The sequence below is a fragment of the Exiguobacterium sp. 9-2 genome, assembly GCF_036287235.1.
Taxonomy (GTDB): Bacteria; Bacillota; Bacilli; order Exiguobacteriales; family Exiguobacteriaceae; genus Exiguobacterium_A.
In genome coordinates, this window is sequence record NZ_CP142850.1 from 954,750 (window position 1) to 1,185,435 (window position 230,686).

The following is a 230,686-nucleotide window of genomic DNA, read 5'->3' on the forward strand; positions in this document are numbered from 1 at the left end:
GGAACACGTCAAACAGTTGAGTCGACCAGTCGCGGGTGTCATCGTCGGCAGTAAGATCGTCGACTTACTCCATCAAAACGATCGAGAAACGATTCAACAGTTGATGGCAGCACGGCTTGCGGCAACGCCGTCACATTAATGAAAAAGAGCAGATGATCATACGATCATCCGCTCTTTTTCGTATAGATGTCACTTTTGAACGAGTGACTTCTGCAAGTTCGTATACAGCGGTTCGAATCCGAGTTCTTCATAAAACGTTGCGGCCCGGTCGTTGACGGTCCAGACATTCAAGCGAACAGCATCCACCTTTTGCTCGAGTGCGAGTTCTTCTGCCACCTGCATCAACTGGCGACCGATTCCTGATGAACGATGGGAAAAGGTGACACCGACGTCAGTGATGTTCAAGATTCGGACAGGCGTAAACCGGTCGGGTGCCGGTGCCGTCCACTTGCCAAACAAGTAACCAATGAGTGTTTCTCCATCGAGCACTGTCAGACAGAGGTGTTGTTCTGCTTCTATCATCTGACTTAAAGACTCTAGCGTGTATGGTGTCGTTACATCTGGGTGAAAGTGAGGCGACAACCGCTTGTGATGCGCGAATGTCTCTGCCGTCAGTGTAAGCAGGGCAGGGAGGTCTGAAGTACAGCTAGTGCGGATCATCAAGAAGCGATCACTCCGATCATCGATTTTGTTTGAGTACTTCGGCGACAAGTCCCGACACGTACGGACTGCCACGATCTTCTTTTTCGACTGACTCGATCATGATGGCAACGAGAAGATCTTTTTTGTCGTTGTCGTATCCAACGAAGAAGCCATTCTCTTTGCCGTCGGTTTCGCCTGCCTTTTTCAATTCTGCCGTACCTGTCTTACCGGCAACATCGACTTCTTTGATATCAGCCGGAAGCGTATAACCGTTATGAACGACATCATACAAATCATCGCGGATCATCTTCGCGTCGTCTGCGTCGAGTAAATCCTTCTTAAAGACTTGCTTCGTTTTTTCCTCTTGTAAGAGTGTCGGACGATAGATTGTTCCATCCGTCAGGAAAATTTCATACATCGATGCTAAGTGTAGAATATTCGTCAACATCTGACCTTGTCCGTAAGACGTGTCCATCAGCTGTCCATCAGAAGAAATCGTGCCGTCGTTTGAGATCTGTGAGGCACGTAATGGATACGTGAACGGTAGCTTTTCACCGTATCCGAGCGCTTCAAGACCAGACGTAAATGCTTTCGTTCCGACTTGTTCGAGTGTCGAACGGGCGAAATAGATGTTGTCGGAATAGACGAGCGCATTATGCAGATTGACCGGGGCCGGTGTCTCATGAATGCGGGTGACGTTAAAACCATCGATCTTATTTTTCAGCCCATTGATTGTGTAGGCTTTTTCCGGGTCGAGCGTTTCGCTCTTTAATCCGACAGCAGCCGTCAATGGTTTTTGAGTCGAACCGGGTGCGAAGGCACTTGTGAATCGGTTCAATAATGGCTGGTCCGGGTCCTGCGTCAGTTCATCGAGTCGTGCTTGTGAGATTCCTGACATGAATTCAGAAGGGTCAAAGCCAGGAGAGCTGAGTAAGACACGGGTCTCGCCGGTCCGCGGATCAATCGCTGATGCTGTTCCGGGATCATCCTGCATCGTTTCATAAGTCTTTTTTTGAAGAGTGGCATCAATTGTCAACGCAATATCTTCGCCATCCGTCGGTTTCGTTTCGGCAACAGTAACGTTTGAGCCGTCTTTTTTCTGTAAAGTGATTGTCGCACCGGCTTTACCACGTAAGCGCTCATCGAGTACTTGTTCAAGTCCACGTTTCCCGACTTGCTCGCCAGCTTGGATTTGATTTTTTGATTGTTTAATCTCGTCTGCTGTCGCTGAACCGATATATCCAATCAAATGAGAGGTTGCTTTACCAAGTGGATACGTTCGGACTTCCGTTTCTTGGACACTGATTCCAGGAATGTCACGCAATTTTTCAACCATTGCTTCGTCGGTCATCGTTTTGAGCGGAACGAACTGTCCATCTTTGACCCAACTTGCCTTTAAGGAATCTTCGACTGAAGAGGTCGGGCGGTCGAGCAATTCGGCAACTTTCTCGATGTCTTTTAATTGTCCGGCTGTCGCGCCGACAGCAAATCCTTTTCCAGAGGTTGCGAGCGGTTTCTCATTCGAATCGAGTAAATCACCACGTTTGCCTTCAACGGTTTGAAGCTGGACTTTGTCATCCTTTTTAAAATCCTTTAGAACGAACGAAGAGTCCCAGTCAATGAACCAGTTTTCGGTCTTACCTTGTTTCTCAAATGTCAGTGGAACTTGTTTATCGTAGGCAACGGTTCCTGCAACCGTATCAAAGGAAATCTGCACGGGAAGGGACGCTTTTTCGTCATCCGTTGCTTCTTCCGCTTTCTTTCGTTCGACGGATAACTTTTGAATATCAAGTGATTTCGACAATTGTTTCGTTCGCTCGATGAATTCTTTTTTACCGTATTCTTTTTTAGTAGCTGTACTCGCGTACGTATACATTTTATCGTAGTCTTGTTTCTCCCAAAGTTTGATATAGGCATCAAGACGTTCTTCAGGTGTCGGTTGATCTTGGCAACCGGCAAGCAGAGTCACTCCGAAAGATGCCGATAGAATCAAGGGAATGGTTCGTTTCATATGATTCGCCTCCTATATGCATGAGAGCCATGAATATACCGTACCACTCCTGTCAGAAGATTTCATCTGAAACAAAAAACCGGACTTCTCAAGATGAGAAGTCCGGCGAATCTGATTCAGTTGAAGTAATTGAGGGGATTAACGCTGTTTGCTGCAGACGTTCCACTGTAGACGTAAGAGCCGCGGTGCATTTCAAAATGCAAGTGAGCACCAAAGGCATTTCCTGTCGCGCCGACTGTCCCGATTTTTGTTCCTTTAGCAATCGTTTGTCCAACAGAAACAGCACGGCTGTTCATATGTGCGTAAACTGTCGTGTACTGGATGCCGTTAACCGTATGCGTCATCATGACATGATTACCGTATGCACCGTAGTAACGAGACGTGATGACCTTTCCAGCAGCTGAAGCATAGATGGGTGTACCCGTCGGAGCACCGATATCAATACCATTGTGGAACGTGTAACCATAAACACCGCTTGCCGCACCGTATCCTTGTGTGATCGGACCGCTTGCTGGACGCGAGAAACCAGTCGTTGCTTTTGTTGAAGTCGTCGTACTGTACTTTTTAACATATGTAGAAGAAACGTAGCGTGATGCGCCGCCGTATGAAATTTTTGTCCATGAACCGGAAACACCGAGATAATTGAATGTCTGTCCTGTATTGACGCTACCGACGATTTTATAAGCCGTTGATGGACCTGTCCGGACGCGTAGGCCGTCTGCCATGATTTTTACTTTATATGTCGTTGCGGCCTCAACTTTCGAAGCACTCGTTGTAGCAAAACCTGAAACTACCAAAGCTGTCATTGTCATTGTTGTAAGTAAACGTTTCATTAAGTATATTTCCTCCTTAAAAATCTGAAGCGCCAAAACTGATCATTACAAAATTGTAAGATTTTATGTATAATTATTTATTTTAAAGAATGATTTTTCGCCTGAGATGATTATAGCATCGTCAATAACACAAAAATATTTCAAATATGTTTCAAAATTACGCTTTGTTAACATATATTGTAATGGATTTTAAAGTAAAAAAAGAAACCGACAAATCGTCGATTTCTTTTTTTACTCGTATAACGTTAGTCAGCAGAGAATGGTGAATATACAGTGAGATGTTGAGGGAGTACCTCGACAGTCACAGGAACATGACCTGCCGTATCACCATCGGCATTGATTGGTAACTCTTCTTTCGAACGAATCTCGACACGTGTCGTCGTGAAGTGTTCGATTTGATCCGCCTTTGATAACCCACCCGTGATGAGTTTAGGTAATGCTTGAAGCGCATCAAAGAATCCGAGCTTCGTAATGATGAATCCATGCAGTAATCCATCGTCGACTTTTGCTTCTTCCGCAAACGATTCGAATCCACCAACGGAATTCGTCAAGGCGATGATTAACAAGTGGGCTTCTCCATCAAATTGTTTTTCGGCAGAGTTGATTTCGATTGGATAAGGACTATGATCCTTAAAGGCTTTCAGACCTTCAATGAAATAAGCGACCGATCCAAGTGACGTTTTCTGTTCGATGCTCACTTCTTCGACGGCTTCCGCAATCAGACCAACCGCAATGACGTTCATGAAGTAATGATCATCATATTTACCGATATCAAGCGGGCGGGCAGGGGCATCAGCTAATATCTGAATCGCCTTTTCGGGGTCCGTCGGGATGTGTAACGCACGTGATAAATCATTGACCGTTCCAAGCGGTACGATCCCGAGTGTTGGACGATGTGGTTGCTCGGCAATTCCAGTAATGACTTCATTGACCGTTCCATCACCACCCATGGCGATGACGGCGTCGTAATTATACTGAGCGGCATGACGTGCGAATTCCGTTGCATCGTGTTCTTTTTCCGTGAATCGAACGTCGACGGTTTGAAAGCGAGTAGCAAGCGTCTCTTCAGCGAGCGTCGCGTGTTTTTTTCCGAGTTCTTTACCAGAAGACGGGTTGATGATCAACATAGCTTGAGACAAGATGAATTCCTCCTTTGACGTATCTGTTCCTATTTTCCCGAGTCAAAGAAGGACTAATCATTTTAGTTCAAGTTTCTAAAATTAAACGTTCATACAAACCTTCAATTTTTCGTAACAATGCTTCTTTTTCCATCTCGACCGTCATCCATTCTTCTTCCGCGGATACATGAGAAAGAACGGCATCAAGATGTACGACTTGAAGTTCCAACTCTTCTATTTGCTGTTCAATGGACTGTTCTTTCGCAGGTGCTTTCGAACGCTTTGAAATTTTCGATTTCTTCTCATGATTTATCTGAGGTGGTGTGCCATGACTGGCTTGTCGTTTCTCCACTGCGTAAGCATAGTTTCCAGTATACGAAGTAATTTGATGGTCAAGCCAAATGATTTTTGGAAAAAGACGATTCAAGAAATAGCGGTCGTGTGAGACGGCGATCAATGTACCAGAAAAATTCTCGAGTGCTTCTTCAAGCGTCTCTCTTGATTCAATATCTAGATGATTCGTCGGCTCATCGAGAATCAAAACGTTGATCGACGAATGAACGAGTACGGCAAGCTGCAATCGAACACGTTCTCCTCCGCTTAGTGACAAAATAGACCGAAAGACAGTCGGTCCGAAAAACAGGAACCGGGCAAGAATATGGCGGGCTTCCGCTTCTGGGACGGCAATGCGGTCTCTAAACCAGTCGATTAAGCGAGCATCCTCCTCGAAATGGGCATGTTGGGACAAGTAACCGATCCGGTTCGATGGTCCACGCGTGAGCGTGCCTGCGTCTGGTGACAATTCATCAAGCAACAGTGCGAGCAACGTCGATTTCCCGCTCCCATTCGTTCCGACGATTGCAACCCGATCTTGAGCCATGATTTCGAACGAGACAACATCGAAAATGCGACGGGAATCGTAAGCGAATGAGAGCTCTTCAGCGCGAAAGACGACTTGACTCGTATGATCGGTAGAAGAGAAGGAGACATCAGCGGTTTTGGCTTCGAGTTGAGGTCGTTTGATCCGTTCGATTCGCTCGAGTGCCCGCTCCATCGATTTTGCTTTACGGAATAATTTCTCACTCGGTGGAGATGCTTCGTTTGCCCATTGCCGTAGTCGACGAATCGCTTCCTTCATCTTCTTGATTTTTTTCTGTTGCTCCTGATAGGCGTGGAACTGTTCCATCAAGCGACGTTCTCGTTCGACGACGAACGCACTGTAGTTCCCTAGGTAGGAGGTCAGTTCACCATCTTCGAGCTCGACGATCGAGGTGACGACGGCGTCTAAGAAGACCCGGTCGTGAGAGACAAGCAGGATAGTTCCAGTGTAGTCCCGTAAGAATTGTTCTAACCATTCAACGGCAGCTAAATCAAGATGGTTCGTCGGCTCATCAAGGATTAGGAGGTGTGGTTCCATCAGCAACATGCGACCGAGGCAAATCTTCGTTTGCTCACCGCCGCTCAACTGATGGAAAGGGCGAGTGAGTAACGGACGTAAATGTAATCCGTTCACCATGCGCTCGATCTTCGAGTCGAGTAGATAGCCATCTTTTTGTTCGAATGCATTTGTCGCTTCCGCATATCGAACGAGTAGTGCATCCAGATCATCTGGCGCTGTCGCCATCAAAAGCTCCAACTGTTGCATCCGAGAACGGATTGCGAGGATCTCTTCAAACGCCGTCCAAAGGACGTCGAGTCCGGTCATTGTCTCGGCATAAGTGGGAAGTTGTTCCAAGTAGCCAATCGTCAAACCGTTCTTTTGATAGATGACTCCACCGTCCGGTTGGTCAAGGCGAGCAAGTAAGCGGAGTAATGTCGTTTTACCACTCCCGTTTCGTCCAATCAGACCGACACGATCGTGTTCGTTTAAGAAGAGGGAAACGTCCGTTAAAATCGTTTCGCCTCCGAATTGTTTTGTCAGATGTTGAATGTCGCAAATCATCATAATAAGTTGATCCTTTCGCGCGCATTAAAAAAAGGGAGAGCGCAAATAGCACTCTCCCTAGTGTGTGAAAGATGCGCTTTGCTGTATTTTTCAATCATGAAGTTCTAAAAAAGGGCAGACGGGTGCCTTAGAACGCCATTCCATGAAAAATCGCGCGCAACAGATACAATTGTTCCATTAACCAATGTTTGCACGCAGCAAAGTCCATCATTTCACACCACCTTTCGTTTCAGATACAACCAGTTTACCATTATCTTGTTAATTGCGGAAGTCTGAATTATTTGAACACACCAGCAATCGAGCTGAAGAAGTCACTCAGACCATCAAATAATTTAGCGAAGAATCCTTTTGTCTCCTCGGACGTTGCAAACGCATGGATGTCTTGACCAGCATTTTTCAGTCCACTCTCGATTTGCCCCCAGTTGATGTTCGCTTGCTCCATTTGATTGAATAGATTCGTCAACCGATCCATCTGTGCATCAGACAGTTGGATGTTGTTGTTTTGAATGACTTGGACGATCAGGTTTTCGATCTCGACTTTTGTTTCCGGTTTTTGATTCGCGATTTCGGCCTTGATCTCATTCATCAAATCAGCGACTCTATCTGTCCCGACTGTCTTCCCGACGTCTGATGTGACCGATAATTCTTGCTGTGCTAAATCTTTCCGTTCGTCACTCAGCTTGATTCCGGTCTCAGCCGAAGTTTGATCATAGGCTTTCATGATTCCTGTCAGTGCCGATGTTCCAGTCACTTTATAAGGAGAAGTGATCGTGATGTCGGCATCTTTGACACCTGCCGTGACGAGAGCGTTCAAATACATATCCTTCGTCACCCACGTGATGTTTTCCGTCGCAACGGAAAGTCCGTCCCCTTTTTCCGTCAATTCGATCTTAGCGGATGAATACATGTTGCCGCCCTTTTGTGACTGGGGGATGTTTTTCCCGAGGTATTTTTCTTCGTCTGCAGAGGTTGCGATGATCGGTGTGATACCTTCCGGTGCATTGAGACGTGAAAGCACCCAAGCCTTATCTTTTGCGCCGAGTGACTCACCGAGAGTGACGATTGTCTTATCGACGACCTGCTCGGCGGATGCGGCTGTCGGAAGTAATAAAGCAGAAGCGATAACGGCTGACGCCATGATTTTTGTTGGTGTATGCATAATGAAATCCTCCAATTGTAAGTAACAGAATGAATTATAGTATCAGGTACTAAAATTAGTGTACGAGAACGAAAGAAGTTCGGAATCGGTCTGTAGATGGAGACGATATCCGCCTTCTGACACTCCATAGTATAGCGAAAAGAGGACAACTTGACTTCCATTTTCAGCATGCTATAGTGGATTTGAATCGAATAATGACCACTAGGGGAGTCGGTAGGCCGACTGAGACGAACGAAGACGTTCGGACCCTTTGAACCTGATTAAGTTCGTACTTACGGAGGGAAGTGGCGTCAAGTCTTGTTCTTCTTGCGCCATGCCCGTGTGTTTCGGGGTGGTGTTTTTTCGTTTCATAAAAACAAGGAGGATGAGATCATGACATTCACACAAGAAATCAAACAAGCAACACAAGCGTATTGGGACAGTAGTTTTACGCACCCATTCGTTCAAGGAATCGGCGAGGGAACGTTACCGCTCTCGAAATTTCGACATTATGTCATGCAGGATGCGTATTACTTAAAACACTTTGCGAAGATTCAAGCGAAGGCAGCGTCAAAAGCAGATGACTTTGCGACGATCGCGACACTTGCCGAGCACGCGACTTCGACATATGGGGCAGAACTGAGCTTGCATCAATCATTTTTCGAGCCGCTCGGTATCACGGAAGCAGACCTTGAAGCATTTGAACCGGCACCAACGGCATATGCTTACGTCTCACACATGCATCATGCGAGTGAAGGGACGCTTGGTGAGACGATTGCTGCCATCTTGCCATGTTACTGGTTGTATTATGAAGTTGGACAACAATTATTGACGTGTACACCGGATGAAAAAATCTATCAGCAATGGATCGACACATATAGTTCGGAATGGTTCGAAAAGGTCGTCTTTGAACAGATTGCACGGCTTGATGCGTTGGCGGAACAAGCAAGCTCGACTGAACGAGAGCGGATGAAACGGCATTTCGTGACGAGCTGTTATTATGAGTTGCTGTTTTGGCATATGGGATGGACGGAAGAAACGTTTACGTCGGTGTACGAGACGATTCCAGCACGGACAGTATCTTCCTAAAGAGTTAAATGGTAGAATTAGGTATAACATTTAGCGGAAGTAGGGGTAGAAATGGAAATCATCGTGATCGTACTTGCGATCAGCGCCGCGTATGCCGTGCAACGAATGCTGGGTAAAGTCAAAGTAAGATTTATTGGATATATCATTCCAACGTTAATCGTGTTGTCCGGTATATCCGCTACGACTCGAAACTTCAAGGTAGCATATAGCATGGGGAGCTACATTTCTGCTGTTCTTGTCATTGTCGTCTATGCATTACTGACCTATTGGTTATACCGCGTCTACCATCGTGCGAAAGAAGAAGCGGAATATCCGTATCAATCATTAAAAGACCGAGACATCCTTTAAAGGGGTCTCGGTCTTTTGTGAATCATGTTCTCATTTTTTCCAGTTTTTAAAGCCATCACCGAATTCGAGATGCAGTTGATCGGTAAAGATACCGTTCTGAAAGACCGGCACATCAACTGGTAAGGTGCCTTGCGGTTTGAACGTTCCGAAGATGGCTCGAATACCGGCAGGAAGATTTGGTCCCGCTGATTTCAGATTGCCTGCTTCGGAGTCCGGTCCGTTCGGATCCCCTTTAAAACCATAGACGAGGACGTGTGCCGGTGCGTCCGGTTGAACGGCGACATCGTATGGATTGCGGAGGCTAAGCAAGACGGATGGTATATCTGTTTGTTTCGCATACCGGAAGATTGAAGCCGGAATCGCTTGCTCTGGTGCAGTAGGCAGTAGTTTGGCACTCGTATTGACGTTTGAACCGACGATGATGTAATCTGCTGCATCGAGTTGTGCCCGTAGTGTCGGGTTTTGGTCGAGCGGTAGCGTAGTAGCCGAGTAATTCGCTGTCGTTACGTGCCAGTTCCGGTTCTTAGGCAGGGAAGCAATCGTCTTTTTCATGCTGTCCGTTTGATCCGTCGCAGGGGCGATCACAAGAACGTTTGCATTCTTTTTCGGCTTGAAGGGTAACGTCCGTTGATCATTTTTCACGAGTGTGACCGCGGCTTCCGTCATCGCGCGTTCTTTTGCTTTATGTTCGGGACTACCGACGATTTGGTTCGCTTGCGCGAGTTTATCTACTAAGGATGTCGTATCCGTCGTGCCATTCCATATTCCGCGTTCTGCCTTCAGCGTCAGGATCCGCTCGACCGATTGATCAATCCGTTTCTCTGACAGACGTCCGTCTTTGACTGCCGCAATCACGTCCTTAAAAATCTGGTCGAGTTTTGTGACATCCTGCTCGGAACGAAGAATCGTCGGCATGAGCGCGATGTCGACACCGGCGTCAAATGTTTTCAGAGCGGCTTCTGATTCCGTAAAATTGTCGGCGATCGCCTGCATATTCAAAGCATCCGTGATGACGATACCATCGTAGCCGAGTTTTTCGCGCAGTACGCCCGTGATGACGTCATCCGACAATGTCGCAGGTAAAGGGAAAGTGCCGTTTTTTGACGTGACAACTTCAGACTCGATTTGCGGCATTCCGATGTGTCCTGTCATGATCATATCGATGTCTTCGGCGATGGCACGCTTGAACGGGACGAGCTCGACTTGTTCCAGCTCCTCCAGGGACCGGTCGACAACCGGCAAGCCATAATGGGAATCGGTCGCGGTATCGCCGTGACCCGGGAAGTGTTTCGCGGTCGCTGCGACGCCTTCAGTTTGAATACCCTTCATCAAAGCGGAACCGAGCGTTCCGACGAGCTCCGGGTCACTTGAGAACGAGCGAACACCGATGACGGGATTTCCAGGGTTACTGTTGACGTCAAGAACCGGACCGAAGTTGACATTGATGCCAAGCGCATGCAGTTCAGAACCGATGATATGACCGGCATCATTGGCATACGCGCTACTACGGGTCGCACCTAACGCCATATTGCCGGGTAAGTTCGTTCCTGTTCCGAGCCGAGTGACGATGCCACCTTCTTGGTCGATCGTGACAAAGAGCGGAATATCGTTGCTGTCATCTTGTTTGACCACTTCTTGCAGATCATGAACGAGTTTTGTCGTCTGTTCGGTTTCACTGACGTTCTCAGCAAACAAAATGACGCCACCTAAATCATAGCGGTCGATGATGTTCGCGACTTCCGGAGCAAGCGACGTATGGTTACTGCCATTCCACTGCCGGAAGTCCGGCATGATCATCTGTCCAATTTTTTGTTCGAGCGTCATCGTGTCGATTTTTTGACTGATCCGATCTGCTGAAGATCCTGCCTCTGCCATGACAGGCAAACTACTTGAAACGAGTACTGCTGCGAGTCCTGCTGTTAACGTGAATTGCCCGATCCTTTTCATGATGTACATCCTCCTCTAGTCAAACCACGACTGGAATTCTTTTCAATACGGACAGTATAGCAAGGTGCTTGTTTTAAAACAATATTTTATTTGAAAACGATTACATTAGCAAATAAGTTTTAATAATGTTTTTGTGCATTCCGATTTGAACAAAAAAATGACTCCCCTTGAAGAGGAATCACTTTTTAGTCATTCGATCGATCAGCTATAGCGCTCCACGATGTTTGTCAGCTGGCGTTCGACAAATGACTGATCCTGCAGTTCACTATTGGATAGGCGTAGTTTGATCATTGACTCATCCGCTCCAGCCATTTCACTGAACAATGATCCGAGACTATGCGCACGACGATCGACTTGGACGATTAAATCAATCCCTGAGCTGTCTTGGAGCATGATGATTTCGATCTCATCCAGTTTATGAGCGTAGTGTGTATTGCGTGCTGAGTATTCAAGTTCCTGAGCAATCGGTAAATCTTTACGGAATCGTCCAGGTAATTTTTCTGTATCGGCTTTCTTTAACCGGAAGCCAAGTGACTCCATGGCATCTAAGACCGTCGTTTGGTAACGGTTTGCTTCGACGATGACAGCGTCACGGTCCGACGGATCAACGGATTGTGCGATGTCAAGTCCGGTCTCGATCCATGATTTCGATTGGCTGACGGAGAGTGGCGTATTTAGTGGCACACGTAATGTGAATGGAATTTCCCGCTCGACACCCGCTTCGATCGTGAACTTCGCTTCATTTAAGGCAAACCGGTCGAGCGTAAAGGTCGTAAACGTCGTACTATCATTGACTTCTTGTTTGTACTGCGTGTTGAATTCAAGATAAATCCGGTCAATTTCTTGATCGACGTTTCCACCTTTGATATGGACGACACCGTGGATTTGACCGCCTGGTTCACAGCGATCATCCGTCAACCGTGTGTCGACCGTTGCAGCACCGATTCCGATTTGTGAGAGAATTTTTTTGAACATGATGCATTCCTCCTTTTGATTACGTAAGAATGATGAAGCGTGTAAACTTGTCGAACAGGTACGAATTTGCTACAGTTTCGAAAGAACATTAGAAAAGGACGGGACGACTAGTGGAACTACATGAATTAAAAGCGAACCTTGCTTCGAAAATCACGCAAGGAGTACTGATCCATGCAACGATGAGCAATCCGCGTCAAAAATCCAATGATCTCCGACGAATCAAGGTAAAACCGATTCTATTAAGAGATACGGTGATGATGCAGGTTGAGTTTCAATTTGAACGCGTCATGAAGCATGAAAATATTTTAGTGGAGGATTTCATCGGTCGACTCGATGACTGGTTCACGGAATTCCGGCAATTCCTCTTCCGTTTTGAAGAAGAAGAATGGCAGTTCCAGCTCTCGAAAAAGATGAAAGTCGCGATCAAGACATCCCAAAAGGAACCGATGAAAGCACTCTTGTCGCATGACCGAAAAAAAACCTATCTATTAGAAGACGGTGTACCGGTTCCGTTTCTGATTCGTCTAGGTGTGATGACGGAAGCGGGGCAAGTCAAAAAACAGAAGTACGATAAGTTCAAGCAAATCAATCGCTTCCTTGAATTCGTCGAGGATAGCATCGCCGCCTTACCAACAGGAAAAAAACTGCGGATTTTAGACTTTGGTTGCGGGAAATCGTATTTGACGTTCGCTCTCTACCATTATTTAAAAGTCGTCAAAGGATTCGACCTTGAAGTGACAGGTCTTGATTTAAAGAAAGAAGTTATCGAAGAATGTACGCAAATTGCACGTGATCTGGATTATACCGATCTGACATTCCGCGTCGGGGACGTTCATGATTATACAGGGGAAACGGAAGTCGACCTGATGGTGACGCTTCACGCTTGTGATGTCGCGACGGACGTCGCACTCGCACGAGCTGTCGACTGGAATGCATCAGTCATCCTAAGTGTACCGTGTTGTCAAAAGGAGCTGAACCGTCAACTGGACTGCGCTCCACTTGATGTCATGCTCCAGCACGGACTGATCAAAGAAAAATTCGCATCACTTGCGACGGACTCGATTCGTGCCGAGTTATTGACGCTTGTAGGATATGAAGCGCAATTGCTTGAATTCATCGATCTTGAGCACACACCGAAGAACATCTTGATCCGTGCGTACAAACAAAACAAGCGACCAACGGAAGAAAAAATCGACCGGTACATCGCGTTCCGTGATCTGTTGCAGGCGCGACCATTTTTAGAAAATGAATTAAGCGGCAGACTTGGACAGATTTCACCGAAACTCGTACAATAAGAAGGAGAACGAATCAAAGGAGGCAATACGATGGATTTCCAAATGTATTTTGAAGATGTCGTCCAAACAGCCCGCAAAGAAGCGCAAGCTGCTGGATTTGAAGAATTAACGACGCCAGAGAGCGTGGATGAAGCAATGAAACGGGAAGGTCTGACACTTGTCCTTGTCAATTCTGTTTGTGGATGTGCTGGCGGGATCGCCCGTCCTGCAGCAGCGTACGTCAATCGGAAAGAGGGCATCAAGCCCGATCATTTCGTCACAGTATTCGCTGGACAAGATCGCGAAGCGACAGACCGTGCGCGTGAATATTTCGAAGGTTATCCACCTTCATCTCCATCATTTGCGTTAATGCAAGATGGAAACATCCTCTCGATGGTCGAGCGCTTCGACATCGAATCGTTCACGGCGGAAGAAGTCGTCGAGAAACTTGAATCATTAATTGAAATCTACGCCTAAACGAAGAAGACTCCTGAAAAAGGAGTCTTTTTTGTGTATTCATAAGACTAAAATAATAAATTTTAAATTTGAAAACGTTTGCAAAATTGTATAAACAGTCATTTATGCATGATTTATGAATAGAAAGTCAAAAAAATTTATATATTTATGCTTTACAGTGAATAAATATTCGTATATCCTAAAAGCAATAGAACAGGTCAGGCTTTTCGGTATTGAATTGGACATACACATAAGTCATACTATTGTTAAAGTTCTGACAATTGAGCGTTGGAAGGGGAAAACTCGAATGAAAAAATTATTAGCAACGGCAATGGCAGGCATTCTGGCAGTCACAATGGCAGCATGTGGCGCGTCGGAAGAATCAACAGGTGGATCAAGTAAGGATGATAAAGTATTGACGATGGGAACATCAGCGGATTACTTCCCATTTGAATACATCGATACGAAAAAAGGAGAAGACATCGTCGGCTTCGACGTTGCGATCGCCAAAGAAGTTACGAAAAATCTTGGATATAAATTAAAAATCGAAGATATGGAATTCGGTAGTCTACTTGGTGCGCTTAGCTCAGGTCGTGTGGATTTCGTCATGGCGGGCATGACACCAACGGAAGAACGGAAGAAAAATGCTGACTTCACGGACATTTACTTCGAATCGAAAAACTTAGTCATGACGAAGGATAAAGCGATCAGTTCAGAAGATGAACTCAAAGGTAAAAAAATCGGTGTCCAGCTTGGTTCGATTCAAGAGGGACTCGCGAAAGACCGCTTTAAAGACAGCGAAACGGTTCCATTGAACAAAATTCCAGAAATCATTCAAGAATTGAATACAGGTCGGATCGATGCCCTCATTATCGAGGATGCAGTCGCCGTCAAATACATGGATCAAGATGCCTCCCTGAAAACGTACCAGATTAAAGAAGATGGTCCAGCTGGTTCAGCAATCGCCTTCAAAAAAGGGGATAAGATGCGTGACGATTTCAACAAAGAGCTGAAGAAAATGATCGACAGTGGTGAAATCGATAAATTAGCAGAAGAGTGGTTCCAAAAAGAAGCAAAATAAGTCAAGTGCATGGGGGTGGGGGTAACCTCATCCCTTTTGTGCGACGTTAGGAGATTGATTATGATAGACTTTACAAAGATTCAAGATTCAATTCCATATATTCTCGAGGGCATTCCGGTCCTCTTCCAAGTCGTCATCGTAGCAGCCATTGCCGGGATGCTGATCGGAATCGTCGTCGCGGCACTAAAAATCACAAAAAGTCGAATCCTCCGTTTCATCGGTCATGCCTACACAGCGATTTTCCGGGGTACACCACTGATTTTGCAACTGGCAATCGTTCACTTCGGATTACCGCAACTAACTGGATATGTCACGACAGGATACCAATCAGCAATCATCGCCTTCTCTTTGAACTCCGGAGCGTATATTTCGGAAATCATTCGGGCAGGGATTCAGGCTGTTGATCGTGGACAATGGGAAGCAGCAGACGCGCTCGGTATTTCGTATTTCAAACAACTGCGTTCGATCATTTTGCCGCAAGCCTTTAAAAACATCCTCCCAGCGATCATGAACGAATTGATCACGTTGACGAAGGAGTCGGCGCTTGTCTCGACGGTCGGCGTGCTTGATGTCATGCGCCGGGCGCAAATCGTCGGAGGAGAAAAGGCAATCTATTTCGAACCGTTATTGTTTGCCGGATTCGTATATTTTGTTCTTGTCATGGGATTGAGCTTGATAGGCCAACAAGTCGAAAAAGCTATGAGAAAGAGTGGGTAATCAGATGGAACCTATGATCCAAGTCACCGATTTGCATAAGCAGTTCGGAAAATTAGAAGTATTAAAAGGTATCTCGACGACGGTTACACGCGGTGAAGTCGTCGCTGTCATCGGACCGTCGGGATCTGGTAAATCAACATTTCTACGATGTATCAATTTACTTGAACAACCAACGAGTGGGACGATCATCGTCGATGGTTTTGAACTGACAAAACCAAAGGCGAACATCTCGAAAGCACGTCAGAACATCGGCATGGTTTTCCAACAGTTCAACTTGTTCCCGCATAAGTCTGTCCTTGATAATCTGACGTACGCACCGATCAATGTCCTCGGAATTTCAAAGGACGAGGCGATTAAACGAGCGGAGACGTTACTGGAACGTGTCGGTTTAGCGGAAAAACGCGATAATTACCCGAATCAGTTGTCAGGTGGACAAAAACAACGGGTCGCGATCGCCCGCGCACTTGCGATGGAACCGAACGTCATGCTGTTCGATGAACCGACATCAGCCCTTGACCCAGAGATGGTCAACGAAGTGCTAGACGTCATGAAGCAGCTTGCTGAGAGTGGAATGACGATGGTCATCGTGACGCACGAGATGGGCTTCGCAAAAGAAGTCGCCGATCGTGTCTTGTTCCTCGATGAAGGAATTTTAATGGAAGAAGGTTCACCAGTCGAACTCTTCGACAATCCGAAGACGGACCGGGCAAAAAAATTCCTCGAAAAAGTTTTATGATCACCGTACGCTAACTCTGAAAAGGGGTTAGCGTTTTTCGATTTTTAATATAGAGGGGGATAAGAATGAAAAAACTACTGGAAGGTCATCATACTCGTCTGACACGTTTTCAACCGGAAGATACCGAAGTGATGCAACGATTGCTTGACGATGCGACATTCGCCCGTCATTTTAGTGCGACGCCATATCGTCATTTATCCATGGATAAGATTGAAAAGATGATGGCGACGGATGCACCGGAGACGTTTCGATTTGCGATTCGGAACTTTGAAGATGAACGGATGATTGGAGTCGTTGCATTAGAAGATATTTTACCGACACACGGAACGGCATGGTTGATGATCGGCATCGATTCGGATTGTGAAGGGCAAGGGTATGCGACGGATGCGCTACAGACGATCCTCGAATACGCCTTCTTGGAGCTGAATCTGTACCGGATTCAATTGACGGTCTTTGATTATAATTTGCGTGCAATTAAATTATACGAGCGACTTGGGTTCGTGCAGGAAGGAAGATACCGTGCTTTTTTACGACGAGACGGAGAGCGGCATGACATGTTACTGTATGGATTACTTGAACCGGAATGGAGGGAACGACAATGATTCAAGAAACGGAAGCGTTCGTCCGGTCGTTTCATGCGACGGACTTTTCAGGTCATGATTATGCTCACATTGAACGAGTTCGCCGTTTAGCGTTACATATTGCAAAACAGGAAGGCGGGAATGTTCGGATCATCGAATTAGCAGCCTTACTTCATGACGTAGCAGATAGCAAACTCGGGGGAACGGCAGAGACGGTCGCCACCTTTTTGCAAGGAAAGGTGACAGAGGAGGAACAGGAACAGATTTTAAACATTATCACGAGCCTGTCCTATAAAGATGGCACACGTCCACCAATGCGAACGATCGAAGGAAAAGTCGTCCAAGACGCCGACCGTCTCGATGCGATCGGCGCAATCGGGATTGCGCGAACGTTTCAGTTCGCTGGTCGGTTCGGGGAGCCAATGCATGTGCCAGGACTAACACCACGAAAGCCGGGTGATCGAACAGGCGAGACAAGTGCCCTGAATCATTTTGAAGAAAAGTTATTCCGACTAAAAGATTTAATGAATACGAAGACGGCCCATCATTTAGCGGAGGAACGACATCGCTACATGGAAGAGTTCGTGGCTCGTTTTAAGGAGGAATGGGAGGGGGTTACGGGAGGAACAGGTGAGTTTTAAATTGTTTAACACATAAGGCGTGTTGTCCGGTTCGTTTCCCGGACAACACGCCTTATGTGTTTAACTGAGGATGATGGCAGTGATTAATCCAAGTGCTGCGAACAGACCAACGATCGCGCCGCCTTCCTCGTGAGCTTCCGGCATCATCGTCGAAGCGAGCATCGCGATGATCCCACCACTTGCGAAGCCACCGATCATGGCGAACTGCATGTCTGGTAGTTCTGCGAGAACCGTATAGCCGGCGAGTGAGGCGAGGGCGGAGATTAACCAGACGACTCCCCACATCAGCAAGACTTTTTTCTTCGAAAAGCCATCTTTTCGTAACCCTGTCGTACTCGATAAACCTTCCGGGATGTTACTGACGAAAATTGCCGCGACGAGTGCCGCGCTGACATTTCCAGATAACAGACTGGCACCGATCATGATTGATTCTGGGATGGCATCAAGAATCGTCCCAAAGAAAATCGCCGTCCCCGTGCCTTCATTCCCACCAGACGAGCGTTTCCGTTTACTCGCGCCGCGTGACGAGACGAACAAGTCAAAGCCCGTAAAGACAAGTGCCCCGACGATAAAGGAAATCGCAACGACGAACGTTGTTGATTTCTTTAATGCCTCATCGAGCAACTCAAATGTCGCTGCTCCAATCAAGATTCCTGTTCCAAACGACATGATGTAACCGATCAGTCGTTGTTTTAAGGGTAAGTACAGTCCAAACAAGGCGCCAATGACAACGGCGCCACCTGCTAACGCACCCCAACCGAACGCACCCCACATATGACCGCCTCCTTCTTGTACTTTCTACCTGTTCTAGATAATTCATAAACATAGCGAAAAGAAAGAAAAATAGTTCGAGACGAATGTAAGGGGCTGACTCCAAAAAAGAATGCCGCGTCTTTTCACGCTCTTTCCTCAGGCGAGACACAAGCTAGTTTTCCTGCTTCATTCAAGCAGGAAAGCAGATCTTGTTCGTCTCTGACAGTGCAAAAATGCGCTTTTTCCTGTAGGAGTGGCGTGAAACGCGTCATTCTTATCTTTGTGGAGAATGACTTCTTAAGTCATTAAATCTCAATCATCAGAATGGTTGTTTATTTAACCAATGACCACCGTCAAGAGCGATGCATTCTCCGTTCAAGTAGCAGGCTTGATCTGATACCATCCAGGTTGCAAGCGTCGCGATCTCTTCCGGTGTTCCAAATCGACCGAGTGGGACGTTGCGGCGAATTCGTTCCGCGTGTTCTGGTGATAAAGCAAGTTTATCAGCACCACCCGTCCGTTCGATCGGCCCCGGACTGATCGCGTTGACACGGGCTTGATATTTATAGCCCCATTCGACGGCAAGCGTCCGCGTCAAGTTCAGCACGCCGGCTTTTGCAGCAGCACTCGGAGCGACACCGGCACCTGCCTGCCATGCATAAGAAGCGACGATATTGACGATTTGACCGCCAGCGACTTGATCTTCCTGCCAACCCTTGACAAGAGCGTGACAGCAGTTAAATGTTCCGTTGAGGACGATATCGATGACCGTCTTCCATCCATTCGGCGATAATTCGTCGGTCGGACAGATGAAGTTCCCGGCAGCATTGTTGATTAATGCCTCGAGACGACCGAACCGTTCGCGTGCTTGCTTGACAGCATCAAGACAAGCGTCCGCGTCACGGACATCCATCTGAATCGTCAGATGCTCGCCTTGAATCTGTTCCAATGCTTCATCCATCAGTCGCAAGCGTTCTGCGTCACGTCCTGTGACGACGACATTCCAGCCAGCTTCCTTTAAAGCGATTGCCATCGCTTTTCCCATACCGTTCGTTCCACCCGTCACCATGATTGTTTGTGTCATATTGATTCCTCCTTTATGTAATGAATGAACGACCATTCATATTCTTTATTCAAAAAAGAAGGAGCGAACTCCTTCTTTTTTTACTTATTGTGTTGCAAGAGCTGTATCTGTTAAAACAGGAACGACTTGTTTCTTACGTGAAACGACACCTTCGAGGTAGACGAGGTTGTTCGTCGCTTCAAGACCATAAGCACGTTCGACGAGATTCGCTTCTTTCCCGAGGACGAGTCCGACTGAGTTGTTCGTCAAGATATCCGTAACGATGAAGACGAACAAATCAAGACCTTTTGCAAGGATGACTTCGTTGATCGCTGTTTCGAGTTCTTCTTGGCGAAGCAAGACTTCAGCTGTATCGACCGTGTTGACTTGAGCGATTTCGACTTTGAGTGTTCCCATCGTGAATTCTTTTGCGTCAAGTGAGATCAATTCAGGAACGGTTTTCTTCGAGAGATCAGCTCCAGCTTTGAGCATCTCAAGACCATAGACGTTCGCATCGACACCGGCGATTTCTGCGAGTTCACGAGCTGCGATGATATCTTGCTCTGTGCAAGTCGGTGATTTGAACAGAAGCGAGTCAGAAATGATCGCTGATAGCATCAGACCAGCGATTTCTGGTTTGATTGCAACACCATGCTCTTTGTAGAGCTTGTTAAGGATCGTTGCTGTACAACCGACTGGTTCTGCCCGGTAATAGACAGGATCCGATGTCTCGAAGTTTGCGATTCGGTGATGGTCGATGACTTCTGTTACGGTAACAGCGTCGATATCGTTCGCACTTTGCTGACGTTCGTTGTGGTCGACTAAGATGACGTGTGACGCTTCTGTCGCGACCTCTGTCACTAGACGTGGTGCTGAAACTTTGAACGTATCGAGCGCGAATAACGTTTCATCATTCATCTCACCAAGACGGATTGCTTCGGCATTGACACCGAGAGCTTTCTTTAATTCTGCATAAGCGATTGCCGATGTGATCGTATCGGTATCAGGATTTTTATGACCAAATACTAAAACTTTTTCCATGACGTGTTCACTCCTCAATGATTGTTGTCTCGCCCTATAGTGTATCATATCTCGGATTTAGAAGGCGTTCATTTTCACTAGGATACCAGCGATTTTTTCACTCCAGAAGGGGTCTGACGCGTAAAAGACGTTCATGCCTTTTTGTTTGTTCCCGAGGTACGCCCCACGGAAATAACGACCATCCCGATCGAGATAATCTTTTGCGATGAATCGGCCGGTCTGCTCGATTGAATCCGTCAAGGATTTATAAGCAGTCGCATCTTCTCCCGGGGCAGAATCCGTCGCATTGACGCCGAATAGATTATTTTTTTCGCGGGCAATCTCAGACCGTCCATAGTTGGATTCGTGGATGGCGTGTGCAAGCAGGTAGGCCGCGTTGACCCGGTATTTCTTTTCAACGGACTTAAAGACTTTTCCTTTCCCGACCAAAGGGCTGTCCGGCGCTTGCTCCTTGATGAACGCATCGAGTTGTTTGGCACTCAGGCGCGTCGGTTTCGTCAAATCACGTGTCAGTGTCTTCGATTCGACGTATTTGCTCGTCCGAGACGTCGCGTTCGTCGCTTCACCAGCGACAATCAATCCACCAAGTCCACCGTCAGCAACGATGTAGTGAAGGAGTCGATTTCCCTTCGTCTGATAGTACGACGGATTCGAGACACGTTCTGCCGGGAACGGACGTAAGCGATCCGTTGGAACATAACCAGTTGCGCCTGCGACGCTGACGCGACTCGTCTGTTCACCGAACTGAAGCAATTGGACGCGTGTGCCGGAAGCGACATAGGTAAGCCGTTTCTTTAAATCGGCGTCATGATGAATCGACAGAATACCGCGATCATCGACGATTCCGGTACCTTGTCCACCGAGATAGACGTAGCGGTCATCGGAAGCGCGCTTTACCGCACCACGCTGACCCGCATACTCCTTTGCCTCGGCGAACGTTTGGAAGTCTTGTTCGTTGATTGTACCTTTCTCATAACGCTCAGCTGTATAAGGAGCCGGTGGGGATAAAACTGTCTTCGGTTCCTCACGAAGCCAAAAGAACAAGAGAATGCCGATGAGGAAAAAGAAGAGTAACCCTTTCAGTGAGCTAGTCCGGCGCACGGGGCGACCAGGACGGATAGTGCGTGTCGTCAAAGAAAATCACGTCCTTTAAAAAGCAATGGACATTCGTGTCCAACGTAGGTAGTCTAACAAAGAAAAACAAAAGGGAGGTGAACCTGATGCAAATCGGTTATCGAACGCTGAAGACGGCAGTCGCTGCCGCGCTCGCGATGTGGATTGCGGAGCGACTTAAGCTCGATTATTACGTCTTCGCTGCGATCATTGCGATCTTGAGTATCCAATCGACACGAAAGAAGACGTTTCGGTCGTCTTACGAACGGATCATGGCGTCATTACTTGCCATCGTACTTGGATTCATTCTGTTCGAAGTCATCGGTTATCGTCCGGTTACGTTATTGATCTATTTCATTTTATTCCTTCCATCCGTTCAACGCCTCCGACTTCAGGACGGTTTCATCACGAGTGTCGTCATACTGACACATTTGTATACGGAACGTCAGCTCAACGCACACATCCTGTTGAATGAATCCTTATTGCTCGGAATTGGTGTTGGTGTCGGAATGCTTGTCAACATGTACATGCCAAGTCTTGATTTGTTGATCGACGACCGACGGGAAAAAATTGATCAACGGATCGCGTCCTTATTCTATGAAGTCGCGGCCGCGATCGAGACAGGGCGAGTCAATCATCATGCGTTGACGCTTGACGAGACGGAACGTCTGTTACATGAGGGAAAAGATGCTGCCTTAAAACGTATGGGGAATGCGATCGGTCGACGTAATGACGATGAGGACTATGCCTATTTCCGGATGCGCGAACAACAATTCGAGCTCCTACGTGGCATCGTCCATCATGCGGAGGAACTTGTTCTCGTCGTCGAAGAAGGAAAAAAAGTCGCCGCCTTCTTTCGGACGATTGGCGACAATGTCCGACCTGAAGCCGACGCAATGGTATACATTTTAGAACTAGAAGCGCTATTGACGCGTTTTCGTGCCTCTGCCTTACCCGTCACGCGGGAGGAGTTCGAGGTTCGATCTGCCTTGTTGCATATGCTGCAGGAAGCAGAGCAATATTTGCGTCTCAAACAACGCTACGTCAATCAAAAGAAATAGAACATCGTTGAAGCGAATGTTCCGAGTAGGAAAATCGCTAAGATTCCGATCGTCGTCCATTTAATGATCCGTTGTTGTTTCGATGGTCTTGCCATATCGTCATGTCCTCCTCTCTCATATCGACTGATTACTGCCATTGTACAAACAACCTTTCAGAAGTGCAAATGGCTGTCAGGATGGTATACTAATAAAGCGCTATTGGATTGAAGTATATTAGAGGAGGTTTTTGTCATGGTCAATGAACAACGCGTATTGGATACGTTTTTAGAGCTTGTCCAGATCGATTCGGAATCAAAAGAGGAAGCACGGATTTGTGCTCACTTGAAAAAAACGTTTGAGGATCTCGGATGTGACGTTTTTGAGGATGACGCTTCGTCTAAGACGGAACACAAAGGAAATAACTTGATCGTCACGCTTCCGGCAACAAAAGACGGGGTCGATAAAATTTATTTCACTTCCCATATGGATACAGTATTCCCGGGTCAAGGAATCAAACCAATCATCGAGGACGGTTATGTCAAGACGGACGGCACGACGATTCTTGGAGCAGATGATAAAACGGGACTCGCTTCACTAATTGAACTCGTTCATGTACTCAATGAGACAAATCAACCACACGGAAAAATCCAGTTCGTCATTACAGTCGGTGAAGAATCTGGACTTGTTGGGGCGATGGTCCTTGATTCATCGAAAATTGATGCGGATTACGGTTTCGCACTCGATTCAGACGGAAAAGTAGGGGACATCATCACCGCTGCTCCAACCCAAGCAAAAGTCAATGCGAAGATTTTTGGAAAAACAGCTCACGCTGGTGTCGCACCAGAAAAAGGGGTCTCGGCGATTACGATTGCTTCAAAAGCCATCGCGAAGATGCCACTCGGTCGGATTGATGAAGAGACGACAGCTAACATCGGACGGTTCAGCGGTGGTGGTCCATCAACGAACATCGTTTGTGATTATGTAGAAATTTTCGCGGAAGCACGTTCACTTGTTGCTCCGAAGATGGAAGCGCAGACTGAGAAGATGAAAGCGGCATTTGAAGAAGCAGCGGCAGAACTCGGTGGTCGTGCCGAAGTGGAAGTCAAAGTCATGTACCCAGGCTTCAAGTTCGAAGATGGAGATCAAGTTGTCGAAGTCGCAAAAGCAGCCATCACACAACTTGGACGTACACCACGTCTCTTGCATTCTGGTGGCGGATCAGATGCCAATGTCATCGCTGGTTTCGGTATTCCAACGGTCAACTTGGCGGTCGGATATGAAGATATCCATACGACGAATGAGAAGATGCCAATCGAAGAACTCGTCAAAACAGCTGAACTTTGTGTGACGTTAGTCGATTACATCACGAACAAATAAGCTGATGGAACACAAAAAGAGTGTATCGCGACATTGCGATACACTCTTTATCATTGTACGATTAAACTACTTGAGGACGATCCACATATTCCATAGACTCTAAAACGAGTTCTTCTGTACATAATAAGGTCGAAGCGATTTCATCGATTTGAATCGACTTTCCGTATTTTTGCCGATAACTCTCGTTTAGTTTACGGGCTTCCCGGACGATCCGGGCATATGTCCGTTCAATCTTAGTCATGGAAAAACCACCTTCCAAATCTGAATAGGTACAGTTTACCATGCTTCAACACACGAAAGGTGTATTTTGTGTATAAAAAATGCTAATTTTACGAAAAGGGGAAAAAGATGGAATTTTATTTTTTAGGGACAGGAGCCGGTATGCCGTCAAAACAACGGAACGTTACTTCGATTGCCTTGTTACACCCCAAAATGACCTGGTTGTTCGATTGTGGAGAGGCGACGCAACATCAAATCTTACACAGTCCGATTAAACCACGAAAAGTCAACGCGATCTTCATCACCCATTTACATGGGGATCATATTTTTGGATTACCAGGATTTATCAGTACGCGAGCTGCCTTAGAAGGAACGACACCGCTAACGATCTATGGACCGACAGGGATTAAGGAATGGATGGACGCGACATTAAGGATTACAGGAACATATTTACGTTATCCACTCCAGATCGTTGAAGTCGAAGATGGTCAAACATACGAACAAGATGGTTTCCGCGTGACGGTGCGGTCACTTGAGCACCGTTTTCCGGCGTTCGGGTACCGCCTAGAAGGACCAGAAGAGCGTGGGGCATTGCGTGTCGATGCACTGAAGGCACTTGGAGTTCCTTCCGGTCCACTCTATCGCCGAATCACACTGGAAGAAACCTTTGAATTCGATGGCACGGTCTACGCATCGTCTGACTTTTTAGAATCTCCCAAACCAGGTGTCAAGCTAGCGGTTCTTGGCGATACGATGCCGTGCGCGGCGTCGATAGAGCTCGCGCGAGATGTCGATGTATTAGTCCATGAAGCGACGTTTGCCGATCGAGAAGTCGAACATGCGGGACGCTTCGGTCACTCGACTGCTCGACAGGCAGCTGTCATCGCGGATACGGCGCAGGTAAAAAAGCTCCTCTTGACGCACGTATCTGCGCGTTATGTCGATCAAGAAGAAGTACTGGAACAAGAGGCACGAGAAGTATTTGCAAACAGCCATCTCATGTTTGATCACCGGGTCGTCCCGGTCAAAGGGTAAAAGATGGACTTTCTCATTTTATGGGCACTCTTTTTACTGGCTGCTAGTGGCTTAGCGTTTTTACTTGAACGGCGAACGGAAAAAGAAACATACTTGTATATGAAGTTCATTTTTTATGCGTGTCTCGGCGCCGTGTCGTTTCCAGTCTATGATATTCAATTACCGCTCGGCATCATCATCTTTTTGATCGTGTTGCATCCGAAAAAGAATTCACGTTATAAACGATACATGGCATTATTCGGGTTCTTGTTCTTCCTGTTTCAACTGTTCCTCGGACCGTTTGATGCCGGAACGTTGCGGGAAGAAACTCAACAGATTGGTCGCGTGACCATCACGGATGATTCGTTCGATCGCTTTCTCGCACAAGTCGAACGCCGTGTAGGAGAAGACGGATTACGGTTGGAACAAAGCCAGCTAATGTTCGATCGAGGCGGGAATCTACGGAATGCTTCGTTTGAGATGCTCGTCCAAACTCCGAAACGGTTCATTCGTTATGATGTCAGTTATCAAGAGTTGACCGGAACGATTTCCTATCGACCACGTGAAGAGTTGGCGACGAAATCATTGATATCGTATTATCAAAAACTGATTGATGCGAACCAATCGTTTGAGACGTTACGAAAACTCTCGATGCATGAGATCTTACATGATTCCAAAACCCCCTATGTCGAGATGGACCTCGATGGGCTCTACGAAACGTTTAGTCTACAGGATGCGACAGTATTTTTGATTGATGACAAAGGGAAACTTATCCCGTATGTTAATACAGGGGACGATGTTTTAGCGAATGCGATTCGTCTGACCTATCTGCGGTCTGACGGTCAATCACTACGAGATAAAACCATTCTGTTATACAATTACAGCTTTGAGACCTCAAGGCGAAAAGGAGTCGTACGATGAAAAAATGGTTATTTGCTGCAAGTATCGTGTTACTTGCCGGTTGCGCAGAAGCAAAAGAGGAACAACAAACAGCGTCTTGTGAGACCGAAGTCAAGGTGTCGGTCGTGGATCACGTCAAGGATAAGACATTATTCGATAAAGACGTGTGTTTAAATAAAAAAGATACAGCACTGGATGCGCTTGAAGATACAACGCTTGATGTCGTTAAAACAGGTAAAGGTGAGATGGCATATGTAACGGCAGTCGATGGGATTCGTGAAAAGTCAGCTGGAGCAGGGAGTGGCTGGGTCTTCGGTGTCAACGGAAAACCCGGGGAAGTCGGTGCCGGGAGTTATGAACTGAAAAAAGGAGACCGTCTCGAATGGCGGTTTGAAAAAGATGCAATGGCTTATTTTGAGTAAACCAGAACGGGAGCGACTTCACCCAGTGAACGTCGCTCTCTTTTTCATCGGGATGATTACGATTCCATTCGTCCTCACACACGATCAAACGATCATCGTGGTCTATCATCTACTCTTGTTCTTATTCGTTCAAGAGCGGACTATTTTTCGATATCTCTTACTTCCTGCTCTCTATGCCGTCATGATGTGTGTACCACTCTTATATGGAGCAAGCATCGATTCGTTTGCCATATATGAAACGACGATCCAGGTGACATTATTCGTCACCTCAAGTCAATGGATCTTCACGTTAGTTCGACTTGATCAGATGGGACCGTTGTTTCGTCTCCTACCCCGACTAACACGATTGACGGGTATGGTCCTGGCACTAATTCCCTCGTTTTTACGGACTTGGCCGGAGGTTAAGATGAGTCATCCTGATGCGTCGCTTGGCATTCGTCTGGAACGGATGGCGGCCTATCATATCATCCCGATCGAAGCGGCACCGTCTCGTTTACGACCGTTCGCGCGACGAGATGTTCAGACCGGAGTCCTGCTAACAATGGGAGTCCTGCTTTGTTTCACATCATGGGCAATCGCTTCGGCTCTGTTGCTACCAATATCATTATTAGTTACAAAGGGAGGAATGCGGGATGCCTATCATGTATACCGACAACGATCGAGAAGAGCGACTGCGACATCAGGCAATCGAGCATGATCAATCAGTCTTGACACCAGAGCGCCTCCTACATGGACGTGTCCGGGACTTGCTTGCGACCGTCTCCTTGTTTCGAGCCGGAGAACTCGCGACCTTACTTGGCTTAGAAGCCTTTTTTGAAGCGGAGTCGAGTGAACTTTCGGCTGGGGAACAACAGCTCGTCGGACTCGGTCATGCCTTGTCTTCGTCACCGAAGACACTTTTTTTGTCGGAACCTTTTCTCTTTCTTGATCATGTCAGACGCAAGCGATTAATGGGATTGCTTGAAGAAATCGAACGACGGTTTGGTTGTCAGATCCATTGTTCGATGACGATCCAATCCGACCTCTCGCTGACGAGTGAATCGGCTGAAACAACTGGACGTTTCCTGAACCAAATCGAAAACGTTCAACATCGTTATCCGTTGCAGACACGCTATGCACTGGTGACAGGGAAATTGTCATTTCATCAAGGCGAACGGATTGCGATCGTCGGTGCGAACGGGAGTGGAAAGTCGACGCTACTACGTCTCGCACTCGGTGTCGAACGCCCGCTTTACGGAAAAGTTCGGCGGGCGGGAGAGATGCATTATGTACCAGCGCATCCGATGCTCGCACCATTAGACGATCGAAGCGGTAGTTTTACGACGCAAAAAAAACGTCTCTTGGACGGTATTGAATGGAGTAAAGACAGCTATTACTTTGATGAACCGACGGCTGGACTTGATGACAGCGCACGAATGGATTTTGTCGCATCGTGGAAGCAGAATCCAACGAATCTTATCGTTATGGCGACGCATGATCCAGTTCTAATTCGGACAGCACAGCGGATCATCTATCTCGTGCACGGAGAAGTGGCTTTCGATGGACCAACGAAGCACTTTTTACAAGAAAGTCGGTTGTTCGTATGATCGTCGTAACGGTTCTGATCGTTTCTTTGTTCTTGATCATGTTTGAGAGACTTCAGGTGACAGATCAACGATTACGGTTCATCGCTATCATGACGGCAGCGGCAATCGTTGGACGTTTGTTGTTTTCCAGTTTGCCGAACATTCAGCCAGCAACGGCCATCGTCTTATTAGTAGCCGTCTTCGTTCATCCAATCGCCGGTGCTATCTCTGGGATGCTCGTCGTCGTATTGACGAGTTTATTTTTAGGAAGCGGTCCATTCGTCCTATTTCAGGCACTGGCGTATGCAACGATTGCCAGTCTAGGATTCATTCCGTTTCTTCGATCCCGAATCGTATTGACTGGATATGGATTTCTAGCTGGTTTCTTATATGGATGGGTGAGCAATCTCGGGTTCTTGGTATTGACGGGATTCTCGTGGCAAGCCTTTTTGACATTACTTGTGACCGGGGGAACGTTTGACTTACTTCATGGATTCAGTAACGCGGTATTCATCTGGATATTGTTTCCGATTTTTTTACGAATTTTGCATTCATTCGATGAAAAGAGGGGTACAGTATAGTAACATACCGAACAGGAGGGAAGGCATATGCTGGGATCATCGATTTCGCTTGCTTATGTCGTCATGTTACTCATCGTCTCGAGCGTCGGCTTAGTGTTTGGTAGTATTTTGTTGATGAAAGGTACCATTAGAGGACGCTACGCCGCTTGTTACTTACTCGCTGCCTCCGTTTTCCCGGGCGCCATGTTGATTACCTCATCAGAAGGATTACAATGGCAATATTTACGATTCGAGAGTTCATGGTTCCTCGCGATTGTTTCCTGGTTACTCGTCTTATCGACGGGGTACCTCGTCTCAATCACGGGTGCGCTCGTCGTTCGTTATCTGTATCATTATACGATGACATTTGATCGCGTCAAACGTTATGTGACGCGACGCTTTCGTCATCGCGAAGCGTAAATACAAAAACGGAAGAACCAGCTATCTGGCTCTTCCGTTTTTTCATGAATTCGCGTACAGGAGATCTTCTTCTGTCGAGGATTCTTGCTGACGTGCAGGATTTTGGATTCGTCCTGTTACTTCCGTTAGGAGACGACGCGGCAGGAGACGAGACAAGGAAACCATGGCCCGGTTGCTTACACCTGGAACGACGACGCGGCGTCCTTTGAGCATGCCACGGTACCCAGCGAATGCGACGAGGTGTGACGGCATACTCTTGAACGGTAGCGTGATGTTCGCCCGGTCGAAGAAGTTCGTATCGGTCGGTCCCGGGCAGAGACAAGTCACACTGACACCCGAGCCGTCGACTTCTGTCGCAAGTGCTTCCGAGAACGACAGGACATAGGCTTTCGTTGCATAGTAGACACTCATGTATGGTCCTGGCATGAAGGCAGCAACGGATGCGACATTCAAGATGCGTCCGAAGCCACGTTCAACCATTCCTGGTAAGAGACGTTTCGTCAAATCCGTCAAGGCGACGACGTTGACCTGGATCGAGTTAATGTCTTCTGTTGGATCGATTTCCGCAAAGCGTCCCGACGTGGCGAAGCCGGCATTATTGAACAATAGATCGACCGTCAATTCTTGTTCCTCTAAGTATTGCACGAGACGATCAACGCTGTCGCTTAGTGATAAATCAGCAGCGAATACATAGACTTTGATCTGATAGCGTTTTTCAAGGACCTGTTGAAGCTCCTTCAATTTTTTCTCATTGCGGGCAACGAGTACACAATCGAAGCCATCTCGCGCCGCGAGAACAGCGAGATCCAGTCCGATTCCACCCGATGCACCGGTAATCAGTGCCGTTTTTCGTAACATAGGACATTCCTCCATTCGAAATCGTGAATCTGAGTCTAGTGTATACCATTCCATACCGTTCCCGCGAATCCTGTTTCATAAGCATTTACTTTTCTTATCACTGGTTCAACCAGTATGATAGAACAGTAGAGGGGAAGTGGAACAAATGAGGAAAAAAGTAACCGTCGCCTTGTTGCTCGCGACGTTTTTAGCCGCGATTGAGGGGACGATCGTTGCAACAGCAACACCTGTCATGGCGAGTGAATTGAACGGGGCGAAATTAGTCAGTTGGATCTTTGCTGGGTTCTTGTTGTTCATGGCGGTATCAACACCGATTTACGGCAAGATGGCAGATTTATATGGTCGAAAACGGGTTCTGTTATTCGGGATCGGCGTCTTCACCGTCGCTTCGTTAGCCTGTGGACTCGCTCAATCGATGGAGATGTTGATCGTTTTCCGCGCCGTTCAAGGAATCGGGGCAGGAGCTGTATTGCCGATCGCGATGACGATCATCGGTGATTTGTATACATATGAGGAGCGGGGGAAAATCCAAGGAGTGCTCAGCGCTGTCTGGGGAATCTCAGGTGTCGCTGGACCACTCGTCGGTGGATTCCTCGTCGAATCGCTTTCGTGGCGGTATATTTTCTTACTAAACGTACCGTTTGCCTTATTGTCGTTCTTCATGATCGTCGTTTACTACAAAGAGACGGTCCGTGAAACAGAGCGGAAAATCGATTACCGGGGTGCGTTATTGTTTGCGCTCGGGATGAGTGCGTTTCTGTACGGCTTATTATCGGGCAGTGAGTCGGAGACGTTCTTGCGGCCGATCATTCTAGCGAGCTTTTTCATTAGTTTCGTATTATTGTTCACGTTCTATCGGGTCGAGAAAAAGGCGAGCGATCCACTCTTGCCACCAGCAGTCATTCGCCATCCGGTCATTCTCGTGATCAACTTAGCGGTCTTCTTTTCCGCATGGGTACTCGTCTCGATGTCAGCGTATATTCCGATTTTTGCCCAAGGGGTACTCGGCAAGAGTCCGACCGAAGCTGGTTTCATGTTGATGCCACTGTCGCTTTTTTGGACGCTGACCGCCATTATCGGTGGACGGACGATTGGTGTCGCCTCACCCCGGTATCGGACGATGACAGGAATGGGACTGCTGATCGTCGGTACAGTGATTTTATCGTTGATCACGCGCGAAACAAGTGATGTTTTCATCTATCTTGCCGTTTCGCTGATCGGAATTGGTTTTGGTCTCTCACAACCCGTCTTCATGGTCGTCCTGCAGACTTCCGTCGATTGGTCACTTCGTGGCTCAGCGACGGCCGTCAACTCGTTCTTGAGTACGACGGGACAGACGCTCGGTGTTGCGATCTTCGGTACGATCTTCAACCTATCCATCCTTCGTTCGTTTTCAGCGTCGGACACGCTCTCAGGGTACGCGATTGATCCATTTTTCCAATCGAGTACGGCAAAAACGTTCGGACAGGATGTGCAGTATGCGGCAGAACTCGCGTTGTCGCATGGATTACGTTACGTCTTCATCGGTGGTGTTCTCTGTGCCATTCTCGCGTTTGTGATGACATGGCGTTTACCGAAAGTTCGACCTGACGATCCACGATCGTAATGAAAAAGCGAACCAGGATGATCATCATCCTGGTTCGCTTTTGTCATGAGGAAGATTGACTAGTGGCACTTTCACGCTGGGCGAGCTGTTCACGAATATCACGTTCATTGCGTCGGAGGAACAATCCAATTCCAATCAAGAGTAAAGCAGCACCGGTGATTTGAATCCATGTTAACTTCTCATTAAACAGATAATACCCAAAGATCATGCCCCAAATCGCTTCGCCAAGGATCGTGATGCTGACGATGCTAGCGCTGACACGAGCGAGCGCCCAGTTGAATAAATTGTGACCGAGTAGCGTTGGGAAGACGGCAAGAAGAATATACAGCCACCAATCCTGTTGAAACGCAGCGACGAGATTCGTTGATTGAATCAACGATAATAAAAGCAGAACGATCGACGCCACGGCATAGACACCGAACGAATAGAGATTCGTCGAAACGCTTGTGCGGACGTGTTGACCGAGCAACCAGTAACCAGCGACTAAAATCGTTGCGAGTAAGGCAAGACCGTCCCCGATCAAGGCGCGCATGCCGACGGCGATATCTCCGTAAGCGACGAGACCGCCACCGAACAAGGCGACAGCGACGAACAGGAGTGCCTTGCGCGACGGGTGTTGTTTGAAAAATAACGCGTTACCGGCAAGGACAAAAATCGGACTTGCGGTCACGAAGAGCGTTGAGCTCGCAACTGTCGTATAATCAAGAGAGAGAAACCACAGCCAAAAATGCCCGGCGAGCAAAATGCCACTTAATAGCATATGCCGAATCGTCGACGAACTGAGTTGCAAAAGTTCCTTCAAGCGAATGAGTGGGAGCAACAATAAGGTCGAGAACAGCATGCGGTAAAAGGCGACAGCCTCGATCGGGGTCTCCGCCCATTTGACGAAGATTGCTGATGTTGAAATAAAGAATAAAGCCATGAATAACGTAAAATAGGGCATGGGTACCTCCACATGTCTGAAGTAAGGAAATGAGGGTGAAGCGTGTGCAATTGATCATTGCTGAAAAACCAAAACAAGCTGAAAAACTGGCAGCTCCGTATCCGTCTGTGAAGCGGGACGGCTACATCGAAATCAAACCGTGTGACCGATTTCCGCAAGGGGCAAAACTCGCCTACGCGGTTGGACATTTATGCGAACTGCAGGAGCCGGCGCATTATGACGCCAAGTGGAAACGATGGAACTATGACCATTTGCCAATTATCCCGGAACGATTTGATTACCGACTGGCAAAAGGTAAAAGTAAACCGTACCAAGTCATCAAAAAATTATTGAATGAGCGGACGACGACTTCCATCATTATAGCATCGGATGCCGAGCGAGAGGGAGAGGCAATCGTCCGATTGATCTTACGTCTCGCGAACAACGCAAAACCGTTGCAACGACTCTGGATTTCGAGTCTGACGCCTCAAGCCGTTGACCATGGGTTTGCGAACCTGCTCGATGGAAAGGAAACGGAGAACATTTTTCATGAGGCGATGAGTCGCGCTTGCGCCGATTGGCTGATCGGGATGAATGCGTCACGTGCCTATACGACGTTACTGAAAAAGAAGGGCATCGCTGATGTCTTTTCCCTCGGACGGGTCCAGACACCGACACTCGCACTGATCGTCGAACGGGAAAAACAAATCGAGAATTTCCAACCGGAGACGTATTATGAAGTCGAAGCGGATTTTACGCGATACAAAGGGAAATACATCAATGCGAAGAAACAGACGAAGCTGAGTGACCGGGAACAGGCACAAGCGATCGTGAATCGGACAAAAGGAACCGGCATCGTCGCATCAATCGAGAAAAAGCGGCAGACGGAACGTCCACCGTTTTGGTTCAGTTTGTCGCTCTTACAAACAGAAGCGAGCCGACGGTTTGGTCTCGGTGCAAAAGAGACGCTCGATATCGCGCAAAAACTCTATATCCGTGGTTGGATCAGTTATCCGCGAACGGACTCGTCGTTCGTGACGAAAGAGGAGGCGGGACAGTTCCCAGTCATTCTTGATCGATTACTGAAGCAAGCAGAGTATAGCCCGATCAAGGATGTCCTGACGAACAATCCAGCTAACGATAAACGCTACGTCAATTCGGCAAAGGTCAGCGATCACTATGCGATCATTCCAACAGAAGAGGCGGGTGCCGTTGCCAAGCTCTCGGGACGAGATGCGCAAGTCTATGACTTGATTGTCCGTCGATTCCTTGCCGCCTTTGCACCGGACGCTGTCTCGGAGAAGACAGAAATCGTAACGACACGCGAGATGGACCGCTTTTTGACACGTGGCAGTCGGACGATTGATCCGGGCTTTAAACAGGTCTTACAAATCGAATCGAAGGAAGTCGAATTGCCAGCCGTCGAACAAGGACAAGAGATGCCGATCAAAGGCTGTCGTCTGCTTGAGAAACAAACGGAGCCACCGAAACGTTATACAGAAGGGACACTCATCCTCGGTATGAAAACAGCCGGTAAGTTGCTTGAAGATGAGCTGCAAGCGATCATGAAGGAAGTCGAGGGACTCGGGACGGAAGCAACTCGTGCCGGGATTATCGACGGACTAAAACGGCGGGAATACATCAAACTCGTCAAAAAAGAGATTCATCCGACACCAAAAGGGCGGATATTGATCGATGCCGTGACGGGGAGTATTCTTGCTTCGCCAGAGATGACAGCGAAGTGGGAGAGCCGGCTAGAGCAGATCGGTAAAGGTGAAGCGTCTGCTGCCCAGTTCATCGAACAGGCGAAAAAATTGTCGGAGCATCTCGTTATCGATGCGAAACAACGAATCGAACAACTCGCCGTTGATCCGACGCAAGTCAAAAGTAAGTCACCGCGAGGAGCGACGAATCGTCCGATCGGTCCGTGCCCACTGTGTCAATCAGCGGTGCTTGATCGTGGGAAGTTCTATGGCTGCAGTGGCTATCAAAAGAACAACTGTGGCTTTACGTTACCGAAAACGATCCTTGGTGCCAAATTGACGCAAACGGAAGTCAAAAAGGTACTCGCAGGTCAAAAAACGAAGCCACTCGAGATGAAGAAGAATGCCCGCCAGTTCAAGGCGATGCTTTATCTCGAACGCGATCAATTAAAATTTGAATTCACGAAAGGGGAAGACTGATGCAATACGAACTGATTCAAAATCAAACGTTTCGTCCTGTCTTTGAACGACTTTTACAGGAAGGGCACCGCTTAACGGTCTGGTTTCCGGATCATATTGAGGTGCAGTCAGCAGAAGGACTCGTCGAAGAAGCAGAAGAACTATTCGGTGTGACAGCAGAAGTCATCGATGATCCACAATCATTCGGGAAGCATATCCTCCTCCCATACTTGACGGAAGTCGAGCACCGGGAAGATGGATTCATCCGCTATGAAGCTGAACTGACGGAGGAGTTACGCCAACTCGTGCGCGAATTGACGTTACCGATGTTGACGGAGGGCGACTTCGAAGTGTTGTATTCGTATCAAATCGAGACGAAGACGGAACGTTTCTTCGTTGAAGACTGGTTCCAAGCCGAATTACAAAAACTACCTAACTAGGTGAAACTTTCTTGAACAGGATAACGTAGGATAAGTGATTGTTATTATTCTATTCATTTGGAGGGCTCATCATGTTCACAGTAGCATTCATGGAAAGCGAACTGGGAGGCGACGGCTTCTTTTCAGGTATGCCGATTTTCATGGTCGGATTTTTCGTTCTCATCATCGGTTTCATTCTGTTCGGAGTCATCTCTGCAGCCTCAAAGGGAATTTCGACGAATTCATTGACGCAACAACTGCGCGAGCATGCGGCGCGTCTTGTCAGTCCAGTGGAATCAGATGCACTGAACTACGTCGCTTACTTAGAAACGCTAACAAGTTTTCCGGTCGAAAAGACGAACCTTGAACCGTTACGGATTGCGACGGGTATTTTAAGGCTCATTCAAGGAGCAGATCAGATTTCCGAAACGACTGAAAAACAAGTCTTAGCCCAGTATTTACGACTTGGCATTTTGGATGCGGATCATTTAGCGGATGAACAGCCAGTTCGGAGCCATAGTCACCACCATCATCATTGAAAAAGAGTCCTGCAGGGCTCTTTTTTTGTTGAAAACGATTGAATCGTGACATCTAATTGTCATATACAACGATTTAGATTAAAGTTGTATGAAATTGAAATCTTTTTGAGCAGAATACTGTGTATCGATTGAAAAAAGTTTACAATGAATGGACGGGAATACCTTTGTTGCTAGAGAAGGATAAAGGGAAAGGAGTTGAATTCCTCCAATGAAAACATGGCTGAATCGAACGATTGGACGGCAAATCATGTCTGCGTTTTATGTGATTTTTCTGACACTACTGTTAACGACTGGTGGTGTCTACCTATATACAAAACAACAGGTGGATGAATCACGTCAAGAGTTGAAAATGCTAAACGAGCACCGGACACGGGCGACGGATTTATATGAGTCGTGGCAAAGCATGCAGTACGAGGTGCGTGGCTTCGTCCTGCTTGGTGATGAAGAGATGTTAAAAGAAATCGAAGCAAAGAAAAATGGCATCAATCAACAAACGACTTGGTTCGAGCGCAATGCACGCTTCAAAGAAGAACGGCAGTATGCAACGGACGCACGGGAACTCTATACAGCGTATACCCAACGCGTCATGCCGAGCCTCGTCAATTATGTCGCGGCGAAAAAAGACGGCAAAGTGACGGAACCGTTCTTGAAGATGCCGACGCTTGGAAAGGTCACGAAATCAAAACCACTCGATCCACAGCGGAAGTTCAACATCAAGACGAAGAGTGCGGCTGATATGAGTTCAAGTATCGTTGATATGGAGACGGTCTTCACAAAATATCGTAATTCCTTAAACGATCAAGAGATGGCGGCGCAAGAGCGGCTTGGTAAACAAGTCAACTCGTCGCAAATTCTCGGAGCCGTCAATATCGCAATCCTCTTATTGATTACTCTCGTTTTCGTCCGACCATTCGTCCGCCGCTTGACGCGTCAGTTGCGTCAGTTGAACCGGGAAAGTGGACGACTCGCTAAAGGTGAGGATGCGACACCGATCGTCATCACGAATCGTCAAGATGAGATTGGTGAGTTGACGACGACGTTCAACCAGATGGCAGCCGCCATTTCCGGGCAAAAACATCAACTCGTCGCAAGTAACGACGAACTACAAAGTCAACAGGAAGAATTAATTGCCCAGCAAGAAGAACTTCAATCGCAACAGGAAGAACTCGAAGAAGCACTCGACATCACGTTACGTAACGAGACCCATTTGCGTTATCGCAATGAGTTGACCGAGACACTTGCGTCTCGCGAAACGTTGACGGCGTATCCGGCGATCATCGAAAAATTGATTACGATCACCGATGCGGAGCTCGGAGCAATCGTCTTCCTAGAGCAAGACCGCTATACGGATCTCGTCTCTTACGGGATGACGGCAGCTCAGGAGCACCAGTTATTACATGCTTCGACGTCATTACTCGAACGCACACGTCAAAACAAGCGTGCTGTTCGCTCGACGAAACAAGTCGCGAGTCATCATCCGCTCCCATATCCGTACGCGATGTACGAAATCGTCGTACCGGTGATGGATCCAGCGACGAACACAATGATTGCAAGCATTTATCTCGTCCGTTACCGGGATGCCTTTACGGAAGAGCAGACGAACGAAATCTGGTCGTTCTCCCGTCAATTGGCACTCTCCTTGCTCCGGATGCGTGTCTTTGAAGAAGTCGAACGAGAACGGGAAAAGACGTCCAAACTTCTCCATTCGATTCGGGAAGCGGTCATCTATATCGAAGGAGAGACGATTTTTGCCAATAAACCATTGCTCGCTTTATTCCATCATCCGGCGCACGATCAAGTGGCGGAAGAAGGATTGATGACGCTCGACGTCAAAATCGAAGAGTTGGCAGTGCAAGTCGATCAACATGAGGCGTTCTTAACCTACATGGATCATGTCTGCAGTCAGGAAATTCCGACGGAGAGCTTGGCGTTGTCCTTAAACAAGGAAGAGCGATTCGTCACGCTGTATGCAGAGGAAATTCATTACGGTGGTTGTTTCCGCGGTACGATGCTCGTCTTACGTGACGTGACGGCAGAGACAGCGATCGACCGGATGAAATCGGAATTCGTCTCGACTGTCTCGCATGAGTTGCGGACACCGCTTGCCTCGATTTACGGCTACACGGAATTGATGCTCGCGCGCGACGTCCAGGAATCAAAACGTCAACGGTATCTCGAGACGATTCATGCAGAAACCGAACGGTTGACGAATCTCGTCAACGACTTCCTCGATGTCCAGCGCATGGAATCGAGTCAGCAACAATATGACTTCAAACCGCTTGATTTGACGAAAGTCATTCAGGAAACGGTCGAGTTCCATACGGCTTCGGCAAAAGATCACGAGCTAGTCCTTGATTTTGAAGAAACGACGACGGGGCGGATTCATGCTGACGAACAAAAAATGCGTCAGCTGTTCACGAACCTGATCAACAATGCAATCAAGTATTCACCGGATGGTGGTCAAATCACGATCACGATGCGTCAAGTCGAAGATCGTGTCCAGCTGAAGATCGAAGATGAGGGAATCGGCATTCCGCGTCACGCGTTACCACAACTGTTTAGTAAGTTTTACCGAGTCGATAATTCGGATAGTCGAAAAATCGGCGGTACCGGTCTTGGTCTTGCGATTTGTCAGGAAATCGTTCGTTCGCACGAAGGAATGATTCATGTCGAATCAACGGAAGGTGTCGGGTCCGCGTTCATCGTCGAACTACCGATCGTCCAGTCCGTCGTACCGGTCACGGAATCGGCAGATGAATGTTAATGTCAAAAGCGTTCTTTGATTTTTTAATCAAAGGGCGTTTTTTTGTTGGTTTCATCTGCAAAACGGGAATTAACTACTATCAAATAGAAAGGAAGTGAGGAGATGCGGCGAAGCAGATGGCCTTGTTAAGTCCGACGATCGTTCATTCTTTGGATCCTGATCGAAGCCAGTAGTTCGTTCATTCCAGCGTATGTGATTGAGCGCTTTTACTGGGAAGACCGGGGAATGAGCATTGCCGACGTCGTCATCGCAGAAATCGTCTTTGCTTGGGTCATGTTGATTGGTGAGGTCCCGTTCGGTTTGTTATCCGATCGGTGGGGCAGAAAGACGTTCATTCTGGCTGGTTTCGTATGTGAGTGGTTATCGTTTACGGTGTTGATTGAAGCGCACTCATTACCTGCCTTCCTCTTAGCGATGGTCCTTGCCGGCATCGGTGGCGCAGCACTTAGTGGAACGCTTGAAGCCCACGTCTATGAAACGTTACGAATGCATAGGAGAGAAGAGCGATTCGAGACGGTCTGGCGAGTGATTTCAATCGGTGGTTTATTGACGTCAGGACTCGCAGGACTTGTGGGGAGTTACGCTGTGCGATCGGTAGACTTGATTTGGCACTATCACGTATCTTGGTGGGTATTGCTCGGAACAGTACTACTGACGTTTTTCTTAAAGGAAGCATCGCGAGAACAAGACGGAGAGACGAGTTCATTAAAGACATTGCTAAACGGTTTTTCGTTTCGACGCGTCTACGTCCGAATTCTTTGTCTTGTCTTGTTATACGGGGTGACGATTGATTTCGTCGATGAGTTTTGGCAACTTTATCTACGGGATCAAACGATACCGATGGTCCATTTCGGATTCGTTTTCGTGTTATTTCAAATCATGCAGGCGACCGGCGCGTCCTTATCTCAGTTCCGATCGCCCGTCGGATGGGCGATGATCTATATCGTGTGTCTTGCCGGATTGTCGGTTGCCTCTCCGCTCGTCAGTATCGGGTTACTCGGGACGCTGTACTTGTGCTATGGTTGGGCTGAGCCTTATTTGACCACTGTCATCCAAGAAGTTGCGCCGACAAATGGACGCGCAACGTTTACGTCGCTGATCTCAGTCATTGAACGTTTAGCTGTGCTTGGAACCGGTACGCTATTCGTCTTCGTCGAACGTGTCTTCTCGCTTCAGATGACCTATGCCGCGCTCGGTCTCGTCTCACTTATGTTGCTTCTGTTGTATAGTGTGACGCGCACGCGTCAGAACTGAATCAAAAAAAGGACAAAGGTGCATTGACCTTTGTCCTTTTGACTGTCATTTATTACGACACGTGTCGTTGCTCCTGAGAAGAACGTGCCAATACCTGGCGAGCCGGTTGCCACATCAACAAGGAGAGGACTCCTGTAAGCGCATAGACGAGCTCGATCGCCAACAGATCGGCAAGCCATCCGAACAGCAGACTACCGAGACAGAAGCAGAGTGCATACACGGTTTGTTGTACGCTATAGACATACGGTAACCGTTCGAGTGGTGTCGTCGTCTGCAACAACGTATTCAGCTCAATCGCTCGGACTTGACTTGCAAACCCTTGGAACAGACAAGCGATCACGGCAAGTGTGACGATTGGAGCGAAAGCAAACAAGAAGGTCGCAGCAATCGAAAAGCCGATACTTCGATAAAGCAACGAACGCGTTCCACGACGACGTAACATCATGTAACTGCCGGCGATCATGCTCAGCAGATAGAAGGCATTTAGAATGCCCCACCAGCGTTCCGATAGCTGGAAATGTGTATCGATGTAGACGAGGAACAGAGCAGAAATCCAAGCCGTACTGACGAACGCATCGATTCCGACGAGATACGTGTTGGCTTTCGCGAAAGGATGCGTTCGCGTGTAGCGAATACTCGACCGGAAGGAGACGTCTTCCCCTTCCATCGAAGGGTCGGGGAGAGAGCGGACGCTTCGATAGAACAGATAGCTGATGAGACTCGCACCTAAAAACAGACCCGTCGCGACGGACAAGACGGAAAGCGGCGATAACCAGCTGACCAGAATGGCACCAAGCGGCCACATGATGAGCTGAATCACTTGATTCGAACCTTGTACGAGACTGTTAGCTTTTTGGACATCCTGACACAGTCGAGGGATGAAGGCACTTTCGATTGGACGAGCAAATCCGTCGAAGAAAGCGATACATCCAACGAGTGCGAGGATAAGTGGCAGTGGTAAATTAAATCCCCAGATGATGCCTAATAGAATCGTCTTGAGGAGTTGACTGCCGAACAACAACGAGGCATGGGGAACACGTTGAGCGACTTGGACGAATAAGAAGCCGCTTCCTGTCATGCCTGCTGTGACGAGAACAGGAAACAGGGCAGAGAGACTCGCTTGCCCTGTCGTTTGATAGATCATCGCGATCAGGGAGACGATATAGAGCGCATCTCCCGCGTTCGCAATCCATTGACTGACCAATAAAAGCGTAAACCGGTTCATTCTGAATGACCTCCATATCGTACGTATTTAATTAGGAGTGAGAATTCAGAATGACTTACATTGGACGCCCTCATTTCGTGTTTTTTTCTAGTGTAAGAGGAAAAAAATGGATTGTCAATCAGAATCGTGACGGGAGTTCCGGGCAACGAGTGTAAAGGAATCAACCATCGATGTCGCGGCAGCTTCGTCTTGAGCACGAGATTCCGATAGCTTGATTGGTTTTAGTTGCTGGCGGAATCGGAAAGCCCGTTCGAGTCGACTCATGAATAGATTGCTGAAAAAGACGACTAATGCTAGTCCAATCAGTGGAACGAGGAACATATGGTTGAGCCACGACGTCGCCGAAAACTGATTGTAGTAATAGCCAAACATCGATGACCATTCAAAGATCGTTGGAGCAGTTCCTACATGTAAATTAACTGTTCCGGCGAAGAAAATATCAAAGAGCGATAAGTGGACGAGTAACATCAACGTTTGGATGAACTGTTGCATAAAAACGATTGTCAACGTTGGAACAAGATGTGGCCAAATATGGCGTCTGAACCGATGCCACGGACTGCCACCAAGCGTCTGGGCGACAATCATGAACTCTTGACTAAGTAACTGGCGGGTCTCAGCAATCAGATAAAGCGATAAAGAGGGGAGACCAAGCAAAATCAAGACGATCAATTCAAACGATACACGATCAAAAAGTGGTGGGATAGCAGTCGAATCAAAGAACGTAAGTGATGGAAGCAAAATGAGCAACGCGACAAGAGAGAGCGGTAAAACTAAAAACCCATCAAAAACAAGTTTTAAGTATCGATTGACGCGAGCACTTCGGAAAGCTAGCGGAATTGCGATCACTAGCGAAAGAAACATTCGACCGAGCGCAACAATCATACAAATACCGGCTGTCCATTTAAATCCTTCAATCATCAATTGAAAGAGGTCATAGCCAGAGCGGTCTGTACCGAGCCATTGATCACTTGACGGTTTTAGTGGTGATGTCGCAAGGAACGTACCGTCTTCAGCATACCGGTTCGAAATTTGATCGACTTGACCATCACGGAAGATTGTATTTCCAAAACTAAGCAGCAGTAAACCAGCGAGTAAAACTAAACATAGCCAGAAGATAGGATCTCGCATCAAAGTACGACGCATCAAATACCCCCTTTCCAGGCGTTCGGAATTAGCCATTCTGCCAGTAAATCAATGATAAAGATCGGGAGATAGATTAAGAACAAGATGACCATCAAAATCGGCATTTGTCCATTATAAAAGACGAACCGGAACATACCTTGGACTTCGAATGTGTATTCAATGATTACGAGACTCGATAAGACCGTAATGATATTCGCTCGGAAAAACAGATAAAACCGATAGATCATTGTCGGAATCAAGTGTTTCCAGAAAAGAGCGGCAGGACGAATGCCTTTAGCCCGTGCGAGTTCAAGGAAAGGAGCAGCTTCCTGTTCGAGTACTTGCGTCGTTAACCATTTGATAAAGAAGAATAGTGTTGTCAACGTTAGCGTAAGAATCGGTAAAAAACGAATGTACTCAGCATAGGATCCCGCAATTTCGATTTTGTCATACCCGGTCGTTTTAAACAGATAGAGGACAAGGAATTGTGAAAGAATGATCCAGAACAGATCCGGAACCATCTCAAGCGTCCGAGTCGTTTGTTTCAGCATCATGCGTGTTTTGCGACCACTCCGATAAAACAAATAAGCATAAAAAATCGCACACACAGCGGAGACCAGCATAGCTGTCGTAAAGATGATCAAGGTCTCTTTAATGAATGGACTGATGGTAGGAAGCAACAAGAATTCCTTTTGAGCGGTTACGTTGAAATAAGTAATCTCATCAAGTTTCGTTAATTGAGCAAATTGTTGCTTCAGACCTTCCCAGTAGCTTGCTGGATTGAATTTCATTTGTGCGACGAGCGCCGGAAGGGCGCTGATCGCAATCAAGACAAAAAAAGCCACGATGAGCTGAATTGATTTTCGGGCGATAAACACCATGAGGCGAAAAACTCCTTTCTTTGGATCCTCAGCCGATGGCGAGGATCCGGTCATTGCCAATTTGGATCAACTGACTGTTCATATGTTTCCGGCGCAGTACATAGCGTTCGAACTGTTGTGTCGCGATGAACGAATCACGCGTCGAGACCGTCGAAAGGGTCATCAGGACATGTTTTAATTGCGGTTGTCCTTCTTGTAACGAGAGATGTGTCATCCGGTTTGCTCCGTCGAGTCGATTCAAGAACAGTTCAATCTTACAGCCCTCCTTGATTAATTCACTGATCAGGAATGCCGCTTGTTCGATGAACGTCTCAAATTGTTGGTGGAGTCCGTAACCGCTCGGGGCAGATAAGTTCAAGGCAATCGTAAACGTATCTTGATTGCTCGTTTCGAATACTTTTGCCTGCAAGCGACCGGTCTTCGCCGTCGCATACCAATCGATCTCTTTTGACGGTTCCGCCGTATAGGGTTTTGCACCAAGTTGAACCAGTTTGTTCTTGAGCGGTGAGTAACGGTCTGGTCGATCACCGATCCGTAAACGCTGTAAAAGAAGCGGCGTCGCTTGCGCCGTCAAGGACGGTAAGACTGTAAACGACGGGTATGTATCGAACGTAAAGAGATAGACGCCCATCTTCCAAGGCAGGCGAATCGTCAAGATGATCTCATCGAACTCGGCTGGTCCGCGGCGAACCGTCTGAATCGGGATCGTCACTGCGTCTTCAGAGTCAATCACTGCATGAAACGTCGCCGGATGTAGTGGGTCCATCTCCGGGAAGATGACTCCGCCATCCGTGTGCAAACGAAGTGTCGCTTCGAGTCCGAGTTGACTCAAGGATTCGACGCCGAAGACTTGTAGATGGAGTGATGTCTGTTCCTGGTTGAACATCAATGATTCATAATGTTTCCATTCGATTGCGACATCCCGTCGGAGCTGCTTTTCTGTTCGCCCGACGACGAAATGAATCGTCGCTAAGGCTGCGAACAGAAAACCGAGGACAGAAAGACGCGGAATGAAAAGAAAGATGAACGTCATCGTGACGTACAGTGGAAAGAGTCGACGTTCAAGCCAAAACGGGACGGAACGTTCAATCTGCATGATTCGTCACCCCATCTCGACCGGAACCGGCACGTCGTCAAGAATATGCGTCAAGACAGCCGCTTTCGTCGTCTTGATTCCACCTTCAAGTGTCAGTGTCAGACGATGGGACAGGACGTGTTTTGCAAGATATTTGATATCTTCCGGGATGATGAAGTCGCGTTGATTCAAGAACGCGTAGCTTTGCGAGGCGCGAAGTAATGCAATCGCTCCACGCGGACTGACGCCGACTTCAATGAGTTCATGGTTTCGTGTCGCTTGGACGATATGGAGCAAGTAATCGAGCACGTCTTGTGATGCATGGACGCGGCGTGCCTCTTCCTGCCAGGAAATCAAGTCACCGCCTGACGCGATGCCGATAGCTGACCGACGGACGTTCGTCAGAATCTCAGACAATAAGCGCCGTTCGTTCTCGAAATCCGGATAACCGACTTCAATTGCGACCATGAACCGGTCGAGTTGGGCGTCCGGTAATGGGAACGTTCCTGCCGATTCAATCGGGTTTTGTGTCGCGATGACGAAAAATGGAACTGGCATCTGATAGGTCGTTCCACCGATCGAGACTTGACGTTCTTCCATCGCTTCGAGCAATGCCGATTGTGTCCGCGGAACAGCACGGTTGATCTCATCAATCAAGACGACGTTCGCGAACAATGGACCGCGTTTATTCTCGAACTCCTGTGTCTTTAAGTTGAAGAAGTCCGAACCGATGACATCGGACGGAAGCAAATCCGCCGTAAACTGGATACGCGAGAAAGCACTTTCAAAGCTCTGAGCGAGCGCTTTGGCGAGCATCGTTTTCCCTGTTCCCGGTACATCTTCTAATAGAATATGTCCTTCTGCGATGAGTGCCGTCAGACAAAGATCAATGACGTCCGGTTTACCGAGATAGATGGAATTGAGTTGGTCTTTTAATTGTTGTAATTTCACAGGAAATCCCTCCAAAGTTAAATGGTTGAGTAGTGTGCTAATTGTTGTTCAAAGCGGATCACGAGATCGCGAACACGTGAAGACACATCTGATGTATAAAGATAGGGTGATTTTTTAAGAACGATGATTCAGTTTTTTAAGGAAAAAATATCCATATGTACTTAGGGAGATTTTAGCATACTGTGTTAACAAATAAAAACAATTTTCTGAAAATAAAGACAAGGTGAGACGATTCATTTTCAAGTGGTGAGGGTATGATGGAATCAGTGGATCTTGAAAGAGAAAGGATGTTTCGTATGAAACTGATTATTTTTGGAGCGACTGGTCAAACTGGACAAGAACTAGTCAAACAGGCGATTGATCACGGGCATGAGGTCACAGCATTTGTCCGCAGTCCAGAAAAACTGACACTACATGACGAACGGTTACAAGTCGTAAAGGGCGACGTGCTCGATCAAGAAGCGGTAACAGCTGCTGTTGCCGGACAAGATGCTGTCCTGACAGCACTCGGTACGGAGAGTCTTGCGTATAGTGGTTTTTTAGAACGAAGTCTCGTCCGGATCGTGACAGCGATGAAGAAACAGGGGATAGAGCGGATCGGTTATGTCGCGTCTGCCGGTGTCGATGATGAATTACCTGGTGTGCAAGGGATGCTCGCTCAGCGGATTCTGAAGAATCCATTAAAAGATCACCGTCAAGCGATTTCACTCCTCCAGCAGGCGGATCTTGACTATACGGTAGCCCGTCCACTCCGTTTACTGAACGGTCCGTTAACCGGACTCTATCGCCAAGCGGATACAGGTGTACCGGAAGATGCGAAACAAATCAATCGTGCAGATGTGGCACATTTCCTCTTAGAGGCGATCGAAACAGAAGATCACATCAAGTCGAGTGTCGGTCTCGCTGAATGAAGAAGAAAGGTCTCGCCCGTCATACGGAAGAGACCTTTTTACGTGATTATTGTTGACGATAGACGGAAACCGAACCACCATTAACGAAGAATTGACCGTAGCCATCTTGATTGATCGTGACCGATGCCGTGTTGTTTCCAGTGATATCCGTCCAGACTTCTCCTTTATTCTGAAGCCCGACATACATCCATTTGCTACCGCCAGGGCCGTCTGAGAGGATTGTCGCAAGACCGGATTTCGCACGATCTGAGACACCTTCACGTGTCCAACCGATGATGTCTTGGTTATCGAGGTAATCATTTTGTTTTCCGAACGCGAAATCCTTCCGTGCTTTGAGCAATGGATCAATCTTCGAAGCGAGTGCTGGAATTTCGCGATTCGACGTACCTTTTGTGCCATAGTAATCGCCGTAGAAGACAGACGGATACCCTTGTTCACGGGTCAGGATCATCGCGTAGGCGAGTGGTTTGAACCACGATTGAACTGTTGATTCAAGCGATTGTCCAGGTTGCGAGTCATGGTTTTCGACGAGTGTCACGGCTTGGACTGGATTACTCTTGACGAGTGTCCCGTCAAAGATCGTCCGCATGTCGTAGTATCCGCCACCTTTACTTGCTTGCTCGAATTTATAATGAAGCGGGGCATCAAAGACGGATTGTTGGTAATTCGTCCGGCTTAAGTAGTTTTGTAACGTTCCAAGATCGTTCTGCCAGTACTCGGCGACTGTGAATAGCGGTTTGCCCGTCGTCTGACGAACGTTCGCGAGCCAGTCCGCTAAGTAACCATGTTTGATATGCTTGACGGCATCGAGACGGAACCCATCAAGACCAAGCTCATTGACGTACCATTTTCCCCAGTTCTTCATTTCTTGTTGAACTTCCGGGTGATCAAAATCGAGATCTGCGTACATCAAGTAATCGTAGTTGCCATTTTCAGTTGAAACATCCGTATCCCAAGCTTTACCGGTACCACGGAACTTATAGATGGCGCTCTTTGAACGCGATTGATCCCAATCCGTGCCGTCGAAATGATACCATTTCCACTTGAAGTTCGAGTAGAGGTTATTTCGTGTTGCAAAATTGAAGCCCGTCCACGCCTGGATTTGATAATCGCCCGAGACTTCCTGATTGCGGTTGCTCGGATTGACTTCGACTGCCGTAACGGCTTCGGTAAAATCAGCACCACCTTTATGGTTCATGACGACATCCCCGTACACATCGATTCCAGCGGTATGCAGTTGTCCGATCGCTGTTTTTAATTGCGTTTTTGTTCCGTATTTCGTGCGGACTGTTCCTTTTTGGTTGAACTCACCTAAATCGTATAGATCGTAGGCACCGTAGCCGACATCGCTTTGTGAAGTTCCTTTGTAGGCAGGTGGAATCCAGACTGATGTAATACCGAGCTGATCCAGTTTCGTCGCGTCACTTCCGAGACGATTCCAATGGTTACCGTCATTTGGTACATACCATTCGAAGTACTGCATCATCGTACCATTGTCAGCTGTTGCACCTACTGCAATCGGTTGCGCAAGTGGCGCTAAAAATGCAGCTGAAGCGACGGTTGCTAAAATCCATCCTTTTTGTTTCACGAAAAGACCTCCTTATGATTTATGAAAACGCTTGCATGATTCATTATAGTGAAGCCTTAGAGGAAAGGAATATCGTCCCGGATTCTTATTTGTCAGTGTCTTTCGTTCGTGACTTTTGACCCTAGAATATTTCTTTCGAAGAATTATTTTGATGCAATTGATGTCTTAGACGAAAAAAATCAGGACCATCTAACCGTTGTCTTTCGATAAAGAATCTGAACGACGACTCATCTTCAAAAAAGCAGGTCTATCGTCCATCTTCCACCATGAATGGATTCGATGTGAAAATGAGCGTGTAACATCCGTTTTCATACATACCAATCGAGGGGGAACACGCATGAACTGGAAGTCAAAGGTCACAGGTGCACTTGCCGCAACACTTGCGCTCGGGTCAATCGTCTTTACACCGGTCACTGCAAAAACAGTCGATCCAAAACAAGTAGCGGCAGGTCCGCAGATGGTTACATCTCAATCAACGATCGATGCGTACTATCTACCGGCAGCAGGAAAGACAGGGGCAGCGTTGAAGGCATCGCTGCACGATATCATCGACAACCATACACAAGTGTCATACGACACAGTATGGACAGCACTGAAAGAAACGGATCAAGATCCAAACAATGCGAACAACGTTATCGAGTTATACACGGGGAAATCGATTGCGAAAAGTAGCAATGGTGGAAATGTCGGTCAATGGAACCGGGAACACGTCTGGGCAAAGTCGCACGGTGACTTTGGTACGACGAACGGACCGGGAACAGACTTGCATCATTTGCGTCCGGAAGATGTCGTCGTCAACAGCGCACGTGGGAATCTTGATTTCGACAATGGCGGTACGAAATATAGTGGATGCGATTGCTACCGTGATGGCGATTCGTGGGAACCACCGAACCGAGTCAAAGGTGACATCGCGCGGATGATCTTCTACATGGCAGTTCGTTACGAAGGTGGCGGAGAAATCGATCTCGAAGCCTCAGAAAACGTCAACAATGGAACGAACCCATTACATGGAAAATTATCGACGCTGAAAGCATGGAATAAGCTTGATCCAGTCGATAGCTTCGAAATGCGTCGTAACGACGTCATCTTCGAGAAGTGGCAAAAAAACCGGAATCCATTCATTGATCATCCGGAATACGTGACATCAATTTGGGGAAATTGATGACGAGTCAATCAATAGGAAAATGCGATGTTCTCGATTCAGAGAAGATCGCATTTTTTTGGAGGTAAAGCCCGTCAGGTTGAAACTTTTTGCAAGCATCATTCGTACAGCATACCGTAACCCATTTTTTAGCAGAAAGGTCGTACGGTATGATTAAACGCACGTTCAACAAACGAAATATCAAATGGATGGTTGGTGGAGGACTCGTCGCTTGTGTCGCCTTCTGGTACAGTGTCGGGATTTTCGTCAACAGAGGAGAACGACCACTTGCGGATGGGTCGTCGCCGTATGTCATCGTTCTTGGCGCAGGTGTCAAAGGGGAGAAACCGTCGCAAATCTTACATAATCGGATTCAGGCGGCAGCCGCATATGGGAAACAACACCCGAATGTCCGCTTCATCTTGAGTGGTGGACAAGGACCGGATGAGGATATCTCGGAAGCAGAAGCGATGCGACGCGGAATGGTGGCGTCTGGCATTGAAGCGGAGCGACTGGTTCTTGAGTCCAGTTCGACATCGACGACGGAAAATCTACAGTATTCAAAAGACTTATTACCAAAGAATGTCCGACGTGTCTCAATTGTCACGTCAGATTTTCATCTGTACCGCGCTCGAAAAGAGGCGAAACAACTGGGGTTACTGACGGACGCGATTCCGGCAGAGACACCTCTTTCAGGTGTCCTTCGTTTCGGGATACGTGAACGCGTCGCGATTCTTGTTCAATTCCTACGTTAAAAAACCCCGACGTGTTGAACACATCGGGGAGAATGAAGAAGTACACCAAACGATTAGATGCCTTCACCTTTATTTTTTTCCTCAGAAGATTGAGCATCATTTGCTTGTTGATTAGAAGCATCGTGCTCAGCAGGTGGTTCTTCTTTGCCAAGTGCGACATCTTTCGCTTCGACGACTTTATTGCTGATAGAACTCAGGTCACCTTTTGTCTCATTGACTGTATCTTTCACAGTCGAAGCATCAGACTTCACTGTTTCAAGTTCTGTGTTCACTTTGTCATAGACGTTTTGAACGTCAGACGCCACTTCTTGGATGATACTTGAAGCACTCTTTACCTGATTGATAACTTGCGACGCTTTGCCCGACGGATCTTCCTTGATGGAAGACGCGAGTGTCGAGACGGAATCCTTCGCACCACGTAAGCTTTGTTTCGTGTTTTGACGGGACGAAGAACTAAGTAGCGTTAATAGTCCGCCGACAAGGGCACCGATTAACATCCCTGTGACAAGATTAACTTGACGACCGGATGATTCCTCCTGATCAAACTGACGATTCGGATGTTCTGCGTGCGTTGCGTGTGGATCATGTTGAAGATTCGGTTCCATAATAAACACTCCTTGAGATAGTATTTAACCATGATATGGATATACCCTTGTGAGCAAATCAAAAACATCTAAAAAAAAAACATGTATTTGAAATGAATTTAAAAAGACCACCGTGATATGATGGTCTTAGAGGTTCATTTGTTGGATGAATCATCATCATTTTCGTGACGAAGTTTTCGGTTGATTTCATCATAATCGATTTCGATATCGTCCTTGTTGCCCTTATAGCCATATCCTTTTGAAATGACAATGATCGAGGCGACCAAGACGAATACGATGATGAGAATGGAGACGACATATAGCCACATAGTCCACTCCTCCTTTCATTCACTTTCTAGTATGACGGAAAAAGCAGCATCCGTCTAAACGAAATTGTAGGTTGTGTGCTAAACTGATTTCAGATAAACATGTTAAACAGAACGAGGTGACGACGGATGAGTATTTTGGTTGTAGATGACGAATTAACAAATTTAATGCTCTTAGAGCGATTGTTAGAAAATGAAGGATATGACGTCGTCAAAGCCATGAGTGGAGAAGAAGCAATCGAATTGATGGAGGATCCATTGTTCATTGAGCAATTAGATGTCGTCCTGCTCGACGTTGAGATGCCGGGAATCAGCGGAATCGAGGCGACACGTTTGATCCGAAAACGGTTTGGTCTTGATGAACTACCAATCCTGATCGTCTCGGGTCGATCAAACGAAGAAGATATCGTTGATGGATTGAATGCAGGGGCATCTGATTACACGACGAAACCGATTCGAAAAACGGAATTGCTCGCACGAGTTCGTAATGCGATCGGTCTGAAGCAAGCAATCGATGCACGAAAACGATATGAAAAAGTGCTACAGGAAGACTTTGATTTGGCGCAAAAACTGCAACAGAGTGTGCTTAGTGCCAATATCGAAGACGATGAGATCCGCATCATGGCGACCTATATCCCGTCTAAGAAACTAGCGGGAGACATGTATGCCTGGTATCGCATCTCTCAGAATAAATACGGCATCATCTTATTTGACGTCATGGGACACGGTGTCTCCTCTGCATTGATTACGATGGGGATGAGTTCAATCTTGTTTGAACTCGTGCACCGGATTGGTGATCCGGCTCAAGTGCTTGAAGAATTGAATCAACAGATGAGTCGACTGTTTCCGGGAGACGAGACAGAAATCTATTTCACGGCTGTCTACCTTTATATCGACTTAGATGAAATGAAACTCAGCTATGCGAACGCGGGGCATCCACCTGGTTTGTTGCGGATGAACGATCAAATCATTCCGCTTGAGAATACGGGACTTCCTGTTGGTATGTTCGAAGACTCGACGTATTCGAGCAAGACGATCGACATCGTCTCACCAGGATGTGTCTATCTGTACACGGATGGTTTCATGGAATTGTACAGTAAAGGTATTGATGAAGGAATTCATGCCATCCAAAATCTGATTGAACAACAAGGACCGAACATCCATCAGCTGATTCAACCGGATCAGAGCGATGAAGCGGATGATCTTTGTCTCGTGACAGTCGAAATCAATTAACATGTAAATGAAGAAGACTCAGCGACAGAAACACCGTCACTGAGTCTTTTTTGAGTCATACAAGTCTTGCGCTTACTTGAACTAGAAGAACCTTCTCCGCCATAAGATGAATGCGGCAAGACCAGAGAAGAAGATCATCATGCCGAAGACGATCCAAAAACCGATGACTTCTCCTTCCCAAGGGACATGGACGTTCATTCCGAACATCCCAGATATCATCGTCGGAATCGAGATGACGATCGTAATCGAGGCGAGGAACTTCATGACGAAGTTGACATTGTTCGAGATGACGGAACCGAATGTATCCATCGTCGAACTGATGATGTCTTTATAGATTTGTGCCATTTCCATTGCTTGCCGGTGTTCGACGAAGACATCTTCGAGTAAGTCTTCATCGTCTTCGTGTTTCTCAAGACTCGGTGTCTTGATGATTCGGTCGAGGACACCATCGTTCGATTTCAAGGATGTCATGAAATAGACCAATGATTTCTGAAGGTTCATGAGTTGAAAGATTTCTTGATTTCGCATCGAACGTTGTAATTCTTCCTCGAGTTCATCCATCCGTCGATCGATTTGGCGTAAGAAACGGAGATACGAGGAACTGACTTTATAGAGAATCTGAAATACGAAGCGCGATCGATAATTCGTCCGGAATCCTCGCAACTTACCACTCGAGAATAACGTCAGGACATCGAGCTGTTGCGAACAAACGGTGATGAAATGACGGGATGTCACGATGATACCGAGCGGAATCGTATTATAACGGCGTCCTGATGATTCTTCTTCGATGTAGGGAACGTCGACGATCATCAGTAGGCCTTCTTCATCTTTTTCAAAACGTGGTTTTTCTTCCACGTCCAAAGGGTCATAAATGAAATCCTCTGGAATATTCGTAGCAGCGATGACTTGGTCGGCTTCATCCTTGGTCGGATTGACAAGATGGATCCAGGAACCTTTCGTAAACTCCTGTATCTCGTTGACTGCCCCAGTGACATCGCTTCGATAAATCGTCAACATATTGTCTATCCCTCCTGCTCTTCACTGTCTCATTATAGAAATAGAAACGATGGCGTGTAAATGATTCTCCGATTTTTTTTTACGAAGATTAGTGATAAGATGAAAACAGAGGAGGGGAAGACATGCCTTTTTTTAATGCTAAGAAGCTCGAAGAACTTCAATCGATCGCGGGTGGGGATCACGCGTTCCTTCAAAAAATTGGAGAAACGTATATCGCGCAGTTCGATCGAAAGTTTCCTGAACTGAAAGATGCCGTCGCTAAACAAGATGCTGAGCAAACTGAAAAGCTCGCTCACTTGCTAAAAGGTGCTTCCTATTCCGTTGCCGCTGATGATTTAGCCGATGATTTCGAACTGCTTGAAAAAGAAGCAGAATCCGGTTCCATGACCGGTACGCAAGAAATCGTCGATCGGATTGAAGACAGCATGGTTGAATTCCGGGTCATCTGGCTCGATGTGTTTACTGGAAAAAATCTTGACGTACTGCGTTGAGGAATCGAATAGATTAAAAAAGCCGACATCTCGTCGGCTTTTTTTCTTTTTTCTTATAAGACGTATGAATCAACCGTTTCGATCAATCGACCGATTTCCGGTTTCGTGATTTGTGCATTGACACCAACGGACTCGCCTTTATGGCGTAAATCGTCGGAAATCAAGGAAGAGAAGACAATGATCGGCAGTTCTGCATAACGATCATCTTCACGGAGTCGTTTCGTTAAATGAAGTCCATCCATCTTCGGCATCTCGATATCGGTGATCAGGAGATCACAGTTGCTTCCGTTCTCAAACGCATCAAAAGCTTCCTTACCATTGATGAACCACTTCAGTCCGTGGTAACCGGCTTCCTCGAGTGTTTCGATGATCAACGTCCGGAGCATTTCCGAGTCTTCGGCAATCCAGATGATTTTATCGGACCGGTCACGGGACTGGACGCGACGTCCTTCTTCGCGGGCGAAGATATCCTTGCGTGAGAGCTCAAGGGCAATTTTTTCATAGTCGAGCAGGATGATCATCTTGTCTCCCGTTTTGACGACACCATTCGTTAACCCTTCGATGCCACGAGCAAGTTCGTTTGGTGTATCGATCTGTTCCCATGAGATACGACGGATTTCCGTCACGGAATCGACACGCAGGACGCTCTTTTCCCCATTGAATTCACAGATGATCAGTCGATCCTCGGTTGCTTCGTCGTGGGGAACACCGATGACTGTAGGCAAATCGATCACCGTCATGACTTCGCCGCGGAGTTCGATCAATCCTTTGACAGCATCCGGTGTACCCGGAAGTGGTGTCATCGGGAGCGGAACGATGATTTCCCGAACCTTCATGACGTTGATACCGAACGTATACGGACCACAATGGAAGATGACGATCTCGAGTTCGTTCGTGCCGGCTTCTAATAAAATATCGTGCTGATTGTACATATGGTTGTGCCCCTTTCCATTACCTTCACTTCACTTCTGACTAGTTATCGGCATGCTACGTTAAAAATTCTAGTTCTGAATCGACAAAAAAAGTGTTGTAATCGCTTTCATAATATGTTAAGCAAAAAGTTTGGCATTTGTCAGACCAATTGATTACAATAAGCTATGCAGCCACACACTGAAATGAGAGAGATAAAAATAAATGGAGGTAGAGTGGAATGACTACAGCAACAACCTACACGTTTTTACTAGATGGAAAATGGCATGAAAGTGAATCAAAAGAGACGATTGAAATCTCTTCACCATATAAAGAGGATCTTGTCGGTCGTGTTCAAGCGATGACAAAACCAGAAGTCGATCGTGCCATCGCTTCAGCGAAAGCGGCACAAGCAGAGTGGGCAAAACAACCAGCGAACAAACGGGCTGAACTGCTTCACGCTTGGGCAACGGAACTCGAGAAACGTGCGGACGAAATCGGTGAAGTCATCATGCGCGAAGTCGGTAAAGGACGTGCAGATGGCGTCAAAGAAGTCAAACGGACAGCTGAAATCATTCGCTACACTGCGGAAGAAGGTCTCCGTTTCGACGGTCAGATGATGCAAGGGGATTCGTTCCCAGGCGGTAGCGCGAAAAAAATCGCGGTCATCAAAAAAGCGCCACTCGGTGTCGTGCTTGCCATCTCACCGTTCAACTACCCAGTTAACTTGGCAGCAGCGAAACTCGCACCTGCACTCATGACAGGGAACGCCGTCGTCTTTAAACCGGCAACACAAGGTTCAATCAGCGGTATCTTAATGGTCGAGGCACTCGTCGCAGCAGGCCTTCCAGCTGGACTCGTAAACATCGTCACAGGTCGTGGATCAGTCATCGGTGATTACTTGACAGCTCATCCGGGAATCAACATGATCACATTCACAGGTGGTACAGGAACAGGACAACATTTATCACGTCAATCTGCAATGATTCCACTTGTCCTTGAACTCGGTGGAAAAGACCCAGCACTCGTTCTTGAGGATGCGAACCTGTCCCTTGCAGCAGATCACATCATCAGTGGTGCATTCTCTTACTCAGGTCAACGTTGTACAGCAATCAAACGTGTCTTCGTTCTCGATCACCAAGCGGATGCGCTTATTGAAGAACTTAAGACTCGAATTGCAAAATTGACAGTCGGTTCACCTGAACAAGAAAGTGTCGTCGTACCACTCATCGATACGAAATCAGCGGACTTCGTCGAAGGCTTGATTACGGACGCAACAGACAAGGGCGCAACGCTCGTCACAGGTGGCGGACGTACAGCGAACTTGATCGAACCAACACTTCTTGACAACGTGACACGTGACATGCGCGTCGCTTGGGAAGAGCCGTTCGGACCAGTTCTTCCAATTATTCGTGTTAACTCGGTCGACGAAATGATCGCATACTCGAACGAATCAGAATACGGTCTTCAAGCAAGTGTCTTCACGGAAAACATCGATGCTGCGTTTGCGGTAGCGGACGCGCTTGAAACAGGTTCTGTTCAAATCAATGGACGTACGGAACGTGGTCCTGACCACTTCCCATTCATCGGTGTTAAATCATCGGGTCTTGGTGTTCAAGGTGTCGGACGTAGCTTAGCTTCGATGACACGCGACAAATTAACAGTCCTCAACTTAAAATAAGTTTTTGACCGACCTTTCAATCTGCGGAAAGGTCGGTTTTTTGTGCATCCATTTCTTATACTCTAGCGTAAGCTAGACAACAAATATCATCCGTTGACGCACAAAGTTTGGCGCTATAGCTTCATTCTCTCTATAATGAAAGAAAATGGACGAGAGAAAAGAGGCGTGTAGGCATGACTGTATCAGACGAAATCATCCCGATTCCGATTCCCACACCATTTCCTGTAGGGGACGTGAACTGTTATGTGTTACGAACGGAAGGGGAAAACATCCTCATTGATTGTGGACCCGATACACTCGAGGCGTGGCAAATGATGCAACAGACGCTTGCGCGACACGATTTGAGGGTTGAGGATTTAGATCGTGTCATCGTGACGCATCACCATGCGGATCATGCTGGGATGGCACATCGATTTTCAGAGAAAGGCATTCCTGTCTATGGACATGCGCGGTTGCGTCCGTATTTGGAACAGAACGAGACGTTCCTAAACAATGGGGACGTGTTCTTACGTCGACTGGCGACTTCATTTGGTGTTCCGTCAGCGATTCAAGAGATGTTACCGAGCTATCAATCTGCCTTAAAATGGCTTGGAAAAGGTCAGCTTGATTTCATATTAAAGGAAGGCGACGCAATTACACCTTCTGGGCGATATCGCGTCATCGAACTGCCGGGTCATGCGAGTGACCAAATCGGAATTTTAAGCGACGATGGTATATTGTTCGCGGCGGACCATTTGCTGGACCGGGTCGAACCGAACCCGTTGCTTGAACAACCGCAACCGGGTGATGACGTGCTCGTGAAACGACCCGTTCTTGCGTATCTCGACTCCTTGGAAAAACTACAAGGAGAACAGATCCGAATTGCGTATACCGGTCATGGTGATCCGATTCGCGATGTCGCGGCACTCGTTGAAGAACGATTGATGCAACGCAAGGCACGCGGCGATCAACTGTTAAAGTATTTTTCAGAAGAGCATACGTTATTTGAATTAGCACAAGTGACGTATGGGAATCGATTAAAAAAATCATTCCCGCTCGTCATGAGTGAAATGAAGGCACGTCTTGATACGCTTGTCGCACGTGGTGCGATTACGGTTGAGAAACGATCTGGTATCCTCTACTATTCGAAAATGGAGGAAGTTTAATGCAACTCATCAACCGGACGATCGTCATCACCGGTGCTTCAAGTGGACTCGGGGAAGCACTGGCGCGCACTCTGCATAAAGAAGGGGCAAACTTGATTTTAATCGCACGACGCGAGGATCGATTACAAACGTTAGCATCTGAACTCCAGGCAGACTACCTGGTCTACGATTTGGAAGTGGCGCCCGAAATTCTTGCGAAAACACTCGCAAATCGTTATGGACGAATCGATATTTTGATTAATAACGCAGGTTTCGGGGAATTCAGCTTCCTAGACGATACCTCGATTGAAACGATCGAATCGATGCACCGAATCAATGTCTTAAGTCCTGTTCGTCTAACGAAAGCGTGCCTTCCGTTACTTCGAGAAGGCGGCATGATCGTCAATGTCGCGAGTCAGGCAGGAAAGTTGCCGACACCGAAGTCGACGATCTATTGCATGACAAAAGCTGCTATGTTGCAGTTTTCGAATGCGTTACGTCTGGAGTTACGTCCAAAAGGCATCCACGTCATGACGGTCAACCCAGGACCGATTGCGACGGAATTTTTTGTTCGAGCTGACATCAGCCGAAAATATGAAAAAAACGTGGCTTCGATCGTCTTATCGAAAGAACAACTCGCACTGACCGTCGTTCGGGCGATGCGTCGCCGAAAGCGAGAGGTCAATGCGCCGTGGTGGATGGAGCTTTCCGCAAAAGGGTACGGCGTCATGCCGCGGCTGATTGAATGGTTAGGAAAATCAGGTTTTGACAAAAAGTGATGACGGAGGAGAACAACGAATGAAAACAAAAGTAATGAGCTTTCTTGCCTTAGGTACCTTGCTTGCCGGGTGCGGGACGCCGGATGCGACACCGGAACCGAAAAACGTTTTAGGAACCGCTTATCAGACGATTGAGAAAGAAGCAGAAAAATCAACGGTTCGGATGTACATGTGGGGGGGCGATGACGGAATCAACGCCTATATCGATGAATATGTGACGCCCCGTCTGAAGAAGGAACATAATATTACACTCGAACGCGTTCCGATCGAGACGGCAGACATTATTCAAAAATTACGTGCTGAGAAAAAGGCAGGTAAGGAAAAAGGCGTCATCGATGTCGTCTGGATTAATGGCGATAACTTCTTGAATGCTAAAAAAGATGAGTTACTTTATGGGGAAATTACAAAAGTTCTTCCAAACATGAAATACGTTGATGCTGCCGCCCAAAGTTCAGATAGCGGTACGAAAACAGACGGGCTCGAAGCCGCATGGGGAAAAGTCCAATATACGTTGCACTATGACGCAGCTGATGTAAAGTCGCCACCAAAGGACTTACAAGCGTTGAAGTCTTGGGTCAAGGAAAATCCAGGACGCTTCACGTATCCAGAAGTGACGGATTTTACAGGAAACGCCTTCGTCCGTCACGTCATGTATGGTGTCGAATCGAACGCGACCCTAAAAGACCCAAAAGCAGACTTCAAGAAGACATGGGCTTACCTGAACGAAATCAAACCGTACCTCTGGAAAAAGGGGAAAACGTATCCGAAGACGCTTGCGCAACTCGATCAGTTATACGCGAAGGGAGACGTCGACTTCACGATGGGCTTCAACGAACGACGGGCAGAACAAGAAGTGAAGTCAGGAACGTTTCCGAAACAAACGCGTCCGATTGTTTTGAAGGATGGCTCAATCGCATCGACCCATTTCCTTTCCGTACCATTCAACGCACCGAACCCGAGAGGTGCACTCGTTACGATCAATACGCTGTTGTCACCAGAGGCACAATTGAAAAAATATGATGCGACTTACTGGGGCGATGGAACGAGTCTCGATTTGTCGACACTTGATCAGGCAGAACAAAAGCAGTTCGCTGATGTACCGGCCGCACCGTCGACACCGAAGCCGAGTGTCTTTGAAGGGAAAGTCCGGACGGAACTAGATCCATCGGTCTTCGAGATGATCCGTAAGGAATGGCCGTCTCGTGTGGCGCGGTAACATATATCCTGCTGCAATTCTGATGGCAGGGATGGTCTTATACGGGCTGTGGGTCAGTGTTTCAATGACGTCACCCACCGACTATCATGAGCTACTGACGGATGACGTCTTTTTAGAGAGTCTAACCGTCAGTAGTTACGTTGCCATCGTGAGTACGGGCATTGCCTTGATCATCGGTGTGATGCTCGCACGAATCTTGAGCAGAACACGGCTAGCGGTGTTGCTCGCGATTCCGTTATTCATTCCTCATCTAGGAGCGGCGTATCTCGCAATCCTCTACCTCAGTGATGTGCCGATCATCGGACCGCATGAAGGGAACTACATCAGTGTCATCTTGACGTATCTATATAAAGAAATTCCGTTCGTCTTTTTTTATCTCTTACCGGTTGTACGACGTCTCGATCCACGTTACCAAGAACTCGGTATGATGCTCGATTTATCGCCAGTGCGCCGATTCTGGCATGCACGGGGTGTGTTCCTGCTCGTTCCCATGCTTGAAGCCGGCTTTATCTTACTTGCCTTTATTTTATTCGCGTATGAAATTCCGGCATTACTCGGCGTGACCTATCCGAAATTACTTGGCGTCTATGCCTTTGACTTATACACACAAGGTGATTTATCGGAACAACCGCTCGCTTTTGCGATGAGTGTCGTCTTGACGGGTGGACTTTTCCTCTTACTAGTGCTCATGACGGGTTTAACCCGCCCGTTGGCAACGAAGATCAGTAGGGGGCGAAGTGAATGAAAAAAACTAGCGTCATCGTATGTATTGTTCTTCTTTTCAACGTTCCATTGATCGGTTTAATTCCGGGAGAATGGAATTGGAATCCGCGTCTTGAAGCAACGCTTGGTACGACCATTGCAATGGTCTGTGCCGTTATATTGTTAAATCATCTCTTCGGATACATGGCAGGAAAAGCGATCGCTTTTCAAACCGGGACACGCATTCGTATAGCAGAGTTCTTGATTAGTTTGCCGCTATTCGTTCCCGTCTTATTGTTGTCGTTCGGTCTCTATTTGACATGGATCCGGCTCGGTCTGGCAGATCGTTTTTTCGGTGTACTGCTCGTGTTGCTTCTGCCGACATTGCCATATACAGTCCGTTTGTACACGAACGGATTTCAGACGCTCGGTGAGCGGATGCTCGAACAGATGGTCTTGCTCGAAGGAAATCGATTCAAACGTTGGTTTTATTTGACGGGACCGATGTTACGATCGACATTACAGTCCGTGACGTTGCTCGTCACCGTGATCACGATCAGTCAATATGCTCTTGTTGCGTTGATTGGAGGCGGAATCGTCCGCATGATCGCACTGGAAGTGTTCCCGGCGTATTCTGGTAATTCCCAGGAGGCAGCTCGTCTGGCGACACTTTGGTTGATTGGATTACCTATTCTTTTTTATGTATTACAAGCCGTTATTTTTTCTGGCTGGATACGAATCGTACGGAGGCGTTTAAATGGAAGTCACGATACAACAAGTCAATAAACGATTTGGAAGCAAACAAGTGTTGTCTGATATCGATGTAAGCATCGCGTCTGGACAATGCGTGGCTTTAGTCGGACCGAGTGGTAGCGGGAAAACGACGCTTCTCCGCCTGATTGCGGGTCTCGAACGTGTGACGAGTGGAGTGATTCGATTCGGGGAACGAGACGTCACGACACTCTCTCCGAATCAACGAGGTGTGACGATGATGTTTCAACGCTCTTTATTGTTTCCGCATTTGAACGTTGAACAAAACATTCGCCTCGGTGCGAAACAGTTAACACCGATCGAACTTGATTCTTGGTTATATCGCGTTGGACTCGAGGGGAGAGGACGAAGTGCCATCCACGAACTTTCAGGTGGTGAACAGCAACGTGCGAGTCTAGCTCGTGCGCTGGCGAGTCAGCCGGACTTCTTGTTGCTCGATGAACCGTTCTCGAGTCTAGATGTACCGAGACGACGAGAACTTCGGACATTGATCCGAAAGTTGACCGAGGAACAAGGCGTCACGACACTGCTTGTCACGCATGACCGGGAAGAGGCAATGGCGATGGCAGATGTCATTTATGTTTTGGAACAAGGACGGATCGTGGATCGCGGCACACCGATCACGCTCAGTCAGACAAGTCCGTTTTTCGGTGAAGGCATCTACATCGAAGCGACTTGGTATCCGTTGACGTCAGTTAACTTGGTCTCAAGACCGACGAAGGAAACGGATGAGCGTGTTACGATTACGAAAGAACTCATTCAATATGGCGTTCGGTTCTACGAAGTGGAACGGCCATCAGGCGAACGGCTCGTACTTTCTTCAGACGAGACGATTCATTCGATAGAAGGGTATATCGTTAGAAAGGAGGGGTGACATGTTAGATACGCGTGCGCGTAAAATCGTTCAACCCCTGTTTGATCAAGGGGCGACCTTATTTAAGAAAATTGGATTATCAGCGACGCAGGTGACGATCATTTCGGGCATCATCGGTGGTGCGACAGGCTTTTTCGTCTATAACGACATGATGGGAACGGCAATTGTCCTATTGTGGATCTCGGGTATGCTCGACGTTATTGATGGCACGATGGCAAGAAAAGAGAAGACAACACCAATTGGTACGATTCTTGATCTTGTTCTCGACCGAATTGTCGAACTGTCAGTGTTAATTGGTCTCGCACTCCGGTTTCCGGAAACGCAGGTTGTGATTCTGTTACTTGTCGCATCATTCGTCATTGGGATGACGATGTTCCTTGCGATCGGAGCAGTTAGTGAGAACTACGGTTACAAGTCGTTTCAATATCAACCAGGACTCATCGAACGAACGGAAGGATTTCTATTCTTGACGGCGATGATTCTGTTTCCAAGTGCTATCATCTGGATCGCAAGTGTCTTCTTGATCGCTGAACTCTATACGGTTGGAGAACGATTCCATCAAGCATCGAAGGTGTTACGATGAGTGAACAAGAGATGATCATGACGGTGGACCGAGCTGGGAATCCGCTCGGACCGCGTCCGCGATCAGAAGTCCACGCAAAAGGTCTATGGCATGAAACGTTTCATTGTTTCGTCTATGATCCAACGCGGGACGTCGTGTTGCTCCAGCAACGTTCTGAACAAAAGAAGGACTTTCCGGGAATGCTCGATATCACGGCAGCCGGTCATCTGCTTGCAAATGAGACAGTTGAAGATGGTGTCCGGGAACTCGAAGAAGAGATTGGTTTAGCTTATACCTTTGATCAACTAATACCTCTTGGAGTTCAGGAGGAGGAGTTTCGGGATGCGACACTTTGGGATTGTGAACGATGCCATGTGTTTCTCGCACAAAGTGATCAAGCGTTAGAATCGTATATGCTCCAGGAAACCGAAGTGAAACGATTAATCGCTTTTTCGATTGAGCAGTTGGATCGCATCGCTGACGTGACGATTGAGCGTATTCAGGATAAAACAGGAGAATGGTTCGATCGTCATCAATTCGTTCCGCATCCTTCTTCTTACTGGAAACATGTCCAACAGGGAATCGAAAGATTACGTAACCTAAGCTAATCTTGAGAATCATGACACAGAACGACCTACGATCGAATGTGATGTCGACGTAGGTCGTTTTCATTCGTACATTTGTTCGACACGAGAGTAGCGAAATTCAGGTATATTTGAGATAATTAAGTATATATACAAAAGAAGGAAAGAAGGTGCAGCCAGTGGCATTACGATTTGCACTACTCGGGCTGCTGACCCAAGGGGAAGCGACCGGTTATGATTTGAGCGCGACTTTTAAAAAACAGATGATCCACTTCTGGACCGCACATCATACACAAATATACCGAGAGTTGTTAAAAATGGAAGAGGCAGAACTTGTGACGAGCGTTCATATCGTTCAAGAAGATCTGCCGGATAAGAAAGTCTATTCGATCACGGATAAAGGGCGGACGGAGCTCGTCGAATGGTTACGGACACCGAATGAATTCAAACCGAAGATGAAGGATGAGAACTTGATGCGTGTCTCGCTCTTGCATCTGCTCCCACCAGAGGAAGCTGTCGCTTATCTAGAAGAATCGAAGCGACACCATCAATTTGCCGTCGAGATGATGCAAAGTTGGCGTCACGATCATCTCGAGAACGGTGCGACACTAGGTGAGACCTTGACGAGTGAATACGGCTTGCGTATGATGTTGAATTACTTGGACTGGTGTGATTGGGCGATCGCGGAAATCAAAAAAAACGGAGCGAACGTCTAACAAAACTGGCTCGACTGTCATGTAGATGGCGGATTCGAGCCAGTCTTGTTTTTGATGAGATGAAGTAAGGAGTTAAACCATGTACTTTAATGATTACGAAGACTGGATCGAAGAAGAGGCAGAAGCGTTATTTCACCTACATGAAGAACCGTTGACGCGAGAAGCGACGTCGTATTCGCAATTTACGGCGTATGTAGAGGAGGCACTCCTCGAGCCATTATTACTCAAATTACGCTGGCTCGGAGAAGCGGAAGAAGAGGAGATTCTAGAACAGGCGGATCCAACCGTCTGGAAGAATGCTTCGGGCAATTCGGAAGCCTCACTTCGTCGAGATGTATTACGACGAGTCGTCGAGCGAGACTTGACGGCGCATATCCTTGCGTACCTGACACCGATTCTTGAAGCTAGACAAACAGCTTATGAGACAGAATTAGAACAGCTTCAATTGGCCCATGCTGAACAAATGGATGAGGTCAAACAGCATGAGCAACAGATTGAGATCGGACCACCACCTGAGAAAATTAAAAAGTGGTGGTATTTCAAAGAAAAAGAAGTAGCTCGTTCCTTTACAGAGGAAGAACGATCAATGCTGCGAGCTCAACAGCAACAACTCGAAAACGAGTTAAAGCGGCTTGAACGAAAAAAGCGTGAGACAGAAGCCGATCTCGAACGATTGGATTCGCTTCATCGGTTATAATTCACGTCAAAAAATGGAGCAGGCGACATACCGTCGCCTGCTCCATTTTGTATAGAGACTACTCGATTAAGCCTGTGTAGCCAGTTTCGCAAGGACTAGTTTTGCGACTGCTTCACTTGAAGCCGGATTTTGTCCTGTAACGACATTGCCATCGATGACAGCGAACTCTTTACCAGCATCCGATGTCAGGAAAGTAGCCCCTTCACCGCGAAGTGTCGTCTCAAGTAAGAATGGTACTTTATCTTCGAGACCTGTTGATTTTTCCTCTTCATCCGTAAAGCCGTTGATTTGACGACCTGATACGAAGGGTTTGCCATCGATCATGACGTGCGCGAAGGCAGCAGGGCCATGACAGACCGATGCGACGACGCCGTCTTTTTTGATGACAGCTTCGATGGCACTCGCCACTTGTGGGTTATTCGGGAAGTCGACGACCGCACCGTGACCACCTGGGAAGTAGACAGCGTCAAATGATGCTGGATCTACTTCAGAAAGTGCTTTCGTATCGTGCAACGCACGGCGAGCATCTTGGAATTTCGGTAAGATTTCTTTGACGATCGATGCTTTATCAATTGGAACATCTCCGCCTTTGATGGACGTGACCGTCACGTCATGTCCTGCATCTTTGAACAGGTTGTAAGGTGCTGCGAACTCCTCGAACCATAATCCTGTTTTGTGACCATTCATGTCATCTGCGCTTGTTGATACGATTAAAATACGTGCCATAATAAAACTCCTCCTCTGTATGAACGTTACAAAGAAGGAGATTCCCGGAGAAATGGAGTGTTAAACCTTACCGGTGTTCGGTATAGTGATGAACTGGCAGTGTAGCAAGCGCCTGGTCGATCTGAGCTTGCGAAACCGGCTCTTTCATCGCTTGGACGTTCGCTTGAAGTTGCGACACGCTTGACGCACCTGGAAGGACGATATCGACCTGTTGATCGATTGCTTGCAATGCAAGCGCTGGAAGCGGGAAGTTTTGTAATTGTTGTAGACTGGCTTCGAGCGTCTCTTTATCGAACTGTTCGAAACGATCAACCGACTGCAGGCGTGAGGCACTTTCGTGTGTCAACAGTCCTTTTGCCAGTGGACCGCGGGCAACGACTTGGATGTTTTTCTTTTTTAAGCGTGGTAACAACTCTTCGATGCGACGATCGAGCAATGAATAAGGCGTCATCAAGTAAGAGAAATTACTATGCTCAAGCCAATATTCGATGACGTTCGGTCGCAATGACGAGAGACCATATTCCTTGATTTTCCCCTCTGCTTTTAAGTCTTCCATCGCGCGAATCGATGCGTCGATATCGTCGTCCATCGTGCCACCATGGACGTAATATAGGTCGAGGTAAGGTGTTTCGAGTCGATTTAAACTTTCAAGACAGGCTTGCTTCAAATAGTCATAACTCGGATCCCAAGTCCAACCGGTTCCGGTCGCATTCATTCGATTGCCACCTTTTGAGGCAAGAAACAATCGACTACGATCCTCTTGCGCGAAGGTTTGACCGATAATCGATTCGACGGCTCCGTTTGCATAGACATCCGCTGTGTCGAAATGGGTGATACCCGCGTCGAGTGCCGTCCGCAGGATTGCTGCCGCTTCTTCCTGTCCGCGTTTTAAGATCGTCATCGTACCTAATCCTAATGACATGTTCAATTCCCTCTTTTCTTAAATGAACTGTAAGTTTGGAACTTCTGCATTCTAGTGTATCATATCTTATGAAAAAGACGGCTTGAAGTCTTGCGGCAATACGTCGGAAACGGCATACTAATCATGACAGAGAACGTAAACTAGGATAGAAGAGGGGAACACTACCGATGGAAGAAAAAACGATTGAACGTGAAGTGATCTATGAAGGAAAAGTTTTTGATGTCGAGAAACATGTCGTCACGTTACCGAACGGTAATACCTCGGTTCGTGAACTGGTCTATCATAATGGTGCCGTCGCCATCATCGCTTTTGATGAACAAGGGGATCTGATTGTCGTTGAACAATATCGGAAGGCGTTCGAGAGTCTATCGATCGAGATACCAGCGGGCAAACTCGAGAAAGGTGAAGATCCACTCGATTGTGCCGGACGTGAATTAAAGGAAGAAACAGGTTACGTCGCGAAAGAGTTACGACATGTCTTTGATTTCTACGGTGCGCCTGGTTTCTGTAGCGAACGTGTACATATTTATGAAGCGATTGGTCTTACTGCCGGTGATCGTCAGCTCGATGAAGATGAGTTCCTTGAGAACAAAACATTGAAGCTTGAACAAGCGCTCGAACTCGTAGCAAACGGAACGATTGTCGACGCGAAGACGATCATGGCGATTCAGCATTGGCAGATCCGTACTTTAAAATGATTCTTATTTAAATGATTTTCAGTTGATAATCATTTTAATTTGAAAAAAGACTGAGTTTCAGCTATGATAATAGCATCAGTTCGAACAAAGGGGGCGCTATGATGGAAAGTCGTGTAGAACGCATCAAAAAACAGCTAAGCGGTAAAGGATATAAGCTGACTCCCCAACGTGAAGCGACTGTGCGTGTCCTGCTCGAACATGAGTCGGATCACCTCAGTGCCGAAAATGTCTTTCTCCTTGTAAAAGAAAAGAACTCCGACATCGGACTTGCGACGGTTTACCGGACGCTCGAATTATTGACGGAGCTCGAAGTCGTCGATAAGGTCAACTTCGGAGATGGCGTATCCCGGTTTGATTTACGACAAGAAGGTGCGAGTCATTCGCATCACCATCTCGTCTGTATCGAATGTGGATCCGTCGAAGAGATTTTAGACGATATGCTTGAAGAAGTAGAGAAAGAAATCGTGTCCCGATTCCATTTCAAAATTAAGGATCACCGCCTGACATTCCATGGCGTCTGCCGTGTCTGCCAAGAGCGTCACGCTCGGGAAGCGTTGGAACAATCGCAAACACAAACAGTCTGACCGTCCGAGGAAATTTCGGATGGTTTTTCTTTTTCGATTTTTATAGGTCAGACCTCTTCACAACGGTTTACACCTTTGATATGATGGGAAAGTAAGCGATTTCGTAAACGAAGAGGATGAGTTCAGTGCGTGAACAACTGGAAGCATTTATCAACTATTTAGTGATTGAACGGCAAATGTCCGCGAATACGGCAGCTGCGTATCGAAATGATTTGAATCAATACTTACAGACGCTCGAAACAGCGGAAGTTTCTTCGTTTGAACAGGTTCACCGACATCATATCGTCGACCACATTGAACGATTGCTTGAAGCACGCAAGTCACGATCGACGGTCCGCCGGGCGACGAGCTCAATCCGTTCGTTCCATCAATATCTGGTCGAAGAGAAACTAACGACGCATGATCCGTCCCGTCATCTTGATTTACCGAAACCGGAGAAGAAGCTTCCCGTCGTCTGGAGTCAAACCGACGTCGAACGTTTGCTTGATTCGGTCGTCGGTGTCGATCCGCTTACACGACGAGATGCAGCAATGCTTGAGCTTCTCTATGGAACAGGGATGCGCGTCAGCGAACTGCTACAACTGAAGTTGAACGATTTGCAACTCGAACTAGGGTATCTGTCGTGTATCGGGAAAGGGAACAAGTCCCGTATCATCCCGATGAGTTCGACATCGATTGAAAGCGTCAGGACATATCTTGACCTCGCGCGTAATAGTCTCGGTGGTCAACAGACGGACGATGTCTTCTTGAACAGTCGCGGTGATCGTTTGTCACGACAAGGTTTTTGGAAGATGATCAAACGACGGGCAAAGGAAGCCGGTATCGAAAAAGAAATCACGCCGCATGTCTTGCGTCATTCGTTCGCGACCCATCTTCTTGAAAATGGTGCTGATCTACGCGTCGTGCAAGAGATGCTAGGGCATGCTGATTTGTCGACGACACAAATGTATACACACGTCAATAAAGCACGACTCCATGATGTGTATAAGAAACATCATCCACGGGCATGATGGTTCTATCTTTTAAAGGTCTGACTTCAGACAATTAATGCGTTTTGTCTAGTTCCTTTACGGGAAAATTCGTAACGGGAATCGCACAACTACAGCTCGTAATAGGAGGAATAGCAAATGGCTCAATCATTTAAACGTGTATTTTTGATCGTCATGGACTCCGTAGGAATCGGAGAAGCACCGGATGCTGAACAATTCGGAGATCTTGGTTCACATACGCTTGGTCACATCGCGCGTGAACGTAGCGGATTAAACATGCCGAACATGGCAAAGCTCGGACTTTCACATATCGAGCCGGTCGAAGGTGTCTCGGCTGAAGAAGCACCGCTTGCGGCATACGGGAAAATGCAGGAAGTATCTGCAGGGAAAGATACGATGACAGGGCACTGGGAGATCATGGGACTGCGGATTGATACACCATTCCGTGTCTTCGAAAAATTCCCAGATGATTTGATTCATCGCTTAGAAGAGTTCTCAGGGCGGAAGATCATCGGGAATAAACCGGCTTCTGGTACGGAAATCTTAGACGAACTTGGACAAGAACATGTTGAAACAGGCGCCTTGATCGTCTATACGTCGGCAGACTCTGTCCTTCAAATCGCAGCTCATGAAGAAGTCGTTCCATTAAAGGAACTGTACCGGATTTGTGAATATGCACGCGATATTACACGGGATGACCCGTACATGCTCGGTCGTATCATCGCACGTCCATTCCTTGGTGAGGCAGGAGCATGGGTTCGGACGGCGAACCGTCACGACTATGCACTTAAACCATTCGACCGGACAGTCATGAACGAACTTGAGACAGCTGGACTTGATGTCATCTCACTCGGTAAGATTGCTGATATCTATGACAGCGAAGGCGTGACCGATGCGATCCGTACGAAGTCGAACATGGACGGCATGGATCAACTCGTGAAGCAACTCGATCGAGACTTCAACGGACTCTGCTTCTTGAACCTCGTCGATTTCGATGCGTTGTTCGGACACCGTCGCGATCCGCAAGGTTACGGACAAGCACTCGAAGAGTTCGATGCCCGTCTTCCGGAAGTGTTTGATCGCTTGAAAGAAGATGATCTCTTGATCATCACGGCTGACCATGGAAACGACCCGGTTCATGCTGGGACAGACCACACGCGAGAATACGTACCGTTGCTTGCTTATCACAAAAACAGTGTCGCAAAACCGCTCGGTATCCGTGAGACGTTCGCTGATCTTGGGGCAACGGTTGCTGAAAACTTCGGTGTCAAAATGCCGGCACACGGAACAAGCTTTTTAACAGAACTATAATTCGAGGGAGCGATTCAGATGACAGTCAACTGGAATGAAACACGTTCGTTTTTAGAAAGCAAGATGCAGGCGAAACCGGAAATCGGATTGATTCTCGGTTCAGGACTGGGTGTCCTCGCTGATGAGATCGAAAACCCGATCGCAATTCCATACCATGAAATCCCGAACTTCCCGGTCTCAACGGTTGAAGGACACGCCGGACAACTCGTCTTCGGAACACTTGAAGGGAAACAAGTCGTTGCGATGCAAGGACGATTCCACTTCTATGAAGGATACTCAATGGATATGGTGACGTTCCCAGTACGCGTCATGAAAGCGATTGGCGTTGAGACACTGATCGTCACGAACGCAGCCGGTGCGTGTAACGAAGCATTCGAACCAGGAGATTTGATGTTGATCACGGATCATATCAATTTCTTCGGTACGAATCCGTTGATCGGTAAGAACGTCGACGAGATGGGACCACGTTTCCCTGACATGTCGAAGCCGTACGATGCGGAATTACTTCGACTCGCACAAGAAACAGCGGACGAGCTCGGTATTCGTGTTCGCCAAGGTGTCTACTTCGGAAACACAGGTCCAACGTATGAGACACCTGCAGAAGTCAAGATGGCACGGATGCTTGGAGGAGATGTCGTCGGTATGTCGACGGTCCCTGAAGTCATCGTTGCCCGTCATTCAGATATGCGTGTCCTTGGGATTTCGTGTGTCTCGAACATGGCAGCAGGCATTCTCGATCAACCGTTACATCATGATGAAGTCATCGAAACGACAGAACGTGTCCGGGCACACTTCCTATCACTCGTTCGCGGTTCGATCAAAAAAATGTAACGACTGTTTATAAAACTCACAAACCACTCCTGAGGAGGAACTAGATTATGCGTATGGTAGATTTGATTGCAACAAAACGAGACGGTGGCGAACTCGCAACAGCTGATATTCAAGCAATGGTAGAAGGATTCACGAATGGTGAAATTCCAGATTATCAAATGTCAGCGATGTCGATGGCGATTTTCTATCAAGGAATGTCAGATCGTGAAATCGCTGATTTGACGATGGCGATGGTCAACTCAGGCGACGTGATCGACCTTTCCCGCATTCACGGAAAAAAAGTCGACAAACACTCAACTGGCGGCGTCGGTGACAAGATCAGTCTGATTGTTGCACCACTCGTTGCGTCAATCGGTATTCCGGTGGCGAAGATGAGCGGTCGCGGCCTCGGTCACACAGGTGGAACAATCGACAAACTCGAAGCGTTCCCTGGTTTTGACGTTGAACTTTCAGAAGAAGCATTCGTCTCACAAGTCAACGACATCAAGATGGCGATCATCGGTCAAACAGGTAACTTGACGCCTGCAGACAAAAAACTCTACGCATTACGTGACGTCACGGCGACAGTAAACTCGATCCCATTGATCGCAAGTTCAATCATGTCGAAAAAAATCGCAGCGGGAGCAGACAGCATCGTACTTGACGTGAAGACAGGTTCAGGTGCCTTTATGAAATCGTTCGAAGATGCTAAAGCACTCGCGACAGAGATGGTCTCAATCGGTAAGAGCGTCAATCGTAAGACGGTTGCTGTCATTACGGACATGGATCAGCCACTCGGCTTTGAAATCGGAAATGCAAACGAAGTCAAGGAAGCGATTGAAGTCCTTCAAGGGAAAGATGTCCGTGACTTAAAAGTCATCGCCTTGACGATTGCATCACACATGGCAGTCCTCGGTGAATTCTACCCAACGTTCGACGAAGCATATGCGGATCTCGAAACACGTCTCGGTAACGGAGCAGCACTTGACGTCTTCAAGAAGTTCATCGCAGCGCAAGGTGGCGACGCATCACTCGTTGACGACATGACAAAAGCACTTGAAACGAAATACGAAAAAACATTCGTCGCTTCAAAAGCAGGTTATGTCTCTGAAATCATCGCTGACGAAGTCGGTGTTGCAGCAATGATCCTCGGTGCTGGACGCGCGACGAAAGCGGATGAAATCGATCACGCAGCAAGCGTCACGTTACACAAGAAAGTCGGCGACCGTGTCGAAGTCGGCGATGTCATCGCAACACTTCGTTCAAACAAAGAAACACTCGATCAAGCAATCGAAAAAATGGATCACGCGTACCACATCAGCGAAACGAAACCGGCAGAACGTCCGCTCGTTCACGCTGTCATCCAGTAAGCAATCCAATCAGCAATACTTGAGTAGTGGACTTCGTCCGCTACTCTTTTTTTGTGATAAAATCGAAAGTGTAAAAATATGGATATATCTAAAGGAGCGATCGCATGAAACGTTGGTTCATAGTAATTGCCAGTTTAGTTGGAGTCATCGGGGGTGGCGCATTGATGATGACGTACGCTTTTACACACGACATGGACTCGGATGAAACGAGAGAGACTGAAATACAACAAAAAGCAAAGACTTACTTAGAGAAGCATCTTCCGAAAGCGAAGGTGACTGGCAGTATTTACGACAATATGGGTAATTTTTCGTTTGAGTATGCAGCGCGAGCAGTCGATGAAAAAACGAATACTGAGTTTTTCGTATATCAAGATGAGGAGTCGGGAAGGTTCGTCGATACGTATCATGCGTCACTTTGGGAAGATCAGTTAGAACGACGGATCACGTTGCCTACTCTTAATGATGTGAACGCGGAACTAGATATGGTGGTACTGTTTGATAACGATAAGATTCAACAGCTTGGTAATGCGCGTTTTGATTCAAAGGCTTATTTACGTACGGAAGTCGCTCCGACGATTTTAATTAGCGTTCCACGCAAGCAAAGCGAACAGGATAAAACGCAGATTACAGCGTGGGCAAAGTCGTTGCGCGAACAAAAGATCCTTCAATACATGACGGTCAAGGTTGACTATGTCTCGGAAAAAGGTGAGTTACTGGAGGACGGGAATTCGTTGTTCGTAACGCTATAAAATGGATTAAAAAATGAAAGTACGCGGTTCCCTTTCGATTTGTTATACTGGAAATACTTGTAATGAAAAAGGGGGAACTTTCATGAAACCACCACGCTTACAAAAAGGAGATAAGATTGCTATCGTCTCACCGGCGTCTGCAATTGCTGCATACGTGCCACGTCGTCTCGCTCGCGGTATCGCGACACTTGAAAAAATGGGGTTCGAGGTCGTCTTGATGCCGAACGCAACAGCTGTCCATAGTCATACGGCAGGAACGATCGGCGAACGGCTGCAAGATTTACATATGGCGTTTGCTGATCCGTCGATTAAGGCGATCATCTCGACAATCGGTGGGTTTAACTCGCACCAATTACTCGATGAACTTGATTATGAGTTGATCCGAAACAATCCGAAAATCTTCGTCGGATACAGTGATATCACCGCATTGTTTGCTGGCATCTATCAGAAAACAGGATTGACGACGTTCGTCGGACCCGCACTGCTGACGCAGTTCGGTCAATTCGATGGTCTTGATCCATATACGGAAGAGTCATTCACTCGTACGTTCATGCAGACGGAACCGATCGGTCGGATCGAAGCATCGGAGGAGTGGACGGACGAGATTTTACGCTGGGACGTCGCAGATGACCGAAGACGAGAGCATCAAGTGAACGCGGGATATACGATCGTTAAGACCGGTGTCGCAGAAGGTCCGATTCTGACGGGGAACACGGGAACACTTTTGCTGCTTGCTGGGACACCATACTTGCCATCATTTGACGGTGTCGTCTTGATGCTTGAGGATGACGAAAGTGAGACACCAGAAACGATCGACCGGTATTTCACGCAATTGCGACACATGGGTGCGTATGACAAGATTGCGGCACTCGTCGTCGGACGCTTCCCGCGCAAAGTCGATTTTGATCCGGACTTCCCGCTCAAAGACATCATTCTGCGCGCGACGCGGGGCTATGATTTCCCAATCGTTCTCGATGCGGACTTCGGACATACGGATCCTGTTGTGACACTCGCGAATGGAATTCAAATTCGTGTCGAAGTAACAGATTCGGTGACACTTGATGTGTTAGAGGCAGCCGTCGAGTAAAAAGGTCTGCACGATGCCCTGAAATTTGGTACACTGTACCATGGAATCACGATCTTGAATCGTGACGAATCTCTTGCTGAAAAGCACGAAAGGTTGGTCAAACATGCAAAAAACTGGTCATATCTTATTAGAAGATGGAAATAAAATCGAATTCGAATTGTTCAACGATGAAGCACCGATCACGACTGAAAACTTCGAAAACCTTGCAAACTCGAACTTCTACGATGGATTGAACTTCCACCGTGTCATCCCAGGCTTCGTCTCACAAGGCGGATGCCCAATCGGAAACGGTACAGGCGGTTCAGGAAAAACGATTCCTTGCGAAACGTCTACATCATACCCACACAAACACAAAGCGGGTTCACTTTCGATGGCACACGCTGGTCGTAACACTGGATCAAGCCAGTTCTTCATCGTACATGAGCCACAACCGCACCTCGACGGTGTACACACAGTCTTCGGACAAGTGACTTCAGGTCTCGAACATGCACAAAAAATGAAGCAAGGCGCTGGCATCAAAGAAATCCGCGTCGAAGCATAAGTTCTTGCTCCTCTTCAAACGTTTGAAGAGGAGTTTTTCTTTTTTTAGAAGCGGGTACAATCAGTAAGGGAACTCAACTTGTAAAGGAGTGTTTGTCATGCGTTTAGAAGGAAAACGAATCATCCAAGTCGTCAGCAATGACTTCGAGGATTTAGAATTATGGTATCCTGTCCATCGCTTACGTGAAGAAGGCGCGATCGTCGACATCGTCGGTGAGAAGGCAGATGAGACGTATATTGGGAAGTACGGTGTTCCGATCAAATCGAATAAGACGTTTGATGAGATCAATCCAGCAGAATACGATGCGATTCTTGTTCCGGGTGGTTGGTCACCCGATCTGTTACGCCGCTTTGACTCTGTCCTGAACATGGTGCGTCATTTTGACCAGAACAAACAACCAATTGGTCAAATCTGCCACGCTGGTTGGGTGTTGATCTCTGCTGGCATCTTAAAAGGTGTTAATGTCACGAGTACGCCAGGAATCAAGGATGACATGACGAATGCAGGTGCGATTTGGCACGATGAAGCCGTCGTCGTCGACGGACATATCGTCTCGAGCCGTCGCCCGCCTGATCTACCAGATTACATGCGTGCTTTCATCCAAGTGATGGAAGAACAAGCATGATTCAGATGCAGGGGACGTCACATGACGGTCTCCTGCCTTTTTCATGGATTATGAAAAAAATGCAGTAATTCTGTGTGAGAAGGTGTAGAATGAATGAGTCTCAGTCGTTCATGCTCCTGAGAGTTGTTGAAATTAGGAAGGTGTAGAATCACATGCTAGTAAAATATAAGAAGTTGAATGAACGGACCGCGATGGGGCTGATCGCCTTTTCGTGCGAAGTGAAGGATCCGAAGTATTTGCTTGAAACGGTTCAAGCCTATGAACAGGAAGAAGACCAACGCTTGTATTTGTACAAACAAGATGAGGATTTCGTCGGTGTCATCGGGTTTCAATTAATGGATGGCCATGCTGAATTGAAACATATCGCATTATCACCGTCTTTCCGTGGAGAACGGATGTCGTATCTCCTACTCGATGAAGCAGCCAAACTTCTTCGAACGGATATTACGGGTGCGACCGAAGAGACGCAACGCCTCGTCGACAAATGGAAAAATCAATAAAAAGACCGGTCCATAGCTCAGATGGACCGGTCTCTTCGGTTTTGTAGCGCTTCTTGTCGTGCCGTGACGACATCCGTACGATCGCGCAAACGATGTTTATGCGTCACATAGTCGAGATCAGGTGCTGTCGCTTCCAGAGCGACGGTTCGGATGACGTCCGGGAAGACAGGTAACGGGATGTGCCGATAGACCTTATCCGTAAAATGGTCGCGATGATCGAGCAAATATGAGACGTCGATCCCGGACGCAATCAGCATAGCTCGGTGACGTTCGATCTTATCAAATGCTTTCGCATATGTCCGCTGTGCCCCAGTCGTATTGCCGCGGCGGTGATGATAGCGGGCGACGGCCAGCTGGATCAGACCGACAAGCGCCTCGTCCTGGCGTTGTCCTTCTTGCCAGACTTCCTCTAAGATTTCATGGCACTCGAAGTAATCGTGCCGGATGTTGAATTCAAATACGAATCGCTCGATCGGATTCATGGAATCACCTCTTCCTTGGAATATAACATAGTCGAACCCACCAGTTGTATGGTATACTAAGGCGCAAAAAACGTTGATGGGCAGGGAGAATCATGGAATCATACAGTGTAAAGATGGATGCGTTTGAAGGCCCGCTGGACTTGCTGTTACACTTGGTTGGTAAATTAGAAATCGATATTTATGATATATCCGTTTCCATGGTGACGGATCAATATGTGTCCTATATCCGTGCGATGCAGCATCTTGAACTAGATGTTGCTAGTGAATATCTTGTCATGGCAGCGACGCTGTTGCAACTGAAAAGCAAACAACTCTTGCCGATCGAACAGACGGAATACGATGAGATTCCTGATTTCGAGGAAGAACCGACACGAGAAGGTCTGATTCAACAGTTGATCGAGTATAAGGCATATAAGGAAGCAGCACTCGTCCTGAAAGAAAAGGAAGAGGCACGTCTTGAGCTATTTTCGAAACAACCAGAGGATTTGATGCGTTATCTCGACACGGACGCACAAGAGTATAATGGTACGTTATCACTGAGTGATTTATTACGTGCCTATGAAAAAATGCGCCAACGGGAAGCTTGGAAGGTACGTCGTTCGAAGACGGTCAAACGGGAAGAACGGTCGCTTGAGCAACAGATGGAGTCTGTCGCCCGTTACGTCGCGACGCGTGAGCGTACGACATTCTTTGGCTTTTTTGTGGAGCAGCCGACGGTCGAAGAACTGGTCGTCAGTTTCCTCGCCGTCCTAGAACTCGTGAAGCAACGCGTCATTGATTGTGAACAAATGACCGATGACATTTTGTTGCGTAGCATGGTGAAGGAGGAGAGTCAGATTGGCGTATGAACAAATCATTGAAAGCTTGTTATTCGTCGTCGGCGATGACGGCATCGACCCACGTGGTCTCAGTCAAGCACTAGAGATCAGTGAAGCGGCGGCGCGTGAACAGTTACTGGCTCTTCAGACGACGTTTGAAGCGGAGCAACGGGTGTTGCAAATCGTAGAGTCGGGTGGCGTCTTTAAGATGGTGACACGAAAAGAGATGTCGCCGTATATTCAGGCGTATGCGGGTTCACTTGCAGAAGACTCCTTGTCTCGAGCAGCGATGGAGACACTCGTCATCATCGCGTACAAACAACCCGTCACGCGTGCTGATATCGAAGTCGTCCGTGGCGTCAAGACGGAACGCGTCATCCATACGTTAAGTGCAAAAGGTTTGATTGAAGAAGCGGGACGCGCCAAAGGCGTTGGTCGCGCGAAATTGTATAAGACGACGGATCATTTCCTGGACCACTTTGGTCTGAATAGTATTGAGGAGTTACCACCACTCGAGTTCGAAGAAACGTTCGAATCAGATGGAGATCTCTTCTTCCGGAATGATCCTTCATTAGAGGAGAGAGTGAATTAATGGAACGGTTACAAAAAATCATCGCACAAGCAGGTGTCGCTTCACGGCGTAAATCAGAAGAATTGATCACAGCAGGTCGCGTTAAGGTCAACGGGAAAGTCATCACGGAGCTCGGAACGAAAGTTGGAGCGCGTGCTGAAGTCGAAGTCGATGGCGTCAAGCTCGAGCGGGAAGAACACGTTTATTACATGCTGTATAAACCAACAGGTGTCGTCTCGACGGTTGAAGACGATAAGGGGCGTAAGACGGTCGTTGATCTCGTACCACCGGGACACCGTGTCTTCCCAGTCGGTCGTCTCGACTACAATACGAGCGGTCTTCTGTTGATGACGAATGACGGTGAATTCTCAAACCTTCTGCTTCACCCGAAGTATAAGGTACCGAAGCGTTACATCGTCAAAATCAAAGGCGTACCGGAATATTTCCACGTCAAAGGTCTTGAAAAAGGCGTCGTCTTGCCGGACGGCTTTAAGACAGGGAAAGCACGCGTCGAGATGCGTGACATCGATAAGAAGAAAAACACGGCTATCCTCGAAATGGTCATCTACGAGGGACATAACCGCCAAGTCCGTCAAATGGTCGAGACACTCGGTTCAGAAGTCTTGAAGTTGAAACGTGAACAGTTTGGTTTCTTGACACTGGCAGGTCTTACTTCTGGCGAGTGGCGTGAACTTTCAAAAAAAGAAGTCAATCAATTGCGTGAGCTAGCGGATCCAGCCGCTCCACCTACGAAAAGACGTAAGAACACAAAAAAACGTTAATTTGTAAAGCGAGAAGCTCATCCTCCGGGTTGAGTTTTCTTTTTTTGTGACAAAACGATTAACGAATTTCACATTTTATCAACGTTTAAGCGATTTCAAGTACAATATGGGTGGAGGCGGTAAAATATGAAAAAAACAAAACAAAATCCGGAAGAACGCTTAGCAGCGGCCCAGCAAAAAAAGAAGAAACGCTCCTTCTGGCGTCTGATGATCATGACGATGGTCTTGTTTGCAGGCGCAGTTGTCATCATGCAATTCGTCGATCAGGCGACACGCGATAAAAACGGACGTGTCATGGCAGGCGATGATGCTCCTGGTTTCGCGCTCGTCGATCTATACGGTGAGAAACAGCACTCAATGGATGAATACAAAGGAAAAGGACTTTTACTCAATTTCTGGGGTACATTCTGCGAACCATGTAAGAAAGAGATGCCTTTGATCAATGACAACTATCAGATGATGCAGGATCAAGGTGTCAATTTCGTAGCGGTCAATGTCGGAGAAACACCGGTTCGAGTCTCAAGCTTCATCAAAGATATCGGCGGAACGGATTATCCGATCCTCATGGATACGAATAGTTCGGTCGAGAAGGCTTACGGGATCTACAACTTACCTGTGACGTTCATCATCAACAAAAAAGGTGAGGTCGTCGAGAAATACGAAGGTGAGATTGATCAAGCGAAGCTGGAAGAGATGGTGAAGAAAGCGAACCAGTAACGCATCGAAGGGGGATTTAAGGATGCAGGAGCAAGAAGATTTTAAACAACTGGACATGCGTTACGAGGAAGCAGAACTTCGTTCGAAACGTAAAAATCCATCTTGGATCGACCGGGCATGGACGTTCTTCTCGTCCGTCAAGGTCGGGTTATGGCTGATCGGTCTGATCATCATCGCGAGTGGGGTCGGGACGATCTTCCCGCAAGAGATGTATATTCCGCAGGCAACACCACCGGAAGAATTTTATCAAAAAGAATACGGTACGGCAGGGGACATCTACTATACGTTAGGATTCCACAACCTGTTTGAATCATGGTGGTACATCGGATTAATCACACTGTTACTCTTATCGATCATCATCGTGTCGATTGACCGCTTCTTCCCGCTCTACCGAGCATTGAAGAAACAACCGGTCATCCAGTCGGACCGTTTCATGAATGGTCAGCGATTTGGCGCTGAAGCGACTGGAGACGTCAAAAAAATCGATGCGATCGCACCGTTACTTGAGAAAAAGGGCTATAAAGTTCGTCGGCAAGACGGGGCGCTCTTAGCGGAAAAGCAACGTTTTGGACGATGGGGTCCTTACATCAACCATATCGGTCTTGTACTATTCTTCGGAGGGGCGATGCTTCGGGTCGTACCGGGCATGCATGAAGATGAACTGCTTTGGCTACGTGAAGGAGAGACATTACCGATCGAGGCGACAGACAACAAGTATTACTTGAAGAATGAGGCGTTCAATATCGAGTTTTATGATCCTGAGAAGGTGGACGCGAAATTCAAGAAATCACTTGAAGCAGCGGGCGGAAATGTACCGAAAAACTACGACACGAAGATGACGCTCTATAAAAGAGTCGGAGAGACAAGTGATTTCAAACCGAAACTCGAAGAAGTCAAATCAGGTGAGACGGCAGTCAACCGTCCATTCGAATTCGATGATTTCCAAGTCTTCCAAGAACAATACGCGGCAGATCCAGAATTTAAGACGATGTCGTTTAGCATCGTCAACCAAAAGACAGGTAAAGTCGTGGATACGATCAAGGTCGATTTACGTGAACCAAAAGAGACATACAAGTTGAAAAACGGCTATGATGTCGAATTGAAGGATTTCTTGCCTGATTTCGTCGTCAAGGATGGACAGCCGACGACCAATTCTGGACGTCCTGTCAATCCGGCGTTCGTCTTTAATATCAAATCACCGGAGCACCCAAAAGGGGAGCGTAGTTTGATTGGTATCAAGCTGAATGTCGGTGGGGATGAGAACCAGTACAAGATGGCGTTTGCCGGTACGGAGCTCTCAAACATCTCAGGTGTCCGAATCAAGAAAGACTTGACGCTCCCATTCCTCTTTGCGGGTGGCATCATCTTCATGGCAGGTCTATTGATCGGGATGTACTGGCCGCACCGTCGTCTCTGGTTACGTGAGAAGAACGGTCGCATTCAGATTGCTGGATTTACGAATAAAAACGCAATAGGGCTTCAAAAAGAAGCCAATCTCGCGTTGACGGAAGTTGGTCTACCAGAACTTGAGGACCGACAAAAGTTGCGGGAAGAGGGGGAAGCTAAATGAACATGCTTCAGTTGAGCAGTAATCTGCTCCTAACGTCATTCATTGTCTACCTCGTCAGTACAGGTTTTTTCGCTGTTGCGACGAGTGGTAAAAAAGGTCCGACACGTTCTGGTAAGATCGCCTATACGCTCGCGATCATCGGTTTTCTTGCTCAGTTAGGGTATTTCTTTACGCGCTGGGCGGGTGCTGGACACGTTCCGGTCTCGAACTTATACGAATACACGACATTCTTTGGTATGATGATGGTCCTTGGATTCTTAATCGTCTATGCCATCTATAAAAACAATGTCCTTGGCTTGATTGCAATGCCGGTTGCCTTGCTCGTCATCGCTTATGCGTCGATGTTCCCGGATGAGGTCCAACCCTTGATTCCGGCACTTCAAAGTGTCTGGCTCAAAATCCACGTTACGACGGCAGCGCTCGGTGAGGGGATTCTCGCTGTCAGTTTTGCGACCGGATTGCTCTATCTGGTCCACGCGACGGATTTCAATAAAGAATCGAAAACACGGACATGGCTTGAGATCGTCATGTTCTCACTCGTTTGTGTCGTTGGTTACATCCTCGTCGGCCTCTTGTTCAAAGCAACAGGTTCTGCATCAACGATCGAATACGTCGCGAAGAATGGTGCGAAGATGACACATGAATACACGATGCCGGTTCTGACAGGTCCTGAGAACGGAAAAGTCTTATCTGGTTCAGGTGCCGTCATTGAATTGCCGAACTTCTTGAATGCGAATAAGGTCAATACGGTCTTATGGTCAGTCATTGGTGGGGTCGTCTTATATGTGTTGCTACGTTTCGTAGTTCTCCGTAAGCGTGTCGCAGAGAGTCTGAAACCAATCGCGCGGAAGATTGATTTAGAAACAGCTGATGAGATTAGTTACCGTGCGATCGCGATCGGTCTTCCGATCTTTATCCTTGGCGGATTAATCTTCGCAATGATTTGGGCGCAAATGGCATGGAGCCGCTATTGGGGCTGGGACCCGAAAGAGGTTTGGGCACTGATCACGATGCTCTTCTACGTGTTCTATCTCCACATGCGCATCCAGCGTGGGTGGATCGGTAAAAAATCAGCATGGTTATGTGTTGGTGGTTTTGCTGTCATCATGTTCAACCTTGTCTTCGTCAACCTTGTCGTAGCGGGATTACACTCGTACGCATAAGGAAAAGAAAAGCAGCGGATCCGGAAACGGTCCGCTGCTTTTTCATGTTTCTCTGACAAAAGAGTATCGTTTAGGGGAAATCAGCCAGTGCAAGCCATTCTTTTCGTTTCATAGTATACTAAAAGAGTAGTAGGATAGAGGAGTAGAGTTTAGTTTATAGGAGGAGACAGCATGTCAGAAGAAGCACGTATTTTAGTCGTCGACGATGAGGAACGAATTCGTCGCCTGTTGAAGATGTATCTGGAGCGGGAAAATTTCACGATCGAGGAAGCAGACAATGGAGAGACGGCGCTTGAAATGGCGCTTGAGACAGAATACGATGTCATTCTCCTCGACTTGATGATGCCGAAGATGGACGGGATGCAAGTTTGTGAAGAACTACGGAAAACGAAAGCGACGCCGGTCGTCATGCTGACGGCAAAAGGTGAAGAAACGAATCGCGTCCATGGGTTTGAAATGGGGGCAGATGATTATATCGTCAAACCATTCAGTCCACGCGAAGTCGTTTTGCGTGTCAAAGCAATCCTTCGCCGAGCGAGTGCAACGAAATTCCTCCATACGGATGCGAAAACAAAAGATGTCATCGTCTTCCCACATTTGACGATTGATAATGACGCACACCGCGTGACGGTTGAATCACAAGAAGTCAATTTAACACCAAAAGAATATGAACTCCTGTATTTCTTGGCAAAACAAACGGACAAAGTATTCTCACGGGAACAACTACTCAAGGAAGTCTGGAACTATGAATTTTTTGGGGATCTTCGGACGGTCGATACACACGTCAAACGTCTGCGTGAAAAGCTGAATCGTTTGTCTCCGAACGCTGCTCAAATGATCACGACGGTCTGGGGTGTCGGATACAAGTTCGAGAATAGTCCGACCTGACGATGAAATGGTTGCAAAGTGTAGTCATCAAACTATGGGGCACGATCCTATTGCTTGTCTCGGTCGTCTTGATCGCCTTGACGATCTTGTTACTTGAATTTTTCAACTCTTTTCATATCGAACAGGAGCGGGGGCACCTTGCAAAGCTCGGTCAACAAGTCGAGACCGTCTTTCAGGCGCACTCCGGTATCGAGGAAGGATCGAGTACTGCTGTCGAAATCACGGATATATATGGCGCGACATTAATTGCGAAGACCCAGGACGATTCTGTCGAAGCGAACATTTCACAAGCGAAAGCGAACCGGATTATCAAGGAGCTCGAACGTCAGAACTGGAAAGCGATCGATGGTGAAGAAGGTGAAACGGCAATCGGTAATTACGAGACCTTCGATGGAAAGGCGGCACTCGCGTATCGAGCACCGCTCATTACGGATAGCGGCAACGGAACGATCTACTTGATCGAACAATTGACGAATATCGAGCAAGCGAATGAAGGCGCACGTCAAATCATTCAGCTCTGTGTCTTGTTAGCGATCATCGGGACGACCGTCTTTGCTTTCTTCCTATCGACACGGATCACCGCACCACTACGGACGATTCGTCAAGCCGTCGTTGAGGCCGGTGAAGGGAAATTCGATCAAAGCCTGACGCAACGTTCACGTGATGAGATTGGTGACTTAGCGCTTGCCTTTAACGAGATGAGTAGCCAACTCAATCAATACGTCACGGATCTTGATAAGGAGCGGCATTTGCTCTCCTCGATTCTGCGCTGTATGGCAGACGGCGTGTTGACGTTTTCAAAATCAGGTGAGCTACTCGCGACGAATCCACCAGCTGAAGCATTTCTTGCAGGTTCTCCCGTACCGGATGAACTGATCGAGCTGTTCCAGACAGTCATGAAGGAAGAGACGGAGATGACGGTTTCGTTTGAACGGGAAGGACGCTTTTACATCATCATCGTCAGTCCGTTACTCGAACAAGAAGAGCAGATCGGAGCGGTCGCTGTCCTGCGCGACATGACGGAAGCACAACAACTGGAGAAGATGCGGGCCGACTTCGTCGCGAATGTCAGCCATGAACTGCGGACGCCACTCGTCATGTTGCAAGGGTATTCGGAAGCGATCGTCGACGGGATGACGGAAAGTGACGAGGCGACGAAAGAATTTGCATCAATCATCTATGATGAATCGCAACGCTTGTCCCGTCTCGTCAATGATCTACTCGATCTCGCGCGGATGGAAGCCGGTTATCAGGAGTTACGGATTGAAGCCATCGAAACGGTCTCGTTTGCACAGCGAGTCATCAAGAAATTCAAACAAATGGGACGCGATAAGCAGGTCACTTTCTCGGTTTCCGGTCCGAACATCACATTTGACGCCGATCCGGATCAGATGGAACAAGTCTTAACGAATCTTCTTGGAAACGCCCTTCGTTATACGGAGAACGGAGAAATCAAGATTAAGATTGACGAAGATAGGGAAAACATTACATTATCCGTCATCGATTCAGGTGACGGGATTCCGGAAGAAGATCTACCTTTCGTCTTTGATCGTTTCTATAAGGCGGACAAGGCACGAACGCGCGGTAAGACCGGTACAGGAATTGGTCTTGCGATCGTCGCGAACGTCGTCCGTGCTCATGGTGGAGAGGTCGAAGTCGACAGCCGCTTAGGAGAAGGAGCGACTTTCCGAATCCGATTACCAAAAAAACAAAGGAAGCGAACATTATGAGTCGCTTCCTTTCGCTATAGGAGTGAATAAAACATGAAAATTTATACGAAATCAGGCGATGAAGGAGAAACATCCCTTGTCGGTGGGAGAGTCAAAAAAAATGATCGATTGATCAGCTTGATGGGAGAACTCGATGAATTGAATAGCTTCGTCGGACTTGCTCGGACCAAAGCATCATCGATCGAAGTACGAGAACAATTGACGGTCATCCAGCATGCGTTGTTCGACTGTGGCAGTGACTTGATGTATGTCGAACCTCGTCCATCACGGTTAAGTCAGGAAGCAACAGTTGATTTAGAAAGTTGGATTGATAGTTTAACGGAATTATCGCCACCACTCGACAAGTTCATCTTACCAGGCGGAACGGAAGCGGCCGCGACATTGCATGTGGCACGGACGGTCTGCCGTCGCGTCGAACGTTCGATGATCGATGTTCCCCAAGCGGCTCATTTGTTACCGTTCATCAATCGGCTCAGTGATTTCTTTTTTACAGCAGCCCGTTATGAGAATGCCGTTAACCAAAAAGCAGATATTGAATACGTTCGCAGTGCGCATGTGTTCAAACGAAAGGATGGAGAGTAATGAGTCAGTCATTTAGCACATGGAAAAAGGAAGGAACGAGCTTCCACCTCGTTCCGACCGATAAATTCAAGACGACGACGATCCTCGTCACGTTTTCAGCACCGCTAGAGGCGAAAACACTGACTAGCCGCGCGATTTTACCATACATCATGGAAAAATCGACAGCTGCTTATCCGTCGATGAAAGCATTACGTGAGCCACTTGAGACATTATATGATGCGGGGCTTTATGCGGACGCGTCGAAGTTCGGAGAAGAGCACGTCATCTCGTTCCAACTTGATGTCGTCCGTGGAGAACTCGTCCATCACCCGTCGTTATTAAAAGAAGCACTTGAATTGCTAGAGCAAATGGTGCTGTATCCAGACTTGACGGAAAGTGGTTTCCGCGAACAGTTCGTCAAACAAGAAAAGCGACTGCATGCCTTACGAATCAGCTCGCTGTACGACGATAAGATGCGCTACGCACAGCAGCGTCTCCTTGAATTGATGGCACCAGGTGAAGCCGTCTCGTTACCATCGCTTGGGACAATCGAAGAACTCGAACGGATCACTCCATCGTCCTTGCGTGATACATACCGTTCGATGATCGAAGACGATCGAATCGATGTCTTCGTCGTCGGACAGGTGACGAAGGAGGAAATGGAAGATGCGTTGTCCTTCTTGCCATCGCACTCAGAAAAAGTCAGCCATTACATCCCTGAACAAAAACCGGTCAACGGTGTGAAACGGTCGAGCGAAACGCAACCGATCAAACAAGGGAAGCTGCACCTTGGTTACCGGGTAGCGGTCGATCCGACGTCTGCCGATTCAATCCGGATGCAAATCGTCAACGGTCTGTTCGGTGGATTCCCACATTCGAAACTGTTCATGAATGTCCGTGAAAAAGAGAGTCTCGCGTATTATGCGGCTTCACGATATGCGGCATTAAACAGTGCACTCTACGTCTATGCAGGGGTTGACACAAAAGAAGCGGAACGTGCCGAGAAAATCATCCTAGAGCAACTCGTTGATTTGAAGGCGGGACAGTTCACGGATGAAGAATTGACACAGACGAAGGCGATGTTGATCAATGCGCGCCGTCAAATTCTTGATCAGCCGGGGCAATTGATTGGTTGGTTGAATGGTTCGAAGATGCGTGGACTGACACTTGAAGATGAGATCCACATCATCGAGACGGCGACACGTGAAGACGTCGTTCGATTAGCAACGGCAATCGATCTAGATGCCGTATATCTATTGCGAGGTGAAGCATGATGGAACAACTGACTTATCACGATACAGACGAAACGGTATACCACGAGCAGCTCGATAACGGCTTATCCGTCTATCTGTTGCAAAAAAAAGGATACGAAAAGACGTATGCGACGTTTACGACACGTTATGGTTCGATTGATCAACGATTTAAAAAAGGAGAGGAATGGATCACGGTACCGGACGGCATCGCCCACTTCCTCGAGCATAAGATGTTTGAATCCGAAAAAGGTGACGTCTTCCAAGAGTTCGGTCGTCTCGGTGCCTCAGCGAACGCCTTTACCTCGTTTTCACGGACAGCGTACTTGTTCTCAGCAACGTCATTGATCGAACAAAACCTCGAGACATTGATCGATTTCGTACAAGATCCCTACTTCACGCCGGAAAGCGTTGAAAAAGAGAAGGGGATCATCACGCAGGAAATCCAGATGTATCAAGATAATCCAGGGTGGCGTCTGTTCTTCGGTCTAATCGAATCGATGTATGCGACGCATCCGGTCCGAATCGATATCGCAGGAACACCGGAATCGATCAATCAAATCACAGCCGATGATCTATACACGTGCTATCGTACGTTCTATCATCCATCGAACATGGTATTGTTCGTTGTCGGAAACATCGACCCGGAAGAGACGCTGGCATTGATCAAGGCGAATCAGGCGAAGAAGGATTATACGGATCGCCCGGCGATCGAGCGGGATTATGGTCAAGAACCGCACGGCGTGCATCGTCCACGTCTCGAACTCGAGCTCGACGTCAAGACACCGAAGGTATTAATCGGTTACAAGGACGAATCTGTCCGCGGCGAAGCACAAGTCCGTCGTGAGTTGACGAGTGAATTATTATTGCACCTCTTATTCGATCAAACATCATCGACGTATTTGGAATTGTATGAAGACGGTCTGATCGACGATACGTTCAGCTTTGATTACTCGAGTGAGGAAGAGTTCGCCTTCGCGACGTTCGGCATGGAGACAGAGGATCCAGACAAGTTTATCCAAGCATATGAGACACTTCTGCAAACGCGTCCTGACTTCACGGAAGATGAAGTCACGCGCAAGCGGAACATGATGCAAGGGAAATTCCTCCGTGCCTTGAATTCACCGGAATTCATTGCGAATCAGTTCTCGCGTCACGCACTTGCCGGTACGAATCTGTTCACGCTTCCGACATTGATTGCTTCGATTACGAAAGAAGAGATCGAAGCCCGTTTCGACGAGTTGTTCGCCATTGAAAACCGGGCGATCTCAATCGTCAAACCGTACGCGTGATGCGAATCCTCATCACCGGTGCGAGTGGCGCCATTGGTCTTGCGGCAGCAAAACAACTTGCTGCCGCCGGACATGAATTGGTGCTTCAGACGTATCGACAGCAAGCGGTTTTGGAACGGATGATAGAGGAGTGGCAAGGAGAGCACCACATCCTGACGGCGAATTTAGCGGATGATGAGGACTTGCAGGCATTTTGTACGGCGTTACCTGTCGTCGATGCCTTCGTCCATTGTGCCGGAACGAGTTATAGCGGTCTGTTGCTCGATCAATCGGCAACATCAATGAGTGAACTTTGGAGAATACATGTCGATGCGTTGATGCGCATCAGTCAAACCGTGACGCGGACGAAACCGTTTACGTCGCAGCTGGCGATCGTCGTCATCAGTAGTGTATTAGGGGAACAAGGTGTCGCGGGTGAAGTTGCCTATTCGACGTGCAAGGCAGCACAGCTGGGCTTCGTCAAAGCATACAGTAAAGAACTTGGACCAATGCATGGACGCATCAATGCGATTACGCCAGGATGGATTGATACGCCGATGAACGCGATTTTTTCTGAGGATGAAAAGGCAGAAGCGATTGCTGAAATCCCTGCCGGACGATTCGGAAAAGCAGAGGAAGTAGCTTCCGCGATCCGTTACTTGGTGCAACCAGAATCGAGTTATGTGTCGGGAGCCATCCTTAAAATAGATGGTGCGTGGATGTAAGCATTGGAATTTCAGTTCAGGAATGCTTTTCATTTTTCAAAAAATCATTTAACATGAGGAATGGATAATCGTATCAATAGAGGAGGATGGGCGCGTGAGTGAGTTCGAGCAATGGTATCTCGAATATGAATTAAAGGTCAACCGTCCCGGTATACTCGGGGACATTGCTTCGTTGATGGGAATGTTACATATTTCGATCGTGACGATCAATGGTGTCGATCATCAACGACGCGGTATGTTGCTCCAAACGAAACAACCGGATCAAATTCCACGACTCGCTGCTATTCTCAAGACGATGTCAACCATAGAGGTCATCAAACTACGAAAACCAAAACTGCGTGATCGGATCGCGATTCGTCACGGTCGTTATATCGATCAAAGCAGTGATGAACGAAAGACGTTCCGCTTCGTTCGGGAAGACTTAGGGATTCTCGTCGATTTCATGGCAGAACTATGCAAACAGGATGGGCACTTGTTGATTGGTGTCCGCGGTATGCCACGAGTCGGGAAGACGGAATCGATCGTCGCTGCAAGCGTCAGTGCGAACAAGAAATGGTTGTTCCTTTCTTCGACGCTGATCAAACAGACGGTACGAACGTCGTTATTCGATGACGAACGGACTGGGGATTACGTCTACATCATCGATGCATTGGTGTCGCAACGGAATTTCGATGAACGGCACTGGCAGATTTTACGCGAAGTCATGCGACTACCGGCGACGAAAATCGTCGAACATCCGGATGCATTCGTCAAATCAAGTGAATATACGTGGGATGATTTTGATTACATCATTGAATTACGCAACACGACAGAAGAAATCATTGTGACTGAACTGCCTCGTTCCCATGGGGGAAATGATTGGTTCAACTTTGAATAAGTATGAAAAATGGAAGGTGTGTTACCGATGACCGAGCTCGGAACCTACTTAAAGGAACAACGAGAGGCGCTAGGCGTCTCTCTCGAACAAATTCAAACGACGACGAAGATTCAAAAGCGTTACATCGTCGCGATTGAAGAAGGCAACTATGATCAATTACCAGGTGCTTTTTACGCCCGGGCCTTCATCAAGACATATGCGGAAGCACTCGGTCTTGACGTCGACGAAGTCTTCACGACCTATAAGCGTGATCTTCCGGAACCGGAGGCACAACCGGTCGTCGAATTATCACGACGCGCGACGTATTCGAAATCAAGTGCACCGAAGAAAAGCGTTGCAAAGCGCTGGATTCCGAACATCATCATCATCGTGCTGATTTTTGCGATTGGTGCTGCTTTGTATTATGGACTTCAGATGTTCCTCGACGGTAACGAAGAGGCAAAAACGTCTGCACCGAAGCAAAACGATGTCACGATCGACCAAGGAGACGCACCGAGTAAAGAAACGGATGCGCCTGCGAAGACAGAAGAAAAGCCGAAGGAAGAACCGGCGAAACAAGAAGAAACAAAAGAAAAACCTAAAAAAGAAGCGCTTGCTGCGAAGTCGACATCTGGTCAAGATGTCACCTATGAAGTCGCAACGAAAGATACGATGAGTGTCTCGATTCAAATCAAGAAAGATGCCTCTCCATCACCATTCGTTGGTGTGCGTGATACATCCCTTGAAGGAGAAGCACTCGCGCCAGATCACATCAACGCGTCGGATCCGAATCCGATCGTCGTGAAGGACGCGAAGACGGACTTGATCCGGATCCGGATTGGTTCGATTAAAGGGATTGATAAAATCGTCGTCAATGACCAAGAACTGAAACTGAACCGTTCGCTTCTCGTCCAAAACATCTATCTGAAGAAAGTAGCCACGCCGTAAACCGGCGTGCCTTCTTTTAGATGGCATATTCATCTACATATGAAATGAAGGAGGAGGGCGTTACATGAACTTACCGAATCAATTGACAGTATTACGCGTTTTATTAATTCCCGTGTTCGTCATCGTACTTGCGATTGATCCGAACTGGGGACAGTGGGATGTACTAGGAGCTGAACTTCCCGTCTCACACTTCGTTGCAGCCATCATCTTCCTTGTTGCTTCACTGACGGATTGGCTCGATGGGTATATCGCCCGCAAACAAAATCTAGTAACGAACTTTGGAAAATTCATGGATCCACTTGCCGATAAGATGTTAGTCGCTGCTGCGCTCGTCTACCTTGTGGAACTTGAGTTCGTTGCGGCATGGATCGTCGTCATCATTCTCTGCCGTGAGTTCGCTGTCACAGGTCTTCGTCTTGTCGCATCTGACGAAGGCATCGTTCTTGCTGCCGGAAACTCTGGGAAAGCAAAGACATGGGTCCAGTTGACATCGATTACAGCGTATTTATTGCACGATATCGTTTTTGCGATGTGGAATATTCCATTCGCAGATATCACGATGTGGCTTGCTCTTATCTTGACGATCTATTCAGGCGTCGAGTATTTCTCGAAAAACATCAAGTTAATTACGAAATCCATGTAAGTTGGATCAATTTAGACTGTTCGTCATACCGAACAGTCTTTTCTTATACTTCAAGAAGGTGAGGAATCAACATGAAAGCAGAAATCATCGCAGTCGGAAGTGAGCTTCTCCTTGGAGAAATCGCCAACACGAATGCACAGTACCTTTCCGAATGGCTAGCCAGTGCAGGAATTGACGTTCATTATCATACAGTCGTCGGTGACAACCGCGAGCGGATGCAGGAAACGTTCCGTCAGGCGCAACAGCGGGCGGATCTCCTTGTCATCACAGGGGGGCTTGGACCGACCGAGGATGACTTGACGAAAGAGGTGCTCGCTGACCTGCTTGGGCGCGATCTCGTTCTCGATCAAGCAGCGTACGAAAGAATCGAAGGATTCTTGAAGACACGTCAACGGGAGATGACGAACAATGAACGGAAACAAGCATTAGTCATCGCTGGCGCGACGGTTTTACGCAATGATGCGGGTCTTGCTCCCGGTATGTCGGTGCAGACGGAGCACCACCAATATATCGTTTTACCCGGTGTTCCACGTGAGATGAAGCAAATCCTCAAAGATCACTTCAGTCATTTGTTCGGTCAAGAGACAATCCGTTCCCGAACACTACGTTTCTTCGGAATCGGAGAATCGGCTCTAAACGATCGCCTGGAAACGTTAATCAAAGAAGCAACCAATCCATCGGTCGCCCCTTATGCGGAACTCGCTGAAGTACGGTTGCGTCTGACTGCTAAAGCACTCGATCAACAGGAAGCCGACCGTATGCTCGATGAACTGGAACAACACGTACTGGCTGAAGTGGGCATGTACTTTTATGGATATGGCGAGACAAGCCTGCCGGAAGTCGTACTGAAACGGTATCAAGAAGCAGGATTGACACTGTCACTCGCCGAATCACTGACGGGAGGAGCTGTCGCAAGTGGACTCGTTGATGTCAGCGGTGCGAGTCAAGTGTTGCGTGGGAGCGCCGTCGTGTATGATGATGCAGCGAAGCGAGGCGTATTATCGGTACCGGAAGTTTTGTTACGAGAGCATACTGCTGTCAGTAAAGAAGTCGCAATCGCGATGGCTGAAGGGGTACGCGAACTGTATCAATCCGATATCGCCGTCGCTTTGACAGGGGAAGCAGGTCCGACAAGCAACAGCGGAAAAGTGGTCGGAACCGTCTATTGTGCTGTTGCGGACGCACATGGAACACGCATCGTCGAATGGCAATATCCATCGTTCGACCGGGGAATGATTCGACTGCGCGCCGTCAAGGATACCTATTTCCTTCTACTGAAACATCTCGAAAAAGCATCCGAGTGAGAAAATTGGTCAAAGTGCAAGTATGCGAATAAATGTTCGTAAAATGCTTGTCATTCGGTCTCAAAAGAAGTACAATAATCTCAGTAAGATAATTAAAAGGAGGCCTGCTACGTGAGTGATCGTAAAGCAGCACTTGAGATGGCGTTACGCCAGATAGAGAAACAGTTCGGTAAAGGTTCCATCATGAAACTCGGAGAAAATGCGGATCAGAAGGTATCAGTGATCTCTTCTGGATCGATTACATTAGATATTGCCCTAGGTGCAGGTGGATACCCACGTGGACGGGTCATCGAAGTATACGGACCTGAATCGTCAGGTAAAACGACGGTAGCGCTTCATGCAATCGCAGAAGTTCAAAAACAAGGTGGACAAGCAGCATTCATCGATGCAGAGCACGCGCTTGATCCAGCATACGCAAATAAACTCGGTGTCAACATCGATGAGCTCCTCTTGTCACAACCGGATACTGGGGAGCAGGCACTTGAAATTGCGGAAGCACTCGTTCGTTCTGGTGCGGTCGATATTCTTGTCGTCGACTCTGTTGCGGCACTCGTACCAAAAGCAGAGATTGAAGGCGAGATGGGTGACTCACACGTCGGTCTTCAAGCGCGTTTGATGAGCCAAGCGCTTCGTAAGTTGTCTGGTGCAACGAATAAATCGAAAACGATCGTCATCTTCATCAACCAAATCCGTGAAAAAATCGGTGTTATGTTTGGTAACCCGGAAACGACTCCAGGTGGTCGAGCACTCAAATTCTACTCGTCTGTTCGTTTAGAAGTGCGTCGTGCGGAAGCGTTGAAAAACGGTACGGACGTCGTCGGTAACAAAACGAAGATCAAGGTTGTCAAAAACAAAATTGCTCCTCCGTTTAAACAAGCAGAAGTTGATATCATGTACGGTCTCGGTATTTCGAAGGTCGGTGAGTTGATCGACATCGGAACGGATCTGGATATCGTTCAAAAGAGTGGTGCATGGTATTCGTACAACTCAGAGCGTCTTGGTCAAGGGCGTGAGAACGCGAAGCAATACATGGTCGAGCATCCGGAAGTCGCAGCAGAGGTCGAACGTTTGATTCGTGAACATCACGGTCTCGTCGATCGCGAAGAGCCGGTTGATTTCGAAGCAGAACAACCAGAAGATCTATTTGCTGAATAAACCGTTTCAGAGAGGATTCGCATACGAATCCTCTCTTTTTTAGTGTAAAAGAGGAAAACAGTGGAATTCTTTCCCGTCCGTTCGTTGACAATGAACGAGTGCTATCCTTACAATATAGATGTACGTTTTTTAGACAGCTTCGATGAAATACCGAAATGAACTAAGAAACACCTTGCAAAGGGGAGGTGAACCCATGAGTACACTGACTTGGATTGTCATACTTCTCCTCACTTTGCTGATCGCATTCATCGTAGGCTACTTCTTGCGGAAATCGATTGCAGAAGCGAAAATTCAAGGCGCAGAAACGGAAGCGAATAAAATCGTTGAACGTGCGCGTGAATCGGCTGAGGCAACGAAAAAAGAAGCCGTACTCGAAGCGAAAGATGAAGCATTCAAACTTCGTAACGAAGTGGAAAAAGAATTGCGTGAACGTCGCCAAGAGCTAGCGAAACAAGAAGCCCGGTTGCTCCAGAAAGAAGAGACACTCGATCGCCGTGTTGACGCTATCGACCGTAAGGAAGATCAAATCAATACACGTGATGCAGAGATCGCGAAACGGAAGCATCAAGCTGAAGAACTAGAGCGCAAAGTAGAGGACCTGTATGAACAGGGACGTCAAGAGCTTGTCCGCGTCGCGAATTTATCGCAAGACGAGGCAAGAACAATCATCATGGATGAGACGAAACAGGCTGCTTTACACGACGCAGCCATTCTTCAAAAAGAAATCGAACAAAAAGCAAAAGAAGAAGCCGACAAGAAAGCACGTAACATCTTGTCACTTGCGATTCAACGGTTCGCCGCTGAACATATCGCAGAGACGACTGTATCGGTCGTCAACTTGCCGAACGATGAGATGAAAGGTCGCATCATCGGACGGGAAGGCCGCAACATCCGTACGCTCGAGACCTTGACTGGGATCGACTTGATCATCGATGATACGCCGGAAGCCGTCATTTTGTCTGGTTTTGACCCAATTCGTCGCGAAGTCGCTAAAATGGCGCTCGAGAAATTGGTTCAGGATGGTCGGATTCACCCGGCTCGTATTGAAGAGATGGTCGACAAATCCCGTCGTGAAGTCGACGAGCGGATTCGAGAAATCGGGGAAGAAGCGACGTATGATGTCGGAATCCACGGCATTCATCCGGACCTTGTCAAAATTCTCGGTCGCTTGAAGTACCGTACGAGTTACGGACAGAACGTCCTGTATCACTCACTTGAGGTTGCCCACCTTGCAGGTATGATGGCAGCTGAACTTGGAGAAGATGTCACGCTTGCGAAGCGTGCAGGTCTTCTGCATGATATCGGGAAAGCGATCGACCACGAAGTCGAAGGCAGTCACGTTGAGATTGGTGTCGAGCTCGGTACGAAGTACAAAGAGCATCCAACCGTCATCAACGCGATCGCATCACACCACGGAGATACGGAAGCGACATCTGTCATTTCTGTCTTGGTTGCAGCTGCGGATGCATTATCTGCTGCTCGTCCAGGTGCACGTCAAGAGACACTCGAAAGTTATATCCGCCGTCTCGAACGCCTCGAGGAAATCTCGGAATCGTTCGACGGTGTCGAAAAATCATTTGCGATCCAAGCGGGTCGTGAAGTCCGCATCATCGTTCGACCTGACGTCGTCGATGATGTACTGGCTCACAAGATGGCGAGTGACATCCGGAAAAAAATCGAAGAAGAACTCGATTATCCGGGACACATCAAAGTCACGGTCATTCGGGAAACACGAGCAGTCGAATACGCGAAATAAGTGGAGTGGCGGGCGACCGCCACTTTTTTTAATGAACGGAGGAACAGCAATGAAGATTTTATTCGTCGGAGACGTCGTCGGTGCACCCGGTCGACATATCCTGCAACAATTTACAGCACGCTTGAAAGCGAAATACAATCCGAACGTCATGCTTGTCAACGGTGAAAATGCAGCACACGGACGCGGCATCACGAAGTCGATTTATCATCAATTCCTCGAACTCGGATTCCACGGCATCACGATGGGGAACCATACGTTTGATAACCGTGACATCTTTGACTGGATTGACGACGCGGACCGGATCATCCGTCCTGCGAACTATCCGGAAGGCACACCAGGTCGTGGGATGATGATCGTTAAGGCAGGCAATAAAAAGATTGCCGTCATCAACGTCCAAGGAACGGTCTTCTTACCACCTCTCGGTGACCCGTTCCGTACCGTTGATGAACTGATTGCGGAAGTCGAAGGAAAAGTCGATGCGATCTTCGTTGATGTCCATGCGGAAGCAACGAGTGAAAAAATCGCGATGGGTTATCACCTCGATGGTCGTGTACAAGCTGTCGTTGGCACACATACACACGTCCAGACAGCAGATGAGCGTGTTCTTGACGGAGGAACGGCTTATATCACGGATGTCGGGATGACAGGTCCGTTGAACGGTGTGCTCGGGATGCGGCAGGAAGATGTCCTACGAAAATTTAAGACACAGCTCCCAACGCGGTTTGAAGTTGCCGAAGGACGGGAACAACTTAATGGAGTCTTGATTCATATCGATGACACAACAAAAAAAGCAACGAAGATTGAACGGATTCATCTGACGGATCAGTCAGTATTCTTCGACTGATTGCCATTTCTGGATGGGGAGGTACACGCATGGACGTCCTGAAAGTATCAGCTAAGTCGAATCCAAACGCGGTAGCAGGTGCACTCGCGGGTGTCATTCGAGAGAGAGGTTCCGTCGAGATTCAGGCCATTGGTGCGGGAGCGCTCAATCAATCTGTCAAAGCCGTCGCCATCGCACGCGGGTTCGTGGCGCCTTCTGGCATCGATTTGATTTGTATCCCAGCCTTCACAGACATTTTAATTGATGGAGAAGAAAGAACCGCCATCAAACTCATCATCGAACCACGATGATGAATTGGACATAGGTCCTATATTTACAAGTAGACCATTTACTCGACTGGAGTAGATGGTCTTTTTGCTGCGTCTTCGAATTTTTCTCACCTTTCCACCGAGGGAGCATTGTACTACTTCCGGTAAATCGGTATCATGAGGAAGGATAGAGAGAACTATCATTTCAGGGGACAGAGAAGGAGCGAACGTCGATGTATAATCAGTTATCATGGAAAGTTGGCGGTCAGCAGGGAGAAGGGATCGAATCAACAGGCGAAATCTTTGCGATTGCCTTGAATCGACTCGGCTATTACCTGTATGGCTACCGTCACTTTTCGTCACGTATCAAGGGAGGACATACGAATAATAAGATTCGTGTCGCGACACAGGAAGTCCGGACGATTTCCGATGATCTCGATATTTTGGTCGCATTCGATCAAGAGACGATCGACGTCAACTTCCATGAATTGCGTCAAGGTGCCATCATCATCGCGGATGCGAAATTCAATCCGACGAATCCGGACGAAGCACGCGCCTCATTGTATGCGATTCCATTTACGGAGATCGCAGCTGATCTCGGTACGGCTTTGATGAAGAACATGGTCGCGATTGGTGCATCGAGTGCGATTCTCGGCATTGCACCAGAGCGTTTCCAAGCCGTCGTCGAACAGATTTTCGGACGAAAAGGTCCAGATATGGTCGAGAAGAACTTAGCAGCAATTCGTGAAGGAGCAGCAGCGTTTGAAGCTCTTGCAGGAGAGGGCGAACGGTTCGTCTTGGAACCGGCTGACGGAAAACAACGGATGTTCATGATTGGAAACGACGCAATTGCTCTTGGCGCGATTGCTGGTGGAGCGCGTCTGATGGCAGCTTACCCGATCACACCATCATCTGAGATCATGGAATACTTAATCAAGAAATTACCGCAGTTCGGTGGAACGGTCGTCCAGACGGAAGACGAACTAGCAGCGGTCACGATGGCAATTGGTGCCAACTACGCAGGTGTCCGTGCTTTGACGGCGTCTGCTGGTCCAGGATTGTCACTAATGGCGGAAGCGATCGGATTATCCGGGATGACGGAAACACCGCTCGTCATCGTCGATACACAACGGGGTGGTCCGTCAACAGGTCTACCAACGAAACAGGAACAATCTGACTTGATGGCGATGATCTATAGTACACATGGTGAAATTCCAAAGGTCGTTTTGGCACCATCAACGGTCGAGGAAGCGTTCTACGATGCAGCAGAAGCATTTAACATCGCAGAAGAGTACCAATGTCCTGTCATTCTATTGACGGATTTGATGCTATCGCTCGGAAAACAATCGGTTGAGCCACCAGATATGTCACGCGTTGAGATCCGTCGCGGGAAGTTGATTCAGGAAGACTTACCGGAACTTGAAGGGAAAGCGTACTTCAAACGCTACGAAGTGACGGAAGATGGAATCAGCCCACGTGTCATTCCAGGCGTCAAGCACGGGATTCATCACGTGACGGGTGTTGAGCACAATGAGGAAGGGCGTCCGTCGGAAGCGACGAAGAACCGGGTCGATCAAATGACGAAACGACTTCGCAAGCTGAATACGTTCCGCTTACAGGATGCCGTTCTTGTAACGGAGCATCATGCAGAACCGGATATCTTATTTGTTGGTTTCAACTCGACACGTGGAACGATTGAGGAAATCATGCCACGACTCGAAACACAAGGGATCAAGGTCGATCACTTGCATATCCGTCAAGTCCATCCGTTCCCAAGTGAACTCGTCACGCCGCACTTAGAGCGGGCAAAACGAGTCATCGTCGTCGAGTACAATGCAACAGGACAACTGGCGAAGCTGATCCAGATGAACTGTGGACATGCATCGAAGATCGAGCATATCCTGAAATTCAATGGCGACCCGTTCTACCCGGCAGAGGTCGTCGAGCAGGTCGTAGGAGGGGTATATCATGGCAACCTTTAAGGATTTTAGAAATGATGTCAAACCAAACTGGTGTCCAGGGTGTGGAGACTTCTCGATTCAAGCAGCGATTCAGCGTGCTGTCGCAAACGTCGGGCTCGAACCAGAAGAGTTAGCATTGATTTCCGGGATTGGCTGTTCTGGTCGGATTTCCGGTTACATCAATACGTATGGCTTCCACGGCGTTCATGGACGATCTTTACCGATCGCCCAAGGTGTCAAGATGGCGAACCGCGAATTGACGGTCATCGCGTCTGGTGGCGACGGTGATGGATTCGCGATCGGCATGGGACATACGATTCATGCATTCAAACGGAATGTCGACATGACGTATATCGTCATGGACAATCAGATTTACGGCTTGACGAAAGGACAGACGTCACCTACTTCTGCACCTGGATTCAAGACGAAATCGACGCCAAAAGGATCGATTGAAAAGAGTGTTTCACCGGTTGAACTTGCTTTGACGGCTGGCGCGACGTTCGTTGCCCAGAGCTTCTCGAATGATTTGAAGGGCTTGACGCAACTGATCGAGCAAGCGACGGCACATAAAGGATTTGCGTTCATCAACGTCTTCAGTCCATGCGTCACATTCAACAAGGTCAATACGTACGATTGGTTCAAGCAGAACTTGACGAAGCTGTCCGATATCGAAGGATACGACCCGTCGAACTTGGATCTTGCGAAACAGACCGTTCATGCACACGATGGTCTCGTCATGGGATTGATCTATCAGGATGAAACACGTCCTGATTACCAGTCACAAATCGATGGGTACCAAGAATCCGGTCTCACGTATGCGGATCTTGAGCTAAACGAAGAAACATTCAGTAAACTAGCGGCAGAATTCATGTAAGATAGAGGAAAGATGTGTTTGGTTTTTTGGGGATGCTAAACATTTGGAAGTTCGCCACATATAAATAAACGTGAGCTTCCGCGAAGGAGTCGGGGAAAGATGACGAAATTAGTAACAGCGGTAGAAGAGACGACAACGACGAAAACGATGCGTGCACTTGTCAAAGAAGAGCGCGGATTCGGTGCGGCACTGAAAGAAGTACCCGTACCCGTACCGGATCGTGGAGAAGTCTTGATTCGAGTCGAGGCAACATCAATTTGTGGGACGGACGTGCATATCTATGAGTGGGATGCGTGGGCAGCGTCACGTGTCAATCCGCCGTATGTCTTCGGTCACGAGTTCTCGGGCGAAGTCGTCGAGCTCGGGGAGGGTACGAAACGCTTGAAACTTGGTGACCGTGTCTCGGCTGAGACGCATATCGTCTGTCATCAATGTAAACAGTGTCTTCGTGGGCAATATCATATCTGTAAGAACACGAAGATCATCGGTGTCGATACACAAGGCTGTTTTGCGGAATACGTCGTCATGCCGGAAGAAAACCTCTGGGTCAACCCGGAAGATATGCCAGCGGGAATCGCTTCGATTCAAGAGCCGATGGGAAATGCTGTCCATACCGTTCTTGCGAGTGATGTCAGCGCTAAAACGGTCGCAATCGTCGGTTGTGGTCCAATTGGTTTGATGGCAGTCTCAGTCGCTAAAGCAGCCGGTGCGGCGGAAGTCGTCGCGATCGACGTCAATCCATATCGTCTTGAACTCGCACGGACGATGGGGGCGGATGTCGTCATCGATTCACGTCATGACGATGTCTTAGAGCGGATCGAGCGTATGACCGACGGCGACGGAATCGACGTTGTCTGTGAGATGAGTGGACATCCGGCTGCGATTCGTCAAGCATTCGAAATGGTGACAGCAGGTGGAGACGTCAACATCCTCAGTCTGCCGGTCAAACCGGTCGAAATCGATTTGACGAACCACGTTGTCTTCAAAGGCGTCCGGGTTCAAGGCATCACCGGTCGGAAGATGTATGAGACATGGAGTCAGGTTTCTGCTTTCTTATCAAGTGGAAAAGTTGATGTCCGACCGTTAATTACACACACGTTGCCGCTTGAGCGGTTCGAAGAAGGATTTGAATTGATGCGTCAAGGGAAATGCGGGAAAGTCGTATTACAACCAAGGGGGACGAATTAATGGGATTTGAACACTTACGGACAGAATTAGAAGAGATGAAACAGGCGGGCACGTTCCGCAACCTTGTAGCACTCGAGAGCGCGCAACACAATCGCGTGACGATTGACGGGAAGGAACTGATCCAACTGTCGTCGAACAACTACCTCGGACTCGCAGCACATCCGCGTCTTGCTGAACAAGCAGCGGAAGCAGCGCGGACGTTTGGTGCCGGAACAGGATCGGTTCGAACGATTGCTGGAACGCTCGAGATGCACCAAGCGTTTGAGCGGGAACTCGCGACATTCAAGCATACGGAAGCGGCACTTGTTTTCCAGTCGGGATTCGCAACGAATCTCGGTGTCTTATCAGCGTTACTCGGTCCTGAAGACGTTGTTATCTCAGATGAGTTGAACCACGCTTCGATCATCGACGGAATTCGTCTGACGAAAGCGAAACGCCGGATCTATAAACACGTTGACTTAACGGATCTTGAGGCGGCATTACAAGAAACACAAGACGCACGGACGCGCCTCGTCGTCACGGACGGTGTCTTCTCGATGGATGGGAACATCGCACCACTTCCAGAAATCGTTGAATTAGCCGAGCGTTATGACGCGCTCGTCATGGTCGATGATGCGCACGCTTCAGGTGTTCTTGGGAAAGCAGGACGCGGTACGGTCAATCACTTCGGTCTTGACGGTCGTGTTGCCTTGCAGGTCGGTACACTCTCAAAAGCAATCGGAGTCCTCGGTGGATACGTTGCGTGTGAACAACACGTCAAAGATTACTTGATCCATAAAGGGCGTCCGTTCTTATTCTCGACATCACATCCACCAGCAGTCGTTGAAGCAAACCGGGAAGCACTTCGTGTCATGGAAGAAGAAACGGTCCTCTTTGATCGTCTGTGGGAAAACACGGAATTCTTCAAACAAGGATTACGGGATCTTGGATTCGATATCGGGACGTCTACGACACCGATCACACCGGTCATCGTCGGTGATGAGGCGCGTTGTCACGAATTATCCGATCGCCTCCGTCAAGAAGGTGTTTTTGCTCAAGGAATCGCCTTCCCGACCGTTGCAAAAGGAAAAGCACGTGTTCGGACGATCGTAACGGCGGAACATACACGCGAAGACTTGACGACAGCGCTTGCAGCGTTCGAAAAAGTCGGTCGTGAATTAAACTTGATCGGTTGATATCGATCACGGACGAACCAGGTCCGCATACTTTCAGGCAGCGGATCAGCGATCCGCTGCCTGAAGTGCGTCATGACGAAAGAATCAAAGTCGACCGTTTTTACTTTTGCGAGATAGGGAATAATAGATGAGGAAAGGATGTGACCTGATGAGTATGAAGAAGAAAGGGATACTGCTCTCATTTTTGATGCTGACACTACTCCTTGGGGGGTGTATTCGCATCCAGTACGATGCAACGATCCATACCGATCAGAGCGTCACCTTAAAAACGACATATGCCGCAAAGGAACATCCAGTGGCGCGTTTACTGAATCTAAATCCGAATTGGAAAGGTTATGTCAAACAGGCAGAAAAGAATGGCTATGCGGCAAAGACGTTCAAGACGAAGGATGACTACGAAGGCATCCGGATGCAGAAGACATTTGCGAACTTCAAGGACATGACGTCGATCAAAGACGAATGGAAGACGGGCATCGGCGGGATTCTCATTCCACCTGATACGAAGTTCGACATGAAAAAATCAGACGGATTTTGGTTTGATACGTATCGACTTGATACGAACATCGATTTAAGTATCGATCGCCTGAACATCAAAGGGTATCAACCGACGGGTCAAGTCAAGAAACTTGCTGATCGTTATATTCGCCAAGCCGATATCGAGATCAAGCTCCACGGTCCGAAAGTGATTGGTCTCCAAAACGGAGAAAAGATCGACTGGTCGAATTACCATGATGTGTCATGGAAATTATACGGAACGAAAGCAAACCAACTACAGTTGATTGCCTATGTACCAAATCCGACAGGCTGGATCATCACCGGTGTTGTATTATTGATCGGTGTTGGCTTATTGCTTTACTGGATCTTTCACCGTGTCCGTCGTTTGCGTCGGCAACAGTTGAAGACAATCAGTATTTCGCTCCTTGTCTGTTTGATTGTCGGAGGAGGGGCATGGTGGCTATTCGCGGAAGATACATCGAGTGCTCCACCGCCAACGCGTCAGATCGTTACGCAAGGAAAGAGTGAAATCGTACCGACGTTCCTCGTCCATGGATTGTTCGGTACAGAGCGGACGTTCGTCCCAATGATTCAGAACTTCACGAAAAAAAAAGTTGCCGATGATGGCGGTCGATGTGACGTGACTCGTTCTGGGAAAGCGACTTGTAGCGTCACACCCTCGCCAACCGGCTACCCGCTTGTCCGAATCGTCTTTGCAGACGACGAGGCGAGCCTTGCCGATCAACAAAAGTGGTTGAATGCAGCGATTGCTGCGTATGATGCGAAACAAAAAGCGACCTTTGCCGATATCCAGCTCGTCGGGCACAGCATGGGTGGTGTGGATGTCGTCGCCTATACGGTCCAAGAAGAGATGCCGTATCACGTCCGAAAAGTTGTGACGCTCGACTCACCAATCGCCGGCTCCGATTACGCAAAACTCGGGTTGACGCTCGCACCGCTTGGCACGAATACGAACAGTCCCGCCATTCGTGATCTCGCGAAGGGCTCACCAGCGATGAACAATTTAAATAAGCGGCTCGAGACGTGGCCGCGCGATGTACTCGTCTATTCGTTTGGTGCCAAAGGAGGCGATTTCAATCTGATTTCGTTAAAGAGTTCCTTTGCACTCGAGAACTACACGGATAATATCCAGACAAAATCGTATAAATATGATCACTTCACGATTCATCGCCGGGAGCCGGTCTTCCGCGAAATCCGCAATTTCCTATTTAAAGAAAATCGGGTCACGGAGGAGGAATCATCATGAAACACGTCGTCATCGTCGGCGGAGGAATTGCAGGTTTAACGGCTGCGGCTCTGATCGCACAAGAAGGCCATACTGTTACCGTCCTTGAAGGAAGTCGTGAATGGGGGGGATCAGCCGGGAAGTTCACGCGCCGGGACCTGACGTATCCGGTAGGGGCGACACTCGGAATGGGGTTTGAGCCCGGTGGTATTCACGCCCGTGTTCTTGATCATCTTGGAGTAACGCATCAGGTCGAGTCGCTCGACGTCGTCATGACGATTCGCATAGCAGGACGGACGATTCATTATTATCAGGATCGTGCTGCGTTTCTAACCGAATTGACGTCACATTTTCCGGGGCAGGCATCGTCGATTCAGGCTTTCTTTGCTGAAATCGAGCAGATTCACGAGATGATTCGTCCGCTAATGGCAGAACTTCCAGCATTACCACTTCAAGATCCAGCAGACGTCCGGCGGTTAGTCCGTCACGCGAAAAGTGTTGTTCTCTTGCCGTATTTTCCGCTGACGATTGGTCATTTGTTACGAAAACATCGACTAGCGGATACGTTATTCGCACAAGTGATCGATGGGATTTTGCTCGACAGCATGCAGACAGGGCAGGAGGCCTCAGCTTTACTAGGAGCCGTCGCCTTATCGATTTATCATGAAGGTGCCTATTATGTTCCGGGAGGCTTGTACCGACTAGCTGAGCAATTGAAAGAGACAGCAGAGGAGAGCGGGGCAACCTGTCTCCTTGGGCGAAAAGTCACGTCGATTCGAAAGACATCAGATGGATTTTTGATTGAGGATCGCCGAGGACGCTTGATGCTTGCTGATGCTGTCATCTGTGCGGTTCCGCTTGAAGGCATCCGGGAAGTCGTCAGCATGGATATGCGACGAACGTTACGACGAACGTACCGACGACAGGAAAAATTACAGCAATGGGCGACCTTTACGTATTATGCGGCGATTCCAGAGGCACTCATTTTGTCTGACGAAGCATTCCGGCAAGTTCATGATCCGTCCTTACCTTCAGGTCATGCCTTCATCTCGCTGTCCCGTCCGGATGATCGATTACGTGCACCAGTTGGTCAGCGGACGCTGACGATGTCATGCCATGTTCCGATTGGTACGTTTGATAAGACGAACCGGAAACGCTATGACGGACAAGTCGAGACGATGTCGGCGATCTTCGAAGCCATTCTCGAACAGCAGTTTCCTGGCTTCGCGCAACAGGCAATCGAACGCCATCCGGGTGGACCAGGTGCATGGGTCCGCTATACGTTCCGTCCGGATGGTGGAGTCGGTGGATATCCGCAACGTCCGAGTACGAGTCTCCTATTCGCGGCACCGTTTCGAACAGGTGTCGATCATTTCTTTGCAATCGGCGATACCATCTTTCCGGGTGCTGGAACGATCGGTGCGACGACGTCTGCGATCCATGCTGCCCGACAGTTTGGAGTCAGATTGTGAGAAATCGTCGTAAAATGATGAAAGAAGCGACGCATCTGTCGCTTTTTTCACATTTGAGGATTATGATGAGGAAGAGTCGGGAACATGATATCCATGAACAAAAAGAGAGAAGGAGTGAAGAACCATGGAGACATTCGAGCAAAAATGTCAGTCGTTCATTCAGGAACGACGACCTGAAGTCGGTCCGATTCAATTCGAGTCGGCGCGTACGTTTCTCAATGCACGCGGTTTAAGTGTCTACGAACGGATTTATCAAGGGAAAGAAGAAGTCCGATTAGCGTTCGTTGAACAGACAAATGGTCAACAACTCGTTTCATTAATGGAAAATACATTCGGCAACGGACTGGTCTATTTTGTCTCAACGGCAACCGCGACATGGGATGGCGACCGTTTTGGTGAATACACGTTTTAAGTACATAGGGAGTCCCAGTCGATGACTGGGGCTCTTTCGTGTCGAAACCTAATCCTTGTCCCGTTCGTAAGGTAGATAAGTGACTCAGTTGAAGGAGGAAACGATGTGTCATCATTTGAACAACCTAAAACATCGACACGGCGGCTTGCAACCGTTTCGTTGATTTTCATGGCGGTCGGATTCGTCGTCTCATTGCCATTTAAAGAAAATGCGTGGGTCTTTTGGCTCCAGAGTGGTTTTGAAGCCGGACTCGTCGGTGGGATTGCCGACTGGTTCGCGATCACGGCGCTGTTTCGTCATCCGCTTGGCTTAAAGATTCCCCATACGAACCTATTGCCGAAAAATCGGGAACGGGTCATCGAATCGATTGTTCATATGCTCGAGACGGACTTGCTCAATAAAGAGAGTATCGTCGCGAAGCTGCAACATATGACGCTCGCAGACCGTGTCATCAAAATCTTACGTTCGATTCTCGTTCTGCCTGCTTTTCGAGCGACCGTTACCGAACTATTGGTCGGTCTGATCCGGAAATTACCGAAAGAGGCGATTCTTGAGTTTGCGAATACACGGGTGACGGAGACGATCAAAGCGTATCCGTCCAAACGGCTGGCGGTCCGGGCGATGGAGTTGAATGAGGAACGTCGACTCGACGAGTGGCTGATGGATCAGTTACTCGATTACGGCCAACGTCTTCTCGAAGATCCGATCATTCGCGATCAGATTGGCCGCCTTGCCTATACGGCGATGATCGACCAAGAAAAGAATACATTCTTGCGGGTGACGGCGCGAACCGTCCAAAAAGTCTATTCAGAAGAAAAACTCAGTCTTGTCATTCAAGGTGTCTTGTTGACGGTCATTCAAGATATGCGACACGTCCATCACCCGAATCGTTTAGCGATTCTTGATCATCTGCGTCGTAACTTGGCACAGTTGTCGATTGATGAAGAGCGTCTAGCGAAAATCGATGCTTGGAAGGCAAGCGAGGTCGACCGGTTTGACTTCGTTCCGGTCATTGAACGCGCGTATGATGCTGGTTTGATCGAACTCGAACGCTACTTGACGTCAGATGCCTTCTGGACGGAACGGGCGATGCCGATGCTTTCGCGCGCTTTAGACGACTGGGAACAGCATCCGACGTTCAAAGATAGCAGTGATCAATGGATGAAGGAGCAACTCGTGCGTTTCGTCGAACAAAATCACCAAAAAATCGGCGGACTCGTGCGCGAGAACTTGAATCGGTTCGATACCGAGACACTCATTCACATGATCGAGGATAAGGTTGGCAGTGACTTGCAATGGATCCGGGTCAACGGAGCATTGTGTGGATTCATCATCGGTTTGATCCTCGGTGCCATCAAGGTGTTCGTCGGATGAGTCGGTGGACGTATGATCTAACGTTGTCGGAAGCATTTGATTTTAAAGGAATCGTGTCTCGTTTGACGGAAGACCCGTTACAAATCGAACAGAATGGGCGACTCGTTGTTCCAATCTTCGTTGAAGAACAGGCGTATATTACGACGGTTGAAGATATCGACGGCTTCACGTTACGGATTGACGGTTCAGGACCGCAAGCAGCGGTGTTGGCACAACTCAAGCGACGCTTTCGACTCAGTGAGCCGAATCCTGCGCAGCGTCTTAAGACGACGTCATTACATGCGATCGTCGAACAGTTCGGCGACGAACGGCTCGTTCTTGATCATTCACCGTTCACGGCCTTGATTCGTTCGATCATCCATCAACAAATCAATCTGTCGTTTGCGCATACGTTGACGGAACGTGTCTTTCGGACATTCGGAACGGTCAAGGATGGAATCATCCTACCGCCGACACCGCGCCAACTAGCGGCAGCGCGTCGCGAGGACTTGCTCGCTCTGCAACTATCAGGACGTAAAGTCGATTATCTACTCGGGGTAGCAACAGCAGAGATTAATTATGAGGAATTGACGTCAGCGACCGACGCAGAAATCGCTGAGACATTGATTGCACTGAAAGGTGTCGGACCATGGACGGTTCAAAACGTCCTGATGTTCGGGTACGGTCGTCCAGATCTTTTCCCGGCATCGGACATTGGGATATTACGGGCTTTTGAACGATTACTTGGATATCGACCGACAGTAGAAGAAGCGACGCGACTGGCAGAGGAATTCGCTCCTGTTCGCAGTCACGCTGCCTATCTATTATGGCGTTCGATTGAATAAGGAACTATTCTTGTCACTCTATCGTCAGAACGGTATAATGAATGCGATAGAACGAGGAATCGTTCAGAAATGCTAAGGGAAGCGACGTGTTCGCTAACGATAGAGGGGACGAATGTGGATGTATACAGATGAACAAATCATCGAAAAAGCCAATGAAATCGCCAAAATGATTTCAGAGACACCGGAAGTAGAACGATTCAAAGCGGCAGAAGCCAACATCAATGGGAATGAAAAAGTCCAAAAGATGATGAAACAAATCAAGTTCCTTCAAAAAGAGGCAGTCAACTGCCAACATTACGGCAAAACAGAAGCACTCGCACGTGTCGAAGCGAAGCTCGATAAATTGTTCGCTGAGCTTGATGAGATGCCTGTCGTCCAACAGTTCCAAGAAACGCAAGAAGAAGTCAACGGACTTCTCCAATACATCACGGTGACGATCTCGAACGGGATTACGGATCAAATCATCGAAGCAACGGACGGAGACGTTCTTGCAGGTAAGACAGGTAGCGGCATGGAAGCAGAAAACAAAAGCGGCGGTTGCGGCTACTAATCACGAAATGAACGAAAAGCCGACGGACATCCGTCGGCTTTTTCGACGAATGAGGTGGAAGAATGGAAGCAGTACACAACACACCGATGATGAAACAATACTTCTCGATTAAGGCAGATTATCCGGACGCTTTCTTGTTTTATCGGCTCGGTGATTTTTATGAATTATTTTTTGAGGATGCCAAGAAAGTCGCCCATGAACTGGAGTTGACGTTGACGGCGAAAAACGGTAAAAACGCGGAGCATCCGATTCCGATGTGTGGCGTACCCCATCACGCGGCGAACGGCTACATCGAACAGTTGATCGAGCGTGGTTATAAAGTGGCGCTTTGTGATCAAGTCGAGGATCCAAAGTTGACGAAAGGACTCGTCAAACGCGAAGTCATCCAAGTCATCACACCGGGAACGTTGATGTCTGCGTTGACGGAAAAAGAGAATCGGTACCTAGTAGCGGTCGTCGAACAGGACGGTCGTTTTGGGATTGCCCGCGGTGATGTCTCAACAGGTGAGAGTGCCTTGACAAGCGTTGCAACACTCGATGGTGTAATCAAAGAATTAAGCATTATCTTGCCACGGGAAATCATTGTCACGACAGAGGAACATGAGACGGCACTTGCGTCCTTACGGATCCCGCTAACGCGCAGTTCACGACGCGAGACACATCCACATGGAGATCGCGCGATTGATACAGCCCAAGCGGAAGCCTTTGCTGTCCTCTATGCCTACATGCACGATACACAAAAACGAGCGTTGACACATCTGCAACCAGCCATTGTCTACGAAGCGAGCGATTTCATGCAACTCGAACCGAATACGGTCAAGAATCTTGAGCTCGTCCGCTCGGCACGGACAGGAGACAAAAAGGGTTCGTTGCTTGGTCTACTTGACGTGACAGGTACAGCGATGGGTGGACGGATGCTGAAACGCTGGCTGGAAAAACCGTTGTTATCGGAGCGAGTCATCACGGAACGGCTCGACGCTGTCGAGGAACTATTGCAACACTATTTCGAGCGTCAGCAATTAAAAGATACGTTACGGGAAGTCTATGATCTTGAGCGACTCGTCGCAAAAGTCGGTTACGGAACAGCGTCAGCGCGTGATCTCGTTCAATTGAAGTCGACGTTGCGATTGATTCCCCGTATCCAATCAGCACTTGAAGAGATGATGAGCGAACGTCTCGGTCAACTTAGTCTCGGACTCGATCCACACGACGAATTGAGCGATCTACTCGATCGTGCGTTCGTTGAAGCCCCACCGATCTCAACGAAAGAGGGCGGGATGATCAAGTCCGGTTATTCACCAGACCTCGACGAGTTACTTGTCGCTTCAAAAGACGGCAAGACGTGGCTTGCGACACTCGAAGCAAATGAACGAGCAGCAACCGGCATCAAGACGTTGAAGATCGGTTACAACCGTGTCTTCGGCTATTACATCGAGGTCTCGCGTGCAAATGCCAAACTGTTACCGGAAGGACGGTATGAACGGAAGCAGACACTCGCCAATGCTGAGCGTTATATCACACCGGAATTAAAAGAAAAAGAAGCGCTGATCCTAGGGGCGGAAGAGAAGAGTGTCACGCTCGAGTACGATCTCTTCTGTGGAGTGCGCGATGAAGTCAAAGGACATATCGAAAGCTTACAGCGCGTCAGTCGCCGGATTGCGGAACTCGACGTCCTCGTCGCACTGGCTGAGATTGCCGAAACACACGACTATGTCCGACCAATCACGACGACCGGCCGAACGGTTGATATTCAGGAAGGACGTCACCCGGTCATCGAGACAGTCTTACCGCGCGGTGAATACGTCGCGAACGGGATTACCTTAAACGAAGGACGCGAGATGCTGTTGATCACTGGACCGAACATGTCCGGTAAATCGACCTATATGCGACAGTTCGCCTTGATTGCTTTATTGCATCAAATTGGCTCGTTCGTACCAGCTGCTCAAGCGGAACTGCCGATCTTCGATCAAATCTTCACCCGGATCGGGGCAGCAGACGACCTCGTCAGTGGACAGTCGACATTCATGGTCGAGATGGTCGAGACACAAGAAGCCTTGACGCGTGCAACGGACCGGTCTTTGATCCTGCTTGATGAAATTGGTCGCGGGACCTCGACGTACGACGGGATGGCACTCGCACAAGCAATCGTTGAACACATCGCCCGGCACGTTGGAGCGAAGACGCTATTTTCGACCCATTATCATGAACTGACGGTGCTCGAAGAATCGATTGATCGATTAGCGAACGTTCATGTCCGTGCCGTTGAACAAGATGGGCGTGTCGTCTTCTTGCATGAAGTACGCGACGGAAAAGCCGACCAATCGTACGGAATCCATGTCGCACGGTTAGCTGATTTACCAGATAGTCTGATCGAACGGGCGCAAGTCCTCTTGTCCGAGTTCGAGCAGGCTGAGCCTGTTCCGGTCGCAGCACCTGTAAAAGCTCCTGTTCAGGAGGAGCCGATTGATCAACTCAGTCTGTTCTCAGATGCGGATCCGTTACGAGAGACGATGGCTAGTCTTGATTTAATTAATATGACGCCACTCGAGGCACTGAATACGCTATACCGTCTACAAGCCGAAGCGAGAAAGTGAGGAGAATGCAGTGGGAATCATTCGTGAATTATCCGATAGTTTAGCGAACCGGATCGCGGCGGGAGAAGTCGTTGAACGTCCCGCATCAGTCGTCAAGGAATTGGTTGAGAATGCACTTGATGCCGGTGCGACCCAAATCGATGTCGAACTCGAAGAAGCCGGAATGAAACGGATGACGATCCGCGACAACGGACATGGGTTTTACCCGGATGACGCCGAACTGGCTTTCGTTCGTCACGCGACGAGTAAGATTAAGGATGAGCATGACTTGTTCCGAATCAAGACACTTGGTTTTCGCGGAGAGGCACTTGCCTCGATCGCATCCGTTAGTAAAGTGACGTTGAAGACGAAACGCGAGGACGCAGAAGGGATTCAAGTGACGCTTGAGTACGGGACGGTCGTTCAGCGGACACCAGCTGCCATGAACCGAGGAACGGAACTGACGGTTGAAAATCTATTCTTCAATACACCGGCTCGTTTGAAATACTTGAAGACGACACATACGGAGCTTGCCGCGATTACGGATGTCTTGAACCGAATGGCGTTTGCACATTCAGAGGTTAAACTCCGAGCAACACATGAAGGAAAAACACTAATCCAGACGAACGGATCAGGAGACGTCCGGCAAGCACTGGCGAGTGTATACGGTCATCAAACGATCCAAGGGACGTTGGTCGCTAAAGGAGCGAATGCCGATTATCAACTGACGTGTCATCTCGTCAAACCGGAAGTGACCCGTGCCTCGAAGAATTATATTACGTTGATTCTTAATGGACGTTCGGTCAAAAACTTCGCCCTGACGCAAGCGGTCTTGAATGGTTACCATACGCTCTTACCGATTGGACGGTATCCGATTGCGGTCATTGAGGTGACGATGGATCCACTCCTGATTGACGTCAACGTCCACCCAGCGAAACGGGAAGTCCGTCTCTCAAAAGAGATGGAGCTCTGCCAGTTGATTCAAGAGACAATCAAGATGACGCTCAGCCGAGAGACGTTGATTCCGAAGGTGACGCCACCGAAACCGAAAAAGGATCCGAGTAGTCAAGAGAAACTCGATTTTTCTTACGTCGCGGAACCAGTCGAGGAGACGTCATCGCGAGCAGTCTGGAATTATCCGATTCCGAAAAAACCGCAAGAGGACGATCGACCCTCTGTAGAGAAACCATTGCCGTTTAGTAACGAGGATGATCTATTCGAGCCCATCGAACCGGTCAAGCAGGACGTTGTCGAACCGATGGAGGAATCCCACGCTCGTCCGCGCTTTCCACACCTCGACGTCATCGGACAACTTCATTCGTCCTATATCGTCTGTGCCGGAGAAGACGGGATGTATATGATTGATCAACACGCGGCTCAGGAACGGATCAAATACGAGACGTATAAAGTCATGTTCGGTCGACCACCGGAGCAACGGCAGCAATTGCTCTTACCATATACGTTTGAAATCTCGTCAGATGACATGAAACGAATGGAGGAAATCCTTCCGTTACTAAAAGACGTCGGCATTGAATTCGAAGCGTTCGGTCCACAGAGCTTCATCGTCCGAGAAGTCCCGACGTGGTTCCCGTCCCATCGACAGGAAGAGACGATTCAAGAATTACTCGATGAGGCATTGATGAAACGGAAAATCGATCTTGAGACGTATCGGGAAGATGCCGCCATCATGATGGCATGTAAGAAATCGATCAAGGCGAATCATCCGTTGAACGATGAGATGATGCGTCGGTTGATTGATGATTTAGCGAAGACAGAGATGCCGTTCACGTGTCCACACGGACGTCCAGTCATCATTGAATGGACGACATATGAACTCGAGAAGTTATTCAAACGGGTCATGTGATAAAGAGAAGTAAACGATCCCATTCAGGTGTCGTCTCAGATTATAGAAAAGGGAGCTGACTCAAAAGTTAGTTTCTACAAAGAATGACGCGTCATACGCAACTCCTACAGTAAAAAACGCATTTATGCGTTTCAGAGACAAACAAGACCCACTTTCCTGCTCGTATAAAGCAGGAAAACTGGCTTGTGTCTCGCCTGAGGAAAGTGCGTGAAAAGACGCGTCATTCTTTTTTGGAGTCAGCCTCTTTTTCGTTCGTCTCGAATCATTTATTGTACTGATACACGATTGAGTAGTTTTTGTTTGTACTATTACAAAAAATACGTGGATTCTCATGAGAACGGTTACTTCACTTGATTAATCAGATTTCATTGATTGTTAAGGAAAAGAGGCGGATAATAGGACCCGAAACTGTTAACAAGGGGACCTTTATCATGCTGTCACGCGTTATGCGTATTATTCAAATCATTGCTCAAATCGCACTCATTTTTTGCTTTTCACTCAGTGGGGACTGGGTGAGCAAAACCTTTCAATTACCATTACCCGGTAACATCATCGGCTTGATTCTACTGTACCTGGCGTTAAAAAGCCGTCTGATTCCGCTTGTGGCCGTCGAACGGGGCGGGACATTTCTTCTGTTCGTCATGCCATTGTTCTTTGTTCCAGCACTGTCCGGAATCATGGATTATACCGCATTTCTCCGGACATCCGGTTTACAGATCGTATTGATCGTCATCGTCAGTAGCCTTCTGACATTAGTCGGATCAGCATATATCGTTGATCGACTAGCACACCGAAAAGAGGCGGTGACACGACATGAATGAGGCACTGTTTTGGATCATCCTGTCAATTGCATTGTTTAGTATCGCAATGTTCATCTATCAACGTTATCCTCGTGTCTGGACGTTACCAATCCTGACGGTAACGGCAGTTTTGATCTTAATTCTCGTCTGTTCTGGAGTCTCACACGCAGAATACATGCAAGGTGGACAATATCTATCGAAGATGCTTGGTCCGGCAATCACGGCATTTGCGATTCCGCTCTACCGCGTCCGGCATCACGTTCGGCGTTTTCTACCAGAAATCGGACTTGGTGTTTTGCTTGGAACATGTATTGCCATGAGCTCTGATTTGTTACTTGGTCTATTGCTTCATCTTGAGCGGACAACGAATCTTGCTCTGTTACCGAAGTCGGTCACGTTACCCGTCGCCTTGGCAATTTCACAAAAAGCTGGTGGGACGACGACGCTGACGGCTGCCTTCGTTTTATTGACGGGGTTAACTGGATCGATCGTCGGTCCGAAGCTCATGACGGGATTAAAGATTCGCCACTTCGTCAGCCGTGGGGTCGGTTTAGCATCAATCGCTCATGTCATGGGCGCGACGAAGTCGATGAGTCTCGATCAACGGGAAGGAGCGGTCGGTCTATTGACGATGGTCTTGACGGCCGTCTGTGCCAGTGTCATCGCACCGGTTTTAATCACATGGTTATATGGGTGAACACTCTGTTCTTTAGCAGAGTGTTTTTTTATCGTCGATTGAAACTTGTTGACCGTTTTAGCAGTATAGTACAACAAAAACAGGATGGAGGAGAACAAGATGATCATTTGGATTAACGGTACGTTTGGTGTTGGTAAGACGACCGCAGCAAACGGATTACAACAACGCTGGAGCGGCTCACACATTTTTGATCCGGAAGAGACGGGTTATTTTTTACGAGCACAGCTGCCGACAAACAAAGATGACTTTCAGGATGAGCCGTTATGGCGCACGTTCAACCGTCAGCTCCTCGAACAGCTCGATACGGAAGAAGCGCGGATCATCGTACCGATGACCTTAACAAATCCGGCGTACTTTCAGGAAATCATCGGGACGTTACGAGCGAACGGTCATGACGTCCGTCATATCGCCTTGATGGCGAAGGAGACGACTGTCAAACGTCGGTTGATTAGCCGCTTCGAGCATCCGAATTCATGGGGTGGTCAACAGGCAGAACAACGCTTACGTCAACTGACCGATCCATTGTTCAGTCAACAGATCGAGACGGATGATCTGACGAAAGGACAGATCGTCGATGCGATTGCCCTCGTGACCGGGATTGGACTCTCGCCTGCCCGACCATAAAGGATTCAAGAAAGATGTTTCCGGGAATCATTAGATGATAATAGATGAGGAGGAAACAATCTTGAACGAAGGGCAACTTATTGCTAGGAGGATTTATGAATATGAAACACTGGATGACTGAGAAATTGGGCAGACAGTTGATGGCAATTTTTTATAGTGTCTTTGCACTAAGTGTCATCACATCGGTTGCCAGTTATTTATACGTGGACAATGCAGACGGTCGGACGAAGGAACAAGTACTCGATCAGTTACAAAAGACACAATGGTTTTGGTTTTTGAACTTGATGGTTTTTTTATTTTGTCTATTGTTCATCGTCCGTCCGTTGATTCATCGTGTGACATCACAGCTCCGCGAATTGAATGTCAAAAGTCGTCGTCTTGCGGAAGGAAAGTCTATTTCGCTCGAGCATGATGTCGACAGCCATAATGAAGTCGGTCAATTGACGGCATCGTTTTACCAGATGGCACGGTCGATCTCATCACAACATGCGGAACTGTCAGCAAAGAATCAAGAAATGAAACGCAATCAGGAAGTACTGACGCAAAAGCAGGACGAACTTGAGCACGCTTTGGAAGTGACCCGGACGAACGAGTTGCATCTACAAGATCGGAACGAATTAATCGAAACACTTGCCTCAAAAGAGAGTTTATTTGATTATTCTTCTGTCATCAGTACGATCGTCCGATTGACGAAGACGGAATTTGGTGCCCTGTTGCTGATCAAAAATAATGAGATCGCCCAAGTCGTTCCTAAGGAGATGACGGAGGATCAGCAGGAGAGCTTAAAAACAGAATCATTGCTGCTGAAACGAGTCATGATTTCAAAGGAAACCGCACATTCCTCAAAAAAGGTCGCGAACGACGATCTCATCAAGTATCCGTATCACGTCTATGAAGGTGTTATTCCGATCATGGATCCGGCAAAAGAAGAATTGATTGCCTGTCTCTATCTAGCAAGGTTTGACGCACCATTCAACCAACAGGATCTAGCGGAACTGGAATCGTTCTCGAAACAAATCGCGATCTCATTGATGCGGATGTCACTCTATGAACAGATGGAATACGAACGAAAAGAGACGGCGCAACTGTTGAATTCCGTTCGGGAAGCGATTCTTTATATCAAACATGAGGAAAAGACGATCTTAGGGAATCAGGCATTATTTGATATCTTCCAGTCGTTACAGGTCGAGGAAGATAATGACTCAATGACGTTTCTTGAGGTCCAACCAGAGACGATGTTCGAGCAGATGGACCAGAAAGAAGCTTTTGAAGCGTACTTTGAAGAAGTTTTATCGGGTGAGATCCCTGAGGGCATGTTCTCTTTGTCGATCGACCAGGGTGAATATTTCATTCAAGTTTATGCCGAAGCCATCGCGCATGGAGAACAGTCGAAGGGAACGATCCTCGTCTTTCGTGACGTCACGGCTGAGACAGAGGTTGATCGGGTCAAATCAGAACTCGTCTCGACGGTTTCGCATGAACTTCGAACACCGCTCTCTTCGATTTATGGCTTTACGGAGCTGATGTTGAAACGGGATCTGGATCCCGAGCGGAACAAGCGATACTTGCAAACGATTCATGATGAATCGAAACGATTGACCAATCTTGTCAGCGACTTCTTGAACGTCCAGCGGATGGAGTCAGGAAAGCAAGAGTATGACAAACAAATCTTTGATCTGAAAGAAATCGTCAAGGAACAAATTCAGTTTTATCAAGCAGCGACGGAACAACATAGTCTGCAGCTTGATTTGAATGACGAACAGGACTTTATGGTCGAAGCAGATGCGAACAGTATGAAACAGCTACTTGGAAATCTATTGAATAATGCAGTCAAATACTCACCGGACGGTGGGGATGTCGTTGTGACGCTGACCCATCAGCACAATCAGATTGAACTAAGCGTCCGTGATTTCGGAATCGGGATTCCGAGTCATTCGATGCCGCATCTATTCAGCAAGTTCTATCGTGTCGATAACTCAGACAGCCGAAAAATCGGCGGAACAGGTCTTGGATTATCGATTTGTAAGGAAATCGTTCGAGCGCATGATGGCAACATCGAAGTCGAATCGATCTTGGGAGAAGGGACGGTTTTTCGGGTCAAGTTACCAAGTGCGACGGACGCGTTACTCGAAGCAGAATAAGGAGAAGGAGAGGCAAGCTAATATGCCTCTTCTTTTTTTGTCGTTTTTCGTGTGAGATTCGTCCAATTCAGGAGATCGGCTAAAATGTAGAAGAATCGGGCTTTTACGCAATAAACCGAACAGATTGATGACAAAACGGCTGAAACAGTTGAAAAAATCGTAAATTGTGCAGGGATTGCTAACGTTTCTGTACTCTCGCTATAGTGATTACAAAAAAGCGTGAGAGGAAGAAGAATCATGGAGAGCTTAGAAGCGTTACTCACACCACCGCAAGAGATCGAACAAGAGAATGCAAACATTGATGGCAAAACACCACTTGCGAAGTTACAACGGATTGCTGGGGAAGCAGCACGGCAGATGATGCGACGACATCTCGAAGCGGATGTCTTGCAGGCGCTTGACGACAACATTTTGTATATTCATGACGCCGATTATTATGTGACTGGGACGACGACTTGTGCCCAAATTCCGCTCGGTCAGTTACTCTCAAACGGATTTCAGACAACGCACGGTTCGATCCGTCCGGCGCAAGACATTCGTTCTGCCCTCGCCCTTGCGGCAATCATCGTCCAGGCGAATCAAAACATGCAGCATGGCGGACAAGCCTTCGCAACCTTTGATGATGATTTAGCGCCGTTCGTCGAAAAGACCTATCAACGGGAATGGACGAAACTAAATGACCTCGTTCCGCATTGGAAGCGGCGTAAGCGGGAGCGACATGCATGGCAGGAGACGTATGAAAAAACGTTTCAAGCATGTGAAGCATTCATTCATAATACGAATTCGATGCATTCGCGCGGTGGTGGACAGGTTCCGTTTTTATCCGTCAATTACGGAACGAATACGACGTATGCAGGGCGGCTCTTCCAACGTGCCTTGCTAACAGCGACGGAGCGTGGGCTGGGCAAGGGTGAGACACCGATTTTTCCAATTCAGATCTATAAAGTGAAACAAGGAATCAATCTGTCACCAATGGACCCAAACTATGATTTGTTTCAACTCGCTACACGGGTAACAGGAAAGCGATTGTTTCCCAACTTTGCATTTCTCGATGCACCATTTAATCACCAGGAGCAACCGGGAAAAGCGGAAGTCGCGTATATGGGATGCCGGACCCGTGTATTCGAGGATCGTGGAGACATACCGTCCGTCACAGGTCGTGGTAATTTATCCTTCACGAGCATCAATCTCGTCCGTTTGGCACTCCAGAGTCAAACCGTCGATCAAATGTTCGAAGTCGTCCAAGATACGACAAGACTTGCATGCCGGCAACTCATCGCACGGTATGAGTTCCAGGCAAGTCGAACGGCTGACGAGTTTCCATTTTTATATCAACACGTCTGGAAAGACGGTGAGACGCTAAGAAATACGGATCAGGTAGGTCCGGTCCTCAAACACGGGACGTTAGCGGTCGGCTTCATCGGACTTGCTGAATGTTTGTCCGTTCTGACGGGGAGTCATCATGGTTATTCCGAACTAGCACACCGAATTGGTCTTGCATTGATTCAAGCGATGCGGACGGTAGTCGACAATTTTGGCGAACAGACAGGGTTGAACTTTAGTTTACTCGCAACTCCGGCCGAAGGATTATCCGGTAAGTTCACACTTCGCGATGTCAGTGACTTTGGTGAGATCGAAGGAGTGACAGATCGACCGTATTATACAAATTCCTTTCACATTCCTGTCGATGCGCCCGTGACGATCCGTGAGAAGATTCAACTCGAAGCCCCGTTCCATGCATTATGTAATGGCGGTCATATCACCTATGTCGAGACGGATGGTGCGCTTGCTGGAAATCCGGAAGCAATCGAAGACATCGTTCGTTTAATGGCGGAGGCTGGAATCGGTTATGGATCAATCAATCATCCCGTCGATCGTTGTCTTGATTGCCGAACGGAGCAGACGATCGAGGATCAATGTCCGGTTTGCGGGAGTGGATCGATCGAACGCATTCGGCGCATCACCGGATATCTCGTCGGTACGCTGGACCGCTGGAATGAAGCGAAACGGGCAGAAGAGCAGAATCGGGTGAAACACGATGTTACGGGTCCTCTCGCTTCTTCCTGACTCCGTCGTCGATGGTCCCGGTTTACGAACGGTGTTATTTCTTGCCGGTTGTCCGCATCACTGTGCCGGCTGTCATAATCCGTCCTCCTGGGATCCTGCAGGTGGCGTAGCTTGGACAATTGACGAGACGGTCGCGCGGATTCAAGCAACCGGTCACCGGCGCCTGACGCTATCCGGTGGGGAACCGTTGTTACAAGCAATAGCGCTCTATCGGCTACTAGAACGACTCGGACCAGACTATGAAGTGATCTTGTATACGGGCTATGTGTTGGAAGAGATCATTAAGCACCGAGAATGGCACCCTTTGTTACGCCGACTAGATGGATTGATTGATGGTCCGTTCATCCTATCGAAACTTGACCGAACGACAAGCTTTCGGGGGAGTACGAATCAACGAATGTATGATCGACAGCATTTAAACAAACGTTTGGATTAGACAAAAACTCCCCCATCTTTTTAGACAGGGGAGAATCAAATCATGCATATTTTTGTTCTTGATCGACGGATTCGACGACTGCGAGTGTCGTTGTCCGTCGTTTTTTGATGAAAAACGATAAAATCAAAGCAGCAAGTGCGAGTAACGTCGCGATGAAGAACGTATCATTGATTCCTTCGATCATCGCCTGCATCTGCAACCATTCCGGATTAGCGGCTTCTGGTTGTGAAGCGAGTTCCGGAACGTGATGTTTCGTCCGCGATGTCATGATCGTCACGAGCAGACCTGAACCAATTGCACCCGATACTTGTGACAACGTGTTGTTTAATGCCGTCCCGTGAGGTGTCAAATGTTGCGGAATATGATTCAATCCGTTCGTCATGACCGGCATCATGACCATCGAGATTCCAAGGAAACGTAACGTATACATGATGACGAGGAACGCGTATGACGTATCCGCAGCTAGCTGACTGAATGAGAACGTCGTCAAGACCGTCAGTGATAAGCCGATGATGGCAAGGATGCGAGCACCAAATCGGTCGAAGAGACGACCTGTTATTGGTGACATAATCGCCATAACGATCGCACCCGGTAACATCAAGAGACCAGAGTGAAATGGTGAGATGCCACGAATTGTCTGGATGTAGATCGGCATCAAGATCATCGCGGAGAACATTGACATGTTCAAGACCATTGAAATCCCTTGCGATAAAGCGAACATCGGATACCGGAAAATACCAAACTCAAGCATCGGTTCTTCGAGCATGAATTGACGTATAATGAAGGAAGTCAAACTGATTACACCGATGATCAATGATCCGATGACCGTCCAAGATCCCCATCCGGCAGAACCGGCGGAACTAAATCCATACAACAAACCACCGAAGCCGAAGCTTGAAAGGACGAGTGAGAACAAATCGAGCTTAAGTGAACTTTGAACCGTCTCTTTCTTCAATAAGAAAGCACCCGTGAAGAGTACGAGCAATGCGATCGGTGTGACGAGATGGAACAACATCCGCCACTCATAATGTTCAAGAATCCACCCGGACAATGTCGGTCCGATTGCTGGAGCAAAGGTGATGACGAGTCCGAAGATTCCCATCGCTTGCCCGCGCTTTTCGATTGGGAAACCGGTCAAGAGAACGTTCATTAACAGTGGCATCATGATCGCGGAACCCGACGCCTGCATCATGCGCGCACCGAGTAGAAGCGGGAAGATGTGTGCTTGTCCGGCGATAATCGTTCCGAGTGAGAACAATGTCATCGCCGTCAAGAACAGTTGACGCGTTGAGAACTTTTGGACGAGGAATGCTGACGTCGGAATCATGATTCCATTGACGAGCATATATCCCGTCGTCAACCACTGGGCGGTGCTTGCCTGAATACCGAACGATTTCATGATCGATGGTAAGGCGATGTTGAGTAACGTCGAGTTTAGGACCGCAACGAACGCACCTGCCATGAGGACAGCTAAAATTAAATAAAGTCGTGATGATTGCTTGCTTGATTGCATTTCGTTATGCTCCTTTTGTACTACGAGTCTAAAATGTTAGACTTGAATTCTATGACTGACTTGGCTATCTTACCAGCAGAAGTCGAATGAGTTCAAATTATTTGCTTCATACACTAAAATAAGTGGTTGTCGAACCAATTATGAACAGAAAAGGACAAGACCATGAATCCAAAAAAGAAACAATTATTAGATGCTGCCTATCAACTATTCGTCGAAAAGGGTTATCAATCGACATCCATTCAGGATATTCTCGAACACAGTAACGTTTCTAAAGGGACGTTCTATAATTACTTCTCCTCTAAAAACGAATTATTCATTGATGTCTTTAATACCGTCTTTGAAAAAATGCGGATCGCGCGTAAGGAAATTCTCGTCGGACGGGATGTCTCGGATTACGAGACGTTCATTCAACAAGGAAACTGTTATTTGGAATTGATGCAAAAATATAAACTATATACATTGTTCGAAGAGGCGATTGCTTCGAACGAAAAAGAACTCAAGACGTTCATGGAAAACAATCGTCTTCTTGAGATCGAGTGGACGTTCGAACGATTACGTGATTTATTCGGTCAGACGAAGGAACCGTACCTTCTAGATTTAGCAGTCATTTATACGGGGATGTTGCAATATGCAATGTACTTCTTCCGTCAATCTGAGCCGAACACTCAACCAGAACGGGTCGTCCGCTATGTGTTCAATCGGTTGACGCATCTCGTCGAAGACGTCAGTCGGACGGAGGAACAGTTGATTCCGCCACGATTCCTATCGGTCTGGCTCGATCGTCCACAAGATGAAGTCGTCATCCGGAAGGATTTATTCGAAAAGACGAGCGCACATATGAAGCGTTTGATCACCTTGTCTTCGATTTCCGAAGAATCGAAGGAAGCACATGAAGAAGTTCTCGATTTCATCTATGAGGAATTGCTCGAACGTAAGAAACCGAAAATCCATCTCCTGCGCCGGGCACTCGAGACGATGGATGAAGATCCGGTCTTTGCGGGCCAGGAAATCATGGCGACTTATAAAACGATGGTCGATGAGATTGCCCGCATTCGGACCAAAACTTCCTAAAAAGGTTGCTTTTTGAAACCGATCCAATTACACTGAGATCATTCATGTTAGAAAAGGGGTCTCAATCATCATATGTTTACTCAATGGAAAAAAGAGTGGTTCTTGCAACCAAAAGCGGATTTGTTGTCCGGAATCGTCGTTGCCTTAGCACTCGTCCCGGAAGCAATCGCGTTTTCGCTGATCGCTGGTGTCAACCCGATGGTTGGGCTATACGCTTCCGTTATCATTGCAATTGTCATCTCGATTGCTGGTGGTCGCCCTGGAATGATTTCGGCTGCGACTGGCGCGATGGCACTCGTCGTCGTTCAGCTCGTCAAAGATCACGGTGTTGATTATTTACTAGCTGCCGGTATACTTGCCGGAATTCTACAAATCGCGTTCGGCTTTTTAGGAATTGCCAAGTTATTACGATTCATTCCTCGAGCTGTCATGGTCGGATTCGTCAATGCGCTCGCCATTCTGATTTTCTCGGCGCAATTGCCACAGTTCGAAGGGCAAAACTGGATTATGTATGCGATGGTCGCCGCGTCACTCGCCATCATCTTGTTATTTCCACGGGTTACGAAAGCGATTCCGGCGCCACTTGTTGCGATCACGATCATGACGGTATTAACAGTCGTCTTTTCGCTCGATACCCGTGTCATCGGGGATATGGGACAAATCGAAGCGGCGTTACCAAGCTTCTTCTTGCCAGATGTCCCGTTCTCACTCGAGACGCTTCAAATCATCTTCCCATATGCCTTGTCACTCGCATTCGTTGGTTTGATCGAATCGTTACTGACAGCACGAATCGTTGATGAAATGACGGATACGACGTCGAACAAAGCGATGGAATCGCGCGGACAAGGAATTGCGAACATTATCGCCGGTATGTTCGGTGGAATGCCAGGTTGTGCGATGATCGGGCAATCAGTCATCAATGTCACATCCGGTGGACGCGGTCGCTTGTCGACGTTGACAGCAGGTGTGTTTTTGATGCTATTGATGTTTACGATGAACGATCTATTGATGACGATTCCAATGGGAGCACTTGTCGGTGTCATGTTCTTCGTCTCGTATGCGACGTTTGACTGGGACTCATTCAAGATGCTCAAGACGTCACCGAAAAGTGATTCTGCGGTCATGCTCGCGACCGTGCTCGTGACGGTATTGACGCATGACTTATCGATGGGTGTCCTTGTCGGGATCTTGCTTGCAGCGTTATTATTCGCGTCAAAAATTTCTCGCATCCAAGTCGAGCGTGAGGAGCAAACAGAACGAGTCCGTTATACGATCCGTGGACCGTTATTCTTTGCGTCGACGACTGCATTTGCGGAACAGTTCCAGCTCGATGCTGATCTATCATCGATCATCACGCTCGATTTCTCAGCGTGTCACTTATTTGATGATTCAGCCATCGAAGCGATCGAGAACGTCGTCTTGAAATATGAACGACTCGGCAAAAAAGTTGAATTGGTAGGATTAAATGAAGAGTCTCAGGCTCTTGTTGATCGATTAGCGCAACGGATTGCATAATGAATTTTATCAAAGGGGTAGCATTCCTAGGTACATGGGAATGCTACCCCTTTCTATTATCTTGACGAGTCATATAAGTACTATATATCCGATAGTTGTATGATGTGATAAGGTGTAAACTATTAAAGAAAGTTATCTGAACTAACGTTAAAAATATTAATTAAACTCACTATAATAAATAAACGAGGTTCACTAAATGAAAAATTACCACCTGAATAGAATAATCAATTTAAGGTCGGTCGAAGCATATTTTTTGAGAACTGGTTATTTAACACCACCTATTTATTGCATGATACTGATTGATTATCAACGTCCTAGCACAATTGACGATTTTCCTTATTTAAAAAATATTGATGGAATCTCGGAAGACGAATTCGGAGATGATAATTATATTAAGGCACTCATTATTTCATCTGAGGAAGTTACTCAAGAAACGTATGATGAGTTATGTATAGTGGCGGGTGGGTTTTTAGAGGATAAAGAAGAATGTCGATGGAACTTTGATGTTGAAGTTATTGATGATTTTAAACAAAAAAATAATTTGAACGACATTTTTCCATTACTTCAAAACATATTAGAAAAATACAATTGTTCAATAAACGTTGATCATATTCCTATAGAAAAGTTTAACTTCTTATCGCAAGAATAAACAATTTTAGGATGTTTCAATATTTAAATGTACTATTTGTTCAATATGATTCATGAGATAACTATTTATAACGGATGATTTCATAATTTTTCACCAGATAAAACGAACAACAAGATCGAGGAACGATTGAGTAACATGTATAGATGGTGCTCTATCTTTGAAAATAATAGTAAAATGATTTTAGGACTGAATATAGGCTGAAGAGGTTAGGTGCGACGGGTTATCCGTTTCGCTATACTAAAAATAAAGGGGGCATTTAAGATGAAATGGTTTCGATTTGAGCAAGACGGAAAAGTTGGCATCGGGGTTGAACAACAGGGCACTACATATGATGTAACAGGGCAAGTCTACACCGATTCATTGCTTGAAGTGATTTCACGTGAGTTTGATGTTGATCTTGATTTAGATATCGCACCACTACTTAAAGGGGATGTGCGACAACTCGCACCGTATGTACCAGCACGAAATGTCATTTGCGTCGGCAAGAACTATGCTGATCATATCAAAGAGATGGATACGGCGGGAGCAGGGAAATTCGTCTTGTTCACGAAAGCACCGACGTCGATCGTCGGTCCGTTCGAACCAATCGAACGGCATGCGGATTTGACGAAGCAACTGGATTATGAAGGAGAACTCGCCATCATCATCGGCAAGACAGGGCGTGATCTGACACCAGAAAATGCGCTTGATCATGTGTTTGGCTACAGTATTGTCAATGACGTGACGGCACGGGATTTACAAAAAGAACACGTCCAGTTCTTCCGTGGTAAATCACTCGATGGGTTCTGTCCGTTCGGACCGGTCATCGTCTCAGCGGATAGCTTTGATCCAAGTGACGTCCTCGTCGAGACACGTGTGAACGGACAACTCCGACAGTCAGGATCAACCGCCTTAATGTTGCGTGACGTCGTAACGATTTTAGTGGAAGTGTCACGTGGGATGACGCTTGAAGCCGGAGATGTCATCGCGACAGGAACTCCAGCTGGTGTCGGACATGGTATGAAACCACCGGTCTACCTTCAGACAGGGGATGTCGTCGAAGTATCGATTGAAGGAATCGGTCGTTTACAAAATGAAGTCCAGTGAACGAAGATGACCGAATTGATTGAATTGCATTCACCGCTTTCCAAATTACTTTGGAAAGTGGTTTTTTATTTTGTGAAAATCGTCAAAAATTTAAAAAATGATTGATTTCAAAAAATAAAACAGTCATAAAATGACCGTTTTTGATGTATAATGAAACTATAAGAACGGTTTCATGTCGAAAAAAGTCGTATTTTGAACGTTTTATAAAGAATTTATATAAATTTTGAACGTTTTTGATTGATTTTTATATGTAAACGCTTTATATTAAAGATGCGGAGGGAAACCTTATGTTAACCAAAAAACGCCATCAACTCATCCTTGAGCTTTTAGCCCGAGAAGAAGTCGTCAAGATGCAAAAGATCGTCGAACAAACCGGTGCAAGTGAATCCACGATTCGTCGGGATTTATCACAACTCGAGACAGCAGGTCACCTGCGTCGAGTGCACGGGGGAGCAACAGCAAACCATTTGCAAATTGAAGAACTGAGTTACTTCGAGAAGAGTGATCAGCATGTCGAAGAGAAGGAACGGATCGCGCGAGCGGCTGCCGACCTGATTGAAGACGGTATGTATGTCTATCTCGATGCCGGAACGACGACGCTTGCCATCGTTCCGTATCTCGAAGAGAAGGCGATTACGGTCGTAACGAACAGTCTTCCTCTAGCGAACACGTTACTCTATCACCGTATCCCGACGTTCGTCGTCGGAGGGCAACTCAAGCATTCAACGCAGGCACTCGTCGGTTACAACGCACGTGAAGGAATGTTGATTTACCATTTTGATGTCGCGTTCCTTGGGATGAACGGTGTTCATCCGGCACAAGGTTTCACGACACCAGATCCGGAAGAGGCACTCGTAAAGAAGACAGCGATCGAATTAGCAAAACAATCGTATGTACTCGTCGATGAGACGAAGCTGGATGCGATCAGCTTCAGTCGGGTGGCGTCCTTGCAAGCGGCGACGATCATCACGACGACATCCAGTGAGCAAGCAGCGAAATACAGTCAATACACAGAGGTGGTGAACGCGAAATGATTTATACACTGACACTCAACCCATCAATCGACTATTATGTCACGTTACCGGTATTTGAGGCAGGACAAGTCAATCGTGTCGAACAGGCGGAAAAAGTGGCCGGAGGGAAAGGAATCAACGTCTCTCTCGTCCTAAAAAACTATGAGGTAGAAACACAAGCACTCGGATTCCTTGGAGGAAGTACCGGACAATTCATCCGGACGGAACTCGAGAAACGAGGCGTGTTAACGGACTTCACACCGATTCAAGATGAGACGCGGATCAACGTAAAGATTCGTGCCGATCAAGAATCTGAGCTGAATGCAGCGGGACCGAAGATTCAACCGGAAGAGCTGGAGCATTTATTATCCCGATTCAAGACGATGCAAGCCGGTGACATCGTCGTCTTCGCAGGCAGTATCCCAAGCAGTCTACCGCATGATCTCTATCGTCATATCGCGACGATCTTGAATGAACGGAACGTCCGCTTCGCCGTCGATACGACGAAGGAAGCGATGCTTGAAGTCTTACCGCTCGGTCCATTTTTAATCAAGCCGAATCACCATGAACTCGGTGAAATTTTCGACGTCGAGATTACTTCGAAGGAGATGGCCGTTCCATACGCGCAACAGCTCGTCGAGCGTGGTGCCGAGAATGTCGTCATCTCATTTGCAGGAGACGGAGCACTGCTCGTCAATCGTCAAGGTGCCTACACGGCAAACACACCGGCAGGAAAGCTCGTCAATTCCGTCGGTGCCGGAGATTCACTCGTCGCTGGATTCGTCGCCAGCCACGCGCTCGGCAAATCACCAGAAGAAGCGTTCCGCTATGCGGTAACGACTGGCAGCGCGTCTGCTTATTCCTTCGGTCTTTGTACGAAAGAAGATATCGATCGTCTCCTCGTAGACGTCAACGTCGTTGAACTCATTCAATCCTAAAAGGAGTGTGACTACTCATGAAAATTACTGATCTCTTGACACGTGATACGATTCAACTTGATTTACAAGCGTCATCTAAAGCCGCTGTCATTGATGAACTCGTCAACGTCCTCGATCGGGCAGGAAAACTAAACGATCGCTCGGCATATAAAGAAGCAATTCTCGCACGGGAAGCGCAAAGTACGACAGGTTTAGGAGAAGGTATTGCCATCCCACACGCAAAAACAGCAGCGGTCAAAACACCAGCAATCGCTTTCGGGCGTTCGGCAGGCGTTGACTACGAAGCACTCGACGGTCAACCAAGTCGGTTGTTCTTCATGATTGCGGCGGGTGAGAACGCAGATAATGCACACCTTGAAACACTCTCGAAACTATCCGTTTATTTAATGGATATGAACTTCCGCGATACGATCCTTGCGGCTAAAACGAAAGACGAAGTCATCGCAGCAATCGAAGCGAAGGAACGCGAAGAAGAAGGTCCAGTTGACGTCTCAAGCGACAACGTCGATCAAGACGCACCATATATCCTTGCCGTCACAGCTTGTCCGACAGGAATCGCACACACGTATATGGCAGCTGATGCCCTTCGTCAAAAAGCGGAAGAGATGGGTGTCCGTATCAAAGTCGAGACGAACGGATCGACAGGCGTCAAGAACGGTTTGACACAACAAGATATCAACGATGCGACAGCCATCATCGTCGCAGCGGATAAAGCAGTTGAGATGGATCGTTTTAACGGTAAACACGTCGTTGAAGTACCAGTTGCACAAGGAATTCGGAAACCACAAGAATTGATCAACCGTGCCGTCAAACAGGATGCACCTGTCTACAAAGCAAGCGGTTCAAGCGAAAGCTCAAAACCAGCTCGTGGCGGATTCTACAAACATTTGATGAGTGGGGTATCCGCGATGTTACCACTCGTCGTTGCAGGTGGTCTCTTGATCGCAATCAGCTTCTTCTGGGGTATCAACTCTGCGAACCCAAAAGATCCATCGTACAATGAATTCGCTGCGCAATTGATGACGATCGGGAAAGCCGCGTTCGGTCTCTTGATTCCGATCCTCGCTGGATTTATCGCGATGTCGATCGCTGATAAACCAGGTCTTGCTCCTGGTCTAATCGCTGGTTTCCTTGCAAGCAACGGTAACGCTGGTTTCCTCGGCGGATTGATTGCCGGTTTCCTTGCCGGGTACGTCGTACTCTTGCTTGTTAAAGTATTCAAAGGTCTTCCAGCAGCACTCGAAGGAATCAAACCAGTCTTGCTCTATCCTCTGTTTGGTTCATTCATCACAGGAATGATCATGTTGCTCGTCATCAATGAGCCGATTGCGAAGTTCATGACATGGCTCACAGATTCATTGAACGGACTCAGTGGTGGAAACGCAATCCTCCTCGGTATGCTCGTCGCAGCGATGATGGCAATCGACATGGGTGGTCCAATCAACAAAACAGCATACGTTTTCGGTACAGCTGCTCTTACAGCAGGTAACACGGAAGTCATGGCAGCTGTCATGGCAGGTGGTATGGTTCCACCACTCATCGTTGCCTTCTCATCCACATTGTTCGCACGTAAGAAATTCACGCCGCAAGAACGTGAAGCAGGTATCGCTGCTTACGCAATGGGCGCATCGTTCGTCACTGAAGGTGCGATTCCATTCGCTGCAGCCGATCCACTGCGCGTCATTCCGTCAAGCGTCATCGGTTCAGCGATCGCTGGTGCGTTGACGATCGTCTTCGGCGTCTTGCTCCCTGCACCACACGGCGGTATCTTCGTCTTCCCGTTACTTGATGGTCCATCAGGTACGGTCATGGCAATCGTCGGTTACGCGGGTGCGATCCTCATCGGTTCACTCGTCGGTGCGGCAATCCTATCCTTCCTCAAAAAACCGCTTGTTGACCAATCGGTCGCGAAAGCGGAAATGACAGAAGGAACAGGTACGAAAGCATCATAATTCACCTAAATCTCCTCTCCGTTTTTAAGCGGAGGGGATTTTTTGTTGAATTTTGACGGCTAACGGTGAAGAATAGAGGGCATACTGAATAAGAAGGAGGGATGGACATGGGTGGACAATCCTTACAAATCGGACCACGGACCATTAAGACAGGTCTTGCGGTCATCTTGGCGCTGTTGATCAGTAATCTGTTCAACCTCAGCCCGATCCTGCCTGCAATCTCGGCAGCGACGACACTCCTGCCTTCGGTCTATCAGACATGGAAACAATTTCTCGAGGAAGCAGAAGCCAACTTGATTGGTGCCTTTTTGACTTTACTCGCACTTTGGATTTTAGGGGATAATCCAGCGAATCCGCTCGCGATCGGAATCGTCATCATGGCAGCGATCTCGATTTTGCTAGCCTTTGGTTTCGGGCGGACGATTCCACACGTCGTTTTGATGATCATCGTCATTCTCGAAAGTGTGGCGACAGCGACCGAGCCACTTTGGCAAGTCGTCTTGATCCGTTACTTGCTCGTCATGCTCGGGATCGGCTGTGCGCTTGGCATCAATGCGCTGATCTTCCCGCCGCGCTATGGCAATGTCTACTATCAAAAAGCGACGAAACTCTTCGAAAAGCTGCTCGTCGTCACGCGAGCGATTGCCTTCGAAGGAAAAGTTGCTCCATACCGGGCAGCGATCGATAAAATGTCAAATTCGCTCCTTGAGACACAAAACTTGTTCAACCTACACAAGGAAGAGATTCGAGGAACGCGTCAGAAGCACGCCTCGCTCTTACGGAACCTCTTGATTCTCAAACATATGCAATCGTGCCTCGAACGTGGTGTCGCGACGGCAGAGCGCTTCAGAGAGCGAGAGAAGGCCCTTGACTCGATTGCGGACGATCTTCGGAGTGAATTGTTTTATCACTTGATGCATATCGCACAGCGACAAGAGAAGGTCTTGCTGACATATGATCTCTTGTTGACGGAAGAACCACTCGCGATGGAGGATCTCGTCAAAGAGAACATCGCCTTCGTCAAGCACTCTTTCCTTGACCGCGATGAACTCGAGGAAGAAGTCATCATGGAAATCTTACCGATCGTCGTCTCGATGAATGAGTGGATCCAAGAGCTTGAAGCATTCGAAAAACGGCTCAACGGTGCGCTTCGTCGTCATATCACATCACTGACGATCGAACAAAAATCAGTCCGCGATAAAACATTTAATCGATTTAAACGTAAAAAAGCCATTGACGAAAGTAAAAAGTAAGCGTATAGTCCTCCTTAACGATACTTTACTTGCTAAAAGCATAACAGTATAACAGCATAACAGAACGAAAGATTAAGCGATGATGAAACCGAAGTAAAGACCATCTCCCTGTTTCAGAGAGCACGTGGCGCTGCGAACGTGTACACAGATGGTGTTGAATTACAGTTTCTGAGCTTCTTGCGTAAGCGAGCGGAGCAAACCGTTATCCCGATCATGAGTGACTCAGTCGATGACTGGGTAATCAGGGTGGTACCGCGGCTTTCGTCGCCCCTGTCGAACAATATGTTCGGCAGGGGCTTTTTTGTTATCTATCATTCATTCAAGGGGGAACTCATATGTCTACACCAATCATTCCAAGTCATTTACGTCCACACGTCGCACCACAGCACTACGAAGACTACACACCAACGGATCATGCCGTTTGGAGATACGTCATGCGACTGAATTTAAATACATTACAAGATACAGCACATCCAGCATACCTCGAAGGGCTTGCTGCATCGGGCATCAGCCCGGAACGGATTCCAGATGTACGTGAGATGACAGCGAACCTAAGCCGTGGAGGCTGGGGAACAGTCGCTGTCGATGGTCTCATTCCTGGCGTCGCCTTCTTCGATTTCCAAGGACATGGTTTATTACCGATTGCGACCGACATCCGGAAGGTCGATAACATTCTCTACACTCCAGCACCGGATATTCTGCACGAAGCAGCGGGGCATGCACCGATCTTAATGAATCCGGTCTACGCGGAATTCGTTCGTCGCTTCGGTGAGATCGGGGCACATGCCTTTAACCATAAAGCCGAGCATGACGTATTCAAGGCACTCAAGAAATTGACGATCGTCAAAGAGAGTCCATTCTCGACGCCAGCCGATATCGAGCAAGCTGAAATTGAGCTTGCGGAGACACGGACACACGTCAAAGGGATTTCGGAAGCGAACGAAATCTCACGTCTGTTCTGGTGGACGGTTGAATTCGGTCTGATCGGTGATATCGACAACCCACAAATCTACGGGGCAGGTCTTCTATCATCAGTCGGTGAAAGTCGCCATTGTTTGACGGACGCGGTCGTTAAACATCCATTCTCGCTTGAGAAAGCACTTGCGACGAAACATGACGTGACGAGCATGCAAAAAGAACTCTTCGTCTGTGAATCGTTTGAACAACTCCGCGACGCACTTGAAGAATTCGCTCAATCGATGTCCTACATTCGCGGTGGCATCCACGGACTGACGAAAGCCGTTGAATCGGGCAATCTGTCAACGCTCGTCTTCGACAGCGGTCTCTCACTCGTCGGTGTTCCTGAAACGCAAGAAATTCACGATTCGCTGCATATCGTCAAACTGACTGGACCGACAGCGTTGGCTGCAAACGGTGAAGTGTTGACAGGTCAAGGACTTGCAGATCATCCGGAAGGCTTTACACTCCTTCACGGCAAGGAATTGAACGAAGTATTGATGCAAGTCAAAGTCGGTGAACGTCTCGACTGGGCGGAAGGAAATGTTCACGTCACAGGTGACATCACAGCAATTCAAAACGTCAATGGTCACCGGGCACTCGTCGTTTTAGAAGCAGCAACGCTCTCGAACGATGGGAAAACGATGACGATGGACCGGATGGAATTGATCGTCGGTGACATCACGTCAGCATTCCCGGGAACGGAAGTTGAAGCACTGAAGCCAATTCCAGAAACGATCGAGTTCGAACGAATCGAGCGTCCGTTGACAGCGGCTGATCCAATCTTTGAAGTTGTTCGTGAGATTCGCGAAGGACGTGCTGGTCGGGAACGGTTGCCGCAACTGATCGACCAGACACTCGTCCAGTTACCGGACGCTTGGTTACTCCGCCTCGAATTACTTGAGTTAGCGGATGAAGTTGACCAACCACGTCTGGTCGCTGATCTCGAGCGTTTAAAAGCAACGTCCGCACAGCGAGATGAATTAATCACGCGCGGGATGGCATTACTCGACGTCGTTCATCAATGAGTCGAACTCCGGTTCTGAACCTGTTAGAATGGAGACATTCGGTAAAAGGGGATGATCGGTATGACAAATTATTATCAAGACGTAAAGGAATTCCACCGTGTGTTTTCACACCCTGGTGCAACGACGCCAACACCAATGACGGTCGATCGTGGAATCAAACGCTCGACCTGGACGGCAGAAGAAGCGGTCGTTGAGTTCTTGCATCAAACGGCGACAAGTGAAGCAGAGTTCCTCGAGGCGATCGAACGTTTCAAGTCAGGGCTTGATACAGCGGTCGAAAAATCGCTCCAGATGAAACAACCCGAAACAGATGTCGAACGACTCGTTGGACAAGGGGATGCCTTGACGGACGCGCTCTACTTCATCATGGGAAGCTTTGTTGAGATCGGGCTTGATCCGGCTCCATTGTTTGAGATCGTTCAACGTGCCAATATGGCGAAGCTTGGACCGGACGGAAAACCAATCTTCCGAGAATCTGACCAAAAGGTCATGAAACCAGAAGGCTGGCAACCACCGGAACCACAGCTTGAAGCAGAAGTACGTCGACAAATTGCTGCGGCTTCGAGTATGTCAAAAGCTTGATTCAAAATAACAAAAAGAGGGATGACTGGTACATACACCGGTCATCCCTCTATTTTTCATCTATTCACTTCTTACTTGATAACGCGATAAATCGAGTTGACGGATTGTAAGGAACTCGACACCTTCTGCTTCAAGTGCCAGCCGTTGTTCATCGCCTTCGAGCGATAGTTTTCCGCCAGCAGCAAGCACGCGGTGCCACGGTAGACGTTCCGTCTTACTCATGCTGTGAAGAATTCGCGCCACTTGTCGTGCGCTACGCGGATGACCGGCGAGTCGAGCGACTTGCCCGTACGTCATGACCCGACCAGCAGGAATCGAGCGAATGATGGTCAGAACATCTTCCGTAAAGGGAGTCATGACTCGTCAGAAACGACGACGTACTGTTGAATCTTATCGTCTTCGTCAAAGCCGATCGTCACATCGATGATGCCTTGTTGCAAACGGATCTGAAGTTCAAGGCGGTCCTTGATGTCGTCTGCTTGAGCGATCGTCAACGTCGGATCAACTTCGATTTCAACTTCGACGTGGAAATGATCGCCTTCTTTAATAACTTCCAGTTTACTAATGTCTTTGACGTCTGGGTCTTTCATAATCAGTCCGCCGAGACGTGCTGCCATCGTCTCATCGGCTTCACCAAGTGCACCAGCTGCGTTTTGCAGGAAGACGTTTCCGACGACGTAAAACATCATCAGCCCGATCAGGATCGAAGCAATTCCTTCTGCCTGATGAAACGGTGTCACATGTGAGATGATGACGGCGATCATCGCGACGATTCCGCCAGCCGTTGCGACTAAGTCTTCAAGGAACACAAGGCGTGTCGCTGGTTTTGCTTGCTTCAGTGACCGGAAGCTGTCGAGGATGAGGCGTGGTCCTTTTGAGTCCAATTTCGCATCATGCGCGATTTCCTGCATTGCTTTAAAGAACACACCACTTTCTAAGACGACCCCTGCGAATAAAACGGATAACGTGATCCAGAAGCCTGTCGATTCTGTCGGTTCGATGATATGGGCAATCCCTTCATGAATCGTTTCGTAGGCCATGATGCCGACAAAGAGGATTGCGCCTAACAAGACGAGATTGACGAGACGACCAAAGCCATTCGGGAACCGTTTCGTTGGTGCTTTTTTACTGAGGGCAGAACCGATGAAGACGAAAAATTGATTGGCAGCATCCCCGAGCGTATGCATCATTTCGGCGAACATCGCGACATTTCCCGTCAGGACGTAGGCAATTGCCTTGATGATGGCGATGATAGAGTTGACGATGCCTGCCGTCAACGCAGACCGGTTACCCCGGCGTAATAACGTGAAAAATTCTCCCATGATTGTACTCCTTTTAGTTAAGTTACGTATTAGTTCATTTTATTATGTTACATCATTTTGAGAAAAACGACTATCTTCACATGAAAAAACCCACGCAAGCTGCGCGGGTTTAACTCGTCAAGATAAGTCGACTGTTTTATTGATTTCGTTCTCATCGTCTTTGCCGACGACTTTCTTCAAGACTTGTTTGACGGACTTTGTCGTGTTTCCTGTTTCCCAGTACTCAGCAGCTTCCGTGTTGACCTTGATCAAGACGACTTTCGGATCTTCGTATGTCGTTCCAAGATATGCTTCGTAACGTGGGCTCCAGAGCTCTTTTTTTCGTTCGATGTCTTCGACGAGTTCTGCTGTCCCACGAATCGAGACGTATGATTTGTCGACGTACGCGACGTTAACACTCGGATTCTTAAGTAATTCTTGATACTTGTCCGTTTCTTTTGAAGTGAGGAACCAGAGGTCACCATCAAATTCAATATCCTGCGTTTGCATCGGACGCGATACGAGTCCTTCTGCTGCAATCGTCGTCAGCATCGCTGTCTCGATTTTATCGATCAGTTTCTTGACCGTTTCGACTGCTTCTTGATTCGTAGTATGCGTTGACATGTAGCTCCACCTCATTCGTTAGATTTTTATGCTCACGTAAGGATTGTTCCCTGAATTTTAAAATAAAAACGTCCCCATGACAGAAAGAAGCAGTTTCGTTGCACGGTACAACGAGGAGGCGTACAGTGTAGGTACGCATTCGAAAGAAAAAGGAGAGACATATATGAAACTTAGTATTTTAGACCAATCCCCGGTCTCTAAAGGACAATCCCCATCTGATGCCTTACACGAAACGGTCGAGCTCGCGAAAATCGCGGACGAACTCGGTTATCATCGCCTGTGGGTATCCGAGCACCACTTTGCAAAAACCCTAGCCGGTTCGAGTCCGGAAGTCTTGATCGCGTATATGGCAGCCGTGACAAAACAGATTCGCCTTGGTTCAGGCGGCGTCATGTTGCCACATTACAGTGCCTACAAAGTTGCGGAGAACTTCCGTGTCCTCGAAGGACTTGCTCCGAACCGGATTGATCTCGGTCTCGGTCGGGCACCAGGTGGTATGCCCCTTGCGACGCGTGCGTTACAAGAAGGTTCGTCGCCACGGTTTGGTGGAGCTGATTATGGTGAGCAACTTGATGATCTCGTCGACTACCTGAAAGACGGGGCACCTGCCGGACACCGGTTCGCGGGACTCGTCGCAACACCAGAAGTCGATACGACACCAGAAGGCTGGTTGCTCGGATCAAGTGGTGGTAGTGCCTTGAACGCCGCACAACGCGGATTCGGATTTGCCTTTGCTCACTTCATCAATGGACAGGGTGGTCAGGAAGTAATGGATTACTATCGTCATAATTTCATGGCGACGTCGTTTAATGAGACACCACAAACACTCGTTTCGATCTTCGTGACATGTGCCGAAACGACGGAAGAAGCAGAACGTTTGGCGTCAAGCCTTGATTTATCTCTGCTCTTACTCGAAAAAGGGGTCTCGTCAACAGGAACGCCGACACCGGAAGAAGCAGCAGCGTATCCGTATACGTTCCAAGATCAGTTCCGGATTGCTGAAAATCGGAAACGGATGATCGTCGGTAACCCGGAATCCGTTGCGAAACAATTACAAGAGCTTGCCGATTCATATGGAACGGACGAAGTGATGATTGCTTCGATGATCGCAGACAAACAAGCAAAACAACAATCATTAAAATTAATCATGGACGCTATCAAAGCGACAGTCTGATTTATACGCACGTCCTTTCTCACGAAGTGAGGGAGGACGTGTTTTTTGCGTCTACTACTGGAATGCGTTCGGATACGATGTCTTTACGCAATCGGAAGAATCCGAATAACGCTGCACCGAACAAGCCGACTGTACCGACTGCAAGTAGCACGATGATAGACACATGATCACTCAGTAAACCAAATAATAGGGTACCAATCGGCATCATCGCCATGGCGACCGATTCAAGGACACCGATGACACGCCCGAGGTAAGCTGGATCAGTCTGTTTTTGCACGATGAGTTGTAGCGGAATGTTCATCCGTAAGACGAGCATGCCGTCGATGAACAATAGAATCATGAAAAAAGGTAGTAGTAGAGCAGAGGGAACGTAGCCGAGTAAAGCAAGTGCAGGAAGCGCATAACAAGAGGCGATCAAAAAGAGCGACTCGAATATCGTCCGTAACGGACGTTTCACGGTAAAGCGAGGTAAGGCAAGAAGCAACGAAGCGACAAGAAGACCGGCACCCAGTGCGGACTCGACCAATCCAAACCGAAATGGCGTGAATTGCAGTCGATCGAGCAAAACGATTGGTAACAAGATTTCGAAAGCAACAAAAAAGAAGTTCAGGACGATCGCCATCAGGACGAGTGTCGTCAATACTGGTTGACGGAACAGATAGCGGTAGCCTTCTTTAAACTCCGAGATGAAAGACGGAGTATCGGTAGTAACCAGAGGAGAGGTATCCACTGCAAGAAAGCGGAGGCGGCTATTCCACCAGGCAGCAGAAGCAAACAAGAGAAACGGTAAGATCAAGAATTGCGTGATGGAGACAGTGGCGATAAGCAGTCCCGCAACGAGTGGAGCAGTGATCGTTGAGGTCGATTGAATCGTCGAGAAGAGGGCGTTCCCGCGTTGTAACTCCTCTTCTTGTACGAGTCGCGGTAACGAGCTTGATAAGGTAACGGACAGGAACGTCGACAGGCTCGTTAAGAAGACACTCGCGACGATGTAATGAATAGTATGTAACGGAGCTTGTAGCGAATAGAGCAAGAGTCCAAATAAGACGAGTGCACTTAGACTCTCGGTCGTGACGATGATGCGTTTCCGATTCCAGCGATCAGCAAGGACACCAGCAATCGGTGAGAGCAAAATCCGTGGCACCGATCCTGCAAGCAGGACGAGCGCAAACTGAAAACCAGACGATGTTTCCCGTAAGACGGTCAGTCCGGCGACGAACGTAAAGAGACTAGCCGCAAATAACGAACAAAACTTTCCGAATAAGACACGTTTTAAATTAAATGACATCCTGTTCACTCCTTCAGAGTTAAATTTTATTGAACTTTAGTGTAGAATAAAGGAGTGGAAAGAAAATGTAAAGTTAAAGTTCAATAAAATTTAACTTTTAGGATAAAAGGAGTGACCGGTGTGTTAGGGGAACGTATCAAACAGATCCGAAAACAGAAAAAAATGACGCAAACGGACGTTGCGACCGGTATTATTACGAAGTCAATGCTCAGCATGGTCGAGAATGGGAAGGCGACACCGTCTGTTCCCGCATTACAGGCGATTGCTAGACGATTACAGGTGACGGTCGAAGAATTAATGCTCGATCCACGCGATGTTCAAATGCGGGAACTTATCGAAACAATCCGTTCGCGGGATACCCCGTATCATTCGGACGAAAAAGTTCAGGAAATTCTGCGCCCATATTTAGTTCCAGAGACAAACTCTTACTGGCAAGGACAGGTCTTTCAGGAATATGGTGATGCCTTCCGAACGACGGATCCAGAGCTCGGTTTAACATATTTCGAGAAGGCGGAGCGAGTTTTTCAACAGCTCGGTCGTCAAGATGAGCAGCTGCTCGTTCAGATCTCGAAAGTCTATTTTTTATTCAATCTCAAACGGACAAAGGAAGCGTATGAGCTGATCGAAGCAATGGATGTACCACGCGAGATTCCACTGGCGCCAAAAACCTATTTAAATTTCCAAATCTTACGTGCACTTCGAGCAAGTTTGTTCGATGATCACTATACAGAAGCGATCGCCTTATTGCGTGAAGGGGTTCAGTATATGCGGGAGCAAGATGTCTATTATCATGTCATTTCGTTTCAACGTTTCCTCGGATTGTTTTTATATCTAGAAGGTGAAATCGAACAATCACAGCAAGAGTTTGATCGACTGGAGCAATTTTTTGCATTTAGTGAAACGACTGCCGTCGGACGAATCGAAGTCGATTTGACGAAAGGACTCATTGCGATTTTTGAAAACGATACGGACGGCATGCAGATGGCGTGGGAAAAACTCGTCACTGTGGCGATCGATGACGCGAAGCATTACATCGGACAACTCGAAGTCCATCTCCTTGTGAACGGCATCGAATTACCGAATCAGACGCTTCAGCAGAGCGTCGATAAGATATGGGAGATGCAAGATGCCTGGCTAGCGGCGAGTGGATTTGACCAAGCGATGATGCTACAGACGCTCATACTAGCGATGCAACAAGGTGTCGGTCATGAACGGCTGGATGATGTCTTGCGATTGAAGGATGATCTTCAAAGTGAACGCCTCAAAGGCGATCTTGAGCGAGAGATACAAGCATTGGTTAATGTTCAATGACGAAAAAACAGGCATGAAGCGAGTGCGCTTCATGCCTGTTCGTGTGAGGATGTCGTTCTTCTGAAAATTAATAAGACGCATGCAAGGACGGAAACGATCAAGTGCCCGATATAGACGTCACCCGTCTGGACATAATGCAAGAGCATCGAGCCACCAAAAATCAATAAGGCAAGAAAGAGAAGTCGGACATAAAGTGTTTTGTAAGACATACAGACACATCCTTTCCATATCCAGTATATTCCAAAGAGGGGTGTTAAGACAAAAAACATCCACCCCGAGGGATGGATGAGGAAATGATTAAAGTGATTTAAAGCCTAATAGTTTTTGCGTCCAGTAACGTTCTGAAAGACGGCTGATGCCAAGAGCTGGTTCATTTGCATGGATGAACTGGTCGTTGTTCAGCATGATGCCGATATGTGTTGGACCAGCGGCATAAGTGTTTTCGAAGAAGATGATATCGCCGCGTGTTGGCTGACGAAGTTTCGAAAGTTTCGCCCCAAGATAACGGTCATCATTCCAGTAACCGTTGACGTTCGTCCGTCCGACAGAATAGCCAGCAGCATTCAACGTGTAATTGATGAAACCAGAGCAGTCGAAGCCACCGTTGACTGGATTGCTTGAGCCCCAGCGATATGGCGTTCCAAGATATTGTTGCCCAATCGAAATCGCACGTTCCATCAATGTTGAACCAGGAACGTTCGTTACCGGGGGTGTCGTTGGAGTGACCGGAGGCGTCGTCGTGACGGATCCCGTCGTGATGTAACTCTTCGCGACATAGTAAAGACCAGTTCCAATCTTGATCTGGTACCAGCCGCTATCTTTTCCTGTCGTTTCACCCGTGACATTGACTGTCGAACCGTGTCCGACTTGTGTGAAGACTTTAGACGACGTCGAAGGTAACGTACGGACATTCAATCCAGTTGGTGCGTTGACGCGATACGTCTTCGAAGCATCAACCGGCGTCAAAGAGACTCCAGGCGTCGTCGGCGTTGTTGGTGGTGATGCTTTTGTTGAAGCTTTGACATAGGTCGAAGCGACATATGCTTCTTTTCCGTCGAGCTTGACTTGGTACCATGAATCAACGGCACCTGTGACATCAAGAATCGTTTGATGCGGTAATGTCTTGTAGATTTTTGCATTCGTCGCTGCAGCAGTCCGAGCATTCAAGCCTTCCTTCGCATTAACCGTGTAGACTTTCGATCGATCGACCGCTTTAACGACTTGTTTGACGGGAGTCGTCACTGGTGGTTTGGAATCCGTCATGACGTTTGATGTCTTTTTACTGACTAACGTCGCATGGACATAGGCCGTTTGTTTCTTATATGTGATTTGGTACCAATCACCTGATTGTTTCTGAACAGTCAAGACAGTATTCTTTGCCAGTTTTCCGAGTGATTTTGAACTCGTCGTTGCTTTTTGCCGGACGTTGACGGCATCGGTGTTCGTTATGTAGGTCGTAGTTGTCGGAGCCTTTTCCGTCGTTGCTTTGACATATGCTGAAGTAATGAAAGCTGGTTTCGACTGATAGCGGATTTCATACCAGCTGTTGACTTTCTTGACAGCTGTCAGCTTCGTACCTTTTTTTAGCGTCGTGATGACCTTCGCGGAAGTCGAGGCAGCCGTGCGAATGTTGACGTTATCCGTCAAAGTCAGTGTCGTTGACGCGGCTGAAACCGGAACCGTGGTACCGACCAAAGCGAGCGTCGTGAGGGCGAGAACAGTCTTTTTCACGTGACATAGCTCCTTCCAAGAGATAGGTGAAAATCGTTGTTACCATTTTGTCATAAAAAGTGCTGATTCCCCTGAATTAAAAATATAATTTTTGTCTGGAAAACTGTAATACCGTTTTTCAAAAAAACGAATAGGTAGAAGGAGTATTTTCAAAAAAGTTCAAGTACACTAGAAGTACTCGGAAGGAGGATACACATGTTACACCGTTTTTATCAGTATTATATCCCGCATAAACGTTTATTCTGGCTCGATTTTACGTCTGCCTTATTCGTAGGGATTTTAGAACTTGCGTTTCCACTCGCAGTTAAATGGTTCATCGACTCCTTGTTACCAAACGGAGAGATGAACTGGATCATCCTTGTCAGCGTCGGATTATTGGCGTTATACGTCATCAGTACGCTGATGCAATTCGTCGTCAACTATTTCGGACATAAGCTCGGGATTAATATCGAGACCGATATGCGTCGTCAGTTGTTTAGTCATGTCCAGAAACAGTCGTTTCGTTTCTTTGACAATACAAAGACGGGTCATATCATGAGCCGGATCACAAATGACTTGTTCGATATCGGGGAACTAGCCCATCATGGTCCGGAAGATGCGTTCATTGCCGTCATGACCTTGCTTGGTGCATTCTCGATCATGCTGACGATCAATGTGCCGCTTGCCCTCGTGACGATCATTGCTGTGCCGTTCCTGATCTGGTTGATCAGTTATGCGAACGTTCGGATGAATAAATCATGGGACCGGATGTACGGTAACATCGCGGAAGTCAATTCACGCGTCGAGGACAGTGTTTCCGGTGTCCGTGTCGTCCAGTCGTTCACGAACGAAGCTTACGAAATCGAGCGTTTTGAAAAAGACAACGCAACGTTCCGTCAGTCGAAGATCAATGCCTACAAGGTCATGAGTAAGAGCCTGTCCGGCATCTACTTGACGACTCGTTTGATGACACTTGCCGTCTTAGTCGTCGGTGCGTACCTGACATATCGCGAAGCCTTAACGGCAGGAGAACTCGTCGGCTTCATTCTCTACATGAATATCTTATTGAAGCCAATCGATAAGATCACGGCATTGCTTGAGATGTATCCGAAAGGGATGGCGGGCTTTAAGCGATTCCTTTCGATGATTGATGAAGATGCGTCCTTACCTGATGCGCCAGATGCGCTCGTCGTTGATCGCTTGAACGGTGGCATCACCTTCAAGGATGTCGCATTCGGATATGAAGCGGATCGTCTAATCTTAGAACACATCAATCTGACGGTCGAACCTGGTCAGACGGTCGCATTCGTCGGAACATCCGGGGCAGGGAAGACGACGATCTGTTCTTTGATTCCACGTTTTTATGATGTTCTAGATGGCGCAATCACAATTGACGGAATCGATATCCGGCAGATGACGAAGGAGTCTCTGCGTCAACAAATCGGTATCGTCCAGCAGGATGTCTTCTTGTTCTCAGGGACGATCGCTGAGAACATCGCCTACGGTGATCTGAATGCAACGCACGAAGACATCGTGCAAGCGGCGGAACGTGCCCACCTCGGACCGATGATCGCGGATCTTCCAGATGGGTATGCGACACAAATTGGCGAACGGGGACTCAAGTTATCGGGTGGACAAAAGCAACGACTTGCCATCGCACGGATGTTCCTAAAGAATCCACCGATTCTGATTCTGGACGAAGCAACGTCTGCCCTTGATACGGAAACGGAAGCACTCATCCAAGAGTCGCTGGCCGAACTGTCTGAGAACCGGACGACCCTCGTCATTGCGCACCGTTTAGCGACGATCCGGAATGCGGATAAGATTTTCGTCGTCACGAAAGACGGGATCGTCGAAGAGGGCTCGCATGACGAGTTGATGGATCAAGGTGGTTATTTCTCCCGTTTGTTAGAGAGACAACGAGTTTGAATCGATTTGAAAGAATGTAAAAGCAATGGACATGTTCCGTTGCTTTTTTTGTGCGTTTAAAAATATGATTGTGCAAGCCATTTTTAGGGAAAACGATGCATAGAAAAGAAGGAGAGGTGGAAGGATGTACGGTCAATTCTGTGAGAATTATGATGAGAGCTATCCCGTCTTGCGGGAGGAATCGTCACATGATTTCCATCGTTTTTTTGCGCTGTCCTACACGATTCACGATACTGTCTTTGAGCAGAATGTCTACGAACGTCTGATGCGAACGATCAAACACAAGACATCTCGCTTTTCAGCGTTACGGAGCCGCTATACACCATTGCTCGTTGCCCATGTTCAACTGAATAGCATGGATCCTGATGTCCTCATCGAAGAAATCATCGTCGCTGAAAAGAAGATTAAACATCGATTGATTCGTGATAAAGGAGTCCGACCATTTTTTGCACTCAATGAAGTACTGAACCGTCGACAAGGGATTGATGCGTTTCCCTACATGGAACGCTTGCATGCGACACGACCACATCTGAATGCCGCGAAGCAGTATGTCGTGACATCGACTTTGCTTGAACAGCACCCACTACCAGATACGTTTTTAGAACGCGTTGATACGTTTGAAGAGTGGCTTGCGCAATATATGGAACGGACGAGTGAACGTGTCATTACGGCGCAGATCTTAGCAGCGCATCCGGATGCGTCAGCGCAACAAGAACGAATCGTTGCTTGGCGGGAACTACTTGAACGGCGAGAAATCATTATTTGGGATCGTTTAATGCCGCTTCTTGCGTTATTACCATCGATGGAACGTGTTGATTGGATTTACGTGACCCGGATCGTCGATCGGGAGCGAGCACGGAATCGTTTTTCAGACGAAGTCAACTGGTTGATTGCCTTTCATCTGTTACTGGCTAAATCAGGAGTGACACGGGTGCAAGCTACGTTATTGTTACTGGCTGCACTAGAACTAACGAAAAAACCGTGACGTGAAGCATTGAAATAGACAAAACGGACGAGGTATGGCGCGCACCATACCTCGTCCGTTTTACTGTATGCTCATCTGACTTAATCAAACGTCGTAAACGTCGCATGTTGTTCGACCGGATAAAGTTCCGTACCGGCGACAGCGTTCAAGATCAACTGATTCCGCGAAACAGACATGCCGAGATTATCAGCTGCTGGACCATGTGATAACTCTAAATTAGCGGTTGCGTAAAGATGATGCGCCGTCTCGACGGAACGCACGATTTGATAGTCCGCGTCGACTTTCCAAGCGTTGGGTGCTTCGAACACGATATCGAGTCGATCAATGAAGCTTGGAAGGGATGGCGAAAAGCCGGTTGCCGCGATGACAGCATCTGTTTTGGACGAGCGTTCATCTTCGAGCTCTTGATGTTGCATCGCAATCGTGAACCGTTCGTCATAGGTAATCTTTTTCACTTCAAGATTCGCGCGAATCGCGACTTGTTGCTGTTCTTCTTCCGTCAAATCATAGAGGTGGGCATAGATCGATTGCAGGGTCTCTGGACTGATGCCGTTCTGAGACCGGGCGAATTTCTTGACCGACTCTTGTCTTACTTCGAGTGGGAGTTGGTTGAAATACGTCACATAGCTCGGTGAAAAAATTTCTTCTCCGAGTTTACCGGTCTCGAGTGTCTCAAACAGTGTCGAACGCGCAATCCATTCGAGTTCAGGACGCTCTGGAGCAGGTGTCGTCAAAAGATCAAGGAAGATCTCGGCAGCACTTTGACCGGAGCCGACGATACTGATTTTTTTGCGCTGCAACAGTTCTGCCTTGTTCATGACATACTGTGTATTGTGAATGACACGCTCGTCAAACGTGTCTGGAATCGCGGGCTTTGAGCCAGTACCGATGACGACGTTCCGTGCTTCGAACGTTTCCCGTTTACCAGTTGTGACATCTTCGACGAGGACCTCGAAACTATCACCGGTATCTTGCACATCGACGACGCGGGTTGAAAATCGTAAATCGTTAAGCTGTGTCGCCACCCAGCGTAAGTAATCATTGTAACCTTGTCTTGAAATCAGAAGTTTTTCATAGAAGTAAAACGTGTGGAGACGTTGGATCGATCGTAAGTAATTAAGGTAAGAAAATGCGCTCGTCGGATCAGCAAGTGTGACGAGATCGGAGATGAAGCTTGTCTGCATCATCGAGTCCTGAATCATCATGCCGGGATGCCATGAGAATTGTTCGCTTTCGTCAAAAAATAACGTTTTTAAATCTGTCGGATGAGCCAGTGCGCTCAACCCTAAATTCATCGGACCAATGCCGATGCCGATTAAGTCATACATAGAAAAAGCCTCCCAATTCGATATTGTTCTAAAACAATACCCGAAAAGGAAGGCGGACGAAACGTCAGGCTGAAGTTTACAGCTGGTCGGTCGTCGTTGTTTTTGTCTCGACCGTCATCGTTTTTCCGTCACGGATGATTGTCAGTGAGAGTGGACCGTCTGATTTGATGAGTGCCGTTTTGATATCGACGAATCCTTTAATCTCGGAGTCGTTGATTTTCGTGATCACGTCACCTGTTTTCAGTTTAGCCGCAGCGGCTGGACTGTTCGGTTCGACTGACATGACGACGACACCTGTTTTTTGACTGTCTGGTAAGTTAACTTGATCTTTTAAATAACCAGCAGGGAACGCCGCCACATCTTGTAAGGAAACACCGAGTGTCGGATGTTCGACTTTACCGTTCGTCTCAAGTTGTTTGAGGATTGGTAATGCATCATCGATTGGAATACTGAAACCGACACCTTCAACACCCGACTCGGCAATTTTCATCGAGTTGATACCGACGAGTTGTCCTTGTTCATTGATCAAGGCACCGCCTGAGTTACCAGGATTGATCGCGGCATCCGTCTGGATGACCGTTGTATTAAAGTCGTCTTGTCCATCGTTATTCGTATCGACCGGTACAGTCCGGTCTTTCGAACTGACGATTCCACGGGTAACGGAGTTTTGGAATTCACCAAGCGGATTACCAATCGCAAGGACAGTCTGTCCGGCTTTTAAGTCAGCCGATTTCCCGAGTGTGATGACGCCTGGAACGTCGTTTGCGTCGACTTCTAACACGGCTAAGTCATACGTTTCGTCACTACCGAGTAATTTGGCTTGCAGTGTTTTACCGTTGTTAAGTGTGACATCGAGTTTTGATGCGCCATCGACGACGTGGTGGTTCGTAATGATGTATGCTTTTCCATTCTCTTTTTTATAAATGACACCAGATCCCGAGCCGGCAGCTGCTTCTTTTTGCGACATCGCATTACCGGTTTGATAATTCGTCACCGTTACAACGGATTTTTGAGCAGTGGCGACTGCATTCGTCACTGGATCATTCGACGTCGTCGAGACTTGTTTTGGCATTCCGTTTGAGAGTGGTGTGTCCGCGACCTGTTGTTCTTGATCGAGTAAAATCGGAAACGCGATCGTTGCCGTCAGAACGGCACCGATGATTCCTCCAGTCAATCCAGGTAAAAGTCCTTTTGTTTTTCCAGCCATAAGTCGTCATCCCTTCCTGTATGATTTCTGACTTCATCATAGCAAATGAAGCGACTTGTCACCTGATTACGGGAGACATTCCGAAATGACTCATCATTCCCCATAATTCGACGACAATTTCTAAAAGTTGAGATAATCGGATCAGTTCGATACACTGAAGCTGTTTCGAATGAATCCGTAAAGTGGAAAGAGAGAGTGAAAGATCATGCTATTACGTTTAGTCTATGGAGCAGGATTATTGTTTGCGGGAGTTGGTCATTTCCGCAACGAGAAAGGGTTTGTCAGCATCATGCCGTCGTTCATTCCGTTCAAGCGCTTTTTCGTCCAAGTAACGGGTGTGATCGAGATCGCTTATGGTCTCATGCTATTGACAGGAAAAGGAGTACATCTCGTTCGTAAGACGCTTCCGGCCTTTTTGTACGCGGTCTTACCGGCAAACGTCAATATGGCCGTCAATCCGAAACCGGTCAATGGGAAGCGCCTTCCATCATGGTTGCTCTGGACACGTTTGCCGCTTCAATGGGGACTCATCGCCTTGGCCAAACGCCTGAAATGAATCGGAACAAAAAGCCGCCATTTAGGCGGCTTTTTGTTTTAGAAACGTTTATTGACAGCAAGTAATGCGGCTTTTGCGATCTCTTCATAGGTAGAGTCGTTCGGATGGAACTGATCGCTTGATAAATCACGTTTGACGTCGCGAACGAGATTGAATGTGTCGATGATTTCGACGTCATATTCAATCCCGAGCGTCCGGGATTTAGCATTCCAGTCTTGCACGATCGCATCGAACGCCTCACCGTTTTCCGTTGCACGGAAAGGATTATAAAGTCCGACGTAGAAGATGACAGCATCCGGATTTTGTTCGCGCAGAATCCGGAACGTCTTTTTTAAGTTGTCTTGAGCCGTCGTAATCGTCGCGGCCGTTTTCTTTGCATCGAAATTCGTGACACCTTCGCCACGATTGAACAAGTCATTTCCGCCGATCGTCACCGAGATGACTTTCGCTTGACTGACTGAGCGTAGGACTTCTTTTTGTTTGAGTTGTTTTAATAAATTTTCCGTCCGGGCACCACTGACGGCAAGATTCTGAAAACGCTCGACCGTGTTCGCTTTGACAAGGTCGCGTCCGACAAGAGCAGCATAACTATTTCCGTTAGATGCTCCAACACCACGCGTCAAGGAATCACCAAGCGCGACGTACGTTCCGCCTTTTTTGACAGGTTCTTCCTTTGTTGGTGTGAGGACGGCACGCTTCGGTGGATTGACGACGTCACTATAGGCGTTGACGAAACCGTAACCAAACAGTGCGGTCAGTAAGAGTGAAACGGTTAAAAACAGGGGCCAGCGTAATCGCTTCATGAACGTTCCTCCTTCTAGGTTCTATCTTGATTGTAGCAAATGTAGAAAGAATGTGCGGAAATGAAGTGTTCTGACAAGTCAAATGATTCATTATTCCGCTAGAATAGACAATAAGAGGTGAGAGACGTGAAACCAACAGTTAAATTAGAAGGTGTAACAAAGGTGATCGGAAAAAAAACGATCATCGATAATATCTCGTTTGAAATTCAACCGGGTGAGGTCTTCGGATTCCTTGGACCGAACGGGGCAGGGAAAACGACGACGATCCGGATGCTCGTCGGACTGATCAAACCGACGTCCGGTAAAATCACAGTCTGTGACTTCGATGTCCGCAAACAGTTCGTCCAAGCGATGGAGCGGATTGGTTCGATCGTTGAGAACCCGGAGTTGTATAAATATTTGACAGGTCGTGAAAATTTACAAGTCTTCGCCCGGATGTTACCGAATGTCGACGAGGCAAGGATTCAGGAAGTCATCGATCTCGTCGATTTGACGGCGCGTGTCGACGATCAAGTCCGGACATACTCGCTCGGGATGCGTCAGCGTCTCGGTATCGCCCAAGCACTACTCGGACGACCAAGCGTCTTGATTCTCGACGAACCGACGAATGGTCTCGATCCGATGGGGATTCGGGATTTGCGTCAATTCATCCGCCGGCTCGTCGAGGAAACGGGACTGTCGGTCCTCGTCTCGAGTCATATTCTCGCTGAAATCGAGATGCTCGCCGATCGTGTCGCGATCATGAGTTACGGTAAAATCGTCCAAGTCGGAACGGTCAAGGAGCTGGTTGAGTCGCTTGCTCCTGGTGTTGATTGGCGTGTCGATGATGCCTTCAAGGCGAACGAAATTTTATCGGCTTCTGATTTAGTTCAAGTATCCGAAGTCGTCGATGCGAATACGGTCCATACCTTGATGGATGCTAGTAAGACGCCGGCACTCAACAAGCAGTTGCTTGAAGCAGGTGTTGAAGTTTGGACGATCGAACGGAAAGTCCAGACGCTTGAAGATCTGTTCATCACGTTAACAGGAGGCGATCACATTGCGTAATCCGAACATGATCGGTCTCGTCCGAAATGAAGTTACGAAAATCGCTTCGAAACGTCGGTTTGCTGTCGTTGCGATCATCCTCATCGTCCTCGTCTCAATGTTTACGTACGCACAGTATCGAGACATTCAAGAACAGATCAAAAAGCAAGGAACACTTGATTGGCGGGTTGAACTTCAACAAGATATCGTCGATACACAGAACCGTCTTGCTTCTAGCAGTATTCAAGATGAGTTCCGTCAGTTCCTTGAATTCGACCTAAAACAAAACCAATACTATCTCGATAACGACATCAATCCGAATTATCCGGGAGCCCCGACGTTCATCCGGATATTCTTTTCGCAAGGATTGACGCTGATTTTACCGCTGTTCATCATCGTCATCATGGCGGACATCGTCAGCGGGGAACAAAATGACGGAACGATCAAGACATTGCTGTCGCGACCGGTCCGGCGTTGGAAGATCCTCATGGCGAAATGGTTGACGGTGTTACTTTATACATCGATGCTGATGGCATTGACCGTCGTCGTCTGTTATGCGATATCCGGAATCGTCCTCGGTTATGACGGCTGGACCGCACCGATCTTGACCGGATTCCAAGCTTCACCGAGCGGAACGTTCTCGACTGAATTCGTGCACACGTTACCGATGTGGGAGTATCTGTTGATGGCGGTCGGTCTAGCCTGGATCGTCACGGCGGTCGTCGGGACGATTGCCTTGATGGTCTCCGTTCTCGTCAAGAATACGGCGACAGGCATCGGGATCATGATGGCAGTTTTGATTTCCGGTACGTTACTGACGACGCTCGGTTCGAGCTGGACGAGTTCGAAGTATCTCGTCAACGTCAACTTTGGACTGATTAACTACCTTGATGGTCAAGCGCCACCGATCGAAGGGATGACACTTCCGTTCTCGCTTGCTGTCCTCGGTTGTTGGACGGTCGCGGCACTAATCGTTGCCTTCTGGAACTTCACGCAAAAAGATATGTATTAAGACAAACGGGTCCACCTGAAGAGGGGGACCCGTTTTTCATTATTTGTGAGGCAATTTGTCGTATGTTTCCATTATTTTTTGATACTGAAGCTGTGTCGGTATGGAAGCGTCTAATCTTAGAACGGGGGAAACCGACCGTTCCATTTGCAGTTGGTGTTCCGCGAACGTGCCGATCATCTTCGGGTCCGTCGCTGTATGATACGTCCGGCACCAGTCGAGGAACTCATTTGATCCTGAAAAGTCAGGATAACGTGCTGCTTCGCGTGCGATGAGTCGTTCCATCCGGAGCGATTCGTCGAGCGACAGGAAGACGAGCAAGTCCCGATTGGTGAAACCATCCGGGTGCCAGGCGAAGACGGAACCGGAGACGACGTAATCACGGTAAGACAGTATATCTGCTTCATACATGGAAAATCGCTCGGAGACGTCACGTTTTTCAGTGAACTTCGTATCTTTCCAGAGATAATGGTCGGTATCGATCCACGCAATCCGTTCCGATTGTCCGATGAATGCACCTAGTGTACTTTTTCCTGTACCAGACCCACCAATGATTTGAATGCGCACGAGAACCAGCTCCTTTCGAAATAATCTACTAGCACGCAGAACAGGCCCGGGCATGATGCCGGACCTGTTCTGTGAAAGAAAGAAATCTTCCTATGTCGCCTCGTGCCAGCACAAGACATGGAATCGAGAGGCAGTGCCTCTATGGGAAGCTGATGCAGGTCAGCCTCCGCGCTACGTACCAATCGTACTTTTATCATACTGATTCCAAGAATTGGTGTCAAACCTGCTCGAAAGGGTTTACAAACCATTCAAACCGTCAAAAGAGAGAATAACGATGATTAGAGGAGGAACGACCATGGCAGATTGGGGCATCATGCTGACAGGCGTCGTCATTTGTGGATGGTGCATCTTTAGTGCCATCTATGACGATTTCATCCGTCGCGTATAAGACAAGTAAGTGTGGAACCGTCCAAGGAGGGCGGTTTTTTTGTGGATTTTTTTAATCCGAGTAAGTGGCTATGGTACACTCGAATCAAAAATGAAAAAGATAAAGAATGGGTGAAGCAGAATGAAGAAACAACCAGTTATCGTCATCGTCGGACCGACGGCAGTCGGAAAAACGAAGACAGGCATTGAACTAGCAAAACGACTAAACGGAGAGGTCTTATCCGGAGATTCGGTTCAAGTCTATCAAGGGATGGACATCGGATCGGCAAAAGTGACGACCGAAGAGATGGAAGGAGTGCCGCATCATCTGCTTGATCTCGTTACACCGGACGACGAGATGAGTGTAGCCCGTTTCCAAACGGTTGCCCGAGCAACAATCGATGAGATCGCGAGCCGTGGTAAGTTGCCGATCATCGTCGGCGGAACAGGACTTTACATCCGTTCAATTTTATATGATTACCAGTTTACCGAGCAGGCAGAAGATCCAGCCTTACGGGCTGAACTCGAAGCGTATGCGGCGACACATGGAGCAACTGCACTACATGATCGGTTAAAGGAACTCGATCCGGTGCGCGCAGAAGCGATTCATCCGAATAACATCCAGCGGGTCGTTCGGGCGATCGAGGTCGCGCGGACTGGTCAGACACAAACGACTGGCAGTCAACCGGCACTTTACGAGAGTTTGTTGTTCGTTTTACACATGGAAGACCGGGATCGTTTGTATGACCGGATTGATCAGCGGGTAGACATGATGGTCAACAGTGGCCTTCTAGAGGAAGTGGCGCGTCTGGACGCTGCCGGGTATCGACAGACGAAGGCGTTGCAAGCGATTGGTTATAAAGAGATGTTACCTGTTCTTGACGGAGCACCACTCGATCCTGCTGTTGACATGCTAAAACGGAACACACGACGCTTCGCCAAACGTCAATTGACATGGTTCCGTCATCAATTTGATGGCGTTTGGGTAGATATGGGAAAGTTTTCATTTGAAGAAACGTTCAAAATTATCTATGATAGAACTGTAGAGTTTCTGAAAGCGGTTAAATAAGAGTTGCCCGAAGACAGAAACAGATAAAAAGAGGGGGCACGGGGAATCATGAAAGCGACATACAACATTCAGGACGTCTTTTTAAATCAATTACGGAAAGATGCAGTCCCAACGACTGTTTTCTTAATCAGCGGGTATCAATTACGGGGGCTGATCAAGTCATTTGATAACTTCACGGTCATTTTGGAGTCGGAAGGCAAACAGCAATTGATCTACAAACACGCAATTTCGACGTTCGCACCAGCGCGCAACGTGACGTTATATGAACAAGAAGAGACACAAGAAGTTTCTCGCTAATGAAAAAGACGACCGGGGGGTCGTCTTTTTTTAGGTTTCATTCAGGTGTGGGTCGTATTAAAAATTCGAGACGAATAACGAAAGAAGAATGACGCTTCGCAAGTGAAGTGAAAAATGACAGCTACTTCACTTTCAGCGTAAATGTGTCATTACAGTAATGGTGTCAGTTCCTCGACTGCCTCTTCATAACGTCGAAGCGAGACATCCTTATAAAGACACGTCTTCTGCAGGCGTTCTTCTTTCGTCATCTCGTCCTGATACGTTTTTAGGATGAAGCTGTTGCGTAACATCGACGGCGTCAAGACCCGCTTGTTGTCCGACCGTTCATTCAGCTGACGCATCATCTTCGTGATCATGACGATCGACAATTGCTTCGGTGCATTCTTACTGTAAACCCAGCGGAATGTCATCCGGGCGAAGTCGAACGCGACGAAAAAAGGGTCGGTACTGTGATAACGAGGACGGACGGGCTCCGGAATCGTCTTCAAGTAACGCAACATGATATCTTGATCTTCCCGCTCGAGATGGAGCAGGTAGCGGTTGCCGAGTCGATCGTGGACGGTCATCTCTTGCTGGGCGAAGTTGAGATCGTGCATCTTTAAGCCGATGATGTGATGGACGCGTAAACCGTAGCGATAAAACAGGCGGAGAATGAGTTCGTTTCGATCGATCAAATACGGACGGGCTTTCAATTGATGTTCCGTCAAGCCGCGATCGGATTGATTCGTTCGGACGAGTTGCTCGTATTCCTTAAAGGAAGCGACGTGTTTTGCCGTCAATTCATGTGTCGGTTGTGCGTATTCGATCAGCTTCGCCTTCGTTTGTCGAATTTGGTAATTGACTTGATTGATGACGGTGACGATTCGGGCGACCGTCGCTTGTTGGTAGAGTTTCTCTTCGATCAAGTACTCATTGATGAACGTCTTCCACGTCTCAATCGAAATCGCCTTGAAATCATCGATCGTCTCAAGTGGTTGATCGACATCCGTCATGTAGCGGTGGACTTCGATTAAATCGTACCGATAGCGCCGGACGGTCGAAAGTTGTCGTCCGCTTGTCGTTAAATAAAATAGGTAGCGTTCAATGAACTCTGGAAGCGTATACGACTGTTCGCGTGCCATCGTTTTCCTCCCTTTCGTAATGGTGTTTCTTCCATCATAAACCGAACGGATGTTTCCTGTCCAAAAAAGTTCAGACGAACCGGTGGCTGTGGTATGATAAGGGGCGCAGTACGTCTTTACTCGTGAAAGGAATGATATTATGTCAGAACGCGTCATCGTCGTTGGTTGCCAGCTCCCCGGTGTCCCGGATCATGTCTATGAAGAATCGGTCGCGGAGCTCGAAGCACTCGTAACGACTGCGCATGGTGTCGTCGTCGGTCGTTTGGATCAAAAACGACAAGCAATTGACCGCCGTACGTTCATCGGAAAAGGAAAGGTTGAGGAACTCGTTGCGTTAGCAGACGAACTTGAACCTGATTTAATCATATTCAATGCTGAAGTCACGCCCGGTCAAATGAAAAATATCCGGATTGCCTTATCAGACCCGGAAGCGATCAAGTTGATCGACCGGACGCAGTTGATTCTCGATATCTTCGCTGGACGTGCCCAATCACGCGAAGGGAAATTGCAGGTCGAACTGGCACAGATGAGTTATCTGTTGCCACGTCTTGCTGGGCAGGGAACACAACTGTCACGTCTTGGTGGCGGAATTGGAACACGTGGACCAGGTGAGTCGAAACTCGAGACGGATCGTCGTCATATCCGGCGCCGCGTCGATGAGATTTCGAAACAACTCGAGACATCCGTCGCGCATCGTGCCCGTTACCGGGAACGTCGCAAAGAGAACCAGACGTTCCAAATCGCACTCGTTGGTTATACGAATGCCGGCAAATCAACGATCTTCAACCGATTGACTCAAGCCGACACATACGAAAAGGATGAGTTGTTCGCGACGCTCGATCCGTTGACACGTCAAGTCGATTTGCCAGAAGGTGGGCAAATCCTCCTGACGGATACGGTCGGTTTCATTCAAGATCTGCCGACAAAGTTGATCGCAGCGTTCCGTTCGACACTCGAGGAAGTGCTAGAAGCGGACTTGATCCTCCACGTCGTCGATGCGTCGAGTGAGCATTACTTGAACCAGATGCAGACGACGAACGATGTTCTCGATGAACTCGGTGCCGGTGACATCCCGCAGCTAGAAGTCTACAACAAGAAGGACCAGCTGAACCGTTTGTTTACAGGCGGGAAACTGTTGATCTCTGCACTTGATCCGCAGGACATCGAGCGTTTGATTGAAGAGATCGAACGTTCAATCAGTGAGATCCTCGAGTATCTCGAGATCCGCATCCCGGTTGATGGTTTTGCTCATTACAATCCGGCAAAGGAAGTCATGATGAACTTGAAGGAATCGTTCGAAGAAGATGGTTCTGTCATTCTTAAAGGTTACTTGCGTAAAGATACGCGTCTATATGCGACATTGAAACAATACGAGGTGTAAACATGTTTTCAGAATTAACCCATTACGAAACGCTTCGTCCGCTCATTGACCGGGCGGAGGAACAGATCGCTCCGTACGTCAAGAAGGCGCAAGAGGTCGCGGAATATAATCAATTCCGTGTCCTCGATGCGTTTCGGCGTCACAAGGTCAGTGATTTTCATTTCATGCCGTCAACAGGCTATGGCTACAATGATGAAGGACGCGATACGCTCGAACGCATCTATGCCGACGTCTTCGGTGCGGAAGCCGGTCTTTGTCGTCCGCAAATCATCAGCGGCACCCACGCAATCGGTATCGCATTGTTCGGTCTATTGTTGCCGGGCGATGAATTGCTCTATATCACAGGAAAACCGTACGATACGCTCGAAGAGATCGTCGGAATTCGTGGTGACGGACGCGGTTCATTAAAGGAACTGGGCGTCCACTATGATGTCGTCGAGATGAAAAACGCCGAGACGATCGACGTACCGGCAGTTCTCGAACGGATCACACCGCAGACGAAGGTAGTCGGGATTCAGCGTTCAAAAGGGTATGCGACGCGACGCAGTCTACCGGTTAATGAAATCGGTGAAGCGATCGCCGCCATCAAAGACGCTCATCCCCATGTCTTGATTTTCGTCGATAACTGCTATGGTGAATTCGTCGAGACGATCGAACCGACGCATGTTGGAGCAGACTTGATGGCAGGATCGTTGATCAAGAATCCGGGTGGTGGTCTTGCGAAGACCGGCGGCTATCTCGTCGGTCGGACCGACTTGATCGAACGGGCATCGTTTCGGATGACGACGCCCGGGATCGGAGCGGAAGCCGGTCCATCGTTATCCGCACTTCCGGATATGTACCAAGGCTTCTATATGGCACCACATACAGTCAGCCAAGCGTTGATGGGCGCGATGTTCACGTCAAGCATGCTCAGTCAGTTCGGTTTCGACACGGCACCGCACCATACGGCAGAACGGACGGATTTGATTCAATCGGTCTCGTTCCATGCACCGGAGCCGATGATTGCTTTCTGTCAGGCGATCCAAGCCGCTTCACCTGTCAATGCGCACGCGCTACCGATTCCGGATTATATGCCGGGATATGCGGACGACGTCATCATGGCAGCAGGGACGTTCGTACAAGGCTCATCGATCGAGTTGTCAGCGGATGGTCCGATCCGTGCACCCTATACTGCATACGTCCAAGGCGGTTTAACGTATAGCCACGTCAAGATCGCGATCATCTCAGCCGTCAATCACTTGATGGAAAAACAATTAATTCCAGAAAAAAACGTTTAATACTAGCATATCTCGTGAAAACGACCTCTGAACGACTTCATGTAAAGTGATTAAAAAAGTTGTGTTAACTTTTCTTACATCGCTTGACAAGTTGCCTGACAGAGGTTTATTCTCATGGAGTAAGGAAAAAGGAGGAACCACATGGCAGACTCATCACGCCAGTCCAAGCCACTATTTCCCATCGGAGTCGTTCAAGAGTTGACCGCGTTATCTGCCCGCCAGATCCGATATTACGAAGAACAGGGACTGATTAAGCCGGAGCGGACAGAGACGAAGCGTCGCCTCTATTCGTTCAACGATGTCGATCGCCTGTTGTCGATTAAGGAATACCTGGATCAGGGACTGAATATCGCAGGGATCAAATTGATTTTCGAAAACGATCTCGTCAAACGCGAACGCGTTGCGGAGAGCGTCGTCGAGACGCGCCCGGAACTATCTGACGGCGAATTGTATAAACTCCTGAAAAATGAATTGAAGGAAGCAGGACGACATGGAAAGACGTCGCTCATCCAAGGTGAGCTTGGGCGTTTCTTCAAGTAAGGACCTGTAACCATATAAAAACGAATCGGAGAGGGGATTTGTCACATGACACGTCGCAACATTACACGAGAAGACATTTTGAAAATCGCTAAAGCTGAGGATGTACGCTTCATTCGCTTACAGTTCACAGATATCCTCGGAACGATCAAGAACGTTGAAATTCCAGTAAGCCAATTGGAAAAAGCACTTGATAACAAAATGATGTTCGATGGTTCATCGATCGAAGGATTCGTCCGGATCGAAGAATCAGATATGTATCTCTTCCCAGACTTAAACACATGGGTCGTGTTCCCATGGACAGAAGATGGAACAGGGAAAGTTGCACGTTTAATCTGTGACATCCACAATCCGGATGGCTCGCCGTTCGCAGGAGACCCACGTGGTCAGCTCAAACGGGTACTTAAAGAGATGGAAGAACTCGGTTTCACATCATTCAACGTGGGACCAGAGCCAGAATTCTTCCTCTTCAAGAAAGATGAAAAAGGTCGTCCGACACTTGAATTGAACGACCAAGGTGGATACTTCGACCTCGCACCAGTCGACCTCGGCGAAAACTGCCGTAAAGAGATCGTCATCGAGCTCGAGAACATGGGCTTTGAAATCGAAGCATCACACCACGAAGTCGCTCCAGGTCAGCACGAAATCGACTTCAAATATGCGGATGCGATCACGACAGCGGATAACATCCAAACGTTCAAACTTGTTGTCAAGACGATCGCGGCGAAGCACAACTTGCACGCGACATTCATGCCAAAACCACTCTTCGGAGTCAACGGATCAGGAATGCACGCAAACATGTCGCTTTTCAAAGGCAACGAGAACGTCTTCTTCGATGAAGGCAACGAAGAAATGCAATTGTCGGATGATGCACGTGCCTTCACAGCAGGTATCCTCAAACACGCACGTGCCTTCACAGCGGTTTGTAACCCGACAGTCAACTCATACAAACGTCTTGTTCCTGGCTACGAAGCGCCTTGCTACGTCGCATGGTCAGCCCGTAACCGTTCACCACTCGTCCGTGTTCCTGCAGCACGTGGACTCTCGACTCGTATCGAAGTTCGTTCAGTCGACCCAGCAGCGAATCCGTACCTCGCGCTTGCGACATTGCTCGCTTCAGGTCTCGACGGAATCAAGAACAACTTGAAAGCACCGGCTCCAATCGACCGTAACATCTACGTCATGGACAAACCGGAACGCGTTGCGAACGGAATCGATGATCTTCCATCAACACTCAGCCACGCACTCGAAGTCTTGAAAGCGGATGACGTCGTCATGCACGCTCTCGGCGATCACATCGCAGAGCACTTCGTTGAATTGAAAGAAATCGAATGGGATATGTTCCGGACGCAGGTCACGGAATGGGAACGCGATCAGTACATGGTCTTGTTCTAAGACATTCAACCCCTTGAGCCGTGTGGTTTCAAGGGGTTTTTCTTTGTTTTGAAATGCGGGAGTACACTTCTGCTGTAATACCCATACTTCCGTGACCAAGACGTTTGTGTATATACTTCATATGAGCGCTAGATTCCAGCAAAAGAACTGCGTGAGTGTGGCACAGCGAATGAATGGAAAGCTGGGGGAGGCCATCTTTTTTCAATATGCGGGCAAAGGAATTAAAGAGAATAGATTTTGGTATCGCATTTCCATCATTGCGGTACAAAACGAGATTTAAATCATGGTTATAAAAATCCTTCAATGCAAGCTTATTTTGATTCTAGTATTTCAAATGAACTGAAGAGCATTGGTTAATGATTGGTTGATGGTGATGATTCGTTTTGACTTATGCGGTTTTGTATCTCCAAATAATTATTTGTCTTCTTTCGGATCAAAATCCAGTGTCTTGTTAATAGAAAATTTTTTTAGGTCAACGGCAGTCCATTGAAGGGTAGCAGCTTCGCCTTTGCGCATCCCAGTTTCAACAAGCGCCATAAAAATAGAGCCAGTAATGATAGTTGTTCTGGTAGGCTATTTGTAAAAAGACTGGGATAACGACGGAATCAATAAACTGAATTTCTTTTTGCTTTTTCATACCTTTTACGGTTGCACCTAAGCAGGGCTTTCTTTGTAAGATGCCCAGAATAACTGCTTTATTCATGGCATTATACATTTTTCCATGTACAATTTCTGAAGTTCGTTTACTGTAGCCTTTACCATTTAGATGATTCAAAAACTTCTGATAGAGGATGAGCTTTAAATTTTTCAGAAGTATACTCTAGAAATAGGAAAAAGATGGTTTTGAATATTGTGTTGATGTACAAGGTACGTATTTTTGTGGATTGAATCCTCCTTGTATTCCATCAACCAGTTAGTCAAGAACGTTTCCAGGGTATATACTTTTTCATTTAATTCAAAGCCCTCCAAAATTCTTTTTTCTTCTTCTGCAGCACTTCCTCATGATACGCAAAATACGTTTATGATTCATCGGCCCCCCGATAAGATCGAGCATCTCCATGTAAATACCACGATAGTCGATTTTTCCCTTATGACGATCATGAACATGTTTCAGAAAGAGGTAGTCCGCATAGTCGCGTTCTTCCCGAAGGGAAACACTATCTGTACGTGCGAGCCAGGCGTAATAACCGCTGCGGCTCACTTCAGCGAGCATACATAGATCCGTCACGAACCGATTCGACGATTGTTTTCGTAAGACAATATTAATTGCCTGATAGCGTTCAGATGCCGTTAGTTTCGGTACTTCGCCTCTCTTTTGAACTGAACCCTGAATGATAGACACTTGAAAAAAGTGTATCATTTGGGATTTTTCGTGTGGATACCAATCGCTATAATGAACCTATTCATTCAGACGGGAGAAACAAACATGAGTAAAATCACCTTCACTATGACTCAAATCAACCAACTCGAAGAAAATCTGAATGTCGCTTCAGTATCAGAGCTCTCGATCCAATACACCGCCGAGCCCAAGGTCAAGTCTGTACGTGAGAATATGGAGGGAAAGTGATCTCAACAAATCTTCATGGAGGCCGGATTCGACCTGACGATGATCGGGAAACGAAAAGCGCAGTCCGCGTCGAATCGCTGGCAGCAAACGTTCCGAAAAGACGGAGAGGAGGGTCTCCGAAATGATAAACGTGGAAAGGCTCTGGGCGACGCACGAGCACCGCTGTGCCGAACCGATTGAACCGCGAGTTCCGGCACAGCGAGCCCGGGAAGGTATTCGTGACCGATATCACCTACCTCCCCATCGCCTCTGGTGGGAACGTCTATCTGTCTTGTGTGAAGGACGTCGCCATACGCGAGATCGTGGCATACAAACTATCCACGGACCTTCGCATGGACCTCCTCTTTCAGACGATGAAAAAGCTCGAAGAGCATCTCCAAGGGAATCGACACCTCGAGGCGATGATTTATTCGGACCAAGGCTTTCACTACACCCATCCGCGCTATCAGCGACTCATTGGCGACCTAGGACTGGTTCAGTCCATGTCCCGTCGGAGCAACTGTCTCGACAACGCACCGATCGAATCGTTCTTTGGTCATTTGAAAGACTATGTCACCAACCGTTCGCGCGGATCAGTCGATGAGGTTCGAGAGAAGTTTGAGGACTACATCAGCTATTACAACTGCGAAAGCGGTCAATGGGACCTAAAAAAAGATGACCTGGTAGCAATATCGGGACCATCTGATCGCAGCATAGAAAACATAAGCTTTTTATTAAACTGTCTATTTCATAGGGCTCAGTTCAGAATTAGGGGCGAAGACTGTTTAATCGCTTATATTTAGTAGTTTGCATAGAGTAAAACAATAAATAATAAGGCAATATATGCATTATAAACAATTAAAAGAGCATAATTATATAATTACGAAATGTTATAAATTTAGGATCCAAATGATATAATAAATAAGATCTTAACTGGATCCTGAGGAGTGATGATGATGAACCGGAAATTAAATAAGACAGACTTTGAAACATTAAACATTTCAAATATCCCTAGTAATAAAAATAAGTTATTACGATTATTAGAAAATTTTGATAGTTCTGAATTTACATGGAGGGAAATCTCTGAATTAAATTTAAATACAAAACTTGATATAAGTAATAGTACTTTAAGAAAAATGATAAATCATAGTACAATGATTGGTATAATGAATTATAGCAATAGAAAATATTTTCTCTCAGATATATCACACTCATTGCTAACTCAAAAGTGTGATATAGATAATTACTTTTTGAAAATTTTGAAAGTTAACAACCAATTATTTAATAACGTAAAAATAATTTTATTATTACTTCGGTTATTTAGCGGAACTTTAAGGGTTAAAACGGTTTATACTGTATTTTCATATATTGGAAAGGATAGACTAGATCAGAGTGCAGAAGCGTCTGTAGGTAGGAATATAAGAGCTGTTTTTTCAATAATGACTATGATGGGGTTAATTACAAGAGATAAAAGTACAATTCATTTAAAAAATAAAACTAAATTGGTTAATGAATTTGGTCTTATAAATATACAATCGATTGAAAAAGAATTTAATGATTATATAATTAATGTAAACCGTTTAACAGATTATATAGGGGAATTTTTTGATCCGGAAATTGTATCTAAATTACTATCATGTATTTCAACCTATGAGACAGATAATTATATATGGTCTAAAAGTAGTCTATTTAAAAATAAGGGAGAAATTAAAAACATATTTGGTGATTATATTATGACCGTGATAATTAAAAGGAGTGGGCAAAATGAGTTCAGAAATATTTGAGTACCTAAAGAAGGCGTTAGATAGAACAGTTCCAATATCTGACCCAGAATATCTAATTGGAGAAGAAGAGTCTTTTGCGGAATTTAACAGTTGGGTTGAAAATAGTATTACTGGAACATCAGGATTCCTTGGCGGAGTAATACTAGGACAAATAGGTAATGGCAAAACACATTTTCTAAGATATATAAGACGTCATTTTAACTCTAAAATGATTGGTATTTATGTGCCAAATATGTTTGTCGGTGGTCCATTAGTTAATTCTCTAAATGCTATTTATGAATCTTTATTTACTGGACCTGGGAATTATCCTCTTAGAAAATTTTGTGAAGAATGGAAAGAATATAAGGAAAAAAATGAGAAAGAATTACAAGAAAAATACTATAGAAATGAAATTTTTAGGTACCTATTAAGATGTGATAATGAAGACGAAGCAAATCTTGTGTTAGATTACTTTTCTAATTTAGAATTATTTCCTGATCAGCTTAAATTTCTTAGAAGTAAATTTGCTGCAAAAAAGAACTTTATAACTAATGAAAGTGATTTTGCAAAATTTTGTGGAGATGCATTGGAATTTATACAAGTTATTACTGGGAAAAGTTTGCTTTTATTGATTGATGAAGTTGATAAGGTGTATTCAGCTGAAACTAAATCGGTATTAAATACAAGTGTTGGACTAAAAGTATTATCAGCATATCGAGTTTTGTTTGATCATCTAAACTCTAGAAATTTAAATGGTTTAATTTGTGTAGGTGCTACTCCTGAAGCGTGGGATGTATTGTCTAATCAAAAGGCATTCGAAAGACGCTTTGTCGGCCGTAATGCATATTTAAAAGTACCAAAAACAAAACAAGATTGCTTTGATTTCATAATTAAGAGACTTCAAGAGATTAATTATCAACCAGACAGTAAAGATCAAGAATTAATTAAAAATTTAATAGGCAATTTAGATGAAACAAGTTTACGAACGTGGGCGGATGTAATAAATAACCTCAGAAATGGTAAGAACTCTTCTGAAACTGTGGTAAAAGAGGATGACCCTGAGGAAATAATTCTCGAAATACTCTCAAACTCTTTATATCCACTTACTTGGAGTGAGATTCTGGAACGAAGCGATAAACTTAAGGGAATTTATCCTAAATCTCCGCCAGTATCTAAATTAAGTAAACTTAGTAAGGATAATAAAATTAGAATAATTTCGACCAAGCCTAAAACATACGAGTTAATAAGTGAGGATTATTCTTATGATGAGTAACTTACAATCTGAAAATAAAGAGCAAGAGCAAGAGCAAGAGCAAGAGCAAGAGCAAGAGCAAGAGCAAGAGCAAGAGCAAGATGAATATAATTCCTCGAAGATTCTTACCAATTTAAATTCAATTATAGATGGAAAAACCATTGAAGAATCAGTTGGAACTAAATATTATCGTGACGTTCGAGAGTGCCTTGATATTCTTGACATTGATCATAAGGTTACCGCTATAGGTATCTTAGGGAGAGCTTTAGAACTTTGTACAAAGGAATATTTTGAAACCCTAATTAAAACAAAATCATCTTTTCAACAAAACACTGGTAACCATAGCATTAAGAAAATTAGAGAGATATTTTGTGGAAAGAATAGTAAACAAGATGATCGACTAAAGCTATTATTAAATCAACAATCATTTAGCAAGAACTCATACACATATAGGTTAAAGAGGCCACTTTTAAATAAAAGAATTTACAATCTTTTGGATTCGATTAGAGACGCGAGAAATAAGGCATTTCATGGTTGTTCAAATGAAGAGTATGAAGAATTACATAATGAAGCCGACTGGTTAATAGAAGGTGGGCTAAGAACACTAATTGAATTAATAAAAGAAATTGATAAGAGTGGCCGATGAAATCTTTGTGATGTCAAGTGATTCTCTAGAACTATTTTTATTTAGTGGATTTCTTGATAAATGAACGGCATGATATATTAATATCTTCTGAAAAAGCGTTAAATCTTGATGCCTGAACTGAACCCCGAATGATAGACACTTGAAAAAAGTGCATCATTTGGGATTTTTCGTGTGGATACCAATCGCTATAATGAACCTATTCATTCAGACGGGAGAAACAAACATGAGTAAAATCACCTTCACTATGACTCAAATCAACCAAATCGAAGAAAATCCGAATGTCGCTTCAGTATCAGAGCTCTCGATCCAGTACACCGCCGAGTCCAAGGTCAAGTCTGTACGTGAGAATATGGAGGGAAAGTGATTTCAACAAATCTTCATGGAGACCGGATTCGACCTGACGATGATCGGGAAATGAAAAGCGCAGTCCGCGTCGAATCGCTGGCGGCAAACGTTTCGAAAAGACGGAGAGGAGGGTCTCCGAAATGATACACGTGGAAAGGCTCTGGGAGGCAGACGGACGAGTCGATGGAGAGACGATTGGCGAAGGAAGAGGTACAGATCAAATACATGACGGCAGAGAACGAACTCTTAAAAAAGCTAGAAAAGTTAGAAGGGCAGGCGAAACGTACGAACTGATACTAGTAGAGAAATATCAAGTCATCAACACCGTCATCCGCATCGCATAGCTTAAGAATCTCGTCCGCCCACTACGCTACCCTCGGTTTTCTGATCAACCATAAACAGATTTTACGACTGATGCGCAAATATAACATCGTGACCAATACACCTACCTCCCCATCGCCTCCGTGTCTTGTTTGAAGGACGTCGCCACACGCGAGATCTTGGCACACCAATTGTCCACGGGTCTTCACATAGACCTCGTCTTTCAGACGATGAAAAAGCTCGAAGAGCATCTCCAAGTGAATCGACATCCCGAGGAGATGATTCATTCGGACTATGTCATCAACCGTTCGTGCGGGTCAATCGAGGAGGTCCGAGAGATCGTCGGGGATTACATCAGCTATTACAACTGCCAGCACGATCAATGAAACCTAAAAAAGATGACCCCGAAACAATATCGGTACCGCCTGATCGCAGAATAGAAAACTTGGTCTTTTTATTAAACTGTCCATTTTACAGGGGCCAGTTCATGTTTTGGTCGTGGGTAGAAATAATAACACCCATAAAGTACCCGCAATACACCCACATAAAATAAATACATCATGAAAAGTAATGAATTTTAAGAGTAGGAAAATACTGATTTTCCGGGTTTTTTTAAAACTATTGTAATCTTAAAAAGGAAGAAGTATATTCCGGAAGCAAGTCACGGAATGGGAACGCGATCAGTACATGGTCTTGTTCTAATCCAACTCAAGCACTTCTGGACTTTTGTCTGGAAGTGCTTTTTTCATGTCGTCGACAGGAATTGAGTCAAGGATATGGAAAGATACAAGAGTACAAAGAAAGGGAGACGATACATCATGAAAAAAGGATATGAAGGCAAAGAGATCACGGTCTATTTTGATTCGGAAGTCTGCATTCATTCCGGTCATTGTGTACGAAGTCTACCGACCGTCTTTGATGTCAGACGGCGTCCGTGGATTGAAGCGGACGGGGCGCCGGTGGAAGACGTCATGCGCGTCGTCGATGGTTGTCCAAGCGGCGCCTTATCTTACGAACGGAGGGAAGCAAATGGAGCTGAAACGAGCGGAACGTAAAATCGAAGCCCATCAGGAAGGTGAAGTGATTGGAGAAATCACTTACAGCGATACGAACAACGGCATGTGGATCATCGATCACACGTATGTTGATCCCGCGCACCGGAACCAACAGATTGGGGAACAACTCGTTGCCGAGATCGTCAACTGGGCACGGGAAGCAAACGTCAAGCTACTGCCGTTATGTCCGTTTGCGAAAAAAGAGTTCGAACATCAATCGGATTATCAGGACGTACAAGCAAATACGTGATCACAAAAATCTCCTCCGGTCTCTCAAGACTAGAGGAGATTTTTTCGAGTCATTGTTTGTGATCTCTGACTTTCATTTTGCGAGAAACAACCATCGCACCGAAATAGGCGATGACGTACAACACGACCAGTCCTTGTTTTAGCATATAAGGTAGATCCATTTGATTCACAAGTAGAAAACTAGCGCACAATAAAATTAAAAAGGGTATTAGCCACTTGTTCGGCACATCAGCACCTCCTTCACTATCTATGTATTTCTATTTTAAGGATAACACAAAATATTTACCGGAATATGTTAAAGATGAATAACTTGCTTACAGATAAATCCTTAGAAACGCCATCGTGACGACACCGGTGATGACCGTCCAAGAAAGACTTTTACTGAAAATCGCGACTGCCATCGTCGGTAGGGCGGCGAAGACATGAAGCGTCGAAATCGTCGGGAACGCGTTGTCTTGCGCGATAAGTAAATTTTGAAAGAAGAGGGCGCCAAGCAGGCAGACGGGAATGAACGAGAGCCATTCCGTTACGAGGCGCGGTAACGTCAGTCCATGAAGGACGAGAAACGGTAAGATACGTGGAATCCAAGTGACGAGTCCACAAGCTAAAAAGAGACCGATTAATTCTGGGCGGATTTCCATCGTGTGATCACGACTCCTATGCTAGCGCCACCGAGTGTCGCGCAAAGAACGGCGACTTCCGCAGAAAAGTAGCGCATGGTGATGTAAAGCAAAAGTAAGACGATCAATAAGAGGCAACTATTCACGACAATACGGGTACGTTCTCCTTCAAATTGTAAGTACAATAAACCGATGAACATCGCCGTCAGAGCAAAGTCGAGACCGAAGCGCTCGGGATCAGGAAACCAGCTACCGACAAGTGCACCGAGAACGGTTGCGATAATCCAGCTAAGATACGCAGTCAGATTTAAGCCATGCATGAAGGATGGGGAGATCTTCCCTTTTTGCGCAGTATTCATTGCGACCGCAAACGATTCATCTGTCAGTAACGTCCCGGTACCGAGTCGATCACGAAGGTGGCGTGTCTCGACGTGCGGAGCGAGCGTCAGACTCATTAACAAGTGCCTGAGATTGACGATGAATGTCGTCAGAATGATGGCAGAGGCGGGGCTATTCAACAGCAAGAGACTCGTGATGATGAATTGAGCGGCGCCGGCATAGATGAAGACGGACATGAATCCGACTTCAAGAGGGGATAAGCCGGAGGCACGACCGACGATCCCTGCGGAAAAGCCGATGCCGATATAGCCAAGGACGGTGGGTAGACAGGCGCGGACACCTGCTTGAAAGGCTGATGACATTTGATTCCTCCTCTTTTTTAAGAGCATAGCATTCGTGCGGTATATCGTCACCAACTGGTCAATATTTTCATCATTTTTTTCGACATACTCGACTTGATTTGGTGGTAAAGAGTAAGTGGTACGGCAAAATCAGTTAGGTAAAGGAGCGTTTTTCATGCACAAATTAATGAAAGATTCAAACCGGTTCGTTTCAGACATGGTCGACGGACTCGTACTTGCTCACCCTGATTTGTATAAAAAAGTCGAAGGTGTTAACGTCGTTGCGCGGAAAGTACCACTGGACGGAAAAGTCGGTCTTGTCTCTGGTGGGGGAAGCGGTCACGAACCGGCACACGCTGGATTCGTCGGGGACGGTATGCTTGCTGCGGCTGTTTGTGGGGAAGTGTTCACTTCACCGACACCCGATATGGTGCTTGAAGGCATCAAGGCAGCTCATGGGGGAAAAGGTGTCCTACTCGTCGTCAAGAACTATTCAGGTGACGTCATGAACTTCGATATGGCGAAGGAACTTGCTGAACTCGAGGATATTGAAGTTGATACGGTCGTCGTTAATGATGACATCGCGATCAAAAAGGAAGAGGATCGTCGTGGGGTCGCAGGAACCGTCTTCGTCCATAAGATTGCCGGTGCTGCAGCGGCAGAAGGAAAATCACTAAGTGAAGTCAAAGCAGTTGCGGAAAAAGTCATCAAGGGCGTTCGTTCGATTGGAATGGCACTCTCACCATGTTACATGCCGGAGAGCGGCAAGCCAGGCTTTGAGTTGCATGATGACGAGATGGAGATCGGAATCGGGATCCACGGTGAAAAAGGACTTGAACGAAAAGCAGTCGCTTCCGTTGATGCGATCGTCAAAGAGTTGCTCGATCGTTTGACGAAAGAAGTACCAGACAAAAAAGTCGCCGTCATGGTGAATGGGATGGGCGGAACACCAGAATCCGAACTGTACATCACGTATAAATATGTCGCGGAAGAACTTGAGGCGCATGGTTACGAGATTGCCCGCTCATTCGTTGGAAACTATATGACATCGCTTGAGATGCACGGGTTCTCAATCACGCTCTTACCAGTGGATGATGAACTGCTCGGATATCTCGATGCAGAAACGAAAGCGATTGGATTCTAATTCAAATAAACGGGGTGTAAAAACATGAAGTTGACGACGGAACAGTTGCAAAGCGCGCTCCTCAAAGCAGCGGAACAGATCGAACAGCATAAGGATGAATTGACGGACCTTGACCGGGAAATTGGTGATGGAGATCATGGAATTAACATGTCGCGTGGCTTCCAAGCAGTCCAGAAGACGCTAGAAGAACACGGCGAATATGAGGATTTAGGAGCTTTATCCAAAGAAGTCGGGATGACGCTGATCAAAACGATTGGTGGGGCATCCGGTCCTTTATACGGGACAGCATTCGTTAAGTTCGCCGGTGCATTCAAAGGGAAAACAGAAGTCGAAGGTGCGGATCTTGCAGACGCTTTCCGCGAAGCGACGGAAGGGATCAAATCGCGTGGGAAATCGGAATTCGGTCAAAAGACGATGGTTGATATCTGGACACCGTTCCAAGAAGCGCTCTCGCAAGAAGGGGACTTGAAAGCGGCAATCGATCAAGCACTTGCTGATACAAAAGCGCGTATCGCAACGAAAGGGCGCGCGTCCTACTTCGGTGAAGCGACGGAAGGCGTACAGGACCCAGGTAGTTTATCGAGTGCTTTGCTACTCAACGAAATTGCGGAGGTGCTTCATGGTTAATCTTGTACTTGTTTCTCATAGTGAAAAACTCGCGGCTGGACTGAAAGAACTGTTGGCAGAGATGGCACCGGATACGCCAGTCTTAGTAGCAGCCGGTCTTGAAGATGGTAGCATTGGAACGGACGCGACACGAATCGAAGAAACACTGAATACACTAGACGACGATGGAGTCGTCTTAACGGATATTGGTTCTGCGACGATGAACACGGAACTAGCACTTGAATTATACAGTGGCGAACGGACGGTACGTTTTATCGACGCACCACTCGTCGAAGGTGCTTTTCTAGCAGCTGTTTTAAGTGGACAGTCGAAATCCGTCGATGAGATTGAAGACGGATTAAAAAATGAGTTTGGCAAATAAGTAATAAATCCCCCATTGCGAATAGGCGAGGGGGATTTATTTCAATTACTTCTATTCATATTAAAACTTAGTAGAGACTCTCATGAATCAAAACGACCGGAGCCACTCTTCTAACCACTCTCTAGGTAAGCAAACTGTAGCTAAATCAAGTGTTTGTAATGCATCCAAAGAATACGTGTTATAAAGATAGAGATCCCATTGTGCATCGATATCGTTTGCTACTTCAGTCGCTTGTTCACTTAATGGATAAGTTCCACGTCCGTCAGTTGCAAGATGATAATAATCATTATGGTAGACATTGATCATATACCGGTAACACCAATCTGCCAGTTCTTCATGCGTGATGTTGCCATCAAGCGCGAACTGAATGTATTCTTTTAGCTGTTGATCAGAATAAATGGTATTCATGAGGCACCTCACGCTATATTTTCTATAAGATATCAAAAACCCGGTCCCTCTGTAAAAGGGATCGGGTTATTAATTAACTTATTTCGATGGTTTAAAGACCATTGTCGCTTCCACTGCTTTTTGCCATCCAGCATAGCGTTGTTCACGATCGTCTTCTTTCATCTCTGGTTTAAACTGATGATCGAGCTTCCATTGTTGTTTGATTTCCGCTTTATCTTTCCAGTAACCGACGGCTAATCCAGCAAGATATGCTGCACCGAGTGCTGTCGTTTCGTTGATTTCTGGACGATCGACAGGAACGCCGAGGATGTCCGATTGGAACTGCATCAAGAAGTTATTGGCTACAGCACCACCGTCGACACGAAGTGTTTTCAGTTCTATTCCAGAATCTTGTTCCATCGCTGTCAACACGTCGCGTGTTTGATAAGCGAGTGATTCAAGCGTTGCCCGAACGAAGTGCTCTTTATCTGTTCCGCGTGTTAATCCGAAGATCGCCCCACGAACATCTGAATCCCAATACGGTGCACCAAGACCGACAAAAGCAGGAACGACGTAAACACCGTCTGTTGAATCGACTTTCGTTGCATAGCCTTCTGAATCTTTCGCGTGTTTCAACATACGGAGTCCATCGCGGAGCCACTGGATTGCAGAACCGGCGACGAAGATAGAGCCTTCGAGCGCATATTCGACTTTTCCATCAACGCCCCAAGCAATTGTCGTCAAGAGTCCGTGGTCAGAAGAAACGGCTTTCTCACCTGTGTTCATGAGCATGAAACAACCTGTTCCGTATGTGTTCTTTCCTTCACCTTCTTCAAAACACGTTTGACCAAAGAGTGCAGCTTGTTGGTCACCAGCGATCCCAGCGATTGGCACTTCGTAACCGAAGAAGTGATATGGTACTGTTTTGTCGTAGACTTCACTCGATTGACGAACTTCTGGTAACATTGACGCAGGAACACCGAGGATATCGAGCAACTCTTCATCCCATTTTTGCTCATAGATGTTGTACATCAATGTCCGTGAAGCGTTCGTGTAATCCGTGATATGCGTTTTTCCACCAGACAATTTCCAAACGAGCCACGTATCAATCGTACCGAAGAGTAATTCACCGTTCTCTGCTTGCTCACGTGCGCCTTCGACATTGTCGAGAATCCATTTGACTTTCGTACCAGAGAAGTAGGCATCAATCAAAAGTCCTGTTTTATCACGGAACTTCTGATTCAAACCTTGTTCTTTTAAGTCGTCACAGATACCAGACGTTTGACGTGATTGCCAAACGAGCGCGTGATAAACCGGTTTACCTGTTTCTTTGTTCCAGACCACTGTCGTTTCACGTTGGTTCGTGATTCCGATTCCGGCGATTTGCTCAGGTTTGATATCTGCTGTTCCGAGTGCTTCAGCCATAACAGCAAGAATCGAACCCCAGATTTCGTTTGCATCGTGCTCGACCCAGCCTGGTTGCGGGAAGTATTGCTTGAATTCCCGTTGTGCCGAGTTGACGATTTTCCCGTCGTGATCGAAGATGATCGCACGTGAGCTTGTCGTACCTTGGTCGAGTGCTAGGATATACTTGTTTTCCATTTCGAAATCCCCCTTGAGCGGTATGTGTTTGTGAAACGTGATCTTAGTAGATCAATTGATAGATGAACACGGCAAGCGCTCCGCCGATGATTGGACCAACAACTGGAATCCATGAGTAGCCCCAGTCAGATGACCCTTTATTCGGAATCGGTAAGATAGCATGTGCGATACGCGGTCCAAGGTCACGGGCCGGGTTGATGGCATATCCTGTTGTACCACCAAGTGATAGACCGATGACGACGACGAGTAAACCGACGATAAGTGGTTTTAAGCCGTCACCGAATGTCGTTAAACCGAGCGCCAAGATACCGAAGACGAGAACGAATGTCCCGATGATTTCAGAAATCAAGTTCGACGGCGTATGGCGAATCGCTGGACCTGTTGCGAACACACCGAGTTTTGCAGCTTGATCATCAGTCGCTTCAAAATGTTTCATGTAATGAAGCCAAACGAGAATGGCGCCGATGAAAGCTCCGACAAGTTGTCCGGCAATATAGACAGGAACGTCTGCCCACGGTAAATCAGAGTTTAAAGCAAGTGCAATTGTTAAAGCAGGGTTCAAGTGCGCTCCACTCTCAGCAGCGACGAATGCTCCTGTCATGACGGCAAGACCCCAAGCGAACGTGATGACAATCCATCCGCTGTTTTCGGACTTCGTCTTTCTCAAGACGACACCGGCGACGACACCATCCCCGAGCAGAATGAGGATCATCGTACCGATCATTTCCAATACAAAGTTATTCATGCAAAAACCCTCCCTTTGGATTAAAGCAAATAATGGTCTTTCTACTTTAAATTACTCCGATTTGATAACGTTTTCAATACATATAATTGAAATATAGGAATGGAAATTTTTTATTTTAATGTTTAAAGATACGGAAAATTGGATAAGAAAACACCTCGTCTTGCCTGCAAGCAAGCAAAAGAGGTGTTAACGACGACGCTTTTTTCTTTTTTTAGGTCGAAACCAACTACTGGAATAATCTAGTAGGATATGAATTGTACTCGCCACCATGATACCAATGACAAAAGCGGGTAGGGAAGCGAACCAGGAATCAATGGTCTCTGACGCGATGACTTGAAAATACAAGCTGAGAAATAATAAGGGAATCACAAGTGCAGCACTATAAAGGAGTCGGATGACATCCCCAATGATCAATCCGTGTGACCAGATCGAGCGGTGGGGCATGATCTTCACATAAGGCATCCACAGGACTCGAAATGGTCCAAAGCGATAATACGGTTCTGACTTTAAATCGAGGTCAGGTGACAACCAAAGCGTACCGACAGCGATACCGATGGCAGTCGGTAACCAATCCGTTTGTTGCGTTGCGACCGAATACGCAACGTAACCCGTCAGTGCGACGGTATTGACGGTATCATGTACATTTCCTGAAGGCATGAAAAAAGACCAGTCGTAACTGGTCCCTCCGTCAATGAATCGTCCGATACACGCCGATTACCTTACCAAGAATGGAGACATTATCGAAATACATCGGATCCATCGAGTCATTTTCTGGTTGTAGACGTACCTGTTGATCTTCTAAGAAGAACCGTTTCACCGTCGCTTCGCTATCTTCGGTCATAGCTACGACGATTTCTCCGTTTTCTGCTGTGTTTTGTTGGCGTACGATGACGCGATCGCCGTCAAGAATACCTGCGTTAATCATTGATTCACCATCGATCGTCAACATGAAGACCGTTTCGTTTCCTACATAATGTGCAGGGAGCGGGAACTGTTCTTCGATGTTTTCAATCGCTGTAATCGGAAGACCAGCTGTGACTTTCCCGATGACGGGAACATGAACGATAGCTTCCGTGATTTCTTCAGGCTTATCAAGCAATATCTCAATCGCACGTGGTTTCGTCGGGTCACGGCGAATCATTCCCCGTTTCTCGAGTCGATCCAAATGACCGTGTACCGTCGAGCTAGACGCGAGTCCGACTGCTTCTCCGATTTCACGAACTGATGGTGGATACCCCTTCAGTTTCACTTCAGAGACGATGTAGTCGAGAATCTCTTGTTGGCGCTTAGACATTTTCCGCATACGAATTGCCACCTCTTTCTGGATTGAAGTTTGAAATGTAAGAATATATGTTTCTAAATTCACTATAACATAGAACAAATGAGCGTACAAACAATTGTTCGACATTTTGTGTTGACCGAACACGGGTTCTGTGTTTATTATGAATTATGCGAACAATTGTTCCGCGAACGTTTATTCTAACTCATTCATTTCATATTTGGAGGGATTCATGATGATTCATACGATTCGTACTCATGCTTTTTCTATTCTCTTCTATGCATTAAGTATTGCCTTCGTGATCTTTTTACTCACACCACGCCCAGATGAAAAGGTAGCACAATTGATGACGGCTTCCGTTACGGTCGATGAGAACGCTACAGTCGAACAAATTGCTGAAGTCTACAATGATGGTTCGATGTCAGATGAGGAATACGTCAACTGGTTGATCAAAAATAATGATGTTGAGACAAAACATGTCATCTCAAAAAGCAAAATCGTTGTACCAATCGCACAACAATGACAAAATGGAAAAGTTGTGAAAGAACGAACAGGGATGTGAGGTACGATGAAGGTCGTGATTTATTGTCGAGTATCGACCGAAAAAGAAGCACAAGATAGTTCGATTGAACGCCAACGGATGGAGCTTTCGAAGGTTGCGTCTCAAAAGGGGTTTGATGTCGTAGATATCGTCTCTGAAAAAGAGAGTGGATATGATGTTGATCGGGAAGGGATGCTAACAGTTCTTGATTATGTGACACGCGATACGGTAGATGCGGTCCTCGTGACGGATGATACACGGATTGGTCGAGGGAATGCAAAAATCGCTATTTTGCATACATTCAAAAAACATGGGGTCCGCTTGATGACGCTTGATTCAGATGGAGAATATCAACTTGCGGATGCAGAAGCGATGGTCCTTGAGATCGTCTCACTCGTGGAAGAATACCAACGGAAACTGCATAATGCAAAAATCGCCCGTGGCATGCGGCGAGCAGTCGAACAAGGTTTTCGCCCGGAACGAAATCTCAATCGCCAAGGAGAGAACGCAGGACGTAGTCGAAAAGACGTACCGATCGAAGAAATTGTACGTCTTCGAGAACTCGGATTGACGTTTTCTGATATCGCCATCACCTTGCGGGGGATGGGGCATGATATTTCAAAAGCAACGGTCAATCGTCGATATCTTGAATACCGCGAACTGACACCTAGCCCGGAATGAGAAGCAAGTAACCCGTCGACTGACGCGGTTAACTTGCTTTTTTTTATAAGCTCTTTTACAGTAAGAATACAATTGAACTACTCAAGTTTGAGTCATAAAGAAAGAGGGATTCCATGTTATCACAAGAACAATTAGATCGAATTAATGCATTAGCGAATAAATCAAAAGTTGAGCCGTTATCGGAAGCGGAAACGGCAGAGCAAAAAGAATTACGTGCAGCGTATCTCGCAGCATTCCGTGGATCGTTCAAAAACCAACTCATGGGTATGAAAATCGTCGATGAAGAGGGAACGGACGTAACACCTGAGAAATTGAAACAAGCACAAGAAGAAGAACGGAATAAACAATAATCGTTCGTTTCTTTTATAGAAGAAAGAGGTCTCGCGTCAAGCGGACCTCTTTTTTGTTTAGAGCGAGTATCTTTTTTGTTTAGAGCGAGTATCTTTTTTGTTTAGAGCGAGTATCTTTTTTGTTTAGAGCGAGTATCTTTTTTGTTTAAAGTGAGTAGATGAGGAAACATTGTACGATAGCAATACATCTTAATAGTGATCTTTCATGGATTCATGCATCCTGTATGAGTCGACAGAACGGCTATAGATAGCGCATTCATTTTAATGTGACATACTATTTAGAAAAGTTGTATCACATTTAAGAGTGTGCTAAAATGAGTAGGAATTTGTGAAAAAGAGAGAGGATGATTGTTTTGACGAACATGACGACAGTAGAACAATTAGCAATTAATACGATTCGTACCTTATCGATTGATGCCGTACAAAAGGCGAACTCGGGTCACCCAGGTATGCCAATGGGAGCAGCGCCGATGGCATTCTCGCTTTGGGCGGATCATATGAACCACAACCCTAAAAATCCAGAATGGTTCAACCGCGACCGTTTTGTACTTTCAGCCGGACACGGTTCGATGCTTCTCTACTCACTCCTCCACCTATCGGGATACGATCTATCGATGGATGATCTTAAATCATTCCGTCAATGGGGATCAAAAACACCGGGTCATCCGGAATACCGTCACACGGCTGGTGTAGATGCAACAACGGGTCCACTTGGTCAAGGGATCGCGATGGCAGTTGGTATGGCAATGGCAGAACGTCATCTTGAAGCAAAATACAACCGTGACGATCTCAACGTCGTCGATCACTTCACATACGGAATTTGTGGAGATGGAGACTTGATGGAAGGTGTCTCAGCTGAAGCGGCTTCACTCGCAGGTCACCTTGGTCTTGGAAAATTAGTCGTATTGTATGATTCAAACGATATCTCACTTGATGGCGATCTCGACAAATCATTCTCTGAAAACGTCCAGAAGCGCTTCGAAGCGTATAACTGGCAAGTCATTCGCGTAGAAGACGGAACGGATATCGATTCCATTTCGAAAGCAATCGCGACGGCACAGGCAGAGACGACAAAACCAACATTGATCGAAGTCAAAACAGTCATCGGTTTCGGTTCACCGAACAAATCAGGGAAGTCGGCTTCTCACGGTGCACCACTTGGTGAAGCAGAAATCAAATTGACGAAAGCAAGCTACATTTGGGATCACGAAGAGTTCTACGTACCTGAAGAAGTCAAATCATTGTTTGACGAGCGAATCGTCCAACGTGGTGCTTCTGCAGAAGACGCATGGAACGAGACAATGAAACAATACGAAGCAGCGCACCCAGAATTGCATGCTGAACTCGTTCGCGCGATTGCAAACGAATTGCCAAGCAACTGGGAAGCAGACCTTCCGACATACGACTTGTCGTCGAAAAAAGCAACGCGTCAAACAAGCGGTGAAGTCTTGAATGGTCTCGCGAAGAACGTTCCGACATTGTTCGGTGGTTCAGCTGACCTTGCAGGATCAAACAACACGATGCTTAAAGGCGAAGCAGACTTCGATATCGATCCAAGCGGTCGCAACATTTGGTTCGGGGTACGTGAATTCGCAATGGCAGCAGCTGTCAACGGTATGGCACTTCACGGCGGCGTCATTCCTTACGGCGCGACATTCTTTGTCTTCTCGGATTACCTCCGTCCGGCGGTTCGTCTTGCTGCATTAATGGGACTTCCATCAATCTTCGTCTTGACGCACGACTCGATCGCTGTCGGTGAAGATGGTCCAACACACGAGCCAGTCGAACACTTGATGAGCTTCCGTGCAATGCCGAACGTCACGATCTACCGTCCAGCAGACGGAAAAGAGACGATCGCAGCATGGAAAACAGCAGTTCAAGCAAAAGATAAACCGACACTCCTCGTCTTGACACGTCAAGGTCTTCCTGAACTTGAAGGTACGACGACAGAGGGTGCTGAAAAAGGTGGTTATGTCATCGCTGGTGACGTTACGAAAGCTGATACACTCTTGCTCGGTACTGGTTCAGAAGTTCACCTTCTTGTCGAAGCACAAAAAGAACTTGGTGAATCAGCAGCTGTCGTTTCACTTCCATCATGGGAAGTATTCGAAGCACAGTCAGCAGAGTACAAAGAATCAGTTCTTCCAAAACACATCACGAAACGTGTAGCAATCGAAGCAGGGGCTTCACTCGGTTGGTACAAATATGTAGGAACAGAAGGACAAGTCATCGGAATCGATCGTTTCGGCGCATCTGCTCCTGGAGACTTCCTCTTGAAAGAATACGGCATGTCTGTTGAGAACGTTTTAGCGACTGTCAAGCAACTCGGATAATCATTTCCGGAAAAACGGGTCCGATCTTACGTCGGACTCGTTTTTCATCTATTATCATCTATGCAAACAATTGGAATTATAGTATAGTAAAAAGCGACGTTTTAAGTTAGAGGAGGAAGCAACTTGGCTACATGGATTTGGATTTTAATTGCCCTTCTTTGCTTGGTAGCAGGTGTCGCCCTTGGTTTCTATATCGCTCGTCGATACATGATGAACTACTTGGAGCAAAACCCACCAATCAACGAAGATATGATTAAGACATTGATGATGCAAATGGGTCAAAAGCCATCACAAAAGAAAGTCAACCAAGTGATGCGTTCAATGAGTGGTTCAATGAAATCACCTAAAAAATAAGCTGTACGAAAGGGGACCAAATGGTCTCCTTTTTATTTGCTATTTTTTAGAAAGAGAACTAATCTAAAATGTGAGACTATTTCAAATAATCATAGGATTTAAAAAAGGGGGGGAGACTTGAATGGGAGTCTTCAGGAAACTCGGTTGGTTTTTCCGACGAGAATGGAAAGCGTATAGTCTTGGGGTCATCTGTTTGATTTTTGTGGCAGGGTTAGAACTTATTCCACCGAAGGTCATCGGAACGACAGTCAATGGTCTGAGTGAAGGAAGCTTGACGAAGAATGATTTGATTCGTCTAGCTGGTACATTGTTACTCATCGGGGTCGCGACGTATTTCATTCGTTATTTTTGGCGTTTTCACATTTTCGGTGCATCGATTCGCCTCGGGCGATTGTTACGCAGTCAACTGTATGGTCATTTTTCAGATTTGGATCAATCGTTCTATAAGAAATATCGCAGCGGAGATTTGATGGCACATGCGACAAACGACGTACAAGCTGTTTCGATGACAGCGGGGGCCGGTATTCTAACGCTCGTCGACTCGGTGACAATGGGGAGCTTTGTCATCATCACAATGGTCACGACGATCAGCTGGAAATTAACGCTCGTGTCACTTTTGCCAATGCCACTGATGGTCTATTTGACGTCACGCTACGGTAAGATGTTACATTCCCGTTTTCATGACGCGCAAGAAGCGTTCTCTGATTTGAACGATAAGGTCGCGGAGAGCATCAGTGGTGTCCGTGTCTTAAAAGCAACAGGGGAAGTCGAATCCGACGTGCAGACGTTTACCGATCTGTCTGATGACGTTGTTCAAAAGAATCGTCGTGTGGCGAAAATTGATGCACTGTTTGATCCGACGATTTTTGGATTAGTCGGTCTATCGTATATCATCGCGGTCGGCTATGGCGCCTACTTGTTACGACAAGGCGAAATCCGGATTGGTGATATCGTTTCCTTCACTACATATCTTGGTTTATTAACGTGGCCAATGCTCGCCTTCGGTTGGTTGTTCAACATCGTTGAACGGGGTCGTGCTTCCTATGACCGGATCGAACGGATGCTTGCGATCGAACCAGAAATTAAAGATGCGAAGGAAGCAGCAACGAGTGTCTCGTCACCAGAACTTCATGTCGGGATTAAACGATTCATCTATGACACGCAACCGGTCCTTCAAGAGATCGATGTGACGTTGAAGCCTGGGAAATCGCTTGGGATCGTCGGAAAGACGGGTGCTGGGAAATCGACATTCGTTCGTTTGTTATCGCGTGAATATGACGTTAAACAAGGCGCCATCACGATTGGCGGACGAGATATCAAACAATTGACACGAGACACCGTCCGTCGTCAAGTAGCGATCGTTCCGCAGGATCATTTCCTGTTCTCTGCTTCGATTGCTGATAATATCGCCTTTGCAAAACCAGATGCATCAATGGAAGACATCATGGAAGTGGCGCGTATCGCAGCAGTCCATGAGGACATTCTCGGCTTTAAGGAAGGATACGCGACGATGGTTGGGGAACGAGGTGTCACGTTATCTGGTGGTCAAAAACAACGGATCTCGATTGCCCGGGCGTTACTAGCAGACTGTCCGATTTTAGTACTCGATGATGCCTTGTCTGCGGTCGATGCGAAAACCGAAGAAGCGATCATCCACCACTTCCGTACGGCGGATCACGATCAAGCGCAAATCATCGTTGCCCACCGATTATCGGCTGTGTCGCATACCGATGAGATCATCGTCCTTGAAGACGGTCGGATCATCGAGCGAGGAACACATGAGCAATTACTCGCTCATGACGGTTGGTATAAAGAGACGTACGATCGCCAGCAACTAGAATCACTTGTTGAACAAGGAGGGCGTTCTGAATGAATCATGATATCAATGAAAAAGCCGTCCTGAAACGATTGCTTGATTTCGTCAAACCGTTCAAAAAGCAAGTCAGCATCGCTTTCATCCTGCTGTTCATTACGACAGCGGCAAAACTCGGGGGACCGTATCTCGTCAAGATTTTTATCGATGAATATGTCGCACCGGGTACGTATCCGGTAAAGGAAGTTGCACTTTTGTTTACGGCGTACTTGTTATTGCATACAACAGGGATCATCGTCGATTACTTGCAAGCATTTGAGTTCCAAAAGATTGCCTTACAAGTCATTCAACGCTTGCGTATCGATGTCTTCCGACACGTCATGCACTTACGACTCGCTTATTTTGATCGAACGCCTGCTGGGGTACTCGTCTCCCGGATCACGAACGATACGGAAGCGATTAAAGAACTTTACATCGGTGTCTTATCGACATTCGTGCAAAGCGGTGTCCAGTTGATTGGGACATATATCTTCCTCTATCTGTTAGAACCGCGACTCGCGACGATTGCGTTATTGTTGTTACCACTGTTTTATTTCATCATTTGGATTTACCGGAAGTATTCGACGAAGTATTACGCGGAAGTCCGCGATTTACTGTCGAAAATCAATGCCCAACTGAATGAATCGATCAACGGGATGGCGATCATCCAGCAGTTCCGCCAAGAAAAGCGTCTAATGGCAGAATTCGAAGAGACGAACGTCGCTCATCAAAACGGTCGTTACAAGAACTTAAAGCTTGATAGCTGGTTACTACGACCCATCATCGAATTGTTACTGGCGATTTCGATTGCGACACTTGTGACGTACTTTGGTGTCTTATCATTCTCGCAAACAGTCCAAGTCGGTGTCGTTTACGCTTTCATCAGTTACATGGAGCGAATTTTCCAACCGGTTCAGCAAATCATGCAACAATTGTCTGAGTTCCAACAAGCTGTCGTCTCGGCAGACCGTGTATTCAAGGTGCTCGATACGGATGAACCGGAACCAACGAAACAGCTCGAAGGGGATGCACGTGTGTCGGAAGGACATATCGTCTTTGAAGATGTTCGCTTTAGTTATGATGGAGAGAAAGATGTTTTGAAAGGAATTTCATTCGAGGCGAAAAAAGGACAGACGATTGCCCTCGTTGGTCATACGGGAAGCGGAAAAAGTTCGATCATCAACATCCTGATGCGATTTTACGCTTACCAATCGGGTCGGATTTTGATCGATGGTCAACCGCTCGAGCAGTTATCGGAGGAAGAACTTCGGAAGCATGTCGGACTCGTCCTGCAGGATTCATTTTTGTTTACGGGTACGGTCGCGGATAACATTCGATTGTTCGACAGTTCGATTTCCTTTGATCGTGTTGAAGCGGCCGCGCAGTTCGTTCAAGCCGACGGATTCATCAATCAACTCGATCAGCAATATGACAGTCCCGTCGCCGAGCGGGGTGCGACATTCTCCGCTGGAGAACGTCAGTTGATTTCCTTCGCACGCACAATGGCACGGGATCCGAAAATCCTGATTCTCGATGAAGCGACAAGTTCGATTGATACGGAAACGGAAGAAAAAGTCCAAGTGGCGCTCGAACGGATGCGCGAGGGTCGGACGACGATTGCCATTGCCCACCGATTATCAACGATTCAAGATGCTGATTTGATTCTTGTATTGCATCAAGGGGAAGTGATCGAGCAAGGTAACCATCAAGAATTGATCGCGCAAGATGGACTGTATAAGAAGATGTATCAACTGCAATCTGGTCATGTCACGGTCTCTTAAAAAAATAGCTATAAAAAAAGCCTGCCAGGCGATCTCGCCCGGCAGGTTGTTTATTTTGATTAGTAGACTGTAACTGTGACGTTTTGGCGACCCCAGTTGAGTGCTTCTTGTTGTGAACCAACGAGAAGATCAAGACGGTTACCTTGGATTGCGCCACCACGGTCGAGTACGATTGCTTCACCAATGCCTTCGATGTGCATACGTGTACCGATTGGATATTGCGAAGAAGCTGCTACGATACGCATACCATTGTACGTGATCGTATTTGTAACGTCATAACCGCTTGCTGTCAACGCACGACCATTGTAGAGTTGGCTACCATTGTTAGATGGGTCGTTCGTGTAAGCACTGACGTTCATCGTCACTTTTGTACCTGATTTTGCAGGTGTTGATTGTTTTGTTGCAGTTGCTGGTTGAGCTGCTGCTTTTGGTGCTGGCTTCGCAGCCGGTTGAGCCGCTGGCTTCGCAGCTGGTTGAGCTGCTGGTGCTTTCGCTACGCTACCGAGTGTTGTATATGCACTGTGTACATAGCGTGTTTTACCGTCGATTGTTGTTTTGATCCATGCACCGACTTTACCTTCTACGTTGACTTTTTCACCTTTGTAGAGGTTACCGACATCTTTCGAGCTTGTCGTTGGTTGTGTGCGGACATTTAATACTGCCGTAGTAACTGTAGCTTTTTTAAAGTCGAATGAGCCTGCTGCAGACGTATACGCGCCATGGACATAACGTTTTTGACCGTTAATGTGTGTTTGGATCCATGCGCCAGAACGTCCTTCGACATTTAATGTTTGACCTTTATATACATTGCCTACGTCTGCTGATGCAGTTGTAGGTGCTGTGCGTACGTTGAGTACTGGTGTATTTACTGTTACCGTTTCTGAGGCAGCCTCTGTCTCTTGGGCAAATCCTACTGATAGAGCTGTTGCTGCAAGACCGGCAGCGAAAACTGCTTTTTTCATTATTGATGTCCTCCTGACATATGCTGTGTTTACTGTTCCTACTTTACACGGCAAATCTGACTTGTGCGTTTACAGGTCAATGTCATTCGAGTTACAAACTGAGCTTGTATGACAAGAAGATTGCAAAAGAACGGTTTTTGTCATCGGTAGGACATACTAATTATGAAAAATAGACATTTATAGGTCTTTTGACTTACTTTCGATGAAATATTCGAACAATTTAAAAGGAAAAAGACTTAAATATAGAAACTATGTCATCCTTTTATCGTCTAGTGATGAAAAAGTGAAATAGGTGATATGCAGATCAATACTTGACGATCGTCGTCACACCAAACGCTGTCAGATAGGAACGATGGTACAATTCCTGCATCCAATCGTTAGCGGAAAGCTGAAACGTGCCGTGAATCGTTTGGTATGTTCGTTGTTGAATATTGATGTCAATCGGCTCTACTAGTGGAGCGGACGGTAGATGGTCATGTATGCTGTCATTTTGATTTTCAATGTAGAGTAATTCGAGGACATCTCCTTCTTCCATATAACGCTCTAAGTAAATCATGAACTCCCATTGATCAGCACCATCAATCGTATAAAGGTAAGACATCGTGAATCGTCCTTGCTTCAAGGAGACATATTCAAGCGGTTCGACTTCATCTACGTATAATCGAGGAAGATCGTCAGGTACATAAAAGGGACGGGAACTAGCTAAGAACGTAAGAGCAGACATAAAGCACCTCCATCAGAAATAAGAAGTCATAAAAAAGTCAGCATTCGCACTCGAATGCTGACTGGATCGTGCATTAGGATAAGAGCGGTTCGTTTGAACCGTGAATGGTGTAGTTTTGGACCGTCCGTGAATATTCTAAAAGTAGGACGTCGAGTTCATGGCTAAGTTGCAAAACACGCGGGGAGGTGAAGCTGGACTGGTCAGCTTGATGATATAATTCGCTACGTTTGGCTTCAATGGCTAACGTCAATAGTTGTTCTGTCGTCATAGCGGTCTCCCTTACATTGGTGTCGTATCCATATTCTAGCAAGTCCATTTACTGGGTGCAACGAGATTTCAGTAAAATTGACGAAATGTAATTTTTTTGTAATTTTGGCGGACACGAATCTTTTGCAACTTTCTATGAGATAATAGGTGCTAAATGCAGAGGAGTTTGGCAAAATAGAGAAGGAACTTCTTCTATAGTAGTAAAGAAAGGGGATGCTCATATGGAGCTCTCATTGTGGTTAGCGTTCGGAGCCGGTTTGTTATCATTCGTCTCTCCGTGTACGTTGCCGCTGTATCCTGTATTTCTCTCCTATATTACAGGAGTGTCGGTCACGGATTTGAAGGAACGAGGGGTACGGGAAAGGCGATCCCTGTTTCACACGTTAGCTTTCCTCGTTGGATTTGCGATGGTCTTCGCTGTGCTCGGACTCTCGACATCCTTGTTCGCAGATGTCTTTATCACATATCGGGATACGTTACGGATGGTCGGGGCACTCGTCATCTTCGTGTTCGGTGTCGTTCTCGTCGGGTTATGGCAACCGACATTCTTGATGCGTGAAAAGAAACTGAATCTTGGGGAACGAAAAGGGGGATACGTCGGAACGGTACTCGTCGGAATCGGTTTTGCGGCTGGTTGGACACCATGTACAGGTCCGATTCTCGCAGGAGTCATCGGATTAGCTGCGACCAATCCGAGCCAAGGTATGTTCTACATGCTCGCGTACGTCCTTGGGTTCTCGATTCCTTTCTTATTAATGGCATTTTTCGTAGGTCGTTCGCGTCTGTTCGTGCAGTATAGTCTGAAATTAACGAAATTCGGTGGAGCTTTGATGATGGTCTTCGGTGTCATGCTGTATTTTGACGGTCTCAGTAAATTCGCGGCATGGATGAGTGACATCGTCGGATTCACAGGATTTTAATCAAGGAAGTGATCGGATGATTTGGATATCAACTGGGGTAGCGCTCGTCATGGGTTTGCTGATCAGCTTTATTCGCGTGAAGGCATCAGCAAAACCGACGAACGCTAAAAAAATCTTGATCCCACCGTTTGCGATGTCAACGGGAATGCTACAGTTTTTATACCCAGCTTCCCGTCTGACATGGACGGAGGTTGCAGAAGCATTGCTCATTGGAGCCATCTTCAGTATCTTTTTGATCAAGACATCCAATTTTTATGAAGCGGAAGGGCAGATTTATCTGCAACGTTCGAAAGCGTTTTTCATCGTCTTATTCGGCATCTTATTCATTCGGACGATTGCGAAATTCTTTATCGGAGGGCAAATCGACATCTTCGAGACGGGTGGGATCTTTTATCTCGTCGCCTTCGGTATGATTGCCCCGTGGCGCTTCGCGATGTATCTCAAATACAAAAAGGTGAAATCGGGCACCGTGTCTGTAGCACATTTACCCCAATAAAAAACCGCTGAAGGTGACTTCGGCGGTTTTTTCGTGCATCCTTCAATTTTGGAAATATAATGCGTAGTCTCGCCAGTCGATGGCGTGCTCCGTCAAAGCTTTTTTCAAGAATTTATGATCGCGTTTCGGCGTCGCAGAAATATACCCTTTGACTACCAGTTCAGATGTCATCTCTGTCGCCCGTTCCTCGAGTGCGAACTGTCCGATCCGCCCGGCAATCTTGCGGCGTGCGACATCACGAAATGCCGATGGGACCGGCATGACGAGAGCGTTCAATAACTCCATCGTCTCATCCGTCCAAAGGTGTCGTGTCTTGTCGATGTACTCATCTTCCCAGTCCATCATCGATTTACCGTCTTCTTTCGGCAACTTCTTGAGGAACTTCCGGAACATGAAAAACCCGCCGATTGCCATGAGTGTAATCATGATAAAGCCCCAGAGCAGAATCCCGTTCATGAACCATTCCATGCGCGACTCATCCCCCTTTCACATCAAATATAGATTAGCATAAATCAGGTGGACGTGCTATGATGAATGACGGAGAAAGTGAGGCGAAAAAATGCTGCAACCATACGTACAATTGGACGAGACCGGACAGCCCCGTAAAGGTGTCTTACCTGAAACAGCGGACGGTCGGATCGTTGAATTCTATTATGATACAAAGGGTGAGGAGATTACAGTCATCTTCGTCACCGTTCCGGCAGAAGATGCGAGCCGGAAGCGTGCGTTTACGGTCGGGAAAACGTTCAAGACGGTCTCGACACTCGAAGACTTCACATTACTTCACTATGAATGGGCAAATGACCAGATTTTTGCGACACTCGAGATGTTCGCGGATGGGTCGAAACGTCAAATCGACGCTTCGAGATTGCTCGACTATTAAAAAAGAAGGAGATGCGGATTGCCGCGTCTCCTTCTTTTGATATTTAAGAAATATGAAGTCGGATGACCTCGTCATGAAGGTCAACCTGTCCACCGATCGGGAACGTAAACAAAGGACTCGTATGTCCAAAATCGACATTCGCAAGGACCGGGATCTGTTTTAGTGATGGGTAAAGTGAGATCAAGTAGCGCAGATGTTCTTCCGTCATCTTCGTCGCGAGTTGGAACCGCCCGAAGACGATCCCACGAATTGTCTCGGCGCCTGGTTGCGCCATCAAAGAGGCGAAATCACGGGCGAACGTCGCTGGGTGGACTTCGTAATCGTCTTCAAGGAACAAGATTGTATCCCGCAAATCAGGGAAGTGCGACGTGCCTTGAAGGAGGTTCAAGGTGCAAAGATTTCCACCGATCAGACGACCGCTCGCTTGTCCCGGAGATAAGAGTATCGGTCCTTTGTTCGGTAACGTGATGACATGTCCGCGATCCGAATCCCGCCAATGAATCGACGGCTTGATTGTAACCGGGTCCGTTCCGAATAAGACTTGTTTGAAATAATCAATCGTATAGGCGTCACGATCACGGAAAGCCCGTAACATTGGTCCAGAGTATGTCACTAAACCTGTATTCGTCAAAATGGCGTGACTGAGCGCCGTGATATCAGAGAAGCCACAAAGAATCTTCGGATGCGTCCGAATCAGTTCATAATCAAGTAAATCGACGAGTTCATTCGTACTGAACCCACCACGAACGCAAAGGATCGCATCGACGTTCGGATCAGCAAACGCGGCGTGGAGGTCTGCAACGCGTAACTCGGGATCGCTGGAGCCGAACGGATTGACAGCACGCGCATGTTGACTGATTGAGACGCGTAATCCGAATGATTCGAGTGTCTCGATTGCACCGTCGATGATCTTCAGCTCGACTGTCGAGAGGCTCGAAGCGGGGGCGACTAAGCGGATATGTGAACCATCTGTCAGCTTCTTCGGTGTTAGGGTTGGAAGATGAGCAGCAATGATTTCCAAACGGTTACCGAATGGATCCGCTGTAAAGAAACGACGGCGCGGAGCAAGTCGTGTATCATGCTCAACTGGATAACCGGCGGCTTGCAAGCGAGCACTCATTGCTTCAAATGTAGCGACGGTCAATCCAGGATGTGCTTTTTTAGCAGGAGAGAATGGCTCCTCGATGCCGAGGTGAAGCGCTGTACCGTGGTCTTTGAACCAGACACCACCACTTTTTTGAACACCAGCAGGTTTATCGACTTCCTTCATATGTAAAAGCCCGGCATAAAATGCACGGGCGCGATCTTCTTCGTTTTTCGGCATAGCGAGTTGGACATGATCTAACATGAAGACACTTCCTTTACGAATAAGATTTAAGCAACGAACTGGGTGATCCGTTTCAGTTCACGCTCGACAAGGTTCAAGTAGAAGACACCTTCGATCCGACGATCAAGAGATTGAGCGATCTCATATAGGTTCGTCCGGAGCGCTGCGAGATACGATGCTTCCTCACCAAGGGATTGTCGATGGGCAAATGCATAGTGAGCGAGTAGGAACTGGAGATATCCACGATCGGTTAAGAATGGAATCAATTGTTTTTTCTCTTCCATCAACCAGGTATAGTTTGTGTCGTAATACATCTTCGCATATAAATGATAGGGCTCATCGCCACCGGTAAAGAGTGTTTCGCCACGTTTGACTTCTTCAATCAATCGTTCGCTCCAATCAAAACGTTCTTTTTTGCGACTGAGGAATAATGGCAGGATGTATGGATGAGCCTGATCTGGCATCCGTGAACAACCGCGTTCATGTCGTAGTGCCGCATAAAGAAGTAAGGCGCGATCTTCGAATCCACGTTCGATTGCATACGTCATCCGGCTGAAGGCTTCACAGGATGGGCAATCACTGAGTTCGTCGCTTGGCGCGTCGACCCATTCCGATAAATAGTGATCGGCTTGCTCCTCGTCACCAAGCTTGCTGTAAACCATGAAGCTAATATAGTCGCGTGTGCGCGCGAATCCATGCGCGTCACAAAAATCGATGAAGCGGTCAAGATCTTCTTCGAGAAGCGATACCGTCACGTCTTCTTGTTCTGCCATATAGATCAAATAGGACTTATAGTTCCAGTACAAATCAAGTTCTTGTTTTGGAGTCAGTGTCATCTCGTCTTTTCGGATCCATTCCATTAAGAGTGTGAAGGACACGAGAAATGACCGGAAGTGTCCTAGGTCAAATTGATTTTGTGAAAACGTCCATAAGGAGAGGAAGCGGAGTGAATCATCAGCTGTTTCCTCAAAGATGGCCCATAAGGCCTCACCGCGTGTAACGGAGGGTTCTTCTTCCTTTAAGCGAAGATATAAAAGATGGAGTTCTTCTTGAGGGTTCATCTGTACCCCTCCTTTCTTATATAAGTATACCACGAGCGTTTTAAGAAATCGCAATTGAGCGAGGACGGAATAAAAAAAGATTCCGAACCCGCTCAATTGCGGTTCGGAATCATTTCAAGTATTTGGGGATGAGTATTAGCTGTCGGATGTAGCAAATCATGTACTGTGTAACTATTGAGTACTTGATGGAACGCCGCAATGGCATCATCGAAAGCATCACGTGCCGGATTAAGCGAAGGGACCTCGTGAATGCCTTCTTGCGGATCGAGAAAATGAACGGTTGGTTCAAACAGTTGTACGACGTCACCGATATGAATTGCATCCGGAGGACCTGCTAAGCGGAAACCACCTCCACGACCACGGACAGAATCAATTAGACCACTCTGTCCTAAACGATAGACTACTTTCATCAAATGATTCTTAGAAATGTCGTAACAATCCGCTACTTCCTGGATTCGGACTAAACGATCGGGATTGGCTGCTGCGAACAGCAGGGACCGAATCGCGTAATCCGTATAACGTGTCATGCGCATTTTCATCACCTACTTAACACACATACTAGGGGGGGACGCAAGCATTTACAACTTTCAATGTGCAAAAAATAAGATGCATTTTAGAGATTGTTTTTGAGAGTGGATTCACGCATAATGGATGGTGAAAGGTAGGTTAAATTATGCATTTCGATCAGGCATTACACCTTTTGCAACAGCTCGGTCCATCGATGGAGCAAAAGGGATTGCGGATCGCGACGCGCTTCTATGACTCGCTCGAGGCGACGTACGAAGAAGAATTGCGCGCGCTTCGAGAAGCGGGAGCTCAGGACGGAACTCGGGCACTGCGGATTTTACGCCTGAGTCAATTATTGAATCAGATTACAAACCAGCATGAATCGAGTGAACTGTTTAAATTGATTTTACTGAATGAAATCGATCAAACGAAATCGTTTCTGTTGACGTACCCGGATATTATCAGTCGTGAAATTCTTCAAGCTATTCAAATCGAATATGACCTTAAAGAAAATGCACCTTTACTTCAAGCATGGGCAATTGTTCACCATCAACTCGTCGATACATGTCGGCATTTTTGTAAATACCGCCGTGCTGAAAATTGGCGGCAACAAGATATCTTATTGATCGCAGAAGAACATCATCTAGGAGCCGTCATTGATGAAGCCCGGCATGCGCTTCTAAGTGGTCGAAAAACGACCTTATTGCATGTATCAGCTGAGGAATTGGCAGAACGAATGTTAGCAAATGTCCTCTCCTTGACGACGAAAGGTATGATCGTCCACCACATTCGTCAAGAAGGATGGGAACAGCAGATGCACGAATTCCTGAAGATGATCACAGCGAATGATCCGATCGTCTTCGTCAGTGGATCGACGAACTTCATTGCAGACATTCAGCAACGACTCGATCCGCTACCGGTCCTGTTCGGTCCGTTCGTAGCGGCAAATCAATTACCTTCTTAACGAGAAAAGCGACGTGACATGTTCTGACAGAAGTCGGAGCATGACACATCGCTTTTTTAGGCTGATTTCGTTAAACGTTTCGCTCGTTGAATCGAACGATCGAGTGCGAGATAGACCCCACCTGAGACACAACAGAGCAGTCCGACGAATCCGAGCGCAAAATCACCTTTTCCGGTATCAAGGAATAAGGATCCGAGAAGCGGTGCGGTGACGCCACCGATCAACCACTGAAGACTCGCAGCACCGTTGTATGTTCCGCGGAGATGTTCCGGGGCGATTAAGGCGATGAATGTCATCTGCACAGGGGACATGATCATCTCACCGAGCGTATAGAATGCATAAATCGCAAGCAATACTGTCACGAGAACAACATAACTCGTTCCGAGTGAGAACAGGTAAGACGGCACGAATGCGAGGAAAATCATGCCGATTCCGAAGATCGAGGCACCGAGTAACATGACTTTTCCGAATGCCTTCCCTGACAAGCGAGCAGCAATCGGGAACTGGAATAAGACGACCATGATTCCGTTGAGTGCCATCAAGTAAGGAAACGGATTTTGTTTCGTCGGTAACCCCGGTAGTGCTTCTTTCAAGAAGACCGGTAACATACTCTCGACGAGGGCAAATCCCATCGAAATGAAGACACCCGCACCGATAAAGATTAAAAAGACGTGATCCTTCCGCAATACAGTGAGCGGTGATACTTTGACTTCGTCCGTCTTTTCGATATACTCCGGTTTCGTTTCTTCGATGAAGAAGTAGAGAACGAGTCCATACAGGAAAAAGACGAAGGCAGCGGAGTAGAAGATGAGCGAACGGTCAACAAACAGGACAGCACTTCCGAGAAGTGGACCGAACGCTGCGCCGACATTATGTCCCATCCGCAGCAGACCGAACGATTCATTCAGGCGTTCTGGTGGTGTGACGTCAGCGACCATCGCGCTTGCTGCCGGATGGAACAGTGAACTCGATAAACCGAGCAACGCGTTCAAAGCGAGCAGCGGTCCGAATGAATCGGCGAACGAGAAACCGATTAGCGCGATGACGTCACCGATGATCGAGAGAACCATCAGTGGTTTTCGACCGAATTTATCAGCGAAGTGACCACCGAGAACGGCGCCGACGAGTGACATGATCGGTCCAGTCGCCATGATGACGCCGACCAAAAAGTAAGAATCGAGTCGATCCGCGTAATAGAGAACTAAAAATGGTGCAATCATGAACATCATGATCCCGGTGATCGTTTCCCCGACGAACCGGATCCAGATGTTGCGATCAAGCTGTTTGAGTGCGTTAAACATAGTGAAAACCCCTTATATTCCGTTTTTAGACAATAGAAAAGACGGATACGCACAAATATGGGCATACCCGTCCAAATATAAGAGGGCAGCATGTACGTATACGCATACGCACACCCTGCTTAATTAAAAATTAAACGATAGGGTGACGTACAGTTGTAGCCGATACAAAGACAGTGTGGACAGATGTCCGGGCTTGATGGAATACCATTGTACGTCTCCTCCTTCTGTAATAGTGAACTTCCTAGTCATCGTAAAGAAGATAGTGATGAATTGTCAACTTTAAATCTGAAAATTAAGTCAATGAAGTGAAATGGACGAGACCTTGAAAATTCGGTATGATAGACTAGTTGCGAAAAAGATTGATCGGACTTTTGAATATATCGGTGAAAGGAACTACCATACATGACAAACATTCTACAAACGGAAGTCGAAAAGCGTCGGATTTTCGGCATCATTTCCCACCCGGATGCGGGTAAGACGACACTAACTGAAAAATTCCTCCTACACGGAGGCGCGATCCGTGAGGCAGGTTCTGTCAAGGCACGGAAAAACTCGAAATTCGCAAAATCGGACTGGATGGAAATTGAAAAGCAACGGGGAATCTCTGTTACGTCTTCTGTCATGCAATTCGAATATGACAAAAAAATCGTTTCCATCATGGATACACCAGGTCACTCGGACTTCGGTGAAGATACGTACCGCATCCTGACGGCTGTTGACTCAGCAATTATGGTCATCGATGCGGCGAAAGGGATCGAGTCACAAACGAAGAAACTGTTCCAAGTCTGTCGGATGCGCGGGATTCCGATCTTTACGTTCATCAACAAGATGGACCGTCAAGCGCGTGACCCACTCGAATTGATGGAAGAACTCGAAGAAGTCCTCGGCATCCCGTCGGTTGCTGTGACATGGCCAGCTGGTTCAGGTCAACAGTTCGAAGGGGTCTACGACCGCGTCAAAGGACAATTCCATTGTTTCAAGAACGATCGTAAGACGATCGAACTCGGCGAGGAAGGTCTCGCGAACGAAGAACTCGCGACGACGATCAACTCGGAAATGTACGAGACGTTGATGGATGAAGTCGACTTACTCGACGGCGCAGGTAACGAATACGATGAAGAATTGATCGCAAAAGGTGAACTGACTCCGGTCTTCTTCGGATCAGCACTCGTCGATTTCGGTGTCACACCACTTCTTGAACATTACTTGAACTTGTCTCCTTCACCGACACCACGTGAGTCAAACAAAGGAAAAGTCGAGCCGGCGCAAGACTTCTTCAGTGGTTTCGTCTTCAAGATTCAAGCGAACATGAACCCAAACCACCGCGACCGGATTGCGTTCGTCCGGATCTGTACAGGTAAGTTCGATCGTGGGATGGACGTCGTCCTGACACGGACAGGCAAGAAGATGAAGCTGTCGCAATCGACTCAATTCATGGCGGATGAGCGTGAAACGGTCAACGAAGCGTTCGCAGGAGATGTCATCGGGTTATATGACTCAGGCAACTATCAAATCGGTGATACGATCACGAATGGCGATCCATCGTTACAATATGAAGCACTCCCGACGTTCGCACCAGAACTCTTCCTGAAGGTCTACACGAAAAACGCCTTGAAGTCGAAACAGTTCCAAAAAGGTGTCGAACAGCTTGCACAAGAAGGTGCGATCCAGGTCTACAAAACGGAATACAACGAAATCATCCTCGGAGCGATCGGACAACTCCAATTCGAAGTCTTCGAGCACCGGCTCAAAGGTGAGTATGGCGTTGACATCTTGAAGGATGCCGCGAACTTCCAAGTCGCCAAGTGGATCAAGCCAGCAGAAGTCGCTGCTGTCAAACAATTGACGGATTCACGGACGGTTCTCGTCTATGACCGCTGGGAGAATGCCGTTCTGTTATTTGCGAATGATTTCGTCTACGAGCGATTCGTTCAGAAAAACGAAGGAACGATCACATTGGTCGATTCACCGCAACAACTTTAATGTTTTCACGGACTACTTTTCGAAGTGGTCCGTTTTTTCGTTCTGGAAATCTCGTTTGATGACAATCGAACAAGGGTAAAAATAGAGCGTGTTTGAATTCATATGAAAAAGGACGGTGTCATGTGATGGCGAAACGGTTTGTTGGGATTTATCAGGATCAATCGAGTCTGGAACGAAAAATTGAAGAATTGAAACAGCAAGGACATCATGATTCGGACTTTTCTGTCGTCGGTCGAGATGATGCAGCAGAAGAAGCATCAGGTGCGAGTTGGATTGATCAAGTCAAATCAACGTTCTCTAAAGAACCACCGCTCCGTGAGACGTTAAAACGTGTCGGACATTCGGATGATGAGGCAGAACGGCATTACGCGGAAGTCGAGCGAGGTGGTCTTGCACTGTTCGTCAAGGATCGAGATCATGACCATGACCACGATCACCATCATGACCATGAGCATCATCATAACCATGACCACGATCATCGGTACGACGATAATAAAGTCGAAAATCCAGGGAACAACGCCTATGAATCCAATCACCGTGAGGAAGGTGAGAAGAGCGACCGGGCGAAATGGAAAGCGGACGATCTCGACTAATACCTAGAAGTGAAGACGCCATATTGGTGATCTTCACTTTTTTTCGTATCCGAAGTCGCTGGGCAAGATATGTGAGGAATCGTGGTGCTATACTGAGAGCATCGAAGAGGTGATAATACATGAAAAAAATAGTGACAGCTTTGGCAGGCATTGGTCTCGCGACTGCCTGGTTCATCAACCGATACCCGGTGTTCGGAAATCGACCAAGCCGTGCGGAACGACTGAGTTTTGAACGATCAGATCGTTTTGTTGACGGGAAATTCAAAAATGAGATGGACTTCCAGTTGAAAATGGAATGGGACTCGATGAAAAGCATCTTAAAGGACTACGGACGAAACATTCCAAATCTGCGTCCTGTCAAAGCGCTGCCGACGCTTCCATATCAGCGACGGCAAGACGATAGTGAGGCACCACGTGTGACATGGTTCGGACATTCGGCGTTTTTACTTGAACTCGATGGACAAACGATTTTTTTTGATCCGATGCTCGGTCGCGCACCGTCGCCATTCCCGAAACTGGGAGGGGGACGGTTTCAAACGACACAGAAAGTTGATCTTGAACGCCTTCCGTTGATTGATGTCGTCGTCTATTCACACGACCATTATGATCATCTGGACTATCCATCCGTCCTTGCCTTAAAAAATCGAGTCGGTCGCTTCATCGTGCCGCTCGGTGTCGGGAGTCGTCTCCGTGGATGGGGCGTCTCAGCGGACCGGATCACGGAACTCGACTGGCATGAGTCGACGCAAGTTGGTGGTGTTAAACTGACGGCAGCCCCATCTCGTCATTATTCAGGACGAAATGGTTTTGATCAATTTTCGACGCTATGGGCATCATGGGTCATCGAAGGCTCGCAAAAAGTTTTCTTTAGTGGCGATAGTGGGTATGGTCCGCATTTCAAAGCAATTGGTGAACAATATGGTCCGTTTGATCTGACGATGATGGAATGTGGGCAGTATGATGTCCGTTGGTCCAACTCGCATATGTTACCGGAACAAACAGTTCAAGCACATCGTGATGTCAAAGGTCGCGTCTTGATGCCGATTCACTGGTCTGCATTTATCCTCGCGTTTCATGCCTGGTTCGAACCGGTCGAACGGTTGCTCAAGGAAGCAAAACGCGATGAGATTCCTGTTCTGACACCAATGATTGGGGAGAGTGTGACACCCGAGAGCACAACACGGAAATGGTGGCGGGAAGTGCGTTGAATGATACAGCTTTTTGATTTTAATTAAATATGATGATAAAAAAAGTAGCCATTTCGATTTGACTCGAAATGGCTACTTTTTTAGATGAATAAACGGACGAGATGTTCATCATCGACTCCTACAGGAAAAGTAAGCGAGGGTGATGACATCGTCCGGACCTACAATACCATTTAGCTCGCCAATCGATCCGCTTGTTTTGCACGACGTGAACGAACCTTTTCGACAATTTCGAAACCGAGCACAAGCATCGTTCCGACGAGCAATCCATTACTGAGAAACGGACGAAGCGTCAAAGGCAGGACTTCAGCGATGACGGTTGATTGTAACAAGATACTGATGCCGATGACGGCACTGATCGCAAACGCATGGCGGCGACGGCTATTCTCCATGTTACTTTCAGCAGACTGCCAAGCAATCAGGAACATGTGTGGCAATGTCGCAAGCAACGCTGCACTCGCGACGCTCCGCGGCAATGTTGCGATGATCCCGATCAAGCTTGGGAAGAAACCAATCAGTGCGATGACGAGTGAGGCAATCAAGAACGGACGACGTTTCCGGCTATCTGTTTGTGCGATGAATCCACTCGTGATGGGTAATGGCACAGGAACGAGCGTCGAGAACGTAGCAGCGAGTAAATGAATGACACCTTCGATCGACAAGCCTTGGTGCAGACGTCCTTGTTTTTGAAGCGTTGCTTCGACGGCGCTTAAGGCAGCGATCAAATTGACGACGAGCAAGATCGCGAACGGAATCGCGACAAGGAATGCACTGCCGTCAAACTGTGGCCATCCGAACGGTAACGCTTGCGGTGGTGCAAACAAACTAGACGACGTAGGAAGTGACGGACGGCTGACGAGCCAACCGACGAGAATTCCGATCATCAAGGCGAACGGACGTAAGCGACTCGGTCCGAATTGGCTGAGTCCGAGCACAAGTAAGAACGTGATGATACCAGCGAGACGTGTTGCTTCGACGGCGAGGACGGCACCAAGCATGACGCCTGTTAATTGAATACATAATAAAAGCAAAAACGTTCCGCTGACGAGCGGTGTGAAGACGGGTAATAAGTATTTCGTCCATCCTGTCAAACCGAGAATGATAAGGACGATACCGGCAATTACAACGGCTGCCATCGCAATCGTAAAGGCTGTTTTTGAATCGACCGGTAGTGCGGCGATGACGACGAAGATACTGACCCATGATCCGGCAGGTCCCGATACGATTGGAAGCCGGTGGCCGAAAGCGCCGTGTAGGAAACAGGCAATCCCGCCTACAAAGAACGACCGTTGGACAAGGGCAGCTGTTTCGACTGAGGAGAGGTCGAACAGACTAGCGACGACGATCGGTAAGGCAATCGTGTTCGCAAGTAAGAAGACGATCCACTGGAAAGTAGAAGTCGTTTGTTTCATGAAAAAGCTCCTTTCTTAAACTGAAGATATTCCTGCATCATAGCATATGATTGATGTTATGATTCATATATCTTTATACATGAAAACATATGAAAGAGATGATGAGTATGGATTTACGTCAGTACCGCTATTTTTGTGCGGTCGTCGAGGAACAATCTGTCACACGAGCAGCGGAGCGCTTAAGAATGGCACAACCTGCCTTGACGCAACAAATCCGACGAATGGAAGAAGAGTTAAGCGTTCGTCTAATCGAGCGGGCAGGGCGCGGAATCCGGATCACACCAAGCGGCAACCGCTTATATGAAAGGGCGGTTTCCTTGCTACAGTTTGAGCAGGAGACACGAATGGAATTAAGCGACATTGAAGCCGGACGAACAGGAATTTTGCGGATTGGTGTCAACACGTTATCAGCCAGTCGGCTTGTTGACTGGATCGAACAGATGAAACGACGACATCCTGGTATTATCTTACAAGTCCACCAAGGAGAATCGAGTGCGCTCATCGAACGGTTAAAAGAGCGGTCGCTTGATGCAGCGTTGGTCCGTCTGCCGATTGATGCGCAAGGCGTCTCGATTGAATGGATGGAGGAAGAACCGTTTCATCAAGTCTGGCACCCTGATCATCCGACAGCGGATCTCATCATTCCAAGTCAGGAAGGACTTGGTGTTTTTCAGACATTAAGTCAACGGCTTGGTGTCGTATCGCAAGAGACGTGTTCTGACGTCTTGACGCTAATCGGACTCGTTCGGAAGGGGAAGGCTGTGACCGTATTGCCGGAGAGTACGTTGCGGGAACTGGACACGGCAGGACTGCATCAGACATACCTGTCAGGTGCCGCGAGTACGACAGCCTTTGTCTGGTTGACGGAGACGGGACCGACGACACTGACGAAACAATTCATTGAAATCATGCAAGAAACAGCAAAATAATTAAATGGATAAGAAAGGAATAATCGAATGAAAACGATTCAAGGCACATATGGGGAAGCAAAGATTTTCACGGACAACGTCGACGAACTGACGATTAAGCAAGTAACAGCCATGTTGGAGGAACAATTTGCGACAGATAGTCGCGTTCGGATCATGCCGGATTGTCACGCTGGAAAAGGGTCCGTCATCGGAACGACGATGCATGTGACGGACGAGGTCGTACCGAATCTCGTCGGTGTCGATATCGGTTGCGGCATGTTATGTACACGACTTGCTGGACAGGGACCAATCGACTTTGCAGAGCTTGACGCAACGATCCAGCATCTCATTCCAAGTGGCATGTCGGTGCGTCAGCAAGCCCATCCATTGTCAGAACAGGTACCGTTTGATCAAGTACTTGCACCGTTCAACGAGACACGGGCACGGTTGTCGATCGGGACGCTCGGTGGAGGGAATCATTTCATCGAACTGAACCAGGATGCAGCAGGACAGCGCTATCTCGTGATTCATTCCGGCAGTCGCAACCTTGGGAAGACGATCGCTGAACATTATCAGGCAGAAGCCGAGACGGCACGCTTCCAATTTGATGCGGGTCAAATCATTGAGGAATTAAAGCAGCAGGGGCGCGAATCGGATATTCAGGCGACCTTGCAGCAATTGAAGGAAAAACGATCTACGTTTAACAAAGATTTAGCATCTGTTTCCGGAGAAACGATGGAGCGTTACCTCCATGATCTTAAGATAGCCCAACGATACGCAGCATTAAACCGTCAAGCGATGACCGAAGTCATTTTCGAGGCGATGGGATGGACGGTAGTGGATCAGTTCGATACGATCCACAACTACATTGATCTTGATGCGATGATTTTAAGAAAAGGTGCCATCTCTGCGAAAGCCGGCGAGCGGGCAATCATTCCGATGAACATGCGCGATGGCTCCTTGATCGTCGTCGGAAAAGGAAACCCTGATTGGAATTATTCCGCGCCACACGGAGCAGGACGCATCATGTCACGATCTAAAGCGTTCAAAACAGTTGAACTCGATGCATTCGAAAAGACGATGACCGATGTCTGGTCAAGTTCTGTCGTCGCGTCGACGCGTGACGAGTCGCCTTTCGTCTATAAACCGATGGACGAAATCATTCGCAATACGAAAGAAACGGTCGATGTCGTCGAGATCATTAAACCGCTATACAACTTTAAGGCAAAGTGATATCAGGGTGTTTTCAAAAGGGGAGGATAGTGTATGCGCTATAAGAGAAACATGGCGATCCTATTTTCGAGTGTATTTTTAAGTGTAGGATGTACGGATGAGGCGGTCACGACGGAACAGAAAAAAGTAGAAGTCAAAACTACTACTCATACGAATCAGAAGACAAAACATCCTATCTTACATCCTGTTCAGTATGAAAAGCTGTTCAAGTACATGGATGAACACCTGAAGATGGATCAATTTCAGTTGCAGGCAAGTACGATAGGTTCAGATTTCACGGCTGTAGATCGATCATTGAGTTTTGGGAAGAGACGTTGGTTAACCGTTGACGGAACGATAGACACACCGTCGACACAAGAGACACTTTATTTTGAAAATCAAAAACAAGATACGCGGTTAGCGATCCATTTTACTTATACAGATCGATACATAGGCAATGACGTGATGCAGTATCAATCAAGTGATGGCTACAAAGGGCTTAATCAAAAGCTATCGAATCAGTCTGATCTTATCATCATCAGCTACAAAAATATCCTCATATCCGTGCAACAAAATGCTTTATATAAAGTCGATCCTGACACGACGCAGGAGGCAGCAAAACAGGTGATTCACGAATTAAAAAACGCTCCCGTTTAAAACGAGAACGTAAAGATGACAACTTTGATTTGATTAGACGGCACCATCCGGCAATGTCTCACCTGTCCGGCGAATCGTCGCTCCGAGTTCAGCGGCAATCGCATTGACGGCTTCTGAATCTTCGTTGACTTCACTGATCAAGATGACACCGTAATGATTGGGATTGATCTGATTCAGTGTCCGGTTAAACAAATCAAACGAATCTCGTTCGTTTTTCTCATCCCGATTCGCACCAATCAAGTAGCCAGCGACGGAACCGACGAGCATCCCGAACGGACCACCGATGACGCCGATTGCCATGCCGATCAATGAACCCTTGAACGATTGATCCTGTTGCGTGAAGTCGATCGCATCGATGAAAGAGAACCCCTCTGCTTCGTCGCGTTTTGCGAGAACCATCTGCTCCATGTCGATTTCCTTGATCGCTTCGAGGTCTTTGATCATCGCGAAGCCTGTTTGCGCTTTTTCTAAATCATTGAAAATAATGGTCGTAATGACGTGCGTTGCATCGCTTTTATATTTCGCCATAATAAACGCCTCCACAAGAATCGGATATCATACTACACTTTTTAAGTACCCTGAACATTCTAAATGGAAACGCATGACTGGAAATATGGCAAGAACAGGACAACAGAATAATTTTCTAATATCGGCAATAAGTAAAACTTATCGAAAGTCTTTTGTTCTTTCAAATTGTAACGGAATCCATATTATACTATGATAGAACTGTACAAGTAAGCGGTATCAGGGGCTTGATGTCGTGAACACTTAAAGGGGGAATCACCATGAAGCAAACAGATGTGTCGCAAGATGTCTTTGGCGCACGCCGTTCGTTTGAAGCAAACGGTAAGAATTATCAGTACTACAGTCTTGAAAAATTGGAAGAACTCGGATTGACGGAAGTCAAACGCCTTCCATATTCGATTCGTGTCCTACTCGAGTCAGTACTTCGTCAACAAGATGGTCGTTCGATCACACGTGAACACGTCGAGAACTTGGCGAAATGGGGAACAGCTCAAGTTTCGAATGATGTCGACGTTCCGTTCAAACCGTCACGCGTCATCCTTCAAGACTTCACAGGTGTTCCAACGGTCGTTGACCTCGCATCACTTCGTAAAGCGATGCAAGATCTCGGTGGAGACCCATCGGTCATCAACCCAGAAGTACCAGTAGACCTCGTCGTTGACCACTCGGTTCAAGTCGATGCCTACGGTTTTGCTGGTGCACTTGCAGAAAACATGGATCTCGAATTCGAGCGTAACGAAGAGCGTTACAAATTGCTTCGCTGGGCAACGTCAGCATTTGACAACTACCGTGCCGTACCACCAGCAACAGGAATCGTTCACCAAGTCAACCTCGAGTACTTGGCATCTGTCGTCCTTGAAAAGGAAACAGCAGACGGTACAGTTGATGTCTATCCGGACACACTCGTCGGAACAGACTCACACACGACGATGATCAACGGTCTCGGCGTCCTCGGTTGGGGAGTCGGTGGGATTGAAGCGGAAGCGGGCATGCTCGGACAGCCGTCATTCTTCCCAGTACCTGAAGTCATCGGTGTTCGTATTACAGGTGAGATGCACCCAGGAACGACAGCAACAGACGTTGCCCTTCGTGTAACGGAAATGCTCCGTCAAGAGAACGTCGTTGGTAAATTCGTCGAGTTCTTCGGTCCATCACTCCACTTAATGTCACTTTCTGACCGGGCAACAATCGCAAACATGGCGCCAGAATACGGTGCAACATGTGGATTCTTCCCAGTTGATACAGAGACATTGACGTACCTTCGTTTGACAGGTCGCGATGAAGCATTGATCGAAAAAGTCGAAAACTATTCGAAAGCAAACGGTTTGTTCTACACGCCACAAAACGAAGATCCAACGTTCACGAAAACGGTCGAACTCGATCTTTCAACGATTGTTCCTGCGCTTGCTGGACCAAAACGTCCACAAGACCGGATTGATTTGACGGATGTCCATACATCATTCAAAAAAGCGTTGACGGCTCCACAAGGAAACGCTGGATTTGGTCTTGCAGAAGAAGAAGCAAACAAAGTCGCAGTCGTTCAGTTCGAAGACGAAGCGGTTGAGATGCGTACTGGTGATGTGGCGATTGCTGCAATCACGAGCTGTACGAACACATCAAACCCATACGTCATGATTGGTGCGGGACTCGTCGCGAAAAAAGCGATCGAACTCGGTCTTTCAGTTCCGAAATACGTCAAAACATCGCTTGCGCCAGGATCGAAGGTCGTTACGGATTACCTCGAGAAATCAGGACTCCAAACGTATCTCGACGAACTCGGCTTCAACACAGTCGGTTACGGCTGTACGACATGTATCGGTAACTCGGGTCCACTTGACCGCGCTGTTGAAGATGCGATCCTCGGTTCAGACTTGCTCGTTTCGTCTGTCCTCTCAGGAAACCGTAACTTCGAAGGTCGTGTCCACCCGCTCGTCAAAGCGAACTACTTGGCTTCACCGCCACTCGTCGTCGCATATGCACTTGCAGGAACAGTCGACGTCGATATCATGAACGCGTCACTCGGGACAGGCAAAGACGGACAAGAAGTCTTCTTCGCTGACATCTGGCCTTCACGTGATGAGATCCAAACGATCATCAACACGGTCGTCACACCAGAAAGCTTCCGTGCAGAATACGATTCAGTCTTCACAGGAAACGAACGCTGGAACAACCTTGACGTGCCAACAGGCGATCAGTATGACTTCGACGGTGAGTCGACATATATTCAAAACCCACCATTCTTCGAGAACTTGGCGAAGGAAGCGGGTCAAGTCGAAGCACTCAACGGACTCCGTGTCTTCGGTAAGTTCGCTGATTCAGTCACGACGGACCACATCTCACCAGCTGGTTCATTCTCGAAAACGACACCAGCCGGTCAATACCTCGTCAACAAAGGGGTTGCACCAAAAGACTTCAACTCATACGGTTCACGTCGTGGTAACCACGAAATCATGATGCGCGGAACGTTCGCGAACATCCGCATCCGTAACCAAGTAGCACCAGGTACAGAAGGTGGCTTCACGACGTACTGGCCAACAGGCGAAACGATGGCGATGTACGATGCTGCGATGAAGTACAAAGAAGATGGTACAGGTCTCGTCATCCTCGCTGGTAAAGACTACGGTATGGGTTCTTCACGTGACTGGGCAGCAAAAGGAACGAACTTGCTCGGCGTTAAAGCCGTCATCGCGGAGAGCTTCGAGCGGATTCACCGTTCAAACCTCGTCATGATGGGTGTTCTGCCACTTCAATACGTGGCAGGCACAACAGCTGAAACACTTGGTTTAACAGGTGAAGAAGCGATCAGTATCGCAATCGATGAGTCTGTTCGTCCACGTGACATCGTTAAAGTCACGGCAACAGCGGCAGATGGAAAAGTCACTGAATTCGAAGCGATTGCTCGTTTCGACTCAGAAGTCGACATCGATTACTATCGTCACGGCGGGATCTTACCAATGGTCCTTCGTGAGCGTCTCCAACAAGCATAAGTTGTCTAATCAAAGGTGGGGGAAACCCCACCTTTTTTTGACGAGAGGAGGAATTCGATGAATCGATTCAAGAAGTGGTTTCAACCGAAGGAAGACCGACCGTTGCCGATGCGTGACGTGACGCTTGATGAAGTCAAACAAGCGACGCATGCGTTTGAATCTGAACTACCGAAAGGGACGAATCGGACAGTGCTTCTAGATAATGAGCAGCGGATCGACCTGAAACAGCTGGAGCCGTATTTGAAAGCACGCTCGACACAAGTGTTTTACATGTCGCGTGAGACATTCACCATCATGGAAGCAAAAGACCGGGAACTTGTCTATGAGATGGATCATGTCCAGGTTGCTGTCGATCGCTATTTTGACCGGGTGAAAAAACTTCCTTTGAAACCGTATAGCAAAACGTTTCAAGTCGACTGTGCGATGTTGTTTCAGGATGGTTATTTACGTGAAATGCCACATCATAGTTATTACTTGGTTGATGAGTCGATGATCGTCTCGCTGACGCCGAAGGAAGCGTAAACGTAATCAAGGGTGGGCCGAATTCATTCGGTTCGCCTTTTTCTGTCGTCCTGAACATTTTCTGATTTGTTCAAAAGTCTGACGAATTTACTCAGAAATCGTGAAATCTTGGACAAACCCTTTGTATTTCCCCTTTAAAACCGATACGATGATAGGGAATAGAGACTTGAGCTAGGAAGGTGTACATGGCATGACGAAACGAACGAGCACGTGGATTGCAGTAGCAATCGTGGCAATGGCGATCCTCCTTGCCTACAATTTTTATCTCTTGAACAAGACGCAGACCGCAAGCGATGAAAAAGCCGCAACGGTCAAACCGTTTTATACGATGACACGCATTCAATATGTCGAGAAGAAACTCGCAACGAAAAAAGATGAGCTCGAAGCCCGGACATATGAAGTCGTGTTTGACGACAAAGGGCATTTTCGGACAGAAGTCGTAGACGGACCGTCAAAAGGATCGCTTGCGATCTGGAACGGCACAATGTTCCGTGAGTATGATGCGACAGGGAAGTTAGTCAATGAGACGAAAGCAGGCAAAAGCGTCAGTGCGCCGCGTCCATTCCTCTCTCGTGGATTCAATGAACAGATTCTCGCCTTCATTAAAAAAGGGGACTTTGGACAAGTCGAGGGAGAAGCAGACATTGCAGGGATGGCTGCGGACGTTTACGTGAAAAAAGAACCATCGAGCACGGTTCCTGAAGAATGGATCAAACAGTATCCATCGATTTTCGATAAAGAAAACAACCAGGAACAAGCGACGTATTATATCGCATCTGACCGTTCGAAAGTCCTCGGTGCCGAATCACGCAATAATGGTAAATTGTTCTACTCTGTCAAGATGAAGAGTTTTGAGACAATTGATACGTTCGATAAGGAATGGCTAAAAGCAAAATAAACAAGAAACGACCGGCGATGACGCTACGAAACGGTAGCGGACAAAGTCGGTTTTTTCGAGACGCAGGAGGTTCAACATGGAAGCATTCTCGAAAGAGGAGATGTTCAATCAAATCAAGGCGTGGGAAGAGGGCGCGAAAGTTGAGGAGGTGCTTGCGCTACGTTATGCCCAAAGTAGTCGGCTACTTGGAGAAACGGAAGCACTCGTCCGTATCTTAGCGTTACTTGTCGAGCATCGCTATATCATGACAGGACGACTGGACGCCTTAGCTGAGAGCTGGATGCAAGAAATCCGTCAGCATGGTCGCTTGCCAGCACGTCTTGAGCAGTTATTAACGGAGCAACAACTACAAAGTACGTATCAGCGTCTCGTCGCGCATACGTTCCCGACGATTCGTGAGACGGACAATGCAAACGCGAAACGATCTGCGACAAAGGAACTGATTCTCCAAGCGAGCCAAATCGTCGAGGAGACGGATCAAATCGTCGAACTGACAGAACGACTTCGTCGGCTAGATGCCGAACGCTGGACGGAACTGTTTGATGCTGGAACGGCATTGCTACGTTCGAGTGCAACGCTCGAGCAGACGGCGCAGACATTCGTCGATAGCTTACAAGAACGCTTCTATTCCCGAGAAGCGTTCCGTGAGATGACGGAATTGAAGGCGACGACGATTCAGGATCTTAAGCGTGTCGTTGCCTTACTTCCCGTCGAAAGCAAACAAGTTGAACGATCAGCACTCGAGGAACTCGACGCAATGATTGGTCTCGAAGACATTAAACAACGGGTCCACCACATGTATCGTTTTTTGAAGTACCAACAAAAACGGTCGGAAGACGGCTATCGTTCAAGTGATCAACCATCGCTACACATGATCTTCATGGGGAACCCGGGGACCGGGAAAACGACGCTTGCCCGTTTGATGGCGAAGATCTATCATGAACTTGGACTACTCGAACGACCAGAAGTCGTCGAGACGGATCGTTCGTCGCTCGTCGGTGCCTTCGTCGGACAAACGGAAGAACAAGTCATGAGCAAAGTCCGGGAAGCTGTCGGAGGTGTACTCTTCATCGATGAAGCCTACGCCTTAAAGCGTGCCGGACAAAGTGGAAACGACTATGGGCAGGCAGCGATCGATACGCTCGTCGCTGCGATGACGAGTGGGGAATATGCGGGACGGTTTGCAGTCGTCCTCGCTGGTTATCCGGAAGAGATGCGTGATTTCCTGAAGGCAAATCCCGGACTACGAAGCCGTTTCCCGGAATCGAATCATTATCTGCTTGCAGACTATACGGATCAAGAGCTGCTCGCGATCGGACGCTCGATTGCGACGGCAAATGATTACGTCTTGACGGAACAAGCAGAGCGGGCGTTGCTCGGTCGGCTCGAGCGGGAGCGCGTCGACGCGAGTTTCGGAAACGGACGGGCGGTTCGCAATATCGTGCTTGATGCGATCTTCAAGAAGGGAGCAAGCCTTGGAGAGAGTGCCAGTCACGAAGACTTTGCCTTACTCGAACAAGAAGATTTCGAGATGGTGCAAGAACCGGACGCGACGGTGGAAGAACGGATCGCTTCGCTCGTCGGATTGTCTGATCTAAAGGATGAATTGAAACAGATCGAAGCCTTATTATCAATGCAAAAACGCCGTCGTGAAGCCGGTTATAAGGTATTACCGGTCGAACTGCATGCGGTCTTTAGCGGCAATAGTGGAACCGGTAAGACGACTGTCGCTCAGCTTTATGCCGATGTCTTACGACAATGCGGCTATTTAAAACGCGGACACTTGAAAGTCGTCAGCCGAGCTGACCTCGTCTCCGGATATGTCGGACAGACCGCGCAAAAGACACGCGACGCGATTCGAGACGCGCTGGGTGGTGTCTTATTCATTGATGAAGCCTATGCGTTAAACGGTGGAGCAAATGACTTTGGGAAGGAAGCAATCGATACGCTTGTGGATGAGATGACGAAACATCAAGACAATCTCGTTGTTGTTCTTGCTGGTTACGAGCAACAAATGAACGCCTTGCTCGCGAGTAATCCGGGATTGAAGTCGCGCTTCAAGCGGTCGTTCCACTTCCCAAATTATTCGCCAGACGAGTTGATTCAAATCATTGAAGGATATGCGGCACGATTCGGATATGAGCTGACGGAGGACGCGCGACAGACGCTTACCGAGAAAATCGATGTCGTTCCGAACGGAAACGCACGGGCGGCGATCACGATTGTCGAACAGGCGATCGCGAAACAATCGATGCGATTAATTGACAAAGTTAGCTTATCCGGTTCAGAATGGTCCTATCTTGAAAAAGAGGATTTTTAAGGGGGAAGCTACATGCATACGATTGAAATACCTGTTCGGTACGCCGAGACGGACATGATGGGCATCGTCTATCATTCGAACTATCTCGTCTATCTGGAACTGGCACGGACAGAATTAATCCAGTCCTTGGGTCTTAATTACAAGGAGATGGAAGATGCGGGTTATGTCTCCCCGGTTACGAATGTCAATCTCGATTATAAGCGCTCGTTGACGTACGGTGATACGGCGGTCGTCACGGTCTGGATTGATCATTACGATGGCTTACGGACGATTTATGGTTATACCGTCAAGCATCCAGACGGAAAACTTGCGGTATCGGCAAAGACGACACATGTCGTCGTCAAGAAGGAAAACTTCCGACCGATTCGTTTGCCGAAGGTGTTCCCAAACTGGCACGACATCTACGAGAAGATGAGTGAGACGGACGCAGCACTCTTAACGGAAGCGTGAAGATGTACAACAATAGCGGGATCGATTTTATTGAATCGGTTCCGCTTTTTTTATTTGCACCCTGAACAGTAAAATTTAGCACTTGGTACTAACGACCGATGACAAAGTCAGAATCATTTGCGAAAATAAAGAAGCTGAAGTAAGGTAGGGTCTTAGTCCATCTGTTGGAAGTAGGCTCGACGGATGGAACAATTAGCGGTAACATAGAGAAGCATAAAAAGAAGAGGGGTCTTACTCATGAAAAAAATCGTAACCGTTAGTACGTTAGCGCTTCTCCTTGCAGGATGTAATCCTGGAGATCAACAAGCGGACGATACGACGAAAACTGAACAGAAATCAGATGAGACAACACAATCAAAAGACGAAACGAAAAAAGAAGACACAGCAAAAGACACGAACAAAGAAGAAACAAACAAAACAGACAAAACAGATGAAACAACGAAAGACGATACGTCAGAAGATGCAAAACAAGAAGACAAGTCATCTGAAGACAAATCATCCGATGAGACGACACAAGAGGACCAAGGATCTTCGGATGACGCAACGAAGGATGAAACAGAAAAGAAAGATGATACACCTGCAGCAGAGAACAAAACAGAAGACAAAAAGGACGAATCGACGGATAAACCGGATAGTTCGTCTCAGGATCCAGAGCAGGAAAAACCATCGAAACCAGAAGATGAGACGCCAGACGTCGATAAATCAGCAGATGCCAAAGCCGATCTTTCGCTTGGAATGCTCGTCGTTGTCAACAAGAAGTATAGCTTGCCAATCGACTACAAGCCGTCGGATCTCGTCGTTCCAAACGTCAGCTTCTCCTATTCGGGTGTACTTGAACAAAGCTACATGCGAGCACCAGCTGCGAAACAGATGGAAAAGATGTTCGCTGCTGCTAAAAAAGAAGGCGTGACATTGAACGCTGTCAGCGGATTCCGTTCCGGCGCACGTCAAAAAGTATTGTATAATAATTATGTCGCACGTGACGGCAAGGCAGCTGCTGATCAATATTCAGCACGCCCTGGTCACAGTGAACACCAGACCGGTCTCACTTTTGATATTTCGGCACCAAGCGTAGGTAATGGATTAACTGCCGCTCTTGGCGATACGAAAGAAGGAAAATGGATCGCGAATAACGCAGCGAAGTTCGGCTTCATCGTTCGTTACGACCGTGGTTTCCAGTCGCGGACGGGTTATACGTATGAGCCATGGCACATTCGTTATGTCGGAGTCGATGTCGCGACACAAATTAAAAATAACGGACAGACTCTTGAGGAATATATGAAAGTCGGTCACTAAGAGGTTGGAGGTTGACTATGATTGAAATCATAGGGATTTTGGTTCTTGGCTATCTGCTTGGTTCGATTCCGTTCGCATTACTTGTCGGGAAATGGGGACACGGAATCGATATTCGTCAACAAGGTAGCGGGAATCTCGGAACGACGAATACGTTCCGTGTCTTGGGGAAAAAGGCAGGAATCATCGTCTTGATCGGTGATCTTGGAAAAGGAGCCGTCGCGAGCCTTGTTCCGATCTTGATGGGCGCGGATGTGCATCCGCTGTTTGCTGGATTAGCGGCTGTCGTCGGTCATATCTATCCGATTTTCGCAAAGTTCAAGGGCGGAAAGGCAGTCGCGACGTCTGGTGGGATGTTGCTCGTGACGAGTCCGATTCTCTTCATCTTTCTGCTCGTATCCTTTTTGACGACACTTCGCCTGAGCCGGATGGTCTCGCTTAGTTCGATTGTCGCAGCAAGTGTCGGGATTGTCGTGTCGATCACGATCGGCGTCTTGACGAACGATTGGATCGTTCCGACCTTCTTTACGGTTCTTGCGTTGTTCGTCATCTTCAAGCACCGTGATAACATCCAACGGATTCGCCAAGGAACAGAGTCTAAGATTCCACTCTTTGCAAAGAAATCATCTGAATGAACGACTAATGACGCGTCTGCATCTCACTCATTGAGAGGCAGGCGCGTCTTTCGTTTGATGAAAGAGTCGGATAACGGACGAATTCAACGACATTTCATAGGAACTACACGTTTATTTACATCGGATTTACAAGACCTTTACAGACGTTCGCTACACTAGAACTAGAACTGGTCTGTAAAGGGGGAAGCGCACGTGTCGTTATTAGGAGAAGAGCGGAAATCACGCATCATGGAATGGCTGGAAGAGGAAGGGAAAGTCATGACGAAGGATTTGATCGAACGTCTCGATGTCTCGGGAGAAACGGTACGACGCTACTTAGAGGAGTTGGAACGCGAACGTCAATTGAAGCGTGTCTATGGCGGTGCTATCTATCAAGGAGGAAAACGGGAGACGCCGATCTCACGGCGAACGGATCAGCTGTCCCGCCGTTTAGCGCGCTATGCGAAAGGGTGGCTCAGTGACTATTCCTGTATCTTTCTCGGACGGGGAGAACCGGTCGAGCATTTGTTACCTTATTTAACGGGAAACGCGACGATTGTCACGAATTCACTGATCGTCGCCAGTCACTTGGAGCAGTGCCGTAAGACGGGACCGTTCACTGGGGAAATTCGATTGTTAGGCGGAACAGTCGATGCATACGGACAGACGGTCGGGGTCGAGGTATTGCAAGCGCTGGATGCCTATGCTTTTGATGCCTGTTTCCTATCGTTTGATGGTGCTGAGATTGAGCGAGGCTTCGTCAGTGATGATATCGAATCGTCACTTATCCAAAAAGCGGTCATTAGTTGCACAAAAGATGTCTACGCCTTCTTAGCCAATGACGAGTTCCAAGGAAACCGAAAATATAAAGTGGCAGAGTTCCGGCGCGCGAAAATCGTCCTCAGTCCAGCTTCCTATCCGCCATCATGGGAGATGAAACTGTTCAACGAACGCGTGAACTGGATGGTCGTCTCATGATACACTGATGCGGGAGGGATGTATCATGTTAGAAATCATCGCATCGACCGTAGAAGAAGCGGTCGCAGCAGAACAAGCCGGAGCGGACCGGATTGAGCTCGTTTCCGCATTATCCGAAGGGGGATTGACGCCGAGCTACGGACTGATCCGTCAAGTCGTCTCGACGGTCGAGATTCCGGTTCACGTCCTCGTGCGACCACATAGTAAGTCGTTCGTCTATTCGAAATCAGATGAGGAGACAATCATCACGGATATTGACTTGATCCGTGAACTCGGTGCAGCCGGGATCGTCGTCGGCTCATTGACAGCAGACGGTCGTGTCGACGAAGGTTTCCTCGGTCGCATCATCAAACATAAAGGGGAACTGTCATTGACGTTCCACCGAGCAATCGACAGTAGTCGTGATATTTTTGAAGCGGCAGAAGTACTCGCTGATTTTCCGGAAGTCGACCGGATCTTGACGTCAGGTGGTCAAGCGACGGCACTAGAAGGTAAAGAGACAATCGCACGTTTGATTGCAGACTATCCGGACTTGATCATCTTACCAGGATCCGGCATCACACTTGAAAATGCAGAGGCACTTCTTGAAGCAACGAAGGCGTCCGAACTGCATGTAGGATCGGCGGTCTTACAAGACGGTGCCATTCAAAAAGAACGCGTTGAGGCGTTGACACGACTCCTAGGATGATCATCGAGTGAATCAATCCATTTTTCTGATCTGTTGAGATGAGGGAAATGGATTTTTTCATGCGCTCGTGACGACTTTTCGACGATTCGCTTCAAGCAGATGAAAAGCAGAGTGGGAGAACTAGGTTTTTCAAAGGAACTGGGCTAAAATCAAAAGTGGAAATAGTGGATATAAAGGAGTACGACATGAACCCTAAACAATTGAAACAAGCTGCTCTTGGTACGTTAAAAGGACAATGGTTGGTCGGATTAAGCATCTCGATCATCTACTTCCTTATTTTTGCGCTCGCTGCAAGCCGGATGTCATTTGATCAAGATGACATTGATAGTATGGTTCGATTCATCGCACTGAACATGGTCGTCACGATCGTCCTGGCTCCAGTGACGGTTGGTCGAACAATTGCTTACTTACGTTTCACCCGCGAGGAGTCTGCCGGAATCGGAACACTGTTCGAAGGGTTCTCTTCGTTTCGACGTGCTTTCCGGACGATTGCCGCATATGCGATCGTAACGGTATTGGTCTATGTTGGATCATTTTTGATCTTACCGGCACTATACTTTTACCTAGCATATCGTCTCGTTCCGTATATTTTAGTCGATCGACCGGAATTATCGTTTTGGCAAGTACTTGGTGAAAGCCGCCGGATGATGAAAGGGCATAAGCGTGAACTGATCATGCTTTACTTGAGTTTCATCGGCTGGGGGATCCTCGCACTACTTAGTACAGTGGGTGTCATCTTCTTGACGCCATACTTCGATACGACGATGGCACACTTCTATGAACGCTTGAAACCAACACGTTCCGTTAAGGGATGAACGTAAAAAAGCCTGTACATTACGTCAGTAGACGTAGCGTACAGGCTTTTGCTTATTCTACGGAAGCGCGTGAACGCTCAGCGAGCAATAGATAAAGCGCTTGTGTACCGGAATCGGCGTGACCCAGCTCAGCAAGTTGTTCGTATAAGTCTTTCGTGAGTGCGAGACCAGGTGTCGCGATACCCATCTCAGCGCCGCGTTCGAGGGCAAGGCGCATATCCTTGATGAAGTGTTTGACGAAGAAACCAGGTGAGTAGTTTTCGGCGATGACGCGCGGAATCAAGTTCTCAAGACTCCAGCTACCGGCAGAACCAGATTTGATCGTCTCGATGAACTGTGTCGGATCGATTCCGGATCGTGTGACGAACAACAACATCTCCGCTGTTCCAATCATCGATCCGGCGATTGCGATTTGGTTCGCGAGCTTCGCCGATTGTCCTTTACCAGGACCACCGAAGAGTGAAATCGATTTCCCCATCGCCTCGAATAATGGCTTCGCTTGTGCGAAAGCCGCTTCTTCACCACCGACGAGAATCGCGAGTGTTCCGTTCTTCGCACCGAGATCACCGCCCGTGACAGGTGCGTCAAGTGCCTGAAGACCGCGTGCTGTCGCTTCCTGCGCGATTCGTTCAGCAAGAGCCGGACTAGACGTCGTCATATCAATCAGAATCGTTCCTGGTGTCGCATGATCGAGTATGCCGTCTTCGAAGTAGATCTGCTCGACGTCTTGCGGATAACCGACGATCGAGATGACGACGTCGACATCCGTGACGACATCTTGAATCGTATCGACGATTTCGACACCATCTGCTTCAAGGACGAGTCCTTTCTCTTTCGTGCGATTGTATCCTTTGACTGTAAAACCTGCCTTACGCAGATTGCGGACCATGCCTTGTCCCATGACACCTAATCCGATGAAACCGACTGTATTCATACGTGATTCCCCCTTGCACGTTCCGTGCCGATGAATTGTTGCGTTACGAGCTTATTATACAATGGATTGTCGACGACAAGTCGATCATGTGTCCCGATACCTGAAATCTGACCATCTTCAAGAACGATGATTTGATCGGCATGACGGACCGTCGCGAGACGATGGGCGATGATAAACGTTGTCCGTCCGACCATTAATCGCTCGAGTGCTTCTTGAACGACACGTTCCGACTCGGAGTCGAGACTGGATGTCGCTTCGTCAAGCAACAGAATTTCCGGATCACGGAGGAGTGCACGTGCAATCGCAATTCGTTGGCGTTGACCACCAGACAGTTTGACGCCCCGTTCTCCAATCTCAGTCGCATAACCTTCCGGGAATCGTTCGATGAACGTATCGGCATTCGCCATCCGTGCAGCCGCACGGATTTTGTCTTCACTGATGTCATCTGTCAGACCGTAGACGAGATTGTCACGAATCGTTCCTGATAAGACGGGGGAATCCTGCGCGACATATCCGATTGCCTGTCGCCAAGACGATAACGTCAAATCAGAAATGGGTTGATCTCCGAGACGGATTTGTCCTGACGTCGGTTGATAAAATCGCTCAAGTAACGCAAATAATGTCGTTTTACCGGAGCCACTCGGACCGACGATTGCTGTCGTCTTGCCGCGTGGTAACGTAAAGCTGACATTCTGTAAGATCGACGTCTCATTGTATCCAAATGACAGGTGTTCGACCGTCACGTCCGTAAACGGACGAGATGCTACAAGCGTTCCAGGTACTTCCGGTGATTCATCGAGAAGCTCAATGATTCGCTCTGTCGCACCGCGTGCTTTCTGTAACTTCGTGATGAATTCAGTCATCGTCACGAGCGGTGTCATGATTTGGAACAAATAGAGCGAAAAGGCGACGAGTTCACCCGCCGTGATCTGGTTCGTCGCAACGCGGTAGGCACCAAAACCGATGATCAAGATCAGCATCGTCGTTAGAGTGACGTTAAAGATCGGCAACAAGAGGGCTTGAATTCGTCCTTCCTTCACACCATATCCGTATAAGTTCTCAATCCGCGTTTTTCCTCGTCCCAGCTCATAGTCTTCTGTTGCTTGTGATTTGACGAGTCGGACCTCACCGAGCATCTCGGCAAAAAAACCGGATAATCCTGCAAGTTCCTTCTGAGTCTCACGAGAAATCTTGTGTAATTTGCGGACGAGCGGAATGATGATCAACAAGGTCACGGGGACAGCGATGACCATGACGAGCGTCATTTGCCAATCGAGGAAGAATAGGATCGTGATTGCTCCGATGATTGAGACGAGTGACGTCAGCAAACGGACGAGTTGTTCCGATAGCAATTGCTGAAGTGTCGTTGCATCACTATTGAGTCGTGAGACGAGCTCACCGGATTTTGTCTCATCATAGAACGGAATCGATAGCGTCAATAGATGCTTCCATAGAAGCGTTCGTAAATTGGCGACGATCCGTTGACCAACGATCTGTAACCAATAGATCGATAAAGCGTTCGCGACGACTTGGACGAGGAAAACGATCACAAATAGACTGATCAATTGTGGTGTCAGTCGATCGACAGTAAAACCATCAATCAACGTCTTTAAGAACCAAGGAATGGCGAGCGCAGCCAGCGCTTGGATGACGGAGACGGAAACGGCGGCAGATAATAAACCGACCGGTGGTTTCGTTTTTTTCAATAACAGGTAAAAAGATTGGAACGTCGCAGCGTTCATTTCAACACATCCTCTCTTTTCTATTGTCCGGAAGAACGAAGAGACGGTCAAATGGGAAGCGCGACTTGACAAAAAATCTTTCGATTTGTGACACTGATAGTGGAAACAATAAGGGAGGATTCAAATGTCTATTTTCGTAGATGCGGACGGATGTCCCGTTGTCGATCTTGTCATTCGACACCGACAGGGACGTGACGTCTTTTTAGTTTGTGATACGGCACACCAGATGATCCGAGAAGGAGCGACGACGATTACCGTCGGACAAGGACCAGATGCCGTCGACTATGCGATCGTCAATCGGATGAAACGTGGCGATCTCGTTGTGACCCAGGATTTTGGTCTGGCAGCACTCGTCTTAGCGCGAGGGGGACTCGCAATTGATCAAAATGGTCGCCAGTTCACGAACGATAATATCGATTTATTGCTCCACACTCGCCATGTCGGACAACAAATCCGACGAGCAGGCGGGCGTACGAAGGGACCGAAAAAACGGACGCGTGATGCGGACCGTTCCTTTGAAGAATCATTTCGTACATTAGTGCAAACCAGCATGTAAGGAAGACAGTGCTGGAACTGTTGATACGGTACGGACCGTGATATAATTTAAAGCATGAATGAAATCAGAAAGGAGGATACACGTTGAAACGAATTTTACGCGACCACTCGAAGGATCGCCCTTACCGATTGCGCCAAGGAACGGTTCCGGCATCAACTGAGGCACGATTCACATCACTCGATCAACGTGAAATCAATCGATTACAACAGAATTTACGAAACGTCGAAGTGAAATTGAAGCAACGCAATGAAATCATGGAAGCGTTGGCGACACAAAATGTTGAAGCAGCCTGTGAGACTGTCTTGATGATCTTGTTGCAACTGCTTGAGGTAGAAGAAGGAGCTATCCTCTTGTACCGGCGGGAGCAGTTAAATCATTTCGTCGCACAAGGGATCGACGATATGGAGCTGATCGAAAAAGATCTCGATCAATATTCGGTCTTGCGTCGCGCATTCGTCATGCGTAAATCGGTCCAATTGCCACTCGGCGACCAGTTCGAGTCAGCAATTCCCGTGCAGTCTCCAAGCAACGGACAAGTCGTCGGACTGCTATACATCCGCCATGCCTTCGCCCAGTTCAATTTAGAACAAGTCGGGGATTTACTTGATCTATCACGAAAACTTGGAATGACGCTTGAACGCCATCTCCTGTTCCATCAAATGGAGCATGAAAAAATCAAGACGTATCAGCTACTCGATTCGATTCGGGAAGCTGTCCTATATATCGAGAGTAGCGGGGAGCAGATTTATGCGAACCAGGCCTTATTGAATATGTTTCCACCAAAACTCGTCAATCAGGCGCAAGGGTTCCGTCACGCGTATGAACGGGCGACGTCGCTGTTTGAACATGTCGATCAGCCGGAAGCACTTCATGATTACATCGGTCAACTGATGAACGGTGATATTCCGGGAGAAACGATCGAGTTATCGGCATTCAGGGGGAACTTGTTGCTCAGTGCCTACGCTGAACGGATTGCGATTGCGAACGTTGAATGGGGGATGATGCTTGTCTTACGTGACGTGACGAAAGACAAGGAGCTCGACCTTAAGCAGGCAGAGTTCGTCTCGATCGTTTCGCACGAGTTGCGGACACCGCTTTCTTCGATCATGGGCTTCACGGAGTTATTGATGAAACGAGAAGTCGATCCGAAGCGGCAGAAACGCTATTTGCAGACGATTCATTCGGAAACCGTTCGATTGGCGGAATTGATCAATGACATCTTGGAAATTCAAAAAGGGGAAGACTCGACACACGGAACACAAAAAGAATTACTTGATTTAAAACAATTGATGTTCGAGATGAAGCCGATGTTCGATCTTGCGAGTCGCGCACATCGCATCAGTGTCCAATTTAGTCCGGGATCCTATACGATTTCAGCCAGCAGTGAGAAGATGAAACAACTGTTTACGAACTTGATCATGAACGCGATTAAATATTCGCCCGAAGGCGGCGCGATTCGGATCAAAGGATCAAATCAGTCAGATCAATTACGAATTGAGATTTCAGATGAAGGGCTTGGTATTCCAGAAAAAGCGCTCCCTTACATCTTTGATAAGTTTTACCGAGCAGATAACTCGGATACGCGCAAAATTGGCGGAACGGGCTTAGGACTCGCGATTTGTCGGATGATCGTCCTCGATCATGGCGGAGCAATCTCCGTCCAATCGACGGAAGGGGAAGGCAGTACCTTCATCATTCAACTTCCGATCGGCGTATGACCGACGACAGACTCAGAAAGGAGGAAGACACGGTGAATAACTCACATATTCGTTATGAAGCATTACATCCACTCGTTGAGGAAATTCTTGAAAAGCTGAGTGAACGAATTGGCGTCAATACGTTATTTTTTGCATTGAACGACTCATACAGCAACTTTGTCGTCAAGGCAATCAATCAAGAACGTCAGTTGATCGAAGAAGGCTCGACCCATGTCTTCCAACATGTCCTCTGTAAGCTGGTCGTCGATGAGACGGACGGGAAGGTCTCGATCAATGAATTGCTCAACGATCCATTGACCGTCAATCATCCGGTCACGAAAGCTCTTGGGAACGGTAGCTTTTTAGGAGTAGCGATCAAAAATGCGGAAAATGAAAAAATCGGGACATTATGTGCCTTTGATGATCAACCATTCGACTTCAAGGAGCAGGATATCGCACTCGTCGAGCGGTATGCGGATATTATTAGTAAATCGATCAACGTCGAAACGTATGTCATCAAGGATGCGCTAACAGATGTCTATAACGAACGGTACATGAATCGACTGATCTCAAGTGTGACGATTCATCCTGCTTTCTTAATGGTGTTGAACCTCGACCGTTTCCATGCGATTAATGCGACGCATGGGTACCGGGCAGGGAACGAAGTGCTACGCGAAATCGCGAATCGGCTGAAATATGTTCCTTTACCGAATCATGTCGTCGGTCGAATGGATGGGAATGAATTCGTCGTCTTAGCAGCACTCGAACAGGAACAGGAATTCGAACAATATGCGGAAGATTACGCTCGCATCGTCACGGAAGCGATTGAGCAACCGATCGTTGGTGTTGCAGCCGAACCGATTCAGGTGACGGCATCATCTGGCGTCAGTCTTCTGACCGGTGATATGGCAAGTCGCCAGACACAAATCTACGCAGCAGAAGCCTTGATGCAACAAGTCAAACAAGAGGGGAAACAGCGAACCTCATTTGTTAATCCAAATCGGAATGCGGAACAGCATCCATTTGCATCAGTTCTTGAATCAGAGCTTTCGCATGCACTAGAACGGGGACAATTCGAGCTCTACTATCAATGGATCGTTGATGCGAAACAAGAACGCTACGTCGCGGTCGAAGCGCTTCTACGCTGGAATCATCCTGTGCTTGGGTTCGTCAGTCCGACGGATTTTATTCCGATTGCCGAGAAGATGGAGATTTTCCCAGACATCGGTCGATTTACGATCTGTCAGGCGATCCTGGATCAACGGCGCTTGGAGGAGACATTTGGACGTAAGATTTCCGTCGCCGTCAATCTATCGGCAAGCCAGTTCGAGTCGGATCAACTCTTTTCAGAATTACTGAGACTGACAGAAGAATCGTATTTCCCGGACGAACGACTCATTCTTGAAATACGGGAGGAAGTATTGCAGACGCGTCGTCGTTTTGCAATCAAACGTTTGGAGCAGCTGCGCCAAGCAGGCTACCGTCTGACGGTCGATCATTTCGGTAGTCACTACGCGTCACTTAATTCGTTATTGCGTTTACCAGTCCAAGCAGTCAAGCTCGATCCAATCTTTACACGTCGACTCGTGCAAAATCAGTTAGAGCGTTCGATGATTCGCTCTGTTCATTCCTTGACGTCGACGTTAAACATCGCGCTCGTGATTCAGGAAGTCGAGACCACGTCGCAATTGCAACAGATTCAAGTGTTGGATGAGCAACTTTATATGCAAGGCTACGAGGTCCATCACCCTCAGCCGATTGAACAATTACTCATCGAGGACATCGTTCGAGGGCGTGCTGAGGTTTAACCGTTCTTCAGTCGGGAATACATTAAAATGTGGAACAAGTACATTTTAAGGGGGATGCCAAATGGCTGATCAACATGATAAAGAGACGGACCCGATTACTTCAGGAAACCGGATGACGAAGGATGAGATTGCCGGACGTGACCCGCAAGACAATACGGAGGTTCCGGAAAAATCGAAGGATGAAAAAGAAACGAAGCATCAAGATCAAGAAGCTGAGAAAACAGAACGACCAGATGACGAAGCTTCAAGTGAAGAGGCACCCGATTTGTCGCATGCTTCTGATGAAGATGGCGATGTCGAGCCATCCGATGAAGAGAACCAACAAGGTTAAAAATGACTAAAATAAAGGGCAATCGATGTCCGGCAGAAATGCCACACGTCGATTGCCCTTTTTAATGTATTATTTTTAAACGGTTACTCGCCACTCCCACCGCCATCACTTCCACCATCGAATCCACCGTCAATTCCGCCATCTGTCGCATGTGACGTATCGGTCAAATCAACAGGGAAGAGCAAGAACGGAGTCGCATCGGCGCTATCCGGCGGAAGAATCGAAGATGGGAAGAGTTGTTGCAGGATCGTTTGTTGACTCAAGTATAATCGGATCGCCGTCAAATAGACCAAGTCCCTCCGGTACTTAAAACGTAAATCGGAGCGTAACGTCTCTGCCATCTGTTGGAGTGCCGAAGCATGAATGTTGGGGTCGCCGAGTAGTGCAAGCATTCCGTGGAATGACAGCGGGACATGATGCTTACGATGTAATTTACGGGACGACTCCAATTGCGCGATATAACGATCCCAATCGTCCTCTGGTAATAAAGAGAATAACAAGGCGACGATATACGTCTGTTGAGCGCGACCGAAACGTCGTTTCAGTCGTTGATAGACTGCTTCAATACGCGAAGCGAGTTCGTCTAAATCACCGCGTGTCGCAGCATGAAAATAGACGAAGGAGGTCAACAGCGGTGATACGATGAAACGATGCTGTTTTTTAAGAAGAGTGTATAACTGAACGGTCCGCTCGAGTACCATGTCTTGTGGAGAAATACGACTAATGAACAGCGCAGTGGAGTAGGCATTCAGGGGATGCGACAAACGATGGGATTTAAAATAGCCGTGAAGCGACATCATCTCAGCGATGCGGCTCGGTGCATGAGCGTCAAAAGCATGGATTTTTGAAGCGAGCAGCAAAGCCTGCGTAGTTTGCGTGCGCAATCGTGTCGTTAAATCGTCTGCTGTCTCAAGTAACGTGCTTGCGGATACCTGCTCCGTTCCGATCGTCCGGTCAAATGCCAATTCGATGAGAATACCGTCTTGATACGTTCTGAATTCTGGTGCGATATGATCCAGTTGTCGCAAGAAAGTCGTCGCCATCTCCATGACTGTTCCTCCTCTGTTTTTTCTTATAGTGTATCACGCAGTGAAAGCGTTATCTTATTTTTTTAGTTGGGTATCGATCAATTGTTCCGCTGCACGCCGGTACAGATTACTCATATGAGCCAGCGCTAAAATCTGTTCCAGTGGATCGGTCGTCGAGGCGGTAAGAGCATCTTGTTCGGTGATGAAACGGGCTGTATTTCGTTCTGTCAGTTCAAGGTAAGTGCGATAAAAGTCTTCCAGATCGAGTTGATTCTGTTCGATGCCTTCGTTCAAGGGCGTTAGGATCGTCTTGATATCGTTAATCGAAAACGAACTTTTCAACTGATAAATCAAGCTAATTAAAATCAAGTGCTCCTTCGTATACTTTTTATTCGTAACCGGAAAAAATAATTTTTTTTTGGCATAATTGTTGATCATCGTCTTCGTCAGGATTGTCTCATCCGCATTCCGCGTCGTTTCCTCGAATGTTCGCTCAAACAGTTGGATGACTTGATCCATATAAAGATCAATGTTCGGGATATCTGCGAGCTGTAATTGACGATCATGTCTCGTGTCGTCAGAACGTGTCATAAAAAAACCTCCAAAATCGTTAAAATAGGACTTTCTACTTCTTCATCATATGATAGAATATGTATATAACGCCATGTAGTATTCAAAACTACATATCAGGGGAGGAACAAAAATGAAAGCTTATATGAGAGAACCGATTAATGGATTAACACATTTGGGAGGGGCTGTCTTTGCTTTTGTCGGATTACTCGCACTCGTCATTAAAGCATCGTTAGAACGCGGAGCATCACTCGCCATCGTCGCAGCGATTATTTTTGGGGTCAGCATGATGGCACTCTATGCTGTTTCGGCAACGTATCATATGGTCCTTGCGAGCGACCGGGCGATTGCGATCTGGCGACGATTGGATCACTCGATGATTTATTTGTTGATTGCCGGTTCCTACGCACCGTTTTGTCTTGTCAGTCTGAATGGTCCGACGGGTTGGGTCTTGTTTAGCATCGTCATGTTGATTGCTGTTTCCGGAATTACCTTCAAATTAGTCTGGTTCAACAGTCCACGCTGGTTATCGACGACGCTCTACATCGGAATGGGCTGGATCATGGTCTTTGCGATCACACCACTCGCGCAAGTCTTATCACCGCTCGGCATCGGTCTATTGTTCCTTGGTGGTATCTTCTATACGATCGGTGGCATCATCTATGGATTCAAGCCGCGTGTCTTATCGTTTAAACATCTCGGATTCCATGAAATCTTCCACATCTTCGTACTACTCGGTAGTCTAGCGCATTTCCTATGTGTCTACTTCTTCGTGTTATGATGATGTCCTCCTTTAGTCAATGACTGAAGGAGTTTTTTTGTATCTATATGGAAAATACAGGAGAAGTCGAGTGTCCTCACGAATGAAAGAACGGAAAGATCACGAAAAGGGGGAAATCACATGCAACACACACGATGGCAATTAGAAACACTCTATACGATTGATGACGTCAAAGCAGGCATCGCTTCCATACAAACAGCATTGTCGAATCAGCCGATTGATGTGGCAGAACAGGTCGAGCGTTATCAGCAAGTCGCGCGCGACGTCGAAGAATGGAGCGACTTCATTTATTGTCTGTACGCTGAAGATGTCACGCGCGTAGAAGTCCATCCATTGCTTGAAGAGATCGAAGTCGTCCAAGCGATGGTGCGCAGTGAAGTGGCAGCACTCGATACAAAGATCGCAGCTCTGTCACAAGAAGAGTGGGAAGCGCTCGTTACGGATTCACCGTACGCCTTTTTCTTAAACGAACGCCGTGACATCCAGTCCCGTCGTGCACCACTGATTCAAGAACAATTGTTACAGGATCTCGGTGTGGATGGATTCCAGGGCTGGGGACAACTCTACGATCAGCGCTTCATGGCGTTACGGGTCGACTTGAACGGAAAGCAGGTCACGATTGGTCAAGGATTGCATGAAGCGATGTTCGCGCCTGATCGTTCGGCTCGTCTAGCGGCAGCAATTGCAGTTGACGCCGCTTGTGCCAAAGAGGCTGACTTGTTTGCGACGATCTTGAACCGGATCTCCGGCTTCAGATTGCAATCCTACAAGATGCGGAACTGGGAGCAACCATTGACAGAGTTGCTTGAGCAGAACCGGATCTCAGAAGCGAGCTTAAAAGCGATGATCGAAGCACTCGATCAGCACCGAGACCTCTTTCACGCCTATTATGTCCGCAAGATTGCCCAGGCAGAGCAGGTGACGGGAGAATGGCATGATTTTGAGACGAATACGTATCGTTCCGCGCGGCATGTTCCGTTTGAGACGGCACAGGCAATCGTAAGCAAACAATTCAAACAGTTGAATCCAAAGCTCGGTGCTTTTGCTGAAAACGTGTTTAACGAGGGATGGGTCGATGCGGAGAATCGTCCCGGAAAAGCGGAAGGCGGATTCTGCGCTGCCTTTCCGATTGCAAAAGAGAGCCGGATTTTCATGACGTACCGTGACAGTTATCCAGACGTCGCGACACTTGCTCATGAATTCGGTCATGCCTATCATAATTATGTTCTGCAAGATGAACCGTATTTAAACCAAGTCAAAGGAACGAGTATCGCGGAGACGGCTTCAACATTCATGGAGAATCTCGTCCTCGATGCTGCGATCAAAGAGACGACGGAGCGCGAGGAAGTACTTGCTCTCCTAGAGGTCAAGATTCGAGAGGGGCTGAAATATGCCAGCATCGTTCCCGGAATGTTTCGTTTCGAGCAACGTTTTTATGCGGAACGTCAGCATGGTACGATCAATGCTGAAAGGTTGAGTGAACTCTTACAAGAGGAAGAGCGCTTAGCCTATGGTCCAGTGCTGCCTGAACCAGCGCGCTACAAATGGATGTACATCAGTCATCTGTTTAATCCGAACCTTGCGTTCTACAACATTCCGTATACGATCGGTTATCTGCTTAGCAATAGTCTTTATCAGACGGTTCAAGCGGATCCGAGTCAATTTTCGACAGTTTTTGATGCCGTCATGCACGATTCCGGTCAAGCGACGATCGATGAAATCGTTAAACGTCACCTCGACGCCGATCCAACATCTATCGCGTTTTGGGTCGAAGCTCAGCAACCGCTCGTCCAGGCGATTGAGCAGTATCTGTCGTTAACGGAATCCTCTCTCTCCGTCGATTGAAGACGAATCGAAACGGGAACAGAAAAGTAGGGAGGGATGCGGATGTATGAACAGGAGAAACAATTAGTCGCTGAGGCAGCACTAACTTACGTCAAGGACGGAATGATAGTGGGTCTTGGGACGGGTTCGACGACGGAACGGTTTATCAAGGCGCTTGGTCCACTCGTACAGGCTGGATTACAGATTCGTGGCGTGGCGACGTCGCTTGCGACGGTAAAGCTCGCTGATCAGTTACAAATCCCATTGATTGATCTGGAAGAGGGAATGGAAATCGATGTGACAGTTGACGGAATTGATCAAATCGATGGTCAGTTTCAAACCATTAAAGGCGGTGGCGGTGCATTGTTTCGTGAAAAAATTGTCGCCCTGATGAGTCGCGAATTGCTCTATCTGACCGATTCCTCGAAGTTCGTCCATCATTTAAGTGGACCGTTACCTGTCGAACTGGATTCGTTTGCCTTACCTTACGTGCGGCAACGTCTACGTGATAAGCATGTATCAGCAACACTACGCGTGAAAGATGATCGTCCCTTCGTTACAGATGGAGGTCACGTGATTCTTGACGTTGATGTATCAGCCATTTCGGACGTTCGATTATTCGCAAAAGAAGTGAAGAGCTGGTCAGGAGTGCTTGAGACCGGTTACTTCGAGCGACAACCCGATCATGTCCTGACGGTCGAAGAGGGAAAGGTCAAACGCATCGCGCATCCTCGCCTGCGTGACGGTGGTGGGTTGGTTTAAGAAAAGAAAGAAGGAAACCGTATGGGCTTGAAAAAACGGTATTTATTTGGAGCTGGCATCATTGCCGGAACGAGTCTACTTTTGTTAAGGAAGCGGGAACAGGGCACACAAACAGATGCACTACGTGAATATTTAGCGCATCTCGATCAGGATCCGAGTCCGGATGCTGCGAAGGACCCGGATGAGGTCGGATTGACGAAACTCGATTCCATCTATCGAGCTGAGTGGCAAGCGAATGGGTTCCCGCGTTCGCGGGTGGAGCTAGAAGAGCTGGAAAAATAGAAAAGTAGTAATTAGCTAAGAAGTATTTAAACGGCTTGAGTCCAAGATTTGAACGGGCTTTAGCCGTTTTAATTATAATTGAAGTTTTTTAATAATATATCATTGTCGTCTCATGAACTTCTAAGAACTCTAGTCTATGTAACGACTGATCTGGGTCTCATCATTCAGTAGAGGTGCAAAGTAAGAGTCATGACTATTATGTAAAATAGAACTATTTTACTTCACACATTGAACAAAAGTGAAAAACAACTCTCAAACCCTCTTTTCCTAAACTGCTTTCTGATAAGATGTGGATTATATCCAATGCGATTCGAGAGGAGATTCATTGAGTGAAGACGTTTTTTAACATCAACATATCGAGCTTTTTGTATGCCGTCGCTTTATTCGTTCCGTTGCAAATCATGCTAAATATCAATCGAATCATGAGACTTACGAATATGTCTTCAGGTATGTTTTGGACTTTGAATATCATGATTGGATGGATCACTTTAATCAGTATTCCTTTTTTGATTAGACAGATCACTTTCAAATCCACTCTACATAAATCGTTTGAACGAATCACCTGCCTCTCCTGGTTCGTCTACTATGTGTTATTCACATACATCACTAGCCGAATCATTCCAATCAAAAATGGGGGAGATATGCCAAGCCCTGTTCTTGGCCTCATCTTAATCCTGATATTGTCAAGCTATCCTCTCTATATAATAATTTCGAAATGGCTCATCGTGGATCGAGAGTCGAAATAAGGTATGAAAAATCCGTAACATCAAGGAGGCATATTTTGAAAAAACGCTATTTATACTTTTATTCGACAGCGATTATTCTGATCGGGGAGGCATCTATTCATATAAATCAGGATACATCCCTCGCTCAACTCCCTATATAGAACGAAAGCATGAAGTGCTGATGGATGCTAAGACCGTCAATTCAGTCAATCGAAAAGACTATATCGAAAGATCGATGCGATATATGGCTAGCTTTGCACCTTATTCAACGGGGGATTCCATCACAAAGAAGTCGACAATGAGCGAATTGAGGACAAAGATTGATACGATGCACGATATCGAACAGTCCTTCCAATTCAAGTCGGATGATCCAGAATCAGAATCTTTACGGAAAGTAGCAAAGAACTATACTTCTTATATCGAGGCGCTCGAATATGTTGCGAGCAACATGCATGGTAAGGAGTCGATGAACATCGATCAAGTAAACTACTTGAAGAGCGTTTGGAATGAGGTCGTCACACCTGCACGTCATATAAAAAGTGAGGTCGGTCGTTCACAAGAAGGCGAAGCCGTCATGTTTGAAAAAGAGATCACCATAGTCTGGTCCTAATATGTTAAGAGCTAATTGATAAGAATGTAGTAATGTATAAGACATGTCTCTATGAGAAGAAATCCCTTCTTTGTAATACGAAATAAGTAGTTGATCATAAACTAAACAGCCCTAGATCAATGGATCCAGGGCTGTTTTCATGCGTTTTAATATGTAAGCGACCCAGCAATGATCAAACCGATCGAAATCGATAAGAAGAGGAGCAGCAAGCCGACTGCTTCGTTGTTCGCATCAATCTCTTTTGTCATGCTTAAGCGTGGGATTAGTAAATCCGCGAGATAGAACAAGACGATTTGTAAGACGATTGCGAGTGCACCCCATAAGACCATATCGAGAATGCTGACGGAGTTCGAGATACTCGAATAGAGGACGATGGCAAGACCGAGAATACGTCCACCGAATGCATAAACGGCTGCTTTCTTACCATTACGGATTAATTCCAGTTCCTTTGATTTCGTCGTTACCTCGAACAGGACGACACCAATTGCAAGGAGTACGGTCGCGACACCGATATACGTAAGGGTCGAGAGGAATAAGTCACTGAATGTCATGTTGGTACCTCCATCATGATTTTTTATTTTTTTTGCGTTGTTCGTATGCGACATACAATTCAAGCAGTGCTCCGACGAGAATGCCTGCTGATACATACAAATAGAAGTTGTCACCAATGAATCCGAACACGAGTCCTAAGAGAAGACCGATCAGGATATAAGGACCTTTTGTTAACTTCATATCAATCACCTGCCTCTACTTTAAAGGTAGCGGATTTCAGAGGTGACGTCCATCGTTATTCTTGGAAGCTGACGGCAGATTCTGCATTAGGAGAAAACAGGACGACTTGATTCCGTCCTTGTTGTTTTGCTTGATAAAGCGCGGCATCCGCATCCGGTAAGAGATGGTCGATTTGAGATGTCGTCTCATCATACGCGGCTAAACCAAATGATGCTGTAAGTGGCAGATCGGTCGTCGCTAGTCGGAACGGGCTGCAGGCGATACGTTCACGTAATTGCTCTGCTAAAGGAATCACTTCAGCGAGCGGAACGCCTTCAAACAAGACGGAGAACTCTTCACCGCCGTTACGAGATAAATACCCGCTCTCTGCGACGCCATCACGCAGTCGGCTGGCAAACTGACGTAGCACTTCGTCACCCGCTTCATGTCCATACGTATCGTTGATCTGTTTAAAATGATCAATATCGATCGTCAACAACACGATGGACTGTTTGTTCAAGATCAATCGTTGTTTGAGATCCGTGAAGTATTCGTTAAAAGCACGTGAATTATTCAATCCCGTCAAAAAGTCGAGTTGTGCTTTCTGCCGAAGCACCCGTAACGACTGTTTCGTCAGGCGGATATCACGAATGATCAAAAGGGCGAGCCAACTGCTAACGAAAGAAGCGGGAATGACGACCGACATGACCTCGAGTAAGAGGATTTGTTTCGGTAAGACGATCCATAAGACAAGGGCATGCAAAGCCGTCGCATAGAGCGTCACGAGTGTAAAGGTCCGTTTTGCGTAAGGCGGCATTTCACGAACAATCAGACTCGTTCCGAGGGCGACAGCGACGATGAAACCAAATGCAGTGAATGCAGCCAAGTTCGTTCCCAGACTAAAGCGATAAACAATGATCGCGACCGTCACGATCGTTGTTGGAATAACGCCTCCAAAGTAGGCGGCGACAATGACCGGAACATGGCGCAAATCAATCATGACGCCGGGGGCTGCTTCGATTGTCATCTGCATGAGCAGTAAGGAGATCATGCTCAGGGCAAGACCATACAGTACGCGGGTGAGACGTGGAGATTCTCGCGTGATCGGAAGCGGTGATAATTTTCCAAGTAGATAAAAACCAGCCATTAATAGCGTCACGTTATGTAAGACGTCAAAAAGGATGCTTTTCATGAATCGTCCATCCTTTCGAAAAAAGTACGTTATTTAAGAAATATACGCCATAAACGGACTAACTCCTGTTTATCGAAAAAATAAACTCTTCCCATCAATTGTGTCTATAATGTGAACTTATGATTTCTATAAGCTGTACTTATGGTTTTAGGGAATTTGATTGACCTCCTCGACACTGCATTGTTAAATGATGAAGAAGCGGTATGAAAGCGCTTACTAAATTTGAAGGAGATCTTACTCATGGAACTCGTCATCATTCTTCTTGCCTTATCTTTATTGATGTTCGTTGCCTATCGTGGTTTTTCGGTCATCCTATTTGCACCAATCTGTGCCTTGTTCGCCGTCTTACTGACGAACCCGGACTGGGTGTTACCATTCTTCTCGAATATCTTCATGGAAAAGATGGTCGGCTTCATCAAAGCATACTTCCCGGTCTTCCTCCTCGGAGCGATTTTCGGAAAAGTCGTTGAGATGTCCGGTATCGCGGAGTCGATCGCAAAGACAATCATTCGTATGATTGGTGCGAAGCGCGCTATCCTTGCCATCGTCTTACTCGGCGCCATTCTTACATATAGCGGCGTCAGCTTATTCGTTGTCGTATTTGCTGTCTATCCGTTCGCTGCGAACTTGTTCCGCGAAGCAAACATCCCGAAACGACTCATTCCGGGAACGATTGCCCTTGGTGCGTTCACGTTCACGATGGATGCCTTACCAGGAACACCTCAGATTCAGAACGTCATTCCGACGACGCTCTTCAAAACGGATATCTACGCTGCGCCGATCATGGGTTCAGTCGGTGGATTGTTCATCCTAGTCGTCGGCATGTGGTATCTCGAGTCACGCAAGAAAAAAGCCCATCAAGCAGGTGAAGGATACGCTGGATTTGAAGCAACGGCGGCAAGTGCCGCACCGCAGATGGAGTTGAAGAACGAACCAGAAATGACGCTCGAGACGGATCGTCAACCAGTCTATCGCCAAGTCCTTGCCTTTGTCCCACTCGTCCTTGTTGCCGTAATGAACAAAGTCTTTACACTCTCGATTCCGAAATGGTATCCAGAAGGATTCGATTTTTCAGCAATCGGTCTAGAAGCATTCGGAAAGATCGAGACACCCGCTGTTCTTGCGATCTGGTCCGTTCAAATGGCATTGTTGATCGGAATTCTCGCAGCGATGCTCTATGACTTCCGAAAGATCAAGACGAACTTCCAAACTGGTCTGAACGTCAGTATCGGTGGTGCGCTCTTAGCGGTCATGAATACAGGTGCTGAGTATGGCTTCGGTGGCGTCATCGCGGCGTTACCAGGATTTAAGTCCGTCTCAAGCGGAATCTCGGAGACATTCACGAATCCGCTCGTCAACGGAGCCGTCACGACGACGACGCTTGCCGGTGTCACCGGTTCCGCATCAGGCGGGATGGGGATCGCGTTAAGTGCGATGTCGGATAAATATACGCAGGCAATCACATCGGGTGGCATACCACCGGAAGTCATGCACCGCGTCATCTCGATGGCGTCCGGCGGAATGGATACGTTACCGCATAACGGTGCCGTCATCACATTACTTGCCGTCACGGGCCTAACGCATCGTCAGTCGTATAAAGACATCTTCATGATTACGATCCTCAAGACAGTGACGGTCTTCTTGATGATCGGATTGTATAGCTTGACTGGTTTGTACTAAGAGTTTAGAAGGGGGCATCATCAGATGAAACAGGGGAAAGTATACGCATCATTCGCGGAAGCGACAGCAGACATCTTTGACGGGGCGACGCTAGTCGTAGGGGGCTTCGGACTCTGCGGAATCCCGGAAAAATCTATTACGGCGTTACAAGAGAAAGGCGTCAAGGATTTGACGGTCGTCAGTAACAATTGTGGCGTCGATGATTTTGGACTTGGTCTCCTCTTGCAGACGCGACAAATCAAGAAGATGATTTCGTCGTATGTCGGGGAAAATAAGACGTTTGAACAACAGTACCTCAGTGGCGAGATCGAAGTCGATCTCGTTCCCCAAGGTACGCTAGCGGAACGTATCCGTGCCGGTGGTGCTGGTATTCCTGGTTTCTATACACCAACAGGCGTCGGGACACCGATTGCTGAAGGAAAGGAACAAAAGAAGTTCGACGGGAAGACATATCTGCTCGAAGAAGGAATCGTCGGCGATTTTGCGATTGTCAAAGCATGGAAAGCAGATCGTCTCGGGAATCTTGTCTTCCGGAAGACATCACGCAACTTTAACCCGATCGTCGCGACAGCTGGAAAAGTAACGATCGTCGAAGTCGAAGAACTCGTCGAGGTCGGCGAACTCGATCCGAACGAGATCCACACGCCTGCTGTCTACGTCCAGCGCATCGTTGTTGGAACGGATTATGAAAAACGCATCGAACGCCGGACTGTCCGGGAAGCTTGAGGAGGAGATCGATATGAAAACGACACGAGAGATCATCATTGAACGCGCGCTTCAGGAAGTTGAAGACGGGATGTACGTCAACCTCGGGATCGGGATTCCGACATTGATCGCCAATGCGATTCCGGACGATATGCATGTCATGCTGCAATCCGAAAACGGACTGCTTGGCATCGGACCGTATCCACTTGATCATGAAGTTGATGCGGACGAGATCAATGCCGGCAAAGAGACAGTCACAGCACAATCCGGAGCTTCTTACTTCGACAGTGCTGAATCGTTCGCGATGATTCGCGGTGGGCACATCGACCTCGCGATCCTTGGCGGTATGGAAGTCGATCAGAACGGTGACCTCGCGAACTGGATGATTCCGGGCAAGATGGTCAAGGGCATGGGCGGAGCGATGGACCTCGTCAACGGAGCGAAACGCGTCGTCATCATCATGGAGCATGTCAACAAACACGGCGAATCGAAAGTCAAACAGTCGTGTACCTTGCCGTTGACAGGACGCGCCGTCGTCAACCGTCTGATTACGGACCGGGCCGTCTTTGATTTCACGCCGGACGGGATGGTCTTGATCGAGACGCTGAATGGTCATACGGTCGAAGACGTCAAACAAGTCACGGAAGCACGATTCACGGTCAGTCCGGAACTCGAGCGCGTGACGGTAGGGGAGTGAAGCAGATGGTCAAAGGAGATATCGTACTCGTCACAGGTGCAGGAAGCGGAATTGGTCTAGAAATCTCAAAGGCGTTCGCTGAGGCAGGAGCGAAAGTCGTCGTAACGGACGTCCGCGCGGAAGCAGCAGAGGAAGCAGCGGCAGCGATTCGCGGAGCTGGTCATGAAGCAGTCGGGATGACGTTAAACGTCACCGATGAAGCACAGGTCGAAGCCGTCTTGAAGCAGACGGTCGAACAGTTTGGTCGACTTGACGTCTTGATCAACAACGCGGGTCTTCAACACGTCTCACCAATTGAAGAGTTTCCGACAGAGAAGTTCGAATTGATGATTAAGATCATGTTGACGGCACCGTTCATGGCCATCAAACATGCTTTTCCGATCATGAAGGAACAAGGCTACGGACGTATTCTCAACATGGCATCGATCAATGGTTTAATCGGTTTTGCTGGGAAAGCAGCATATAACTCGGCGAAGCATGGATTGCTTGGTCTAACGAAGGTCGCAGCCCTTGAAGGAGCGGAATACGGGATCACCGTCAACGCGATTTGTCCGGGTTACGTCGATACACCACTCGTTCGTAATCAAATGGAAGACTTAGCGAAAACGCGACACGTCGAGCTTGAGAAGGTACTTGAAGAAGTCATCTATCCGCTCGTTCCGCAAAAACGTCTGCTTGCTGTCGAGGAGATTGCAGATTATGCATTGTTCCTTGCGAGCCGCAAAGCAAAAGGCATCACTGGACAAGCGAACGTCCTTGATGGTGGATACACGATTCAATAAGGAGATGGAGCAGATGAGTGAAGCAGTCGTCATCGTCAGTGCGACGCGCACGGCGATCGGGAATTTCAATGGAAGTTTGAAGGACGTCAAAGCAACGGAACTCGGAGCGACAGTCATTCGCGCGGCACTTGAAAAAGCTGGTGTCGCAGGAGATCACGTCGACGAAGTCTTTTTCGGTAACGTCCTCTCAGCAGGACTTGGTCAAAATCCAGCTCGGCAGGCAGCCCTCGCTGCCGGGTTACCGGAGACATGTCCAGCGATGACCGTCAATAAGGTCTGCGGATCCGGTCTCTCAGCCGTCCATCTCGCGTATCAGGCGATCAAGTCGGGCGAAGCCGATGTCATCGTTGCTGGTGGGATGGAGAACATGAGTCAAGCACCTTACGTCCTCGCGGGCGCACGGTCTGGACTAAAGATGGGTGACCAACCACTCGTCGATACGATCATCCAGGACGGGCTCGAATGTGCCTTTAATGACTATCATATGGGGATCACGGCAGAGAATTTAGCAGACGTCTACGAACTTTCCCGCGAAGCGCAGGATCAGTTCGCCGCGACGAGTCAGCAAAAAGCGCAGACGGCATTAGCGGAAGAACGGTTCGTCTCAGAAATCACGCCAGTGCTGATTCCACAACGAAAAGGCGATCCGATCCGTTTTGATCAAGATGAGTTTCCGCGCGCCGGAACGTCCGTCGAAACGCTCAGTCGTTTGCGCCCGGCGTTTAAGAAGAACGGAACGGTCACGGCAGGCAATGCATCTGGCATCAATGACGGGGCTGCGGCGCTCGTCATCATGTCAGAGGCGAAGGCGAAAGAACTCGGCGTGACACCACTCGTTGAGATCGTCGCGAACGGAACGTCCGGTGTCGACCCGAGCATCATGGGAATCGGTCCCGTCCAAGCGGTCCAAAAGGCACTCAATAAAGCAGGTTTAACGCTTGAGGAGATCGATGTCATCGAAGCGAACGAAGCATTCGCGGCACAATCTCTCGCGGTCGATGCGGAGCTACAGTTCCCGCATGAGAAGCTCAACCGCAATGGCGGTGCGATCGCGCTCGGTCATCCGATCGGTGCGAGCGGTGCGCGGATTCTCGTCACGCTGATCCATGAACTCGAGCGGACGGGTGAGACGCATGGTCTTGCGACGTTATGCGTCGGTGGCGGTCAAGGGGTGGCGACGATCGTTAAAAAATACGAAGGTTAACTAATAAAGCACGAGACGAAGGAGATTGATGCACCCGTTGTCTCGTGCTTTATTGATTTTAGCGAATCGTTAATTTTTTCTTGTAACTGCTTTTTTCAAGAATTTGCACAGAGGACATCCGTGACCATTCCTTCAAGGAGATCTCGGGATGTTGTTTCATGAAGTCGGAGACGATCATGTAGCCGAGTCTGTATTTCGTGAACGATGGAATTTGTTTTTCGTAATTTCCAAAGAACAGATCATCCGTCGTCAATCGTTCCGCATTCAGCTCCGAAATCACATGCTCCAAGGAGTGGTCAAGTAAAGGGGCAATCGCTTCCGATGATTCCATTGGATAAAGCTTATGGGCAAAGAATTCCGCTTTTCCTTCGAGAATGATGTAATCGAGTATTGTCGCACGATTCGGCTCATCGAGGGCTACGGTATGATGGTATTCATGCGCCGTCGTATTGAGTAATGACTCTTTCGAAAAATCCTTCAAGAAGAACAGACTCATCGAATTGTTTCCTTGAGCGACACCGCTGACACCACCATAACGTTTGGCATCATCATGTTCGAGTGGTGTCGTTGGGGAGACGAAGACAACGAGCTTCTCATCCCGTGGAAGTTGTTTCATCGAAGTCAGGAGACTGGACTTGATCTGTTTCATGATGTGCTGATGGTGTTTTTCAAATATGTATTCATCTGTTTTAAGTCCTTGATGTTTTCCGAAGGCTGTTCATAGATGCTAGGAACAGGCATGGCTTGGAGCTGTTCTTTTTTGATGACGTCATTTTTAGCGCCCAATACGTATTTTTTATATAGTGCCTCATTGTCCTCTGGCTGTTTCGAAACCGCTTGAATGTAGTCGTCATACGCCTTATACAAAGGAACGATGTGGATCTCTTGTTTCTCGTGCGTAAACGAAATGTCATACGTCTTTGGTTTCTCGGCAGCCGGAGAACAACTGGCAAGTAAAAGGGTGACGCTAAGAAAATAGATGGATTTCATGAGAATACCTCCTGTTTAATTATCCATATATTTACTTTCCATAAAAAATGTCATTCTCCTACTACGTCAGATGAACTTATGAATCCGGTTTCATACTTTGACGCGAAGACGTACCAGATTCTTTAAACTAAAGTGGAATCAAACTTTCTGCCAAATTTTCAGAATATTCTCCAGATAAACTCCTAGCACGAGCTCCTAAACGTATGTTATCCTTTCGAACGAAGTACTTCATCTGCTTAGGGAGCGGATGAAGTCGGAAATCATCAGTGGGGGTTTATTATGTCTAAAACTGTTCCAACATCATTTATCATCGTCATCGGCATGATGCTCTTCGCCTTGTTCTTTGGGGCAGGAAATCTCATCTTTCCGCCGATGCTCGGACAGCTCGCAGGGGAGCATGTCTGGGTTGCCAATGCCGGATTCCTTGTCACTGGTGTCGGTCTACCATTGCTTGCGATTCTCGCATTCGCGTTTTCAGGGGAACGCGATCTACAAGCGATGGCGTCACGTGTTCATCCTGCTTTCGGAATCGGGTTCTCGGTCATCTTGTATCTCGCGATTGGACCATTCTTCGCAATTCCACGTGCCGGAACGGTCTCGTATGAGATCGGAATCAAGCCGTTCTTCAGTGAATCGACGAGCCATTTGCCGTTACTGATCTTTACGATTTTGTTTTACACAATTGCTTGTCTATTGTCCTTAAACCCAACAAAGATCGTCGATGTCGTCGGGAAAGTACTGACACCGATTAAAATCACGTTCATTGGTCTCTTGATCATCGTTGCCGTCCTGCATCCAATCGGAAGTTTTCAGAATCCTTTGAAGACATATCGAACAAATGCTTTCTTTAATGGTTTCCAAGAAGGATATATGACACTCGATGCGCTTGGTGCCTTTGTCTTCGGTATCATCATTATCGCAGCGATCAAGGAAAAAGGTGTCACTTCGAAGCGGCAGTTGCTGCTGATTTGTACGAAAGCCTCGTTGATTGCCGCAGCCTTGCTTGCAATCACATACACGGCGCTTGCCTTCATGGGCGCGTCAAGTGTCTCTGAGATCGGACAGCTCGCGAACGGCGCAGAGATTTTGTCTGCTGTGTCGGATCATTACTTCGGTGAGTATGGGGCGATTTTGCTTGGTCTGATGATCACAGTCGCTTGTATGACGACGAGTGTTGGTTTGATCACGGCGTGTGCCGCGTTTTTCTCGGCACTCGTCCCAAAAATCTCATACGTCAAATGGACGATTGGTCTATCGGTCTTCAGCGCACTCGTTGCGAACATCGGTCTGAATCAATTACTCGCTGTCTCTAAACCAGTCTTGATGACGCTTTATCCACTCGCGATCTGTCTGATCTTCTTAACGTTCTTGCATCCACTCTTTAAAGGGAAGCCAGCCGTGTATCAAGGGGCGCTATGGATGACGTTCCTCGTCAGCTTGTTTGATGGATTGAAGACAGCAAAAATCAATGTCTCAGCCGTCACGAAAGTGTTTGATGCGGTATTACCGTTTGCTTCTGTCAGTCTCGGTTGGGTCGTTCCAGCTATCATCGGTGGGATGATCGGAGCGATCGTCGGTAAGAAAAAAGCGGAGACACGATCGTCGTCACGTGTGGCTTAAGTTGTCATGTATAAAGGGAAGCGGATTTTTGATCGTATGATCAAAGTCCGCTTTTTTTGTTCACTCGATTGTGGGTTTAAGCATAAGCGGAAACGGCAATTCCTCTACTGTATATCATTGACCATCGTGTCCCTTACAGAAAGGATGTTGAAACATGTCAGAACGTGTCTTCATTAGTCCCTCGAAGTATGTCCAAGGAAAGGATGTCATTGACCGGCTCGGT

The 230,686-nt window shown here is 47.4% G+C and carries 236 protein-coding genes, 1 pseudogene, 1 riboswitch and 1 other annotated feature (2 of these 239 only partly in view); of the genes and pseudogenes, 167 read left to right on the top strand and 70 right to left on the bottom strand.

The genetic code is table 11. From position 1 onward, the window contains the following. Positions 1-139, top strand: partial view of a tryptophan synthase subunit alpha gene (gene trpA, locus VJ374_RS04915; RefSeq protein WP_329470362.1) — the 3' end only. 644 nt of this gene lie to the left of the window's left edge; only the last 139 of its 783 coding nucleotides appear in the window; its start codon lies beyond the left edge, outside the window; it ends in the stop codon at positions 137-139. 50 nt (positions 140-189) lie between these two features. Here the strand turns inward: trpA and VJ374_RS04920 are convergent, their stop codons facing one another. The 6 genes from VJ374_RS04920 to VJ374_RS04945 all read right to left on the bottom strand — a co-directional run bounded on the left by VJ374_RS04920 (position 190) and on the right by VJ374_RS04945 (position 7,708). Beyond that, the gene (locus tag VJ374_RS04920; protein ID WP_081780390.1) at positions 190-660 is read right to left on the bottom strand and encodes a GNAT family N-acetyltransferase; all 471 of its coding nucleotides are present in this window, start codon (positions 658-660) and stop codon (positions 190-192) included. Between the two features lie 19 nt (positions 661-679). Next, positions 680-2,653 carry a penicillin-binding transpeptidase domain-containing protein gene (locus VJ374_RS04925; protein WP_329470363.1) on the bottom strand — a complete coding sequence of 658 codons (1,974 nt, stop codon included), beginning with the start codon at positions 2,651-2,653 and terminating at the stop codon, positions 680-682. A gap of 116 nt (positions 2,654-2,769) precedes the next feature. Then, positions 2,770-3,459: a peptidoglycan DD-metalloendopeptidase family protein gene (locus VJ374_RS04930; protein WP_442899597.1), complete on the bottom strand. Its 690-nt coding sequence runs from the start codon at positions 3,457-3,459 to the stop codon at positions 2,770-2,772. Positions 3,460-3,731: 272 nt separating this feature from the next. Next, positions 3,732-4,625, bottom strand: coding sequence for a diacylglycerol/lipid kinase family protein (locus tag VJ374_RS04935; protein WP_329470367.1), 894 nt, complete (start codon positions 4,623-4,625; stop codon positions 3,732-3,734). A gap of 67 nt (positions 4,626-4,692) precedes the next feature. After that, entirely contained in the window at positions 4,693-6,549 is a 1,857-nt protein-coding gene (gene abc-f / locus VJ374_RS04940; protein WP_329470368.1) for a ribosomal protection-like ABC-F family protein, read from the bottom strand. A gap of 277 nt (positions 6,550-6,826) precedes the next feature. Next, positions 6,827-7,708, bottom strand: a complete 882-nt coding sequence (locus VJ374_RS04945; RefSeq protein WP_052019067.1) for a DUF1002 domain-containing protein — start codon at positions 7,706-7,708, stop codon at positions 6,827-6,829. Between the two features lie 193 nt (positions 7,709-7,901). Further along, positions 7,902-8,008: riboswitch (TPP riboswitch) on the top strand. A gap of 72 nt (positions 8,009-8,080) precedes the next feature. Here VJ374_RS04945 and tenA point away from each other — a divergent pair. Both tenA and VJ374_RS04955 read left to right on the top strand, forming a co-directional pair. After that, positions 8,081-8,776 carry a thiaminase II gene (gene tenA, locus VJ374_RS04950; RefSeq protein WP_329470369.1) on the top strand — a complete coding sequence of 232 codons (696 nt, stop codon included), beginning with the start codon at positions 8,081-8,083 and terminating at the stop codon, positions 8,774-8,776. 51 nt (positions 8,777-8,827) lie between these two features. Next, positions 8,828-9,124 carry a hypothetical protein gene (locus VJ374_RS04955; RefSeq protein WP_308101196.1) on the top strand — a complete coding sequence of 99 codons (297 nt, stop codon included), beginning with the start codon at positions 8,828-8,830 and terminating at the stop codon, positions 9,122-9,124. Positions 9,125-9,154: 30 nt separating this feature from the next. Here VJ374_RS04955 and VJ374_RS04960 read toward each other — a convergent pair whose 3' ends face one another. Both VJ374_RS04960 and VJ374_RS04965 read right to left on the bottom strand, forming a co-directional pair. After that, positions 9,155-11,071, bottom strand: a complete 1,917-nt coding sequence (locus tag VJ374_RS04960; RefSeq protein ID WP_329470372.1) for a glycoside hydrolase family 3 protein — start codon at positions 11,069-11,071, stop codon at positions 9,155-9,157. 201 nt (positions 11,072-11,272) lie between these two features. Further along, complete coding sequence (locus VJ374_RS04965; RefSeq protein ID WP_035409037.1) at positions 11,273-12,046, bottom strand: sporulation protein; 774 nt, start codon at positions 12,044-12,046, stop codon at positions 11,273-11,275. Positions 12,047-12,156: 110 nt separating this feature from the next. On the opposite strand from VJ374_RS04965, the gene VJ374_RS04970 reads away from it, so the two are divergent. From VJ374_RS04970 to VJ374_RS05000, 7 genes are all read left to right on the top strand, one after another. Next, positions 12,157-13,341 carry a class I SAM-dependent methyltransferase gene (locus tag VJ374_RS04970; protein WP_035409035.1) on the top strand — a complete coding sequence of 395 codons (1,185 nt, stop codon included), beginning with the start codon at positions 12,157-12,159 and terminating at the stop codon, positions 13,339-13,341. Positions 13,342-13,371: 30 nt separating this feature from the next. Further along, on the top strand, positions 13,372-13,797 hold the full coding sequence (locus VJ374_RS04975) for a BrxA/BrxB family bacilliredoxin (protein WP_023467616.1): 426 nt from the start codon (positions 13,372-13,374) through the stop codon (positions 13,795-13,797). Positions 13,798-14,083: 286 nt separating this feature from the next. Then, the gene (locus VJ374_RS04980) at positions 14,084-14,857 is read left to right on the top strand and encodes a transporter substrate-binding domain-containing protein (RefSeq protein WP_035409033.1); all 774 of its coding nucleotides are present in this window, start codon (positions 14,084-14,086) and stop codon (positions 14,855-14,857) included. Positions 14,858-14,914: 57 nt separating this feature from the next. Then, positions 14,915-15,574: an amino acid ABC transporter permease gene (locus tag VJ374_RS04985; RefSeq protein WP_035409731.1), complete on the top strand. Its 660-nt coding sequence runs from the start codon at positions 14,915-14,917 to the stop codon at positions 15,572-15,574. 13 nt (positions 15,575-15,587) lie between these two features. Continuing rightward, positions 15,588-16,310 (top strand): amino acid ABC transporter ATP-binding protein, encoded by a 723-nt coding sequence (locus VJ374_RS04990; protein WP_035409728.1) that lies wholly within the window; start codon positions 15,588-15,590, stop codon positions 16,308-16,310. A gap of 65 nt (positions 16,311-16,375) precedes the next feature. Continuing rightward, on the top strand, positions 16,376-16,912 hold the full coding sequence (locus VJ374_RS04995; RefSeq protein WP_329470377.1) for a GNAT family N-acetyltransferase: 537 nt from the start codon (positions 16,376-16,378) through the stop codon (positions 16,910-16,912). Beyond that, positions 16,894-17,532, top strand: coding sequence for an HD domain-containing protein (locus VJ374_RS05000; protein WP_442899598.1), 639 nt, complete (start codon positions 16,894-16,896; stop codon positions 17,530-17,532). Before VJ374_RS04995 ends, VJ374_RS05000 begins: the two co-directional genes overlap by 19 nt. Before the next feature lie 60 nt (positions 17,533-17,592). Here the strand turns inward: VJ374_RS05000 and VJ374_RS05005 are convergent, their stop codons facing one another. The 4 genes from VJ374_RS05005 to VJ374_RS05020 form a co-directional block, all read right to left on the bottom strand. Next, positions 17,593-18,306: a ZIP family metal transporter gene (locus VJ374_RS05005; protein WP_035409029.1), complete on the bottom strand. Its 714-nt coding sequence runs from the start codon at positions 18,304-18,306 to the stop codon at positions 17,593-17,595. Between the two features lie 298 nt (positions 18,307-18,604). Next, positions 18,605-19,369: a 2,4-dienoyl-CoA reductase gene (gene fadH / locus VJ374_RS05010; protein WP_329470381.1), complete on the bottom strand. Its 765-nt coding sequence runs from the start codon at positions 19,367-19,369 to the stop codon at positions 18,605-18,607. Positions 19,370-19,453: 84 nt separating this feature from the next. After that, a complete protein-coding gene (locus VJ374_RS05015) occupies positions 19,454-20,389 on the bottom strand; it encodes a manganese-dependent inorganic pyrophosphatase (RefSeq protein WP_035409025.1) in 936 nt (311 codons plus the stop codon). Positions 20,390-20,446: 57 nt separating this feature from the next. Further along, complete coding sequence (locus tag VJ374_RS05020) at positions 20,447-21,523, bottom strand: N-acetylglucosaminidase (protein WP_329470383.1); 1,077 nt, start codon at positions 21,521-21,523, stop codon at positions 20,447-20,449. Positions 21,524-21,609: 86 nt separating this feature from the next. Here VJ374_RS05020 and VJ374_RS05025 point away from each other — a divergent pair, with 86 nt between their 5' ends. Further along, the gene (locus VJ374_RS05025; protein WP_035409021.1) at positions 21,610-22,563 is read left to right on the top strand and encodes an aromatic acid exporter family protein; all 954 of its coding nucleotides are present in this window, start codon (positions 21,610-21,612) and stop codon (positions 22,561-22,563) included. Positions 22,564-22,794: 231 nt separating this feature from the next. Then, the gene (locus VJ374_RS05030; RefSeq protein ID WP_308101204.1) at positions 22,795-23,919 is read left to right on the top strand and encodes a M20/M25/M40 family metallo-hydrolase; all 1,125 of its coding nucleotides are present in this window, start codon (positions 22,795-22,797) and stop codon (positions 23,917-23,919) included. Positions 23,920-23,980: 61 nt separating this feature from the next. Here the strand turns inward: VJ374_RS05030 and VJ374_RS05035 are convergent, their stop codons facing one another. Next, positions 23,981-24,160: a hypothetical protein gene (locus tag VJ374_RS05035; RefSeq protein WP_023467629.1), complete on the bottom strand. Its 180-nt coding sequence runs from the start codon at positions 24,158-24,160 to the stop codon at positions 23,981-23,983. A gap of 107 nt (positions 24,161-24,267) precedes the next feature. Between VJ374_RS05035 and rnz the strand changes: the two genes are divergently transcribed. From rnz to VJ374_RS05070, 7 genes are read left to right on the top strand one after another with little or no spacing between them, the layout of a single operon-like run. Continuing rightward, positions 24,268-25,173: a ribonuclease Z gene (rnz, locus tag VJ374_RS05040; protein ID WP_035409018.1), complete on the top strand. Its 906-nt coding sequence runs from the start codon at positions 24,268-24,270 to the stop codon at positions 25,171-25,173. 3 nt (positions 25,174-25,176) lie between these two features. Next, the gene (locus VJ374_RS05045; protein WP_035409016.1) at positions 25,177-26,073 is read left to right on the top strand and encodes a hypothetical protein; all 897 of its coding nucleotides are present in this window, start codon (positions 25,177-25,179) and stop codon (positions 26,071-26,073) included. Next, positions 26,070-26,474: a DUF4430 domain-containing protein gene (locus VJ374_RS05050; RefSeq protein WP_035409014.1), complete on the top strand. Its 405-nt coding sequence runs from the start codon at positions 26,070-26,072 to the stop codon at positions 26,472-26,474. Before VJ374_RS05045 ends, VJ374_RS05050 begins: the two co-directional genes overlap by 4 nt. Further along, complete coding sequence (locus VJ374_RS05055) at positions 26,452-27,171, top strand: hypothetical protein (protein ID WP_056060308.1); 720 nt, start codon at positions 26,452-26,454, stop codon at positions 27,169-27,171. Before VJ374_RS05050 ends, VJ374_RS05055 begins: the two co-directional genes overlap by 23 nt. After that, positions 27,107-28,060: an ATP-binding cassette domain-containing protein gene (locus VJ374_RS05060; RefSeq protein ID WP_329470389.1), complete on the top strand. Its 954-nt coding sequence runs from the start codon at positions 27,107-27,109 to the stop codon at positions 28,058-28,060. The genes VJ374_RS05055 and VJ374_RS05060 overlap by 65 nt, the downstream gene beginning before the upstream one ends. Continuing rightward, positions 28,057-28,620 (top strand): ECF transporter S component, encoded by a 564-nt coding sequence (locus VJ374_RS05065; protein WP_329470390.1) that lies wholly within the window; start codon positions 28,057-28,059, stop codon positions 28,618-28,620. Before VJ374_RS05060 ends, VJ374_RS05065 begins: the two co-directional genes overlap by 4 nt. A 27-nt stretch (positions 28,621-28,647) precedes the next feature. Then, positions 28,648-29,019, top strand: coding sequence for a hypothetical protein (locus VJ374_RS05070; RefSeq protein WP_056060317.1), 372 nt, complete (start codon positions 28,648-28,650; stop codon positions 29,017-29,019). Between the two features lie 42 nt (positions 29,020-29,061). Here the strand turns inward: VJ374_RS05070 and VJ374_RS05075 are convergent, their stop codons facing one another. Beyond that, a complete protein-coding gene (locus VJ374_RS05075; protein WP_056060320.1) occupies positions 29,062-29,877 on the bottom strand; it encodes an SDR family NAD(P)-dependent oxidoreductase in 816 nt (271 codons plus the stop codon). A gap of 145 nt (positions 29,878-30,022) precedes the next feature. Here VJ374_RS05075 and VJ374_RS05080 point away from each other — a divergent pair, with 145 nt between their 5' ends. Next, positions 30,023-31,483, top strand: coding sequence for an MDR family MFS transporter (locus tag VJ374_RS05080; protein WP_329470392.1), 1,461 nt, complete (start codon positions 30,023-30,025; stop codon positions 31,481-31,483). 43 nt (positions 31,484-31,526) lie between these two features. On the opposite strand, the gene VJ374_RS05085 is transcribed toward VJ374_RS05080, so the two are convergent. Next, the gene (locus VJ374_RS05085; RefSeq protein WP_329470393.1) at positions 31,527-32,426 is read right to left on the bottom strand and encodes a DMT family transporter; all 900 of its coding nucleotides are present in this window, start codon (positions 32,424-32,426) and stop codon (positions 31,527-31,529) included. 44 nt (positions 32,427-32,470) lie between these two features. Between VJ374_RS05085 and VJ374_RS05090 the strand changes: the two genes are divergently transcribed. The 5 genes from VJ374_RS05090 to VJ374_RS05110 all read left to right on the top strand — a co-directional run bounded on the left by VJ374_RS05090 (position 32,471) and on the right by VJ374_RS05110 (position 39,543). Continuing rightward, entirely contained in the window at positions 32,471-34,588 is a 2,118-nt protein-coding gene (locus VJ374_RS05090; RefSeq protein ID WP_329470394.1) for a DNA topoisomerase III, read from the top strand. Continuing rightward, positions 34,588-35,007: a hypothetical protein gene (locus tag VJ374_RS05095; protein ID WP_056060333.1), complete on the top strand. Its 420-nt coding sequence runs from the start codon at positions 34,588-34,590 to the stop codon at positions 35,005-35,007. Before VJ374_RS05090 ends, VJ374_RS05095 begins: the two co-directional genes overlap by 1 nt. A 71-nt stretch (positions 35,008-35,078) precedes the next feature. Then, entirely contained in the window at positions 35,079-35,525 is a 447-nt protein-coding gene (locus VJ374_RS05100; protein ID WP_290786364.1) for a hypothetical protein, read from the top strand. 208 nt (positions 35,526-35,733) lie between these two features. Continuing rightward, on the top strand, positions 35,734-38,289 hold the full coding sequence (locus tag VJ374_RS05105; protein ID WP_329470397.1) for an ATP-binding protein: 2,556 nt from the start codon (positions 35,734-35,736) through the stop codon (positions 38,287-38,289). Positions 38,290-38,469: 180 nt separating this feature from the next. Next, positions 38,470-39,543 carry an MFS transporter gene (locus VJ374_RS05110; RefSeq protein WP_329471025.1) on the top strand — a complete coding sequence of 358 codons (1,074 nt, stop codon included), beginning with the start codon at positions 38,470-38,472 and terminating at the stop codon, positions 39,541-39,543. A gap of 52 nt (positions 39,544-39,595) precedes the next feature. Here the strand turns inward: VJ374_RS05110 and VJ374_RS05115 are convergent, their stop codons facing one another. From VJ374_RS05115 to VJ374_RS05135, 5 genes are all read right to left on the bottom strand, one after another. Further along, positions 39,596-40,768, bottom strand: coding sequence for an MFS transporter (locus VJ374_RS05115; protein ID WP_329470398.1), 1,173 nt, complete (start codon positions 40,766-40,768; stop codon positions 39,596-39,598). A gap of 114 nt (positions 40,769-40,882) precedes the next feature. Further along, positions 40,883-41,911: an ABC transporter permease subunit gene (locus tag VJ374_RS05120; RefSeq protein ID WP_329470399.1), complete on the bottom strand. Its 1,029-nt coding sequence runs from the start codon at positions 41,909-41,911 to the stop codon at positions 40,883-40,885. Further along, positions 41,911-42,771 carry an ABC transporter permease subunit gene (locus VJ374_RS05125; protein ID WP_023467647.1) on the bottom strand — a complete coding sequence of 287 codons (861 nt, stop codon included), beginning with the start codon at positions 42,769-42,771 and terminating at the stop codon, positions 41,911-41,913. The genes VJ374_RS05120 and VJ374_RS05125 overlap by 1 nt, the downstream gene beginning before the upstream one ends. A 28-nt stretch (positions 42,772-42,799) precedes the next feature. After that, on the bottom strand, positions 42,800-43,867 hold the full coding sequence (locus VJ374_RS05130; RefSeq protein ID WP_064300253.1) for a DUF58 domain-containing protein: 1,068 nt from the start codon (positions 43,865-43,867) through the stop codon (positions 42,800-42,802). A 6-nt stretch (positions 43,868-43,873) separates the two neighbouring features. Then, entirely contained in the window at positions 43,874-44,797 is a 924-nt protein-coding gene (locus VJ374_RS05135) for an AAA family ATPase (protein ID WP_329470402.1), read from the bottom strand. A gap of 296 nt (positions 44,798-45,093) precedes the next feature. On the opposite strand from VJ374_RS05135, the gene VJ374_RS05140 reads away from it, so the two are divergent. Then, entirely contained in the window at positions 45,094-45,708 is a 615-nt protein-coding gene (locus VJ374_RS05140; protein ID WP_329470404.1) for an NAD(P)-dependent oxidoreductase, read from the top strand. 46 nt (positions 45,709-45,754) lie between these two features. Here the strand turns inward: VJ374_RS05140 and amyS are convergent, their stop codons facing one another. Continuing rightward, positions 45,755-47,278 carry an alpha-amylase gene (gene amyS, locus VJ374_RS05145; RefSeq protein WP_442899605.1) on the bottom strand — a complete coding sequence of 508 codons (1,524 nt, stop codon included), beginning with the start codon at positions 47,276-47,278 and terminating at the stop codon, positions 45,755-45,757. Between the two features lie 355 nt (positions 47,279-47,633). Between amyS and VJ374_RS05150 the strand changes: the two genes are divergently transcribed. Then, positions 47,634-48,458 carry an endonuclease I family protein gene (locus tag VJ374_RS05150; RefSeq protein ID WP_290749088.1) on the top strand — a complete coding sequence of 275 codons (825 nt, stop codon included), beginning with the start codon at positions 47,634-47,636 and terminating at the stop codon, positions 48,456-48,458. A gap of 149 nt (positions 48,459-48,607) precedes the next feature. Beyond that, entirely contained in the window at positions 48,608-49,192 is a 585-nt protein-coding gene (locus VJ374_RS05155; RefSeq protein ID WP_313489373.1) for a YdcF family protein, read from the top strand. Positions 49,193-49,245: 53 nt separating this feature from the next. On the opposite strand, the gene VJ374_RS05160 is transcribed toward VJ374_RS05155, so the two are convergent. Further along, positions 49,246-49,797, bottom strand: coding sequence for a hypothetical protein (locus VJ374_RS05160; protein WP_290749095.1), 552 nt, complete (start codon positions 49,795-49,797; stop codon positions 49,246-49,248). Between the two features lie 134 nt (positions 49,798-49,931). Further along, on the bottom strand, positions 49,932-50,105 hold the full coding sequence (ytzI, locus tag VJ374_RS05165) for a YtzI protein (protein WP_023467656.1): 174 nt from the start codon (positions 50,103-50,105) through the stop codon (positions 49,932-49,934). Positions 50,106-50,231: 126 nt separating this feature from the next. Between ytzI and VJ374_RS05170 the strand changes: the two genes are divergently transcribed. Beyond that, on the top strand, positions 50,232-51,335 hold the full coding sequence (locus tag VJ374_RS05170) for a PP2C family protein-serine/threonine phosphatase (protein ID WP_035408959.1): 1,104 nt from the start codon (positions 50,232-50,234) through the stop codon (positions 51,333-51,335). 81 nt (positions 51,336-51,416) lie between these two features. Here the strand turns inward: VJ374_RS05170 and VJ374_RS05175 are convergent, their stop codons facing one another. Next, on the bottom strand, positions 51,417-52,352 hold the full coding sequence (locus VJ374_RS05175; protein WP_023467658.1) for a magnesium transporter CorA family protein: 936 nt from the start codon (positions 52,350-52,352) through the stop codon (positions 51,417-51,419). Between the two features lie 122 nt (positions 52,353-52,474). Here VJ374_RS05175 and VJ374_RS05180 point away from each other — a divergent pair, with 122 nt between their 5' ends. Next, positions 52,475-52,843: an Hpt domain-containing protein gene (locus VJ374_RS05180; protein ID WP_035408957.1), complete on the top strand. Its 369-nt coding sequence runs from the start codon at positions 52,475-52,477 to the stop codon at positions 52,841-52,843. Positions 52,844-52,896: 53 nt separating this feature from the next. Here VJ374_RS05180 and VJ374_RS05185 read toward each other — a convergent pair whose 3' ends face one another. Continuing rightward, entirely contained in the window at positions 52,897-53,775 is an 879-nt protein-coding gene (locus VJ374_RS05185; RefSeq protein ID WP_035408954.1) for a chemotaxis protein CheV, read from the bottom strand. Positions 53,776-53,993: 218 nt separating this feature from the next. On the opposite strand from VJ374_RS05185, the gene VJ374_RS05190 reads away from it, so the two are divergent. The 11 genes from VJ374_RS05190 (at position 53,994) to VJ374_RS05240 (ending at position 63,458) form a co-directional block, all read left to right on the top strand. Then, positions 53,994-55,433 (top strand): NADP-dependent glyceraldehyde-3-phosphate dehydrogenase, encoded by a 1,440-nt coding sequence (locus tag VJ374_RS05190; protein ID WP_035408951.1) that lies wholly within the window; start codon positions 53,994-53,996, stop codon positions 55,431-55,433. Between the two features lie 173 nt (positions 55,434-55,606). Next, entirely contained in the window at positions 55,607-56,578 is a 972-nt protein-coding gene (locus VJ374_RS05195; RefSeq protein WP_290786333.1) for an MBL fold metallo-hydrolase, read from the top strand. Continuing rightward, complete coding sequence (locus VJ374_RS05200) at positions 56,578-57,336, top strand: SDR family NAD(P)-dependent oxidoreductase (protein WP_290749102.1); 759 nt, start codon at positions 56,578-56,580, stop codon at positions 57,334-57,336. The genes VJ374_RS05195 and VJ374_RS05200 overlap by 1 nt, the downstream gene beginning before the upstream one ends. A 19-nt stretch (positions 57,337-57,355) precedes the next feature. Then, the gene (locus VJ374_RS05205; RefSeq protein WP_035408940.1) at positions 57,356-58,552 is read left to right on the top strand and encodes an ABC transporter substrate-binding protein; all 1,197 of its coding nucleotides are present in this window, start codon (positions 57,356-57,358) and stop codon (positions 58,550-58,552) included. After that, a complete protein-coding gene (locus tag VJ374_RS05210) occupies positions 58,539-59,297 on the top strand; it encodes an ABC transporter permease (protein WP_329470412.1) in 759 nt (252 codons plus the stop codon). The genes VJ374_RS05205 and VJ374_RS05210 overlap by 14 nt, the downstream gene beginning before the upstream one ends. Then, positions 59,294-60,040: an ABC transporter permease subunit gene (locus VJ374_RS05215; RefSeq protein WP_329470414.1), complete on the top strand. Its 747-nt coding sequence runs from the start codon at positions 59,294-59,296 to the stop codon at positions 60,038-60,040. The genes VJ374_RS05210 and VJ374_RS05215 overlap by 4 nt, the downstream gene beginning before the upstream one ends. Next, positions 60,012-60,899, top strand: a complete 888-nt coding sequence (locus VJ374_RS05220; RefSeq protein ID WP_035408932.1) for an ABC transporter ATP-binding protein — start codon at positions 60,012-60,014, stop codon at positions 60,897-60,899. The genes VJ374_RS05215 and VJ374_RS05220 overlap by 29 nt, the downstream gene beginning before the upstream one ends. A gap of 1 nt (position 60,900) precedes the next feature. Continuing rightward, positions 60,901-61,482, top strand: coding sequence for a CDP-alcohol phosphatidyltransferase family protein (locus VJ374_RS05225; protein ID WP_035408929.1), 582 nt, complete (start codon positions 60,901-60,903; stop codon positions 61,480-61,482). After that, a complete protein-coding gene (locus tag VJ374_RS05230; RefSeq protein ID WP_035408926.1) occupies positions 61,479-62,069 on the top strand; it encodes an NUDIX hydrolase in 591 nt (196 codons plus the stop codon). Before VJ374_RS05225 ends, VJ374_RS05230 begins: the two co-directional genes overlap by 4 nt. A gap of 155 nt (positions 62,070-62,224) precedes the next feature. Next, positions 62,225-62,761 carry a PadR family transcriptional regulator gene (locus VJ374_RS05235; protein ID WP_035408921.1) on the top strand — a complete coding sequence of 179 codons (537 nt, stop codon included), beginning with the start codon at positions 62,225-62,227 and terminating at the stop codon, positions 62,759-62,761. A gap of 79 nt (positions 62,762-62,840) precedes the next feature. Next, on the top strand, positions 62,841-63,458 hold the full coding sequence (locus VJ374_RS05240) for a DUF5320 domain-containing protein (RefSeq protein WP_035408918.1): 618 nt from the start codon (positions 62,841-62,843) through the stop codon (positions 63,456-63,458). Between the two features lie 66 nt (positions 63,459-63,524). On the opposite strand, the gene VJ374_RS05245 is transcribed toward VJ374_RS05240, so the two are convergent. Continuing rightward, positions 63,525-64,184: a type 1 glutamine amidotransferase domain-containing protein gene (locus tag VJ374_RS05245; RefSeq protein WP_035408915.1), complete on the bottom strand. Its 660-nt coding sequence runs from the start codon at positions 64,182-64,184 to the stop codon at positions 63,525-63,527. Positions 64,185-64,251: 67 nt separating this feature from the next. Then, positions 64,252-65,106, bottom strand: a complete 855-nt coding sequence (locus VJ374_RS05250) for an aldo/keto reductase (RefSeq protein WP_308101223.1) — start codon at positions 65,104-65,106, stop codon at positions 64,252-64,254. A 167-nt stretch (positions 65,107-65,273) separates the two neighbouring features. Between VJ374_RS05250 and VJ374_RS05255 the strand changes: the two genes are divergently transcribed. From VJ374_RS05255 to VJ374_RS05305, 11 genes are all read left to right on the top strand, one after another. Further along, a complete protein-coding gene (locus tag VJ374_RS05255) occupies positions 65,274-65,804 on the top strand; it encodes an NUDIX domain-containing protein (RefSeq protein WP_035408909.1) in 531 nt (176 codons plus the stop codon). A 101-nt stretch (positions 65,805-65,905) separates the two neighbouring features. Then, complete coding sequence (gene fur / locus VJ374_RS05260) at positions 65,906-66,388, top strand: ferric iron uptake transcriptional regulator (protein ID WP_023467675.1); 483 nt, start codon at positions 65,906-65,908, stop codon at positions 66,386-66,388. A 125-nt stretch (positions 66,389-66,513) separates the two neighbouring features. Then, on the top strand, positions 66,514-67,398 hold the full coding sequence (gene xerD, locus VJ374_RS05265; protein ID WP_056060398.1) for a site-specific tyrosine recombinase XerD: 885 nt from the start codon (positions 66,514-66,516) through the stop codon (positions 67,396-67,398). Positions 67,399-67,515: 117 nt separating this feature from the next. Then, entirely contained in the window at positions 67,516-68,688 is a 1,173-nt protein-coding gene (gene deoB / locus VJ374_RS05270) for a phosphopentomutase (RefSeq protein WP_329470420.1), read from the top strand. 18 nt (positions 68,689-68,706) lie between these two features. Continuing rightward, on the top strand, positions 68,707-69,519 hold the full coding sequence (locus VJ374_RS05275) for a purine-nucleoside phosphorylase (RefSeq protein ID WP_029341181.1): 813 nt from the start codon (positions 68,707-68,709) through the stop codon (positions 69,517-69,519). 47 nt (positions 69,520-69,566) lie between these two features. Beyond that, positions 69,567-70,868: a pyrimidine-nucleoside phosphorylase gene (locus tag VJ374_RS05280; protein ID WP_023467679.1), complete on the top strand. Its 1,302-nt coding sequence runs from the start codon at positions 69,567-69,569 to the stop codon at positions 70,866-70,868. A gap of 104 nt (positions 70,869-70,972) precedes the next feature. Then, on the top strand, positions 70,973-71,617 hold the full coding sequence (locus VJ374_RS05285) for a hypothetical protein (protein ID WP_329470422.1): 645 nt from the start codon (positions 70,973-70,975) through the stop codon (positions 71,615-71,617). Positions 71,618-71,699: 82 nt separating this feature from the next. After that, positions 71,700-72,704 (top strand): S66 family peptidase, encoded by a 1,005-nt coding sequence (locus tag VJ374_RS05290; protein WP_329470424.1) that lies wholly within the window; start codon positions 71,700-71,702, stop codon positions 72,702-72,704. Between the two features lie 103 nt (positions 72,705-72,807). Then, complete coding sequence (locus tag VJ374_RS05295) at positions 72,808-73,245, top strand: peptidylprolyl isomerase (protein WP_023467682.1); 438 nt, start codon at positions 72,808-72,810, stop codon at positions 73,243-73,245. A gap of 97 nt (positions 73,246-73,342) precedes the next feature. Continuing rightward, complete coding sequence (locus VJ374_RS05300; RefSeq protein ID WP_035398198.1) at positions 73,343-73,870, top strand: type 1 glutamine amidotransferase domain-containing protein; 528 nt, start codon at positions 73,343-73,345, stop codon at positions 73,868-73,870. 152 nt (positions 73,871-74,022) lie between these two features. After that, positions 74,023-74,370, top strand: coding sequence for a GNAT family N-acetyltransferase (locus VJ374_RS05305; RefSeq protein ID WP_023467684.1), 348 nt, complete (start codon positions 74,023-74,025; stop codon positions 74,368-74,370). Between the two features lie 17 nt (positions 74,371-74,387). Here VJ374_RS05305 and VJ374_RS05310 read toward each other — a convergent pair whose 3' ends face one another. Continuing rightward, entirely contained in the window at positions 74,388-74,852 is a 465-nt protein-coding gene (locus tag VJ374_RS05310) for a DUF309 domain-containing protein (protein ID WP_329470427.1), read from the bottom strand. A 92-nt stretch (positions 74,853-74,944) separates the two neighbouring features. Between VJ374_RS05310 and VJ374_RS05315 the strand changes: the two genes are divergently transcribed. The 38 genes from VJ374_RS05315 to VJ374_RS05500 all read left to right on the top strand — a co-directional run bounded on the left by VJ374_RS05315 (position 74,945) and on the right by VJ374_RS05500 (position 117,425). After that, positions 74,945-75,700 carry a segregation/condensation protein A gene (locus tag VJ374_RS05315; protein WP_035408886.1) on the top strand — a complete coding sequence of 252 codons (756 nt, stop codon included), beginning with the start codon at positions 74,945-74,947 and terminating at the stop codon, positions 75,698-75,700. Then, entirely contained in the window at positions 75,690-76,262 is a 573-nt protein-coding gene (scpB, locus tag VJ374_RS05320; RefSeq protein ID WP_023467687.1) for an SMC-Scp complex subunit ScpB, read from the top strand. The genes VJ374_RS05315 and scpB overlap by 11 nt, the downstream gene beginning before the upstream one ends. Then, the gene (locus VJ374_RS05325; RefSeq protein ID WP_056060423.1) at positions 76,262-77,023 is read left to right on the top strand and encodes a pseudouridine synthase; all 762 of its coding nucleotides are present in this window, start codon (positions 76,262-76,264) and stop codon (positions 77,021-77,023) included. The genes scpB and VJ374_RS05325 overlap by 1 nt, the downstream gene beginning before the upstream one ends. A gap of 126 nt (positions 77,024-77,149) precedes the next feature. Beyond that, the gene (locus VJ374_RS05330; RefSeq protein WP_035408882.1) at positions 77,150-77,740 is read left to right on the top strand and encodes a redoxin domain-containing protein; all 591 of its coding nucleotides are present in this window, start codon (positions 77,150-77,152) and stop codon (positions 77,738-77,740) included. Between the two features lie 22 nt (positions 77,741-77,762). After that, positions 77,763-79,310, top strand: coding sequence for a cytochrome c biogenesis protein ResB (gene resB / locus VJ374_RS05335; RefSeq protein WP_329470430.1), 1,548 nt, complete (start codon positions 77,763-77,765; stop codon positions 79,308-79,310). Beyond that, the gene (ccsB, locus tag VJ374_RS05340) at positions 79,307-80,473 is read left to right on the top strand and encodes a c-type cytochrome biogenesis protein CcsB (RefSeq protein WP_035408879.1); all 1,167 of its coding nucleotides are present in this window, start codon (positions 79,307-79,309) and stop codon (positions 80,471-80,473) included. Before resB ends, ccsB begins: the two co-directional genes overlap by 4 nt. A 171-nt stretch (positions 80,474-80,644) precedes the next feature. Then, positions 80,645-81,361, top strand: a complete 717-nt coding sequence (locus VJ374_RS05345) for a response regulator transcription factor (RefSeq protein ID WP_035408876.1) — start codon at positions 80,645-80,647, stop codon at positions 81,359-81,361. Positions 81,362-81,363: 2 nt separating this feature from the next. Further along, the gene (locus tag VJ374_RS05350) at positions 81,364-83,091 is read left to right on the top strand and encodes an ATP-binding protein (protein ID WP_290755436.1); all 1,728 of its coding nucleotides are present in this window, start codon (positions 81,364-81,366) and stop codon (positions 83,089-83,091) included. A gap of 33 nt (positions 83,092-83,124) precedes the next feature. Further along, positions 83,125-83,673: a cob(I)yrinic acid a,c-diamide adenosyltransferase gene (locus tag VJ374_RS05355; RefSeq protein WP_035408870.1), complete on the top strand. Its 549-nt coding sequence runs from the start codon at positions 83,125-83,127 to the stop codon at positions 83,671-83,673. Next, complete coding sequence (gene yfmF / locus VJ374_RS05360) at positions 83,673-84,926, top strand: EF-P 5-aminopentanol modification-associated protein YfmF (protein ID WP_035408867.1); 1,254 nt, start codon at positions 83,673-83,675, stop codon at positions 84,924-84,926. The genes VJ374_RS05355 and yfmF overlap by 1 nt, the downstream gene beginning before the upstream one ends. After that, a complete protein-coding gene (yfmH, locus tag VJ374_RS05365; RefSeq protein ID WP_231496875.1) occupies positions 84,923-86,194 on the top strand; it encodes an EF-P 5-aminopentanol modification-associated protein YfmH in 1,272 nt (423 codons plus the stop codon). Before yfmF ends, yfmH begins: the two co-directional genes overlap by 4 nt. Continuing rightward, positions 86,194-86,898, top strand: a complete 705-nt coding sequence (ymfI, locus tag VJ374_RS05370; RefSeq protein ID WP_056060433.1) for an elongation factor P 5-aminopentanone reductase — start codon at positions 86,194-86,196, stop codon at positions 86,896-86,898. The genes yfmH and ymfI overlap by 1 nt, the downstream gene beginning before the upstream one ends. Before the next feature lie 94 nt (positions 86,899-86,992). Further along, positions 86,993-87,775, top strand: coding sequence for a DUF3388 domain-containing protein (locus VJ374_RS05375; protein ID WP_023467698.1), 783 nt, complete (start codon positions 86,993-86,995; stop codon positions 87,773-87,775). A gap of 9 nt (positions 87,776-87,784) precedes the next feature. Further along, the gene (locus VJ374_RS05380; RefSeq protein ID WP_308101230.1) at positions 87,785-88,702 is read left to right on the top strand and encodes a helix-turn-helix domain-containing protein; all 918 of its coding nucleotides are present in this window, start codon (positions 87,785-87,787) and stop codon (positions 88,700-88,702) included. Positions 88,703-88,766: 64 nt separating this feature from the next. Next, the gene (pgsA, locus tag VJ374_RS05385) at positions 88,767-89,345 is read left to right on the top strand and encodes a CDP-diacylglycerol--glycerol-3-phosphate 3-phosphatidyltransferase (RefSeq protein WP_056060438.1); all 579 of its coding nucleotides are present in this window, start codon (positions 88,767-88,769) and stop codon (positions 89,343-89,345) included. A gap of 71 nt (positions 89,346-89,416) precedes the next feature. Then, positions 89,417-90,649: a competence/damage-inducible protein A gene (locus VJ374_RS05390; RefSeq protein WP_329470432.1), complete on the top strand. Its 1,233-nt coding sequence runs from the start codon at positions 89,417-89,419 to the stop codon at positions 90,647-90,649. Positions 90,650-90,760: 111 nt separating this feature from the next. Beyond that, positions 90,761-91,804: a recombinase RecA gene (recA, locus tag VJ374_RS05395; protein ID WP_023467702.1), complete on the top strand. Its 1,044-nt coding sequence runs from the start codon at positions 90,761-90,763 to the stop codon at positions 91,802-91,804. A gap of 193 nt (positions 91,805-91,997) precedes the next feature. Beyond that, positions 91,998-93,560, top strand: coding sequence for a ribonuclease Y (gene rny, locus VJ374_RS05400; protein ID WP_023467703.1), 1,563 nt, complete (start codon positions 91,998-92,000; stop codon positions 93,558-93,560). Positions 93,561-93,609: 49 nt separating this feature from the next. Beyond that, positions 93,610-94,404 (top strand): TIGR00282 family metallophosphoesterase, encoded by a 795-nt coding sequence (locus VJ374_RS05405; RefSeq protein ID WP_035408850.1) that lies wholly within the window; start codon positions 93,610-93,612, stop codon positions 94,402-94,404. Positions 94,405-94,433: 29 nt separating this feature from the next. After that, positions 94,434-94,694, top strand: coding sequence for a stage V sporulation protein S (locus VJ374_RS05410; RefSeq protein WP_023467705.1), 261 nt, complete (start codon positions 94,434-94,436; stop codon positions 94,692-94,694). A 191-nt stretch (positions 94,695-94,885) separates the two neighbouring features. Further along, positions 94,886-96,634, top strand: a complete 1,749-nt coding sequence (locus tag VJ374_RS05415) for a 2-oxoacid:acceptor oxidoreductase subunit alpha (RefSeq protein ID WP_056060443.1) — start codon at positions 94,886-94,888, stop codon at positions 96,632-96,634. Next, positions 96,621-97,487, top strand: coding sequence for a 2-oxoacid:ferredoxin oxidoreductase subunit beta (locus VJ374_RS05420; protein ID WP_329470437.1), 867 nt, complete (start codon positions 96,621-96,623; stop codon positions 97,485-97,487). The genes VJ374_RS05415 and VJ374_RS05420 overlap by 14 nt, the downstream gene beginning before the upstream one ends. Before the next feature lie 99 nt (positions 97,488-97,586). Next, a complete protein-coding gene (gene tdh, locus VJ374_RS05425) occupies positions 97,587-98,675 on the top strand; it encodes an L-threonine 3-dehydrogenase (RefSeq protein ID WP_035408847.1) in 1,089 nt (362 codons plus the stop codon). Next, on the top strand, positions 98,675-99,850 hold the full coding sequence (locus VJ374_RS05430) for a glycine C-acetyltransferase (RefSeq protein ID WP_290749183.1): 1,176 nt from the start codon (positions 98,675-98,677) through the stop codon (positions 99,848-99,850). The genes tdh and VJ374_RS05430 overlap by 1 nt, the downstream gene beginning before the upstream one ends. 145 nt (positions 99,851-99,995) lie before the next feature. Then, positions 99,996-101,612, top strand: a complete 1,617-nt coding sequence (locus tag VJ374_RS05435) for an alpha/beta hydrolase (protein ID WP_442899606.1) — start codon at positions 99,996-99,998, stop codon at positions 101,610-101,612. After that, positions 101,609-103,063, top strand: coding sequence for a phytoene desaturase family protein (locus VJ374_RS05440; RefSeq protein ID WP_329470441.1), 1,455 nt, complete (start codon positions 101,609-101,611; stop codon positions 103,061-103,063). Before VJ374_RS05435 ends, VJ374_RS05440 begins: the two co-directional genes overlap by 4 nt. A 124-nt stretch (positions 103,064-103,187) precedes the next feature. Then, the gene (locus VJ374_RS05445; protein WP_029341204.1) at positions 103,188-103,475 is read left to right on the top strand and encodes a hypothetical protein; all 288 of its coding nucleotides are present in this window, start codon (positions 103,188-103,190) and stop codon (positions 103,473-103,475) included. A 105-nt stretch (positions 103,476-103,580) separates the two neighbouring features. Beyond that, positions 103,581-104,849 (top strand): DUF445 domain-containing protein, encoded by a 1,269-nt coding sequence (locus tag VJ374_RS05450; protein WP_329470443.1) that lies wholly within the window; start codon positions 103,581-103,583, stop codon positions 104,847-104,849. Next, positions 104,846-105,673 (top strand): DNA-3-methyladenine glycosylase family protein, encoded by an 828-nt coding sequence (locus tag VJ374_RS05455; RefSeq protein WP_290786298.1) that lies wholly within the window; start codon positions 104,846-104,848, stop codon positions 105,671-105,673. The genes VJ374_RS05450 and VJ374_RS05455 overlap by 4 nt, the downstream gene beginning before the upstream one ends. A gap of 112 nt (positions 105,674-105,785) precedes the next feature. Further along, positions 105,786-106,223, top strand: coding sequence for a YlbF/YmcA family competence regulator (locus VJ374_RS05460; protein WP_023467714.1), 438 nt, complete (start codon positions 105,786-105,788; stop codon positions 106,221-106,223). A gap of 62 nt (positions 106,224-106,285) precedes the next feature. Further along, positions 106,286-108,817, top strand: coding sequence for a DNA mismatch repair protein MutS (gene mutS, locus VJ374_RS05465; protein WP_056060455.1), 2,532 nt, complete (start codon positions 106,286-106,288; stop codon positions 108,815-108,817). 10 nt (positions 108,818-108,827) lie between these two features. Next, on the top strand, positions 108,828-110,660 hold the full coding sequence (mutL, locus tag VJ374_RS05470; RefSeq protein WP_329470446.1) for a DNA mismatch repair endonuclease MutL: 1,833 nt from the start codon (positions 108,828-108,830) through the stop codon (positions 110,658-110,660). Positions 110,661-111,091: 431 nt separating this feature from the next. Then, entirely contained in the window at positions 111,092-111,481 is a 390-nt protein-coding gene (locus VJ374_RS05475; RefSeq protein ID WP_329470448.1) for a CidA/LrgA family protein, read from the top strand. After that, entirely contained in the window at positions 111,474-112,157 is a 684-nt protein-coding gene (locus VJ374_RS05480) for an LrgB family protein (RefSeq protein WP_290772474.1), read from the top strand. The genes VJ374_RS05475 and VJ374_RS05480 overlap by 8 nt, the downstream gene beginning before the upstream one ends. Positions 112,158-112,256: 99 nt before the next feature. Then, positions 112,257-112,781 carry an AAA family ATPase gene (locus VJ374_RS05485; protein WP_329470451.1) on the top strand — a complete coding sequence of 175 codons (525 nt, stop codon included), beginning with the start codon at positions 112,257-112,259 and terminating at the stop codon, positions 112,779-112,781. 101 nt (positions 112,782-112,882) lie between these two features. Beyond that, a complete protein-coding gene (locus tag VJ374_RS05490) occupies positions 112,883-114,922 on the top strand; it encodes an ATP-binding protein (RefSeq protein WP_035408821.1) in 2,040 nt (679 codons plus the stop codon). Between the two features lie 237 nt (positions 114,923-115,159). Beyond that, positions 115,160-116,989, top strand: a complete 1,830-nt coding sequence (locus VJ374_RS05495) for an anaerobic ribonucleoside triphosphate reductase (protein WP_329470453.1) — start codon at positions 115,160-115,162, stop codon at positions 116,987-116,989. Next, positions 116,961-117,425, top strand: a complete 465-nt coding sequence (locus tag VJ374_RS05500) for a 4Fe-4S single cluster domain-containing protein (RefSeq protein ID WP_035408815.1) — start codon at positions 116,961-116,963, stop codon at positions 117,423-117,425. Before VJ374_RS05495 ends, VJ374_RS05500 begins: the two co-directional genes overlap by 29 nt. A gap of 40 nt (positions 117,426-117,465) precedes the next feature. Here the strand turns inward: VJ374_RS05500 and VJ374_RS05505 are convergent, their stop codons facing one another. Further along, positions 117,466-118,938, bottom strand: coding sequence for a DHA2 family efflux MFS transporter permease subunit (locus VJ374_RS05505; protein ID WP_035408812.1), 1,473 nt, complete (start codon positions 118,936-118,938; stop codon positions 117,466-117,468). A gap of 162 nt (positions 118,939-119,100) precedes the next feature. On the opposite strand from VJ374_RS05505, the gene VJ374_RS05510 reads away from it, so the two are divergent. From VJ374_RS05510 to VJ374_RS05555, 10 genes are all read left to right on the top strand, one after another. Beyond that, positions 119,101-120,009: a TetR/AcrR family transcriptional regulator gene (locus VJ374_RS05510; protein WP_035408809.1), complete on the top strand. Its 909-nt coding sequence runs from the start codon at positions 119,101-119,103 to the stop codon at positions 120,007-120,009. Positions 120,010-120,081: 72 nt separating this feature from the next. Continuing rightward, positions 120,082-121,524, top strand: a complete 1,443-nt coding sequence (locus VJ374_RS05515) for a SulP family inorganic anion transporter (protein ID WP_329470457.1) — start codon at positions 120,082-120,084, stop codon at positions 121,522-121,524. 253 nt (positions 121,525-121,777) lie between these two features. Beyond that, on the top strand, positions 121,778-122,173 hold the full coding sequence (locus tag VJ374_RS05520) for a hypothetical protein (RefSeq protein WP_329470458.1): 396 nt from the start codon (positions 121,778-121,780) through the stop codon (positions 122,171-122,173). Between the two features lie 261 nt (positions 122,174-122,434). Then, positions 122,435-123,259: a fumarylacetoacetate hydrolase family protein gene (locus VJ374_RS05525; RefSeq protein ID WP_035408799.1), complete on the top strand. Its 825-nt coding sequence runs from the start codon at positions 122,435-122,437 to the stop codon at positions 123,257-123,259. 287 nt (positions 123,260-123,546) lie between these two features. After that, entirely contained in the window at positions 123,547-124,293 is a 747-nt protein-coding gene (locus VJ374_RS05530) for a DeoR/GlpR family DNA-binding transcription regulator (RefSeq protein WP_035408796.1), read from the top strand. Then, a complete protein-coding gene (gene pfkB, locus VJ374_RS05535) occupies positions 124,290-125,210 on the top strand; it encodes a 1-phosphofructokinase (RefSeq protein ID WP_035408794.1) in 921 nt (306 codons plus the stop codon). The genes VJ374_RS05530 and pfkB overlap by 4 nt, the downstream gene beginning before the upstream one ends. Positions 125,211-125,227: 17 nt before the next feature. Next, the gene (locus VJ374_RS05540; protein WP_035408791.1) at positions 125,228-127,162 is read left to right on the top strand and encodes a PTS fructose transporter subunit IIABC; all 1,935 of its coding nucleotides are present in this window, start codon (positions 125,228-125,230) and stop codon (positions 127,160-127,162) included. A gap of 107 nt (positions 127,163-127,269) precedes the next feature. Beyond that, positions 127,270-128,415: an FUSC family protein gene (locus VJ374_RS05545; RefSeq protein ID WP_023467731.1), complete on the top strand. Its 1,146-nt coding sequence runs from the start codon at positions 127,270-127,272 to the stop codon at positions 128,413-128,415. Positions 128,416-128,485: 70 nt separating this feature from the next. Then, positions 128,486-128,690: a binding site (T-box leader), on the top strand. Between the two features lie 60 nt (positions 128,691-128,750). Beyond that, a complete protein-coding gene (locus VJ374_RS05550) occupies positions 128,751-130,400 on the top strand; it encodes an aromatic amino acid hydroxylase (RefSeq protein ID WP_329470463.1) in 1,650 nt (549 codons plus the stop codon). A gap of 51 nt (positions 130,401-130,451) precedes the next feature. Further along, positions 130,452-130,982, top strand: a complete 531-nt coding sequence (locus VJ374_RS05555) for a pyrophosphohydrolase domain-containing protein (RefSeq protein WP_035408781.1) — start codon at positions 130,452-130,454, stop codon at positions 130,980-130,982. A gap of 60 nt (positions 130,983-131,042) precedes the next feature. Here VJ374_RS05555 and VJ374_RS05560 read toward each other — a convergent pair whose 3' ends face one another. From VJ374_RS05560 to VJ374_RS05570, 3 genes are all read right to left on the bottom strand, one after another. Beyond that, positions 131,043-131,339 (bottom strand): MGMT family protein, encoded by a 297-nt coding sequence (locus VJ374_RS05560; protein ID WP_329470467.1) that lies wholly within the window; start codon positions 131,337-131,339, stop codon positions 131,043-131,045. Continuing rightward, the gene (locus VJ374_RS05565) at positions 131,336-132,304 is read right to left on the bottom strand and encodes a cation diffusion facilitator family transporter (RefSeq protein ID WP_329470469.1); all 969 of its coding nucleotides are present in this window, start codon (positions 132,302-132,304) and stop codon (positions 131,336-131,338) included. The genes VJ374_RS05560 and VJ374_RS05565 overlap by 4 nt, the downstream gene beginning before the upstream one ends. A 117-nt stretch (positions 132,305-132,421) precedes the next feature. Continuing rightward, on the bottom strand, positions 132,422-132,907 hold the full coding sequence (locus VJ374_RS05570) for a pyridoxamine 5'-phosphate oxidase family protein (RefSeq protein WP_035408773.1): 486 nt from the start codon (positions 132,905-132,907) through the stop codon (positions 132,422-132,424). 163 nt (positions 132,908-133,070) lie between these two features. Here VJ374_RS05570 and VJ374_RS05575 point away from each other — a divergent pair, with 163 nt between their 5' ends. Then, positions 133,071-134,081 (top strand): LLM class flavin-dependent oxidoreductase, encoded by a 1,011-nt coding sequence (locus tag VJ374_RS05575; protein WP_308101251.1) that lies wholly within the window; start codon positions 133,071-133,073, stop codon positions 134,079-134,081. Between the two features lie 19 nt (positions 134,082-134,100). Here VJ374_RS05575 and VJ374_RS05580 read toward each other — a convergent pair whose 3' ends face one another. Continuing rightward, positions 134,101-135,369, bottom strand: coding sequence for an MFS transporter (locus VJ374_RS05580; RefSeq protein WP_329470471.1), 1,269 nt, complete (start codon positions 135,367-135,369; stop codon positions 134,101-134,103). A gap of 120 nt (positions 135,370-135,489) precedes the next feature. On the opposite strand from VJ374_RS05580, the gene VJ374_RS05585 reads away from it, so the two are divergent. Then, a complete protein-coding gene (locus VJ374_RS05585; RefSeq protein ID WP_329470473.1) occupies positions 135,490-136,680 on the top strand; it encodes a helix-turn-helix domain-containing protein in 1,191 nt (396 codons plus the stop codon). Positions 136,681-136,709: 29 nt separating this feature from the next. On the opposite strand, the gene VJ374_RS05590 is transcribed toward VJ374_RS05585, so the two are convergent. Then, positions 136,710-136,889, bottom strand: a complete 180-nt coding sequence (locus VJ374_RS05590; protein WP_329470475.1) for a hypothetical protein — start codon at positions 136,887-136,889, stop codon at positions 136,710-136,712. A gap of 88 nt (positions 136,890-136,977) precedes the next feature. Continuing rightward, positions 136,978-138,411, bottom strand: a complete 1,434-nt coding sequence (locus VJ374_RS05595) for a C40 family peptidase (RefSeq protein WP_329470477.1) — start codon at positions 138,409-138,411, stop codon at positions 136,978-136,980. 195 nt (positions 138,412-138,606) lie between these two features. On the opposite strand from VJ374_RS05595, the gene VJ374_RS05600 reads away from it, so the two are divergent. Both VJ374_RS05600 and VJ374_RS05605 read left to right on the top strand, forming a co-directional pair. Beyond that, the gene (locus VJ374_RS05600) at positions 138,607-140,319 is read left to right on the top strand and encodes an ABC transporter ATP-binding protein (protein ID WP_308101254.1); all 1,713 of its coding nucleotides are present in this window, start codon (positions 138,607-138,609) and stop codon (positions 140,317-140,319) included. 124 nt (positions 140,320-140,443) lie between these two features. Then, on the top strand, positions 140,444-141,304 hold the full coding sequence (locus tag VJ374_RS05605) for a DUF4003 family protein (RefSeq protein WP_308101255.1): 861 nt from the start codon (positions 140,444-140,446) through the stop codon (positions 141,302-141,304). 80 nt (positions 141,305-141,384) lie between these two features. On the opposite strand, the gene VJ374_RS05610 is transcribed toward VJ374_RS05605, so the two are convergent. Both VJ374_RS05610 and VJ374_RS05615 read right to left on the bottom strand, forming a co-directional pair. Next, a complete protein-coding gene (locus tag VJ374_RS05610) occupies positions 141,385-142,632 on the bottom strand; it encodes a lysine N(6)-hydroxylase/L-ornithine N(5)-oxygenase family protein (RefSeq protein ID WP_056060509.1) in 1,248 nt (415 codons plus the stop codon). Between the two features lie 76 nt (positions 142,633-142,708). Continuing rightward, entirely contained in the window at positions 142,709-143,839 is a 1,131-nt protein-coding gene (locus VJ374_RS05615; RefSeq protein ID WP_035408750.1) for a S1C family serine protease, read from the bottom strand. A 205-nt stretch (positions 143,840-144,044) separates the two neighbouring features. On the opposite strand from VJ374_RS05615, the gene VJ374_RS05620 reads away from it, so the two are divergent. Further along, a complete protein-coding gene (locus VJ374_RS05620; protein ID WP_035408747.1) occupies positions 144,045-144,395 on the top strand; it encodes a DoxX family protein in 351 nt (116 codons plus the stop codon). A gap of 38 nt (positions 144,396-144,433) precedes the next feature. Here VJ374_RS05620 and VJ374_RS05625 read toward each other — a convergent pair whose 3' ends face one another. Then, on the bottom strand, positions 144,434-145,198 hold the full coding sequence (locus VJ374_RS05625; RefSeq protein ID WP_056060514.1) for an SGNH/GDSL hydrolase family protein: 765 nt from the start codon (positions 145,196-145,198) through the stop codon (positions 144,434-144,436). A gap of 126 nt (positions 145,199-145,324) precedes the next feature. Here VJ374_RS05625 and VJ374_RS05630 point away from each other — a divergent pair, with 126 nt between their 5' ends. Then, positions 145,325-146,245 carry an ABC transporter ATP-binding protein gene (locus VJ374_RS05630; RefSeq protein WP_023467748.1) on the top strand — a complete coding sequence of 307 codons (921 nt, stop codon included), beginning with the start codon at positions 145,325-145,327 and terminating at the stop codon, positions 146,243-146,245. Next, positions 146,238-147,236: an ABC transporter permease gene (locus VJ374_RS05635; protein ID WP_035408742.1), complete on the top strand. Its 999-nt coding sequence runs from the start codon at positions 146,238-146,240 to the stop codon at positions 147,234-147,236. Before VJ374_RS05630 ends, VJ374_RS05635 begins: the two co-directional genes overlap by 8 nt. Before the next feature lie 39 nt (positions 147,237-147,275). On the opposite strand, the gene VJ374_RS05640 is transcribed toward VJ374_RS05635, so the two are convergent. After that, the gene (locus tag VJ374_RS05640; RefSeq protein WP_329470482.1) at positions 147,276-147,800 is read right to left on the bottom strand and encodes a P-loop NTPase family protein; all 525 of its coding nucleotides are present in this window, start codon (positions 147,798-147,800) and stop codon (positions 147,276-147,278) included. Positions 147,801-148,308: 508 nt separating this feature from the next. On the opposite strand from VJ374_RS05640, the gene miaA reads away from it, so the two are divergent. Both miaA and hfq read left to right on the top strand, forming a co-directional pair. After that, complete coding sequence (gene miaA, locus VJ374_RS05645) at positions 148,309-149,235, top strand: tRNA (adenosine(37)-N6)-dimethylallyltransferase MiaA (RefSeq protein WP_329470484.1); 927 nt, start codon at positions 148,309-148,311, stop codon at positions 149,233-149,235. 48 nt (positions 149,236-149,283) lie between these two features. Next, complete coding sequence (gene hfq / locus VJ374_RS05650; protein WP_023467753.1) at positions 149,284-149,532, top strand: RNA chaperone Hfq; 249 nt, start codon at positions 149,284-149,286, stop codon at positions 149,530-149,532. Positions 149,533-149,681: 149 nt separating this feature from the next. Here the strand turns inward: hfq and VJ374_RS05655 are convergent, their stop codons facing one another. Beyond that, entirely contained in the window at positions 149,682-150,653 is a 972-nt protein-coding gene (locus VJ374_RS05655; RefSeq protein ID WP_056060521.1) for a tyrosine-type recombinase/integrase, read from the bottom strand. 139 nt (positions 150,654-150,792) lie between these two features. Here VJ374_RS05655 and hflX point away from each other — a divergent pair, with 139 nt between their 5' ends. The 4 genes from hflX (at position 150,793) to glnA (ending at position 155,246) form a co-directional block, all read left to right on the top strand. Continuing rightward, positions 150,793-152,034, top strand: coding sequence for a GTPase HflX (gene hflX, locus VJ374_RS05660; protein ID WP_034785946.1), 1,242 nt, complete (start codon positions 150,793-150,795; stop codon positions 152,032-152,034). A gap of 2 nt (positions 152,035-152,036) precedes the next feature. Then, on the top strand, positions 152,037-153,314 hold the full coding sequence (locus tag VJ374_RS05665) for a methionine gamma-lyase family protein (protein WP_329470487.1): 1,278 nt from the start codon (positions 152,037-152,039) through the stop codon (positions 153,312-153,314). 141 nt (positions 153,315-153,455) lie between these two features. Further along, positions 153,456-153,854 (top strand): MerR family transcriptional regulator, encoded by a 399-nt coding sequence (locus tag VJ374_RS05670; protein ID WP_023467758.1) that lies wholly within the window; start codon positions 153,456-153,458, stop codon positions 153,852-153,854. 45 nt (positions 153,855-153,899) lie between these two features. Continuing rightward, positions 153,900-155,246 carry a type I glutamate--ammonia ligase gene (gene glnA, locus VJ374_RS05675; RefSeq protein WP_056060529.1) on the top strand — a complete coding sequence of 449 codons (1,347 nt, stop codon included), beginning with the start codon at positions 153,900-153,902 and terminating at the stop codon, positions 155,244-155,246. A gap of 28 nt (positions 155,247-155,274) precedes the next feature. On the opposite strand, the gene VJ374_RS05680 is transcribed toward glnA, so the two are convergent. The 4 genes from VJ374_RS05680 to VJ374_RS05695 form a co-directional block, all read right to left on the bottom strand. Next, positions 155,275-155,550 carry a tyrosine-type recombinase/integrase gene (locus tag VJ374_RS05680; protein ID WP_329470489.1) on the bottom strand — a complete coding sequence of 92 codons (276 nt, stop codon included), beginning with the start codon at positions 155,548-155,550 and terminating at the stop codon, positions 155,275-155,277. 219 nt (positions 155,551-155,769) lie between these two features. Next, the gene (locus VJ374_RS05685) at positions 155,770-156,021 is read right to left on the bottom strand and encodes an integrase (protein WP_329470490.1); all 252 of its coding nucleotides are present in this window, start codon (positions 156,019-156,021) and stop codon (positions 155,770-155,772) included. A 32-nt stretch (positions 156,022-156,053) separates the two neighbouring features. After that, positions 156,054-156,152: a hypothetical protein gene (locus VJ374_RS05690; protein WP_329471027.1), complete on the bottom strand. Its 99-nt coding sequence runs from the start codon at positions 156,150-156,152 to the stop codon at positions 156,054-156,056. A gap of 49 nt (positions 156,153-156,201) precedes the next feature. Further along, on the bottom strand, positions 156,202-156,459 hold the full coding sequence (locus VJ374_RS05695; RefSeq protein WP_329470492.1) for an IS3 family transposase: 258 nt from the start codon (positions 156,457-156,459) through the stop codon (positions 156,202-156,204). Positions 156,460-156,672: 213 nt separating this feature from the next. Here VJ374_RS05695 and VJ374_RS05700 point away from each other — a divergent pair. From VJ374_RS05700 to VJ374_RS05730, 8 genes and pseudogenes are all read left to right on the top strand, one after another. Next, positions 156,673-157,509 (top strand): annotated as a pseudogene (locus VJ374_RS05700) (IS3 family transposase). Between the two features lie 239 nt (positions 157,510-157,748). After that, positions 157,749-158,576, top strand: a complete 828-nt coding sequence (locus VJ374_RS05705) for a hypothetical protein (RefSeq protein WP_329470494.1) — start codon at positions 157,749-157,751, stop codon at positions 158,574-158,576. Then, positions 158,557-159,828 carry a hypothetical protein gene (locus VJ374_RS05710; protein ID WP_329470496.1) on the top strand — a complete coding sequence of 424 codons (1,272 nt, stop codon included), beginning with the start codon at positions 158,557-158,559 and terminating at the stop codon, positions 159,826-159,828. The genes VJ374_RS05705 and VJ374_RS05710 overlap by 20 nt, the downstream gene beginning before the upstream one ends. Beyond that, positions 159,821-160,453, top strand: a complete 633-nt coding sequence (locus VJ374_RS05715; protein ID WP_329470497.1) for a hypothetical protein — start codon at positions 159,821-159,823, stop codon at positions 160,451-160,453. Before VJ374_RS05710 ends, VJ374_RS05715 begins: the two co-directional genes overlap by 8 nt. 223 nt (positions 160,454-160,676) lie before the next feature. Beyond that, positions 160,677-160,817, top strand: a complete 141-nt coding sequence (locus tag VJ374_RS15980) for a hypothetical protein (protein WP_442899599.1) — start codon at positions 160,677-160,679, stop codon at positions 160,815-160,817. 532 nt (positions 160,818-161,349) lie between these two features. Then, positions 161,350-161,505 (top strand): hypothetical protein, encoded by a 156-nt coding sequence (locus VJ374_RS15985; protein WP_442899600.1) that lies wholly within the window; start codon positions 161,350-161,352, stop codon positions 161,503-161,505. A gap of 432 nt (positions 161,506-161,937) precedes the next feature. Then, positions 161,938-162,174 carry a (4Fe-4S)-binding protein gene (locus VJ374_RS05725; RefSeq protein ID WP_329470499.1) on the top strand — a complete coding sequence of 79 codons (237 nt, stop codon included), beginning with the start codon at positions 161,938-161,940 and terminating at the stop codon, positions 162,172-162,174. Continuing rightward, complete coding sequence (locus VJ374_RS05730; protein WP_035398130.1) at positions 162,149-162,424, top strand: GNAT family N-acetyltransferase; 276 nt, start codon at positions 162,149-162,151, stop codon at positions 162,422-162,424. The genes VJ374_RS05725 and VJ374_RS05730 overlap by 26 nt, the downstream gene beginning before the upstream one ends. Before the next feature lie 313 nt (positions 162,425-162,737). On the opposite strand, the gene VJ374_RS05735 is transcribed toward VJ374_RS05730, so the two are convergent. Next, on the bottom strand, positions 162,738-163,064 hold the full coding sequence (locus VJ374_RS05735) for an AzlD domain-containing protein (protein WP_035408727.1): 327 nt from the start codon (positions 163,062-163,064) through the stop codon (positions 162,738-162,740). Then, positions 163,043-163,744 (bottom strand): AzlC family ABC transporter permease, encoded by a 702-nt coding sequence (locus VJ374_RS05740; RefSeq protein ID WP_290772432.1) that lies wholly within the window; start codon positions 163,742-163,744, stop codon positions 163,043-163,045. The genes VJ374_RS05735 and VJ374_RS05740 overlap by 22 nt, the downstream gene beginning before the upstream one ends. A gap of 154 nt (positions 163,745-163,898) precedes the next feature. Here VJ374_RS05740 and dhaK point away from each other — a divergent pair, with 154 nt between their 5' ends. The 3 genes from dhaK to dhaM are packed head-to-tail and all read left to right on the top strand — an operon-like array spanning position 163,899 to position 165,855. Next, positions 163,899-164,867, top strand: coding sequence for a dihydroxyacetone kinase subunit DhaK (gene dhaK, locus VJ374_RS05745; protein WP_035408722.1), 969 nt, complete (start codon positions 163,899-163,901; stop codon positions 164,865-164,867). Between the two features lie 24 nt (positions 164,868-164,891). After that, positions 164,892-165,494, top strand: coding sequence for a dihydroxyacetone kinase subunit DhaL (gene dhaL / locus VJ374_RS05750; protein ID WP_308101263.1), 603 nt, complete (start codon positions 164,892-164,894; stop codon positions 165,492-165,494). After that, positions 165,487-165,855: a dihydroxyacetone kinase phosphoryl donor subunit DhaM gene (gene dhaM, locus VJ374_RS05755; protein WP_035408716.1), complete on the top strand. Its 369-nt coding sequence runs from the start codon at positions 165,487-165,489 to the stop codon at positions 165,853-165,855. Before dhaL ends, dhaM begins: the two co-directional genes overlap by 8 nt. An 87-nt stretch (positions 165,856-165,942) precedes the next feature. On the opposite strand, the gene VJ374_RS05760 is transcribed toward dhaM, so the two are convergent. The 5 genes from VJ374_RS05760 to lexA form a co-directional block, all read right to left on the bottom strand. Then, a complete protein-coding gene (locus VJ374_RS05760) occupies positions 165,943-166,263 on the bottom strand; it encodes a hypothetical protein (protein WP_290749282.1) in 321 nt (106 codons plus the stop codon). A gap of 78 nt (positions 166,264-166,341) precedes the next feature. Beyond that, a complete protein-coding gene (glpK, locus tag VJ374_RS05765) occupies positions 166,342-167,844 on the bottom strand; it encodes a glycerol kinase GlpK (RefSeq protein WP_035408709.1) in 1,503 nt (500 codons plus the stop codon). 43 nt (positions 167,845-167,887) lie between these two features. Continuing rightward, positions 167,888-168,589 (bottom strand): MIP/aquaporin family protein, encoded by a 702-nt coding sequence (locus VJ374_RS05770; protein WP_035408708.1) that lies wholly within the window; start codon positions 168,587-168,589, stop codon positions 167,888-167,890. A gap of 186 nt (positions 168,590-168,775) precedes the next feature. Then, a complete protein-coding gene (locus tag VJ374_RS05775; RefSeq protein WP_035408706.1) occupies positions 168,776-169,246 on the bottom strand; it encodes a metal-binding protein in 471 nt (156 codons plus the stop codon). Positions 169,247-169,277: 31 nt separating this feature from the next. After that, positions 169,278-169,892: a transcriptional repressor LexA gene (gene lexA, locus VJ374_RS05780; RefSeq protein WP_023467770.1), complete on the bottom strand. Its 615-nt coding sequence runs from the start codon at positions 169,890-169,892 to the stop codon at positions 169,278-169,280. Between the two features lie 211 nt (positions 169,893-170,103). On the opposite strand from lexA, the gene yneA reads away from it, so the two are divergent. From yneA to VJ374_RS05815, 7 genes are all read left to right on the top strand, one after another. After that, positions 170,104-170,391: a cell division suppressor protein YneA gene (gene yneA, locus VJ374_RS05785; protein WP_023467771.1), complete on the top strand. Its 288-nt coding sequence runs from the start codon at positions 170,104-170,106 to the stop codon at positions 170,389-170,391. Positions 170,392-170,436: 45 nt separating this feature from the next. Beyond that, positions 170,437-171,090 carry a YneB family resolvase-like protein gene (locus VJ374_RS05790; protein WP_035408704.1) on the top strand — a complete coding sequence of 218 codons (654 nt, stop codon included), beginning with the start codon at positions 170,437-170,439 and terminating at the stop codon, positions 171,088-171,090. 113 nt (positions 171,091-171,203) lie between these two features. Further along, a complete protein-coding gene (locus VJ374_RS05795) occupies positions 171,204-171,440 on the top strand; it encodes a DUF896 domain-containing protein (RefSeq protein ID WP_035398122.1) in 237 nt (78 codons plus the stop codon). 362 nt (positions 171,441-171,802) lie between these two features. Beyond that, the gene (gene tkt, locus VJ374_RS05800; RefSeq protein ID WP_329470510.1) at positions 171,803-173,773 is read left to right on the top strand and encodes a transketolase; all 1,971 of its coding nucleotides are present in this window, start codon (positions 171,803-171,805) and stop codon (positions 173,771-173,773) included. A 123-nt stretch (positions 173,774-173,896) separates the two neighbouring features. Then, positions 173,897-174,127: a YneF family protein gene (locus VJ374_RS05805; RefSeq protein ID WP_012370001.1), complete on the top strand. Its 231-nt coding sequence runs from the start codon at positions 173,897-173,899 to the stop codon at positions 174,125-174,127. Between the two features lie 121 nt (positions 174,128-174,248). Continuing rightward, complete coding sequence (locus VJ374_RS05810; protein WP_035408699.1) at positions 174,249-176,000, top strand: ABC transporter transmembrane domain-containing protein; 1,752 nt, start codon at positions 174,249-174,251, stop codon at positions 175,998-176,000. After that, positions 175,997-177,760, top strand: a complete 1,764-nt coding sequence (locus VJ374_RS05815; RefSeq protein ID WP_035408695.1) for an ABC transporter ATP-binding protein — start codon at positions 175,997-175,999, stop codon at positions 177,758-177,760. The genes VJ374_RS05810 and VJ374_RS05815 overlap by 4 nt, the downstream gene beginning before the upstream one ends. 59 nt (positions 177,761-177,819) lie before the next feature. On the opposite strand, the gene VJ374_RS05820 is transcribed toward VJ374_RS05815, so the two are convergent. The 3 genes from VJ374_RS05820 to VJ374_RS05830 form a co-directional block, all read right to left on the bottom strand. Continuing rightward, positions 177,820-178,722: an SH3 domain-containing protein gene (locus tag VJ374_RS05820; RefSeq protein ID WP_035408692.1), complete on the bottom strand. Its 903-nt coding sequence runs from the start codon at positions 178,720-178,722 to the stop codon at positions 177,820-177,822. A gap of 304 nt (positions 178,723-179,026) precedes the next feature. After that, positions 179,027-179,446 (bottom strand): hypothetical protein, encoded by a 420-nt coding sequence (locus tag VJ374_RS05825; protein ID WP_329470513.1) that lies wholly within the window; start codon positions 179,444-179,446, stop codon positions 179,027-179,029. A 73-nt stretch (positions 179,447-179,519) separates the two neighbouring features. After that, positions 179,520-179,714: an aspartyl-phosphate phosphatase Spo0E family protein gene (locus VJ374_RS05830; protein WP_290772411.1), complete on the bottom strand. Its 195-nt coding sequence runs from the start codon at positions 179,712-179,714 to the stop codon at positions 179,520-179,522. A gap of 220 nt (positions 179,715-179,934) precedes the next feature. Between VJ374_RS05830 and VJ374_RS05835 the strand changes: the two genes are divergently transcribed. Beyond that, positions 179,935-180,633 carry a cytochrome c biogenesis CcdA family protein gene (locus tag VJ374_RS05835; protein ID WP_035408688.1) on the top strand — a complete coding sequence of 233 codons (699 nt, stop codon included), beginning with the start codon at positions 179,935-179,937 and terminating at the stop codon, positions 180,631-180,633. Between the two features lie 16 nt (positions 180,634-180,649). After that, entirely contained in the window at positions 180,650-181,129 is a 480-nt protein-coding gene (locus VJ374_RS05840; protein WP_035408686.1) for a CcdC family protein, read from the top strand. Between the two features lie 42 nt (positions 181,130-181,171). Here the strand turns inward: VJ374_RS05840 and VJ374_RS05845 are convergent, their stop codons facing one another. Next, entirely contained in the window at positions 181,172-181,597 is a 426-nt protein-coding gene (locus VJ374_RS05845) for a DUF2621 family protein (protein WP_035408684.1), read from the bottom strand. 91 nt (positions 181,598-181,688) lie between these two features. Here VJ374_RS05845 and VJ374_RS05850 point away from each other — a divergent pair, with 91 nt between their 5' ends. Then, entirely contained in the window at positions 181,689-182,012 is a 324-nt protein-coding gene (locus VJ374_RS05850; protein WP_023467783.1) for a hypothetical protein, read from the top strand. A gap of 43 nt (positions 182,013-182,055) precedes the next feature. Here VJ374_RS05850 and VJ374_RS05855 read toward each other — a convergent pair whose 3' ends face one another. The 3 genes from VJ374_RS05855 to VJ374_RS05865 all read right to left on the bottom strand — a co-directional run bounded on the left by VJ374_RS05855 (position 182,056) and on the right by VJ374_RS05865 (position 184,933). Beyond that, entirely contained in the window at positions 182,056-183,360 is a 1,305-nt protein-coding gene (locus VJ374_RS05855) for a VOC family protein (protein WP_329470516.1), read from the bottom strand. A gap of 26 nt (positions 183,361-183,386) precedes the next feature. Then, a complete protein-coding gene (locus VJ374_RS05860; RefSeq protein WP_290755537.1) occupies positions 183,387-184,400 on the bottom strand; it encodes a hypothetical protein in 1,014 nt (337 codons plus the stop codon). A 92-nt stretch (positions 184,401-184,492) separates the two neighbouring features. Then, a complete protein-coding gene (locus VJ374_RS05865; RefSeq protein ID WP_035408678.1) occupies positions 184,493-184,933 on the bottom strand; it encodes an RrF2 family transcriptional regulator in 441 nt (146 codons plus the stop codon). A gap of 140 nt (positions 184,934-185,073) precedes the next feature. Between VJ374_RS05865 and VJ374_RS05870 the strand changes: the two genes are divergently transcribed. Continuing rightward, on the top strand, positions 185,074-185,871 hold the full coding sequence (locus tag VJ374_RS05870; protein ID WP_329470519.1) for a hypothetical protein: 798 nt from the start codon (positions 185,074-185,076) through the stop codon (positions 185,869-185,871). Positions 185,872-185,927: 56 nt separating this feature from the next. Here the strand turns inward: VJ374_RS05870 and VJ374_RS05875 are convergent, their stop codons facing one another. Next, positions 185,928-187,172, bottom strand: coding sequence for an MDR family MFS transporter (locus tag VJ374_RS05875; RefSeq protein ID WP_023467788.1), 1,245 nt, complete (start codon positions 187,170-187,172; stop codon positions 185,928-185,930). Positions 187,173-187,574: 402 nt separating this feature from the next. Between VJ374_RS05875 and VJ374_RS05880 the strand changes: the two genes are divergently transcribed. The 3 genes from VJ374_RS05880 to VJ374_RS05890 all read left to right on the top strand — a co-directional run bounded on the left by VJ374_RS05880 (position 187,575) and on the right by VJ374_RS05890 (position 190,956). Continuing rightward, positions 187,575-189,155 carry a peptide chain release factor 3 gene (locus tag VJ374_RS05880; RefSeq protein ID WP_035408673.1) on the top strand — a complete coding sequence of 527 codons (1,581 nt, stop codon included), beginning with the start codon at positions 187,575-187,577 and terminating at the stop codon, positions 189,153-189,155. Positions 189,156-189,280: 125 nt separating this feature from the next. Then, a complete protein-coding gene (locus tag VJ374_RS05885) occupies positions 189,281-189,748 on the top strand; it encodes a YflT domain-containing protein (RefSeq protein ID WP_329470521.1) in 468 nt (155 codons plus the stop codon). 119 nt (positions 189,749-189,867) lie between these two features. Further along, positions 189,868-190,956, top strand: coding sequence for an MBL fold metallo-hydrolase (locus VJ374_RS05890; RefSeq protein WP_035408668.1), 1,089 nt, complete (start codon positions 189,868-189,870; stop codon positions 190,954-190,956). 170 nt (positions 190,957-191,126) lie between these two features. On the opposite strand, the gene VJ374_RS05895 is transcribed toward VJ374_RS05890, so the two are convergent. Continuing rightward, positions 191,127-192,365 (bottom strand): purine/pyrimidine permease, encoded by a 1,239-nt coding sequence (locus tag VJ374_RS05895; protein WP_290772396.1) that lies wholly within the window; start codon positions 192,363-192,365, stop codon positions 191,127-191,129. Between the two features lie 107 nt (positions 192,366-192,472). On the opposite strand from VJ374_RS05895, the gene VJ374_RS05900 reads away from it, so the two are divergent. The 3 genes from VJ374_RS05900 to VJ374_RS05910 are packed head-to-tail and all read left to right on the top strand — an operon-like array spanning position 192,473 to position 195,142. After that, positions 192,473-193,294 (top strand): LysR family transcriptional regulator, encoded by an 822-nt coding sequence (locus VJ374_RS05900; RefSeq protein WP_035408665.1) that lies wholly within the window; start codon positions 192,473-192,475, stop codon positions 193,292-193,294. Positions 193,295-193,321: 27 nt separating this feature from the next. Beyond that, a complete protein-coding gene (locus VJ374_RS05905; protein WP_035408663.1) occupies positions 193,322-194,506 on the top strand; it encodes an RtcB family protein in 1,185 nt (394 codons plus the stop codon). A gap of 33 nt (positions 194,507-194,539) precedes the next feature. Further along, positions 194,540-195,142 carry a hypothetical protein gene (locus VJ374_RS05910; protein WP_035408660.1) on the top strand — a complete coding sequence of 201 codons (603 nt, stop codon included), beginning with the start codon at positions 194,540-194,542 and terminating at the stop codon, positions 195,140-195,142. A 33-nt stretch (positions 195,143-195,175) separates the two neighbouring features. Here VJ374_RS05910 and VJ374_RS05915 read toward each other — a convergent pair whose 3' ends face one another. Beyond that, positions 195,176-195,670, bottom strand: coding sequence for a hypothetical protein (locus VJ374_RS05915; RefSeq protein WP_290787624.1), 495 nt, complete (start codon positions 195,668-195,670; stop codon positions 195,176-195,178). Between the two features lie 257 nt (positions 195,671-195,927). Between VJ374_RS05915 and acnA the strand changes: the two genes are divergently transcribed. From acnA to VJ374_RS05965, 10 genes are all read left to right on the top strand, one after another. Continuing rightward, positions 195,928-198,654, top strand: coding sequence for an aconitate hydratase AcnA (acnA, locus tag VJ374_RS05920; RefSeq protein ID WP_035408655.1), 2,727 nt, complete (start codon positions 195,928-195,930; stop codon positions 198,652-198,654). A 57-nt stretch (positions 198,655-198,711) separates the two neighbouring features. Next, entirely contained in the window at positions 198,712-199,176 is a 465-nt protein-coding gene (locus tag VJ374_RS05925) for a DUF3939 domain-containing protein (RefSeq protein WP_035408653.1), read from the top strand. A gap of 190 nt (positions 199,177-199,366) precedes the next feature. After that, the gene (locus VJ374_RS05930) at positions 199,367-200,074 is read left to right on the top strand and encodes a hypothetical protein (protein ID WP_035408650.1); all 708 of its coding nucleotides are present in this window, start codon (positions 199,367-199,369) and stop codon (positions 200,072-200,074) included. A 76-nt stretch (positions 200,075-200,150) separates the two neighbouring features. Beyond that, complete coding sequence (locus tag VJ374_RS05935; protein ID WP_035408647.1) at positions 200,151-202,394, top strand: AAA family ATPase; 2,244 nt, start codon at positions 200,151-200,153, stop codon at positions 202,392-202,394. Positions 202,395-202,406: 12 nt separating this feature from the next. Beyond that, positions 202,407-202,844 carry an acyl-CoA thioesterase gene (locus tag VJ374_RS05940; protein ID WP_035408645.1) on the top strand — a complete coding sequence of 146 codons (438 nt, stop codon included), beginning with the start codon at positions 202,407-202,409 and terminating at the stop codon, positions 202,842-202,844. A gap of 237 nt (positions 202,845-203,081) precedes the next feature. Next, positions 203,082-204,140 (top strand): D-alanyl-D-alanine carboxypeptidase family protein, encoded by a 1,059-nt coding sequence (locus tag VJ374_RS05945; RefSeq protein WP_329470526.1) that lies wholly within the window; start codon positions 203,082-203,084, stop codon positions 204,138-204,140. Positions 204,141-204,157: 17 nt separating this feature from the next. Further along, a complete protein-coding gene (plsY, locus tag VJ374_RS05950; protein WP_035408639.1) occupies positions 204,158-204,772 on the top strand; it encodes a glycerol-3-phosphate 1-O-acyltransferase PlsY in 615 nt (204 codons plus the stop codon). 192 nt (positions 204,773-204,964) lie between these two features. Then, positions 204,965-205,729 (top strand): DeoR/GlpR family DNA-binding transcription regulator, encoded by a 765-nt coding sequence (locus VJ374_RS05955; RefSeq protein ID WP_056060593.1) that lies wholly within the window; start codon positions 204,965-204,967, stop codon positions 205,727-205,729. 25 nt (positions 205,730-205,754) lie between these two features. Continuing rightward, positions 205,755-206,417 carry a copper homeostasis protein CutC gene (locus tag VJ374_RS05960; RefSeq protein ID WP_056060596.1) on the top strand — a complete coding sequence of 221 codons (663 nt, stop codon included), beginning with the start codon at positions 205,755-205,757 and terminating at the stop codon, positions 206,415-206,417. Between the two features lie 185 nt (positions 206,418-206,602). Beyond that, positions 206,603-207,232 carry a DUF975 family protein gene (locus VJ374_RS05965; RefSeq protein ID WP_329470530.1) on the top strand — a complete coding sequence of 210 codons (630 nt, stop codon included), beginning with the start codon at positions 206,603-206,605 and terminating at the stop codon, positions 207,230-207,232. 52 nt (positions 207,233-207,284) lie between these two features. Here VJ374_RS05965 and VJ374_RS05970 read toward each other — a convergent pair whose 3' ends face one another. Together VJ374_RS05970 and VJ374_RS05975 are read right to left on the bottom strand one after the other, a co-directional pair. Then, on the bottom strand, positions 207,285-208,166 hold the full coding sequence (locus tag VJ374_RS05970; RefSeq protein ID WP_329470531.1) for an NAD(P)-dependent oxidoreductase: 882 nt from the start codon (positions 208,164-208,166) through the stop codon (positions 207,285-207,287). Further along, complete coding sequence (locus VJ374_RS05975; RefSeq protein WP_329470532.1) at positions 208,163-209,908, bottom strand: ABC transporter ATP-binding protein; 1,746 nt, start codon at positions 209,906-209,908, stop codon at positions 208,163-208,165. Before VJ374_RS05975 ends, VJ374_RS05970 begins: the two co-directional genes overlap by 4 nt. 124 nt (positions 209,909-210,032) lie before the next feature. On the opposite strand from VJ374_RS05975, the gene VJ374_RS05980 reads away from it, so the two are divergent. The 4 genes from VJ374_RS05980 (at position 210,033) to VJ374_RS05995 (ending at position 214,300) form a co-directional block, all read left to right on the top strand. After that, a complete protein-coding gene (locus tag VJ374_RS05980) occupies positions 210,033-210,464 on the top strand; it encodes a YaiI/YqxD family protein (RefSeq protein WP_290749380.1) in 432 nt (143 codons plus the stop codon). Between the two features lie 83 nt (positions 210,465-210,547). After that, positions 210,548-212,182, top strand: a complete 1,635-nt coding sequence (locus tag VJ374_RS05985; RefSeq protein WP_231496873.1) for a sensor histidine kinase — start codon at positions 210,548-210,550, stop codon at positions 212,180-212,182. 32 nt (positions 212,183-212,214) lie between these two features. Then, positions 212,215-213,969 (top strand): EAL domain-containing protein, encoded by a 1,755-nt coding sequence (locus VJ374_RS05990; RefSeq protein WP_329470536.1) that lies wholly within the window; start codon positions 212,215-212,217, stop codon positions 213,967-213,969. Between the two features lie 61 nt (positions 213,970-214,030). Further along, positions 214,031-214,300, top strand: a complete 270-nt coding sequence (locus VJ374_RS05995; RefSeq protein WP_035408622.1) for a hypothetical protein — start codon at positions 214,031-214,033, stop codon at positions 214,298-214,300. Positions 214,301-214,383: 83 nt separating this feature from the next. On the opposite strand, the gene VJ374_RS06000 is transcribed toward VJ374_RS05995, so the two are convergent. Next, complete coding sequence (locus VJ374_RS06000) at positions 214,384-215,349, bottom strand: DUF4003 family protein (protein ID WP_035408619.1); 966 nt, start codon at positions 215,347-215,349, stop codon at positions 214,384-214,386. Positions 215,350-215,403: 54 nt separating this feature from the next. Then, positions 215,404-215,919 carry a DUF1836 domain-containing protein gene (locus tag VJ374_RS06005; protein WP_035408615.1) on the bottom strand — a complete coding sequence of 172 codons (516 nt, stop codon included), beginning with the start codon at positions 215,917-215,919 and terminating at the stop codon, positions 215,404-215,406. Between the two features lie 112 nt (positions 215,920-216,031). Between VJ374_RS06005 and trhA the strand changes: the two genes are divergently transcribed. From trhA to VJ374_RS06030, 5 genes are all read left to right on the top strand, one after another. Next, the gene (trhA, locus tag VJ374_RS06010; RefSeq protein ID WP_035408614.1) at positions 216,032-216,679 is read left to right on the top strand and encodes a PAQR family membrane homeostasis protein TrhA; all 648 of its coding nucleotides are present in this window, start codon (positions 216,032-216,034) and stop codon (positions 216,677-216,679) included. A 120-nt stretch (positions 216,680-216,799) separates the two neighbouring features. Next, positions 216,800-218,524, top strand: coding sequence for a M3 family oligoendopeptidase (locus VJ374_RS06015; protein WP_308101277.1), 1,725 nt, complete (start codon positions 216,800-216,802; stop codon positions 218,522-218,524). A gap of 42 nt (positions 218,525-218,566) precedes the next feature. Next, positions 218,567-219,265 carry a ribose-5-phosphate isomerase RpiA gene (gene rpiA, locus VJ374_RS06020; RefSeq protein ID WP_035408611.1) on the top strand — a complete coding sequence of 233 codons (699 nt, stop codon included), beginning with the start codon at positions 218,567-218,569 and terminating at the stop codon, positions 219,263-219,265. Between the two features lie 21 nt (positions 219,266-219,286). Beyond that, positions 219,287-219,547, top strand: a complete 261-nt coding sequence (locus VJ374_RS06025; protein WP_329470542.1) for a hypothetical protein — start codon at positions 219,287-219,289, stop codon at positions 219,545-219,547. A gap of 1,023 nt (positions 219,548-220,570) precedes the next feature. Beyond that, positions 220,571-220,882: a hypothetical protein gene (locus VJ374_RS06030; protein WP_329470544.1), complete on the top strand. Its 312-nt coding sequence runs from the start codon at positions 220,571-220,573 to the stop codon at positions 220,880-220,882. 146 nt (positions 220,883-221,028) lie between these two features. Here VJ374_RS06030 and VJ374_RS06035 read toward each other — a convergent pair whose 3' ends face one another. The 3 genes from VJ374_RS06035 to VJ374_RS06045 are packed head-to-tail and all read right to left on the bottom strand — an operon-like array spanning position 221,029 to position 222,785. Next, positions 221,029-221,433, bottom strand: coding sequence for a DUF350 domain-containing protein (locus tag VJ374_RS06035; RefSeq protein ID WP_214729562.1), 405 nt, complete (start codon positions 221,431-221,433; stop codon positions 221,029-221,031). 13 nt (positions 221,434-221,446) lie between these two features. Continuing rightward, positions 221,447-221,614 (bottom strand): hypothetical protein, encoded by a 168-nt coding sequence (locus VJ374_RS06040; protein ID WP_197026221.1) that lies wholly within the window; start codon positions 221,612-221,614, stop codon positions 221,447-221,449. Positions 221,615-221,669: 55 nt separating this feature from the next. After that, on the bottom strand, positions 221,670-222,785 hold the full coding sequence (locus tag VJ374_RS06045) for a GGDEF domain-containing protein (RefSeq protein ID WP_056060621.1): 1,116 nt from the start codon (positions 222,783-222,785) through the stop codon (positions 221,670-221,672). Between the two features lie 240 nt (positions 222,786-223,025). Here VJ374_RS06045 and VJ374_RS06050 point away from each other — a divergent pair, with 240 nt between their 5' ends. From VJ374_RS06050 to VJ374_RS06070, 5 genes are read left to right on the top strand one after another with little or no spacing between them, the layout of a single operon-like run. Continuing rightward, complete coding sequence (locus VJ374_RS06050) at positions 223,026-224,465, top strand: GntP family permease (RefSeq protein WP_329470546.1); 1,440 nt, start codon at positions 223,026-223,028, stop codon at positions 224,463-224,465. Between the two features lie 24 nt (positions 224,466-224,489). Next, positions 224,490-225,191 (top strand): CoA transferase subunit A, encoded by a 702-nt coding sequence (locus VJ374_RS06055; protein WP_329470548.1) that lies wholly within the window; start codon positions 224,490-224,492, stop codon positions 225,189-225,191. Between the two features lie 13 nt (positions 225,192-225,204). Further along, positions 225,205-225,867 (top strand): 3-oxoacid CoA-transferase subunit B, encoded by a 663-nt coding sequence (locus VJ374_RS06060; protein ID WP_290772352.1) that lies wholly within the window; start codon positions 225,205-225,207, stop codon positions 225,865-225,867. A 5-nt stretch (positions 225,868-225,872) separates the two neighbouring features. Next, positions 225,873-226,649, top strand: coding sequence for a 3-hydroxybutyrate dehydrogenase (locus VJ374_RS06065; protein WP_290772350.1), 777 nt, complete (start codon positions 225,873-225,875; stop codon positions 226,647-226,649). A gap of 13 nt (positions 226,650-226,662) precedes the next feature. Next, the gene (locus VJ374_RS06070; RefSeq protein ID WP_329471029.1) at positions 226,663-227,853 is read left to right on the top strand and encodes an acetyl-CoA C-acetyltransferase; all 1,191 of its coding nucleotides are present in this window, start codon (positions 226,663-226,665) and stop codon (positions 227,851-227,853) included. A gap of 58 nt (positions 227,854-227,911) precedes the next feature. Here the strand turns inward: VJ374_RS06070 and VJ374_RS06075 are convergent, their stop codons facing one another. Continuing rightward, positions 227,912-228,469: a DUF2268 domain-containing putative Zn-dependent protease gene (locus VJ374_RS06075; protein ID WP_442899601.1), complete on the bottom strand. Its 558-nt coding sequence runs from the start codon at positions 228,467-228,469 to the stop codon at positions 227,912-227,914. Between the two features lie 29 nt (positions 228,470-228,498). Next, positions 228,499-228,843, bottom strand: a complete 345-nt coding sequence (locus tag VJ374_RS06080) for a hypothetical protein (protein ID WP_329470552.1) — start codon at positions 228,841-228,843, stop codon at positions 228,499-228,501. A gap of 279 nt (positions 228,844-229,122) precedes the next feature. Between VJ374_RS06080 and brnQ the strand changes: the two genes are divergently transcribed. Together brnQ and VJ374_RS06090 are read left to right on the top strand one after the other, a co-directional pair. Beyond that, a complete protein-coding gene (gene brnQ / locus VJ374_RS06085) occupies positions 229,123-230,463 on the top strand; it encodes a branched-chain amino acid transport system II carrier protein (protein ID WP_329470554.1) in 1,341 nt (446 codons plus the stop codon). 154 nt (positions 230,464-230,617) lie between these two features. Beyond that, on the top strand, positions 230,618-230,686 hold the beginning of the coding sequence (locus VJ374_RS06090; protein WP_214855490.1) for a glycerol dehydrogenase. It continues 1,041 nt past the right edge of the window; only the first 69 of its 1,110 coding nucleotides appear in the window; the start codon lies at positions 230,618-230,620; the stop codon falls past the right edge of the window.

Bases quoted from the DNA above. Each gene is read 5' to 3' on its own strand.
- VJ374_RS05500 (WP_035408815.1), top strand. From the start codon at position 116,961: ATGTTACGGGTCCTCTCGCTTCTTCCTGACTCCGTCGTCGATGGTCCC.
- VJ374_RS05155 (WP_313489373.1), top strand. From the start codon at position 48,608: ATGATTAAACGCACGTTCAACAAACGAAATATCAAATGGATGGTTGGT.
- VJ374_RS05605 (WP_308101255.1), top strand. From the start codon at position 140,444: ATGTACGGTCAATTCTGTGAGAATTATGATGAGAGCTATCCCGTCTTG.
- VJ374_RS05220 (WP_035408932.1), top strand. From the start codon at position 60,012: ATGGAAGTCACGATACAACAAGTCAATAAACGATTTGGAAGCAAACAA.
- rpiA (WP_035408611.1), top strand. From the start codon at position 218,567: ATGTATGAACAGGAGAAACAATTAGTCGCTGAGGCAGCACTAACTTAC.
- VJ374_RS15985 (WP_442899600.1), top strand. From the start codon at position 161,350: ATGAAAAAGCTCGAAGAGCATCTCCAAGTGAATCGACATCCCGAGGAG.
- VJ374_RS05965 (WP_329470530.1), top strand. From the start codon at position 206,603: ATGAACCCTAAACAATTGAAACAAGCTGCTCTTGGTACGTTAAAAGGA.
- VJ374_RS05980 (WP_290749380.1), top strand. From the start codon at position 210,033: ATGTCTATTTTCGTAGATGCGGACGGATGTCCCGTTGTCGATCTTGTC.
- VJ374_RS05405 (WP_035408850.1), top strand. From the start codon at position 93,610: ATGAAGATTTTATTCGTCGGAGACGTCGTCGGTGCACCCGGTCGACAT.
- tkt (WP_329470510.1), top strand. From the start codon at position 171,803: ATGACGACAGTAGAACAATTAGCAATTAATACGATTCGTACCTTATCG.
- VJ374_RS05075 (WP_056060320.1), bottom strand. From the start codon at position 29,877: ATGTTACGAAAAACGGCACTGATTACCGGTGCATCGGGTGGAATCGGA.
- VJ374_RS05250 (WP_308101223.1), bottom strand. From the start codon at position 65,106: ATGTCATTAGGATTAGGTACGATGACGATCTTAAAACGCGGACAGGAA.
- VJ374_RS05290 (WP_329470424.1), top strand. From the start codon at position 71,700: ATGAAACCACCACGCTTACAAAAAGGAGATAAGATTGCTATCGTCTCA.
- VJ374_RS05045 (WP_035409016.1), top strand. From the start codon at position 25,177: ATGGACTTTCTCATTTTATGGGCACTCTTTTTACTGGCTGCTAGTGGC.
- VJ374_RS04975 (WP_023467616.1), top strand. From the start codon at position 13,372: ATGGATTTCCAAATGTATTTTGAAGATGTCGTCCAAACAGCCCGCAAA.
- VJ374_RS05330 (WP_035408882.1), top strand. From the start codon at position 77,150: ATGAAAAAAACAAAACAAAATCCGGAAGAACGCTTAGCAGCGGCCCAG.
- pgsA (WP_056060438.1), top strand. From the start codon at position 88,767: ATGAACTTACCGAATCAATTGACAGTATTACGCGTTTTATTAATTCCC.
- tenA (WP_329470369.1), top strand. From the start codon at position 8,081: ATGACATTCACACAAGAAATCAAACAAGCAACACAAGCGTATTGGGAC.
- VJ374_RS05895 (WP_290772396.1), bottom strand. From the start codon at position 192,365: ATGAAACAAACGACTTCTACTTTCCAGTGGATCGTCTTCTTACTTGCG.
- VJ374_RS06060 (WP_290772352.1), top strand. From the start codon at position 225,205: ATGAAAACGACACGAGAGATCATCATTGAACGCGCGCTTCAGGAAGTT.
- VJ374_RS05945 (WP_329470526.1), top strand. From the start codon at position 203,082: ATGAAAAAAATCGTAACCGTTAGTACGTTAGCGCTTCTCCTTGCAGGA.
- deoB (WP_329470420.1), top strand. From the start codon at position 67,516: ATGGCTCAATCATTTAAACGTGTATTTTTGATCGTCATGGACTCCGTA.
- VJ374_RS05025 (WP_035409021.1), top strand. From the start codon at position 21,610: ATGCAAATCGGTTATCGAACGCTGAAGACGGCAGTCGCTGCCGCGCTC.
- VJ374_RS05795 (WP_035398122.1), top strand. From the start codon at position 171,204: ATGTTATCACAAGAACAATTAGATCGAATTAATGCATTAGCGAATAAA.
- VJ374_RS04965 (WP_035409037.1), bottom strand. From the start codon at position 12,046: ATGTTCAAAAAAATTCTCTCACAAATCGGAATCGGTGCTGCAACGGTC.
- dhaM (WP_035408716.1), top strand. From the start codon at position 165,487: ATGGTTAATCTTGTACTTGTTTCTCATAGTGAAAAACTCGCGGCTGGA.
- VJ374_RS05050 (WP_035409014.1), top strand. From the start codon at position 26,070: ATGAAAAAATGGTTATTTGCTGCAAGTATCGTGTTACTTGCCGGTTGC.
- VJ374_RS05300 (WP_035398198.1), top strand. From the start codon at position 73,343: ATGCGTTTAGAAGGAAAACGAATCATCCAAGTCGTCAGCAATGACTTC.
- VJ374_RS05830 (WP_290772411.1), bottom strand. From the start codon at position 179,714: ATGACGACAGAACAACTATTGACGTTAGCCATTGAAGCCAAACGTAGC.
- tdh (WP_035408847.1), top strand. From the start codon at position 97,587: ATGACGAAATTAGTAACAGCGGTAGAAGAGACGACAACGACGAAAACG.
- VJ374_RS05495 (WP_329470453.1), top strand. From the start codon at position 115,160: ATGGAGAGCTTAGAAGCGTTACTCACACCACCGCAAGAGATCGAACAA.
- VJ374_RS04930 (WP_442899597.1), bottom strand. From the start codon at position 3,459: ATGACAGCTTTGGTAGTTTCAGGTTTTGCTACAACGAGTGCTTCGAAA.
- VJ374_RS05315 (WP_035408886.1), top strand. From the start codon at position 74,945: ATGGAATCATACAGTGTAAAGATGGATGCGTTTGAAGGCCCGCTGGAC.
- VJ374_RS05870 (WP_329470519.1), top strand. From the start codon at position 185,074: ATGCATTTCGATCAGGCATTACACCTTTTGCAACAGCTCGGTCCATCG.
- VJ374_RS05975 (WP_329470532.1), bottom strand. From the start codon at position 209,908: ATGAACGCTGCGACGTTCCAATCTTTTTACCTGTTATTGAAAAAAACG.
- VJ374_RS04980 (WP_035409033.1), top strand. From the start codon at position 14,084: ATGAAAAAATTATTAGCAACGGCAATGGCAGGCATTCTGGCAGTCACA.
- VJ374_RS05510 (WP_035408809.1), top strand. From the start codon at position 119,101: ATGAATCCAAAAAAGAAACAATTATTAGATGCTGCCTATCAACTATTC.
- VJ374_RS06005 (WP_035408615.1), bottom strand. From the start codon at position 215,919: ATGACACGTTCTGACGACACGAGACATGATCGTCAATTACAGCTCGCA.
- VJ374_RS05625 (WP_056060514.1), bottom strand. From the start codon at position 145,198: ATGAAGCGATTACGCTGGCCCCTGTTTTTAACCGTTTCACTCTTACTG.
- VJ374_RS05480 (WP_290772474.1), top strand. From the start codon at position 111,474: ATGAATGAGGCACTGTTTTGGATCATCCTGTCAATTGCATTGTTTAGT.
- rny (WP_023467703.1), top strand. From the start codon at position 91,998: ATGAGTACACTGACTTGGATTGTCATACTTCTCCTCACTTTGCTGATC.
- VJ374_RS05970 (WP_329470531.1), bottom strand. From the start codon at position 208,166: ATGAATACAGTCGGTTTCATCGGATTAGGTGTCATGGGACAAGGCATG.
- VJ374_RS05455 (WP_290786298.1), top strand. From the start codon at position 104,846: ATGAGTCGGTGGACGTATGATCTAACGTTGTCGGAAGCATTTGATTTT.
- VJ374_RS05195 (WP_290786333.1), top strand. From the start codon at position 55,607: ATGACTGTATCAGACGAAATCATCCCGATTCCGATTCCCACACCATTT.
- lexA (WP_023467770.1), bottom strand. From the start codon at position 169,892: ATGCGGAAAATGTCTAAGCGCCAACAAGAGATTCTCGACTACATCGTC.
- hfq (WP_023467753.1), top strand. From the start codon at position 149,284: ATGAAAGCGACATACAACATTCAGGACGTCTTTTTAAATCAATTACGG.
- VJ374_RS05420 (WP_329470437.1), top strand. From the start codon at position 96,621: ATGGCAACCTTTAAGGATTTTAGAAATGATGTCAAACCAAACTGGTGT.
- VJ374_RS05735 (WP_035408727.1), bottom strand. From the start codon at position 163,064: ATGGAAATCCGCCCAGAATTAATCGGTCTCTTTTTAGCTTGTGGACTC.
- VJ374_RS05430 (WP_290749183.1), top strand. From the start codon at position 98,675: ATGGGATTTGAACACTTACGGACAGAATTAGAAGAGATGAAACAGGCG.
- VJ374_RS05505 (WP_035408812.1), bottom strand. From the start codon at position 118,938: ATGCAATCAAGCAAGCAATCATCACGACTTTATTTAATTTTAGCTGTC.
- VJ374_RS05225 (WP_035408929.1), top strand. From the start codon at position 60,901: ATGTTAGATACGCGTGCGCGTAAAATCGTTCAACCCCTGTTTGATCAA.
- yneA (WP_023467771.1), top strand. From the start codon at position 170,104: ATGATTCATACGATTCGTACTCATGCTTTTTCTATTCTCTTCTATGCA.
- dhaK (WP_035408722.1), top strand. From the start codon at position 163,899: ATGCACAAATTAATGAAAGATTCAAACCGGTTCGTTTCAGACATGGTC.
- VJ374_RS05530 (WP_035408796.1), top strand. From the start codon at position 123,547: ATGTTAACCAAAAAACGCCATCAACTCATCCTTGAGCTTTTAGCCCGA.
- VJ374_RS05415 (WP_056060443.1), top strand. From the start codon at position 94,886: ATGTATAATCAGTTATCATGGAAAGTTGGCGGTCAGCAGGGAGAAGGG.
- VJ374_RS05350 (WP_290755436.1), top strand. From the start codon at position 81,364: ATGAAATGGTTGCAAAGTGTAGTCATCAAACTATGGGGCACGATCCTA.
- VJ374_RS05355 (WP_035408870.1), top strand. From the start codon at position 83,125: ATGAAAATTTATACGAAATCAGGCGATGAAGGAGAAACATCCCTTGTC.
- VJ374_RS05460 (WP_023467714.1), top strand. From the start codon at position 105,786: ATGTGGATGTATACAGATGAACAAATCATCGAAAAAGCCAATGAAATC.
- VJ374_RS05590 (WP_329470475.1), bottom strand. From the start codon at position 136,889: ATGTCTTACAAAACACTTTATGTCCGACTTCTCTTTCTTGCCTTATTG.
- VJ374_RS05880 (WP_035408673.1), top strand. From the start codon at position 187,575: ATGACAAACATTCTACAAACGGAAGTCGAAAAGCGTCGGATTTTCGGC.
- VJ374_RS05960 (WP_056060596.1), top strand. From the start codon at position 205,755: ATGTTAGAAATCATCGCATCGACCGTAGAAGAAGCGGTCGCAGCAGAA.
- VJ374_RS05140 (WP_329470404.1), top strand. From the start codon at position 45,094: ATGAAACTGATTATTTTTGGAGCGACTGGTCAAACTGGACAAGAACTA.
- ymfI (WP_056060433.1), top strand. From the start codon at position 86,194: ATGCGAATCCTCATCACCGGTGCGAGTGGCGCCATTGGTCTTGCGGCA.
- hflX (WP_034785946.1), top strand. From the start codon at position 150,793: ATGTCAGAACGCGTCATCGTCGTTGGTTGCCAGCTCCCCGGTGTCCCG.
- VJ374_RS05060 (WP_329470389.1), top strand. From the start codon at position 27,107: ATGCCTATCATGTATACCGACAACGATCGAGAAGAGCGACTGCGACAT.
- fadH (WP_329470381.1), bottom strand. From the start codon at position 19,369: ATGACACAAACAATCATGGTGACGGGTGGAACGAACGGTATGGGAAAA.
- VJ374_RS05035 (WP_023467629.1), bottom strand. From the start codon at position 24,160: ATGACTAAGATTGAACGGACATATGCCCGGATCGTCCGGGAAGCCCGT.
- VJ374_RS05255 (WP_035408909.1), top strand. From the start codon at position 65,274: ATGGAAGAAAAAACGATTGAACGTGAAGTGATCTATGAAGGAAAAGTT.
- VJ374_RS05940 (WP_035408645.1), top strand. From the start codon at position 202,407: ATGCATACGATTGAAATACCTGTTCGGTACGCCGAGACGGACATGATG.
- brnQ (WP_329470554.1), top strand. From the start codon at position 229,123: ATGTCTAAAACTGTTCCAACATCATTTATCATCGTCATCGGCATGATG.
- glpK (WP_035408709.1), bottom strand. From the start codon at position 167,844: ATGGAAAACAAGTATATCCTAGCACTCGACCAAGGTACGACAAGCTCA.
- VJ374_RS05205 (WP_035408940.1), top strand. From the start codon at position 57,356: ATGAAAACAAAAGTAATGAGCTTTCTTGCCTTAGGTACCTTGCTTGCC.
- VJ374_RS05820 (WP_035408692.1), bottom strand. From the start codon at position 178,722: ATGAAAAAAGCAGTTTTCGCTGCCGGTCTTGCAGCAACAGCTCTATCA.
- VJ374_RS05065 (WP_329470390.1), top strand. From the start codon at position 28,057: ATGATCGTCGTAACGGTTCTGATCGTTTCTTTGTTCTTGATCATGTTT.
- VJ374_RS05670 (WP_023467758.1), top strand. From the start codon at position 153,456: ATGGCAGACTCATCACGCCAGTCCAAGCCACTATTTCCCATCGGAGTC.
- VJ374_RS05835 (WP_035408688.1), top strand. From the start codon at position 179,935: ATGGAGCTCTCATTGTGGTTAGCGTTCGGAGCCGGTTTGTTATCATTC.
- VJ374_RS05825 (WP_329470513.1), bottom strand. From the start codon at position 179,446: ATGTCTGCTCTTACGTTCTTAGCTAGTTCCCGTCCCTTTTATGTACCT.
- VJ374_RS05705 (WP_329470494.1), top strand. From the start codon at position 157,749: ATGAACCGGAAATTAAATAAGACAGACTTTGAAACATTAAACATTTCA.
- VJ374_RS05160 (WP_290749095.1), bottom strand. From the start codon at position 49,797: ATGGAACCGAATCTTCAACATGATCCACACGCAACGCACGCAGAACAT.
- VJ374_RS05790 (WP_035408704.1), top strand. From the start codon at position 170,437: ATGAAGGTCGTGATTTATTGTCGAGTATCGACCGAAAAAGAAGCACAA.
- VJ374_RS05580 (WP_329470471.1), bottom strand. From the start codon at position 135,369: ATGTCATTTAATTTAAAACGTGTCTTATTCGGAAAGTTTTGTTCGTTA.
- VJ374_RS05770 (WP_035408708.1), bottom strand. From the start codon at position 168,589: ATGAATAACTTTGTATTGGAAATGATCGGTACGATGATCCTCATTCTG.
- VJ374_RS05930 (WP_035408650.1), top strand. From the start codon at position 199,367: ATGACGAAACGAACGAGCACGTGGATTGCAGTAGCAATCGTGGCAATG.
- VJ374_RS05840 (WP_035408686.1), top strand. From the start codon at position 180,650: ATGATTTGGATATCAACTGGGGTAGCGCTCGTCATGGGTTTGCTGATC.
- VJ374_RS05445 (WP_029341204.1), top strand. From the start codon at position 103,188: ATGGAGACATTCGAGCAAAAATGTCAGTCGTTCATTCAGGAACGACGA.
- VJ374_RS04945 (WP_052019067.1), bottom strand. From the start codon at position 7,708: ATGCATACACCAACAAAAATCATGGCGTCAGCCGTTATCGCTTCTGCT.
- miaA (WP_329470484.1), top strand. From the start codon at position 148,309: ATGAAGAAACAACCAGTTATCGTCATCGTCGGACCGACGGCAGTCGGA.
- VJ374_RS06015 (WP_308101277.1), top strand. From the start codon at position 216,800: ATGCAACACACACGATGGCAATTAGAAACACTCTATACGATTGATGAC.
- VJ374_RS05390 (WP_329470432.1), top strand. From the start codon at position 89,417: ATGAAAGCAGAAATCATCGCAGTCGGAAGTGAGCTTCTCCTTGGAGAA.
- VJ374_RS05710 (WP_329470496.1), top strand. From the start codon at position 158,557: ATGAGTTCAGAAATATTTGAGTACCTAAAGAAGGCGTTAGATAGAACA.
- VJ374_RS05525 (WP_035408799.1), top strand. From the start codon at position 122,435: ATGAAATGGTTTCGATTTGAGCAAGACGGAAAAGTTGGCATCGGGGTT.
- VJ374_RS06045 (WP_056060621.1), bottom strand. From the start codon at position 222,785: ATGAAAAGCATCCTTTTTGACGTCTTACATAACGTGACGCTATTAATG.
- VJ374_RS05545 (WP_023467731.1), top strand. From the start codon at position 127,270: ATGGGTGGACAATCCTTACAAATCGGACCACGGACCATTAAGACAGGT.
- VJ374_RS05200 (WP_290749102.1), top strand. From the start codon at position 56,578: ATGCAACTCATCAACCGGACGATCGTCATCACCGGTGCTTCAAGTGGA.
- VJ374_RS05095 (WP_056060333.1), top strand. From the start codon at position 34,588: ATGCAATACGAACTGATTCAAAATCAAACGTTTCGTCCTGTCTTTGAA.
- pfkB (WP_035408794.1), top strand. From the start codon at position 124,290: ATGATTTATACACTGACACTCAACCCATCAATCGACTATTATGTCACG.
- VJ374_RS05125 (WP_023467647.1), bottom strand. From the start codon at position 42,771: ATGGTGTTTATCGCCCGAAAATCAATTCAGCTCATCGTGGCTTTTTTT.
- VJ374_RS05725 (WP_329470499.1), top strand. From the start codon at position 161,938: ATGAAAAAAGGATATGAAGGCAAAGAGATCACGGTCTATTTTGATTCG.
- VJ374_RS05540 (WP_035408791.1), top strand. From the start codon at position 125,228: ATGAAAATTACTGATCTCTTGACACGTGATACGATTCAACTTGATTTA.
- VJ374_RS04960 (WP_329470372.1), bottom strand. From the start codon at position 11,071: ATGAAAAGGATCGGGCAATTCACGTTAACAGCAGGACTCGCAGCAGTA.
- VJ374_RS05030 (WP_308101204.1), top strand. From the start codon at position 22,795: ATGGTCAATGAACAACGCGTATTGGATACGTTTTTAGAGCTTGTCCAG.
- VJ374_RS05885 (WP_329470521.1), top strand. From the start codon at position 189,281: ATGGCGAAACGGTTTGTTGGGATTTATCAGGATCAATCGAGTCTGGAA.
- VJ374_RS15980 (WP_442899599.1), top strand. From the start codon at position 160,677: ATGAGTAAAATCACCTTCACTATGACTCAAATCAACCAAATCGAAGAA.
- VJ374_RS05180 (WP_035408957.1), top strand. From the start codon at position 52,475: ATGCCTTTTTTTAATGCTAAGAAGCTCGAAGAACTTCAATCGATCGCG.
- VJ374_RS05905 (WP_035408663.1), top strand. From the start codon at position 193,322: ATGAAAACGATTCAAGGCACATATGGGGAAGCAAAGATTTTCACGGAC.
- VJ374_RS05150 (WP_290749088.1), top strand. From the start codon at position 47,634: ATGAACTGGAAGTCAAAGGTCACAGGTGCACTTGCCGCAACACTTGCG.
- trhA (WP_035408614.1), top strand. From the start codon at position 216,032: ATGAAAGCTTATATGAGAGAACCGATTAATGGATTAACACATTTGGGA.
- VJ374_RS05760 (WP_290749282.1), bottom strand. From the start codon at position 166,263: ATGAATACCATTTATTCTGATCAACAGCTAAAAGAATACATTCAGTTC.
- VJ374_RS05070 (WP_056060317.1), top strand. From the start codon at position 28,648: ATGCTGGGATCATCGATTTCGCTTGCTTATGTCGTCATGTTACTCATC.
- yfmF (WP_035408867.1), top strand. From the start codon at position 83,673: ATGAGTCAGTCATTTAGCACATGGAAAAAGGAAGGAACGAGCTTCCAC.
- VJ374_RS05845 (WP_035408684.1), bottom strand. From the start codon at position 181,597: ATGGAATGGTTCATGAACGGGATTCTGCTCTGGGGCTTTATCATGATT.
- VJ374_RS05775 (WP_035408706.1), bottom strand. From the start codon at position 169,246: ATGCCTTCAGGAAATGTACATGATACCGTCAATACCGTCGCACTGACG.
- VJ374_RS06055 (WP_329470548.1), top strand. From the start codon at position 224,490: ATGAAACAGGGGAAAGTATACGCATCATTCGCGGAAGCGACAGCAGAC.
- VJ374_RS06040 (WP_197026221.1), bottom strand. From the start codon at position 221,614: ATGAAGTTAACAAAAGGTCCTTATATCCTGATCGGTCTTCTCTTAGGA.
- VJ374_RS04990 (WP_035409728.1), top strand. From the start codon at position 15,588: ATGATCCAAGTCACCGATTTGCATAAGCAGTTCGGAAAATTAGAAGTA.
- VJ374_RS05230 (WP_035408926.1), top strand. From the start codon at position 61,479: ATGAGTGAACAAGAGATGATCATGACGGTGGACCGAGCTGGGAATCCG.
- VJ374_RS05695 (WP_329470492.1), bottom strand. From the start codon at position 156,459: ATGCTCGCTGAAGTGAGCCGCAGCGGTTATTACGCCTGGCTCGCACGT.
- VJ374_RS05280 (WP_023467679.1), top strand. From the start codon at position 69,567: ATGCGTATGGTAGATTTGATTGCAACAAAACGAGACGGTGGCGAACTC.
- VJ374_RS05560 (WP_329470467.1), bottom strand. From the start codon at position 131,339: ATGACTCCCTTTACGGAAGATGTTCTGACCATCATTCGCTCGATTCCT.
- VJ374_RS04920 (WP_081780390.1), bottom strand. From the start codon at position 660: ATGATCCGCACTAGCTGTACTTCAGACCTCCCTGCCCTGCTTACACTG.
- VJ374_RS05860 (WP_290755537.1), bottom strand. From the start codon at position 184,400: ATGAACCCTCAAGAAGAACTCCATCTTTTATATCTTCGCTTAAAGGAA.
- VJ374_RS05875 (WP_023467788.1), bottom strand. From the start codon at position 187,172: ATGTTTAACGCACTCAAACAGCTTGATCGCAACATCTGGATCCGGTTC.
- VJ374_RS06070 (WP_329471029.1), top strand. From the start codon at position 226,663: ATGAGTGAAGCAGTCGTCATCGTCAGTGCGACGCGCACGGCGATCGGG.
- VJ374_RS05120 (WP_329470399.1), bottom strand. From the start codon at position 41,911: ATGCGTCGTACTTTGATGCGAGATCCTATCTTCTGGCTATGTTTAGTT.
- VJ374_RS05865 (WP_035408678.1), bottom strand. From the start codon at position 184,933: ATGCGCATGACACGTTATACGGATTACGCGATTCGGTCCCTGCTGTTC.
- VJ374_RS05565 (WP_329470469.1), bottom strand. From the start codon at position 132,304: ATGGGAGAATTTTTCACGTTATTACGCCGGGGTAACCGGTCTGCGTTG.
- VJ374_RS05715 (WP_329470497.1), top strand. From the start codon at position 159,821: ATGAGTAACTTACAATCTGAAAATAAAGAGCAAGAGCAAGAGCAAGAG.
- VJ374_RS04955 (WP_308101196.1), top strand. From the start codon at position 8,828: ATGGAAATCATCGTGATCGTACTTGCGATCAGCGCCGCGTATGCCGTG.
- VJ374_RS05115 (WP_329470398.1), bottom strand. From the start codon at position 40,768: ATGAACCGGTTTACGCTTTTATTGGTCAGTCAATGGATTGCGAACGCG.
- VJ374_RS05600 (WP_308101254.1), top strand. From the start codon at position 138,607: ATGTTACACCGTTTTTATCAGTATTATATCCCGCATAAACGTTTATTC.
- VJ374_RS05310 (WP_329470427.1), bottom strand. From the start codon at position 74,852: ATGAATCCGATCGAGCGATTCGTATTTGAATTCAACATCCGGCACGAT.
- dhaL (WP_308101263.1), top strand. From the start codon at position 164,892: ATGAAGTTGACGACGGAACAGTTGCAAAGCGCGCTCCTCAAAGCAGCG.
- VJ374_RS05515 (WP_329470457.1), top strand. From the start codon at position 120,082: ATGTTTACTCAATGGAAAAAAGAGTGGTTCTTGCAACCAAAAGCGGAT.
- VJ374_RS05190 (WP_035408951.1), top strand. From the start codon at position 53,994: ATGACTACAGCAACAACCTACACGTTTTTACTAGATGGAAAATGGCAT.
- VJ374_RS05015 (WP_035409025.1), bottom strand. From the start codon at position 20,389: ATGGAAAAAGTTTTAGTATTTGGTCATAAAAATCCTGATACCGATACG.
- yfmH (WP_231496875.1), top strand. From the start codon at position 84,923: ATGATGGAACAACTGACTTATCACGATACAGACGAAACGGTATACCAC.
- VJ374_RS05730 (WP_035398130.1), top strand. From the start codon at position 162,149: ATGGAGCTGAAACGAGCGGAACGTAAAATCGAAGCCCATCAGGAAGGT.
- VJ374_RS05655 (WP_056060521.1), bottom strand. From the start codon at position 150,653: ATGGCACGCGAACAGTCGTATACGCTTCCAGAGTTCATTGAACGCTAC.
- VJ374_RS05325 (WP_056060423.1), top strand. From the start codon at position 76,262: ATGGAACGGTTACAAAAAATCATCGCACAAGCAGGTGTCGCTTCACGG.
- VJ374_RS05170 (WP_035408959.1), top strand. From the start codon at position 50,232: ATGAGTATTTTGGTTGTAGATGACGAATTAACAAATTTAATGCTCTTA.
- VJ374_RS06030 (WP_329470544.1), top strand. From the start codon at position 220,571: ATGAGCGAATTGAGGACAAAGATTGATACGATGCACGATATCGAACAG.
- VJ374_RS05085 (WP_329470393.1), bottom strand. From the start codon at position 32,426: ATGCCCTATTTTACGTTATTCATGGCTTTATTCTTTATTTCAACATCA.
- VJ374_RS05245 (WP_035408915.1), bottom strand. From the start codon at position 64,184: ATGGCACGTATTTTAATCGTATCAACAAGCGCAGATGACATGAATGGT.
- VJ374_RS05295 (WP_023467682.1), top strand. From the start codon at position 72,808: ATGCAAAAAACTGGTCATATCTTATTAGAAGATGGAAATAAAATCGAA.
- rnz (WP_035409018.1), top strand. From the start codon at position 24,268: ATGGAATTTTATTTTTTAGGGACAGGAGCCGGTATGCCGTCAAAACAA.
- VJ374_RS05615 (WP_035408750.1), bottom strand. From the start codon at position 143,839: ATGGCTGGAAAAACAAAAGGACTTTTACCTGGATTGACTGGAGGAATC.
- VJ374_RS05620 (WP_035408747.1), top strand. From the start codon at position 144,045: ATGCTATTACGTTTAGTCTATGGAGCAGGATTATTGTTTGCGGGAGTT.
- VJ374_RS05475 (WP_329470448.1), top strand. From the start codon at position 111,092: ATGCTGTCACGCGTTATGCGTATTATTCAAATCATTGCTCAAATCGCA.
- VJ374_RS05380 (WP_308101230.1), top strand. From the start codon at position 87,785: ATGGAAGGTGTGTTACCGATGACCGAGCTCGGAACCTACTTAAAGGAA.
- VJ374_RS05490 (WP_035408821.1), top strand. From the start codon at position 112,883: ATGAAACACTGGATGACTGAGAAATTGGGCAGACAGTTGATGGCAATT.
- VJ374_RS05080 (WP_329470392.1), top strand. From the start codon at position 30,023: ATGAGGAAAAAAGTAACCGTCGCCTTGTTGCTCGCGACGTTTTTAGCC.
- VJ374_RS06035 (WP_214729562.1), bottom strand. From the start codon at position 221,433: ATGACATTCAGTGACTTATTCCTCTCGACCCTTACGTATATCGGTGTC.
- resB (WP_329470430.1), top strand. From the start codon at position 77,763: ATGCAGGAGCAAGAAGATTTTAAACAACTGGACATGCGTTACGAGGAA.
- plsY (WP_035408639.1), top strand. From the start codon at position 204,158: ATGATTGAAATCATAGGGATTTTGGTTCTTGGCTATCTGCTTGGTTCG.
- VJ374_RS05215 (WP_329470414.1), top strand. From the start codon at position 59,294: ATGAAAAAAACTAGCGTCATCGTATGTATTGTTCTTCTTTTCAACGTT.
- VJ374_RS06075 (WP_442899601.1), bottom strand. From the start codon at position 228,469: ATGAAACAACTTCCACGGGATGAGAAGCTCGTTGTCTTCGTCTCCCCA.
- VJ374_RS05130 (WP_064300253.1), bottom strand. From the start codon at position 43,867: ATGCAGATTGAACGTTCCGTCCCGTTTTGGCTTGAACGTCGACTCTTT.
- VJ374_RS05185 (WP_035408954.1), bottom strand. From the start codon at position 53,775: ATGTACAATCAGCACGATATTTTATTAGAAGCCGGCACGAACGAACTC.
- VJ374_RS05900 (WP_035408665.1), top strand. From the start codon at position 192,473: ATGGATTTACGTCAGTACCGCTATTTTTGTGCGGTCGTCGAGGAACAA.
- VJ374_RS05570 (WP_035408773.1), bottom strand. From the start codon at position 132,907: ATGTCAACGCATACTACGAATCAAGAAGCAGTCGAAACGGTCAAGAAA.
- VJ374_RS05005 (WP_035409029.1), bottom strand. From the start codon at position 18,306: ATGTGGGGTGCGTTCGGTTGGGGTGCGTTAGCAGGTGGCGCCGTTGTC.
- VJ374_RS05305 (WP_023467684.1), top strand. From the start codon at position 74,023: ATGCTAGTAAAATATAAGAAGTTGAATGAACGGACCGCGATGGGGCTG.
- VJ374_RS05855 (WP_329470516.1), bottom strand. From the start codon at position 183,360: ATGTTAGATCATGTCCAACTCGCTATGCCGAAAAACGAAGAAGATCGC.
- ytzI (WP_023467656.1), bottom strand. From the start codon at position 50,105: ATGTGGCTATATGTCGTCTCCATTCTCATCATCGTATTCGTCTTGGTC.
- mutS (WP_056060455.1), top strand. From the start codon at position 106,286: ATGGAAGCAGTACACAACACACCGATGATGAAACAATACTTCTCGATT.
- VJ374_RS05890 (WP_035408668.1), top strand. From the start codon at position 189,868: ATGAAAAAAATAGTGACAGCTTTGGCAGGCATTGGTCTCGCGACTGCC.
- VJ374_RS05440 (WP_329470441.1), top strand. From the start codon at position 101,609: ATGAAACACGTCGTCATCGTCGGCGGAGGAATTGCAGGTTTAACGGCT.
- VJ374_RS05485 (WP_329470451.1), top strand. From the start codon at position 112,257: ATGATCATTTGGATTAACGGTACGTTTGGTGTTGGTAAGACGACCGCA.
- VJ374_RS05925 (WP_035408653.1), top strand. From the start codon at position 198,712: ATGAATCGATTCAAGAAGTGGTTTCAACCGAAGGAAGACCGACCGTTG.
- VJ374_RS05690 (WP_329471027.1), bottom strand. From the start codon at position 156,152: ATGGAATACAAGGAGGATTCAATCCACAAAAATACGTACCTTGTACAT.
- abc-f (WP_329470368.1), bottom strand. From the start codon at position 6,549: ATGATGATTTGCGACATTCAACATCTGACAAAACAATTCGGAGGCGAA.
- VJ374_RS05740 (WP_290772432.1), bottom strand. From the start codon at position 163,744: ATGTCATCAGCCTTTCAAGCAGGTGTCCGCGCCTGTCTACCCACCGTC.
- VJ374_RS05810 (WP_035408699.1), top strand. From the start codon at position 174,249: ATGGGAGTCTTCAGGAAACTCGGTTGGTTTTTCCGACGAGAATGGAAA.
- VJ374_RS05935 (WP_035408647.1), top strand. From the start codon at position 200,151: ATGGAAGCATTCTCGAAAGAGGAGATGTTCAATCAAATCAAGGCGTGG.
- VJ374_RS06000 (WP_035408619.1), bottom strand. From the start codon at position 215,349: ATGGAGATGGCGACGACTTTCTTGCGACAACTGGATCATATCGCACCA.
- VJ374_RS05175 (WP_023467658.1), bottom strand. From the start codon at position 52,352: ATGTTGACGATTTATCGAAGCGATGTCACTGGGGCAGTCAACGAGATA.
- acnA (WP_035408655.1), top strand. From the start codon at position 195,928: ATGAAGCAAACAGATGTGTCGCAAGATGTCTTTGGCGCACGCCGTTCG.
- VJ374_RS05105 (WP_329470397.1), top strand. From the start codon at position 35,734: ATGAAAACATGGCTGAATCGAACGATTGGACGGCAAATCATGTCTGCG.
- VJ374_RS06025 (WP_329470542.1), top strand. From the start codon at position 219,287: ATGGGCTTGAAAAAACGGTATTTATTTGGAGCTGGCATCATTGCCGGA.
- VJ374_RS04925 (WP_329470363.1), bottom strand. From the start codon at position 2,653: ATGAAACGAACCATTCCCTTGATTCTATCGGCATCTTTCGGAGTGACT.
- VJ374_RS05610 (WP_056060509.1), bottom strand. From the start codon at position 142,632: ATGTATGACTTAATCGGCATCGGCATTGGTCCGATGAATTTAGGGTTG.
- VJ374_RS05910 (WP_035408660.1), top strand. From the start codon at position 194,540: ATGCGCTATAAGAGAAACATGGCGATCCTATTTTCGAGTGTATTTTTA.
- VJ374_RS05285 (WP_329470422.1), top strand. From the start codon at position 70,973: ATGAAACGTTGGTTCATAGTAATTGCCAGTTTAGTTGGAGTCATCGGG.
- VJ374_RS05665 (WP_329470487.1), top strand. From the start codon at position 152,037: ATGTTTTCAGAATTAACCCATTACGAAACGCTTCGTCCGCTCATTGAC.
- VJ374_RS06065 (WP_290772350.1), top strand. From the start codon at position 225,873: ATGGTCAAAGGAGATATCGTACTCGTCACAGGTGCAGGAAGCGGAATT.
- VJ374_RS05555 (WP_035408781.1), top strand. From the start codon at position 130,452: ATGATCGGTATGACAAATTATTATCAAGACGTAAAGGAATTCCACCGT.
- VJ374_RS05275 (WP_029341181.1), top strand. From the start codon at position 68,707: ATGACAGTCAACTGGAATGAAACACGTTCGTTTTTAGAAAGCAAGATG.
- VJ374_RS05575 (WP_308101251.1), top strand. From the start codon at position 133,071: ATGAAACTTAGTATTTTAGACCAATCCCCGGTCTCTAAAGGACAATCC.
- VJ374_RS05915 (WP_290787624.1), bottom strand. From the start codon at position 195,670: ATGGCGAAATATAAAAGCGATGCAACGCACGTCATTACGACCATTATT.
- VJ374_RS04995 (WP_329470377.1), top strand. From the start codon at position 16,376: ATGAAAAAACTACTGGAAGGTCATCATACTCGTCTGACACGTTTTCAA.
- VJ374_RS06050 (WP_329470546.1), top strand. From the start codon at position 223,026: ATGGAACTCGTCATCATTCTTCTTGCCTTATCTTTATTGATGTTCGTT.
- VJ374_RS05815 (WP_035408695.1), top strand. From the start codon at position 175,997: ATGAATCATGATATCAATGAAAAAGCCGTCCTGAAACGATTGCTTGAT.
- VJ374_RS05055 (WP_056060308.1), top strand. From the start codon at position 26,452: ATGCAATGGCTTATTTTGAGTAAACCAGAACGGGAGCGACTTCACCCA.
- VJ374_RS05240 (WP_035408918.1), top strand. From the start codon at position 62,841: ATGTACTTTAATGATTACGAAGACTGGATCGAAGAAGAGGCAGAAGCG.
- VJ374_RS05850 (WP_023467783.1), top strand. From the start codon at position 181,689: ATGCTGCAACCATACGTACAATTGGACGAGACCGGACAGCCCCGTAAA.
- VJ374_RS05000 (WP_442899598.1), top strand. From the start codon at position 16,894: ATGGAGGGAACGACAATGATTCAAGAAACGGAAGCGTTCGTCCGGTCG.
- fur (WP_023467675.1), top strand. From the start codon at position 65,906: ATGGAAAGTCGTGTAGAACGCATCAAAAAACAGCTAAGCGGTAAAGGA.
- VJ374_RS05410 (WP_023467705.1), top strand. From the start codon at position 94,434: ATGGACGTCCTGAAAGTATCAGCTAAGTCGAATCCAAACGCGGTAGCA.
- ccsB (WP_035408879.1), top strand. From the start codon at position 79,307: ATGAACATGCTTCAGTTGAGCAGTAATCTGCTCCTAACGTCATTCATT.
- glnA (WP_056060529.1), top strand. From the start codon at position 153,900: ATGACACGTCGCAACATTACACGAGAAGACATTTTGAAAATCGCTAAA.
- VJ374_RS06080 (WP_329470552.1), bottom strand. From the start codon at position 228,843: ATGAAATCCATCTATTTTCTTAGCGTCACCCTTTTACTTGCCAGTTGT.
- VJ374_RS05100 (WP_290786364.1), top strand. From the start codon at position 35,079: ATGTTCACAGTAGCATTCATGGAAAGCGAACTGGGAGGCGACGGCTTC.
- VJ374_RS05995 (WP_035408622.1), top strand. From the start codon at position 214,031: ATGGCTGATCAACATGATAAAGAGACGGACCCGATTACTTCAGGAAAC.
- VJ374_RS05550 (WP_329470463.1), top strand. From the start codon at position 128,751: ATGTCTACACCAATCATTCCAAGTCATTTACGTCCACACGTCGCACCA.
- VJ374_RS05345 (WP_035408876.1), top strand. From the start codon at position 80,645: ATGTCAGAAGAAGCACGTATTTTAGTCGTCGACGATGAGGAACGAATT.